This window comes from Proteus cibi, from assembly GCF_003144405.1.
Lineage (GTDB): Bacteria > Pseudomonadota > Gammaproteobacteria > Enterobacterales > Enterobacteriaceae > Proteus > Proteus cibi.
Genome location: NZ_PENW01000009.1, coordinates 52646 through 283331, shown reverse-complemented (window position 1 = coordinate 283331; position 230686 = coordinate 52646). Strand labels below are relative to the sequence as shown.

Sequence of the window (230686 nt, the reverse complement as noted above, 5' to 3'; positions counted from 1 at the left end):
GGCGTGGGTTCTTTAGCTCATCCTTAACCAAAGTGTTCACCATCTTGACCCTGCTTTCTATTCTTATTCACGCGTGGATCGGAATGTGGCAAGTGTTAACGGACTATATTAAACCGCTGGCATTACGCCTGACTTTACAACTGATTATCGTTGTTGCGCTGTTGGTTTATCTTATTTATGGAACAATTGTGGTGTGGGGTGTGTAATGAATCTGCCAGTAAGAGAGTTTGATGCTGTTGTTATTGGTGCTGGTGGTGCGGGTATGCGTGCCGCTTTACAGATTTCTCAAATGGGTCTGTCTTGTGCACTGATTTCTAAAGTTTTTCCTACTCGTTCTCATACTGTTTCCGCTCAAGGGGGGATTACTGTTGCACTAGGTAATACTCATGAGGATAACTGGGAATGGCACATGTACGATACGGTAAAAGGTTCCGATTATATTGGCGACCAAGACGCTATCGAATATATGTGTAAAACCGGCCCTGAAGCAATTTTAGAGCTGGAACATATGGGACTCCCATTTTCTCGCCTAGATGATGGTCGTATTTATCAGCGTCCATTCGGTGGTCAGTCAAAGAACTTTGGTGGTGAACAAGCTGCACGTACAGCTGCTGCCGCTGACCGTACTGGGCACGCATTATTGCATACCCTTTATCAGCAAAATTTAAAAAACCATACAACCATCTTTTCAGAATGGTACTCACTGGATTTAGTGAAAAACCAAGATGGCGATATCGTTGGTTGTACTGCCATTTGCATCGAAACGGGTGAAGTCGTTTATTTCAAAGCAAACGCCACGATTTTGGCTACTGGCGGTGCCGGTCGTATTTACCAATCAACCACTAATGCGCATATCAACACAGGTGATGGTGTGGGTATGGCGGTTCGCGCAGGCGTTCCTCTGCAAGATATGGAAATGTGGCAATTCCACCCAACAGGTATTGCAGGTGCGGGTGTATTAGTGACCGAAGGTTGCCGTGGTGAAGGCGGATATCTGTTGAATAAAGACGGTGAACGCTTTATGGAACGTTATGCACCAAACGCCAAAGACCTTGCAGGTCGTGACGTGGTTGCGCGTTCTATTATGATCGAAATTCGTGAAGGCCGTGGTTGTGATGGTCCTTGGGGGCCTCATGCGAAATTAAAACTGGATCATCTGGGTAAAGACGTTCTTGAATCTCGTTTACCGGGTATCCTTGATCTATCTCGAACTTTCGCACACGTTGACCCAGTTAAAGAACCAATTCCTGTTATTCCTACTTGTCACTATATGATGGGGGGGATCCCAACAAAAGTGACGGGTCAAGCTATCCGTGTAAACGAGAAGGGCGAAGATGTTGTTATTCCTGGATTGTTCGCAGTAGGTGAAATTGCTTGTGTATCTGTTCATGGTGCAAACCGCTTAGGTGGTAACTCACTGTTAGACCTCGTTGTATTTGGTCGTTCAGCAGGGGTTCACTTAAAAGAGTCACTAATGGAACAAGGCACAATGCGTGACGCGAGCGATTCTGATGTCGAAGCTGCATTAACTCGCTTAAATCGCTGGGAAAACAACCGTTCTGGTGAAGATCCCGTTGAAATTCGTAAAGCACTGCAATCTTGTATGCAACATAACTTCTCGGTATTCCGTGAAGGCGATGCGATGGCAAAAGGCTTAGAAGAACTGAAAGTGATTCGTGAGCGCTTACAAAATGCACGACTGGATGATAATTCAAGTGAGTTTAATACTCAGCGTATTGAATGCTTAGAATTAGATAACTTGATGGAAACGGCTTATGCCACTGCGGTATCTGCAAACTTCCGCACAGAAAGCCGTGGCGCTCATAGCCGTTTCGATTTCCCAGAACGTGATGATGCGAACTGGTTATGTCATACATTATATCAACCGCAAACCGAAACAATGACACGACGTGAAGTCAATATGCAGCCGAAACTGCGTGAAGCCTTCCCACCAAAAGTGCGTACATATTAATCAGCGGTGTTATTGAAGTTGCGGAGACTTAAATATGAAACTTGAATTTTCGATTTATCGTTACAATCCCGACGTTGATAATGCGCCGCATATGCAAGATTACACCCTCGAAGTTCCTGAAGGGCGTGACATGATGCTGTTGGATGCATTAATTCAATTAAAGGAAAAAGATCCTACCTTATCGTTCCGTCGCTCTTGTCGTGAAGGTGTTTGCGGCTCTGATGGCGTGAACATGAATGGTAAAAATGGTTTGGCTTGTATCACACCTATTTCATCTTTACAGAAAGGAAGTAAGAAAATTGTGATCAGACCGTTACCTGGTTTACCCGTCATTCGTGATTTAATAGTGGATATGACTCAGTTCTATACACAGTATGAGAAAATTCGTCCGTATTTAATTAATAATGGCAAAAATCCTCCTGCTCGTGAGAACTTACAGTCACCAGAACAACGTGAAAAGCTTGATGGGCTTTATGATTGTATCCTTTGTGCTTGTTGTTCAACCTCTTGCCCGTCATTCTGGTGGAATCCAGATAAGTTTATCGGGCCTGCTGGATTGTTAGCGGCATATCGTTTCTTGATTGATAGTCGTGATACAGAAACTGAGTCTCGTCTTGATGATCTTAACGATGCGTTCAGTGTGTTCCGTTGTCATGGCATCATGAACTGTGTCAGCGTATGTCCTAAAGGACTTAATCCAACAAAAGCGATTGGTCATATTAAGTCAATGTTGTTAAAACGTAGTGCATAAAATAATAACCGCCCTAAAATAGTTAGGGCGGTTAATGGAAAAACTAAATTAGACGTTTGCGGTAAAAATAGTAAGGCACCTTTAAACACTGTAAGACAGTGCTTAAAGGTTCCTTGAGAGCTTAAGCTCCATATTTAAAGAACCTGCGAGATAGCGGGTCATAAGAGAACCTTGCAATCGACACCGTTTAATCACGGTATTAGTTATCCACGGCGAACTAAAGCTGTATAGCTTAAGGGATCATAATGCAGAACGGCGCAATGAAGGACTGGCTAGAATCAACCTTTCTAGCAGGAGAGAATCAGTCTTACATAGAAGATATCTATGAAGATTACCTAACTGACCCAAACTCTGTTGACGAAAGTTGGAGAGAGATTTTTCAACAACTGCCCGCAAGTCAAGGCATAGAGCAGTCGCATTCTCAAACCCGCGACTACTTCAGACGCCTCGCAAAAGAATCCACTCGATATCATACCTCGGTAAGCGATCCGGCAATGGACTCAAAACAAGTTAAAGTTTTGCAGCTCATCAATGCCTTCCGTTTTCGTGGTCATCAAAACGCTAATCTCGACCCACTTGGTTTATGGAAACAAGAATCTGTTCCAGATTTAGATCCTGCTTTCCATAATCTAACTAAAGAAGACTTTGAAGAAACCTTTAACGTCGGTTCTTTTGCTATTGGCAAAGAAACGATGAAACTAGGTGATTTATATGAAGCACTGAAACGCATTTACTGTGGTTCAATCGGTGCTGAATATATGCATATCACTAATACTGAAGAAAAACGCTGGCTACAACAACGTTTAGAATCAGTGAATGTTGCAGACCAATTCACTAAAGAAGAAAAGTTACGCTTTCTTGCTGAGCTAACCGCGGCTGAAGGTTTAGAGCGCTATCTAGGTGCTAAATTCCCAGGTGCAAAACGCTTCTCTTTAGAAGGTGGTGATGCATTAATTCCGATGTTAAAAGATTTAATTCGTCATGCAGGTAAACAAGACACTCGAGAAGTGGTTCTTGGTATGGCGCACCGTGGACGTTTAAACGTTCTGGTTAATATCCTAGGTAAAAAACCGGCTGATTTATTTGATGAATTTGCGGGTATTCATAAAGAACATTTGGGAACGGGTGACGTTAAATATCACCAAGGCTTCTCATCTGATTTTGCGACGGAAGGTGCTCAAGTTCACCTCGCATTAGCTTTTAACCCATCTCACCTAGAGATTGTTAGCCCAGTTGTAATCGGTTCTGTTCGTGCTCGTCGTGATCGCTTAGATGAAGCGCGTAGCAATATGGTACTTCCTATTACGATTCATGGTGATGCTGCTGTGACAGGTCAAGGTGTTGTGCAAGAAACCCTGAACATGTCTCAAGCGCGTGGCTATGAAGTCGGCGGTACAGTTCGTATTGTTATCAATAACCAAGTTGGTTTTACGACTTCAAATCCAAAAGATGCCCGTTCAACACAATACTGTACTGATATTGTGAAAATGGTTCAGGCACCTATTTTCCACGTTAATGCGGATGATCCTGAAGCGGTAGCTTTTGTCACTCGCTTAGCATTGGATTTCCGTAATACCTTTAAACGCGATGTTATGATTGATCTCGTTTGTTACCGTCGTCATGGTCACAACGAAGCGGATGAGCCAAATGCGACTCAACCTCTGATGTATCAAAAAATCAAAAAACATCCAACACCACGTAAAATTTATGCAGATAAACTGGTTGCTCAATCATTGCTTGATGCCAATGATGTGACAGAACTGGTGAATCTCTATCGTGATGCGTTGGATCGTGGTGATTGTGTTGTTGAAGAATACCGTCCAATGGGTCTGCATTCTTACACATGGGAACCGTACTTAAATCACGAATGGAATGAAGAGTATCCACATAAAGTAGAGAAAACGCGTTTACAAGATTTAGCGCGTCGTGTGAGTACCGTTCCTTCAGAAATTGTGATGCAGTCTCGTGTTGAGAAAATTTATGCTGACCGTGCTGTTATGGCAGAAGGTGAGAAACTACTCGACTGGGGTGCCGCAGAAACATTAGCGTATGCGACTTTAGTTGACCAAGGTATCACCATTCGTCTTTCTGGTGAAGATGCGGGACGTGGTACATTCTTCCATCGTCATGCTGTTATTCATAACCAAACAAATGGCTCTGTTTATGTACCCTTAGCCAATGTTCATAATGCTCAAGGACAATTTAATGTCTGGGATTCTGTATTAACAGAAGAAGCAGTACTTGCATTTGAATATGGTTATGCCACAACAGAACCTCGCGGTTTAACGATTTGGGAAGCGCAATTTGGTGACTTCGCAAACGTTGCTCAAGTGGTTATCGACCAATTTATTAGCTCTGGTGAGCAAAAATGGGGTCGTATGTGTGGTTTAGTTATGTTGTTACCACACGGTTATGAAGGTCAAGGTCCAGAACACTCCTCTGCGCGTTTAGAGCGTTATCTGCAACTGTGTGCAGAGCAAAACATGCAGGTTTGTGTGCCATCAACTCCGGCTCAGGTTTACCATATGTTACGCCGTCAAGCGTTACGTGGTATGCGTCGCCCACTTATCGTAATGTCACCAAAATCACTGTTACGTCATCCATTAGCGGTTTCTGCGTTGGATGAATTAGCAAATGGTAAATTCTTGCCTGTTATTGGTGAAATAGATGATTTAAAACCTGCTGATGTGAAGCGTGTTGTGATGTGTTCCGGTAAGGTTTACTACGATTTATTAGAACAGCGTCGTGCTAATGAGCAAAACAACGTTGCCATTATTCGTATTGAACAACTGTATCCATTCCCACATGAAGATATGGCTCAGGTCTTAGCTCCTTATGCTCATGTGAAAGATTTCGTATGGTGTCAAGAAGAGCCACTGAATCAAGGTGCTTGGTACTGTAGTCAGCATAACTTCCGTGATGCCATTCCTACTGGCGCAACATTACGTTATGCAGGACGTCCTGCATCAGCCTCGCCAGCAGTTGGTTATACCTCTGTTCATCAGGAGCAACAAAAAGCTCTGGTTGAAGACGCACTGAAAGTTGAATAAATAAGGATAGAAAATGAGTAGTGTAGATATTCTAGTACCGGATCTCCCTGAATCAGTTGCAGATGCATCGGTCGCAACTTGGCATAAAAAACCTGGTGATAGCATTCAACGCGATGAAGTGCTGGTTGAAATCGAAACAGATAAAGTTGTTTTAGAAGTTCCTGCAAGTGAAGCGGGTGTTTTAGAAAGTATTCTTGAAGAAGAAGGCGCTACCGTTGGTTCACGCCAATTACTCGGTCGCATTCGTTTAGGTGATAGCACTGGCATTCCTGCTGATGTGAAACCTGCTCAAGATAGCACTCCAGCACAGCGTCAAAGTGCTGATATTGCTGAAAAAGGCAATAATGATGCATTAAGTCCAACAGCGCGTCGCTTAGTGGCTGAGCACGATATTAACCCTGCGGATGTAAAAGGTAGTGGTGTCGGTGGACGTTTAACTCGCCAAGATATCGAAGGCCATGTTGCGAATAAATCAACTGCACAACCGGTAGCAGAAGTGCCTCAAGCACTGTTATCTCACCGTAGCGAAAAACGTGTACCAATGACACGTTTACGTAAACGTGTAGCTGAGCGTTTGTTAGAAGCGAAAAACACCACTGCAATGTTGACAACGTTTAACGAAATCAACATGCAACCAATCAAAGATTTACGTGCTCAGTATGGTGAAGCATTCGAAAAACGCCACGGTGTACGTTTAGGCTTTATGTCTTTCTATATTAAAGCCGTTGTTGAAGCCCTGAAACGCTATCCAGAAGTTAATGCTTCTATCGATGGTACTGATGTGGTTTATCACAACTACTTCGATATCAGTATTGCGGTATCAACACCACGTGGTCTGGTAACACCAGTATTACGTGATGCGGATGCAATGAGCATGGCGGATATTGAGAAAAACATCAAAGCATTAGCTGTAAAAGGTCGTGACGGTAAGTTAACTGTTGAAGATTTAACTGGCGGTAACTTCACTATCACAAATGGTGGTGTTTTCGGTTCATTAATGTCAACTCCGATTATCAACCCACCACAAAGTGCCATTTTAGGGATGCATGCAATTAAAGATCGCCCAATGGCAGTAGATGGTCAGGTTGTTATTCTACCAATGATGTATCTGGCTCTGTCTTATGACCACCGTTTAATTGATGGTCGTGAGTCTGTCGGTTTCTTAGTAACCGTTAAAGAGATGCTAGAAGATCCAGCTCGTTTATTACTTGATGTATAGGTAATAGATATCGCTTTTAGGCAGGAGATGCTCCTCCTGCCTACTTAGCAACAGACACAAGCATCAAAGAAGTACAGTGTGTTCGTGAAGCCAGATTTCACTGGCTTATAGTCAAAAAAATAAGAAAGCCCGACTTTCAACAAGATTATGGATAGAACATCATGAATTTACACGAGTATCAGGCAAAACAGCTTTTCACACGGTATGGATTACCAGCACCTGCTGGTTTCGCCTGCTCCACACCGCGCGAGGCAGAAGAAGCTGCATCAAAAATCGGTCAAGGCCCTTGGGTCGTGAAATGTCAGGTTCACGCGGGTGGACGTGGTAAAGCGGGCGGCGTAAAAGTCGTTAAATCTAAAGAAGAGATCCGCGCATTTGCTGAACAATGGTTAGGTAAACGTCTAGTCACTTATCAAACAGACGCTAATGGTCAGCCTGTTACACAGATTTTAGTTGAAGCAGCAACGGATATCGCTAAAGAGCTTTATCTTGGTGCGGTTGTTGACCGTGGTACCCGTCGCGTTGTCTTTATGGCTTCAACAGAAGGCGGCGTTGAAATTGAAAAAGTGGCAGAAGAAACGCCAGAACTTATTCATCGCGCAATTATTGATCCACTGACAGGTCCTATGCCTTATCAGGGAAGAGAATTAGCATTTAAACTGGGTTTAAAAGGCAAGCAAGTTAGTCAATTTGCTAAAATCTTTATGGGATTAGCCACTATTTTCTTAGAGCGCGATCTTGCTTTAATCGAAATTAACCCACTGGTTATTACTAAAGAAGACGATCTGATTTGTCTTGATGGTAAATTAGGCGTAGATAGCAATGCGCTGTATCGTCAACCAGAAATGCGTGAAATGCACGATCCTTCACAAGAAGATCCTCGTGAGGCACAAGCTGCACAATGGGAACTGAACTACGTTGCATTAGATGGCAACATTGGTTGTATGGTTAATGGTGCAGGCTTAGCGATGGGAACAATGGATATCGTTAAACTTCACGGTGGCGAGCCTGCAAACTTCCTTGATGTAGGTGGCGGTGCAACAAAAGAGCGCGTAACGGAAGCATTTAAGATTATTTTGTCAGATGAAAATGTCAGTGCTGTATTAGTCAACATTTTCGGCGGTATTGTTCGTTGTGACTTAATCGCAGACGGTATTATTGGCGCAGTTGAAGAAGTTGGCGTTAATGTTCCTGTGGTTGTTCGTCTTGAAGGAAACAATGCAGAGTTAGGCACTAAAAAATTAGCGGATAGTGGATTAAACATTATTGCAGCTAAAAGCTTAACTGATGCCGCGAAACAAGTTGTTGCAGCAGCGGAGGCAAAATAATGTCTATTTTAATCGATAAGAATACCAAAGTAATTTGCCAAGGCTTCACAGGTAGCCAAGGAACATTTCACTCTGAGCAAGCTATTGCTTATGGTACGCAAATGGTTGGTGGTGTTACACCGGGTAAAGGTGGGACTACTCATTTAGGTTTACCTGTATTCAATACAGTACGTGAAGCCGTTGAAGCTACGGGTGCAACTGCAACAGTTATCTATGTGCCGGCACCATTTTGTAAAGATTCAATCTTAGAAGCAATTGATGCAGGTATTAAACTAATTATCACTATTACTGAAGGTATCCCTACGCTGGATATGCTGACAGTTAAAGTTAAATTAGATGAAGCTGGCGTACGTATGATTGGTCCTAACTGCCCAGGGGTTATCACGCCAGGTGAATGTAAGATTGGTATTATGCCAGGACACATCCACTTACCAGGCAAAGTCGGTATTGTATCTCGCTCAGGTACATTAACGTATGAAGCTGTTAAGCAAACAACAGACGTTGGTTTAGGTCAATCAACCTGTGTTGGTATTGGTGGTGACCCAATTCCAGGTTCTAACTTTATTGATATCCTGAAGCTATTCCAAGAAGATCCACAAACTGAAGCGATTGTGATGATCGGTGAAATTGGGGGCACAGCAGAAGAAGAAGCCGCTGCTTATATCAAGGATCACGTTACTAAGCCCGTTGTCGGCTATATCGCCGGTGTAACAGCGCCTAAAGGTAAACGTATGGGACATGCGGGTGCCATTATTGCTGGTGGTAAAGGTACTGCAGATGAGAAATTTGCTGCCCTTGAAGCCGCTGGTGTTAAAACAGTCCGTAGCTTAGCGGATATCGGCGAAGCAATTAAATCACTGATCAAGTAAGTAACAATTCTGTTAATAATTTCAGATTGATACTATTTTAAATGCCAGTTTCCAAAAAAGAAGCTGGCATTTTTTATTTCTAGTTTCATTTAATAGTCACATCAATAGCTAATATTGCCATTAACACATCAATATCCCACCTAAATTTACGCTAATAAATTGTTTTATATTGTCTTTTTTTTAAATTGATCTGTAATAAAAACATCCTTTCTCTATTTGTTTACGTCCTTTTAGAGCCTAAAAATAATGATATAAACCATGTATAAATTTTCTTAATTGTTAAAAACAATATTTTAAATGCATGTTTAAAGTAAAGAAGAGTATCACTTAGAAACAATGAAGACGTGTTTCATGTTGTTTTTAATATAGGTACTTCTATAAATATCGTAACAATTAGCTTTAAATTTATACTAGGATCATGCTGTAACGCTGATTTTTACTAAGAAGATAGACTTTTAAACATGTTAATGAATAGATGATAAAGAGGAGAGATAAGCGCGTTGATGGGAAAAATATCTTTTTGTTATGATAAAACATCAAAATGATGATTAAAGGCGAATTATAATCTTTTTATCGTTCTATAAACTGATAATAAGAAGTTACTGAGTATCTCGAAAAGTACTTTTCTTAAATAAAAAAACAGAATAAATGCGTTTTTATATTTTTTCTTATATTGTTCAAAAAATGACTTTCTTTTTGTTTTTATCCTGTTGATTTTTATTGTTATTTTATTTTTATTATTAATGGTGATGTTGCATTTTTTTAGTTAAATGCAGATGTGTTGCACTTTGTTTCTCTAGATTGAAAGAGAAACTAAAAAATAAATAACGTTAGGAATTGATAATCAAGATTAGATTTTTTATATATCTTTATTAGATAAAATAATTGAGAGTATTTTTTTATATTTACATTTCTGTAAATTTCAACTTATTAATTAATAGATTATTTTTATAAAATATTTATTATTTACCTGCAAAAAAATGAAATTGATATTAAAATTAATAAAACACAATTAAAAGTGTTTATTTTTAAGTCTGCTATGAAAATAAAAAGTTAATTTTATTATGGAAAATATAAGGAGGTAAATTACACTTAAAAATAAAAACAACATTGCATTAACACAACGGTAACTATTGGGTAATTTATTCGCAACTAGTTAACATTAAAGTGTTTTTTTGATGTGGGTCAAGTTATTAATTGTGGCAAAAATTTCTGAATATGCTTAAATTGGCACACGATCAAATATGCTGTTACAAACCTAAAAGTCGTATTGTTGACCTAAGCTCAGAATTCAAATCTGGGTCACGCAAAATATATTTATTATATGTAAATATAAGCGTACTATTTGTAAGGTATTGTGTTTTTGGTCTTTAATATTCGTTGTTGTTTTTAGAGGCATTTATTGCTGGTAGTTATGAGGCTTTATAATTTAATAAAGTCGGGTTGCCGCAAGTCGGTGTCTTCCTGCTAGGAGCAAGGAGTCAAGATGTTTGATATTGTCGAACTGTCACGGTTACAGTTTGCCTTAACAGCAATGTATCACTTCCTTTTTGTCCCACTAACGCTGGGTATGGCGTTTATGTTGGCAATCATGGAAACGATATATGTTCTGTCAGGTAAACAAGTTTACAAAGATATGACAAAGTTCTGGGGTAAGTTATTTGGTATTAACTTTGCTCTGGGTGTCGCAACTGGGTTGACCATGGAGTTCCAATTTGGTACTAACTGGTCATATTTCTCTCATTACGTCGGTGATATCTTCGGTGCGCCTTTAGCAATCGAAGGTTTGATGGCGTTCTTCTTAGAATCAACTTTCGTTGGATTGTTCTTCTTTGGCTGGGATCGCTTAGGCAAGAAGCAGCACTTGATAGTAACTTGGTTAGTTGCTTTTGGTTCTAACTTCTCTGCTCTGTGGATCCTTGTTGCGAATGGTTGGATGCAAAACCCTGTCGCTGCAGACTTCAACTTTGAAACCATGCGAATGGAAATGTTGAGTTTTGCTGATCTGGTTTTAAACCCTGTCGCACAAGTTAAATTTGTTCACACCGTTGCTGCTGGTTACTGTACGGGTGCATTCTTTGTTCTGGGTATCAGCTCTTACTACCTGCTCAAAGGTCGTGATATCGGTTTTGCAAAACGTTCTTTCGCAGTTGCTGCTACTTTTGGTATCGCCGCTGTATTATCTGTTATCGTACTGGGTGATGAATCTGGTTACGAAATGGGTGACGTACAGAAAACCAAACTGGCTGCAATTGAAGGTGAATGGCATACAGAAGCGGCTCCAGCTGCATTTAATCTGATTGCATTCCCTAATCAAGAAAAAATGGAAAACTCGTTTGCATTACAAATCCCTTATGTTATGGGTATTATTGCAACGCGTTCTTTCGATACGCCAGTATTAGGTCTTAACGATCTGATGAGTCAGCATGAAGTTCGTATTCGTAACGGTATGAAAGCTTACGAATTATTAAGCGAATTACGCGCGGGTAATACTGATCCTGCTATTCGTGCTGCATTTAATGATACTAAACAAGATTTAGGCTACGGTTTATTACTGAAGCGCTATACTGATAAAGTTGTTGATGCAACAGAAGAGCAAATCAAATCTGCTGCAAAAGACACTATTCCTAATGTCGCACCACTGTTCTGGTCATTCCGTATCATGGTTGCTGCAGGCTTCCTGATGTTACTGGTTGTTGCGATTTCCTTCTGGACTGTTCTGTCTAACCGTATTGGTAACTATAAATGGTTACTGCGTGCTGCTCTGTTTAGTATTCCATTACCATGGATTGCAGTTGAAGCAGGTTGGTTTGTTGCAGAATATGGACGTCAACCATGGGCGATTGGTGAAATCCTGCCTACGGCTGTAGCAACTTCTTCACTGACACAGGCTGATATCCTAGTCTCTATGGGTCTTATCTGTGGTCTGTACACATTGTTCCTAGTTGCTGAAATGTTCCTGATGTTCAAATTTGGTCGCCTTGGGCCGAGTAGCCTGAAGACGGGTCGCTATCACTTTGAACAGAAGACAGCTTCTTCTCAAAGTAAGTAACACAGGAGTCCACTATGTTTGATTATGAAGTATTGCGATTTGTTTGGTGGCTACTGATTGGTATCTTACTGATTGGCTTTGCGGTCACTGATGGTTTTGATATGGGTGTTGGTGTGTTACTACGCGTTATCGCTAAAGATGACACTGAACGCCGTATTTTGATTAACTCTGTTGCACCTCACTGGGATGGTAACCAAGTATGGTTAATCACAGCAGGTGGTGCATTATTCGCTGCATGGCCAATGGTTTATGCTGCGGCATTCTCCGGTTTCTATTTTGGTATGATCTTCGTACTGGCGGCATTATTCTTCCGTCCTGTCGGTTTTGATTACCGTTCTAAATTGGAATCTCCAAAATGGCGTGGTATGTGGGATTGGGGTATCTTTATTGGTAGCTTCGTTCCGCCATTAGTTATCGGTGTTGCTTTTGGTAACCTGTTACAAGGTGTTCCACTAGAAGTCGATAGCATGCAACGTGTATCTTATAACGGTACGACGAATGCACTGATTAACCTGTTAAGTCTATTAAACCCATACGGTTTATTAGCGGGTGTGGTCAGCTTAATGATGATTGTTGCACATGGTGCAAGTTATCTTCAAATGCGTACAACGGGTGAGTTACATGAGCGTACTCGTAAAACAACGTACATTACCTCATTAATTACGTTTATCGCATTCGCATTAGCTGGTGTATGGTTAATCTATGGTATCGATGGCTTTATTATTACAAGCACTATTGATACAGCTGGTCCATCATCTCCACTGCTGAAAACCGTTTCTCATGAAGCGGGTGCTTGGATGACTAACTACAACAACTATCCAGTATTATGGGCATTACCAGCCTTAGGTCTGTTATCTCCATTACTGGCGATTGTTGCAACTAAAGCAAATAAAGGTGGTTGGGCATTCCTGTTCACTTCACTGACAATTGCGGCTGTTATCCTGACTTGTGGTGTGACTATGTTCCCATTTGTGATGCCTTCAAGCACTTTCCCAGATGTGAGCTTAACAATGTGGGATGCAACTTCTAGCCTGTTTACTCTTCAGGTAATGACAGTTGTTGCGATTATCTTTGTACCTATCGTTCTCCTTTACACTATCTGGTGTTACTGGAAAATGCATGGTCGCCTCGATAAGAAATTTATCGAAGGCAATAATCATACTCTGTACTAAGGAGCATAGAGAATGTGGTATTTTGCATGGCTTCTCGGAACGCTCTTCGCTTGTAGTATTGCGGTGATCGCAGGACTGGCTTTCGAGCACTCTGAAGCGAAAAAAGCTTCAGAAAGTGAAGAATAATGTTGGATAAAAGCTACCAACTACTAGACAAGGGCCCGATTAGGGCTCTTGTTTTAATCATGGCGTTGGTAATGGCATTTTGTGTCATGTGGGACCCTAGCCGATTTGCAGCGAACACGAGTTCACTTGCAATTTGGCAAGGTATTCTTCTTATTTGGTCTGTGTGTGCTGGTGCAACGTTTGGCCTAGCATTTCGTCCTAAGCACGTTGTTGCAAAATGTTTATTACATCCAATCCCTGCAATTATTATTTTAATTGTTGGGCTAAGTTACTTTTTCTTTTAAGAAAATACCTTATTTCTGCTCAGTGTATGAAAAAGAAATAAGGTATTTTATCTCCTAAATATCGTCTCTAAATTCTCTCACTTTTCTAACGTTATAGTTGGATATTCTCTTTTAAATAATCAATAAATAAACGTGTTTTTCTTGGAATATACTCACTATAAGGGAAAATAATATTAACGGATTGCGTTAACAAAGGAATTTCAGGGAACATCACGACTAATTTTTCTTCTAGTAATTCTTGATGAATATACCAATGTGGCAAAATAGCCATTCCAGCATGTGAAAGTACCATTTTTTTTAATGCCGCAATGGTATTCGTTTCAAAATAAGCATCTTGAGCTAACTGAGAAAGCAGGGTATTAAATTCTGAAGATGGAGAAAGTTTGCTTTGACGTAAATTACTATTTGCTAAATAAGGGATAGCGTTTAAGTCGGCGAGAGTTTTTATTGAGAACGTCTGCAATAAATTAGGAGAGATGACTAACCTTATCTCATAATCAGCCAGTTTTGTAGATCGATAATTGCTATCTTTCAATGTACCAAGCCGAATCGCGAGATCAAGTTTATGGTTTATTAAATCTTCAATAGAAGAATTAAATGCATACTGTACTTTTAGCTTTGGGTGTAACTGCATAAATTGATTAAGTAATGGCAAAATATAGTGTTCACCAAATTCAGCCGTTGAACTTAATCGCAACGATCCCTGCAATTCTTGTTGTCCTAATCGCGCCTTGTCTAACGTTTGTTCTAACTGACTTAACACAAGGCGGAAATCTTGATAAAGCATTTCACCAGTTTCAGTTAGCGAAAACCGTCGCGTATTACGATTGAGTAATGACACATCCAATTCTGTTTCTAACGCTTTGATATGAATGCTTACCATTGATTTACTGAGGCGCAAATATTTTGCCGCTTGAGTAAATGATCCAGTATCAACAACAGCGATAAAAGAGCGAATTCGATCTATTTGATTTTGCATGATTGTTTACTCTGATTAAACAATAAGTTCTATTTTGTCAGATAGACGAAATTCGTCAATCTTCCGTACTCTATGCGCGGAGGATTTTTATGACTTACCGCTATCGAATTGCATCTATATTTCTGCTGGGCTTCTTTATAGATTGTATTAACATTTTTATGTCAGCTATTGCATTACCTGCAATTGCTGATGATATGCAAATCTCTATCGTTTCTGTGACATGGGTTTCAAATAGTTATATTCTGGGATTAACATTAATTATTCCATTAAGTCACTGGTTATCTCAACGCTTTGGAATTAAAGCATTGATGGTAACGTCAATGTTGATGTTTAGTTTATCGGTCGCATTAGTGGGATATTCTCATTCTTTCAGTGAACTTATTTTTTGGCGTTTTATTCAAGGTGTGAGTGGTGGTCTCTTAATCCCGATTGGGCAAGCATTAACTTTTCAATATTTTCAAGGGCATGAGAGAAGTAAAATTTCTACTTTGATTATGGCAATAGCCTTAATTGCACCTGCAATATCACCGACATTAGGTGGATTTATTGTTGATGTTATTTCCTGGCGTTGGGTTTTTTATAGCAATATTCCATTCTCATTGCTAACTGCGTTTCTAGCCTTTATCTGGGTAAAAGAGCCTTTACCTAAAGAAAACACTATACCTGATATTAAAGGTATCATTCTTATTAGCTTGATCATTGTATCTGGGTTGTTTGCGTTATCTGCTTATGGTGAATATCACTCAACATTACTTGCTATAGTGATTGCCGTATTTTCAATAATTTTTGCTGTACTTTATTATTACCATTATCGGCACCATTCATCACCGGTTATTAATTTAGCATTATTAAAAAATAGAAATTTATCACTCTCTATTTTTATTTATTACTGTATTCCGGGTATTTTTACCGGAGTGAATATTCTTGCTATTTTTTATTTACAACAATATTTAAAATTTACAGGTCAAGGCACGGGTATTTTTATGTTGTTGTATGCACTAGGTGCTTTCATTTCAATGACAATAAGTGGTGCACTTTATAATAAATTAGGTATGAAAAACTTATTTATCATTGCATTGCTATTGCACAGTACGGGTATTTTTTTATTAACATTTTTAAATGACAATACTGATATTCCATTACTTATTATTGCATATTTAATTATCGGAGTGGGCGGGGGAATGGGTGCTAACACCGCTCAAACCACGGCGTTGTATGACTTTAATACGCAAAAGTTAGTTCAAGCAAGTGTTATTTGGAATATTAACAGACAAGTTGTTTTTAGTGTTGGGGCAACTGTGGTTGCTATGTTATTTAATATTCTTTCTCTTTTTTGTTTACCACAAACAGCGTATAGCATGACTTTTTTAATATGCGCACTGATAGGTATTTTACCGCTTATTTTATTATTTACACTAAAGAAAAAAGTTATTACACAGGAAATACAAGATGAATTTTAATACTGACTTAATTATAGAAAGCATTAAATCTTTGCATAATGAGATTGAAACAGTTTTTACGCAATATCCACTATCGGTTGATGCTATTACAAAAATAGAAAATCTTTTATCTCAAGAGTTTTCAATGGTTGGGATCAGTGGAAAAGCAGTGAGTTATGATGATGTTATCGCGATGTTCAGACAAAATGCAGGAAAAAGAAGCGGTCTGAAAATAAAAACAGATGATTATAAAATAATTTACCAGTCAGATTGTTTGGCACTTGTCAGATATCAAGAAACACACAGTGAAAATAAGAATATTCTTATGCGTGAGTCTGTGGTGTTATTGAGACGTAATTCTCATGATGAGTGTTGGCAATGGCACTATCTTCATGAAACCCCAATCTCAAATAATTAGTTGATTTATATAAAAAACCAGTTTTTTAACTGGTTTTTTTCTGTCATTAAAAATAATACTACTAAATTAGACAATCTATGAATTTCTAATTAGCAAGCATTTTTATGCTGTCTTAATAAAAATATTTTTTCTATTCAGAGCACAAAGCATATTGCGTGTTGCAAAGAAGAGTTTATGATTGGCGCCTGAAGACTGCGTTTTCTATTCTTTACGTTACTACGATTCCCTTAGAGCGACCTCTTAAGTATAGTTAGGTGACCTATAGCTACATTATTTATGGACTTAACTCGGGAAAGGTAAAGGAGTGAATATGCAGTTTCTTTGGCCTGTTCGTGTTTATTATGAAGATACTGATGCCGGTGGTGTTGTTTATCATGCCAGTTATCTGAAATATTTTGAACGCGCTAGAACTGAATTACTTAGAGAAAAAGGTTTTCATCAGCATGATTTACGGGAGTATGATCATGTTGTATTTGTTGTACGTAAATTATCAATAGAATATATTACGCCAGCTCGGCTTGATAATCTTTTGCAAGTAGAAAGTGAAATTACCACATTGCGGGGTGCTTCAATGACATTTTCTCAAAAGATTATTAATGAAGATGGTTGTGTATTGTGTAGCGCAGAAGTGCTCGTTGTCTGCGTAGATTCATCAAAAATGAAGCCTGTAGCGCTTCCTAAGTCCATTATCGCGGAGTTTAAGTAGTGGCTGACATGAATGTTATCGATCTCTTCCTAAAAGCAGGGCTTTTAGTCAAGTTGATCATGTTGCTTTTAATCGGATTTTCTATTGCATCTTGGGCGATTATTATTCAGCGAACTAAAGTTCTGAATGCCGCCGATCGTGAAGCTGCAGATTTTGAAGATAAATTCTGGTCAGGTACTGATTTGGCTCGTTTATATAAAGATAGCCAAGCTCGTCGTGATGAATTATCTGGCTCAGAGCAAATTTTTCATTCGGGCTTTAAAGAGTTTGCCCGTTTGCATCAAGCAAGCGTTCATGCTCCTGATGCGGTTGTTAATGGTGCATCAAGAGCAATGCGTGTCTCTTTCAATCGTGAATTAGAATCTTTAGAAACTCATATCCCTTTCCTTGGTACTGTCGGTTCTATCAGCCCATATATTGGTCTGTTCGGTACAGTATGGGGGATTATGCACGCATTTATTGCATTAGGTAGTGTTAAACAAGCAACATTACAAATGGTCGCACCCGGCATTGCTGAAGCGTTGATTGCAACAGCTATCGGTTTATTTGCGGCGATCCCCGCAGTTATGGCTTATAACCGGTTTACGCAGCGTGTAAATAAACTGGAACAAAGTTACGATAACTTTATGGAAGAGTTCCTGACGATTTTACATCGCCAAGCTTTTGCCTCCGCAGAAAAGAAATAGTTAACGCAGAAGGAGAGAGCTGATGGCACGGGGTCGCAGTAGCCGCCGAGGCGTAAAATCAGAGATTAACATTGTTCCTTTGCTCGACGTATTATTAGTGCTGTTACTTATTTTTATGGCAACGGCACCTATTATCTCGCAAAGTGTTGAGGTTGATCTTCCTGAAGCAACAGAGACACAAACTGTTTCAAGTAGCGATAACCCTCCTGTGATTGTTGAAGTTGCAGGTGTTGGGCAGTACAACATTCGTGTTGACCAGGAAGTCTTAGAATTATTACCACAAGAACAGATTATGGCTGAAGCTAAACGACAACTGGAAAAAAATCCGAAAGTTGTCTTTCTTATTGGCGGTGCTAAAGATGTTCCTTATGATGAGATAATTAAAGCGCTCAACATGTTACGTCAAGCAGGTGTTAAATCTGTAGGTTTAATGACTCAGCCTATGTAATTAGGTTGAAATAAGTTTGGATGATAGCGTGGGAAAGAAGACGAAACCAACCCGAAGTAAATTGAGCGGTTCAGTTATCTTGTCTACCGCCATGCATTTACTCGTTGTCGCATTGCTTATCTGGGGATCATTAACTCAGAAATGGGATTTAGGTGGTGGCGGTGGAGAAGATGGGCAAGTTATTGATGCTATTATGGTTGATCCTAATGCGGTAGTGCAACAGTATAACCAGCAAAAAGCACAACAGGCTAACGTCCAAAAAGCTGAGCAAGAGCGCAAAGCGCGTGCTGAGCAACAAGAAGAAGAATTGCGTCAGCAACAAATGAAAGAACAAGAACGTTTGAAAACGTTAGAAGTTGAACGTTTGCAAGCAAAAGAGGCAGCAGAAGCTCAAAAACGTGAAGCTGCATTAGCTGCCACTAAAGCGAAAGAAGAACAAAAAATTGCTGAAGAAGCGGCTGCACAAGCGAAAGCTGAACGAGATCGCATCTTAAAAGAACAAGCAGATGCGAAAGCGCAAGCTGAAGCTGAAGCGAAAAAACAAGCAGAATTAGCGGCAAAACAAAAAGCAGAAGAAGCTAAAGCTAAAGCCGAAGCAGATGCTAAAGCCAAAGCAGAAGCGGATGCAAAAGCTAAGGCCGAAGCCGATGCGAAAGCAAAAGCTGCCGCAGAAGCAAAAGCCAAAGCCGCAGCAGAAGCGAAAGCAAAAGCAGCTGCTCAACAGCAAAGTAAGGCCGTTGATAGTTTGCTTGATGGTTTAGTTGCTGATGGTAGTAAACAAAGCGGAGCCTCTGCAGCAGGACAAGGTGGTGGAAATCGCACGGGTGCAAATGGTGAAGGTGTAGATCGCTATAAAGGCCAACTGAAAGTTGCAATAGAACAGAAGTTTATTGATCCGGAGTTATACAAAGGAAAAACTTGTGAGCTAAGGATCAGTATTGCACCTGATGGGATGTTAATTAATGCGAAGATTGCAGGTGGTGATCCAGCATTATGTCAAGTGGCATTACGTGCAGCGAATACCGCTAAATTACCTAAGCCACCGAAAGATGTTTATGAACAAGTAAAATCATCAACAATTGAGTTTAAGCCATAAAACTGTCTGATTGTAGGAAAACATGCACTAATTTATAGCTATTTTAGAATGTTATTGATGCGTTGTATGGTGTTGTTGAAAAGCGTTTGTTACTATTCTGTGCGTTATTGCGTAATAACCGCAATAATAAAAGGGAGACATGATGAAGCAGGCATTAAATGTTATCTTCGGGCTTTTAATTTTATGCGTAACCACTCTGGCTAACGCTGAAGTTCGAATTGAAATTACACAAGGGGTAAATACTGCACGCCCTATCGGTGTTGTTCCTTTTAAATGGGAAGGCACAGGTCAAATGCCAGAAGATATCGCTGGCGTGATTGCAGCGGATTTACGCAATAGCGGAAAATTTAATCCAATTGATGTATCTCGTATACCTCAACAACCTGTTACAGCCTCTGAAGTCCAACCTGCACTTTGGACTGCATTAGGCATTGACTCGGTTGTTGTGGGGCGAGTGCAACCATCAGCGGATGGTCAATATTTAGTGAGTTATCAGCTAGTTGATGTTGCTGGCTCACCCGGTGCGGTTTTATCTCAAAGTGAGTTTAAAGTTCCATCTAAATGGTTACGTTACTCTGCACATACTGCTAGTGATGAAGTTTTTGAAAAACTGACAGGTATTCGTGGTGCATTCCGTACACGTATTGCTTATGTTGTTGTGACAAATGGTGGCGCATATCCTTATGAATTGCGTGTTTCAGATTATGATGGATTTAACCAAGATCGTGTTTATCGTTCATCACAACCATTAATGTCACCAGCATGGTCGCCAGATGGTGCTAAACTTGCCTATGTCACCTTTGAAAGTGGTCAATCTGCTTTAGTGGTACAAACATTAGCAACAGGTGAAATTCGCCAAATTGCATCATTCCCAAGACATAATGGTGCGCCTTCGTTTTCACCTGATGGTTCTAAACTTGCATTTGCGCTTTCTAAGAGCGGTAGCTTAAATTTGTATGTGATGGATTTAGCGAGTGGGAATATGACACAGGTAACCAATGGCAGAAGTAATAATACCGAGCCAAATTGGATGCCAGATGGACAAACCTTGGTCTATACTTCAGATCAAGGTGGACGTCCACAAATTTACAAGGTTAATATTAACGGTGGAACACCAGAGCGTATTACTTGGGAAGGTAAACAAAACCAAAACCCGGCAGTAAGCCCAGATGGTAGTTTCTTAGTTATGGTGAGTTCTGAAAGCGGTAGGCAACATATCGCTAAGCAGGATCTGGAAACGAATTCCGTACAATATCTAACAGATACGTTTCTGGATGAAACGCCAAGCATCGCTCCTAACGGTACAATGGTTATTTATAGCTCTACACAAGGCTTAGGCACCATTTTGCAGCTAGTATCGACTGATGGACGTTTCAAAGCGCGTCTTCCGGCGACTGATGGTCAGGTTAAATCACCTGCCTGGTCACCGTTTATGTGATGCATAAAAATTATGTATGGCAAACAAATAAAGGAACAAATAGAGATGCAATTAAACAAAGTGTTTAAAGGGTTGATGTTAGCATTACCACTCGTTGCTGTTGCAGCATGTAGCTCAAACAAAAACGACGATCAAACTGATACAAACAATGTACCAGTTGTTGAACAAGGTCCTACTGCTGAAGAATTAGCACGTCAGCAATTAGAACAACTGAAACAACAAAACATCGTTTACTTCGGTTTTGACAAATATGACATTAGCTCAGATTACGCTAACCTGTTAGATGCACACGCTGCATTCCTGCGTGCAAATCCATCAGTACGTATCACTGTAGAAGGTCATGCTGACGAACGCGGTACTCCAGAATACAACATCGCTCTGGGCGAACGTCGTGCTAACGCTGTAAAAATGTACCTACAAGGTAAAGGCGTATCAGCTGATCAACTGTCAATCGTTTCTTACGGTAAAGAAAAACCAGCTGTACTGGGTCATGACGAAGCCGCTTACGCGAAAAACCGTCGTGCAGTACTGGATTACTAAGAGAACGGCATGAACAACAGTAACTTCAGACCTTTCTTGATGAGTCTGTTGTTACTGGTTGGCGTAGCGGCTCCAGTAGCCGCTATTGCCCAAGCGCCAATCAGTAATATCGGTTCAGGTTCGACCGATGAACGACTCGCCCAACTTGAGCGTTTTTCAAATGCTCACAGCCAGCTTTTGACCCAATTACAGCAACAACTCGCTGATTCTCAGCGTGATATTGATATGTTACGTGGTCAAATTCAGGAAAATCAATACCAGTTAAATCAAGTTGTTGAACGCCAACGCAACATCTATCAACAATTAGATAGCCTTGGTGGTGGAGCTTCAACATCAACAGAAGCCACTCAACCTGATAATACTGCTTCTTCAACATCTCCTGCTGCAACTAACGCAGGGCAAGGTGATGAGAAGGCCGATTACAATGCAGCAATTGATATCGTATTGAATTCTAAAGATTACGATAAGGCAATTGTTGAATTAAACAACTTTATCAATAACTATCCGAAGTCTAGCTATCAATCAAATGCACAATTTTGGTTGGGTCAGATGTATTACTTAAAAGGTAATAAGGATCAGGCGGCAAGCACATTTGCTATTGTTGTTAAAAACTATCCGAAATCTCAAAAAGCAAGTGAAGCCTTTTATAAAATTGGTTTGATCATGCAAGAGAAAGGGCAAAAGGATAATGCGAAAGCTGTTTACCAACAAGTGATTAAGCAATATCCAAATAGCGCTGGCGCTAAATTAGCGCAAAAGCAGCTAGGAACACTCTAATTATTGACCCCGTAATGTAAAATGTTGCATTTTCGGGGTTAAATGATTGTTTTTTCAACGGTTGAGTTTTTTTTTGAAAAAAAACGTTGCACAAAAACATTAAATCAGTATTATTACCCGCCGTTGCCACAGAGAATGTGGTGAGTTCGAAAAAGGGTCGTTAGCTCAGTCGGTAGAGCAGTTGACTTTTAATCAATTGGTCGGGCGTTCGAATCGCCCACGACCCACCATTTTCGAACACCAATCCGTTTTTATTGAAATGGGTCGTTAGCTCAGTCGGTAGAGCAGTTGACTTTTAATCAATTGGTCGGGCGTTCGAATCGCCCACGACCCACCATTTTCGAACACCAATCCGTTTTTATTGAAATGGGTCGTTAGCTCAGTCGGTAGAGCAGTTGACTTTTAATCAATTGGTCGGGCGTTCGAATCGCCCACGACCCACCATTTCAATCCCTTCCTATATATCTATCATTACCTAAACAGACAGAAAATAAACTCTTAGCTATTTTTTGATACTGTAATTCATTGTTTCATTAAACAATAAAGATAGTTTTCTCAAAATTGAAAAAACTACCTCGCTTTAATTAATAATCACATTGAAATGAGTAATGACAAACAATCGATGACGTAATCTGGGCGTATTCATTTTCAGTCAAAAATTCATTGTCGATCAGCCAATTACTAACAAGTTCTTGTGTTTTTATCGCGGTATCAATTGGATGATTTAGCTGTTTTGAAGCATCAAGAAAAAATGCCATCATCACAGAAAGGGCAGCAGCGGCTTCATAAGGTGTACTCATTGCAAGAGTGCTTTCCAATGAGTGCAATGAATAAAACTTAGGTAGCCATTCTTTCAGATTTTTTCCTTGATACCACACATCTTGTGTTGGCGCATTGTGTAATGCAACTTGTTCAAGTAACGCTATCAACCATTCACGCATATCATTCATGCGATAATTAGCAAACCAAAATTCATGGCGTAGAATAGCTACAGCGACTTGTGTCGCTTCAAACCAGAATTCTTGAGCATTATTACATGCCTGCTCTTTTGAAAGCACAGGAGGCGTTATAACGCTAATTTCAGGAAGCCCGTCACATAAACCTGTTTTATCAAGTAAGATTTGATATCCACGCTGGTAAACTGGACTAAGCCCTTCACTTTTCATGTTAAAAATACGCTCAGGCTCTGCCATCATAATATCCATTTTGCGACCTTGAGCTAAAACATGTAAATAAATAGGCCAAAGTTTACTTTTAGGATCTTCACACTCTAATGGTAAGTTAACAAGGCTATCACCAAATTGTGATAACCAATGTTGGTTTTTTGCGAGTTCAGTCGCACCATAACCGATAAGCTCTATATCAATGTCAGAATAACTGTCTATCTTTTTATTACGTCCTAATGATCCCGTTAGCACTACAGCTTCAATTCTAGGATCAAGAAGGGCAAAAGATAGCATGCGATCGATTAAACGTGTTGTTGGCTCCATATTTCTCTCTAATAAGTAAAATGTAATAAAGCTATTTGTCGTTTTTATTGTTTAAAAAGTAAAATCAGAATAATTTGTTTAGTATATAAAACATTTGTTTGTTATTTTTATAAAACGGAAACATAATGTTTAATATTAAAAACTAAGTATCATTATAAATATGAATTTATAATATATCTTTACTACTTTGCAAAGATGTCGCAATAACCCATATTTTCTTTGTTTTTTTCTATGATTAAGTCGGGGTTGTAAAATGGATGTCATGAGTTGGTTTAGTATCAATAATATTTTAGTCAATATTCCATTAGGAGAGGGGGGATACCCGCTTTCATGGATTGAAGCCGTTGGCACCATCGCAGGACTATTGTGTATTTGGCTTGCCAGTCAGGAAAAAATTATTAACTATTTATTTGGACTGATTAATGTCACTTTATTTGCCATTATATTTTTTCAAATTCAGCTGTATGCAAGCTTACTACTTCAAATTTTCTTCTTTGCCGCCAATATTTATGGATGGTATGCATGGAGCAGAGTGAATGATTTTGAGCAGGCTGAATTGAAAATACGTTGGTTAAAATCAAGCCATCGTCTCTTTTTAATTGTTGTTTCGATAGCGGCTATTGCTGCGCTTACTTTCAATATTGATACGGTATTTGGCTATTTAGCTGTTGTTGCTGTTGATATATTAAATGTCTTTGGTGCAAATTTAGCTACACCTGTTCTTGAACCTGATGCTTACCCATTCTGGGATTCTACAATGACGGTTCTCTCTATTGTCGCGATGATCTTAATGACACGTAAATTAGTCGAAAATTGGCTAGTTTGGTCTGTTATTAACGTGATTAGTATTGTTATATTCTACAAACAAGGTGTTTATGCCATGTCTGTTGAATATATCATCTTACTGGCTATCGCGATTAATGGTTCTCGTTTGTGGATCAAAACCGCAAAACGCTCTAGCAAAAATAATTATCTCTCCTAATAAAAAAGGCTGGTAGAGTTATCTTTCTCTCCAGCCTTAATATTCATTGTTTTTATTCTTATTATTAACGCAATTTTGAATCATTATTTTGCTTAAATGCGCTATTTCCCTTTATGTTGAAATTTTTAGAAAGGTGGCTAGAGGTGCTTTAGGTTGAAAGGGTGTTTACAGATAGAAAACGAATGGTTAGATTGGAAAAGCAATAATAACATTGACTAGATAACATAGAGTGGATACACGGGAATGAATTATCAAAATGATGACCTTAAAATAACACAAATTAATGAACTCTTACCGCCAGTGGCTTTATTGGAAAAGTTTCCTGCGACTGATAATGCGGCTTTTACAGTTCGTCATGCCCGTGAAGCTATTCATCAAATCCTCGCTGGAAAAGATGATCGTCTATTGGTGGTAATTGGACCTTGTTCTATTCATGATCCGAAAGCTGCACTGGAGTATGCACAACGTTTAAGTCTTATTAGAGAAGAGCTGAAAGACCAACTTGAAATTGTCATGCGTGTTTATTTTGAAAAACCGCGCACTACTGTAGGTTGGAAAGGCTTAATTAACGATCCTCATATGGATCATACTTTTGATATTAATGAAGGTTTACGTATTGCTCGTAATCTTTTATTAACGATTAATGACAGTGGCTTGCCAACGGCTGGCGAATTCTTAGATATGATAACGCCACAATACGTTGCTGATTTAATGAGTTGGGGTGCAATTGGCGCTCGAACTACAGAGTCACAAGTTCACCGTGAGCTTTCATCTGGTCTATCTTGTCCTGTTGGTTTTAAAAATGGTACAGATGGCACTATTAAAGTGGCAATTGATGCCATTAATGCAGCGGGATCGCCACACTGTTTTCTTTCTGTCACTAAATGGGGTCATTCTGCTATTGTGCGTACAGCAGGTAATGGTGATTGCCATATTATTTTACGTGGTGGTAAAGAGCCAAATTACAGTGCTGAACATGTTGCCAAGGTAAAAGAAGGGCTAAAAAAAGCGGGTTTACCACAGAATGTGATGGTTGATTTCAGTCATGCCAATAGTTGCAAGAAATTTGAGAAACAAATGGAAGTTGGTGCTGATATTTGCCAACAAATTAGCGCAGGTGAAAAAGCATTAATTGGGGTTATGGTTGAAAGCCATTTAGTGGAAGGTAGTCAATCATTAGAAAGCGGTGAACCATTGGTTTACGGTAAAAGTATCACGGATGCTTGTATTGGTTGGGATGATACCGAAACGCTGTTACGCCAATTAGCAGACGCGGTTGTGGCTCGTCGTAGTAAAGCGTAATAGTTAAATTTAGAGTATAAAAAATGCCACTTTAAAGTGGCATTTTTTTATGTAACTCAAGATAAAGGTAAAATTATTTTGCTTTACCTTGGTTAGCAACCGCGGCTGCTTTTGCTGCGATTTCGTCAGCATTACCTAAGTAGTAACGTTTGATAGGTTTCATGTTTTCATCAAATTCGTAAACTAAAGGTACAGCTGTTGGGATATTCAGCTCAAGAATTTCATCTTCGCTCATGTTGTCTAGGTATTTAACCAGAGCACGTAGTGAGTTGCCGTGAGCGGCAATAATTACTTTCTCGCCAGAAGCAACACGTGGTTTGATCACTTCTTCCCAGTATGGGGTTACACGATCGATAGTCAGTGCTAGGCTTTCAGTTAATGGCAATTCTGCCTCAGTTAAAGATGCATAACGAGGATCTTTACCTGGGAAACGTTCATCGTCTTTAGTTAATTCTGGTGGAGTGATAGCAAAACCACGACGCCATTGTTTAACTTGCTCGTCACCGTATTTTTCAGCCGTTTCAGCTTTGTTTAAGCCTTGCAGTGCGCCGTAATGACGTTCGTTTAATTTCCAGCATTTTTCAACTGGCAGCCATTGTTGATCAACTTGATCAAGAATGTTCCACAGGGTGTGAATTGCGCGTTTCAGAACAGAAGTATATGCATAGTCAAAAACAAAACCTTCAGCTTTCAGCAGTTTACCTGCTTCTTGCGCTTCATTACGGCCTTTTTCGGACAACTCAACGTCAGTCCAGCCTGTAAAACGGTTTTCTTTGTTCCATACACTTTCACCGTGTCGAACTAGCACAAGCTTAGTTACTGCCATAGTTTAGACTCCTATAATTACTTTCTTAATATAAGTTTAAAATTAGCACTTCAATCATTATATGGATCATCGACAAGAACGCCAAACATAAGTGACAAAACAAGGGGGATTAAGTCAAAAATGTCGTTTGTTCGATGAATTATTGCACAGTTGTCACACCTTTTGCTTAATCGTTCAAGCTATTAATCTAGCGGGATCGGCGTAAAAAAACAAAATATCCGTTTTGTATAAAAAATAGACGAAAATAACGCCCGTAAAAACGACACATTCTTTATTTATCATTGTTTAAATAATAAGCAAAAAATGTCGATTTAAATAAAAATTCAAACGCTAAGTTTAGCGTTAATTTCTAAAATCATTGCCCTGATTATGACAGTAAAAATTCCTATTTAACAAATTTCTTGCTGATAGCGATAAATTTCGCCGTCTTTAATAAAAGTCAATCGATGAGTAATACATAATGGCGCGTCTTCTTGATGGTGACTCACAAATAAAAGCTGTGTATTACTATGGCTTATCATAATGTCAATAAAACGCTGCACTAAGAGTCGATTTGTTGTGTCTAATCCTTGCAATGGTTCATCTAGAATAAGCAAAGTAGGGTGCTTAACCAACGCTCTAACAATTAACACTAAGCGTTGTTGTCCCCATGATAAAGCGTGAAATGGACTATTGGCATGGCTTGTTAAACCAATCAATGCTAACCATTCATCAGCGAGTTTAAGCTGTTTATCTGTCATAGCCTGATAAATACCAATTGAGTCATGAAAGCCTGAAATAATCACATTCTTTACTGTTGAAGAAACACGGTAACTTTGATGTAAGGCATTACTGACATAACCAATATGGCGTTTAATTTCCCATATTGTTTCACCACTCCCTCTTTTGCGACCAAATAGTGTTAAGTCATTGCTATAACCTTGAGGATGATCGCCAGTAATTAAGCTCAATAATGTTGATTTTCCTGCTCCATTAGGCCCTAAAATTTGCCAATGTTGTTGGGGTTTGACTTCCCAAGTTAAATGATGAAGCACAGGTTTATCGTTATAACTCACGACACCCTCTTTTAGTACGATAGGGGAAAGCGTTAGTGGTAATTGAGGAATGGCATTAGATGGATCTTGTTCAGGCAGTGTGAGATTTTCAAGGGTTTCACTGTGAGATAACTGCCCTATTATCGAATCAGATAAAATCTGTTCTTTTTTACCGTTGGCGACTAATTCGCAATTAATCAGTAGACCTGCATACTGAATAAAATCAGGAATATCATTAAAACGATTTAAAATCAGGATGATAGTCAGATTTTGTTGATGTAATAATGTGAGTAGTTCATTTAGTGCGCGACGAGAATCAATATCTAGACCATCAAAAGGCTCATCTAAGATTAATAGATCAGGTTTATTCATTAAAAGCTGAATAAGCAGTATTTTGCGAGATTCACCTGTGGATAGATATTTAAACCGTCTTGATAGCAAATATTCAACACCAAATTGTTTGGCTAATAAAAAACATCGGTCATCATCTTTTACCTGTATTTGAATAACTTGAGCTACGGTTAAACCTGTGTCTTCTTCACCTTCACTGAGTAAATCGGTGTTATTACGACGCCACTCTTCTTCAATCATTTTTTGTAATTTTTCAAAAGAGAGACTAATTGGATGAGAAAATGTATTGATAAACTCACCAGAGAGCAAAAGACCTTCTTGGCATAGTGCATTTGCTAATGCCGTTTTGCCACTGCCATTACTGCCCACAAATGCCCAACTGTCACCTTCATTAATCGTTAAGTCATTAATTTGCAAACAGAGTGTATCGCTTAATCGAAATTGTGTTTTTTTGAGTTGCAAGTATTTCATTATTATTATCCGTCGCTTTTTCGAGCAAATAGAGTACTTACCAATATCGGGTTAATTAAACATTGTCAATATCTGTTGAATTATTCTTAATTAAAAATAAGCGTCTATTAAAAAATGATAACCATTAAGTTAGATAGCTTATGTAATGATATACAAAATAATTCAAGGATGATTTTTATATGCCTAAATTTAAAAATAAAATGATTAACTGGTTATTATTTTTTTATTAATATCAGTAAATAAAATGAGTTTTTCTGATGTTAATAAAAATAATTGCTTTGTAATTAATAAAATAAAAATAGAAGACGCTAGTCTATTAAGTAGTAAAAAACAAAATCAATTAACATCAAAATATTTACATCAATGTTTAGCAGTAAATGATATACAGAGTATCGTTAACACTATAACAAATGAATATATTAAAAATGGTTATATCACTTCACGGGCGATTATTTCTCATCAAAATCGCTCTAATAATAAACTTACAATTAAAGTCATAGAAGGAAAAATAAAAGATATTTTTATTAATAATATATCTTCTCGATTAGTCAATATTATCTTTCCATCGTATAAAGAAAAAACACTTAATTTACGTGATTTAGAGCATGGGCTTGAACAACTTAATCGATTAACAACATCACAATATACATTAGATATAAAACCAAGCAATAGTGTGGGGTATTCTTCTATTTTTATTGTTCAAAACAATAAAAGATCGCCATTTAAAAATCAATTAACCGTTGATAACTCAGGTACCAAAACAACAGGTAAAATTCTATTAGCTAATACTACAACCATAGATTCATTATTTGGATTAGGCGAACAATGGGGGTTTTCACTAAGTTCAAATACAGATTTATCTCGTTCGCACTATTCTCGTTCTTATTCTGTAAGTGTAAATATTCCTTATGGGTACAAAAAAATGCGCAGGGTGATCCTAGTAGTTTAATTGAAAATCAATCAGCCACAATAAAAACAGAAAAGGGTGTTTATTATGTAACGGAAGGTAACCATAGGATGGTTGCTGCAGTGGAAATATATAATGAAATAGGAGAAATAAAATATATTAATCAATTGTTAGATAATGGAAGCTGGACTAGAATAGACAATCCTATAGTTGATTCAAAACCATTACCTGTAAGAAAAATAAAGTGAGAATATATGACTAAAAATGAAATATACATAGATATGATGTATTGGATTTTACCTCAATTAAGAAATATTCAGTCCAGAGGAATGATAGCAAAAGCAAAAGATAAATCTTGTTATTATGAATTACAGTTAATTCATAATTTACCAAAAAAAATACTTAATCAAAATTTTGATGAAAGTGATATTTCATTTTTAAACTTTCAAGCTAAAACATATACTGAAAAATGCAGTTCAAAAATAAGTATATTATATGATGGCAATATAAAGTATATAAAAATGTTATTTAATTTGGTCCCTAATGAATTACGTCATCAATTGCGATGGGATGGACCTATCAATTAAAATGAGGATGTATGGTTTTACCTCTAAATTCAGAATGGATATCAGGTTCATCTTATACATATGCGTGGGTTGCCATGGATAATCAAGGGTATCTAGCAAAAATGTATAATAACAATAGTGGATGGTTACCTAAAGTACTATTATCGATACCTGATATTAAATTATATTTGGATGACTTATCTGAATATATTGATGGTGAATCAGAAAAATACAACAATAAAATAAATAAGAATGCTAACTATATTGTTGATTTATATTCAAGTTATACTTATAGAAAATATGATAAACCAAAAATAATAAAAGAATTTGATTTTGAATTGAAAAAATGGGATGGAATCATTCTGATGCGGGAATAGGGGCTAAAATGGGGATGTTTCTTTTTGAAGCTCTTAATGAATTATATGAAGATTACCCAGTAGGCTATGAAGGTGAAACAAAAACGGGTGACTATTTTCGCTTTATTGTTCCTACTATTTATGCAACGATAAAAGATATTCCAGAAGAATTAAGAAAATATATTGTAGTCTCTGATAGTCTTGATTTTACCAAAGATAGATTGCTTGATAACAATAAAATTAGCGATTATTTTACTCGTATGTATTCAGAATAAATAAATTTAATTGTTTATTCTTTAATAAAAATATTCTTCTAAACTAAAAACCATCACTTAATATTATTTCTAAAATACTAAGTGATGGTTTTATTGTTTAATAAAAAGCAACCATGCTAATAATTAACACAGCGTGGCGACAATCACCTGATCGGCATTAAATAAAGCCGTTACATTGTCATTAATATGCAATTTTTGCTCTTTAACATGCTGATTAGAACAGGTGGCACACACTTCTTGTCCACCTTCTAATGTCACCACTAATTCGCTGTTTTCACTGCCCGTTTCAATTTGAGTTAACGTGCCTAAAAGGGCATTGTCATATTGTTGGGCTAAAGAAGTCCCTTTTTCAATATTAACCCATGGGGCTTTAATTAAGATCAGTACTTCTTTGCCTTTTTTCAGACCTAAGCGATCTGCACTTTTTTCTGTTAAAGCAGCGCGAATAGTCGTTTTTTTATCAGCAAGTTGCACATTAACATGCTGTTGAACTTGCAGATTATCACGCTCAATAATGGTACCGAAAAACTGGTTTCTGGCACTCGTTTGTAATGAAAAGCGAGAAATCGCCGCTAATAGGCTATCAAGAGGGAGTGAATCGTCTTTTAATACATCAAAGGCTTTTTGCTGAATTTGACCTAGCAGATCGTAAAGTTGAAGTAAGCGCTCACAGTAATGAGTAAGGGTTGCACCACCGCCACCTTTACCTCCTGTTGCTCTATCAACAAGAAGTTCGTCTGCGAGTTGATTCATTTCATTAATGGCATCCCAAGCACTTTTATAACTAATGCCTGCCATTTTTGCCCCTTGGCTAATAGAACCTGTCGCTTTGATCTGTTTTAATAATGCAACACGACGAGGATCGGCAAAGAGCTTATCTTGAAGTTTAAGAGTTAATAATATTTCTGCTTGCATAATGATAGGCTTCTTCTTTTTTTGTGTGTTTATCGCATTTTTTGTGCCGACACAAAGCGATAATTCTCTAGAATATATACAACTATAGCGTTATTATTCGTCATTCGTGAAGAAATGCCAACTCTGGCTTTCCGAATATACCATGATAAAGAGGTTATCATGCTTGAATTATTGAAAAGTTTAGGGTTCGCTCTCTTGATGGTACCTGTTGTAATGGTACTCATTATGGGCATCATTTATGGTTTAGGTGAAGTGTTTAACCTGATTTCACCAAGTCAGCCAAAAGCAGACAAAAAATCATAGAATCTCCCTCCCTGATTTAGAATAGCCCTTTATTTTAGAGGGCTATTTTTTTATTCGCTATACTCGTCATACTTCAAGCCGTAGCGTTGTTGACGGCGTTCATTCGCACTAGTCACATACTTATGTATGCTCCTAGCGACTCTTTCACTTGTCGCCTAGCTACACCTTGAATTATTTAGAGTATATAACCTTTTCTCTATTTGTTTTTTTATCCTTATTTTTATGGTTATATTTATTGATATATAACCAGTTTCTCACATCTAATCCTTTCATTTTACGTTGTATCTTGATATATACAGCGTGGTTATTCTTTAATTTAAGTGGAATTAGAACATGAAAAAATTATCAGGTAAGTTACTTGCTGGTGCAGTTATCTCTTTTGCTTTAGTGAGTCAAAGTTTTGCATCGGAAAAAGTAACGGTATTTGCTGCCGCTTCTCTTACCAATGCTCTTAATGAAATTTCGGCACAATATAAGCAAGAAAAGAAAACTGAAGTGGTTGCATCTTATGCATCTTCTTCAACATTGGCTCGTCAAATTGAGCAAGGTGCACCTGCAAATCTGTTTATTTCAGCAGATCAGCAGTGGATGGATTACGTAATCGATAAAAATTTAATGGTTGCAGATTCACGTCATACACTATTAGGTAATGATTTAGTACTCATCGCCCCTAAAGATAGCAAATTAAATGACGTTGTTATTAATAAGGAAACCAAATGGAAATCCTTACTGAATGGCGGAAAACTTGCTGTTGGTGATCCGGACCATGTGCCTGTTGGTATCTATGCAAAAGAATCATTAGAATATTTAGGAGCATGGGATACAGTAAGTCCAGAAATGGCTCGAACTAATAACGTACGTAGTGGTATGGCGTTGGTTGAACGTGATGAAGCACCATTAGGTATTGTATACGGTTCTGATGCGGTTGCGAGTGATAAAGTGAAAGTGGTTGGCGTATTCCCAGCTGATAGCCACAAACCTGTTGAGTATCCAATGGCAGTTGTAAAAGGTCAGGACAATAAAGCTGTTCGTGATTTTTATGACTATCTGAAAACACCTCAAGCCGCAGAAATCTTTAAGAAATACGGCTTTAGCCCACTGTAGGAATTATACTTTTGGAGATGTTAAGTGAATACGAATGGCAAGCCATAATATTAAGCCTTAAGGTATCGACTATTGCCGTTATTATCAGTCTACCTTTTGGCATTTTTATGGCTTGGCTTTTAGTTAGGGTACGTTTTCCCGGTAAATCATTGCTTGATAGCATTATTCATTTACCTTTAGTTCTGCCTCCAGTAGTGGTTGGTTATCTTTTACTGATCAGTATGGGGAGACGGGGATTTATTGGTGAATGGCTGTATGATTGGTTTGGTTTTAGCTTTACCTTTAGTTGGCGTGGTGCAGCACTTGCATCTGCGGTGGTTGCATTTCCACTGATGGTAAGGGCTATCAGATTAGCATTAGAAGCTGTCGATCAACGTATGGAACAAGCGGCGAGAACCTTAGGAGCTTCACCGTTGCGAGTCTTTTTTACCATAACGTTACCTTTGTCTATGCCAGGGATCATCGCAGGAATTGTGTTGGCATTTGCGCGCTCACTGGGAGAATTCGGCGCAACAATCACTTTCGTCTCCAATATTCCGGGGGAAACAAGAACCATTCCTCTGGCAATGTATACCTTGATTGAAACACCGGGCGCGGAAATGGATGCTGCCCGTTTATGTGTGATTGCAATTATTTTGGCGCTCGTCTCTTTAATGGCTTCAGAGTGGCTAACTCGTTGGGGTCGTAAAAGATTGGGGGGCGTATGCTAGAGATGAATTTTAAACAGATGCTAGGATCACTGCGTCTGGAAATTAATACTGAACTGCCAACAGAAAGTATTACTGCCGTCTTTGGTTTATCTGGGGCGGGTAAAACTTCACTGATTAATGTGATTGGTGGTTTAACCAAACCGGATTCAGGGCGAATTGTATTAAATAATCACACACTGGTTGATACTGAAAAGAAAATTTATCTGCCACCTGAAAAACGTAAAGTGGGCTATGTATTCCAAGATGCCCGACTGTTTCCTCATTACACGGTAAGAGGAAATCTGCTTTACGGTATGTCACCGACAATGAAAGTGCAGTTTGATCGCATTATTCATTTGTTAGGTATCGAACATTTACTCTCACGTTTTCCGATAACACTATCAGGTGGTGAAAAACAGCGCGTGGCAATAGGGCGAGCCTTGTTAACCGCACCTGATATTATGCTTATGGATGAGCCTTTAGCCTCGCTTGATTTACCGCGTAAACGCGAGTTACTGCCGTATTTAGAAAAGCTCTCACAAGATGTACAAATTCCTATTTTGTATGTGAGCCATAGCCTTGATGAAATTATTCGACTTGCAGATAACGTCATTGTGATGGATGCAGGAAAAATTAAGGCGACAGGTAAACTTGAAGATGTATGGGCAAGTAGCGCATTACGTCCTTGGTTACAAAAAGAGACATTAAGCAGTATCGCCAATGTGATGGTAGTAGAACACCATAGCCATTACGATATGACAGCAACGGCATTTGGTAATCAAGTGCTGTGGTTGCCTCAAATTGAGGCTAAAATTGGTCGTGATGTGCGTGTCCGTATTGATGCTTCTGATGTGTCATTAACAACGACGCGTCCATCCAATAGTAGTATTCGTAATATTTTGCATATGAAAGTGGTTGAAACCATTAAAAATGATGGTCAAGTTGATGTGAAACTGGTCAATGATGGCAATTATTTATGGGCGAGGATCACGCCGTGGGCAAAAGATGAATTGAATATCCAAGAAGGGCAATGGCTTTATGCGCAAATAAAGAGCATTTCGTTAAGTCGCCATCTTTGATTTTTTCGTTGTCTTTGTTGATAAAAAAACCTCATCTTTGATGAGGTTTTTGTCTTTTGTGTGATGTAAAAATAGGGCTAAGACAGAATATATTTATGAATAGTTTCTGCAATGCCTGGCTGTGAATTTACTTTTGTGACCATCTTAGCGCGGGCTTTCACTTCATCTGAGGCATTACCCATTGCAACACCTAAGCCCACATGTTCTAACATGCTCAGATCATTAAAATTATCACCAAAAGCAATCACATCACTCATCTTCATACCATTCGCTTCAACCCAACGTTGTAAACGACGACCTTTGCTGTTGCCTTTTTTCGCAATATCAACTTGATCAACCCAAGACCATTCACACTCTAAACCGACTTGTTGTTCAATTTTCTCAACTAAAGTGCGTAATTCATCGTGATCAGGCGTTGTAGTGGCAATTTTCCAAATCGCATTAACATCATGCATCGCTTGATAAAAATCATCGACTTTAACGAGATTGGGGCGTTGTGTAATGGGAAGAGTATCTGCCCAATTCAGTGTGCGTTGTACTGCTGCGGTAAGTTGGTCATACATCATTGCATCGTCAGCATAAACTAAATGGTGTACATCTGTTTGTTTAACGAGATCTAATACAGCTCTGGTTTCTTGCGTGGTCAATGGATCAGATTCTAGTACCTTTTTACCAATATAATCATAAAGGTAAGTGCCATTGCAGCAAATTGCAGGGGTATCAAGGTCGAGCGCTTGATAGAATGGATGAATAGCAACATGATGACGACCTGTTACAATTAAAACTTTAACGCCTGCTTTTCTTGCAAGATTGAGTGCTTCTAAAGATTCTGGCAGGATACGTTTTTGGTCATCAAGCAATGTGCCATCAAGATCCAAAGCAATAACGCGATAAGACATAAATAAGCCCCTTGATAGTATTAATATGCATTGTTGTTGATGTTACACGTTAACCAATAAAAGATAAACTAGCTTAATCGTTACAATTAAACGTTGGTTTTTCTATTATTATTTATAAATCAATGGGTAATGGGGTTTAAGGAGAAGGGATGAAACAGGTAGTCTACGTAGCAAGTCCAGAGAGTCAGCAAATTCATGTTTATGCGTTAAACACCGCAGGTGAAATGGATTTATTACAGGTTGTTGAGGTTGCAGGGCAAGTGCAACCCATGATTGCAAGTGCTGATGGAAAATACCTTTATGTGGGTATTCGTCCCCATTTTAGTGTGGTGACATTTGCGATAGCTTTTGATGGTCAGTTAGAACAAAAGGCTATCACCTCTATTCCAAGCACACCTGTTCATTTATGCTTAGATAAAACAGGGCGTTTCTTATTTGTACCTTCTTACCACCAAGGCAATCTAGCGGTTTTGCCTATTAATGTGGAGGGGATACCTCAATCACCTATTCAAATTATTGAAGGCTTAAATAAGCCTCATTCCTCTAATATCGATTGGAATAATAAACAACTGATAGTGCCTTGTTTAGGTGAAGATCATATTCGTTTATTTAACTTATCAGAAGACGGTCGTTTAACAGAATCAGCTACTGAGGAACTGACAACAGCACTAAATGCAGGCCCTCGTCATATGGCATTTCATCCTAATGGTGATGTGTTTTATTGCCTTAATGAATTAGATGCAACAATCAATGTATATCGCCGTATGGGGGATTTATATCGTTTAATGCAAACAGTCGATATTGTCCCTGAAACCTTTAACAGTACTCGTTGGGCGTCAGATATTCATATTACCCCTGATGGTCGTTTTCTTTATGCAAGCGAACGCTCTGAAAGCTTTATCTGTGCGATGGCAATCTCTGAAGCGGGCGACTATCTGCAACCTGTGGGTTATTATCCAACACAAACACAGCCTCGTGGCTTTAATCTTGATAATACAGGAAATTACCTGATTTCTTGTGGTCAAAAATCAGATTTTGCGTCTGTTTCTCGTATTGATAAACAGACGGGTGCCTTAACAGAATTAGCGTGTTACCCAGTAGGTAAAGGCGCTATGTGGGTTACTGTTGTGACAAAATAACAATGACGGTAAACCTCTAGCAAAAGATTACCTTGCTAGAGGTTTTATTTTTATGAAAGGTTTATGAGAGATTAACAACTTTCTCAATAGATTGAGTGAGTTTAGTCAGGCTTTCTGATGGCATAATAAAGGGTGGCATTATATAAATTAGCTTGCCAAAAGGTCTGATCCAAACGCCTTCATCCACAAAGATTTTTTGCAGTTTTGCCATATTGACGGGCTCGTTCATTTCGACCACACCAATCGCACCTAAAACCCGTACATCTTTGACACTTTTAGCCTGTTTTAACGGTAATAGCGCATGTTTTAGTTGTTTTTCAATGTTTGCAACTTGGTTTACCCAATTGCCTTTGGCTAATAGCGATAAACTGGCATCAGCAACAGCACAAGCTAAAGGATTCCCCATATAAGTAGGACCGTGCATAAAGCATCCAGCAGCACCTTGGCTGATGGTTTCGGCAATATGACGCGTCGTTAAAGTTGCTGATAAGGTCATATAACCACCCGTTAATGCTTTACCAACACACATTATATCTGGCGATATTCCAGCATGTTCACAGGCAAACAGCTTACCTGTTCGACCAAAACCCGTCGCTATTTCATCTGCAATGAGTAACACATCAAATTCAGTACACAAGGCTCTTGCCTGTTTTAAATATTCAGGATGATAAATTCGCATTCCTCCCGCGCCTTGAACAATGGGTTCAAGCATCACGGCAGCAATTTCTTGATGATGCTGTTCTAATGTTAAACGAAGCGAATTGATATCGTTAGGGTTCCATTGTTCATAAAATCCTGTTTTAGGCGCATCCACAAAGAGATGATTAGGCAGATAACCTTTGTAAAGACTGTGCATGGAGTTGTCCGGATCACACACGGACATGGCACCAAATGTATCACCATGATAGCCCTGTTTTAACGCCACAATACGTTGACGTTTTTCTCCTTTAGCCTGCCAGTATTGCAACGCCATTTTTAGCGCAACTTCAACAGCGACTGACCCGGAATCTGCGAGAAATATGCATTCAAGAGGGTCTGGTGTTATCGCTAATAATTTTCGACAAAGTGATACGGCTGGTGGATGCGTAATACCACCAAACATCACATGAGACATATTGCTTAGCTGTGTTGTAACGGCATTATTGAGTTCAGGGTGATTATAACCATGAATTGCAGCCCACCATGAAGACATTCCATCAATCAGTTTTCTACCATCAGCCAAGACTAATTCAACGCCATTTGCACTGACGATAGGGTAAGCAGGTAAAGGGTTACTCATCGAAGTATAAGGGTGCCAAATATGGCGTAAATCGAAAGCGATATCTTCAGGTGTCATTATATTTTTCACTTAATCATGTAAACCAATGGTGATCAATTTTAGTTGACATGATAACCCTATTATTTAAACTGGCAATCACTTTTAAACAGGAGATTGTATTGTGAGCGCACTAAAACGTTGGACACTAAAAGAAGCTAGAGCATTGTTTGATATGCCATTTTTAGATTTGGTTTTTCAGGCACAACAAGTTCATCGTCAACATTTTGACCCTTCACAAATCCAAGTGAGTACGTTGCTTTCTATTAAAACAGGGGCTTGTCCTGAAGATTGTAAATATTGTGCTCAAAGCGCACGGTATAAAACAGGGTTAGAAAAAGAGCGTTTAATGGAAGTGCAGCAAGTGATTGAATCTGCGAAAAAAGCAAAAGCAGCGGGTTCAACTCGTTTTTGTATGGGCGCAGCATGGAAAAATCCGCATGAGCGAGATATGCCTTACCTTGAGCAAATGGTAAAAGAAGTTAAAGCGCTGGGTATGGAAACCTGCATGACACTCGGCAAATTAGATGACTCACAAGCTAACCGATTAGCAGATGCAGGGCTGGATTTTTATAACCACAACCTTGATACCTCACCTGAATTCTATGGCAGTATCGTCACAACACGTACCTATCAAGATCGCTTAGATACGCTTGATAAAGTGCGCAATGCCGGTATTAAAGTGTGTTCTGGCGGAATATTAGGGTTAGGCGAGGAAGTTAAAGATCGCGCGGCAATGCTAGTGCAATTAGCGAATTTGCCACAACCTCCTGAAAGTGTGCCCATCAATATGTTAGCCAAAATCAAAGGTACACCATTGGCTGATAATGAGGATGTTGATCCTTTTGATTTTATTCGTACTATCGCCGTTGCCCGTATCATGATGCCACGCTCTTATGTGCGTCTTTCTGCTGGGCGTGAGCAAATGAGTGAACAAACACAAGCATTCTGCTTTATGGCTGGGGCGAACTCTATTTTCTATGGTTGCAAATTATTAACGACAACCAATCCGACCGAAGACAAAGATCACCAGTTATTCCGTAAGTTAGGTTTAAACCCTGAACGATTAGCAGTATCTATGGGTGATAATCAGCAAGAAGAAGCTTTGATGCAAGCTGTTGCTAATAAAGATACTGAACAATTTTATAACGCGGCACTGTAATGAGCTGGAAAACCTATTTAGATGAAAAACTTAATGTGCGTAGAAATACGCCATTATGGCGAAAACGCAAAGTGATCAAACAAGTGGATGGACGTTTTTTGATCACAATGTCGGGCGAAAAATACCTTAACTTTTCAGGCAATGATTATTTAGGTATTAGCCAACATGCAGACGTCATTAAAGCATGGCAACAAGGTGCTGATGAATACGGTGTAGGCAGTGGTGGATCAGGGCATATCACCGGATTTACACAAGCTCATGCACAATTAGAACAGCATCTTGCAGATTGGTTAGGTTACGATAATGCGCTGTTATTTTCATCCGGTTATAGTGCTAACCAAGGTGTGATTTCGGCATTACTAGAAAAAGACGATGCCATTATTGCAGATAAACTTTGTCATGCATCACTAATGGAAGCCGCAGTATTATCACCCGCCACATTATGGCGATTTTTACACAACTCTCCTGACTCTTTATCTCAACGATTTAATAAAACGTCAGCTAATAAAACCTTGGTAGTAACAGAAGGGGTATTTAGTATGGATGGGGATAAAGCGCCATTAAGAGAAATAGCAACAATAAGCCAGAAACATCATGCATGGTTAATGGTTGATGATGCGCATGGCATTGGTGTTTTAGGTAAAGAAGGTCGAGGTAGTTGTCATGAAGTAGGTATTAAACCTGACATATTGGTCGTCACGTTTGGTAAAGCTTTTGGTGTCAGTGGTGCTGCTGTACTTTGTAACAAGACAACGGCAGCATTTTTTGAACAATATGCTCGCCATCTTATTTACAGTACATCAATGCCACCAGCACAAGCGATTACTTTAAATGCCGCTCTGAATGTTATTAAGCAAGCGGATCATGAACGGGAATATCTTCAACAATTAATTAATACTTTTCGCCAAGGTGTAATGTCACTGCCTGTTAAATTGTTACCTTCAGAAACGGCTATTCAGCCATTAATTATTGGTGATGAACGATTATGCCAAACACTTTCAGATTATCTGCAATCTAAAGGACTTTGGGTAAAGGCAATTTTTCCACCTACTGTACCTCCTCAAAGTGCACGTTTACGAATAACGTTAACCACTCGCCATCATCTTTCAGATATTAAGCTGTTAATCGAGACGCTTCATGCTTTCTTCAGTCAAAACAGATAAACAACGTATCGCTCAAACATTTGGTAAAGCCGCTGTTCATTACGATAATCACGCCAATATTCAGCGCTATAGCGGTAATAAATTAATGGATTTAGCACGTCATGATAGTGGCAATATCGTGTTAGATGCTGGGTGTGGGACAGGATATTTCAGTCAAAAATGGAAGCAACAAGGCAAATTTGTGATTGCACTTGATCTGTCACACACCATGTTACAGGTAGCAAAACAGCAACAGCGGGCTGATGGTTACTTACAAAGTGATATCGAGCATTGCGCGATGGCACCACAAAGTGTGGACATTGTATTTAGTAATTTAGCGATGCAGTGGTGTGATGATTTATCTGGCGCGATTAAAACATTAATGAATACCGTCAATGTAAAAGGCGCACTTTATTTCTCAACACTGGCTACGTCGACATTACAAGAAGTCAGAGAAGCTTGGCAATCTCTTGATCAACATCCTCATGTGAATCCTTTTTTATCACTTCACGAGATTGAGAAAGCGTGTTGTGGTTTTCATTACCAATTGTCTCTTGAAACGGTCACCGAACGATATGATTCATTACAGTCGCTCTTTGCGTCTTTGAAGGGCGTTGGCGCCAATTTTGTACAAGGGGATCGACAGAAAGGGTTAATGACACGACAGAAATTTCGTGCATTAGACCATGTATGGAAAAAAGAGTTTGGCAAATATTTACTTACTTATCAAATTATTATAGGAAGAGTATCACATGACTAAAACATATTTTTTGACGGGTACAGATACAGAAGTGGGTAAAACCGTAGTCAGTAGTGCTCTATTACAATGTGCGGCGCATCAAGGGTATCAAACGGCGGGCTATAAGCCTGTAGCATCAGGAAGTGAGTGGCTAAATGAAGGGTTACGTAATTCAGATGCACTTACACTACAAAAATTCAGTACGGTAGAGTTAGATTATCATCGCGTGAACCCTTACTGTTTTGAAACGCCCACATCGCCACATATTGTCAGCCAAGAAATGAATCAGCCTATTGATTTTAATGTAATGTCAGAAGGCTTGTCTTACTTAAAGCAGCAAGCTGATTGGGTTTTAGTTGAAGGTGCTGGTGGTTGGTTTACACCATTGTCAGAAAATCAATTTTTCTCTGATTGGGCTATCAATGAAAAGTTACCTGTTATTTTGACCGTGGGTGTTAAACTGGGTTGCATTAATCATGCGTTATTAACGCAGCAAGCAATTATTCAGTCTGGTTTAACATTGGCGGGTTGGGTTGCAAATGAAGTTGAACCGGCAGGGCGATATCAGAAAGAATATCTGGCAACACTAAAACAGCATATTAAAGCGCCATTCTTAGGCAAAATACCCTACTTAAACGAAGTAAAAGAGCATAATTTTACTCCTTATCTTGACCTTTCCTGTTTAAAACAAAGTCGATAGGTCGTTATGAAGTAAATTATAAAAGTCTATTTTTTATACCAATAAAAAAATAAAAAAAATAAATTTTGCCAATTTTTAGGGATATTTTAAGGTGGAAAAAAAGACGTAACCTACCGAGAGATAACAACTTTGTCTAGTTATCCACTATTCCTGTGGATAACCTTGTGTATTACCATTATAAAAATACTCTGAATAGAGAGAACACAAGGCATTGCTAAAGATTGGCGTTATTCTCAACTTTTATTTTTAATCTTTATATATCAATTAATTAAATAAAATCAATAGAACCGGTGGTGTCAGTGTGTCTCTTTGAATAATTAACAAAAAAGGGGGTTGCCTTTTTGAAAAAAATCCAGTTCCAAAACTGGGGATAACTTAGGCTAATTATTCAGATAAATTTTATGAGATAGAGATTGAAGCTGGATTTTTATCCAGTATCATAAGGAGTGTCAGCAAGGAGAAGAAAACATGAGCAAAGATTTCAAACTGCATTCTGAATTTAAACCGGGTGGTGACCAACCTGCCGCTATTGCCTCACTCTGTGAAGGATTAGATGATGGTCTTGCTCATCAAACTCTTTTAGGGGTAACCGGCTCAGGTAAAACCTTTACGATTGCCAATGTGATTGCCAACCTAAATCGTCCAACTATGGTGTTGGCGCCCAATAAAACATTGGCAGCGCAGCTTTATAGTGAGATGAAAGAATTTTTCCCTGAAAATGCAGTGGAATACTTTGTTTCTTATTATGATTATTATCAGCCCGAAGCGTATGTTCCAAGCTCTGATACTTTTATTGAAAAAGATGCTTCTGTTAACGAACATATCGAACAAATGCGTCTATCTGCGACGAAAGCCTTATTAGAACGTAAAGACGTTATTGTTGTGTCATCGGTTTCGGCTATCTACGGTTTAGGTGATCCTGATAGCTATTTAAAAATGATGCTTCATCTGACTAACGGTATGATAATCGACCAACGTGCCATTTTACGTCGCCTTGCTGATTTACAATATACTCGCAACGATCAAGCCTTTCAGCGGGGGACATTTCGCGTACGTGGTGAAGTCATTGATATCTTTCCTGCTGAATCTGATGATTATGCATTACGTGTTGAGCTATTTGATGAAGAAGTCGAACGCCTTTCACTGTTTGATCCTTTAACGGGGCAAATTCACTACAATGTGCCTCGCTTTACCGTTTATCCTAAAACGCACTATGTCACCCCACGCGAACGTATTCTTGAAGCGATGGAAGAAATCAAAAAAGAACTCGCTGATAGGCGCAAAGTCCTTTTAGCTAACGATAAGCTCGTCGAAGAGCAACGTGTGACACAGCGTACTCAATTTGATCTCGAAATGATGAATGAGTTGGGCTATTGCTCTGGTATCGAAAACTATTCACGCTATTTATCAGGTAGAGGCCCTGGTGAACCACCACCAACCCTGTTTGATTACCTTCCTGCTAACGGTTTATTAGTGATTGATGAATCACACGTTACTATTCCTCAAATTGGCGGAATGTATAAAGGCGACCGCTCACGTAAAGAAACCTTAGTTGAATATGGCTTCCGTTTACCTTCTGCGCTTGATAACCGTCCATTACGTTTTGAAGAGTTTGAGGCGTTAGCCCCACAAACGATTTATGTTTCAGCAACACCGGGTAAATATGAACTTGAAAAATCGGGTGATGAAATTGTTGAGCAAGTTGTAAGACCAACAGGTTTACTTGATCCCATTGTTGAGGTGCGACCTGTTGCCACACAAGTTGATGATTTACTCTCTGAAATTCGTATTCGTGCCGCAAAAAATGAGCGTGTACTGGTGACAACACTGACAAAACGAATGGCTGAAGACTTAACCGAATATCTAGAAGAGCATGGTGAACGAGTTCGCTATTTACACTCTGACATTGATACTGTTGAACGTGTCGAAATTATTCGTGATTTGCGCTTAGGTGAATTTGATGTATTGGTGGGTATCAACTTACTTCGAGAAGGTTTAGATATGCCAGAAGTCTCTTTAGTGGCGATTTTAGATGCTGATAAAGAGGGCTTCTTACGTTCAGAACGCTCATTGATTCAGACCATTGGTCGTGCTGCACGTAACCTTGAAGGTAAAGCCATTTTATATGGCGATAAAATTACGGATTCAATGGCAAAAGCAATAAGTGAAACAGAACGTCGTCGAGAGAAACAGCAACAGTTTAATCTTGAGCATGGCATTGTGCCTAAAGGATTAAATAAAAAAGTGGGTGATATTCTTAAGATTGGTCAACCTACGCAAGGGCGAAATAAGAAAGGGCATAAAGCAACAGATATTCATGAAAATTATCCGTTGTTATCAACGGCTGAATTGGAAAAAGAGATCCAACGTTTAGAAGCCGAAATGTATCAATATGCAAAAGATCTTGAATTTGAGAAAGCGGCGAGTACGCGTGATAAGTTGCAAGCATTACGTGCTCAATTTATTGCGAACTCTTAGTTAGCGAAATTAAGGTCACAAAGCGATAAAGGGATATCCGTATTTTTAAGGGATTATCCCTTTTTACCTTCTATCTTCCATTTTTTGCTTTGTTTGATATTCCCTTAATGGCGTGCAACTGTTTAAATATCACCACAAACAAAGCGTCAATTATTTACAAAGATAAAAAGACATTAAGGACAGTGAATGAGTGGTTATGTTTATGCAGGGTTTCCTAGCTCTGCTGGGGTAATTCTTGGTGTTATTCTTCTTATTATACTTTTTAAATGGCTACGAAAATTTGCTGTACAAGATAGTGAGTTGCAAAAATCATCAACTACAGGGCAGGAGCCTATTTTATCTAAAGTAGAAAATCCGGCAGATCAGTTGTTACCCAACGAATGGGGTCTATATGTTGCAGCGCCTTATGCCGCAATGAATGAGTGGGCTTATAACGAATATGATCAAGGTAAAGATGATGGTGGATTATCAGCAGGTTGGGGAATTAACGACCGTTGGGATTTAGTCTATCAACTCTTTTGGTTGCTTACTCAAGGTCACACGAATGATTTTTATCAGCTACGTGACCAAATTTTGGATGGTAAAGAAGACGATGTTCAGTCATTAAAAAATGATATTTTACTTTCTGAGTTAACTGAACACGATAAAAATGAGCGTTTATGGCAAATCGATATGATGAGCACAAATCGCATGAATATCCAAAATGTGAAATACCTTATTTGGGATCTCTGTCGTTTTAACAAGCTCTGTTTAGAAGGTTGCCAGCAAGGTTATATTACTCAACAAGAAGCCCAAACCTGGTCATTAATGAGCGCATCAATGTTGCGTCGGATCTATGATGGTTGGGAAGATATGTGGAGAAACTTTATTGCTACTCGTTGGTTTTGGGCAAGTGGTGATCAAGATTGGGTCTCTTCACATCAAGCTTTTACGGATGTGATACAAAATATTCTAAATGCAGAAGATACGTTGGCAACAGAAGAGAATTGGATCATGGAGTTACCTCCATTAGATTTAATGTCGTTTTCTCGTACTGTGGCAGGTCTTGGTCTGATGAAAAATGATGTACCAATGACACTTGACGAAATTGAAGAAGTGATTAGCCAGCGTATTACATTAAAGCACCTTAATAGCTAATAATACGTTGAAAACCAATAGTGATATTGTGTTTTTACCAACAAAAAACCGCATTTGCTGTTTGCCGATGCGGTTTTTTTATGAAAGTAGGTAATTAAATACTATTTAATTAAATACTATTTAATAGCTTGAGGTGATGCATTACGTTGCCCTAATTGCTGCAATGTTAACTCAATAGCTTTGCTTAATAGATGGCGGTCGTGACGATAAGGAATATCTTTGGCTTCCAATTGAGCTTGCACAATTAATCGACCTTTCATTGATTCATATTGTGTTTCAGGGCTAATGATCACCGCATCTATTGTTTGTAAACCAATATAATTTTCCATCATAGCGATTTTATCAGACATCGTCATACTGGCAGCCGCAGGGCTTAGTTCTTTACCTAAATTGCCAATATAAATCGTTGTTGCACTGCTACGGCGCAAGGCTTGTGCAAGCTCTGGCAGTAATAATAAAGGCATTAAACTGGTAAAAAAGCTACCTGGACCAATTAAGATCAAATCTGCTTGTTCAATCGCTTCTATGGCTTCTCGTGTAGTGGGTACTTTAGGATAGAGATCAAGTTTTTTGGGGATCTTCGGTAAAATATCAACATTGACCTCACCATAAATCTCATTTCCTTGGTCGTCTATCGCCATAAGGTCAACGGCTTGTTCAGACATAGGAATAAGGTGAGCATTCACTCTTAATAATCCACGGATAAGATTAATGGCTTCTAAAGGTCGAACACTTAAGTTATCAAGTGCTTTAAGCATGAGATTACCTAAATTATGTCCTGCTAATTCGCCTGTACCCGAAAAACGGTATTCAAACATTGCAGAAGCAACAGAAGGCTCAGTAATTAACTGATTAATACAATTGCGCATATCTCCCCACGCAATGCCACCTTCTTCTTGGCGAATACGGCCAGTAGAACCGCCATTGTCTGTTGTTGTAACAATACCAGTAAGACGAGAGCCTAAGTAGGAGAGTGCTGAAAGCACACGTCCAAGGCCATGACCACCACCCAGGGCAACAACACGATCTAAATCACTTAGCGTGCGATTTCGCATATTTGTTCTACTCATCTTTAAAAATTTGCCGCTAATTTATCACAATTAAATTTTAAGCCTATGATCACGACGTGATTTCATCACATTCCTAATTTAATTTTACTTTTTATAGCCTAATATTTAATCAATGAAAGTGTTTTTACTTATGTAAGTAGCGTGATTAAAGTGTTGTAAGTCGTTGTATTGTAAATTATATAGCGAAAACATTGTTCGCTTTTTGAAAAATTAGCAGGTAGAATCCACAATAAATATATAGGTATTAGAAACCTGTGAAAAACAGGTAAAGATTAACTCCTAGCCTTAACGTCTAAGTCATGTGGTTACAAGATATGATGTTCTGGCCGTGACGAAACAAGTCACCAGGGTGCAAGGTAGAAATGCCCGCATCTCCCGATTTGGAAAGGTGTTACTATGCAACAACTCGTTGATGCGTTTTCCCGCAAATTTTTTTATTTACGTCTTTCAATTACAGACGTGTGTAATTTTCGTTGTACTTATTGCCTGCCTAATGGTTATAAGCCTAACGGTCATAAATCCTTTCTTTCGTTAGATGAAATCAGCAGATTGACACACTCTTTTTCCGCGTTAGGGACGGAAAAAATTCGCCTAACAGGTGGCGAGCCTACAATGCGCCGTGATTTTACTGATATTATCGCAACCATTAAAGATAATGCGGCAATTAAAAAAATCGCAGTAACAACCAATGGCTATCGTCTATCCAGAGATGTTGCCCAATGGCGTGATGCAGGTTTAAGTGCAATTAACGTGAGTGTTGATAGCCTCGATCCTCGTCAATTCCATGCCATTACTGGACAAGATAAATTTAGCCAAGTAATGGAAGGTATTGATGCCGCCTTTACTGCGGGTTTCGAAAAAGTCAAAGTAAACGTTGTGCTAATGCGCAATGTGAATGATAAAAACCTCCCTGATTTTCTGAATTGGATCAAAGACCGACCTATTCAGTTGCGCTTTATTGAATTAATGGAAACAGGTGACGGTAGTGATATTTTCAACCGCTTTCATTTGTCTGGTGAAGTGATTCGCCAGCGCTTACTGAATGAAGGTTGGTTACAAATCCCTCGCGCTCGTAGTGACGGGCCTGCTCAAGTATTTACCCATCCTGATTATCAAGGTGAAATTGGTCTGATCATGCCTTATGAAAAAGACTTTTGTTTAACTTGTAACCGTTTACGCGTTTCAGCTATTGGTAATCTTCATCTTTGCCTATTTGGTGAAAATGGTATTCCTTTACGTGACTTGCTTGCTGATGATAGCCAACAAGAAGCATTACAACAGCGTATTCAGGGGGGGCTTCTTCATAAACGAGAAACGCATTTTCTTCATCAAGGTGATAGCGGTATCACACCGAATTTATCTGTTATTGGTGGATAGTTTTTCGCTCTGTTATTTCGTTAATTTCAGGAGTTGTGCATGTCTCAACTAACTCATATTAATGCTGCCGGTGAAGCTCACATGGTGGATGTTAGCGCTAAAGCTGAAACAGTGCGAGAAGCGCGTGCTGAAGCTTTTGTTGAAATGTCAGCAGAAACATTAAGCATGATCACCGAAGGTAAACATCATAAAGGTGATGTCTTTGCGACCGCAAGAATTGCCGGTATTCAAGCAGCAAAAAGAACATGGGAGTTGATCCCATTATGTCATCCGCTGTTATTAACTAAAGTCGAAGTGCGTTTAGAAGCACTCACTGGATCTAACCGTGTTCGCATTGAATCTGTTTGCCGTTTAACGGGTAAAACAGGGGTTGAGATGGAAGCATTAACTGCGGCATCAGTCGCCGCGTTGACGATTTATGATATGTGTAAAGCCGTTCAAAAAGATATGGTGATAGGACCTGTACGCTTATTAGAAAAAACAGGTGGTAAATCAGGTCATTTTAAGGTGGAAGCATGATTAAAGTTCTCTTTTTTGCTCAAGTCCGTGAATTAGTGGGTGTGGATTCTCTCGAATTAGATTGTGAATACCACACAGTCGATGATTTACGTAAGGCATTAATCACCAAAGGTGAACGTTGGTCACTCGCGTTAGAAGATGGCAAGTTACTCTCTGCGGTAAATCAATCTTTTGTTCAAGGCTCTCACGTTATTAATGATGGTGATGAAATCGCCTTTTTCCCACCTGTTACAGGAGGATAAAATGAGCGCATCAACTCGTATTACAGTGCAAACCGAAAATTTTAGTGTTGGTGACGAATACCAATGGCTTTCCGAGTGCGACAGCGATGGTGCTGTTGTGACATTTACGGGAAAAGTTCGTAATCATAACCTCGGGGATGAAGTCAGTACGCTTACGCTTGAACATTATCCCGGTATGACTGAAAAAGCACTTAATGACATTGTCAGTGAGGCGAGAGGTCGTTGGCCTTTGCAACGCGTCAGTGTTATTCACCGCGTAGGCACTTTGCATATTGGTGAAGAGATCGTGTTTGTGGGTGTCACCAGTTCTCATCGTAATAGTGCCTTTGAATCCGCTGAATTTATTATGGATTTTTTAAAAACACGCGCGCCATTTTGGAAAAAAGAAGGGCTTTCTGAAAATAAAGACAGATGGGTTGATGCGCGTCAAAGTGATTATGACTCGGCTGAGCGGTGGGAATAAATCAGCGCACTCAATTAATCACTACATTACTTTACCTAAATTTATTTCATGGTGACATTTCATACAGCTTATTTCATGGAAATGTAAAATCAGTGTGATAAAATTAAATTCTAATGAGCCCATAATGGGCTCTTTGCTGAAATAAACGTTATTATTAAATCTAACGTTATCACTATGATTAAAGGGTAATCATCATGGATCGATTTTCACGTTCAAATGATTCAATCGTACAGCGTACAGGTTCTGGCCTACAAACCTTTATGGCTCAGGTTTATGGTTGGATGACGGTAGGTCTGTTACTTACTGCGTTTGTTGCACTTTATGTTGCATCAAGCGAAGCATTATTATCAATGATTTTCTCGAGCAAGATCGTCTTTTTTGGTCTGATCATTGCTCAATTGGGGCTAGTTTTCGTGTTATCAGGTATGGTGCATAAAATGAGTGGTGCAATGGCAACCTCCTTATTTATGCTCTATTCTGTGTTAACGGGCGTGACTATCTCAAGCGTATTACTGCTTTATACCGCATCTTCAATTGCGAGCACCTTCTTTATTTGTGCGGCAATGTTCGGTGCATTAAGTGTTTACGGTTATACCACTAAGCGTAGCTTAACAGGTATGGGTAGCTTCCTGTTTATGGGGCTTATCGGTATCATTATTGCTTCTATCGTGAATATCTTTATGCAAAGCTCAATGATGAGCATGGTTATCTCTTATGCAGGTGTGTTAATTTTTGCAGGCTTAACGGCTTATGACACACAAAAACTAAAAGATATGGGTAATGAATTAAACCAAGAAGATAAAGAAAATATGCGCCGTTATTCCATTATGGGGGCATTAACGCTTTATTTAGATTTCATCAACCTGTTCTTAATGTTACTGCGTATTTTAGGTGACCGTCGTTAATTTAACGATATCTACGGATAAACGTAGTTTAAAAACAGTATAAAAAATAAATCCCATAACTGAATAAGTTGTGGGATTTTTTTGTGTCAAATACGGATATTTGTTGATACTAAAGGTATTAGTCTTGAGCGTTTATTTTTCTGATGTGTTTATAAATGGTGGCAGAGCTTATGCCTAATTCCGTTGATACAATTTTGTGAGCGGCTGAAAATTCAAACATCCCACAATCATGTAACTCTTTAATTATTTCGAAGTTTTTATTTTTACTGGGAATGTTTTTATTGGAATAAATCGTATTCTTAATAGGTTCTAGGTGATCCAATATTAATTTATTCACATCTTGTGAGAAATTTTCGTTTTTTGAATTATTGTTTGCATTAATTAGTTCAACCATGGCGTTCAACGGCATATCTAACGCTAAATTCATACAAACCATACCAATAGGCTGATCGTTTAAATTGACAATTAATGTTGATGATGAACGAAAAGGACGAATATTTTTCATATTAAAATAAACTTCCCAAGATGAATGTTTCTTTTTAAAACCGGCTAATTTTTCTAGCGCAATGTTTGTCACTGGTGCGCCAATTGTCCTGCCTGTGATATGTCCATTTGCAATATGAATAACAGAGCTATGCAAATCTTCAAAACTGTGTAAGACAACTTCACAATAAGGCCCAAAAAACTCCCCTAAAGAATCAATCATTGGGATATAAGAACGAAGAAGTTTGCGATCATCTTCTGTAAACACATGATTTATATTCATATCCATCTTAAGTTACCCACTCAAAAATTTGTTCAATTCTATTAAAAATAGTGAATTTATTCAATACTAAGACTATAAAACAGGAACTGAGTAAACTTTTTTTTTACTTAATCAAAAAATTGACTCCAATCACGGTTACTTTATTTTGACTGTGTTTAAATGTGTTCACATTGACATATTAACAAAAGAAGGTTTTAACATGATTATCTCAACAGAAAATGCACCTAAAGCGATTGGCCCTTATTCACAAGCAAGAAAAGTGGGATCAACTATCTATATTTCTGGCTGTTGTCCTTTCCATCATCAAAATGGTTCTATTGTTGGTGAGGATATTGTTGAGCAAGCCCATCAAGTAATGAAAAACTTAAAAGCGATTGTTATTGCTGCGGGTTATTCGATGGACGATGTGGTAAAAACAACCTGTTTTATTAGTGATATGGCTAATTTTGTACCATTTAATGAAACATATCAGTCTTACTTTAATGAAGGAATTTATCCTGCACGTTCTTGTGTAGAAGTTTCTCGATTACCAAAAGATGTATTAATTGAAGTTGAAGCCGTTGTTTCAAAATAAAAAGGCAGACTTATGAACAAGTGGATAAAACTTAGTTTCCTAATTTTAGGTGGCGGAACAATTTTTAAATTGTCTAATATCAAAGACGTATTTTATGTTCCAATGCAACAAGATTGGGGGCTGACAAATGCTCAAATTGGTTTCGGTTTTACTGTTTACACAATAGTCCAAACTATTGGCCTTTTTTCATCACTTTATATTGCGGATAGATTTTCTAAAAAGATCCTATTACCCGTAGGTCTAATAGGCGTTGGATTATGTGGAGCATATTTATCCACTCTACCTTCTTTTACTGGTTATCTGATTAGCTTTGCAGTGATGGCTCTTTTTGCTGATGTTATATATTGGCCTGTATTGCTAAAAGCCGTTAGGTTATTGGGTAATAAAGAAGAGCAGGGACGCTTATTTGGCTTTTTAGAAGCGGGGCGTGGTATTGTGGATGTTATTATTGCCTCTGGTGCTCTCTATGTTTTCGTTTTATTTGGCGAAGGCAAAGAAGGGATGCAAGCAGGGCTTATATTCTACACTATCACAACTATCGTTATTGGTATTATCACCTATTTCATCGTGGATGATGATAAAGCAGTTTCAGAGAATACATCTGATGCTAATAAAAAGGTATTTGAAGGAATTAAAAATATCATCAAATGCCCTAATTTATGGCTAGCATCGATGACAATATTCTTTATTTATTCAGCATACTGTGGTTTAACTTATTTTATTCCATTCTTAAAAGATATTTATGCACTACCAATTGCATTAGTTGGTGCATACGGAATTATTAATCAGTACGCACTGAAAATGGTAGGTGGGCCAATTGGTGGCTTCTTATCTGATAAAGTATTTAAATCACCAACAAAATTCTTACAATTCACTTCATTATTAGCAGCTGTTGCAATGGGTATTTTCGTATTCTTACCACATGAAACGATGAATGTTTATTTAGGTATGGCTGCAACATTAGGATTTGGCGCAATTATTTTCTCACAAAGAGCAATCTTCTTTGCACCAATGGAAGAGATTGGTACTAAACGTGAATATGCTGGTTCTGCAATGGCATTTGCATGTATTTTAGGTTATATGCCTGCAATGTTTGCTTATGCAATTTATGGTTCATTCTTAGATACCTATCCTGGTATCACGGGCTATAATTTTGTTTTTAGTATGATGATTATATTTAGCTTATTAGCGTTTTTAACAGCAAAAATATTATCTAAACGAATTAAAGCAAGAAATGAAAGTCATTCATAATAAAAAATAACAAAGAAGCATATTAAAAAATTTTGAGGTAAATAAAATGACACCGATTGAAGCCAAGAAAATAATGGAAAGAGTAGACTCTATACCTTTATATTTACATGCATATGCATTTCATTTAAATATGAGAAAAGAACGTATTTTACCAAATGATTTATTAGAAATCGCAAAGAAAAATTTATTAACGGGTGTAAAGATTCATGTTGAAGATGGTGAAACCCGATCTTTGTGTAGGATGAATGATGAACAATTAAAAGCATTTGGCGAAAAGGCGAAAAACTATGGCTTAGATCTGAAAATAGAAACGAGTTCTTCTGCTTCAGAAGCTATAGATAAAGCGGTCGATATTGCTTTAAAAACACAAGCAAGTTCGGTTCGCTTTTATCCTCGATATGAAGGGCATTTACAGGACGTTCTTGAAAAAGTCAGGGTAGATATTCAATATATTAAACAACAATATGAAAAAACAGGCTTAAGATTTGTTATTGAGCAACATGAAGATTTAAAAAGCCATGAATTAAATAGTCTTGTTGAAGAAGCTAATTTCCCTAATTTTTCATTGTTATTTGATTTTGGCAATATGTTTAATGCAAATGAATTGCCATTAGATGCTTTTAATAATATGAAAAATAATATTACACAAGTACATCTAAAGGATGCCGTAAAAGTTTCAGAAGGAAAAGGTTTTGGTCATAGAGCAATACTTTCTGGTGAAGGTGATGTGCCTGTAAAAGAATTATTAAAACAACTTATTTGTTTAGGTAACGATAAGCCTCAAATTGAATCTTTTGGCTTAGAAGAGGAAGTTGATTATTATGCGCCGGCTTTCCGTTTTGATGATGAAGGTGATAATCCATGGATACCTTATCGTGGTGCAAGTGAAACGCCAATGCCAATTGAAGGTTTAGACGCTCGCTTAGAAAAAGAAATTAAAGATGCCATGAATCAAATTAGTTTTATTCGCAATATTGCACAAGAATTAAAAGAGGAAGCTAAACGAGAATTAAATATGTAATGTTTTATTTTTAATTTTAGAGATGAGTTAAATTTGCAATGCCATTTTCACGTTAATGAAATAATTTTATTATATAATGATGTTATTTAGCACTATCAATATACTGTATTCACTATATTGATAGTGCTTTTTTATTATTGAGATAAAAATAAAATTTATCTTAATCAATGCGTAATAGTTAAAATCACTAAAGCTCCTTCTGGGCTTAATAACGGTGTGATTAAGCTATCTTCCGTTGGAAAAGATAATAGGCAATGCTACCCGTTCCTACTGCAATTACCAATAAAGGCCATAAACTGTGCCATATAACAGTGATGTCGGCATTTTTAAGGTAAATCTGTTTTGTGATATCAGTGAAATGACGAATTGGGTTGATCCATGTGGCATGTTGCAGCCAAACAGGCATATTTTCGACAGGGGAAATATAGCCGGATAATAAAACCGCGGGCATCATAAACACGAAGACACCAATAAAAGCCTGTTGTTGTGTTGAACTTAATGCCGATATTAATAAACCAAACCCTACCAGCGATAAGCCATAAATCAGCATGGTAAAGTAAAACAGCAATAATGAGCCAGAAAAGGGAATTTGATAACCAAATATCCCAATAATTAACACAATAGTGCCTTGAATGGCAGCAACGACCATTGCTGGAACGGCTTTACCAACAAAGATTTGCCATGTTGATAGCGGTGAAACTAACAGTTGATCTAACGTGCCTTGTTCACGCTCTCTAGCAACAGAGAGGGAAGTTACAATCATGACACCAATGGTAATAATTAATGCAACTAAAGAGGGCACAATAAACCATTTATAATTTAAATTAGGGTTATACCAATTACGAACAACAAGCTCTGTTTTATTTAGTAAAGAAGGTGTATTGCCTGCTAATTCAGTTTGATAGTTTTGTACGATTTGTTGCACATAATTAGCGGCAATTTGCGCACTATTAGAATTTCGACCATCTAGGATTATTTGCAATTTAGCAGGAACATTGCTTTCTACATCAGCACTAAAATTCTGAGGAAAACGAACTAATAAAAGCGCTTTACGATTATCAATCGTCTCTTTTATTTCATGTTCATTTTTAAGCAAAAGAGTTTGAGAGAATGCACTTGCTTTGGTAATACGTTGGGTTAATTCAATAGATTGTTTACCATTATCCTCATCAAAAATGGCAATAGAGGCATTGGTAACATCTAATGTTGCAGCAAACGGGAATAAGATCATCTGAAAGATAACCGGCATTATTAAAATAATACGCGTTTGAGGCTCTTGTAATAATGATTGTAACTCTTTCATTATCAAGGTGAGAAGGCGATAAAACATAAAGCTCTCCCTTTAATCTAATCGACGACGTGTTGCTAACGCCGTTAATCCAATAAAAAATATCGCCGATACAATTAATAGCCACATATCTAGCATCAATATCAACGGAATATCGCCAGCTAAAAATAGCGTTTGCAAACTACTCACAAAATAACGCGCAGGAATAAAATAGGTCACCACTTGAATAAAGATAGGCATACTATCAATTTCAAAAACAAAGCCTGATAACATGATGGCTGGCAAAAATGCAGCATTTAATGAAATCATTGCCGCATTAAATTGATTACGCGTTAGCGTGGAAATAAGTAATCCCATGCCTAAAGCAGTTGCTAAAAAGAGCGACGTGATCCCGCCTAAAATCCATAATGATCCTCGATAAGGCACGCCAAGCACAAACACAGTGACAACCATACATAACACCATGACAAAACTACCTAACACTTGGTAAGGAATAAGCTTTGAAAGTAAGAGTTCTGTGCGTGTGATTTGTGTCGAAAGTAGGGCTTCCATCGTGCCTCTTTCCCATTCGCGAGCAATCACTAATGAGGTAAGGATCGCCCCAACTACCGTAATAATAATAGTGACAGCACCCGGAATAATGTAGTGCTGACTCATTGCCGCAGGATTAAACCAATAACGAGGTTCTATTTCAATTAATGGTGTAGTATCAATTCCCTTACTGATGGCTTGCTGTTGCAACCAAATTTGCCAAACGCCTTTGGTATAAGCTTGAACAAAGTTTGCAGTATTGGGTTCACTACCATCGGTGATCACTTGAATGGGGGCTTGAGTATCCTGACGAGCCAGTAATTCAGCAAAATTGACAGGAATAACCACAATACCTCGAATTTGCCCCGCCTGCATTTTATCGATTAATAATTGTCGATTATCGCTAATTGTTGCATTGATATACGGTGAATTCGTGAAGGTGTAAACAAGCTCTTGCGCAGGTTGGCTTTGTTGGTTAGTTAAAATACCAATATTTAATTTGCTGGAGTCTAAATTAATGCCATACCCAAAAATAAACAGCAAAGTAAGTGGGATAACAATCGCAATTAGGGCACTACTGGGATCACGCGTAATTTGCTTTGTTTCTTTTAAACACAGTGCGTATAAACGTCGCCAAGAAAAGCGAGCATGAGATGATTGAGCTGAATTATGCATGTGTTTCGCTCCCTTTATCATTTTCACTTTCAAGTTTTTTATCGTAATCCAGCACTAAACCAATAAAGGCATCTTCCATTGAAGGGGTTGGGTTATCGTCACTAGCAACCCTTTTTTTGAGCGAATCAGGTTCGCCAGCTGCAATGATTTTTCCTCGATAAACCAAACCAATACGATCACAATATTCTGCTTCATCCATAAAGTGAGTGGTAACCATCACGGTCACGCCTTTATCAACCATGCCATTAATATGTAGCCAAAATTCTCTTCGCGTTAATGGGTCAACACCTGATGTCGGTTCATCTAAAAAGAGAATATCAGGCTCGTGCATTAATGAGCACGCAAGGGCGAGGCGCTGTTTATAACCTAAAGGTAGGGTTTCAGTGATTTGATTTACCATCGGTTGTAAACCAAAGGCCGTTATCATATCGTTGATTTTATTGCGTTGTTGTTTGCCATGTAAGCCATACACACCTGAGAAGAATTTCAAGTTTTGTCCCACTTTAAGGTTGCCATAAAGTGAGAATTTTTGTGCCATATAACCTAAGTGTTGACGCGCTTTACCTGAGCTTTCTTTCAAGTCCATACCTAGCACAAGGGCTTTACCGCTGGTGGGGACTAATAAACCACACATCATCTTAAAGGTTGTCGATTTACCTGCACCGTTAGGGCCCAATAAACCGAAAATTTCACCACGCTTAACTTGGAAATCGACATGATCAGTTGCCGCAAATTGACCAAACATTTTGGTTAACTGCTGTGCTTCAATTACGGTTTCATTAGGTGAGGGAGGGATCTGAGGCATAATTTCAGCTAATTCAGATTTATGAGAAGGACCGCCTCCTAATAAATCAATAAAAGCATCTTCAAAGCGAGGCGTAGCAGGAATAAGTTTCTCATCAGATTTACCCAAAGCGCGCAGCAATTCAGTTTGATGACTCTGTTTTTTCAGGATCAAACGAACGGATTGCCCCTGAATAACGCCATCAGTTACCTGCGGTTGAATAATGGCTTGTTGCAATACTTTTCTACGCTGATGACCTTCAACATTAAGTAGAAAAGAGCGACCTGCCATTTTTGCAGTTAACTCTTGAGGAATACCGCTATAAAGTAGCTCTCCTTTGTTAAGTAAGAGAATGTTTTTACATTGCTCTGCCTCGTCAAGATAAGAGGTACTCCATAGGATCAACATGCCATCGCTTGCCAACGCATGCACCATTTGCCAAAGCTCACGGCGTGCAATGGGATCGACACCCACGCCGGGCTCGTCAAGAAGCAGAACTTTAGGACGACCTAACAAAGTACAAGCAAGTCCAAGCTTTTGTTTCATGCCTCCAGATAGATTGCCTGCAAGGCGAGATGTAAAGCGAGTGAGATCGGTAAAAGTGAGCAGTTGGTGATAAACTTTTTTGCGTTCATCACCAATGACATTTTTTAAGTCAGCATAAAGATTGAGGTTTTCTAATACCGTTAAATCTTCATACAGACCAAATTTTTGTGGCATATAGCCAAGAATAGCTCTGACATCGACACTCTGTTTTTGCGGGTCCATACCCAAGATTCGAATATCACCCGCATCAGGTTTTAATAAGCCTGCAAGCATACGAATTAAGGTTGTTTTTCCTGCCCCATCAGGCCCCACTAAACCCGTCACAGAGCCACCTGTAAGAGTGGCTGTTAATGACGAAACAGCAGGGCTTTCTAGCCCTGTAAAGCGTTTTTCAACACCTTGAAGCTCGATGGTGTAATCAGTGTGTTCCATTTCTACCCCACACTTAATGAGAGGCGGCAAATTTTAGGGTGACCGGCATACCTTGGCGTAATGCGTCATCAGCATCCGTTACAACCACTCTGAGGCGGTACACTAAATCGGTTCTTAATTCCGGTGTTTCAACACTTTTTGGGGTAAATTCGGCTGTTGGTGAAACAAATCCAATTGTACCGTGATAAGGCTTATCTTTACGTCCATCGGTGTAGAGGTAAACCTCTCGATGAGGAACCGCTTCGCTTAAGTGAGTTTCACTGATATAAGCTCTGACCCAAACAGGATTAGTTAATGACACCGTAAATACAGGGCTTCCAGCCGATAACATCGTACCAGGTTCCACCGCGCGAGTTAGCACAGTACCTTGTGATGGAGAGATTAATAGCGTGTCTTGGAGGTTTAATTCAGCTTGCGCAACGGCGGCTTTAGCTTGCATAACTTGTCCTTTCGCCGCATCAATGTCTTCTTTTCGATAACCATTTTGATACTGATTGAGCTTATCTTGCGCCGCTTTTAAGGCCGCGGCTGCTTGATTGCGATTATTTCTTGCGCTATCTAACTCATTGGCTGAAATCACTTTTCGGTTAGCAAGATCTTGTTGGCGTTTATAAAAGTTATCTGCGTATTGCCAAGCGGCTTGCTTTAATGATACATCAGATCGAGCCTGTGCAATTTCTTCAGTACGATATCCTGCTTCCATTAAAGCTAGCGAAGCAATTGCACTATCACGCTCACCATAAGCTTTATTAAGTGCATTGCGATAGGGGGCATCATCAAGCTTGCCTAATAATTGCCCTTTTTTGACGGGTGCACCTTCATCAACTTGTAATGTGTCTAATCTTCCAGCCACACGAAAACTAAGATTGACTGTACGTATATCGACATTGCCATAGAGTACTAATTCAGACTCTTTGTTTTCTTCATAATAATAGATACCTGCAATAATACCGATAATAATCATTAAGATAATAAACAAACTGACTTTTTTAGTTTTCATAATAACTCTATTTATGCGTGATGTGGGTTAGTGTAAATCTCTCTTAATCCATTGAGTAATAAAGTAATATGAGTTTTTAAGGTGTTCGAGATAATCTGATACTCATTTTTACCAATTCTATCCCATCCCGTTTGTCTTAGGATAGTTTCTCTAACTAAACGAAATGATAACACCTCTCCTAATATAGCGTGAGTGTGTAACATCGTTGTAGGAAGCGTAGCATCTAAACCAATATAAATAGCTAAGAGTTTGTTTACACGCGTTAAAAGAGGCGATAACGCTTGCTGGTGGATCAAAGAATAGGCTTCGGTTGGAACGAGCTGTTCCCTTGCCATAATGCGACTAAGATGAATGTTTTCTTTATCAAGCACAAGGCGAGCATATTGTAGAAAACTATCTGTGATAAGCGTTTGCAGTAATGGCAAATGTTCTGTTGGGTTAGGTCGTTCCAGAAATTCGTCAAGAATGACCACTGTCGGTTCAAAATCAAGGCGAATAAGATCGGCAATATGTTGTGCAACGGCGAGATATAACCCTTCTTTAGAACCAAAATAATAAGCGATAGCGGCAATGTTTTGTTGAGCAGCTTGTGCAATTTGGCGTGTAGTGGCGGCATCTGGCCCATTTTTACCAAAGATCTCACATGCCGCTTCCAATAATTGTCGTTTTGCTAGTTCACCACGTGTCGTCTTCTGATGGGTTTCTGACATAATAGAAGATACCTTACTTAAGTAAAATGTAACAAAACCAATGATATTAAAAACAGCGATAACAAGGTGTATTATATTAGATGATATTGAACAATAGGGAAAATTTGTAATAAATAATCGAACAAAGGTGATTTGTAATAAAAAAAGTAATCTAATATTGAAAATTATTTTTGTATTCTGAATATAGCAAAAACTGTTAGAATAGGGGTTATTAGGTTAACCTAACAAGGTTCATTTTCTTTTATCACTGTCTATACCGAGAATGATAGTACCTATAGAGTAATAATACCTATAGTTTGACAGTATGAAAGCCCATCATTTTTAATTTCAATCACCGTGTTATACGTTCTGGTTGTAGGAGACTACTGTTTTGACCGATTTTACATCGCTTGGTTTAAGTGAGGCGCTTCTCCGCGCTATTGATGAACAAGGGTATAAAACCCCAACCCCTATTCAACAACAGGCGATTGAGCCGATTTTGGCGGGTAAAGACGTACTAGCCAGTGCGCAAACAGGCACTGGTAAAACAGCAGCTTTTACATTACCAATATTGGAAAAGTTATCTCAATCAACAGCCAAAACAAAAGGTCGTCAACCTGTTAAAGCCCTGATTTTGACACCAACGCGCGAACTTGCGGCTCAAATTGCTGAAAATGTAAAAGCGTATAGTCGTTATATTCCTATTCGTTCTTTAGTCGTTTTTGGTGGTGTGAGCATTAATCCACAAATGATGAAGTTACGTGGTGGTGTTGATGTATTGATTGCAACACCAGGACGTTTACTTGATCTTGAACATCAAAATGCGGTTGATCTTTCTCGTGTTGAAGTTTTAGTGCTTGATGAAGCTGATCGCATGTTAGATATGGGCTTTATTCACGATATTCGCCGAGTAATCAGTAAATTACCGAAAAAACGTCAAAATTTACTGTTTTCAGCGACATTTTCTAAAGAGATCACTGGGCTTGCCAATTCATTATTAAATAACCCTGTGAGTATTTCAGTTGCTCCCAAAAACTCGGCTGCTGAATCTGTTGATCAATATGTTCATTTAGTGGATAAAAAACGTAAAACAGAGTTGTTATCACACTTAATTGGGTTAGAAAATTGGCCACAAGTGCTTATTTTTACGCGTACTAAACACGGTGCGAATAAGCTTGCCGAACATTTAAATGCAGATGGAATTAAGTCAGCGGCTATTCACGGTAATAAAAGCCAAGGTGCAAGAACGCGCGCTTTAGCTGACTTCAAAGATGGCAAATTAAAAGCGTTAGTTGCAACAGATATTGCGGCTCGTGGTCTTGATATTGACCAACTGCCTTATGTGGTCAATTTTGAATTACCGCAAGTGGCAGAAGATTATGTTCATCGTATTGGTAGAACCGGTCGTGCTGCGGCAACGGGTAAGGCTATTTCGCTGGTTTGTGTTGATGAACATGGTTTATTAGCAGATATTGAACGTTTATTAAAACGTGAAATTCCACGTTTAGCATTAGAGGGTTACGATCCTGATCCTTCAATTAAAGCCGCGCCTTTGCATAAAAAACCAAAGAATAATGCACCGCGTAGAAGTGGTGGTCGTGCAGATATTCGTGGTAAAGACAATCGCAACAGTAGTCGTAGAGACAGCGATAGCGAAGGTAAAGAGTCTGGACGTAATAAAAATAAAGAAAACTACCGTAACAAAGAGGGCTCTCGTACCGGAAAATTAGGGCCTCGTCGTTCACGTAAAAATGATGAAGGTAGTGATAATCAAAGCCCTTGGTCAAAAGCTAGAAAAGAGTTTTGAGGTTAAAAAGTGCGAGTTCTATTAGCGCCAATGGAGGGGGTTTTAGACCCCCTTGTGAGAGAATTACTCACGTCAATTAATGATTACGATCTCTGTATTACAGAGTTTGTACGAGTTGTAGACTCCTTATTGCCAACAAAAGCGTTTTATCGTTTATGCCCTGAATTGCAGACAGAAAGTCGCACTAAAAGTGGCACACTGGTGCGAGTGCAATTATTAGGACAACATCCACAATGGTTGGCTGAAAATGCGTTTAGAGCCGTATCGTTAGGCTCTTGGGGGGTTGATTTAAACTGTGGTTGCCCTTCAAAAACAGTCAATGGTAGTGGAGGTGGGGCTTCTCTTCTAAAACAGCCAGAAACGATTTATCAAGCAACAAAAGCAATGCGTGACGCAGTACCTTCAGAGTTACCTGTTTCTGTTAAAGTGAGACTTGGCTGGGATTCTTCAGCGTATAGCCATGAAATTGCCGATGCTGTGGTACAAGGTGGCGCTACAGAAATCACCATACATGGCAGAACAAAAGAAGATGGTTATAATGCCGAAAAAATTAATTGGCAGGCGATTGGTGATATTCGTCAAAGGCTTTCAATCCCTGTGATTGCTAATGGCGAAATTTGGAACCGTGAAGATGCATTAGCCTGTTTAGCCACCACAGGTTGCGATGCGATAATGATTGGTCGCGGTGCTATGAATACCCCTAACTTAAGCCGTGTTGTAAAAGGCATAGAAGCGAGAATGCCTTGGCAAGAGGTGATTGAATTATTAAAGCGTTATGTTCGTTTAGAAAAGCGCGGTGATACGACGATTTATCATGCATCACGTATTAAGCAGTGGTTTAGCTATTTACGCAAAGAGTATCCTGAGGCAGATGAGTTATTTAGGCAAATCAGAACATTAAAAACGTCGCCAGAAATTGCGCTCGCAATAGAAGCACTGTAGTTTAAAAATCATCGTATTCGCTAAAAATAGCGTTAATTAATTAACGCTATTTTTTTATTCGTAAAACAATAATCTCTCTATTTATCTTAGATAGAGTGTTACTTATCTCCAATAATTGGAAAAAATAACTATTTCGACTTACACTCAATAAGTGACATTTTTAGATATGTTGTTTATATCATGACTATTTTAGGGGGAACTATGGGAATTCTTGCTTGGATCATCTTTGGTTTGATTGCGGGTATATTGGCGAAATTCTTAATGCCAGGCTCTTATGATATTGGTCTGATATGGACTTGTGTTTTGGGTATTGTGGGTGCGGTTGTGGGGGGGGCAATTAGTAGCTTCTTTGGCAAAGGAAAAGTGGATGGCTTTAACTTTGGTAGTTTTTTCGTTGCTGTCATTGGTGCTATTGTTGTGCTCTATCTTGCTAAGATATTTGCAAGTTAATATATTTACACCTAATCGATATTGATCATAAACCCGCTTAATGCGGGTTTACTTTTTTCAGGCAAAACAGATCAAATTAGCACTCACAAGGAAGGGCACTTTCAGCCCCCCATTGCGCCCAAGATCCGTCATAAAGTGCAATAGATTGGCAACCCAATACGGTTAACGCTAAAAATAAGATTGCCGCAGTCATACCAGAGCCACAAGTGACAATAATGGGTTGTGATAAATCAACATCTGCTTGTTGAAAAATTTGCTTTAACTCAGCGTTGCTTTTCAATTGCCCATTAACAACGAGTTCATTCCACGGAACATTTTTACTGCTAGGGATATGCCCACTGCGTAAACCAGGGCGGGGTTCTGGTGATCTACCATAAAAACGATCAGCAGAACGTGCATCAACAATCTGTTTTTGTTTGGTCGCTAAATTATCAAGAAGTTGCTGTTTATTGGCATAACGTTGTGCATGACGTTCAACAATAAAAGGAGACAGCGCCGGCACTTTAATTGCCTCTCCTTGTTCTGTCGCAAATCCAGCTTCAACCCATGCGTGCAAGCCACCCGCAAGAATACGGACATTGCGACAACCAAGTGTTGTCAATGTCCACCAACCTCTTGGTGCCGAGAATAAATTGCCTTGATCGTAAAGAATGACAGTCGTGGTATTAGAGATCCCTAATTGGGTCAGCGTTTCTGAAAATAGTGTATCAGAAGGTAGCATATGGGGTAATGACGTCGTTTTATCGGCGACTTCATCAAGATCAAAAAAATGAGCATGTGGAATATGACGCTCAAGGTAAAGCGTTTGATAATCAATATCTTGAGTTGGCATTGGTGCGCTTACATCAAGGATCACAAGATCAGGGTTATTTTGATGTTCAAATAGCCATTGGGGAGTAACAAAATAATCGTATTCCACGGTGCGACCTCATTTATTTAGCAGAAGGTGAGCTGTCTGGGATAGCTGGAAATTGCTGGGTAGGTGATGTTTCAGGTTGCGTTTGCTCTGTTTCTATTGGTGTCGTGGAGCGTGTATAGATATTTAAGCCCGCAAGGAAAACACCACCGATAGAACCAAAGGCAAGTAGCGCGATAATAACAATAATTATTTTTTTCATAATGTTCATTTGCAGATGAATGTTACGCAAAAGTATATCGAGATATGAAGTTGAAACAAGTACTCAGTCGGTTTAATCGACAAAGGATAGTGGTGAAATCGTCTATTTTTAGACAAGAAAGAGGGAGATAGAGAAATAAACAGGCGATTTATTTTTTATAAATAGCCTGAGTAGCGTTAAGGTTGACGTTAATGATTTCAATCAAAGGTGACAGTCAATGATAAGAAAAAACCCCTTAAACTCAGGAGTAAATGAGTTTAAGGGCAAGGGTAACGCAACTTAATTAGGAATATAAAAACCAGAACGTCATGGCTAAGTTCACAATGGCTGCCACAGCCATAGGAATAGCGGTTCGTTTAACTATTTGGAACGGTGAGACATTCGCAATACCTGCAATGGCAACAATAGCGGCAGTAATAGGTGAAACAGTACGGCCAAAGCTTGTCATTATTTGCATTGGTAAAATTAAGGTGATCACATCTACTTTTAAGAAGGCTGCAATTTTTGGCGTTAAGGCTGCAAATGAGAAGAACGCCGCATTACCAGATCCCATTAAAAAGGCGGCTAATGCAAGAATGGCACTCATTACAATGATCATGGCGGCAATACCAAAACCGGCATCTTGAGCAGAGCTAATTAGCGTATCGACGGCACCACTTTTGAGTAAACCATTCGCAAAGAATTCACCCGATACAATTAACGATACCACTAAGACAAATTGCTTACCCATTCCTTCAAAGAACAGCATAAAGCTATTCATTACCGCTTTTGCGTCGCGTAAGCGAACATATTCAAAAAGAAGTGCAATTACAGTACTAATAATCATTGCTGTGGTGACTTCTAATTTAATATAAGGGTGCAGTAAAGGACTGAAGCCGATAATTAGAATTAAAGGGATCACGGGTAATAAGGCATAAGATAGCGGGATTTTATTACCCTCTTCTTTTACGATATCGATTGTTGTTGGGTCAAAAACAAATCCTTCACGTTTATCCCACCAGCGTTGAATAAAGAAGTGAGTGATAGCAACCGCAATAATAATAGGAATAGTAATCGGTAACTGGTGCTGAACAAAATAGACGGCAGGTTCAATATCTGCTGTTTTTGCCGCCATAATGACGTTACCAGAGCCAGGACCATGGTCGATAAACTGGCAGCATCCAATAACGGCTAAAGCAGAAAGTGGACTAATACCAGAACGAATTAATATCGGATACATGGTGACCATTAACAGCATACCTAAACCTGCATGGCTAGGGATAAAGATAACCAAGATTTGGGTAACTAGAAATGAAATCACTAATAATAAGTAAGGCGATTTTATCGCTTTTAATGGTCTTTCAAAAATAGCGAATAAAGCACGGCTTGCGCCAACGTGTTCCATATAACGAGAGAAACCCGCAATTGCCATTAATGTTAAACCAAGACCCGCTAAGCGAGAACTCATAATATCCGTAAATATTTGGAAAATATCAAAATATTTAAATTGCGTGGATTTATTTTCTGGCAATAAAGGATTAAGGTCGAGAGATGCCGTTAAGAGCAATAATAACAACCCGCCGAGTAATAATACTGGCTGAGGCTTATAACCTCGCGCCAGTAAATAAACCACTAACGCTGTTACCAGCGCAGCAATGATTAAACCTGTCATAGTGAATTCCCCGGTAATGATGCAATATTTTTTGTTATTGGTTTAATGCTGAAAAGGCTTGTGTAATATCCGCAATAAGATCATCCGTAGCTTCAAGACCAATATGTAAACGGACAAATGGACCATGACCTTCACGCCAATCTGAAGCGGTTCTTGCACCGACAACATTGGCAGGTAAAGCCAAGCTTTCAAATCCACCCCAAGAAGCACCGATACCAAAAAGCTCAAGTGCATCAATAAATTGCTCTGATTGTTTTGTGCTATATTCTTGTTTAAATTCAATGGTTAATAAGCCATTACTGCCTTTGCAGTCACGTTTCCATAAATCATGACGAGGGTGATTAGGTAATTCAGGAAACCACACTTTTTCCACTTCAGGGCGAGTCTCTAACCACTGTGCAATGGCGAGTGCCGATTTACCATGCGCAGCGATGCGTTGACCTAGTGTTCTCATACCACGAAGAACTAATGCGGCATCATCAGGGCTACTGGCTTGACCTAATGCTTCAGGTAATGCACCAATTTTTTTCCATGCTTTTTCATTTGCAACCATAATGCCCATCATCACATCAGAGTGACCGCATAAATATTTTGTTGCAGCGATAACAGAGACATCAGCACCTAATTCCAGCGGGTTATAAAGCCATGCCGAGCCCCAAGTATTATCAACGCCGACAGGAATATCTCGTTCATGAGCAATACGGCAAATTTCAGGTAAGTCGAGCATTTCATAAAGTAATGAGCCCGGTGATTCAACAAAAATAAGTTGTGTATTGTCTTGAATTTTTTGTTCAAAATCAGACCCATCAGTTTTAAAGAAACTATAGGCAATGTTATTAGGTTCAAGAAAAGCTGATGCAATTTTACGAACGGGTTCATAAACCGAATCAGCAAATAAAACATGTCCACCACTACGTGCATATCCCATAATAGTGACGGCGATAGCTGCTAATCCGGTAGGGAACAACTGAGCGCGATAGCCACCTTCTAATTCGGTGACTAAGGCTTCAAGGGCAAATGCCGTTTCGGTACCACGTGCGCCATAGCTTAAAACCCGCTCAGTTGCACGACGATCACGAACTTCGCGCCAGCTTTTAATTGAATCAAAAACGATAGTACTGGCTCTCATTACAGGTGGATTAATGGGACCTGAAGTTTTGATTGCTTGGCGTCCACTGTGTATCAGTTTTGTTTGTTTATTTTGTTTCATTATTAATATCTCCAAATATAGAAATAGGGTTCCCTGGTAATTAAATAAAAGGATTAATTACTGTTTGTGCTTATTTTGTTTCTATTATTTATAACAAACTTATTTATTTTTAAAATAGCTATTTTATAAAAATGATGATCTCCCTCTAACTTTTTAGCATTAATTATTCTAATTAAATCTTAAATAACATTTAAGATTCAAATGTTATAAGTAATAAATAAAGAGTTATTTATAACTATTTGAATTAATGTTATTTTTTTATTGATTAGAAATATTTGAAATTAGATTAAAATTATCAAAGTGTTTTTATTGAGATTATATTGCATAAATAAAATAACAATCTAACAAGTCGTTTGATTAAAAAAACGATTTTTTTATTATTCTTTTAACAGGGGAAATAATTATGGGAACCAGCGTTTTTGATTCGGTTTTATTAAAAAATCTATGGTCAACAGAAGAAATGAGAACTATTTTTTCTGATAAAACCAGAATGCAAAATTGGCTTGATTATGAAGCCGCATTAGCCATAGAACAAGCGGAATTAGGGTTGATCCCAAAAGAGGCGGCAAACGTTATTGCAGACACCGCGAAACTTGAAAAGCTTGATATGGATTATATTTTAGAACAAGTGCGTCTTACTCGTCACCCATTAGTGCCAACCATTCGCGGTTTAGAACATGCTTGCCCTGAACATTATGGGGAATATGTTCACTTTGGACCAACCACACAAGATGTGATTGATACAGGTCTTGTGCTGCAATTAAAAGATGCTCATCATACTTTCCTTCGTGATATCAAAATATTAGGTCGCTCATTACTATCATTAAGTGAAAAACACCGAAATACCCCTATGGTAGGGCGTACATTAGCATTACAAGCACTGCCAATCACGTTTGGTCATAAAACAGCAATTTGGTTAACAGAACTCGCCCGCCATTATCAACGTCTTAAAGAGATCGAACCTCGTTTATTTGTGGGGAGTGTTGTTGGTGCGGTGGGAACAAAAGCTTCTTTAAGTGATAAAGCTGATGAATTGGAAGCGCGTGTGTTAAAACGCTTAGGCTTGGGTGTACCTGAAATTTCATGGCAGCCGGCGCGAGATAGATTTAGCGAGTATGGCATGTTGATTGGCTTAATTAGCGGTACATTAGGCAAAATTGCTAATGAAATTTTGATATTAGCGCATAACGAAATTGATGAATTATCAGAGCCTTTTAGCAAAGGACAAGTCGGCTCTTCAACCATGCCACATAAACGTAATCCAGCAATTGTTGAAAATGCGGCCTGTGTGAGTAATACCCTAAAAGCAAACCTTTCTGTTTTAACCGATATGATGAAACATCAACATGAGCGTGATGGTGCAATCTGGAAAATGGAATGGAAAATCATGCCAGAGCTGTGTCTGATGCTGTCTGTTATTTTTGATAATATGAAAACGGTATTAGGCGGATTAAATGTTCATGTTGAAAAAATGCGCAAAAATATGGATATTTTGGGTGGCTTTATGCTGGCAGAGCGCGTGATGTTTGCATTATCTGATAAAGCAGGCAAACAAACGGCGCATGAAATTGTGTATGAAGCATCAATGTCTGGGCAAGAAGAGGGCATTACTTTTGTCGAAGCGATTAATCGTGATACCCGTATTCGTGATCATATTACGCAAGAAGAACTTGATGCATTGTTAGATCCAACGACTTATGTGGGAAATGCGCCAGCTCAGGTTGATCGCGTTGTCGCACAAACCAAAGCCTCTGGCTGGTTAAATGACTAAGTGACTTAATTACATCCAACCTTCTTATTATCTAAAAGCCGGTGATATTGCTGGCTTTTTCTTATCTATTTCGAGGTGTTTATGACATTGAGTCAGCAGTTAGCCCAATTTATTACCACAACAACGTTTCCTGATTTACCCGCTCAAGTTGTTAGCCGAGCCAAAATTCATTTATTAGATACATTAGGCGTTGCCCTTGCCGGAAGTGTGCAACAAAGTGCTATTCAAAGTCGCCAAGGCGTGACTTTTTTACCTGATAGCCAAGGCAATATCCCTATTTGGGGGAGTTCATTAACGGCAAGCACCACCGTAGCAGCCCTTGCTAATGGTATTGCAGCACATGCATTAGACTTTGATGATACACACACTGATTCGATTGCACATGGCAGTGCGGTATTAACGCCGATTGCTTTTGCATTAGGTGAATCTATCGGAGCATCATCACAAGATATTTTAACGGCGTGGGTGATTGGCTGGGAAGTTGCAGCAAGAGTGGGCTTAGCAAGCCATAGTGGGTTTCATCAGCGTGGTTTTCATGCCACAGCCATTGCAGGTATTTTTGGTGCAACAGCTTGTGCCGCTTCACTATTAAAATTGACACCTGAGCAAACCGTGAATGCATTAGGCTTAACAGGAAGCCAAGCCGGAGGTGTTGCAGAATATCTCACTAATAGCTCATCTTCTAAATGTTTTCATGCGGGCTGGGCTGCACAATCAGGTATTATCGCAGCATCATTAGCAAAAGGTGGAATGACAGGCCCTGAAACAATATTTGAAGGTCGTTATAGCCTTTATCAAACACATGGCATTCGAGAGCAAGCGGAACCAGAACAAGTGGCATTGGGATTAGGTGAAGTATGGGAATTTTTAAATGTTTCTATTAAGCCTTATCCGGTGTGCCATTTTGCTCATGCAACGGTTGATTGCGGGCGTCAGTTGCTGAAAAGAGGGATCACGGCTGATGATATCGAAAGGGTCGAGTGCGTTGTCGATCCCGTCGCCGCTGCCTTGATTTGTGAGCCACCCGAAACAAAATGGGCGCCTCAAACAGCTTATGGCGCCAAATTTAGTTTGCCGTGGTTATTTGCGGCGGGTTTTTTAGATAATGCGTTAACGCTATCTTCATTATTACCTGAAAACCTCCAACGGGAAGATATTCAATCATTAGCGAAGCGTGTAACTTATCGTTATCCTGAAAAAGGGGAAATTCCATTTCCTACCTATTTCCCCGGACTAATTTTCGTGACATTAAAAAATGGCGAAAAGATCACGGAGAGATTAGATATTCAGTATGGTAATCCGAAAAATCCAATGACAGATAAAGATGTGATCAGTAAATTTTACGATAATGCATCTTTGGTGATAGAAGCTGAACAATCGGCACAATTAGTTGAAAAAATACTGCATTTTGACAATGTCACTATTTCAGAAATAACACAATTATTACGTGTTAAAGAAATAGAAAGTTAAGCTGAAATAGTATAAACAAGATTATTATCTGAAGGATTGGTGTTATCGACCAATCCTTTATCTATTGCCTTGCACACATAAATTCAGATGTACAAACTATTTTTTCCCCAATTTTCACCGTACCTGAAAAACTCACAATAGTGCGTCGCTGTCGGCGAAATTGGATCTCAATAAGTAGCTGATCGCCTGCTTTTACCACATCATAAAACCGAGCATTCTTTATGCTGGCAAAATAACATTGCTGATCTTCCCCCATTGGTGAAAGGTAGTAATGTGCAAGAATGCCCGAAGCTTGAGCCATACTTTCAAGAAGTAATAAAGGTGGATAAAATTCGCCAAAAACAACGGTGTCATTGGTGGTGATATTTTTAATGGCGGCTAATTTGCCATTAGCAAGTTCAGTTGGCTTAGAAATAACACGATCAATTAATAAGAATGGATAACGATGAGGCAATATTTCCATTATTTCACTGACGGAAATGGGCATATATTTTCTCCTCGTTATGATGATAGAACAAATCGTTTTTACAATGAAAGTCGCTATTATTTCATTCTTATTCAAGATGGTACAGTATTGCGCTATGTTTTAGATAGGAAATTTGGGTTAAGTGAATAACAAAGGCTAGAATAGGAAAAATCTAGCCTTTGTTATTTCTAAATAAGAATAGTTTGTTAATCAAGGCGAGCAATAATTTGACGTAGATCGTTCATTGCTGCTTCATTTAGAGGCTCTTGCGGTAAAATAGGTGAGCCCACTTCAAAGCCTTGAATATTTAGGGATGCTTTAATGCATGATGCGAGTGAGTATTTTGTAAATGCTTCATTGATTTGCCACATCTCTTTTTGTTTTGCTAATGCAGTATCAAAGTCGCCTGTTGTTGCGAGCTCATACAGTTCAACACATTGCTTTGGTAATACACAAGCAGGACCAGCCATCCAACCTACACCGCCAAGTTTTAACACTAACAATGGAATATGTGCTGAAGCACTAAATATTTTAACGCGCTCACCAAAAGTATTGATCATGGTGAGTAAGCGACCTGTATTGCTTGATGCATCTTTAATATATTCAATATTCGGGATATAGCTCAGTTCATTGAATAAAGAAATAGGAAGAACATCGCCTAAAAGCCCCGGATTGGTATAAATTGTCATGGATTTTTCAGGAAACGCTTCGGCGATGGTTTGGAAATAACCCGCTTGTGCGGTTTCGCTTAACGGGTACATTTTTTGTGAAATCAAGACCATGCCATCGACGCCTAATTGAGCGTATTGTTCTGCTTGATGACAAGCATCTGCGGTTGAAAAACCGGCGACACCCGCAATAACAGGAATACGCCCTGCCGTTTGATCAACAGTAATACGTACGATTTCATTACGCTGTACTTGGGAAAGATAAGCGTATTCGCCCGTGCTACCTAATGGGCTTAAGCCATGAACACCGCTTGAGATGAGATGCTCAACTAAGCGACGTAACGAGGCTTCAAGAATAGTCCCTTTTGTTTGATCAACAGGTGAAACAAGATAAGGAAAAATACCATGAAATTGGGTCATAATCGGTGTCCTGTTTTAATTTTGGATGTGTTATCGCAATGATTTATTTATTTTGATTATTCTTGTTGAAGCGTTATATCAGCATGATTAATCACTTCATTTTGTTCATTTTTTAATGAATCAAACAGTATTTGGGCTGCTTTCCCTGGGCTATTGGCATTGAGATATAGGTTATAACGAATGGCGGGTAAAGTGGGCAAACCTTCTTTTTCGCCTAAAATACGCAAATCATCACCTGAAAGTTCAATTGAACGCGCCATAATACCTAAGCCTGCACGTACTGCGGCTCTAGCACCTGAAAGTGTTGTAGCAACATAAGCGATCCGCCAACGAATACCTTGTTGATCAAGGTGATTTATCATCATGTCGCGATATGTGCTGGGTTCATCTAATACAACTAATGGTAAGGGGTCATCCAGATCAAATCTGAAGTGTTTCCCGCAATACCATAAAGAGGGGGAAACGCGTAATACAATTTTTGGATAACCCACATGTTCTTCGGTTGAAATGGCTAAATCCAGTTCGTTATTTTCTAACATCGACATTAAAAACGGACTGCGTTTAACAATAATTTCCATAATCAAGCGAGGATAAGCACCTGAAAAACGCGCGAGAAGTTCAGGTAATATGGTGTTCGCTGTATCATCAGGAGAACCAATTTTTAAGATCCCATCAATTTCTTCATGCATCAATGAAAGACACGCTTCATCATTCAAACGCAAAATACGGCGAGCATAATTAAGCAGTTGTGTACCGGCTTCTGTCAGTGTTTTATTTCGGCCTTGGCGAGCAAATAGCTCTTTTCCAAGTAGAGACTCAAGTCGTTGCATCTGTTGGCTAACGGCGGATTGTGTTCGACAAACTGATTCAGCTGCTGCAGCAAAGGTATTTCCATCAACAACGGCGACAAAGGTGCGAAGTAAATCAAGTTCTAAGTTAAAAATAGGGCGTTTTGCGGAAGTCATTATAGATATCTCTTAACTGGTGTTGTTGTGTTTAATAAAACAAAAGAAAAATATTTTTATAAGACTATTTTGGATGTTGCGTAACCAATACTCATACTATGAAGAGTTGAATGAATAATCCATAACAAAGCGCAATAATTTCGAGATGTTATCCATTCTTTGATGAAAAAAACATGCAAGTAAAGGTAACTACTGATTTTTATACAGTGTTATGAGACAATGGCGCCTTTCTTCAAATCAGTTACAGAGTGGTTATGTCCCTTTCTCAATCAGTTAAAAATCAAATAAGTCAGTGGTATAAAGCCCTACCAGAGCATATTGAAGGGTTTATTCCGCGTGCGCCACAACGTGAAATGATCGCTGAGGTAGCGAAGACTTTTTCTGATGAAATGGGACGACATTTAGTGATAGAAGCCCCAACAGGGGTGGGTAAAACACTCTCTTATCTTATTCCGGGTATTGCCATAAGTCGGGATGAGAAAAAACCACTGATAATCAGTACGGCGAATGTGGCACTGCAAGATCAAATTTATAGTAAAGATCTACCATTACTAAAAAAAATCATACCTGATCTTACGTTTACTGGCGCTTTCGGTCGTGGGCGTTATTTATGCCCTCGCAATTTAGATGCGATTTGTGCAACAGAAGGCGAGCAAATTGACTTAATGTTTTTGCTTGAAGATAAAGTGGATGTTGCGACAAGTGCAGAAAGAGAAATTTGTCGAGAGCTCAAGAATGATTTTACGAGTTTTGGTTGGGATGGTTTACGTGATCACCATAAACGCGCACTAACAGACAGTTTATGGCGTAAAATCAGTACGGATAAAATGAACTGCTTAGGGCGCAATTGCCAATACTATCATCGTTGCCCTTTCTTTATAGCACGCCGTGAAATAGATGAAGTAGATGTGGTTATTACCAATCACGCTTTAGTGATGGCGGCAATGGAAAGTGAATCCGTGTTACCTGATGCTAAAAATCTGCTTTTGGTACTTGATGAAGGACATCATATTCCTGATGTTGCACGCGATGCTCTTGAAGTCGAAGGAGAAATAACCTTAGTTTCTCTTAATAATCAGCTTGATAACATCACTCGCCATGTTAGTCAGTATTTAGCGCAATTTGTTCCAGTAAGACCACCTAAGTTGGCTGATCCTATTCGTTTTGATGCTCATATTGCTAAGTTACGTGAAGCTTATCAAGAGGTTGATACATTCACGCGCGCCTTATTACCAGAACGCAGTGAACAAGATGAGTATCTCTTTCCGTTAGGGGAATTGCCTGAACAACTCCTGTTAAGTTGCCAGACATTATTTAAGTTAACAGATGGTTTAAAAATGCTGGGCGAAGCTATTTTAAACGATTTAACAGAACGAACAGCGAAAGAAGATGTTGTGCGTTTACATCGTGCCATTTTAACGACCAGTAGGATGGTGGGGTATTTAGAAAATATGGCAAAACTTTGGCGCTTAGCCACATTAGAGCAAACCTCCAAAGCGCCTGTATCCAAATGGCTAACTCGCCGTTACGATAAAAAACAGTCTCATCTCTATTTTCATTGTGCGGGCATTCGTGTCAGTGAACAACTGACGCAGTTATTATGGAAAAATATTCCGCATGTGGTTATCACATCGGCGACATTACGTTCATTAAATAGCTATTCTCGTATTCAAGAATTAACAGGATTAAGTGAACATTTTGATGATCGCTTTATTACGTTGTCTTCCCCTTTTGAGCATAAAGAGCAGGGCAAACTGGTTATTCCTAAAATGCGTTATGAACCGACGATGAGCCATGAACGTGAACATTTAAAAGAGATGGCACGATATTTTCGGCATAGTATGGAAGAGACTAACCACAGAGGCCAGTTGGTTTTATTTAGCAGCCAACGCGCAATGGACGGTTTTTTAGACGAAGTGAAAGATTTGCGTTTATGCTTATTAGTACAAGGTGATCAACCACGCTATCGATTAGTGGAAACACATTGTAAGCGTATTGATGCGGGTGATAATAGTGTGTTGATAGGCTTGCAATCTTTTGCCGAAGGGCTCGATTTAAAAGGCGATTATTTAACGCAGGTGCATATTCATAAAATTGCTTTTCCGCCCGTGACAGATCCGGTGATTGTGACAGAGGGCGAATGGCTTAAATCTTTAAAACGTTATCCTTTTGAAGTGCAGAGCTTGCCAAGCGCATCGTTTAATTTAATTCAGCAAGTTGGACGCCTTATCCGTAGTCATCATTGTCACGGTGAAATCGTTATTTATGACCGACGTCTGTTAACTAAAAACTATGGTTCACGCTTATTAACGGCACTGCCTGTTTTTCCTATCTATCAGCCGGATATGCCTAAAGAAAAAGATAAAAAAGATAAATAAAAAAGACTACCTAGAGAAAGAGAGGTAGCCTTTTAACGTCATCATTGTCATTTTTTATTGAGAATTAGTTCTCAATATTAGCCTCAATAAACCATAAGAATTTATCAAGATCACGCGATGCGGCAGTAAACATATCAGCGGTATCTTCGTCTTCAACTTCGTCAATGGCTTTACGAATATCATTAGCAACAACCGCATAACGATCAGCCAGTGCTTTTAAGTGATCTTGCACATCATGGATATCTAAAGGATAAGCTTTTAAAGGGGTTTTTTTACTTACCACTTGTGCAGTACCTAATACAGTACCACCTAATTGAACAACACGTTCTGCAAACTCATCGGTGTGTTGATTAATGGTATCGCGGAAGCCATCAACCATCTCATGAACAGAAATAAAGTTTCTGCCACGCATATTCCAGTGCGCTTGTTTTGTGATGAGAGATAGGTCGATAAACTGTGTCACCATCTGTTGCAATAATTCGATAGCGTGCAGTTTTACGCTGTCATCGAGGTTATTACGAGTATAAAGCAGAGTTGAAGGTGTGGATTTGACTAATTTAGCAGTACTCATAATCGTTCTCCCTAAATAATTAATAACTCAATATCTTAATTTCTGTTAATTATGATAGTGAACTATTAATGGTTAGTCTTATCGATTGATACTATTAAATTGATAGGTCATCTATTTAAAAAATCTAATCTATCGAAATAGTCTATTTAGGGTAAGGCAATGAACGTAAAATAGCAATGATAGGTCAGTAAAGTTATTATTTAATAAGTAAAAAGGATCATAAGATCCTTTTTAAATAAATCGTTATTTTTTATAAGAAAATACGGTTAAATAATTATTTAACCTCTTCAATTTTGGTTTTACTTTTCATTGTTGTTGTTGAACCAATAGAGGCTAACACAATAAAGACTAAGGCAACCCATTGAATTAGCGTCAAATGTTCATGTAAGAAAATAATACCAATAAAGGCACCCATACAAGGTTCTAAACTCATTAATGTGCCAAATGTTTTAGCAGGTAGGCGTGTAAGTGCAATCATTTCTAAGGTATAAGGAAATGCGGTCGATAAAATCGCAATAGCTAAAGCAATAGGTAAAATAGACCAGCTAAACATAATATCTGGGCTACTTTGTAACATACCAATGGGCACAAAAATAAATGCGGCAATTAATGAACCAACAGAGACTGTTGCGGCACCATAGCCTTTTCCTGCACGTTGTCCGAATACAATATATAATGCCCAACCGACACCTGCGCCTAACGCATAAAGCATACCAAGCGGGTCAAGACCATCATGGATATTATCACCAATAGGGAGCAATAAACCCAAACCTGCAATCACTAAAATTATCCATAAAAAGTCAATGGCTCTACGTGATGAAAACATTGCAACCGCTAAAGGCCCTGTAAATTCCAGTGCAACAGCAATACCTAACGGAATAGTTTCTAGTGCAAGGTAGAAAAGGTAATTCATCGCTCCTAAAGATAAGCCGTATAGAAACAAGGGCATAATCGATTCACGAGTAAATTTGAGTCGCCATGGCTTAAAGATAAAAAAGAGGATCAATGTACCCAGTAATAGACGTAACGCTGTTACCGCAGGAGCTCCGATAACAGGGAATAGGGTTTTAGCAAGGGATGCGCCACTTTGAATTGAAAGCATGGAAAGAAGTAAAAGAAGCACAGGGTAAAACACCTGTAATTTAGCTGAGTGTCTGGCTGACAACATCCTATAAAACCTCATCAATAATCAATCGTATGTGTTCTCTGTTAGCAGATAACAAAGGATCGCTTAATATAAAATAAAATCATCTGCTTTAATATAGCTATTCATTAATAAATATTTTTATTTTAATTTAGTTGAGTGAAGTTAGCTAAAATATAAATTAATATATATTTAATAATATAAAAATAAATTCTTCTAAATATAAGTGTTAATAATGATTAAATATAGATATGCGATAAAAAGTGTAAAAACACTTTTTTTAACCTTTTTTATTAAAAACACCTTCAGTATAATTCCAAGCTCGTTTTAACTAGCTAAAAGAGAATAAAAAATGAGTAAAATAAAATCTATCGCAGTGTATTGTGGTTCTAGTTTAGGGGCTTCACCTATTTATAAAGAACAAGCAATTATTTTTGCCAAAGAGCTGGTTAAACGTAATATTACCTTAGTTTATGGTGGTGCCAGTGTCGGTATTATGGGCACTCTCGCTGATACTGTATTAGCCGAAGGCGGAAAGGTGATTGGTGTTATTCCTACGCTATTAGAAGGGCGTGAAATATCGCATAAAAATCTGACGGAACTGCATGTTGTTGAAACTATGCATCAGCGTAAAAGTAAAATGATAGAACTGGCGGATGGTTTTGTCGCATTACCTGGTGGTTTCGGTACATTAGAGGAGTTTAGTGAAGTCTTTACCTGGAGCCAAATTGGTTTACATCAAAAACCATTGGGCATACTTAATATTAATCAATTTTACGATCCGCTTTTGATGATGATTGATAAAATGGCGGATGAACAGTTCCTACATGAAAAATACCGCCATATGGCGATTGTGGAACAATGTGCTATTCAATTATTAGATAAATTTGAAACATATATTGCACCGCCAGTAAAAACCTATAACAAATAAAGGTAAAAAAATGGTAATAATAAGAAAAGCAATTTTGTCTGATGTAGAAGAAATTAATACTCTTTATGTCCATTTATTTAATGAAATGGCAAATTTACAACCCGATCGATTAAAGCCGGGTAAGCAAGATGAAGCTTTTATTATTAATGGAATAAAAAATAATAAGTTTCATCTTTTAGTTGCAGATTTAGACGGTAAAGTGGTTGGATTCAGCATAGCGCAAATTCAAGAAACACCGATGTTTAACTGCTTGGTTCAACGTAAATACGCGTATATTTACGATATTGTTGTTGACCCTTCTGTTCGTAGCCAAGGCGTAGGCAGTTTATTATTAACTGCGATGAAAGAGTGGGCTCAATCAGAGAAAATGACACACCTTGAATTATCGGTATTAGCTGAAAATGGTGCGGCTAAACGTTTTTACGAACGTGAAGGATTAAAAGAAGTGAGCACCGTAATGGCTATTGCTTTATAGCAGACTAAATTTACGTTAATGCTCATAGGATTAAGTGCATAGATAAAAATAAACCCGCTTTAAAGGCGGGTTTATTAGTTATATTATTCAGCTAAATTGTGGGTTTCCCCGCAATGATCGTACACAATACCCTGACATTTTCAACATCTTCAGCCGATATTTCAAACAAATTCCTATCTAATATAATTAAATCGGCAAATTTTCCGACTTCTAATGATCCAATTTGTCTGTCCATATCTAATGCCTCAGCGGCATTAATGGTGGCTGCACGTAGGACTTCAATTAATGTAAGGTTACGATCATTATCAAGACGTGGACTTGTTGCCTCTTTTTGGCGAGTCATCGCGACTTTAAAATCGTACCATTCATTAAGTGGATCAATTGGCCAATCGCTACCAAAAGCCACCGTAACGCCCGCATCAATAAATTTGCCCGCGGTCTCTAAATAGTCACAGCGAGATTTACCCAGCATTTCAATCTCTTTTTCGAGGTTATTTTGATCAACCGCTGCCCATTGAAATGAAAGAAATGGATAGGCTTTTAGTTGTGCGAAACGTGCATAATTTTTTTCACACATCAATTCATTATGTGCAAGCCCCGGTCTGATGTCTTTTTCAGGTAAGGCTTTACGCATTACACTAATAGCATCAAGTGCGGTACTAATTGCACCTTCAGCAACAGTATGAATATGAGGGTGATAACCCGCACGGGCAATTTCTGTGACTAATGGCGTTAAAATGTCCGGTGAGAAATAGAGATCGCCAATATGTTCAGAGTCTTGCCAGTGTGGCGTCTCATCAGTGCCAACATTAATACGATAAGGTGAGTGTAAACGCGCGGTCATAATCGGTGCTTGTAATACACCATCAAGGAAAAGTTTGATATGGCGGATCGCAACACTAGGTTGCGCTCCATTACTGATTTGATGCCATTGTGAAAAACGAGTGGCAGCATGGTGTACCGCGTTTGGAATATCATCAATACATGCTACATCATCTGGCGTGATTTCAACGGCATTCTCTATACGAAGAGTTAGTTCGCCTGCTTTTCTTAATGTATTAAAGGCACGTAATTGAGGCTCACCCACACGAGCATCCATAATGGTGGTCACGCCTTGTTGATTTAATAATTTTTGAACATGGCGAGCTATCTGTAAATTTTGCGCTTCTGTTAGTGGCGGCAAGCTGTCAATGGCTTGCATTGCTGGCGCATCTTCAAGAATACCAATAGGCGTTCTATCGCCATCACGTTCAATGTTTCCATCAGGTGGATCAGGCGTTTCTGCCGTGATATTTAAGAGTGCTAAAGCGCGAGAATTAGCAAGAACACTATGACAATCGCTAGAAAAGAGCAAAATAGGGCGAGTCGTATTTAAGGTATCAAGGTGATAACGTGTCATCTGCACGCCTTCAGGTTGCATACCTTCACGATACCATGCGGAGACTTTTAACCATTCGGTATCGCTATCAATAAAGTTTTCATCAAGGTAGTTCTGAATACGCAACAAAATATCATCGATAGAGAGTGATTGATAATCAAGATGGCACCCGGCTAACGTTGCGCCTCCCCAGAATGGATGCATATGTGCATCAATAATGCCTGGCATGACCATTCTTCCCTGTAAATCAATTTGTTCAGTATTTTCATTACAGTAAGAAAATAACGCCTCTTTTTTACCTGAAGCAATAATTACACCTTGTCTGATCGCGATGGCATCAACGATATTGTTATTATGATCAGCGGTATAAATAAGTCCGTTGTAATAGAGCGTGTCTGCAATTTGAAATATCATTCTTCTACCTTGTATTGCTTTTTTAGCACGTAGAATGCGTGCTTAAATGATTATTTTGCTTATAGGACATCCTGTTGCGTTTTGACGCGGGCGGTCATAGTAGAATTAAATCAGAGTGAATACTACAAGCTTGTTACATCGACTTAACGAAAAATACGACTTAGAAGGCGATTAAAATGCTTGAAAAACAGATTAATACCTCTATTTTGAGAGAAAGTAAGGTAAGTTTAAAGAAATTAAACCTACCTTATCTAGGATAGTCAGCGGTTAATTGTCCGGTAAATTGGCAGAGCATACTTCACAATGTGGATTTTTAGGTAATTTGAATTCACGAAATTGCATACGCATTGCATCGAACATCAATACCTTACCCTGTAAGTTTTCACCGTAGCCAGTCAGTAATTTAATGGCTTCAATTGCTTGTAATGTGCCAATTGTACCGACTACAGGCGCCATTATACCAGCTTCAACACAACTTAACGCATTATCACCAAACAGATGACTTAAACAGCGATAGCAAGGCTCATCATCTTGATAGGTGAACACACTGATTTGACCTTCCATCCGGATAGCTGCACCCGAAACAAGGGGTTTTTTCTGATGAAAACAGAGGCGATTAAGTTGTTCACGTACTGTCACGTTATCAGTGCAATCCATAACAATATTATGGCGATGAATCAGCTCCGCTAAAGCTTCATCTTCAAGTAACGCATCAACGGTTTCTATCGTGACATGAGGATTAATAGCTTCTAATGTTGCCTTTGCAGAGAGTACTTTAGGTTGACCGATCGTGGTGTCGCGGTGAAGAATTTGGCGCTGAAGATTAGAAAGGGAAACCGTATCAAAATCTAATAAGGTGAGTTTTCCTACCCCTGCGGCTGTAAGATATTGAGAAGCACTACATCCTAAGCCACCAGCGCCAACAATCAATACAGAGGCACTTTTCAGCGCCTCTTGGCCATCAAAATCAAAGCCCCTTAATACAATCTGGCGATTGTAGCGTAGCGTTTCTTCATCCGTTAACTCAATACTCATACGGCTATTCACTTTTTAATAGAGAATTAAATAACTCGATAGTCACTGTTTCGCCAGCGGCAACTTTACCGCGTTCACGCTCTAAAACGATAAAGCAGTTAGCAACACTAAAGGAGCTATAAACGTGTGAGCCTTGATGCCCAGAAGTATCGACTTGCCATACACCTTCTGCATTAATACTTGCAATACCACGTTGAAAATCCAGACGACCTGCTGATTTTTTCAATGATGATTGGGCAATGGCTTGGAAACGTTGTGGTGCTTTCCAATGGCTAAATCCGGATAGACGTGCGATTAAAGGCTGAACCAATTGATAGAATGTTACGGTTGCTGATACAGGATTACCCGGTAAACCGCAGAACCATGCGTTATGTAATCGACCAAAGGCAAAAGGTTTTCCCGGTTTAATCGCTAATTTCCAAAAACCAATTTCACCAATTTCATCAAGTATTTGTTTGGTGTAATCGGCTTCACCCACAGAAACACCACCACTGCTGATCACTAAATCGGCTTCTTGATCCGCTTTTTTAAAGGTATCACGCAGTTTTTCTGGTGAATCAGGAATAACGCCTAAATCTAAAACTTCACATCCTAGTTTTTCAAGCATTAAACGAACCGCAAAGCGGTTGGTATCATAAATTTGACCCGCTTTTAATGGCTGACCGATGGTTTGTAGTTCATCACCCGTTGAGAAAACAGCGACTTTTAAACGACGATAAACTTGTACTGTTGCCACACCTAAAGAAGCAATTAAAGGTAATTGCGCAGTTGAGAGTTTAGTGCCAGCAGGTAGTACAATGTCGTTTTCTTTAATATCTTCACCAATACGACGAATGTTTTGACCTTTCTTTGCCGGCTGTAAAAAACGAACACCATGTTCGGTCACTTCAGCTTCTTCTTGCATAATAACGGTATCAACACCCGCAGGGATCATTGCCCCTGTCATAATGCGGACACATTGCCCAGCAGGGAGTTCTCCCTCAAAAGGAATACCAGCGAACGATTTACCTGCAATAGGAAGTGGAGTTTGAGCTTCTAAGTCAGCGTAACGCAGTCCGTAACCATCCATTGCCGAATTATCAAAAGGCGGAACATTTAGTGGAGATGTAATATCTTCACTTAGAATATAATCTGCGGCGTTATTTAATGGAATGTTAAGGGTATTGGTAATTGCCAGCGGTTTTTCAAGTAGTTTTTCTAGCGCTTCATCAAGAGATAATAAACCGCTAACGTGACATTGACTCATCATATACTCCAAGATCTATCGAAATGTTCTGTTTTATTTCATGATACTAATCTATCACGATGAACATCATCATGTCAGAGATCATCTTGTGAATAGAAAGAAATGAAACTTCTTATTGCAAAAATGTTAACTGATTGAGGTTAATATGTTGCTTGTTCTGTTATTAATAAGCAGCTTATTTAAAATGATAAAACAAAATAATGGATATCCATGAATACTTCAAATCACCAAAGTCATTCAGCACACGCTTTTCATATTGCTTTTAGTGGGTTTCTTGCTTTAGTGGTTGCAATGGGAATAGGGCGATTTACATTCACACCACAAGTGCCATTGATGATTGCAGAACACCAATTAACGCTGACTACTGCGGGTATTGTTGCTGCATTTAATTACCTTGGCTATCTTGCGGGCTCCTATGATGCGATGAAAGCCGTTAAAGGTGTGGGTTATCGCTTGTGGGCGGGACTTTGGGGTGCGGTGATAATTACGCTATTGTCTGCTTTTTTAAATGATGCATTTACCCATAGTATTGCACGCTTTTTTATTGGTTGGGCAAGTGGTTGGACGTTAGTATTGGTGGCTTCATGGGCTAATGAATTACTGGCTCGTCTTAATCGACCGGCACTAAGTGTGGCAGTTTATGCAGGAACGGGAGCCGGTATATTTATTAGCGGTATTCTTGCTGTGCTAATTATGAAATGGCAAATGAGTGCAACGGCGGGATGGTTAATTTATGGTTCTCTTGCTTTTATTTGTGCCATATATGTGGGTTATCATCTTCCAAAGCCTTGGACAATGAGTAGAGAAGCAGTAACCGTTGCTCCTTTAACGCTTACGCCAGCGATGAAAAAGCTGATTTGGGGTTATACTTTTGCCGGATTTGGCTATATTTTACCCGCAACATTTCTTTCTCAAATGGCAGCTGAACGCTTTCCAGGTAGTTTAATTGCACAATTTGTTTGGCCTATCTTTGGTGCTTCTGCGGCATTATGTATCGGGTTCGCTATTTTAACGCGCAATGTATTAAACACACAGTTACGCTTAGCTATTACGCTTTGGTTGCAAGCATTCGGTATTTTGATTGCAGAGTGGATACCGACAATAACAGGGCTTGCGATTGGCGCTTTCTTAATTGGTGGCGGTCTTATGTGCGCTGTACAACTTGCTTTTTTACGAGGTAGAGAATTAGCACCTGATCATGGGCGTTATATGGCGGGTTTACTCACCACTTTTTATGCTATCGGGCAATTAGTTGGTCCTGTTATTTCTTCACTTTCAACCGCATTGACTGGAAAATTAGAACCCGCACTTTATGTGGCTTTTATTGTATTGATAATGGGGGGATTTCTGGTGTGCTTAAAAGAAAAAGAGCATCAGTAAACTAAAAAATGTTCAAACAAAAATGCAATAATTTCATAACGAAAAATGCGGTATTGCTGGATAATGTGATTGAGGTCATCTAAAGTGTAAGCTGTTGTTGCTAAGCGCGATAACAGCTACTTAATTCATGTGTTTATCGGAGAGTCCAATGTCATCATTAAGTAAAGAGGCGCAATGGGTGCATGCTGCGTTAGTCGAACGCGGTTTGGAAACGCCTCTTCGTGAACCAAAACTCTCTCCAAGTGAGAGCAAACAGCAAATTGAACATCATATGACAGAAGTGATGAAGCTGTTAAATCTAGATTTAAGCGACGATAGTTTAGCGGAAACACCTCGTCGTATCGCCAAAATGTATGTTGATGAAATTTTCTCAGGGCTGGATTACCACAACTTCCCAAAAATCACGCTAATTGAAAACAAAATGCAAGTTGATGAAATGGTAACAGTGCGAGATATCACATTAACAAGTACTTGCGAACATCACTTTGTCACTATTGATGGTAAAGCGATTGTGGCTTATATCCCGAAAGATAAAGTGATTGGGTTATCTAAAATCAATCGAATTGTGCAATTCTTTGCGCAACGCCCTCAAGTTCAAGAACGCTTAACACAGCAAATTCTTATCGCATTACAAACGTTATTAGGCACAAAAAATGTGGCTGTTTCTATTGATGCGGTTCACTATTGTGTTAAAGCTCGTGGTATTCGTGATGCAACTAGCGCAACAACAACAACCTCATTAGGCGGGTTATTTAAATCTAGTCAAAATACGCGTCAGGAGTTTTTGCGTGCTGTTCGTCATCTTTGAGATTTAAAATAAACATGAATGAATCGTCTCATCAACGTATCGAAGCCCTCGATGCGTTGAGAGGAATGGCGATCCTTGGCATCTTATTGCTCAATATTTCAGGTTTTGCATTATTAAGAGTGGCTTCATTTAACCCATTACATTCGGGAGAAGCCTCTTTTGGTGATCGTATAACATGGATGGCATTAAATCTGTTTGCTCAAGGAAAATTCCTCTTTATCTTTGCGTTACTATTTGGTGGTACGCTTTATTTGCTGCTAGGCAAAGGAACACGCTTTAATTTATCGCGGCTCGTTGTGTTGGCATTGATTGGTGTTATTCACACATTATTTATTTGGGAAGGTGATATTTTATTTCCTTATAGTGTATGTGGTTTATTTGTTTTTGCATTTATCAAATCAATAGCGACAAAGCACCAATTTATATTGGGCGCGATACTCTATTTTAGTGGCGCCCTTATTTTAGGTGCGCTGTTTTACTATTATCGTGATTTTATTGATACCGTTTGGTATAGCACGCCATACTCTCAATTGGCTGAATCAGATTGGAAAACAGGGCCTTATGTAAATAGTGTTTATTATCGTTTGAATGAGCTCAGTCTTTTTGTTTTTAATCTTGTACGTCAATACAGTTGGTTTTTGTTCGGTGCAATGTTGATGGGTTCTGCACTAATGGCATCAGGTTGGTTGCAGCAGAAATTTAGTCGTGCTCATTATGGTCGTGTGGCACTTTATTTTCTTGCCATTAGCTTAAGCTTACAAACGGTTATTGTGCTGGTGGATTATTACCTTGATTGGGATTACCGCTGGGCGGCTATTTGGGCACAACCTTTAACCATGTTGATCCAAGTGATGCAAAGTTTGGGGTATATTGCGCTGTTTTATTGGAGTTGGAATATTATTCAACACTCTTACTTTGCCTATGCTTTACGTTGTGTTGGCAAAATGGCGTTAACGACCTATTTAATGCAAAGCCTTATCGGTATTTATTTATTTCAGCGTATGGGGCTATTTAATCAATTTACGTTACCTGAACTGATGCCTTTTGTTGCTGTCATTTGGGCAATCAATATTGCTTTTGCTGTGATTTGGTTACGTTATTTTCCACAAGGGCCAATAGAGTGGATTTGGCGTAAATCAGCCTCGAAATTAGCGCAATTCTTTTAGGTTTTTTCATGATTATTTTCATTCAGAGGAAGCGATTCGACTTCCTCCGGTGAAACCGCAGGATAACCTTTAATGCCTTCAGGAATAGATTGTATTGCGGGGATCGTTTCGGGAGGTCCTAAAAAGCGGGGTTCACGGTTTAGAATATAAACATCAATCATTGCGCCTGCTCTGGCAAATATTTCGCGTACACGTACTTTAAACATGCTTTTTGGGGAGGCAACCGCAAAGCATTGTGCATCAATACCTTTTTCTAATGCGATAAAAACAGCGCGTTCACAGTGAAAACGCTGAGTAATAATGGTAAAGCCATCCGTACCAAATACCTCTTTTGTGCGTACGACTGAATCAAGTGTTCTGAAGCCTGCAAAATCCATCACAATACGAGAGGCGGGAATACCTGCTTTAATGAGATCTTTACGCATTGTATTCGGCTCATTATAGCTATGTTTTGCATTATCGCCGCTGAGTAATAAATACTGAATTTTGCCACTATTATAAGCATTAACAGCACCTTGGATGCGGTATTGATAAAACTGATTTATATAACCGTTGGTATAATACTTCGAGGTGCCTAATACCATGCCTACTTTTTTCGTGGGTAATGTGTCGACATCTTCAAAGATATAAGGGTTGGTTTTCCACCCGATCCAGCGATCGCAGGCAATCAAGGTGACTGCAAGTAGCATAAAAAGTATGAGAAAGAGATAAATGAGGCGTTTTAGCATGTCCTTGCCTTAATGACGCAAATAACGAATGACTTTCATAATACTTAAGGCTACTTGAGCAGGGATAGGGAAGCAAGAAAAAAGCGCCTCATATTAAGTAATGACGCGCTTTTCAGAATGGTACCTAGTATTGCAAATGACTTAGAACGAGGTTCTTTTGTAAATACGGTACTCTGGTGACCAATAGTTACGTTCAATGGCTTCTTCTAATGCTGAATCAGAAGTTACAGTCGCAACGCCTTGTACTTGTGCTTCTTTTGCAACTTGTTTTGCGATATAACGCGAAACTTGTTGAATATCAGCCAGTAAAGGTAACAGAGAACCATCACCCTCTTTTGCCATTGGTGAACAATCTGCTAATGCACGGCTTGCCACCATTAACATGGCATCAGTAACACGTTTTGCACCACAGGCAATAACACCTAACCCAATACCTGGGAAGATATAAGAGTTGTTGCATTGTGCAATAGGATACTCTTTATCTTTGTATTTAACGGGGGCAAATGGACTACCTGTTGCCACTAAAGCTTGTCCATCAGTCCAGTTGATAATGTCTTCAGGACGCGCCTCTACACGAGACGTTGGGTTAGATAATGGCATTACGATAGGGCGTTCACAGTGTTTGTGCATTTCACGAATAATTTCTTCAGTGAATAAACCTGCTTGTCCTGAAACACCAATCAAAATAGTTGGTTTTGCATTCTTAACCACTTCTAACAGTGAAATCGCATCGCTTCCGGTTTCCCAATCAGCAATAGTTTCGCTTTTTTGGATAAGTTTGCTTTGGAAATCAAGTAAATTTGGCAGTTTGTCTGTTAATAAGCCGAAGCGGTCAACCATAAAGATACGTTCACGGGCTTGCTCATCACTTAAACCTTCAGATTTCATTTGGGCAATGATTTGCTCAGCAATACCACACCCTGCAGAACCTGCGCCTAAGAATGTGACCGTTTGGTCTTTTAATTGGCGACCAGCAGCACGACTTGCTGCAATTAGGCTACCTAAAGTGACCGACGCTGTACCTTGGATATCATCATTAAAGCAACATAGCTCATCACGATAACGGTTTAATAAAGGCATCGCATTTTTTTGTGCGAAATCTTCAAATTGTAATAAAACATTTGGCCAACGACGTTTAACCGCTTGGATAAACTCATCAACAAACTCGTTATATTCATCACCTGTAATGCGAGGATGACGCCATCCCATATACAGAGGATCGTTTAAACGTTGTGGGTTGTTAGTACCAACATCAAGTACAACAGGCAATGTGTACGCTGGGCTAATACCACCACACGCAGTATATAAAGAGAGTTTACCGATAGGAATACCCATACCACCGATACCTTGGTCGCCTAAACCAAGAATACGTTCGCCATCTGTTACAACAATGACTTTTACGTTTTGTTTAGTGGCGTTTTGCAGCATATCGTCGATATTGGCACGGTTAGGGTAAGAGATAAATAAACCGCGAGCACGACGATAAATATCAGAGAAATGTTCACAAGCTTCACCGACTGTTGGTGTGTAAATGATAGGCATCATTTCAGTGAGGTGAGATTCCAATAGACGGTAAAACAGGGTTTCATTGGTATCTTGGATATTTCGTAGGTAAATATGTTTATCGTTATCGTTTTTGAAATCAAGATATTGGCGATAAGCGCGTTCAACCTGCTCTTCGATGGTTTCAACTGCTTCAGGCAGTAAACCATGTAAGTTAAAGGTGCTGCGTTCTTCTTCGCTGAAAGCACTACCTTTATTTAACAGGGGAAATTCAAGCAGGATTGGGCCTGCATACGGGATGTAGAGAGGGCGTTTACTTTCGTGTTCCAGTTCCATGAAAAATACTCTTGTAAGGCAGTTAGTCACATGACAATTGTAGATCCTACAAAATAATAAAAATATGTACAGCTTATGTTATTTTTTTATGATTTTTATGCTTAGAAATGAGAGATAGATACAGTTGTTACAACTTTTTCTGGTAAGCATCAGCAAAATTTACATGCTGATGCTTTTTTAGGAGAGATTTTTAGAGGAATAAGTTAAAACTTTTTACAAAGTGATGCGTTGCATCTGGCGACAACCTAAAGCCGTTAATGTGGCTTGTGTTGCATCCCATTGCGTTAAAATTGTCTCTGCTTTTTCAATTAAGACAGCAGATTCAATATCCATCACATGTTCACCAGCCATATTTAATAAAATTAATGCCGCTTGTAATGGCGGTAAACTTGGATTAAATGCGGCATTTTCAGCGTAGCTACCTTGGAAAATTTTGCCACTTTTCATTTGAACAGCAATTCCACTGTGCGACTCGCTATAAGGAGCGTGGCTACGATTCGCAGCTTGTAGCGCCTGTTGTGCTAACTCACTAGGGTTATCAATTTTGTAACCGTGATCCACTTTGTCCATTAACAAAGAGGTGATATTAAGATCTTTCGGGCCAAAGCTATCAGGTAAATAATCACCCAATGTTGCCATTTTTCTACCTGGTAACTGAATTTGAATCTGGGTGCCACTGTTCAATTCGTTCATAAACTGGCGACAATGACCACAAGGTGTATAGTTAACGGTGACTGAAATTAAGCGAGATTCACCACGTAACCAAGCATGAGTGACAGCACTTTGTTCAGCGTGAACAGTTTGTTGTAGTGGAGCGCCAGCAAATTCCATATTGGCACCGAAGTAGAGATTACCACTCTCACCACGCGCAACCGCACCGACTTTAAAATTAGAGATGGGTGCAACAGCACAAGCAGCAGCAACCGGTAAAAGTGCGAGGGCTAAGGCATCATCATTACATTGTAACTGAGTTTTTATGGCATTGACCTGCTCTGCCGTAAACATTGCAGGGAATTCATCCTGCTCAAGATAAGGAGCAAGTGCTTGTTGCAACTGAGGGGATAAATCTGACCAAACTGCCTGAAAACGAGTATGCATACATGAGTCTCCCATTAATCTTTCTGTATTGTAAGATTCTAGGCATCTTTACTCACTCTTATATGTGATAAAAATCATGTTTTCAATGAAACAATTGCAACAAATTCATTAATTGAGAGATGTATCTCAAATTTATAGTAAAAATCCCCGAAATTAATTTAATTAAATCGGGGATTTAAGAATGGGGCAGTAAGAAAGAGACTAACTATAAAGATGCAGAATAATAGGGAAGATAAAGGGTGCAGTAAGGGAAGTAATGATCCCGCATGTCATTAATGCCAATGAACTGTAAGCCCCTTCAATATAATCGATTTCTGCAGCTCTGGCGGTTCCTACGGCGTGAGAGACAGTACCCATTGCTAAACCACGAGAAGCATGGGTAGGAATACGTAATATTTTAAATAACGAATGACCAAAAATAGCCCCTAAAATACCCACAGCAATAACACATGCCGCACTGATTGCAGGAATGCCCCCAATAGAATCAGCAACAGCCATTGCAATCGGCGTTGTCACTGATTTAGGTAAAATTGATGCGGCGATTTCAGGTGTTGCGCCTGCCCATAATGCAATGGCTGTCCCACTGACCATTGCAGCAATACTCCCAATAAAGCAAATACTGATTAATGATTTCCACTGTGCGCGAATTTGGTGTAATTGCTGATAAAGCGGTATAGCTAAAGCGACAACGGCAGGCTGCAGTAAGTCATTTAAAATACGACTACCTGCAAAATAATCTTCATATGGTATTTTGGTTATTAATAAAATAGGAATAATCACCACAATAGCAATTAATAGCGGATTTAAAATAGGTAATTTAAATCGGGCTGCAAGCTTACGGGCTAAGTAAAAAATAAAAATACTTAAAGGCAGTGACCACCAAATATTCATTAATACGGCTAACATTTTTTCTTCTCACTTAACGCTTTATCGTCGTCTTTCTCTTTTGTTTCAACAATATCTTCAACTTGGTCTGGTTTAGAACCCACGATGATGCGCTCACGATGAACGTAGTGTGAGCAATATGCAACGAGTGCCATAACACCAAAAGTACTCACGACGCAGGCTAAAACGATGGGGAAGAGTTGCTGACTTAACAAATCATAATAGTTCATTACACCAACACCGATAGGGATAAAGAGTAATGACATGTTTTTTAAGAGGATATTGGCACCGGGTTTAACCCAACGCAAAGGGATAAGCTGGAAAGCAAGTAAACCAAAAAGGATCAGTAAGCCAACAATACTGCCAGGAACCGCGAAGGGGAGTAGGGCTGAAATAAGATTACCAGCAAAGAGACAAAGATAAAGTACCAAAAAAGATCGTAAATAGTGCCAAAGTGTAATCTGCAATCGTGCCCGTTTAGATTTCATAAGTAAGTGTCCCAAATCAACTAACAGAATTATCATACACCGATTTTGAAAGTGTGCTATGGATCACAATAAAAAAAAGCGGGGTCCTAATAGAACCCCGCCACTTATTTACTTGGCAAATGAATCTTGGTTGTTATTTCACTTGCTGACCCGGTTTTGCACCAGAATCTGGGCTGAGTAAGAAGATATCTTTATCGCCAGGGCCTGCTGCCATTACCATGCCTTCTGAAATACCAAAACGCATTTTACGAGGTGCTAAGTTTGCCACCATTACTGTTAAGCGACCTTCTAACACTTTAGGATCAGGGTATGCAGTACGAATACCTGAGAATACTTGGCGAGTTTCACCACCTAAATCTAAAATTAATTTCAGCAGTTTATCTGAGCCTTCAACAAAATCAGCTTGCTTAATTTCAGCGATACGCATATCGATTTTCGCAAAATCATCAAATTTGATGGTTTCTTGAATGGGATCATCAGCTAATGGACCAGTTACTTCTTTCACTGGTGCAATGGTGCTTTTTGATGCTTCAACCATGGCATTGGCTTTATCCATTTCAATGCGGTTAAACAATGCTTTGAATTTAGTGATTTCTTGTCCTAACAGGGGCTGCTCAAGTGCATCCCATGTTAGTTGGTTTTGTAAAAAGGCTTCTGAACGCTCTGTCAGTGAAGGTAATACAGGTTTTAGATAAGTCATCAGCACGCGGAATAAGTTAATTCCCATCGTACAGATTGCTTGTAACTGAGCATCTTGACCTTCTTGTTTAGCCACAACCCAAGGCGCTTTTTCATCAATATAACGGTTAGCTTCATCAGTTAATGCCATAATTTCACGAATAGCTTTACCAAATTCACGATTTTCAAATGACTGTGCGATAGTGTCTTTCATATCAACAAAGTGCTGATAAAGCTTAGCATCATCTAAAGTATTTGCTAATTTGCCATCGAAACGTTTGCTGATAAAACCGGCTGTACGAGAGGCAAGGTTAACGACTTTATTGACAATGTCGCTATTAACACGTTGAACAAAGTCTTCTAAGTTTAGGTCAATATCGTCAATGCGTGATGAAAGTTTTGCTGCATAGTAATAACGTAGGCAATCAGCATCAAAATGGTCAAGATAAGCGCGCGCTGTAATAAAGGTGCCACGAGATTTTGACATCTTCGCGCCATTGACAGTGACATAGCCGTGAACAAACAGGTTGGTTGGTTTGCGATATTCGCTACCTTCTAACATTGCAGGCCAGAATAAGCTGTGGAAATAGACGATATCTTTACCAATAAAGTGATAAAGGTCTGCTTTGCTGTCTTTATTCCAGAACTCATCAAAACTTAAATCGCCGCGTTTTTCACACAAGTTTAAGAATGAACTCATGTAGCCGATGGGGGCATCTAACCATACATAGAAATATTTACCTGGTGCATCTGGGATTTCAAACCCAAAATAAGGTGCGTCACGAGTGATATCCCACTGTTGTAAACCGCTGTCGAACCACTCTTGCATTTTATTTGCCACTTGCTCTTGTAGCGCGCCAGAGCGTATCCACTCTTGTAACATGTTGCTAAAAGCAGGTAAGTCGAAGAAGTAGTGTTCCGTTTCACGCATAACAGGTGTTGAACCTGATACAACAGAGCGTGGATTAATTAATTCGGTTGGGCTGTAAGTTGAGCCACAAACTTCACAGTTATCACCATATTGGTCTTGCGCTTTACATTTAGGACAAGTGCCTTTTACAAAGCGGTCAGGCAAAAACATGCCTTTTTCTTCATCATAAAGCTGAGAAATCGTTTTGCTTTTGATATGACCATTTTTTTTCAGTGCAAGATAAATTTTAGTCGATAGTTGGCGACTCTCTTCACTGTGTGTAGAGTGATAATTGTCGTAACTGATATTAAAGCCAGCAAAATCCTGCTGATGCTCTTTGCTCATTTCTTCAATCATAGCTTCTGGTGTAATACCCAGTTGTTGCGCTTTTAGCATAATGGGGGTGCCGTGAGCATCGTCAGCGCAGATGAAATGAACTTCTTTGCCGCGCATTCGTTGATAACGGACCCAGATATCTGCCTGAATGTGCTCAAGGATATGACCGAGATGAATTGAACCGTTAGCATAAGGTAACGCGCAGGTTACCAATAATTTATTCGCGACGTGAGACATAGTAAGGATCTTACTTCCATAAAATTAAAAAAGGGACTTTGATGTTAACCGATCCGTCATGATGTCGCTAGGGCAATAATCGAGTTTTTGCAAGAGAAATTTCAGTTGGCAAATTGAGGTAAGGCATTATCGTAGTCATCTACTATCTGATATGATAGATGCACTCATATATTTAATAAATAATGAAAACGAGAGGAGCCGGGATGAGTGATAAATCCCCCGAGCAGACCACCCCTGAGATTCTGAATGAAAAAGTTTCAGGTGTCTTGTCTACTTTTGAACACCCGACATTGAAACGTAATCTGCTTTCTCTAAAAGCATTACATCAATGCGCGATGATTGATGATGTTCTTCATATCGAATTAGTGATGCCGTTTGTTTGGAAAAAACCTTTCCAAGTCCTAATCGAAGAAAAAACAGCGGAACTTCGTAATATCACTGGTGCAAAAGCTATCGAATGGAAACTCAAGCACAATATTTCAACCTTACGTCGTGCAAATGATCTGCCGGGCGTTAATGGTGTGCGTAATATTCTTGCTGTGAGCTCTGGTAAAGGTGGCGTGGGTAAATCAAGTACAGCTGTTAACCTTGCATTAGCCCTTGCTCAAGAAGGCGCTAAAGTTGGTATTCTTGATGCTGATATTTACGGACCGTCTATTCCAAATATGTTGGGTACCACAATGGAGCGTCCAACGTCTCCTGATGGACAACATATGGCGCCGATTATGGCTTATGGTTTAGCGTCTAATTCTATCGGTTATTTAGTCACTGATGATAATGCCATGGTATGGCGTGGTCCGATGGCAAGCAAAGCATTAATGCAAATGCTTCAAGATACGCTGTGGCCTGATTTGGATTATCTGGTTATCGATATGCCACCGGGAACAGGTGATATCCAATTAACCTTATCTCAAAATATCCCTGTAACCGCTGCGGTTGTGGTAACAACACCACAAGATATCGCGCTGGTGGATGCAATGAAAGGGATCGTCATGTTTAAGAAAGTCAATGTGCCTGTATTAGGTATTATTGAAAACATGAGCGCACATATTTGTAGTAACTGTGGTCACCTTGAACCTATTTTTGGTACTGGTGGTGCAGCGAAATTAGCAGAGAAGTATCATTGCCAATTATTAGGTCAAGTTCCTCTTCATATCTCTTTACGTGAAGACTTAGACCGTGGGCAACCAACAGTGATGCGTGATCCTGAAGGTGAATTTGCTGATATTTATCGCGAGATCGCGTCAACCGTATCTGCTCAAATGTATTGGGATGGTGATGCCATTCCAACGGAAATTTCTTTCCGCGCAGTGTAATTACAGCAGAATAATAGGTTGAGTTATTTGCTGATTTAAATGGAGAGCCCCTTGGCTTTCCATTTTTTACATGCGATTTCCGACTGTTTTTGATAAAAAACAAATAGATTTCTGGTTTTACGCTGGAACCAGAGTGATTTCAAAACTATAATCTGCGCTAGCGTAATATTTACATATTATTACGTTATCCCTCTTTTTATTTCAAACCAGGTTTTTGATTATGGCTGACACAGCACATCAGTGCACAATTGTAGGTATCGCTGGAGCCTCTGCTTCGGGTAAAAGTCTGATTGCAAGTACACTTTACCGCGAATTAAGAGCGCAAGTAGGTGATCATAATATCGGGGTGATACCAGAAGATTGTTATTATCGTGACCAAAGTGATTTAACGATGGAAGAACGATATAAGGTCAATTATGACCACCCAAATTCGATGGATCACGCACTCTTATATCAGCATTTGTGTGAACTAAAAGCAGGAAAAACCATCGAACTCCCTCAATACGACTACGTTGCTCACACTCGTAAAGCAGAATCCATTCCTTTTCAACCTAAAAAAGTTATTATCATTGAAGGCATCTTGTTATTAACAGATAAACGCCTGCGTGAAGAGATGGATTTCTCGATCTTTGTTGATACGCCATTAGATATTTGCTTAATGCGCAGAATTAAACGTGATGTGAATGAACGTGGACGTAGCTTAGACTCAGTCATTGAACAATATAATAAAACCGTTCGTCCTATGTTCTTCCAGTTTATTGAACCTTCTAAACAATATGCCGATATTATTGTCCCTAGAGGGGGTAAAAACCGCGTTGCGATTGATATTCTGAAAGCAAAAATTGGGCAGTTCTGCGAATAATAGGTTCATTTGTGGGCAGCTTTCATGCATGATGAAACTGCCTGTTTAACTTGAAGAAGGAAATAAAATGCGATTATGCGACCGTGATATTATTCAGTGGCTGGATGAAGGCAAATTAGTCATTGAACCCCGCCCGCCCGTCGAGCGAATTAACGGCGCAACAGCAGATGTTTGCTTAGGAAATCAATTTCGTGTTTTCCAAGGTCATACTGCTGCTTATATTGATTTGAGTGGCCCGAAAGCTGAAGTTAATGCTGCGCTAGAGCGTGTAATGAGTGATGAAATTGTTTTACCTGAAGGTGAAGCCTTTTTCTTGCACCCGGGTGAATTGGCATTAGCCGTGACACTTGAGTCAGTCACTTTGCCTGATAATGTTGTTGGATGGTTAGATGGACGTTCATCATTAGCCCGTTTAGGTCTAATGGTACATGTTACTGCTCATCGTATTGATCCCGGCTGGCATGGACAAATCGTATTAGAATTTTTTAATTCAGGTAAACTTCCTCTTGCATTAAGACCGGGTATGGTTATTGGTGCATTAAGCTTTGAACCTATGTCGGGTTCTGCTGATAGACCTTATAACCGTCGTCAAGATGCAAAATATAAAAATCAACAAGGTGCAGTCGGTAGTCGGATTAGTGAAGATTAACTATCTTTATAATCATCATTATCATGTTCACTAAGCGGGTAATTATATGAAAAGGTTTTTGACAACACTGGCTATTTTGCTTGTGGTTATTTTTGCAGGCTTAACAGCGTTAGTTTTACTCATTAACCCAAATGATTTCCGTGGTTACCTTGTTGAAAGGGTCGAAAAACAAAGCGGTTATAAACTCACATTACAAGATGATATGCGTTGGCATGTGTGGCCAAAGTTAAGCATTATCAGTGGTAAAATGTCATTGACAGCACCGGGTGCTGAAATGCCTTTAATTACAGCCGATAATATGCGTCTTGATGTTGAATTATTACCGCTACTTTCTCATCAACTTGAAGTAAAAGAAGTTATGCTTAAAGGTGCCGTCGTTCGCCAAACACCTGAAAGCAAAGCCATTCCTAAAATATCACCACCTGCGACTCCTCGAGATATCTCTCACCCAGTTATTGAACCTAGAGCCAATAATTGGCAGCTGAATATCGCCAAAGTAAAAATTTCAGATAGCTTAATTATTTGGCAAATGAAAGACGGCGAACAGCTTAATTTACGTGATATTAATTTATCGTTAAAAACAGACGAGAAAAAACAAGTTAGTCTTGAGATGAGCACGAAAGTGAATCGTGATCGTCGTGAGATAACGCTAAATATTGCCGCTGATGCGGACATGAACCGCTATCCTTACCAAGTTACAGGGAATATTACGCAATTAGATTACGCTTTATCAGGTGTCGGGATACCTGATAATGGAATCGCAGGAAGTTTAACTTCAGATTTTACGATCCAAAATGAGAGTGTGAGAAAAATTTCACTTGATAACTTAAATCTCACTGCTAATGCTAGCCAATTACAGGGTAATATTAGTGCAGAATTTGCAGCTACGACTCGTTATCAAGTTGATTTAAAAGGTGAACAATTAAATTTAAATACGTTGTTACCAGAGTTAGCTGCGACTAAAACGGCTGAAACTGCATTATTGACACCCAAAGATAATAACACGTCACCCTCATTCTCATTATTTAATACAGCGCATGCCGCGCCGGCACCCAATGCCACCATTATGGCAAAACCGGTTATTACTTCAGTCACTGTTGAAAGTAAAGAATATGATTTAACACATTGGAGTAATATTGAATTTACATTGAAATTAGCACTGAATAAGCTTCTTTATAAAGATTTGGAGATTAACAATTTTAAAATTGATGCTCTGAATAACCCTAATTCACTGAATATTCAAACCTTAACGGGGCAAATCCAACAAGGTGATTTTTCACTGCCAACGGTTATCTCGACAAGCATTGTGCCAGCGCATATCAGCATGGATATCACAATGAACAATATTCCATTACAGCCACTATTGCGTGTCTTTAATCAGCCTGAAAATTTCAGTGGACTCATTTCAGCAAAAGGGAATTTAGAAGGTACGGGGTATAATCGAAAAGCTTTTTATCATTATTGGCAAGGTACGCTTAATACCTCTGTTACTCAATTTAAAATGCAGGGCTTAAATGTACCACAAGTTATTCAGCAATCTGTCGCTCAAGCGACGGATAAAGTCATTTACCCTGAAGATGTCGAAAGTTATACCCAAGCCGATAATGTGATTGCCCAATTTAAGTTAGCGCCAAAAGGGAAAGTAACCGTTAATTCGCTCGATGCACAAGCAGAGGCTTATCAAATTAAAGGGCAGGGCAAAGTGGATCTTCAGCGCCATGATCTTGATGTGATGTTACTGGTTAATATCAAAAAAGGCTGGGGTAAAGAAAACGAATTTATCCGTCAATTGGCTAAAGTTGAAATTCCATTAAGGCTCTATGGTGATTGGAATGCTATTCAATATGAACTTAATATTGAAAAATTATTACGCGATCAATTACAGCAAAAAGCTAAGCAAGCTATCGATAATTGGCTAAATAAACAAGATGCTGAAAGCCCGGAAGTAAAAGCACTTAATCAGCTATTAAAGAAAATTTAATTCCACAATTTTTAACTTCATCACATTGTTAATAAAAGCACACTATTTTGATAATTGTGTGCTTTTTGCTTTATATCTATCATTTAATTTATATTTTGAATGAAAAGTAAGCATTCGTGCTATGTATATATAAAAAAATAGTCGTTTTTTTTGATATATGTCATACACTGCAACGTTGCCTTTGGGCAGAGTGTGTCAATCGCACTAAACGCAAAAATGATGATAAAAATAAAAAACTTCATTTTATAAATGACTACTTTAGACAGGATAAATACATGATCGAAATTCTTATCGGCGCCTTCGTTGCTGTAGGTGTTGGACGTTATATTGTAAAAGGCTATTCACCAACGGGTGTCTTAATGACGGGGGGTCTGTTATTACTGATCATCAGCGTTATTATGGGAAGAGCTGTTTTACCTGCAAGCGCAACCGCAACAGGTTATGGCTTAATCGATATTGTTGAGTATGTGAAAAATCTACTAATGAGCCGTGGTGGCGATTTAGGTATGATGATCATGATACTTTGTGGCTTTGCTTCTTATATGACACACATCGGTGCTAATGATGTTGTTGTGAAATTGGCATCACGTCCTCTGAAAATGATTAACTCGCCTTATCTGCTAATGGTGGCTGCCTACATTGTTGCATGTTTGATGTCACTGGCTGTTTCATCAGCAACAGGTTTAGGTGTGTTATTAATGGCAACGTTATTCCCTGTTATGGTGAATATGGGAATTAGCCGCGGAGCAGCCGCTGCAATCTGTGCATCACCCGCTTCGATTATTTTAGCACCAACATCAGGTGATGTTATTTTAGCCGCTGAAGCGTCTCAAATGCCGCTGATTGATTTCGCATTTAAAACCACATTGCCTATCTCTATTGCTGCAATTATTGGTATGTGTATCGCTCACTTTTTCTGGCAGCGCTATCTTGACCGTAAAGAGCATATCGAAACAGAAATGTTAGACGTGAATGAGATCAAAACTCACGCACCAAGTTTCTATGCAATTTTGCCTTTCACACCAATTATCGGTGTTCTCGTTTTTGATGGTAAATGGTTACCAGAACTTCATATTGTTGCCATTATTATTATCTGCATGATTTTAGCGGCTGTTATCGAATTTATTCGTAGCTTTAGTGCAAAACAAGTGTTTGAAGGTTTAGAAGTTGCTTATCGCGGTATGGCAGATGCATTTGCTCAAGTTGTTATGTTATTAGTCGCAGCAGGGGTATTTGCTCAAGGTTTAACAACCGTTGGCTTTATCAATGCGTTAATTGAAGGTGCTCAGTCATTAGGTTCAGGTGCGATTGTGATGATGATTGCGCTGGTCTTAATTACCATGTTAGCGGCAATGACCACCGGCTCTGGTAACGCGCCATTCTATGCATTCGTTGAATTAATTCCTCGTTTAGCAAGCAATATGGGTGTTAACCCCGCTTATTTAACTATTCCTATGTTACAAGCTTCAAACTTAGGTCGTACATTATCGCCGGTTTCTGGTGTTGTGGTTGCGGTATCGGGTATGGCAAAAATTTCACCTTTCGAAGTGATGAAACGTGTTTCTGTTCCTGTATTGGTGGGATTAGTGATTGTTATTGTTGCTACTGAGATTTTAGTACCAAGTACTTTAGGTTAATTTTTATTGTATTGAATTAATCTAACATTATTGTTTTAAATTTTATTGGCGGGCTTTGTAATTAGACAAAGCCCGTTTTTTATTTGCTTAAGAAAAGTCGTATAGAAAGTGATTATTTAAATTGAATAAGAACATCTGCCACTTTTTTATGCCCTTCATAAATTTCAAATTTTTCTAATTCGTCTAATAAGTGATGAGGGGCATGCTCAACTAAAAACCGCATATAGCCTTCACTTATCCAATGTTCAGACGCTTGTTTTGTATCAGTAATTTCAATTGCAAGACTCCAACTATTGGGTTCATTAGGCAATTGGGTCGTTGGATAATAAAAGCCAGCTAAAGGAGGGGGTGATTGTCTTCCTCCTTCAATAGCGGTTAACCAGACAATTTTAACATTGACATTGGTATGCATATTATTTTCCAGTAGACATCATATTCAGATAAAAAATATCCGCCTTATAGGCGGATATTTTACTATTTGTCAGGGATCACGCTTCGTCAACGTTTTCTTCGCCTTCTGGTGCAGGCTCAACAATTCGAACTTTATTAATTCGATGGTTGTTCACTTCTAATGGCTCAAATTCCATGCCATCAATAAGGATCTTCTCACCAACAGTTGGAACACGTTGTAAATGCTCCATTAATAAGCCTGCTAAGGTTTCATACTCACGTTTTTCATCCAGTTTGATTGGAATATAAAGCACTAAGTCTTCAAGTGGTGTAAAACCGTTTACAGTCCATGAACCGTCTTCGTTTTGAACCAAGTCATGACGTGAATCGTTTTCTTCAGAACTAACCGGTAAGTTACCTGCAATGGTTTCCATAACGTCAGTCAACGTCACGATCCCTTCTACTGAGCCAAATTCATCAACGACAAAAGCGAAGTGTGTGTGTGCACTACGGAACTGTTCTAACGCTTGCAGTAAGGATAAACCTTCAGGGAAAATCAACGGTTGAGTGACCAATAAACGTAAGTTTAGAGGTTCATTACGCAATTGTTGATTCAGTAGTTGAATAACATTAACAACACCGACAGGTTCATCACTGGATTGTTCATCCGTGATCACTAGACGAGAATGGGGCTCCTTTTCCAACAATTGGCGGATATCATCTTGTGTTGCATTTAAGTCTACGTATTCAACATCATGGCGAGACGTCATAATACTGTTAACGTTACGTTGGCTTAAACCAAGCACACGCACAATCATTTGGCGCTCTTGAGGATCAAAGACTTCTTCTGAACTGGAGACTAAATCAGAGGTGTGAGGATCTAATTCAGACGATTCAGGCTTACCATTAATAATACGTAGAACCGCTTCTGCTGTACGTTCACGCAAAGAGCGAGAAGCGGATAAGAAACGGCGACGGTTAAATTGTGCAAGCTGATTAAAGACTTCTATCATGATAGAGAAGCCAATTGCTGCATATAGGTAACCTTTTGGAATGGCGTAGCCAAAGCCTTCGGCAACTAATGCAAAACCAATCATCAGCAAGAAGCTTAAGCACAAGATAACAATGGTTGGGTGATTATTGACGAAATTTGTCAGAGGCTTACTTGCAAGGATCATCAAGAACATTGCAATAGTAACAGCCGCAATCATAACACCTAAATGATCAACCATACCCACAGCGGTTATCACTGAGTCAAGCGAGAATACCGCATCCAGCACAATAATTTGTGCCACGACAGACCAAAAGCGGGTAGTTTTGCGTTGTTTTCCTTCGTCGTGATCTTTACCTTCTAGCCGTTCATTAAGCTCCATTGTGGCTTTGAACAGTAAGAATATCCCTCCGAGCAACATAATTAAGTCTCTTGCACTGAAAGGGTGATCAAACAGTGTAATAAGAGGTTTTGTCAGAGTGATAAGCCAAGAGAGACTAAATAACAATACAATTCGCATAACAAGGGCACACAATAGACCTGTTATACGAGCTCTATCTCTTAGTTTTGCTGGAAGTTTATCTGCCAGAATAGCAATGAAAACAAGGTTATCAATACCAAGTACGATTTCGAGAACAATTAGGGTGGAGAGTCCTACCCAGATTGTCGGATCTAAGATCCATTCCATACAGTTTGTTTTACCTTCTATAAAGACGGCATATGCCGACTTGGGAATAATGAGCAATTTAAAGGAATTTTTCAATAAATTATTATTAGCAGTAGGGAAATAATTTCATTTTGTCTAAAAGATTGTGATACCAATTACATCAATAACTACCACCAAGTGAGAGAGTGAGTTACTATGTGATCAGGTTAACAAATTGTCAGGACATTGATACTGGCAGGTTTATTTTCAGACGGGAGTTATTTTCATGTCAAAACAGCAAATCGGCGTGGTTGGTATGGCAGTTATGGGACGTAACCTTGCGCTAAATATTGAAAGCCGTGGTTATTCTGTCTCTATCTACAACCGCTCAAGCGATAAAACGAATGAAGTTATTGCTGAAAATCCAGGTAAAAAACTGGTTCCGAATTATTCTATTGAAGAGTTTGTTGATTCGTTAGAAAAACCACGCCGTATTTTATTAATGGTAAAAGCGGGTGAAGCAACGGATAAAACAATTGCTGCCTTGACACCGCATTTAGATAAAGGTGATATCCTTATCGATGGCGGAAATACTTTCTTTAAAGATACTATTCGTCGTAACCGTGAATTATCAGCGCAAGGCTTCAATTTCATTGGTACCGGTGTTTCTGGTGGTGAAGAAGGTGCATTAAAAGGTCCTTCAATCATGCCTGGTGGACAAAAAGAAGCTTACGAATTAGTTGCTCCAATCCTTGAAAAAATTGCAGCTGTGGCTGAAGGTGAACCTTGTGTGACTTATATCGGTGCTGATGGCGCAGGTCACTATGTGAAAATGGTTCATAACGGTATCGAATATGGCGATATGCAGCTGATTGCAGAAGCGTATTCAGTATTAAAACACTCATTAGGTCTTACTAATGAAGAATTAGCAGAAACTTTCACTGAGTGGAATAAAGGTGAGTTAAGTAGTTATCTAATTGAAATTACAGCTGATATTTTCCGTAAAAAAGATGACGAAGGTAAATACCTTGTTGATGTTATTCTTGATGAAGCGGCAAATAAAGGTACAGGTAAATGGACTAGCCAAAGCTCTTTAGACTTAGGTGTACCTGTTACACTTATCACTGAGTCTGTGTTTGCTCGCTATATCTCTTCATTAAAAGATCAACGTGTTGCTGCATCTAAAGTATTATCAGGTCCAACACCTAAAGCATTCTCAGGTGATAAAAAAGCCTTTATCGAGAATGTTCGTCGTGCACTGTATTTAGGTAAAATTGTCTCTTATGCTCAAGGTTTCCAACAACTGAAAGCAGCATCAGACGAATATAACTGGGATTTAAACTACGGTGAAATTGCGAAGATTTTCCGTGCGGGTTGTATTATTCGCGCTCAATTCCTGCAAAAAATTACAGATGCCTATAACGAAGATGCAAGCATTGCAAATCTGCTATTAGCGCCATACTTCAAACAAATCGCTGACGATTACCAACAAGCTCTGCGTGATGTGGTTTGTTATGGCGTTCAAGCTGGTATTCCTACTCCAACATTCTCTGCCGCTATTTCTTACTATGATAGCTATCGTGCAGAAGTGTTACCAGCAAACTTAATCCAAGCTCAACGTGATTACTTTGGTGCGCATACTTATAAACGTACTGATAAAGATGGCGTATTCCACACTGAGTGGATGGAATAAGAAAAATTCAATCTTCGGTTATATTGTTTGAAATATAACAAACAAAAGGTGCTCAAATAGAGCACCTTTTTTTGTTGAGTTAAGAAAAAATCCAAGTTATTGCTCAGAGACCTTCACATAATGAAGTTCTTCATTTGCCTTATCAGAGACTAAATTATCTTCAAATAAGTCTTCTTTTAATATTTTCCCACTAAAAACAGCGTTCATTCTCTCTTTATCTAAGGCATTTTCCCAGCGAGCCACAACAATACAGGCGCAAGCGTTACCCACAATATTAGTCAATGCTCGGCATTCAGACATAAAGCGATCTATGCCTAGGATTAGCGCCATACCTGCAACGGGCACACTAGGAACAACCGATAAGGTTGCCGCTAAAGTAATAAAACCCGCACCAGTAACGCCCGCAGCACCCTTTGAGCTGATCATGGCAACAAAGAGTAATGTAATTTGTTCTGTTAATGACAAATCAACACCTGTTGCTTGTGCAATAAATAGCGCCGCCATGGTCATATAGATGTTCGTGCCATCTAAGTTGAAAGAGTAACCCGTTGGAATAACTAAACCGACGACTGATTTTTTACAGCCAAGTTGTTCCATTTTCGTCATTAATGTGGGGAGCGCGGCTTCAGATGAAGAGGTGCCTAATACCAACCAAAGTTCATCTTTTATATATTTAATTAAAGAGAGGATAGAAAAACCGTTATATTTTGCAACAGCACCTAAAACGACCAACACAAAAAGTAATGCTGTTAGATAAAAGGTAATGACTAACAACATTAAATTGCCAATAGAAGAAATACCGTATTTACCTATGGTAAATGCCATTGCACCAAAGGCACCAATAGGTGCTAACTTCATTAGCATACTCACCATCTTGAAGACAGGATCGCAAAGATGCTGTAAAAATTTTAATACAGGTTCGCCCCGTGAGCCGATGGATGCTAATGCTAGACCAAAAATCACAGAAACAAACAATACTTGTAAGATATTGCCATTAACTAATGGGCTAACAATAGTATCAGGAATAATGTTCATTAAAAAATCAACAAGAGAAGAGCTGTGTGCCTGAGTGACATACATTTCTACTCGGCTACTGTCTAATGATTCAGGAGAGATATTTAAACCATCACCAGGGCGAATAATATTGGCAGTGATTAATCCAATAACAAGTGCAATTGTAGAAAAGGTGAGAAAGTAAATCATCGATTTACCCGCTACTTTTCCAACGGCTTTCATGTTGTTCATACCAGCAATGCCAGTCACGACAGTTAGAAAGATAACTGGGGCGATGATCATTTTTACTATTTTGATAAATCCATCGCCTAACGGTTTGAAAGATTCGCCAATATCAGGGTAAAAATGCCCCAATAGAATACCGAAAATGATAGCAATAATGACTTGGATATATAACACACGATAAAAGGGGAGCCTGCGGGATGAAGTCTGCATAAAATTTCCCTGTAACTGAAAGATATTGACTAAATAAAAAAGAAATTATGATGTAAATTATTATTTACATTTATTTTGTTGTGATAAGTAACTTAAAGGTATGAGTAAATCAGGTCAATAAAATAAAGTTGATTTTATCAAATATTGTGCTCTTCATCTAAAAAATTAGATTTAGTTTCAATTTATCGTTATTTATGGAATTTATTTTTCTTAAATCAATAAGTTAATAAAATTATTTTTTGTTTTAATTTATTGTATTTCGTTAATGACATGTAGGTTTGCTTCGTTTTTATGGTGAATGAAATGGAATAAATGTAAATAAATATGGACAAGGGGGGATAGGTGAAAAGATGAATGGCAATTATTTGTTTTTATTAAATTTATTTTTTATAAAATGAATCGTTGATATACCTTTCAATGTAAATGAACTTTAAGTAATCAACACGTAAATAAGTATTTATTCTTAGCGATAAGAGAGATAAAAAGTAAAAGAGCGCATAAGCGCTCTTTTATGGATCATAGAAAGTGATCTTTATTTTACTGGGATTTTAATTGAGTTATCAGACTCAATTTCAATAGGTGCTAATGGGATATCTTCAACAAATTCACTTGAAGCACGACCACTAAAGACATCATTCATTCTCTCTTTATCTAGAGCATTTTCCCAACGAGCCACAACGATACAGGCACACGCATTACCCACAAGGTTGGTTAATGCGCGGCACTCTGACATAAAGCGGTCAATCCCTAGAATTAGCGCCATACCTGCAACGGGCACACTTGGTACGACCGATAAGGTTGCTGCTAAGGTAATAAAGCCCGCTCCGGTTACGCCAGCCGCACCTTTTGAACTTATCATTGCGACTAAGAGTAGCGTGATTTGTTCTGTTAATGACAAATCAATACCCGTAGCTTGTGCAATAAATAGCGCCGCCATGGTCATATAGATGTTCGTGCCATCTAAGTTGAAGGAGTAACCCGTTGGAATAACTAAACCGACGACTGATTTTTTACAGCCGACATTTTCCATTTTACGCATTAGGCTAGGTAAAGCGGCTTCTGAAGAAGAAGTACCTAATACTAACCAAAGTTCATCTTTAATATATTTAATTAAAGAGAGGATTGAGAAGCCGTTATATTTGGCAACAGCACCTAATACAACAAGCACAAAGAGCAGTGAGGTAATGTAGAAAGTCAGAACAAGTAATACTAAGTTACTGATTGATGAAATACCATACTTTCCGATGGTAAATGCCATTGCACCAAAAGCGCCAATAGGTGCTAATTTCATTAGCATACTAACCATTTTGAATACTGGCTCTGAGAAGTTCTGTAAGAATTTAAGAACGGGCTCACCGCGAGTTCCTATAGATGCTAATGCGATACCAAAGACGACAGAAACAAACAGTACTTGTAGAATATTACCGTTAACTAATGGACTGACTACGGTTTCAGGAATGATATTCATTAAGAAACCCACAATAGAAGAGTCATGCGCTTTAGCGACATAACTTTCTACTTTACTGGCATCTAATGAGGCAGGGGAAATATTTAGCCCATCACCTGGGCGAATAATATTGGCAACGATTAAACCAATAATTAATGCAATGGTAGAGAAAGTCAGGAAGTACACCATGGATTTACCCGCGACTGTACCCACCGCTTTCATATTATTCATACCTGCAATACCCGTTACTACAGTTAAGAAGATAACAGGTGCGATGATCATTTTTACAATTTTGATAAATCCATCACCAAGAGGTTTAAAGGATTCACCGACGTCAGGGTAAAAATGCCCAAGCAAGATACCGAGTAAGATGGCAACGATAACTTGCACATATAGCACTTTATAAAGCGGTTGTTTTTTAGTTGAAGTTTGCATGAAGATTTCCCTGCACCTATTGGTACATTGTTTATATATTTATTTGTATGTTAGAAAATAACTGAATTGTAAATATAAGTTTACATTATTGTGTTTTTATTGATGCTAACTTAAATGTACGAGTAAATCAGGTCAATAACATAAAATCTATTTAGTTAATTATTGAGTGCTGAATCGAGAAAAAAGTTAAAATTTTCCATTTTGTACATTTTATAGCGCTATAGATAAGATGATATGAAATTAATAGGGTTTATTCTGGTTTTTTGGTTATTATTGGTGTTAAATGCTGGAAGTTTTTTGGATTAGATTATCTAATATTACTTTGGAATGTGTAAATTAATACATACAGTAAGAATAGTTATTATGATAACAATTACCCTTAATTGAATTTAGGACTAGGGTAATTGTTAAAGATAAGTTGACCGTTTTTATTATTCGTTTTCTTCTTCACGAATAAAAGAAAGTAATTCTGGCTGTGCAATACGTTTGTAATCTTGCGTATTAAGAATAATAGAACGCTCTAATGTACCTGCATTAAACGCTAATTCATCAAAACGTTCAAAAAGCAGAGGGTCAGCTACAAGTTTTAATGAAGGATGAAAACTAAAGGGGGGGATTGCGCCAAAGACACATTGTGTTAGATCATCAACTTCTTTAGGGCTGGCTAAAGAGGCTCTTGTTCCCCCGATTTGATGAGCTAATTTTGAAAGGTCGGCTTGTTTATCTGCGGGTAATATCGCCAGCACATGTTGCTTAATTCCATTCCCTTTTATATGGCAGACTAATCCCTTTGCACCTTGTCCTAACTGTGTTCCTCTAATTTTTGCAACTTCTTCAGAACGACCTGCGGTAGCGTGTTCCATAATGCGGTAAGTCGCGTGGTTTTTATCCAATAAAGCAGTAAGTTGCTCAAAAATAGTCAAAGACATCAATGACTCCTGAATTTAATAAGTTATTTCTTTGGGGTCATTATACGACTTTAAAAAAAATATTCTGCTGTGATGTTCACGGCTGGTTTTGATTATTTTGATAAGCTTTTCAAATTATTTTGTTACAAATGATAATATGTTAATAGTATTATCCTATTGAATTAATAGGGTAATTATACTTCTTTATTTAATCATCCGTAATAAAATGATAAACAAATTGATATTTATTCATTATTTTGATGATGATCAATTTAAGAACAAAAAGAATAGAACATATTAAAACATAGATTTAATTACTAAAAAGGAAGTCAATAATGGCTGTTTCTACATTCTATATCCCTTCTGTAAATAAAATTGGTGCTGGTTGTCTTGCGGAAGCTGTAAGTTCAATGAAAGATTTTGGCTTTCATAAAGCATTAATCGTTACTGATAGTATTTTAAATCAACTGGGTGTTGTTGATAAGGTCAGCAAATTACTGACAGAGGCTGGTATTTCTAGCGTGACTTATGACGGTACGGCACCAAACCCTACTGTTGAAAACGTAGAAGCAGGTTTAGCGCTGCTGAAAGAACATCAATGTGATTGTGTTATTTCTTTAGGTGGTGGTTCTCCACATGATTGCGCTAAAGGTATCGCATTAGTCGCTTCTAATGGCGGAAAAATTGCAGATTATGAAGGTGTTGATCGCTCTGCAAAACCTCAATTACCCCTGATTTCAATTAATACCACAGCAGGTACAGCATCAGAAATGACACGTTTTTGTATCATCACAGATACTGCGCGTCATATTAAAATGGCTATCGTTGATAAAAACGTTACACCACTCTTATCTGTAAATGATTCAGAATTAATGATTGGTATGCCAAAAGGTTTAACCGCTGCAACAGGTATGGATGCATTAACTCATGCTGTAGAAGCGTATGTTTCAATTGCTGCAAATCCAATTACTGATGCGTGTGCATTAAAAGCAGTCACTATGATCAGCGAGTCTTTACGTAAAGTTGTTGATAATGGTGGTGACGCGGCAGCGCGTGAAAATATGGCTTACGCTCAGTTCTTAGCGGGTATGGCATTTAATAACGCTTCTTTAGGTTATGTACATGCTATGGCTCACCAATTAGGGGGTTTCTATAACTTACCTCATGGTGTGTGTAATGCGGTTCTATTACCTCATGTTCAAGCTTATAACATTCAAGCAGCAGCTGGTCGTTTAAAAGATATCGCACAAGCTATGGGTGTTGATGTTTCTGCAATGAGCGATGAGCAAGGTGCAAAAGCGTGTATTGAAGAAATTCGTAAAATGGCGAAAGATGTAGGTATTCCAGCTGGCCTGAAAGAATTAGGCGTGAAAGAAGAAGATTTCAAAACATTAGCTGAAAATGCACTGAAAGATGCTTGTGCAATCACTAACCCAGTTCAGGGTTCTGAAAGTGATGTTATCGAGTTATTCCGTCAAGCAATGTAATATTTAGGAAATTAAAAGGTAATTTATTACTTTTGTTTTCTTTAAACGAAAGCCGATACTTTATTGAGTATCGGCTTTTTGATATTCATGTTATATCGATTACTCTGCTTTTTTATGGCGCGCTTGCAGACAACCTATTACATCAGAGAGTGATAATGATTGATCTTGCAATAACACCATTAAGTGATAAAGCAGGTCTGAAGCTTCATTTTTTAGCTCTTCTCTGTCATTAACAGTAGCAGCCAATGCCGTTTCTACGCCTTCTTCTCCTACTTTTTGCGCTATACGTTTTGTCCCACTAGCATAAAGGCGGGCAGTGTAAGAGCTATCTGGTGAGGCATTTTTACGTTCACGTAATAAATTCTCAAGTTCATAGAGAAATCCCCATTGGCTTTGTGCTGGGGCAAAACAACTTTCGGTTCCGTTATGGCAAGTTGGACCAAGAGGATTGGCTAAGATAAGTAAAGTATCGTTATCACAGTCAGGGTAAATATTGACTAACTTGAGAAAGTTGCCTGAGGTCTCACCTTTTGTCCATAGACGCTGTTTAGTGCGTGAATAGAAGGTAACATTTCCACTTTCTAGAGTGACATTTAATGCGTCTTTGCTCATATAACCGAGCATTAATACATCACCTGAAATAGCATTTTGGATAACCACAGGCATCAGATTATCGACTTTTTCCCAATCTAGTTGCGCTAATATTTCACTATTCATTATATTCTTACCTTAACGTCATTCTTTGCAAGATACTGTTTTAATTCGTTGATATTAATTATTTGTTTATGGAAAACAGAGGCTGCAAGAGCACCATCGACATTGGCTAATTTAAATGCATCAAGAAAGTGTGACATTTCGCCAGCTCCTCCAGATGCGATAATAGGAACATCTGCAACTTGGCGTACTAGAGCAAGTTGTTTTAGGTCATAACCTTGCCTTACGCCGTCTTGGTTCATCATATTTAAAACAATTTCACCTGCACCAAGTTGTTGAACTTCACGTACCCAATCAAGGGTTTTCCAGTGCGTTTGTTGGGTGCGTTTTTCATCGCCTGTGAATTGATAAACTAAATATTCACCTGTTTTTTCATCAAACCAAGTGTCAATTCCCACAACAACACACTGTACACCATAGCGATCCGCCAAACGAGATATCAGTGAAGGATCGGAAAGTGCAGGGGAGTTTATCGAAATTTTATCTGCACCAAATGAGAGAATTTTTCCTGCATCTTCAACAGAACGAATACCGCCTGCAACACAAAAAGGAATATCAATCACTTCAGCGACACGCGATACCCAGCTTTTATCAACAACACGACCATCAGAAGATGCCGTAATATCATAAAATACCAGTTCATCTGCGCCTTCTTTGGCATAGCGTTCAGCAAGAGGCACGATATCACCAATAATTTCATGATTGCGAAATTGAACACCTTTAACAACTTGTCCATCTCGGACATCAAGACAAGGAATTATGCGTTTTGCCAACATGATATCGCCTCTTTTAATGTAAATTTGCCTTCTAATAATGCTCTGCCAACAATAATACCGGCAACACCAGATGCGGGAAGATCTGCGATATCTTGTAAATCACCAATACCGCCTGACGCTTGGAATAAAATGTTAGGGAAACGCTGGCTAATTTCTTTATACAATTCGACGTTAGAACCGGCTAATGTGCCATCACGAGAAATATCGGTACATAGCACATGCTTTAAACCCACACTTTGATAAAGCTCGATGATATCTTCAAGTGTATAGGGGGAGTTTTCTTGCCAACCACTGACAGCTACCCACTTTTTGCCTTGTTTATCAATGCGAACATCGAGGGCTAATACAATGGCTTCCGCACCATAGCGCTCAAACCAGGTTTTCACCATTTCAGGTTGGCTAACTGCGGTAGAGCCAATAACAACTCGGCTAGCCCCAGCATCGAGTAGTGATTTAACATCATCTTCAGTGCGAATGCCGCCACCCACTTGTACGGGAACATTGACACAAGCAACAAGTTCTTTTAACAGTGGAATTTGGCGAGCAGAAGGATCTTTTGCCCCCGTTAAATCCACTAAGTGAAGTAATTTTGCGCCATCTTTTTCATATTGTTGATAGCGTGTCAGCGGATTATCATCATAATCACGCTGTTTTGCATAATCACCTTGATGAAGACGAACTACTTTCCCATCAATTAAATCTAATGCTGGAATAATCATAACGGGTTACATCTCCAAAAAGTTCTTGATAAGTTGCGCTCCTGCTTTCCCTGAACGCTCTGGGTGAAACTGCACGCCATAAAAATTATCTTTTTGAATTGCGCTACTAAAACGCGAGCCGTATTCCGTTTCAGCAATTGTCGATTCATTGAGTGCTAAAGCGTAGCTATGCACAAAATAGAACCAAGCATCATCACCAAGACCACGAAAAAGAGGATGTCCAGGCTTTGCTAATACTTGGTTCCAACCCATATGCGGTAATGGTAATCCTGCGGTATCGAGCTTATTGATGGTGCCATCAACTAAACCTAATAAAGGGATATCTTTACCTTCTTCGCTTAGTGAAGCCAATATTTGCATACCTAAACAAATTCCTAAAACTGGTTGTGTTAAGGCTTTAATTAGAGGAATTAGCTCACGTGCTTTGAGTTGTTCCATTGCCGCTCTAGCCGTACCCACTCCGGGTAAAAAGAGTTTATCCGCAGATAATACAATGTTTTTTTCATAGGACACGATGGGGTCATAACCAAGGCGCTTAACGGCGTAAGCGACAGACGCTAAATTGGCACAGCCCGTATCAAGAATAACCACTTTCATCACAGAACACCTTTTGAACTGGGTAAAGTATTGCCTTCAACACGAATGGCTTGGCGTAATGTACGACCAAAGACTTTAAATAAACTTTCAGCTTTATGGTGATCGTTTTTGCCTTTTGATTTCAGGTGTAATGTGCAACCCATGGTGTAAGAGAGTGAACGGAAAAAGTGTTCAATCATCTCTGTACTTAAATCACCAACACGTTGATATTTAAATTCGGCTTTGTACTCAAGGTGTGGACGACCAGAAATATCTAATGCACAGCTTGCAAGGCACTCATCCATTGGCAATGTAAAGCCAAAGCGAGCAATACCTCGTTTATCACCTAATGCTTCACGTAATGCCTCACCCAAAGCAAGACCGGTATCTTCCACTGTGTGGTGATCATCAATCACTAAATCACCTTTTACATTGATATTCATGCGAAAACCGCCATGTGTGGCAATTTGATCCAGCATGTGATCAAAGAAACCGACACCCGTGCTGATCTGGCTGTTGCCTTCACGATCAAGCCAAATATCGATCGCGATTTGTGTTTCTTTTGTTTTCCGCTCAACGTGAGCATAGCGATCTTTTTTAGTCAATTGCTCTGTAATAACAGCCCAATTGAGCTCATCGGGCTTATAAAGCAGGCCTTTGATACCCATATTTTGGGCTAGCTGAATATCCGTTTGTCTATCGCCAATGACATAACTATTATCTTTATCTAGTGCACCCTCAACTAAATACTGAGTGACGAGACCTGTTTCTGGTTTGCGACAAGGACAGTTGTCTTCAGGTTTATGGGGACAAATTAACACATCATCAAATGAGATCCCTTGAGATGAGAAAACTTGCATCATTAAATTATGAGGAGGATCGAAATCCGCTTGAGGAAAACTTTCTGTGCCTAATCCATCCTGATTTGTGATCATAATGAGTTTATAACCCGCTTTTTGCAGAGCAGTCAGTGCGGGGATCACGCCATTTTCAAAGGCAAGCTTATCAAGTCTATCAACTTGGTAATCAGTGGGTGGCTCAGTGATTAAAGTACCATCACGGTCGATAAAAAGAATTTTTTGGCTCATGGTTGAGATCCCTCAGTTGCGATTTTTTATTGTTATCGTTTTAAATGTTTTATACGTTTGCAGTTTGAATATTTTTTATGGCATTAATCACGCTATCACATTCTTCTGCTGTACCGATAGAAATACGCAAACAGCCATTAAGCCCATATTGACGCTGTTGATCGCGTAAAATAATCCCTTGTTCCCATAAAGTACGGAAAACCAGAGTAGCATCAGTGAATTTCACTAAAATATAGTTGGTTTCACTGTTATAAACCTGTTCAACATTAGGTAGTTTTTTTAACGAATCAGATAAAATGGCTCTGTTGCGTGAAATATCTGTCACTCGTTTTTTCATTATTTCAATACTTTCTTCTGTTAATGCTTGCGCAGCAATATCTGCAACAGGTGTTGAAAGTGGGTAGGGTGCGATCACCTTTAGTAATAATTCAATCACAGGTGGGTTGGCAAGCGTAAAGCCACAACGAAGCCCCGCTAAAGCAAAAGCTTTCGATAAGGTTCGCAAAATAACTAAATTCGGATAATCTTCAAGCCATGAAATAATTGACGCGTGTGGGCAAAACTCAATATAAGCTTCATCTACCGCAACAATGGCTTTGTTTTTAGCCAACGCTAATACATCACGGATAAGAGATGGATCAACAATATTTCCTGTTGGGTTATTTGGGCTGCACAGGTAGATAAGTTTTACATTATCAAGTTGTGATGCGATGGCTTTGACATCAAGGCTCCAATCAGCAAGTGCAGGAACAACACGTTGTTCTACACCGAAAGTTTCTGCACTAACGCTATACATGCCATATGTTGGTGGACAATAAAGTACGGCATCTTTACCTGGCTCACAAAACGCACGAATAAGGAGCTCAATCGCTTCATCGGCGCCACGGCTAACTAAGACTTGATTAGTCTCTACACCGGCATATTTTGCATAACGATTAATCACATTTACGGGCTGACATTCAGGGTAACGATTTAAGTTTTTTTCATTAAAAGTAAAGTCAGGCGCAATGGGGTATTCATTTGCATTTAACCAAACAGAACCCTTTCCCCCTAAGCGTCGAGCAGATTGATAAGGTGTTAATTCACGTACATTTTTTCTTGCAAGTGTATTGATATCAAATTCAGTTTTCATCACTCTTTATCCCCTGAGCTAAAGCGTTAACGCGAAGTGTGACAGCATTTTTGTGTGCGGTGAGTTGCTCTGCTTGCGCTAATATTTCAATGGTCTGTGCTAAATCAGATAAACCTTGTGCGGTGAGTTTCTGTACTGTCATACGTTTCATAAAATCAGCTAAACCTAAGCTTGAGTAGGTTGCTGTATAGCCATAAGTTGGTAGAACGTGATTAGTACCAGAAGCATAATCTCCGGCAGATTCAGGTGACCAAGCACCAAGAAAAACAGATCCAGCGCTAGTAATGCTATCAACACGACGATCAGCATCATTGGTTTGAATAATTAAGTGTTCTGGACCATAGCTATTACTGATTTCAATACACTGATCAAGATCCCGAGTAATAATGACGCGGCTTTCTGCAAGCGCTTGTTTAGCGATTTCAGCACGGCTTAATAGTGTCAGTTGTGTTTCAGTTTCAGCAATAACGGCTTTAGCGAGTGTTTCATCAGGCGTTAATAAGACAACTTGTGAATCAGGGCCGTGTTCAGCTTGTGAAAGTAAGTCCGCAGCAATAAATGCAGGATTTGCATCTGCATCAGCAATCACTAAAACTTCAGAAGGACCTGCTGGCATATCGATTGCAGCACCTTGAAGTGATTGACTTACTTGGCGTTTTGCTTCTGTTACATAAGCATTACCAGGGCCAAAAATTTTATCAACTTTAGGAATAGATCCCGTACCGAATGCCATGGCTGCAATCGCCTGTGCACCACCTACTTGGAAGATTTCATCAATACCGATTTGTTGGGCAATATATAAAATTTCGTCAGCAATCGGCGGTGGTGAGCAAAGAATTACTTTGCGACAACCTGCAATACGGGCTGGAATACCTAACATCATGACGGTTGAAAGCAATGGTGCTGAACCTCCGGGAATATAAAGCCCTACGGCATCAATTGCTCTACTTACTTGCTGACAGAATACACCAGGCTGAGTTTCTACGTTGATAGTGTTAGGAATTTGAGCCTCATGAAAGCGACGAATATTATTCATCGCTTGTGCTATTGCCTGTTTTATTTTGCTATCAAGTCGTGATGAGGCTTCATTGATTTGCGATTTTGACACCAAAACACTTTCTGGCGCTGTTTTATCGAATTTTTGGCTAAGCGCTTTAAGTGCTTTATCTCCCTCATTGCGTACCTGTGAAATGATGCTAGCAACTTGTTCTGTAATTGAACCCGATGCAGAAATGGCAGGGCGAGTTAATAGCACTTGTTGCTGTTCTTTCGTGCATTTATTCCAGTAAGTTAATGTATTAAAACCCGTTTTCATCATTTCACCTTATTCCATCATTTTTTCAATTGGTAAAACAAGAATTGAACTTGCACCTAATACTTTAAGTTTTTCCATTGTTTCCCAGAATAGGGTTTCGCTACTTACCATGTGCATTGCAACGCGATTTTGGTCACCCGCCAGAGGTAAAATAGTCGGTCTTTCAGCTCCTGGAAGTAATGCAATGACATCTTCAAGACAGTCACTTGGTGCGTGTAACATAATATATTTTGATTCTCGAGCTTGAATAACACCTTGAATACGCGTTAGTAAACGATCGATAAGCGCTTGTTTTTCGGCTTCCATTTCACCGTCACGTTGGATTAAGCATGCTTTTGAGCGATAAATCACTTCGACTTCTTTTAAGCCGTTGGCTTCTAATGTTGCGCCAGTAGACACTAAGTCGCAAATAGAGTCAGCAAGACCTGCGCGAGGAGCGACTTCAACAGAGCCATTGAGTAGACATGATTTAAATTTGATGCCTTTTTGGTCTAAATAGCGTTTGAGCAGATTTGGATAGGAGGTTGCGATACGAGTATTATTTAAGCATTCCACACCTTGATAATCAAAATCGACAGGCGTTGCGAGAGATAAACGACAGCCACCGAAATCAAGACGACGTAGTGTCAGATAACTCGGGTTTTCACCTTGAGAACGACGTTTTAATAACTCTTCTTCTAAAACGTTTTCGCCAATGATCCCTAAATCAACAACGCCATCCATTACCAATCCCGGAATATCGTCATCTCTCACACGTAAAATATCGATTGGCATATTTTCAGCGTAAGCAATCAGGCGCTGTTGATTTAAGTTAATTTTGATACCACAACGCGCTAAAAGAGCACGAGAATCATCGCTTAAACGTCCTGATTTTTGCATTGCGATTCTTAATCTTGCTTTATCTAACATAATATCACCCTATCATTGTCCCTATTTTTGTTATGAAAATTAGCTATAAAAAAACCCCGGAAGTTGCCTTCCGGGGTTTTAGTTGTTATCTGCATTCAGACCACCGGAAGCGTTTCTTAAACGTCTTCCAGCACTCATCGCCTGAAAGACTAGTCAGGGTGATGGTGATGATGGTGGTTTAGTTGAATGCTATACATAATTATTTCCTAGCTAATAACACGATTTGTTATTTAATAATGCCCGTTACTGTTAATCTGTATTTAGTAACCTGCATTTAGAATTTGTCTGCCTTTCAAGCTACATGATTTACAAAGCAGAAAGCAACCTATTTTTTAATAATAATTTAATTATTTTGTAACCTTTTGTTTTTAATGCGATTTTAATATTTCTCTTATTTACTTAATGGCACAAGTAGGCGAGTATATAGAGAGAGGCTAAATATTCACGAAATATAAGAAGTATTTATATGTAATGGAAAAACTAAAATTTTATAGCATACTTTGACTAAGCCATTTAAGTAGGGGAGCAAAATGAAACGAATAACCATCGTAGGATTAGGTTGGTTAGGTTTACCACTTGCCGCTGCGTTGCGTGATGCAGGCTATCAAGTTAAAGGGACTAAAACCACCGAAGATGGCGTAGAAGCAGCAAGAATGAGTGGCGTTGACTGCTGTTTAGTGAATTTAACACCCGCAATTGAATGTGATAGAGATGATTTTGATTACTTAATGGAAACTGACGTACTCATTATAACATTACCACCAAGTGCTGCTGGTGGAGGTTATGATTATGTTGAAGCCATTCAGACGCTGGTGGATAGCGCAATGTCTCGCCATGTTACAAGAGTGATTTACATTAGCTCTACTTCTGTATATGGCAATCAAACTGGTAATATCACGGAAGAAATGGATATTCGACCAGAAACACAATCAGCAAAAATGTTAGCCGAAGTTGAGAACTGGCTACATCGTTTACCGTTGACTACAGTGGATATTCTTCGATTAGCAGGGTTAGTCGGTCCAGGTCGTCATGCAGGACGTTTTTTATCAGGTAAAAAACAGGTAAAAGGCGCTCATCAATGCGTTAACTTGGTCCACTTAGACGATGTGATTTTTGCTGTTGAACAATTGCTTGCACAGAATGAAGGCGGTCATTTATATAATTTATGTGCTCCAATTCATCCTAAAAAGAAAGATTTTTATTTGAGAGCGTCTAATCAACTCGATCTTATTCCGCCAGAATTTGCTGAGGAAGATAGGCCTTTAATACGAGAGATTGATGGTCAGGAGATCTGTCGAGATCTTGGATTTCATTACCATTATCCAGATCCCGACAAAATGCCAATGAATTAGTTTAATTGACAGGCAGTAACACAATATCACGGAAAATAGATTTTTCGCTTAATTGTGCAAACCAACGCTCAATATGAGGGTAATGTGGTCTATCTTTGCAAACTTCTAGCCATGGATAGACCAAGGGAGCGATTGCCATATCGGCAAGAGAGAATGTATCTCCTGCAAAATACGTTGTTTTTGCAAGTTGGTCGTCAGCAATTTTAATGAGTTTATTCAGCTTCTCTTTCAACGCATTCACAACTTCAGGATTTTGTTGCTCTTTAGGCGTGCGGACAATCATGATCATCATTTGTTGAATGGGAGCAAAGAGGCTGCCATTTGACCAATCCATCCATTTTTCTACATTAGCTCGTTGTTTTGGTTCAATGGGATAGAGTGTGTTATTTTCATATTTTGTACATAAATAACGAATAATGGTATTAGATTCCCATAACGCAAAGTCATCATCTTGTAAGGTTGGAATAGAAGCGTTGGGATTCATTGCTAAATAATTTGCTTCATTGAGCCCACCAAAAGGGCCACCAACGTCGATTTGCTCATAAGGAACGTTTAATTCCGTTAAGCACCAAAGCACTTTTTTAACGTTAGATGAGTTTTTTCTACCCCAGACTTTTAACATAAAGGTCTCCTAAACCGCGATAAGTAATAAAATTTCCCTCTATAGGGCGCTAAATATGAATATAAGATAAATCTCTATATATCAATGTTGGCGTCTTATTCCAGAAAGCCATATAGTAGGAAAGCTTTAACAAATTGATATAAAAGGGTGATCGGTAATGAAAAAAAATATTCCATCTGTTCTGGGTAAGGTTACCGCGGGAATGGGTTTACTGCTAATTATTTCTAGTCCTTCATTTGCGGTAAATAATCCGGTACCTCCTCAAATAGAGGCAAAATCTTATGTATTAATGGATTACAACAGCGGAAAAATTCTGGCATCAGAAAAACTTGATGAGCGTTTAGATCCCGCCAGCCTTACAAAAATCATGAGTAGCTATGTCGTTGGACAGGCGATCAAAGAAGGTCGTATGTCACCTGACGATACGGTTATTGTTGGGCGTAATGCATGGGCAACGGGAAATCCGGTATTGAAAGGATCATCATTGATGTTCTTGAAACCGGGTGATCAGGTCAAAGTGATTGATTTAAATCGCGGTATGGTTATTCAATCTGGTAATGATGCCAGTATTGCATTAGCAGAGCATGTTGCGGGTAGTCAGGAAACCTTTGTTGATCTAATGAATTCCTATGCTAAAAATCTCGGTTTAAAAAATACACACTTTAAAACCGTTCATGGGTTAGACTCTGATGGACAATATACAACCGCACAAGATATGGCATTACTCACAGCGGCCATGATCCGCGATGTTCCTTCAGAGTATGAAATCCATAAAGAAAAAGAATTTACATTCAACAATATTCGTCAGCCAAACCGCAACCGCTTATTGTGGAATAAAAATATGAATGTCGATGGTGTGAAAACGGGTCACACTAATGGAGCAGGGTATAATCTTGTTTCTTCGGCAACTGAAGGCAATATGCGTTTGATTGCTGTTGTTTTAGGAACACCATCAGATAAAGTGCGTTTTGCTGAAAGTGAAAAATTATTAGGTTGGGGTTTCCGCTTTTTTGAAACAGTAACACCTGTAAAAGCAGATACACCACTGACAACTCAAAAAGTATGGTATGGCGATAAAGGCGAAGTTGCATTAGGGGTTGCCAATGATGCCTCAATTACCATTCCTAAAGGTGAGTTGAAAAATCTGAAAGCCTCTTTTACTTTAACCAATCCTGTATTAGAAGCGCCGTTAACTCAAAATCAGGTTGTAGGTACAGTTAACTTTTTATTAAATGATGAAGTGATTGAACAACGCCCATTAGTTGTAAAAGAAGCGGTTGAGGAAGGCGGTTTCTTTAGTCGTATTTGGGATTTTGTTGTTAAAACAGTATCTGGTTGGTTTAATGCTATTTTTGGTTAATTTACCAATAATGGATCTATCAAAGCGTTACTGAGTTTTTCACCCAAAAAGAAAGACTAGCTGTTATTTTTTATATAAATAATCCGTAATTGTTTAACGATTACGGATTTTTTTATATTCCATAAAATAGAAAAATATCGCTATGTTAGAACTTAAATAAGCCCATCAATTTTACCTTGATTATCAACATTAACAGCGATAGCCGCAGGTATTTTGGGTAATCCAGGCATCGTTGTGATAGAGCCTGTTAAGGCAACAACAAAGCCAGCACCCGCAGAAACATACACTTCACGAACGTTGATCGTAAAGTCAGTCGGGCGGCCTAATAACGAGGGATCATCTGAGAGTGAATATTGCGTTTTTGCCATGCAAACAGGGAAATGAGCAAAACCCATACTTTCTATTTTTTCTAACATTTTATGAGCGTGTTGGCTATAAGTCACACCCTTGGCACCATAAATCTCTTTAGCAACAAGATCGATTTTTTGACTCAGTGAGGCGTCATCAGGATAAATTAATTGAAATTGGCTCGGTTCATTTTCAAGTGTATCAATCACTTGCTTAGCCAATTCAATACCCCCTTTGCCTCCTTTTTCCCACACTTCGGTCATTGCGAAGCGACACCCTCTATCTTGGCAAAATTTTTCGATAAACTGATGCTCTGCAATACTATCAGTGATATAAGCATTAAGAGAAACAATCACGGGTAAACCATATTTTTTAAGGTTTTCAATGTGTTTTTCAAGGTTGACAATACCCTTTTCAAGGGCAACTAAATCTTCATTATTCCACTCGCCTTTACCTAAGCCTCCGTTGTATTTTAGCGCTTTTGTGGTGACAACAATAACGGCACAATCAGGGCGTAATCCACTGATCCGGCATTTTATATCAAAGAATTTTTCTGCACCTAAATCAGCACCAAAACCGGCTTCTGTCACAGTAATATCAGCAAGTTGAAGAGCCAGTTTTGTCGCTCTTACGCTATTGCACCCATGAGCAATATTAGCGAAGGGACCACCATGAACAATGGCAGGCGTATTTTCGAGTGTTTGTACTAAATTGGGATTAATGGCATCTTTTAATAAACTCGCCATTGCACCGACGGCTTGTATATCGCTTGCTGTAATAGGATCACCTTGATAAGAATAGGCAACAATGATGCGAGAAAGACGTTGCTTTAAATCATCAATATCCACGGCTAAACAAAGAATAGACATAATTTCAGAAGCAACAGTAATAACAACGTTATCTTCTCTTGTAACACCGTCTTTTTCGCCACCTAATCCCACAACAATATTACGTAAAGCACGATCGTTCATATCCATACAACGTTTAAATACGATTTTTTTAGGATCGATATTTAATGGATTCCCCTGATAAATTGAATTATCAAGCATGGCAGCAAGTAAATTATTGGCAGAGGTAATAGCATGGAAATCGCCAGTAAAATGAAGATTGAGATCTTCCATTGGAACGACTTGTGAATAACCTCCCCCTGTTGCTCCTCCTTTAATCCCGAAGCAAGGACCTAAAGAGGGTTCACGCAATGCAATAATGGCATTTTTTCCAATATGATTAAGTGCTTGCCCTAATCCAACAGTGACAGTTGTTTTTCCTTCACCAGCCGGTGTTGGGTTAATTGCTGTCACTAAAACTAATTTTCCGGGCTTTTTAGTTGCAATTTTTGACCAAATACTGTGGCTAAATTTGGCTTTGTACTTGCCATAAAACTCGATATCATCTTGATCAATATTTAAATTTTTAGCAATGTCCTGAATAGGTAAGAGGTGTGCTTCTTGGGAGATTTGAATATCTGATTTCATTTTAGTTCTCTTTTTATCCCGCTGATGATGTCTTTAGTGATCTTTACTCATCAACTTTAGGCAATAATCTAAATATCACCAATAGATTGATTAAGTTGTCGTTATTTACTTTAGATAACGCGTTCATCGTCACGCCCTTTAAATAATTTTTGTGATTAGCTCCTATTTTTCTTTAAATTTTCCCTATTGAGCGATGTTTCGCATGTTTGAAAAACATATTTTAACTAAGGATGACAATTTAATCTCATACAAAAAGAAGAGATGAAAAAAAGAAGAGTATCGAGATAGATATTTCTAAACAAAAAAGGCGCTGATATCAGCGCCTTATCTATCATAAATATCTATATTGAAGACTCTCAGGTTTAGTCACAAGAAATCTTAATGGCTAATCCGCCTTGAGAGGTTTCACGATATTTAGCATTAATGTCTTTACCTGTTTCGTACATTGTTTCAATGACTTTATCTAAACAGATACGAGGATCACTGACGCGACGTAAAGCCATACGAGATGAGTTTACGGCTTGTACGGCAGCGATGGCATTTCGTTCAATACAAGGAACTTGTACTTGTCCTGCCACTGGGTCGCAGGTAAGTCCTAAGTTATGCTCCATTGCAATTTCCGCTGCAATACAAACTTGTTCTGGGCTACCGCCTAAAAGCTCAGTTAATGCACCTGCTGCCATAGAACAAGCAACGCCGACTTCACCTTGGCAACCGACTTCAGCACCCGAGATAGATGCATTCATTTTGTAAAGTGAGCCAATAACACCAGCAACTAAGAAAAAGCGAGTGTAAGAGTTTTCATTTACAGGGCGAATAAATTTATCATAGTAAGACAATACTGCTGGAATAATACCACAGGCACCATTTGTTGGTGCTGTGACAACACGTCCACCAGCCGCATTTTCTTCATTTACGGCAAGGGCAAACATATTAATCCAGTCAACAACGGTCATTGGATCGGTTGTTGTTTTATCTTCTGTGACTAACATACGGCGTAATGCAGAAGCACGGCGAGGTACGCGTAATGGCCCCGGTAATAAGCCTTCGGTATTTACACCACGCTCAATACCTGACTTCATCACGTCCCAAACAGCCGCGAAATGAGCCGAAATTTCTTCTTTGCTACGTAATGCTAATTCGTTTTGCATGACTAATGCGGATAAAGAAAGGCCTGTTTCTTTACAATGGCGACGTAAATCAGCCGCATATTGATAAGGGTAAGGAACTTGGATCGCATTTTCTTCAGGTTGACCAAAATGCTCTTCATCAACAATAAATCCCCCACCAATAGAGTAGTAGGTTTTTTTCAATAAAACCTGTTCACCGTTATAAGCGGTAATGGTCATGCCATTTTCATGGAGAGGGAGATTAGTTTTATGAAAATTCATACCGCCTTCAACCGGAAAATCGACTTCTTTTATGCCATTTGCCAGCATTAAGCGACCAGTGGTTTCTACTTTTTTAATGAAGGGGGTAATAGAATCGATATCGACGGTGTCAGGTAAGTTGCCTGCGAGTCCCATAATAATAGCAATATCTGTTGCGTGACCTTTACCTGTTAAAGATAAAGAGCCATAAACATCAACGATAACGCGGGAAACAGAAGAAAGAAGATTTTTTTCAGCAAGTAAATCAACAAATTCTTTACCTGCTTTCATTGGACCTACAGTGTGTGAGCTTGAAGGACCAATACCAATTTTAAAAATATCAAAGACGCTAACCATAATATTCGCCTCCCTAATTCATTTAAAGGCGCAACTGTGTGATTATTAGAATGTTAAGTGTCGGTTTTGAAATCTAAAGCAATGGCTACTCTCTTTAAGAAAGTAGCCATTCGATGCTTTATTAGCCCATGAAAGAGTTAATTAAGCTATAGAAAACTGCTGAGATTGCGATAAGACCCATGACGACAACGAATACGTTGCTGATATGACCGGCATATTTCTTCATCGCAGGTACTTTGCGGATTGCATACATTGGCATCAGGAACAGTAACATTGCGATGATTGGACCACCTAATGTTTCAATCATTCCTAAAATGCTTGGGTTTAATGTTGCAACAATCCAAGTTGTAACCAGCATAAACAGTGCAGTGATTTTGTTTAAACGATCTTTTTCGATTGTTTTACCTTTTTCACGCAGTGATTTAATGATTAAACCGTTGAAACCTTCACGAGCACCTAAGTAGTGACCTAAGAAAGATTTAGTGATCGCAACGAAAGCAATAAATGGAGCAATATAAGCGATAACAGGTGCTTCAAAATGGTTAGCAAGGTAAGACAGGATACTGATATTCTGTGCTTTTGCTTCTGCTAAGTTTTCTGGTGTTAAGCTAAATACACAGCTAAACACGAAGAACATTACAGTGATAACCATCATGATGTGTGCATAAGCTAAAATGCGTGAACATTTTTTCTCAGCGTTTTCGCCGTATTCTTCACGTTTTGCAACCGCAAACGCAGAGATGATCGGAGAGTGGTTAAAAGAGAACACCATTACCGGAATCGCTAACCATAAGGTTACTAATAGGCCTTGACCCATACTTGATGTTGTTGCGTGATCAAAAGAGAGAGTATCAAGGATCGCACCATTCCACTCTGGGATCAGATACAGTGCTAAAACCATCAGGACAGCAACAAATGGGAAGACTAAAACGCTCATTGCTTTAACGATAGCTTGTTCACCAAAGCGAATAATCGACATGATACCGACAATCAGTATGAGCGATAAAATTGCGCGAGGTGGTGCAGCCATGTGCATTTGGTTCACAATAAAGCTTTCTACTGTATTGGTGATAGCAACGCTATAAACCAATAGAATAGGATAAATTGCGAAGAAATAGAGCAGGGTGATTAATTTACCTGCTGTTTTACCAAAGTGTTCTTCAACAACTTCAGTGATATCTTCACCTGGGTTTTTACCTGATAACACAAAGCGGCACATACCACGGTGTGCAAAGAAGGTCATTGGGAATGCAAGCACTAACATGATCAACAGAGGGATTAAACCACCAATTCCTGCGTTGATAGGTAAAAATAGAACGCCAGCACCGATAGCCGTACCGTATAAACCTAACATCCATACTGTATCTGACTTACGCCATGTTTTGTAATCACCTTGGGTGTTACCTGACGCGATAGAACCAGCTTTGGTTGTATCCATAATACTCTCCGAAATAACGCGGTAAAAAAAATAATGAATAAAAATAAGGGCGTGATTGTATTTCTTTTTAGAAATAATCACGGCATAAATTTAATTATGAATAAATGAGTGCATTGAGTACCTGGTGTTATCTCAATATCTTCAATTACCACATACAAAATCTTTAAATTTCAAAAGAATTAGAACCTTCCAAAATTTGAAAAAATATTCAATAAGTTTATATCCAGACTTAAGAGGTGCAGAATATAGTGTTTTTCAGGATAAACTACCGTGATCACCATCTCAAATGCTAAATATAACTAAAAAACCTGAAAATGTAACATTTTTTATATTTTATGTTTTTCGAGGCGGTTTTTAAAATATTTTGAAATAACTTTCCAATTTTAAAGTCAGCATAAAATAAAGCTAAATACTTAAATGTTCACATGTTAATGATTTTTTTAGGGTATTTTTATTATCTAGAAAATAAATGATTAAAATCAATTAGGTTATTTTTCTTTACAATTAAAACATTATATTAACCTACTAATATATTGATATATATGGATTAATTATTTTCTTTAATTTGTATTTAAAAGTAGACGTAAGAATATAAAAGTAGGGAGATATGATTATTTATTAATGAGTTTCTTTTATTTTATGAAATGAATATAGCTATGTTTCATTTATAAGTGGAATATTGTTTATAAATACAACAATGAATTTGTTAATAAATGAGTTGGGTAGGTTGTTATATAACGAATATAAAAGTTTTATTTTGATTAAAATAACAACATATTTACTATTTGGACAAATAATATAATAGTAGAGAATATTTTTATTTATATATTTATATATTAATATATTGATGGACGGTATTACTTAAGCTAAATATAAAAAAAGACCACAATAAATGTGGTCTTGTTCGGGATTAGAAAGGTTAGGCTTTTGTCCAACCTTTGCGAATAGGATAAGCAAAACAGAGCTGATAGAGGTGTTGTACCCATTTTTGGAGTATATCACCACCTTTACACCAGAAGATCTGGCAAAGGCCACAAGAAAGTAGAGCAACGATAAAAGCACCAATCATATCAATTGGCCAATGTACACCAAGATAGATACGCGCCCAAGCAATCGCAAGTCCTAAACCGAGCATAATATAGCCAATACGTTTGCTGTTATGCCAAAAGAGATAAGCTAAAGCAATGGTGAAAACAAACGTACCATGGTTACTTGGGAATGAAGGGGTGGCATCGTGATCAAGAAAGTTGTAGCCAATGTTGGCGGCAAAAGGGCGTTCATGAGGAGCAATAGCGCCAATCACCCAAGAGATAGAAAGTGCAATACCTAAAGAGACAGCCGCTTTACATACTAATGTTCTTTGCTGGCTAAGATGTTTTTCATTACCCCATAACCAATAGAACACTAAAGATAACGGAAAAAGATAGACAAGGTACTTAGCAATAATTATCGCCGTACCGATTTCTAAAGGAGATGCCGCAGGTGTTGCATTCATCATTGAAAATACGGCTAAATTGAATTGTTCCAGCAAAGTAGGCTCCATACATGTCGTACTCATAAGCGATGTTTATGATACATAATACGCAAGTTTTTAAGGGTAAATGAGGGAGTAATAGGGGTAAAGTGTTTTTTTCTTATTTAATTGTGCTTTTTTTAAAAGATTTGTCAGTTTTATATCAAACTGAGCTAAAGCACGCTTAAAAAGAGTATTTCGCTTATGTTATTGCTCTCACATCGTTCTTTTTCTTATTTTCAACGAGGTATAACTTTATGTGGTTCCAGAAAAATATAGTCCTTAATGCAAGACCAAGAGGATTTCACTTAATTACACCAACATTGATTCAAGAATTACCGCAACTAAGACAATATAAAATCGGAATTGCTCATTTTTTTATTCAACATACATCGGCTTCTTTAACGATTAATGAAAATGCTGATCCAACAGTACGCAGTGACTTTGAAAACTTCTTTAATCAAAACGTAAAAGAGGACGAAGATTACTATCTTCACACCTACGAAGGCAGTGATGATATGCCAGCACATATTAAAAGTAGCTTACTTGGACAAAGTGTCACTATTCCTATTAGTCAAGGAGAATTGAATTTAGGGACTTGGCAAGGGATTTATCTTGGTGAACATCGTGATCATGGCGGTGATCGCCGTATTATTGTGACATTGCAAGGTGAGTGTTACTAAATTTTAAGCAATAAAAAACCCGACAGTTATTTCACCAAGAGGGTTGAAACTATCGGGCTCCTCAATATTTGGGGACATCAAAGAAAAGCAGTGGCACTAATTCAGACTACGGGGGAGAAAGAAAGTTCGCTGTTTAATGAAAAAAAAATAGAATTTTTTTTTGGAAAGCGTGGGATGATAAAAAAAAACGGGATGATGCAAAAAGAGAAAGCGCTAAAACATATTGATAAATAAACTGTTTTAGCGCTTTTGAATTAGTTGTAGATGCCTAAATTTTCTTTAGCATAAGCTTCAAAATCTGTGCAACCACCAATGTGTTTCTCATCAATAAAAATTTGTGGCACAGTTTCAACAGGTTTACCGACAGTTTTAGATAAATCAGCTTTTGTAATTCCTTCAGCTTGAATATCTACATAGCGGAAATCGAAATCGTCACGTTTTTCAGACAAAGTTTCAGCCAGTTGTTTTGCACGAACACAATATGGGCAACCTGGGCGACCAAAAATGACAACAAACATACGACACTCCTTATTGAGGAAATAAAATTCAGGCATAATAGTTTCTATTGGTTGTTACTATGCCCTTTTATTAGGCTAAACAAAAACAGTTATTGCCTTTTAGTGTAATAAATTATACCAATTTGCCGAATAATGAGATAGGACTGCAACACTGCATTTAGCGGAGAAATGATGGAAAAGCCTTCAAATCGAGAGATGAAATCACTGTCAGATATGCCAAAACCCATTATTATCATTGAGATTATTGGGATTATTCTATTAGTGGTTGCTTATCTTTATATCAACCAATATATGACCTCTCCGCAGTGGCTAGGGACATATACAGGACAATTAACGTTAGTTGTTTTAGGGGTTATCTGCATGATCCCGCCAGCTATTCATATAGTATGGCGTGCTATTTATCGATTAACGTTTTTAGGGATTGATCATAAAGTCGCAAAGAGTAAAAAGACAAAAGAGAATAACGAAGAATAGCTATTTGTTTTTCCTCAAAAATAGATTAGAAACTAAGAAAATCTAATGTATAAATTGGCTTAATTTTCTTAGTTTTTCTATTTATTAGTGCCTTCAAGATAGAAATAGTGGCAAAATAGCGACAATGCCAAAAGGCACTCTTTTTTTTGCGCGTAAAGGTTATTTGAATGAACGCTGTTGTGACTACCGATCTGGATCAGCTAAAGTCTTGGCTTGATGAACTACAGATTGCTTATTATGAATGTGACTCTTGTCAGGCGTTACATTTACCACATCTTCAATATATCAGTGGCATTTTTGATGCCAAAATTGATATTCTTGAGGATGTACTTGTATTTACCGCTATCGCTGAGTTAAAACCGTCAGCAATAGTGCCATTAATGGCAAATCTAAGCCAAATTAATGCAAGCTCTTTATTTATTAAAACATTTCTAGAAATTAGTGATGAGAACTTACCAAAATTAGTTTTCTGCCAATCATTCCCAGTTGCAGCAGGTATCTCGCTCAATCAATTTGACCTGTTCTTACAAAAAGCAGAAGAACAATCTGCCGAAGTCGTCAGTGAAATTTTTAATAACGGTTTCTTGTATGGCGAAAAGCAAGAAAGTGAAAACGAAGAAGATGAAGAAGAAGATGTTGAGATAAATAGCACATCAACTGACTCCTCCTATACTGTACATTAATATTAATCTCCATAACGGTCTTAAAATCTTATGCAATGCGCACGATTTAGTGCGGGTGAATGTCATTCTTGTGAATGGCTTTCTCTTGCTTATCCTGAACAAATCAAGAAAAAACAACACAGCCTATTCGCATTACTTCCTGATGATTATGCTTTTGATAAATTAGCACCTGTCGAAAGCCCTCAGGCGCAGTTTCGTAATAAAGCCAAAATGGTCGTTAGCGGAAGTGTTGAAAGACCCGTCTTAGGCTTAAAAACTAAAGAGGGAGTTGCTGTCGATTTATGCGAATGCCCACTGTACCCAGCTTCTTTTGCACCCGTGTTTTCTGTTTTAAAAACATTTATTGCAAAAGCCGGGTTAGTACCTTACGACATCGAGCGTCGCCGTGGCGAACTCAAATTTATTTTATTAACTGAGAGTCGAAGTAATGGCACTATGATGTTGCGCTTTGTTTTGCGGTCAGAAAAAAAACGAGAACAACTTCGCAAAGCACTTCCTTGGTTACAAGAGCAATTGCCTCAATTGACCGTTATCTCTATGAATATTCAACCTGTACATATGGCTATTTTGGAAGGCGAGCAAGAAATTATCCTGACAGAAAAAACGTTTTTGGATGAATCATTTAACCAAATTCCATTGCATATTCGCCCACGGGGTTTTTTTCAAACTAATCCAGTCGTGGCGTCATCACTTTATGCCACGGCAGGTCACTGGGTAAGAGAATTAAATATCACGCATCTGTGGGATATGTTTTGTGGAACAGGGGGGTTTGGGTTGCATTGTGCAGATAAATCAACCCAATTAACAGGCATTGAAATTAGCCCAGAAGCGATTGAATGTGCACGTTTATCCGCTCAGGAATTAGGATTAGCACATGTTGAATTCCAAGCATTTGATTCAACAGGTTATGCATTAACTAAAGGCGCCGTTCCTGAATTAGTGCTTGTTAATCCACCAAGAAGAGGTATTGGTGAGGTATTGTGCGGTTATCTAAATAAAATGAAACCTCGCTTTATTCTTTACTCAAGTTGTAATGCTCAAACCATGGCAAAAGATATTCAGCAACTTTCACATTATCAGATAGATAGAGTGCAATTGTTTGATATGTTTCCTCATACTTCTCACTATGAAGTTCTTACGTTATTGGTATTACAGGATAGCTAAGATATTTATTACAAAATAGTGATTGAGTGTTAGTATAAATAAGTATTTAACGCTCGGTGGATAACATCGGGCGTTTTCTTTTTTATTAGATAGGCATTCTATTTTATGCAGAATTTAAAAGCGTTGTTATTAGTGATGGTGTTATTGGGACCTTTGGGGATCGATCTCTATTTACCGACAATACCTGCGATTGCTCAAGATTTAGGAAGTAGTGTATCTCTTATTCAATCAACTATCGCTTTGTTTATTTTGATCTTAGGTGTAGGGCAACTGATATCAGGGCCTTTAGTGGATAAATTTGGTCGTAAACCTATCGCTATTGCTGGGATACTTATCTATATTGTAGGTTCTGTTATTGCAACGATCTCTACAGATCCAACGCTTTTTATTATTTCGCGATTATTACAAGCATCAGCCGTGTGCTGTACTTCCGTTGTGGCTTTTACCTGTGTTCGTGACTGTTTTAATGGTAATGAAGCTGCCCGTGTTTTTGGTTTTTTAAATGGTACGTTAAATATTATTCCTGCGCTGGCACCGTTACTCGGTGGATTATTGGCAGAATATTGGGGATGGCGTGCACCTTTCGGGTTCTTAATTTTCTATTCAGTGTTTGTATTGATTTTGATCACCCGCTTTTTACCAGAAACAAAGCCGGAAAATACCGCTCAATCAAAACAAAAATTAGGTAAAACATACCTTGAGATTTTATGCAGTAAACGTTTTTTGACTTTTGCTTTAGTGAATGCAGGCACAATGGGAATGGCATTAACCTATGTGTCATTTGCCCCAATTGTATTGATGAATGATGCAAAATTATCCGCACTGCTTTTTTCTATTGTTTTTGGTGTAAATGGCTTTTGGATCATGTTTGTCAGTTTTTATGCGAATCGTATTATTCATCGTGTCGGCAGACCTATTTGTTTGATCTTAGGGAGCGGATTAATGGGATTAGGCTGTGTGGGCTTGTTAGGAAGCTTGTTACTTATTCCTACCGAGATGCAGGATCATTGGTTGATTTACATGCTTCCTGTAGCAAGTGCTTGTGCTGGTCTGGCTTTTATTATGGGACCCGCGACAAGTTATGCACTTGAGCCTTATTCACAAACGGCAGGTATCGCTTCTGCATTAGTCGGCTTTATCCAAATGGCAGGCGGCGCAGCTTTTGGTCTAACAGCATTGGCTTCACCAGTACAACCTAAATTAGCGTTAGCGATTGTGATGTTACTTGGCAGTTTATTAGCGTTGAATGCTTATCGAGTCAGCCACAAAGAAGCGTTAATAGAAAAACAGACGACTCAAGAATAGAACACGTATTTGTTGTTTATTCAGACATAAAAAAACACCCTAGAATGAAAACTCTGGGGTGTTTTTATTTTGACAGTTCGGCTTACGCGTTTTTAATTACGATGTTCAAACTCTAAGGCTTTTTTCTCAATCAATCTCATTAAGAGTGTCAATATTCCATTGATACACAGATAAATAATACCTGCTGCAACAAAAACCATGACATCATAACTTTGACCAAAGACTTGTCGGCTATAACCTGTTAACTCAAGTAAGGTGATAGTACTAGCAAGTGAGGTACTTTTGAATATTAAGACCACTTCGTTTGAATAGGATGAAAGCGCACGCTTAAATGCGTAAGGCAATATGACTCTTGCAGTCTGTACGGGGGACATGCCTAACGCTTGGCAAGATTGCCATTGCCCTGACGGAATAGCTCTTACCGCACCATAGAAAAGTAAGGTTGAATAAGCCGCACTATTTAATGCTAATGTCACCATTGCACAAAACCATGGTGTTGATAGTAACTCCCATATTGCAGGATAGTTTTGCAACGCAGGAAATTGCCCTGGGCCATAATAGATTAAGAAGAACTGTACTAATAAAGGTGTGCCAGTAAATAAGGTAATATAGGCTTTTACTATTTGGCTAATAACCGGTGTTTTTAGTGCCAAGATAAAGGTCATTAATACCGATAAAGTAAATGCTACCAATAAAGCCACAAAAGTTAATGAAAGGCTTGTTGGTAATCCCGGTAAAATATCAACAATATAATCCCACATTATGAGGCACTCCGTTCAAATCGGGTCGTTCTCATTTCTAACCATTTCAGGATATATTGACTGACCAATGTAATAGCCAAATAAATCAATGCCACAATGCTATACCAAGTAAAAGGTTCTTGAGTTCGGTTAGCGATACTTTGTGTTTGTAACATTAAATCATTAACGCTGATTAATGAGACTAAAGCCGTATCTTTTAATAGCACTAACCACTGATTACCTAAACCCGGTAACGCGTGACGCCACATTTGAGGCATGATAAAGCGGAAGAAAATAGTAATACGGCCCATACCTAATGCTTGGCCGGCTTCCCATTGTCCTGTAGGCACTGCTTTTAACGCACCACGTAAAGTTTGTGAAGCATAAGAAGCATAAAGAAGTGAAAGAGCGATAACACCGCAATAGAAAGGCAATGATTCAGTATCACCAAAATCAATTTGTAAGGTGAACGCACCAAGATCAATCCCATCCATTAACATCATGACGCCTTGTAAGGTGCCATAATAGACAAAAAGAACGACCAGCATTTCTGGTAGTCCTCTAATTAGTGTTACCCAGCATGTTCCTAAGAAAGCAAAGGCTTTCCATCTCGCGGATTCCCAAGCTGTAAACAGCATGGCTAGAACTAATCCGATGATAAGAGCAGAAATAGCAAGTGAGACCGTTGTGACGGCCGCACCTGCTAGAGTTGTTATTTCATTCATTTATTAAGCTATTATTGTTATTCAAACCATTTTTTATAAATGACATCATAGGTGCCATCAGCTTTTACTTCAGCTAATGCTTTGTTTAATTTATCTTGTAAATCAGCATTACCTTTTCTTACTGCGATCGCAAGACCTGTACCAAAGTAGTTAGGATCTGCAACTTTATCGCCTACAATACCTAATTCAGGATTCTTTTTCAGCCATTCATTAACAACCGCTGTGTCACCAAAGATAGCTTCGATACGACCATTTTTAAGATCTAAAACTGCATTTTGATAACTGTCATAAGGAACTGTTTTCATCTCTTTGTGCTGTTCATTGATGAATTTTTGATGGGTTGTTCCATTCTGCACACCAATTTGCTTGCCTTTTAAGCTTGCTACATCAGAGATTTTACCTGTTACTGTAATAAATACAGCAGAGTTATCATAGTAAGAATCAGTGAAATCAACTTGCTTTTGACGCTCTGGCGTAATATCGATACCCGCCATTAATGCTTCAAAACGACGGAATTTCAGACTAGGAATTAAACTATCAAATGACTGATTGGTAAAAGTGCAATCAGCATTAATTTTTGCACACATTGCATTGGCTAAATCAACATCAAATCCCACAATTTGATTATTCGCATCAATCATTTCAAATGGAGGATACGTTGCTTCAGTTGCAAAACGAATTGTCTCTTTCTCAGCCGCAGTTGCAGAAAGTGTAATACTGGTCAGAAGTGCTGCAAATAATATTTTTTTCATTGTCTGATCCTGATTTAGTGTGACAAGTAATTAGCAAAAGCTTCCGTTTGTGGAGCAGTGAAACGATAGTTATCACCTTGCTCTATAATACGGCCGTTTTCCATATATACAACTTTGCTCGCGGCTTTGCGTGCAATTTCAACTTCGTGGGTCACAATAACTTGTGTAATACCCGTTTCAGAAAGCTCTTTAATGATATCAACAACTTGAGCTGTAATTTCAGGATCTAATGCTGCCGTAGGTTCATCAAATAAGAGAACTTGAGGCTCCATCATTAATGCTCTTGCAATAGCAACACGTTGTTGCTGTCCTCCAGATAAATGTAGAGGAAAACGTCCTGCATAATCACTTAAACGTAAACGCTCAAGTAGTTTCATTGCTTTTTCTTTGGCTTGAGGTTTTGATAAACCTAATACACGACAAGGTGCTTCAATTAAGTTATCAAGAACCGTTAAATGTGGCCATAAATTGTATTGTTGAAATACCATGCCCACATTTTGGCGTAATAAACGAATTGCTTTTGCGTTAGGCTGTTGGCTAAAGTCAAAGTGTAGACCTGCAATTTCTAATTCGCCTGAACGTGGCATTTCTAATAAATTAAGAACTCTCATTAGTGAGCTCTTACCTGCACCACTAGGTCCTAGTAGAACCATTGTTTCACCAGCAGAGCATTCCAGATTAATATCATAGAGTGCTTGGTGCGAACCGTAGAAACAATTTATGTTTTTTAATTGAATACTCATGCGTTTTTTCTGAATAGTCATTAACTGGTTCAAATAATAAAACGGTAAGAATAATTATGCAACTAAAACTGCATAATAAAGTGGTTTTTTTACGTAAAAATGGGTAATTCGGCTATTTTATTTCATTGTTAGGTGAATTTTTATCCAGTTTGTAAGCGTTAGTACTTATTGTTTTAGCCATACCTTTGAAAATAAATAAGTGTGCGGGCATCATAGCAAACCAATAAAGTAATCCGCTAAATCCTGCTGGGTGCCACCAAGCACGAACATCTATTGAACGAAGATTACCACTGTCGTGGATCGTGAAAGAGAGTCTACCTAAACCGGGCGCTTTCATTCCAAATAACAGTGTAAGCTGTTTTTCAGGCTCAAGTTTGATCACTCGCCAACCATCAATCATATCGCCAAGTGCTAAGGTTTCTCTAGAAGGGCGTCCGTAAGTGACTTTATTTCCAGCAATATCATCCATAATGGCGCGTGTTTTCCATAGCGCATTACCATAAAAATAGCCTTGTTCTCCGCCGATTTGTTGCACCGTATGCCAAAGAGATGCTGCGCTTGCGGGGGTGGATACTGTGCAACCTGCATTTTTAGGGTAATAACCATAACCAGGTTTCCAGCGACTACGAACAGCAGGGGAGTAACCCCAATCTTGGTTGTCTAAAGCCGCCTCTTCATCAGCAAGTGTTTCTTTTACTGCATCATCAAATTTAATGAGGGATTGGGGGATCAGTTTGCGTAATGGCTCATCGTTGGCAGGGAGGTCGTATTTAAGTCCTTGGATCAGCTCTTTGGCAATAGAGGTTGGCACGGACGTTATCATACTGATAAAACCAGCAGAAATCAGACTGCCAGGCATAGGGAGCGGGATCAACACGCGTTTTTTACCTGAGATTTTAATAAAGCGCTCAAAAAGGGTTTGATAGCTAATATATTCAGGACCTCCTGCATCAAAAATACGATGTTGATGGGTAGGATGATGAATAATTTCCGTTAAATAATGAATTAAATTTTTGAGCGCAATTGGAGAGGATTTAGAACGAACCCAACGTGGTGGTGTAAGAATAGGAAGGTTATAAACCATATCACGCATAATCTCAAAGGCGGCAGAACCGGGTCCTACAATCATTGAGGTACGGATTTCAGTCACGGGGATCGTGCTGGTTCTTAACACTTCACCTGTAAGTTTACGGGCAATAAGATGAGGTGAATATTGTTGATCTTCATGTTGTAAAGCACTTAAAAAGATAATTTGTTTAACATCGGTGCCTTCTAATGCTTCTACAACGTTAATTGCCGCTTTGCGCTCTTGCTCAACTAAATTATGTGCATCACCCATACTATGAACAAGGTAATAAACGATATCTGTATCGTGCATGACTTTGTTTAAGGTTTCTGGATCATGTAAATCGACAAAGATACAACGTGTATTTTTCCAACCTTGAGACATCATCCAGTCAACTCTACGGGCACCGGCAGTGACCTGATGACCTTGTTTTATCAAAGCTGGAATAAGATTTTGACCAATATGTCCACTTGCACCAAGTACTAATACACGCTGTTGATTCATTGTTAATCCATTGTAAAAAGAGAACGTTATCGTTCTATTGTTACTGATTTTTCTATGAAGTAAAGAATGCCATCAAGATTGGTGTGATTAAACTTAAAACAAAGCCATGCACAATAGCCGCAGGCACGATGGCAACGCCGCCACTTCTTTGCAAAACAGGTAAGGTAAAGTCCATGGATGTTGAACCACAAATACCTAATGCTGTATTTCTATAACGATTAACAATGATAGGAATAAGCATGATTGCCGCTAATTCACGCATTAAGTCATTGAAAAATGCAGTACTACCAATAACGGGACCAAATGCATCGGTGAGCACAATACCCGATAATGAATACCAACCATAACCGGATGCAATCGCTAATCCCATTTTCATCGGTAATCCCAGTAAGTAAGCTGCTAACGCGCCACCAGCAAGTGCGCTAACGCCCATAACGACGGCAACGGTTGTGCCACGACGGTTGATGAGAATTTGCTTTGGGCTCATTCCGCTATTACGTAATTGTAATCCGACTAACCAAAGTAAGAAGATAAGCGCACCTTGGCTGGCATGAGAAGCATAATGGAAAATTGACCAACCAGTTAAACCAACAAAGAAGCCCACCACAACGACACCACATAATTGCAGTGATTCAAGGACCATTTTTATGCGTGAAGGGGGCTTAGATTGTTTATGGGCAGGGACGTGCCAAGGATCTTTTTTATCCAGTAGCCATAAAAACAGTAAATTAGCGCCAAATGTACATAAAAAGAAAACACTGGCATAAGAAAGAATTGAGACTAAGTTTTCACCAATATTATCTAGCATGGCTAAACTAACGCCCATTAGAAATAGGATAACGTAAACCATCGCGCTAAGTAGGCGGTTTGCCAGATGAAGTAATGGGCGATTGTTTAACTTAATCAAATATCCTACAAAAAGCGGAAGTAGGATAATCAATAACCCTGATAGCATTTCTATTCCTTACTGAGTGTGCTCAAATTATAAAATAAACTAATAACGTGAATTGGATTATAACATTTACTTATGATGATGTAGAGACAGAAATTAAGATAAGTCTAAAATATTTATTAAGGGTAATGAGCCTACCATGTTTAACGGTAAGAGGCTTTAATTGATTGAAAAGCGAACAAAATGGGTATGTATCGAATAGTTGAGTAAATTTTATTACGGCTATCTTGAACTGTGATTTAATGAAAATATACATTAAGTGAAATTATTAGCTGATTAAGCATAAAGTGAAGATAGAAAGAATAAAATAAAACCATGGCTTAGTCGCAACTAACGAGGGAATTTATGTATTTAGAAAGAGTGGAAATAGTTGGATTCCGTGGACTTAATCGTCTTTCATTACCTCTTGATATGAATACAGTCTTAGTGGGTGAAAATGCGTGGGGTAAAAGCTCATTACTTGATGCGTTAACACTCAGTTTGGGTATTGAAACCTATCAATATGCATTTACACCTGATGATTTCCATCGTTTTCCAAATGAGCCTGACGAAAATGGCAAAAAAAGCCTGCAAATTATTTTAACGTTTACTGAATCTCGCCCCGGACGTCATCGCTCTTATCGTTTCCATAAAATAGCGCCTGTATGGGTTGAAAACGGTGATGAGCTTAAACATATCTATTACCGTATTAGTGCGGAATTAGATGAACAAAAGAATGTGAAAACATTCCGCTATTTTCTTGATAAAGAAGGAAAGCAAATTCGCTTACCGAATGGACAAACTCAAGAAATCATTGCAGAGATAGTGAGACTTTACCCTGTTCTTCGCTTACAAGATGCGCGTTTTGTCCGTGATCTTGCTTCTGATGTTATCGATTCTCATAATAATCCTCATCGCGAAGCGTTTAATAATAAAATGAGCGAGTTAACCAAAGCGTTAGTCAAAAATCCTGACGAGTTATCCGATGAGGATTTACGTGAAGGGCTTGATGCGATGCAACAACTGTTAGGGCACTATTTTGCCGATCATGGTTCATTGCTGTTTAAATCTCGCTCTCGCCATCGTAAAGTCAATGAGCCCCATGTACGTGGCTGGCATGCCTTAGAAAATATCAATAAAGTGTTGGCAAAACCCAATCAGAGAAGTATTCGATTAATCATCTTGGGAATGTTCTCTTCTATCTTACAGTCTCGAGGCAGTGTCGCGCTTGATCCTTATGCAAGACCTATCGTGATTGTTGAAAACCCAGAAACGCGTTTACATCCTATTATGCTTTCAGTGGCTTGGGGATTACTCAATCTTTTCTCATTGCAACGGATCACAACGACAAACTCAGGTGAGTTATTATCACTTGCTCCCTTAGAGAGCGTTTGCCGTTTAGTACGTGATACCGACAAAGTTGCGGCTTACCGTGTTGGAGATCAGCAACTACATTCTGATGAGGAGCGCCGTATCTCATTTCATATTCGTTATAATCGACCCTCTGCGTTATTTGCGCGTTGTTGGTTATTGGTTGAAGGTGAAACAGAGATTTGGTTAATGAACGAATTGGCAAGGCAATGTAATTATTTCTTTGAAGCGGAAGGAATAAAAGTCATTGAGTTTGCTCAGTGTGGACTTAAGCCATTATTAAAGTACGCAACTTATATGGGTATAGAATGGCATACCTTAGTGGATGGTGATGAAGCGGGTAAGAAATATGCCGCTACCGTTAAGGATTTTGCGTTGAAAAGCAATGACGCAGAGCGTGATAGATTAACGAAGCTTCCTGCGTTAGATATGGAACACTTCTTATATAAAGAAGGCTTTCGCAATGTATATCATGATGTTGCAGGTGTACCAGATAATGAAAAATGGCCAACTCGACGCGTGATCATTAAAGCGATTCAACGTTCATCCAAGCCAGATCTCGCACTAACGGTGGCTAACAATGCAGCTCAACGTGGCGTAGACGCCATCCCCTCCATATTGAAAAGTATGTTCTCTCGAGTTGCATGGCTTGCAAGAGGTAAGGCGAATTAATTACGTTCGCCAATAAGTGAATTATTGCGTATCTACTGATCTTAATATTGAGTTGTGACATTAAGTTGCAACTCAATCTCACGGCTTTTATTTAGTCTTACTGTATTAGAAGGATATTTTATGGCTTTTTTATCTTTAAAAAAGCAAGGGAAAGCGATCACCCTTATTTTGATTATAGTGGCAATTGCGGCGTATTTTTTCTGGCCGAAAGAAAATACACCTACTTATCAAACTCAAACGATCACACGCGGTGATCTGTCAAAAGAAGTTACCGCAACAGGCAAGCTTGATGCGGTGCGTAAAGTTGATGTAGGTGCGCAGGTTAGTGGTCAGCTACAAACTTTATATGTAAAAGAGGGGGATATTGTTAAAAAAGGCGATTTATTGGCGATTATTGATCCTAAAAAAGCGCAAAATGATGTCACTGAATCTCAAGAAACAAACAATGAATTAAAAGCCAACCTTCAACAAGCACAGGCTGAATTGCGTTTGGCACAATTGACATATCAGCGACAATTAAAGCTGATTGCAGCCCATGTCATTTCACAAGAAGAGCTTGATCGTACTAAAACCGATGTTGAAGTAAAAAAAGCACGTATCATTACTTATGAAGCGCAAATTAAAAAGAACCAAGCGACTTTAGATAGTGCAAAAACAAATCTGCAATATACGCGTATTACTGCACCTATGGATGGTGTTGTAACGTTTATTAAGACTCTTGAAGGTCAAACTGTGATTGCGGCGCAAGAAGCACCAACTATCTTAACTTTAGCCGATTTAGATACGATGCTGGTAAAAGCAGAAGTATCAGAGGCGGATGTTATTTATTTAAAGCCGGCACTTAGTGCTTCTTTTACGGTTTTGGGTGCACCGGATAAAGCCTTCAGCGGGGAGTTGAAAGATATTCTGCCTACACCTGAAGAAATTAATGGGGCTGTTTTTTATTATGCGCGTTTTGAAGTACCTAATGAACAGCATTTATTACGTTTACAAATGACGGCACAAGTTAAAATTCTTGTTGAAAATAAGAAAAATGTGCTTCTCGTCCCCCTTTCTGTATTAGGTGATGATGCGGGCATCAATGAATATTATGTTGATGTATTCGTTAATGGCAAACCCGAAAGACGCACCGTCAAAATAGGTATGCGTACTGATGTTTATGCAGAAGTTCTCAGCGGATTGAACGAAAACGATGAGGTTATTCTGGGTGAAACTTCAGGAGAAGCATGATGCCCGCATTATTAGAGCTCAATGAGGTTAGTCGTTTATACACCAATGGTGAAGAAGAAACCGTTGTTCTCAATAAAGTCTCATTAACGATTAATGCTGGAGAAATGGTGGCGATTATTGGCGCTTCTGGCTCTGGTAAATCGACTTTAATGAATATTTTAGGCTGTTTAGATAAACCAAGTAGCGGTGAGTATAAAGTCGCAGGTCAAAGTGTTGCGAAAATGGAAGGTGATCAACTTGCGGCATTACGCCGAGAGCATTTTGGTTTTATCTTCCAACGTTACCATTTAATGTCACATTTAAGTGCAGAACAGAATGTCGAAATTCCTGCGATTTATGCAGATAAAAATGCCACCCAAAGAAAAGAAAGAGCTCGCGAATTATTAATACGTTTAGGATTAGGTGATCGTATTGATTATCGACCTAATCAACTCTCAGGCGGTCAGCAACAGCGCGTAAGTATCGCTAGGGCATTAATGAATGGTGGTGAAGTCATTCTTGCAGATGAGCCGACAGGGGCATTGGATAGCCAGTCTGGTAAAGAGGTAATGTCTATTCTTAAGCAATTAAATGAACAAGGGCATACGGTTATTATCGTAACCCATGATCCTTTAATTGCGGCACAAGCTGAGCGAATTATAGAAATAAAAGATGGCAAGATTATTAATGATAATTACCATCAAATAACAGCAAATAAAGTTAAAAAAGAGCCCCTCCCTGTTTTAGCTTCTTCTTATTTAGAGCAAATATTTGGGCGTTTTACACAAGCATTAGATATGGCTTGGCGCGCCATGGTTGTGAATAAAGTACGCACTTTACTAACGATGCTTGGCATTATTATTGGTATAGCTTCTGTCGTTACTATTATTGTGATTGGTGATGCAGCTAAAAGCATGGTGCTGGCAGATATAAAAGCGATTGGCTCTAATACGATTGATATCTATCCGGGGAAAGATTTTGGGAGCGATTCACCCGAAGATAGACAAGCGTTAACATTACAAGATGTCTTCGCTTTAAAACAACAATCTTATGTACAAGCGGTGACACCACAAGTGCAATTTAGTACGCGATTACGCCGTGGAAACCAAGATTCGCCCGCATCTGTGACGGGTGTTAGTGATGATTATTTTACTGTGTATGCCTTGAAGTTTTCACAAGGCAGTTCATTTACAGCTGATATGATCCAGCGGCAAGCTCAAGTTGTCGTTATTGATGAAAATACGCGACAGCGTTTTTTTCCTACCAAAAAAGAGGTTATTGGTGAGCAAATCATTATACGTAATATCCCCTCGACGATTGTTGGGGTGATTGCTGAGAAAAAATCGGCTTTCGGCAATGGTAAATCGCTCAAAGTATGGATACCTTACAGTACATTAAATAGCCGTATTTTAAATCAAAGTTATCTTGATAGTATTACTGTAAGAGCAACGGAAGGTTATGATGCCAGTGTTGCGGAACAACAAATTATCCGTTTATTAACGATCAGACACGGTAAAAAAGATATTTTTACTTACAACCTTGATAGTTTTATTAAGGCTGCTGAAAGCACCACGCAAACAATGCAACTGTTTCTCACTTTAGTCGCGGTTATTTCATTAGTCGTGGGGGGAATTGGTGTCATGAATATTATGCTAGTTTCAGTGACAGAAAGAACGCGAGAAATTGGTATTAGAATGGCGGTTGGTGCCAGAGCTAGTGATGTGATGCAACAATTTCTTATAGAGTCTGTATTGGTGTGTTTAGTCGGTGGGTTACTGGGAATAGGTCTTTCATTTGGTATTGCTATGGTGGCAAGTGTGATGTTGCCTGATTGGCATTTTGTATTCCAGCCCATCGCATTAGTGAGTGCTTTTATTTGTTCGACTGCTATTGGTGTTATTTTTGGATTCTTACCAGCAAGAAGTGCAGCAAAAATGAATCCAATAGATGCCCTCGCGAGAGAATAACTCAAACCATAAGATAAAAGCCCTTAAAGATATAAAGGCTTTTATTTGAATGAATTAGGCATTCTGTTTAATTAACACTACCCAACTATTGTGAGTAAAAGGTATTTTTATTGGGTTTATCTATACTGTAAATTATCTTCTATTCGATAATAGGAATGATAAGGTCAGCATGATCACCTTTAGGTCCTTTTATCGTGCTATAATTAACTTTCTGCCCCGCTTTAAGTGTGCGGTAACCTTCCATTCTGATTGTTGAATAGTGGGCAAAAATATCATCGCCACCTTTTGCTGGGGTAATAAAACCAAAACCCTTAGCATTATTGAACCACTTTACTGTACCTGTCTCCATACTTAGCTTCTCTCATATACTTGTATTTATTTGTTTAACATCACTTTCAGTATATTTACTGAGCTGTTCATAAAACATACTCTATTTTATTGTTTCAATCGTCAAGAGGTGAAAGGGATAGAAAGTGTTTCGAGTAGATGAAATTTTGATGTAGCTAACGCTTTGTAATTTTTTGAATGTAAAAAGAAGGAATAAAAAAGCGTTGATAGGCAGACTTTCCTGTGAGATGGTAAACTAAATGTCATAATTGAAAGTGACGTTTAACAAAACTATGAGTAATGCAAAACAATGGGTCAGTTTGATTTTTTAACAGAAACAACGTTAAGGGAAGATGTTCATCAGAAAAATGAGCCACCAGCAATGTATAAGGTGATCTTGAATAATGATGATTACACCCCCATGGATTTTGTTGTAGAAGTGCTTACGATGTATTTTTTCCTTAGCGAGGAAAAAGCAACGCAAATTATGTTGGACGTTCATCATAAAGGAAAAGGAGTTTGTGGGGTTTATAGTGCGGATATTGCCGAAACAAAAGTGGCTCAAGTTAATCAGTATGCGAGAGAAAACGAATACCCACTTTTGTGCACTCTTGAACAGGCATGATCCGGTTAGTCTTTTAAGGAGGAGGTGCTTATGCTTAATCACGAATTAGAGCTGAGTCTTAATGTTGCATTCGCGAAAGCCCGTGATAACAGACACGAATTTATGACTGTAGAGCACCTGTTGTTGGCGCTATTAAGTAATAAATCGGCACGCGAAGCATTGGAAGCTTGTAAAGTCGATCTGGCAGTCTTACGCGAAGAGCTTGAAGTCTTTATTCGTAAAACAACCCCAATTCTGCCTGAAAATGTGGACAGAGAAACACAGCCAACGCTGAGTTTTCAGCGTGTATTACAGCGCGCTGTTTTTCATGTTCAATCATCAGGTAAAAATGAAGTCTCTGGTGCTAATGTGCTGGTGGCTATTTTTAGTGAACAAGAGTCTCACGCAGCTTACTTATTACGTAAACACGACGTTAGTCGCCTTGATGTCGTTAACTTTATTTCTCATGGCATTTCAAAAGAAGATCAACAAAACGAAGATCTTTCTGACATGAATGATATGAACGCACAATCTCAGCAAGAGATGCCTCAAGGTGACGATCATATGGATAATTTTACCACTAACCTTAATCAGTTAGCGCGCCAAGGTAAAATTGATCCCCTAATTGGGCGTCAAGCTGAATTAGAACGAACAATCCAAGTATTATGCCGTCGTCGCAAAAATAACCCATTATTAGTGGGGGAATCGGGTGTCGGTAAAACAGCTATCGCAGAAGGGCTTGCATGGCGTATTGAGCAAGAAGATGTCCCTGATGTGATGAAAGGTTACACCATTTACTCACTCGATATTGGTTCGTTATTAGCTGGAACAAAATATCGTGGTGATTTCGAAAAACGGTTTAAGGCGTTATTGAAAACCCTCGAAAAAGATGAAAAAAGCATCTTATTTATTGATGAGATCCACACCATCATTGGTGCAGGAGCGGCATCAGGGGGACAAGTTGATGCGGCAAACCTAATTAAGCCATTGTTATCTGGTGGTCGAATTCGCGTTATAGGCTCTACAACTTATCAAGAGTTTAGCAATATCTTTGAAAAAGACAGAGCGCTCGCGCGTCGTTTCCAAAAAATTGATGTGACTGAGCCCTCACCAGAAGAGACGGTTTTGATCATCAAAGGATTGCGCCAGAAATACGAAACGCACCATGACGTCCGTTATACGAATAAAGCTATTCAGGCTGCAGTGGACTTATCAGTTAAATACATTACTGATAGACATCTACCTGATAAAGCGATTGATGTTATCGACGAAGCAGGCGCAAAAACACGTTTAGTTGCACCAAGCAAACGTAAAAAAACCATTAATGTCTCAGATATTGAGTCTGTTGTGGCTAAAATTGCACGTATCCCTGAAAAAACAGTTTCTAGCAGCGATAAATCAATACTGAAAAATCTTGATAACCAATTAAAAATGTTGGTATTCGGTCAGGATCAAGCAATTCAAGCCTTGTCTGAAGCGATTAAAATGAGTCGTGCCGGATTAAGTCAAGATAATAAACCCGTCGGATCATTCTTATTTGCAGGTCCTACTGGGGTAGGTAAAACAGAAGTCACTGTACAGTTAGCCAAAGCGTTGAATGTGAAACTACTACGCTTTGATATGTCAGAGTATATGGAAAGACATACAGTGAGTCGTTTAATTGGTGCTCCTCCTGGTTATGTTGGTTTTGACCAAGGTGGGTTATTAACAGACGCTGTTATTAAAAATCCATATTCTGTTGTGTTACTTGATGAAATTGAGAAAGCACATCCTGATGTATTCAATATCCTGCTACAGGTAATGGATAACGGTACATTAACAGATAACAACGGTCGTAAAGCTGATTTTCGTAATGTTATATTAGTCATGACAACTAATGCGGGGGTGCGTGAAACGCAACGTAAATCGATTGGGTTTACAGAGCAAGATAACAGCACTGATGCAATGGCCGAAATCAAAAAAGCCTTCTCACCAGAGTTCCGTAACCGTTTAGATAGTATTATTTGGTTTAATGCATTATCACCAGAAATTATCTCGATGGTTGTGGATAAATTTATTGTCGAATTACAAGTGCAGTTAGATGATAAAGGGGTATCGCTAGAAGTTAGCCAAGAAGCACGCCAATGGCTGTGTGATAAAGGTTATGACAAAGCGATGGGCGCAAGACCAATGGCTCGTGTTATTCAAGAAAACTTGAAAAAACCATTAGCTAACGAGATTTTATTTGGTTCGCTTGTTAATGGTGGTTCAGTTTCTGTCACACTTGATAAGTTGGCAGGCAAATTGAATTATGAGTTTGTTAGCCAAGAGAAATTAGCCAAGAAGGAAGATACCGTTATCTAAGGATAGCGGTTAATCTTACTAAGCTATAAAAGCATACACCACAGGTGAGCATCAATAAATGCCTTGCCTGTGGTGTTTTTTTTCACCCGTTATATGACAATAGCGGGAGAGAACAGATTGGGATCAACGGCTACGGAAGATGATACGGCCTTTGCTCAGGTCATATGGGGTCAGCTCAACGGTAACCTTGTCGCCTGTCAGGATACGAATATAGTTTTTACGCATTTTTCCTGAGATATGAGCGGTAACGACGTGTCCGTTTTCTAATTCTACGCGGAACATCGTGTTTGGCAGAGTATCCAGTACAGTGCCTTGCATTTCAATGTTGTCTTCTTTGGCCATCTAATCCTCTAAGTTTTAATAACCATATTTTTTAAACGGCAAGATAATGCCGAAAATATTGTCCTATGTAAAGGAATGTTATTGAGTAGCAATGGTGTTCGCCTTGCTATTGCACTTAACATCCTTACCGCAACTTGCGTTTTACTTTGCTAAAGTAAAAGTAATAACAGAAGTCGTAATTCTTTATTTTGTGGTATTTGTAGCAATAAAATAACAGCACCCTAACCACATAATGGGTGTGTAAGATAAAATTTTTGTATAAACCTTTTTGCATAAATAACAGAATGGCATTCTCGATTCTGTCTTAAATAAGAAGGGCTTTACAAAAACAAGCAGTGATTATAATTCCAACGATTGCTGATACCAACACTTTTTATCAATAATCACTTTTTTCCAACGTGATAACGCAACTAAATAATGTTCACGTGAAATCTCAGTAGCACCTAACGAGGCAGTATGAGAGTTTAGCACCTGACAATCAAATAGTTGACCCCCATAACGAAGAAAATGGTTATAAAAAGCAATAAAGGCACATTTAGAGGCGTTATCTCTACGGCTAAACATAGATTCGCCACAAAAAATGGCGCCTATGTTTACACCATATAAGCCACCAACGAGCTCATCACCTTCCCAAACCTCAACAGAATGAGCTTCACCTTGTTGATGGAGCGCTTCATAACCCGCTTTTATATCAGAGCCTATCCACGTTCCTTCTTCACGTACAGAACATGCCTCAATAACGGAAGCAAAGGCATGATTTAACGTAATTTTATAAGGTTGGTGCCGAATAAATTTACGTAAACTGCGCCCAATATGCAAATCACCTGCCAATAAAACAGCTCTTGGGTCGGGTGACCACCATAATGGTTCTTCATTAGGGAAATACCAAGGAAAAATACCCGATTGATATGCAACACGTAATCGTGAAAGGGAGATTTCTCCCCCTATCGCTAACAAACCATTAGGCTCTTTTAACGCTAAATGAGGTTCTGGAAAATCCAAATCACTATCATCTAATTGAAACAACGGCATATTATGCCTCGTGAGTTGGTGTTAATAGAGCCTGTCTTTGATGAAATTTAGCATAATGCCCCTGTTGTTGTAACAACGAAGCATGAGTGCCTGTTTCAACGATTTTTCCGCCATCCATAACGCAAATTTTATCCATTTTATCTAAACCGTGAAGTCGATGAGTGATCATTAATACGGCTTTACCTTGGCAATGTTGATGTAAGAGCGCAAGGATCTGCTGTTCTGTATCAGCATCAAGGCCTTCTGTTGGCTCATCAAGCAATACAAGAGGTGCATTGTGGAGTAGGGCTCTTGCAAGTCCTAAACGTCGCTGCTCGCCACCAGAGAGCTGTCTGCCACCATCACCCATCCATGCATTTAAGCCTTCATCATTTTCAAGGAGTTGTCCAAGTCCCACTTGCTGAAGAACATGTTTAAGTTCTTCATCTGTTGCTTGCTCTTTCGCCATCAATAGATTTTCTCTTAATGTGTGGCTAAAAACATGAACCCGTTGAGGGACAACTGACATCATTGAACGTAATGTTGCTTCATCATAATCAGCAATAGGTAAATGATTTAAGCTGATAGTGCCGTGAGTCGGATCAAATGCGCGATTGATCAACTGTAATAGTGTCGATTTACCACAACCTGTTTTTCCTAATAAGGCAATGTGTTGTCCAGCCTCAATTGTTAAATCAACATGATTGATGACTTGCATGGGTTGGCTTGGATAAGTAAAGCAAATATTATGCATTGTCAGTGTGGCACGATTATTTGTTTCGCCTCCTTTTTCAGGAAAAGTGACATCAGGCTTTTGCTCAATTAAATGAGAAATACGTGTTGCTGATGTCATCACTTGCCCTAAATGTTGGAATGCGACAGTAACAGGCGCTAATGACTCAAATGCTGCCAATGCACAGAACGTAAATAAGGCAATTAACGCTTCAGGCATAAAACTATTATCGATACCGCCAGCCGCCAGCCATAGAATTAATGTTGCTGTTAGGCCTGATGCGAGGATCATTAAAGATTGCGATAAACCAGTTAAGTTTGCTTGTTGTGCTTGTCTACGTAACCATTTAGTTTCAAGTTGCGCCAAATTTTGTCTAAAGCGAGGTAATGCGCCGAAAACAGTGAGTTCGGCTTGTCCTTGCAACATGCTGGTTAATACTGTGCGATATTGACCTCGTAAATCGGTGAGATCACGACCAATAGGTTTACCTGCGTAGTAAAATACGAAAGGCAAAACAATCAGCAGGGTAAGCATAATGCCACCTAGCGTATTAGCTAAACGAGCATCGATTAAACCAAGGCCAAACATAATTGCCATAATGACAACAAAAGCGGCAATGATTGGTGAAATAACGCGAATATAAAGGTGATCGAGTGTTTCAACATCAGCAACTAAGCGGTTCAGTAACTCACCTTGACGAAAACGTGCAATTCCACCTGGTGAAAGAGGGAGGATCTTTTTAAAGGTGAATACACGCAGGTGCGACAATACGCGAAATGTTGCGTCATGGCTAACAAGCCTTTCAAAATAACGACCCGCAGTACGAAAAATTGCCGCACCTCGAACACCCGCTGCGGGTAGCATATAGTTAAAACTATAAATACCCGCAAAACCGGCAAGAGATGTCCCTGCTAAAAACCAGCCTGATAGTGTTAAAAGGCCAATACTCGCCAGTAAAGTTAGAATAGCAAGTATAATTCCCAGCAATAACATAAACCAGTGACGGCGATAGAGTGCAAGAAAAGGAAGCAATACTCTCATGATTAAAGTTCCTCTTTACGATGAGCAAGAAGGCGAGCAAAAGTACCATTCTGCTGGCTTAACGATGCATAAGTGCCCGTTTCAATAATTTGACCTTTTTCCATCACCCAAATTTGGTCGTAACCTAATGTCTCTTCGAGAAGATGAGTAATAAGCAAGGTCGTTTGATTTAATGAGGCGTTATTAAGTGCATGCATAACACGTTGTTCACTATGAGAATCTAGGCTTGCAGCAGGCTCATCTAATAACAAAAATTGACAAGGTGACAATAAAGCACGAGCAACAGCAATACGCTGAGCTTGACCAACAGAAAGACGTGCAGCGCTATCGCCAATAATCGTATTTAAGCCATCAGGTAACTCATTAATAAAATCGCTGACATAGGCTTTTTCAATGGCAAGATTGATTTGTTCATCGCTAGCATTAGGTTTGCTTAAGCGAATATTATCTAGCAAGGTTTGTTCTGGTAAATTCGGATTTTGACCAACCCAGCTTAAACATTGACGCCATGCTTCAGGCGAGAGTTGCGTCAATTCAACACCATTTACTTTTAATGAGCCACGATAAGGTAAAAAGCCAAGTAGCGCATTTAATAACGAGCTTTTGCCTGCACCACTTAGACCCACAATCGCAATTCGTTGCTTAGGATTAATGGTAAAGTTTAATGGACCTGCGAGTTTTACACCTTGATGAGATAGAATTTCTAGCTCATGAGCTGTTATCTCAATACCTTCTGTTGTATTGATGCGCTCATTACCTGTGAATTGTGGTTTTTCACCTTCAGCTTTTAAGAATTCAACCAGAGATTCAGCAGCGCCAATGGCTTGTGCTTTGGCATGATAGTAAGTTCCTAAATCACGCAAAGGTTGGAAAAATTCAGGCGCTAAGATCAGCGCTAAGAAGCCTGAGAAAAGTGTGACCCCTAAACCATAACTACCGAAATTAAGTTCACCTAAGTAAGAAAAACCAAAGTAAACAGCCACAACAGCGATAGAAACAGCAGTAAAGAATTCCAATACGCCTGATGAAAGGAATGCCATTCTGAGCACTTCCATTGTACGTTTGCGGAAGTCCTCAGTTGCTTCAGTAATCTGTTTAACTTCTGCATGACCACGGTTAAATAACCGTAATGTATCTAATCCTCTTAACCTATCAAGAAAGTTACCACTTAAACGACCTAATGCGAGGAAGTTTCTACGGTTAGCATCTGCTGCACCTAATCCAACTAACGCCATAAAGAGTGGGATTAGTGGGGCAGTGAAAAATAGGATCAAGCCAGCAGCCCAGTTAACAGGGAAGAGGGTGACAAGGATAAGAATCGGCACAATAGTAGAAAGATACATCTGCGGAATATAACGCGCATAGTAATCTTGCATATCTTCTATTTGCTCTAGAATAATTGTTGCCCAACTCCCAGCGGGTTTACCTTTAACCCAAACAGGACCTAGTTCTTCAAGTCTATCAAGAACAATTTTACGTATTTGTTGCCTGACCGCCATACCACAGCGATAGCCCACACGCTCTCGTATCGCCATCACCACAGCGCGCAAGATAAAAATACCAATAAGGGTGAGAAAGGTAGGTATATGCGTATCACGATTCATACTGTCCATGATAAACGCTTGAAGTAAAACAGCTAATAACCATGCTTGTGCAATAATTAATAAACCGCTTACAACACCTAGGATCATTGATAGCCGTAGCCATCGACGGGCTGGAGCACTTTGCTGTTTCAGCCATCGAACCAATTCACTTTGTTTAGTTTTATCCATAAGAAAAGATTCAAATCTGCAGGTGAGATACAAAGTATCAGAAAGGCCAAGGTAAGTAGTTATACGCTTTGGCAACCAGGCTAGTATGTTACATGGTAAAAGGCGCTACTGAAATAGCGCCTTGAAAGGAAGTGAGGATTTTAGTTGGATTTTAGTGCGTCTAAGTAACGTTCTGCATCTAAAGCCGCCATACAACCTGTACCTGCGGAGGTAATTGCTTGACGATAAATGTGATCCATGACGTCACCTGCGGCAAAAACACCCTCGATAGAGGTTTGTGTTGCATTACCTTGCGTCCCTGATTGTACTTTGATGTAACCATTGTCTAATTCTAATTGACCATCAAAAATAGCGGTATTAGGGCTATGACCAATCGCAATAAAGACGCCCATAACATCTAACTCTTCGGTTTTATCGCTCTTAGTATCTTTTAAACGAACTTTTGTGACACCCATATCATCGCCCAGAACTTCATCTAAGGTACGATCAGTATGCAAAATAATATTGCCACTGTTGACTTTGTCCATTAGGCGGTTAATTAAGATCTTTTCAGAACGGAAAGAATCACGGCGGTGGATCAGATGAACTTCTGATGCGATATTTGCTAAATAAAGCGCTTCTTCCACAGCGGTATTTCCGCCACCGACAACAGCCACTTTTTGGTTACGATAGAAAAATCCGTCACATGTTGCACAAGCCGAAACGCCTCGGCCTTTAAAAGATTCTTCTGAAGGTAAACCGATATAACGTGCAGAAGCACCTGTTGCGATAATTAATGCATCACAAGTATATTCTTGCTCATCACCAAATAGGCGAAATGGACGGTTTTTCAGATCGACTTTATTAATATGGTCAGAGATAATCTCTGTATTAAATTTTTCAGCGTGCTGAAACATGCGGTCCATTAATCCAGGACCTGTTAGCCCCTCAGGGTCACCGGGCCAGTTTTCGACTTCTGTTGTCGTAGTCAGCTGACCGCCTTTTTCAACACCCGTAATCAGTACTGGTTCTAAGTTTGCTCTTGCAGCATAAACGGCGGCGGTATAACCCGCAGGACCAGAACCTAAAATAATAAGTTTGCTATGTTTGATGGTGCTCATGTATACCTCATCTCTGATTAGGCGTGATGCGAATTGAGGGATTGTAGGAGAAATAAGACGTTAAAAAAAGCCAATGACGAGAAATAGACAGAATATTTTAGCTATTTTAGCAATAGTTAATACTAATATAGTTTAATAATTATAGAGTTATATTGGGCTAACATCATCGAATTAACCTGAAACATTTTGCTTTACAATTGATGTTTATCTTGCGTATATAGAGAATAACATAGCGCCTTGTTCTGATTTTTACTCATTTGCTTTGACAATCCGCTGTACATTTGCGAAAACATGATTGTTAAAGATAATTATCCTCGGATGTTATACGTATTATTTTTTAGACAGGCAGGGTATAGGATAGTTATTTTGCGGTATTTGCTAATGAGTATTTGGATAAAATAGAACTTTTATCTGGTATTAAAAGAAAATAGATTGGTAGTTTGCTCTGACCGTTTGATACCGAAGTTTCGACAGTGATGCTGAAGGTGTACAGGTATGGGTATAGGAAAATAAAGTAAGAGAAAAAGAGAAAGAGAGTATAGAGATGATTGATAATAAAAAACGTCCGGGTAAAGATCTTGATAGAATAGACCGGAATATTCTAAATGAGCTTCAAAAAGATGGTCGTATTTCGAACGTTGAGCTATCTAAACGTGTAGGTTTATCACCAACACCTTGTTTAGAGCGTGTACGTCGTTTAGAACGCCAAGGATTTATTTCTGGTTATACTGCACTGTTAAACCCACATTACTTAGATGCATCATTATTAGTATTCGTGGAAATCACATTAAATCGTGGTGCACCAGATGTTTTTGAACAATTCAATATGGCTGTTCAAAAACTTGAAGAAATCCAAGAATGTCATTTAGTTTCTGGTGATTTTGACTATCTGTTGAAAACTCGTGTACCTGATATGTCCGCTTACCGTAAATTACTTGGTGAAACACTGTTACGTCTTCCTGGTGTTAATGACACACGTACATACGTGGTTATGGAAGAAGTTAAACAGAGTAACCGCCTAGTAATTAAAACTCGCTAAGCCAACTTAATAGGTTGGTGCAAAGCAGGAAAAAGTTAGGTACACTCCTGTTTATGCATACAGTTTCAACGCTGGGATATCTCAGCGTTGTTCCGTTTTAATTCACCCTAAGTTAAACCTGGAGAGCCCTCTTTGAGCCAGGAATATACAGAAGATAAAAATATTCGTTTAACAAAGATAAGCAATCGCCGCCGTATCTGGGAAGCTATTCTCATCCTCATCGGCATTGGCGCTGTCTTTTTAATGGTTGCATTACTTAGCTTTCATCCCTCTGATCCTAGCTGGTCACAAACCACTTGGAATGAGCCTATTCAAAATTTAGGCGGTAGTATCGGAGCATGGTTAGCTGATATTCTGTTTTCTGCATTTGGTTTACTGGCCTATGCAATTCCTGTCGTCGTGGTTTTTGGGTGCTGGAATTCTCTGCGCTATCAACAAAACCGTGAATATACCGACTTCTTTTCTCTTGCACTTCGCACGATTGGCGCTTTGGCTCTGATCTTTACCTCTTGTGCACTGGCTGATCTTAATTTTGATGATATCTATAATTTCAGCTCTGGTGGTGTTATTGGTAGTTTGTTTAGCAAAGCCCTATTACCATGGTTTAATGTTTTAGGTGCTACTCTTGCTCTTTTATCTGTTTGGGCAATTGGTTTCACACTATTTACCGGCTGGTCTTGGTTAACAATCACAGAAAAAATAGGTGCGGTTATTTTAGGAAGTGTTGGTTTTATTACCAATAGAGGCAAAAATGAAGCTGATTACGAGGATGAAGAAGAAGAGGATGATACTCAAGATGTTGTTACAGAACTAACTGAAAATTCAAATCAAAAAGACAATCAGCAATCTGAATTAGCAACAGAAGAGAGTGATGATATTTTATTTTCTGCGCCTTCAGCACTTGAACTCGCTCGTCAGCAAGAGATAGACACAGTAGTATCCGAAGCAGAACAAGAAGATGATTTGCCCTCTTTCTCTGCAACAAATGACATAGCAAATGCACATGCGCAAACATTGACGCAAACTGATCCTCTTGTGTCAGCAACGGTTTCACAACCTACTCATACAGAGGAAGAACCAGAACATTACCGTTTTGATATTCCAGACGCATTCTTGAAAAAAGAAGCACAATCAGAAGCCAAGGCGCCTCAACATTCCGCTTACTCAATACCCGAAGAGAATACACCTTCTGTAATGCCGTTCGAGAACGCACCTATTGCACAACCGTCGTCTGTATCAACAGAGAGTTTGCCTGCGAGAACTGAACCTACATTCTCGCTAGCACCTGATGCCGAGCCTTTAACACAAGCGGCTACGGTGACTTCAGGTGTGGCGACGAGTGCTCTTGTTAGTCATGGTGCTCAAGTTAAACAAGGATTAGGCCCTGAATTACCACGCCCAAATCCAGTGCGATTGCCAACACGTCGTGAGCTTTATGGCATTCATATACCTTCACAACGTGAAGCGGAATTGCGCCGTCGTGAGGAAGCCGCTCAATCTGAGCCTGAAGATGAGTTAGCGGATATTCAAGAACAAGCCAATTTCGAACAAGAGTTGCGTCAGCAGTTCCTTGAACAGCAACGTGAACGTTATGGTGAGAGTGATGATCCTGACGATATTATTGGATCTCATCAGCCAAGCATTACAACACCAATATCTTCATTTAATCACCAACAAGATGATTATCATGATGAACCAACGGTGACCGCGAATACGTTTTCTTCCATAGAAGAGAATAGCAATGATATTGATGAAGATGAGCAATATCAGCAACAATTAGCCGCACAATTTAAGCAACAATTGCAGGATCGCTATGGTGATGATGTTTCGTTAGATGATGACGAAGATGACGTTTTACCTCAAATATCAACACCAGCACCTTCATTGCAAGCAACAACGGGTTATCAACCTCATATTCAACATTCATTTGCTTCACAATCAGCGCAACCAACGCAAACCATTGAGAAAAAAGTTGAATACCCAGCAAGCAATGCATTTTTACAAATTTCGCCTCGTGATGAAGAAGAGGAAGAGTACAGCCCTAAAATTGAGTTAGAAAGAGAGCTCACCGCATTAGAGGCATTTTCGCCAATTGATGATCTATTGGATGAAGATCCGATAGAGCCAGTATTTACACCGATTGTTTCAGAACCTGTTACGCCACAAGTTGCACCTCAAGCTGCATCGCAATTACGTATTGAGCCACAGCCGAATATGGCTCAGCATTTTGCACAGCAACAGCAACAGCAACAGCAACAGCAACAGCAACAGCAACAGCAACAGCAACAGCAACAGCAATCTTTAATTCATCCGTTATTAATGCGCAATGATAGACCGTTGCAAAAGCCAACAACACCAATGCCTTCTCTGGATCTACTTACAACGCCACCAGTAGAAGATGAGCCTGTTGATATGTTTGAGCTTGAGCGTATTGGTAAACTTATTGAAGCACGTCTTAATGATTATCGTGTCAAAGCCAAAGTGGTTGGTATTTCACCGGGGCCTGTTATCACTCGTTTTGAACTTGAACTTGCGCCAGGTGTAAAAGCTGCACGCATATCAAATTTATCACGTGACTTAGCGCGTTCATTGTCTGCTATTGCGGTACGTATTGTTGAAGTTATTCCAGGGAAACCTTATGTAGGACTGGAATTACCTAACAAAAAACGTCAAACCGTATATATGCGTGAATTGTTAGATAGCGATGCATTCCGTGATAGCCGTTCTCCATTGACGGTGGTTTTAGGTAAAGATATTGGTGGTCAGCCAGTTGTTGCCAATCTGGCTAAAATGCCTCACTTACTTGTTGCCGGTACCACAGGTTCAGGTAAATCTGTCGGTGTGAATGCGATGATCATCAGCATTCTCTATAAAGCGAAACCAGAAGATGTTCGCTTTATTATGATTGACCCTAAAATGCTTGAGCTTTCGGTTTATGAAGGTATTCCGCATCTTCTTACAGAAGTCGTTACCGACATGAAAGATGCCGCAAGTGCTTTACGTTGGAGTGTGGCTGAAATGGAACGCCGTTATAAACTCATGTCAGCATTAGGTGTGCGTAATCTCGCAGGTTATAACGAAAAAATTAAAGAAGCTGAAGCAATGGCGCGTCCTATTCCTGATCCATTCTGGAAACCAAGTGACAGCATGGCAACAGAAATACCAACGTTAGAAAAAGAGCCTTATATTGTTGTTGTCGTTGATGAATTTGCTGATTTAATGATGACAGCAGGCAAGAAAGTTGAAGAACTGATCGCTCGCTTAGCACAAAAAGCGCGAGCTGCGGGTATTCACCTTGTACTTGCTACACAAAGACCTTCCGTTGATATTATTACCGGTTTAATTAAAGCCAATATTCCGAGCCGTATCGCCTTTACTGTATCGAGTAAAATCGACTCCCGAACTATCTTAGACCAAGGTGGTGCAGAGTCATTATTAGGTATGGGGGATATGCTTTATGCACCGAATGGCTTTGTTCCTGAGCGTGTTCACGGCGCTTTTGTTAGTGATGATGAAGTACATGCTGTGGCAACTGACTGGAAAGCACGAGGTCGTCCTCAATATATTGAAGCTATCACAAAATGTGGCGAAGAAGGTGAAGGCAATAGTGGTGGTGGATATGATGATGGTGAAGAGCTTGATCCGTTATTTGACCAAGCTGTAGAATTTGTGGTTGAAAAACAACGCGTTTCTATTTCTGGGGTACAACGTCAATTTAGAATTGGTTATAACCGTGCTGCAAGAATTGTGGAACAGATGGAAATGCAAGGGATCGTGAGTGCGCCAAACCACAACAATACACGTGATGTACTTTCACCACCGCCTTCAGATATGTAATATCTTGAAAACACAGTTATCAGCTAATGAGATAGCATGGTAATCTGCACCACATCATCAATAATTTATACGCCGACATTATGTCGGCGTTATCTCATGCCGAGGCTTGTAGAATGAAAAAAGTATTATTTGCAGTGTGTGCGATGACATTAATAAGTAGCCAAGCCGCTTGGGCTGATGCACGTCAGGATTTGCAACAACGATTAAATAAAGTAAATAGTTTTCAAGCAAACTTTAGTCAAACCGTGACCAGCAATGAAGGCTCGCTTATCCAAAAAGGCGAAGGCAGTTTAAAAGTACAACGTCCGGATTTGTTTAATTGGCAAATGACAGCACCAGATGAGAGCACATTGATCTCTGATGGTAAAACATTGTGGTTTTACAATCCTTTTGTCGAGCAAGTTACGGCAACTTGGCTTGAAAGTGCCACAACCAATACGCCTTTTATGCTGATTGCTCGAAATGACAGTAAAGAGTGGCAAAACTATGACGTAAAACAGTCAGGAGATCGTTTTGAGTTAACCCCTAAAGTCGAAAATAACTTAAAACATTTTACGATAACTGTATTACCTAACGGGCAAATTCAGCAATTTGCAGCTACGGAACAAGACGGTCAAGTAAGCAATTATCAATTGACTGCACAGACTGTTGCACCTATCGATGCATCTGCGTTTCGCTTTACACCTCCAGCGGGTGTGACTGTGGATGACCAACGTCAGTGAGGATACTTTGAGTAATTTATCACTCGATTTTTCACGCAATGAGTTCCAACCTTTAGCCGCAAGAATGCGACCTGAAACGTTGGAACAATATATCGGACAAACTCATTTACTTGCTGAAGGTAAACCATTACCCCGAGCGATTAAAGCGGGTCAATTGCATTCCATGATCTTATGGGGACCGCCTGGTACGGGTAAAACTACCCTTGCTGAGATCATTGGTCGCTATGCGCAAGCTGATATAGAACGATTATCTGCGGTGACATCGGGTATTAAAGAAATTAGAGAATCTATTGAAATTGCGCGCCAAAACCGCAATGCAGGACGTAGAACGATCCTGTTTGTTGATGAAGTTCATCGTTTTAATAAGAGTCAACAAGATGCCTTTTTGCCTCATATCGAAGACGGTACGATCACTTTTATTGGTGCAACAACAGAAAATCCCTCTTTTGAATTAAATTCTGCGTTGCTATCTAGAGCAAGAGTTTATCTATTACGTTCATTAACCGAAGCTGATATTGAGCAAGTGCTACAACAAGCGTTGGACGATCCCGAGCGGGGATTAGGTGGGCGTAATATTATTCTGCCAAATGATACCCGCAAAATGATTGCACAATTGGTTAATGGTGATGCGCGTCGTTCATTAAATTTGCTTGAAATGATGGCGGATATCGCTGAAGTTGATAATCAAGGAAAACGTGTATTAACACCGGCATTACTGACAGAAATCAGTGGTGAACGAAGTGCTCGTTTTGATAATAAAGGTGATCGTTTTTACGATCTTATTTCTGCATTACATAAATCAGTTAGGGGGTCCGCACCTGATGCTGCACTTTATTGGTATGCAAGGATCATAACAGCAGGTGGCGATCCGCTCTATGTTGCTCGTCGCTTATTGGCGATCGCATCAGAAGATGTGGGAAATGCTGACCCTCGCGCGATGCAAGTGGCAATTGCTGCATGGGATTGTTTTACGCGTGTAGGTCCCGCAGAAGGTGAACGTGCTATTGCACAAGCCATTGTGTATCTGGCTTGTGCGCCAAAAAGTAATGCTGTTTATACCGCATTCAAAGCCGCCATTGCTGATGCTAAAAGTAAACCTGATTATGATGTGCCTGAACATTTGCGTAATGCACCAACAAAATTAATGAAGGAAATGGGGCTTGGCGCTGAATATCGTTATGCTCATGATGAGCCTAATGCTTATGCAGCCGGAGAGGTCTATTTTCCTAAAGAAATGGCAAATACGCAGTACTATTACCCAGTAAAAAGAGGGTTAGAGATCAAGGTTGCAGAGAAATTAGACTGGCTTTCTCAACAAGATCAAAATAGTGTTACAAAACGCTATCGCAAAATGTAAAGATGCGGTAAGGTTATTAAATTATCATTAATTTCTTAACTATGCCTTGTCTCAGATATCTTTTTTATAAGATAGGAGAGAAGGTTTTTATTAATCTATCAATAAGCACAGGATAAGCATGCTCGATCCAAATCTACTGCGTAATGAGCTAGACGCGGTCGCCGAAAAACTGGCTCGCAGGGGGTTCACCCTCGATGTGGAAAAAATCCGTCAACAAGAAGAACGCCGTAAGGTGTTACAAGTTGAAACTGAATCCCTGCAAGCAGAACGTAATTCTCGATCGAAGTCCATTGGTGCGGCAAAAGCGCGTGGTGAAGATATTGAGCCACTTCGTCAAGAAGTTAACCTGTTAGGTGAAAAACTTGAAGCTGCAAAAGCCGAACTTGAGGTGCTTCAAGCGGAAATTCGTGATTACGTTTTAACGATCCCAAACATGCCAGATGATGCTGTTCCAAATGGTAAAGATGACAGCGAGAACGTTGAAGTTTCTCGTTGGGGGACACCAAAGACTTATGATTTTGAATTAAAAGATCATGTGACTTTAGGTGAACTAACGGATGGTTTAGATTTTGCTTCTGCGGTGAAAATCACCGGTTCACGTTTTGTTGTGATGAAAGGTCAAGTTGCGCGTTTACATCGTGCTATCACTCAATTTATGCTGAATCTGCACACAGAAGAGCACGGCTACCAAGAAATGTATGTTCCTTACTTGGTTAACCACGCAACGCTGTACGGTACAGGTCAGTTACCTAAATTTAGTGAAGATTTATTCCACACTAAACCATTAGAAGAAGAAGCAGAAAGCCAATACGCGCTTATTCCAACAGCGGAAGTGCCTGTGACTAATATGGTAAGAGACGTTATTCTTGAAGAAGACGACTTACCGTTGAAAATGACAGCTCACACGCCATGTTTCCGTTCAGAAGCGGGCTCTTATGGTCGTGATACTCGTGGTCTTATTCGTATGCACCAATTTGATAAAGTTGAGCTAGTTCAGATTGCTCATCCTGAAAAATCAATGGAAGCATTAGAAGAGCTAACTGGTCACGCTGAAAAAGTGCTGCAATTACTGAATCTACCTTACCGTAAAGTTGTGCTTTGTACTGGCGATATGGGCTTTGGTTCACGTAAGACTTACGACTTAGAAGTTTGGGTTCCAGCTCAAAATACTTACCGTGAGATTTCTTCATGTTCGAATATGTGGGATTTCCAAGCACGTCGTATGCAAGCACGTTTCCGCGCTAAAGGTGATAAGAAAACACAACTTGTTCATACTTTAAATGGTTCTGGCTTAGCAGTTGGTCGTACTTTAGTGGCAATTATGGAAAACTATCAAATGGCTGATGGTCGTATTGAAATTCCAGAAGTGTTACGCCCATATATGAACGGTTTAGAATATATCGGTTAATTATTATCTATTTAACTGAGTATTACTAATTTAACCCTCTGCTTAGGCAGGGGGTTTTTTGTTTAAATGACCTAAAAATGATAAGAGACAAGATGGCTTAATTATTAATGTTCTATATATTTTGAGTGTTCTTTGAATGAGGTTCTGATAAAAACGGTAATAGGTCAAAAAAGGTCTCTATTTTTCTTTCATCAGTCATATTGACAAAATCATCCATTGCAATTTCTATATAATCGATAGTGTTATTATAAATAGTAAACTTATACATTAAATGCCCACTCCAACTACGGTGAACATAGACACAGTTTTCTATACTATAAGAAAGCCATTTATCTTCCATACATTCAGGCTGCCAACCATTTAATATATTTCTTTCAGCATCTTCAGTTAGAGAATAATTAATATAATGAATTAATGGTGTTTTTTCAAAATACTTTAAATTCTTCAATATTTCTTTATTTATCATTTTGTTTATTCCATAAATAATAATTATTATGATAGATTACTGAAATAAATCTAAATGTTCAAAAGGAATGTATAAAAACTTAGCTCCATTAATATAAGGAGATAAATCATAATATTTTGCAAAAATAACAGATTGTTGCTTATGTTTTACGATTAATAAAAAATATTCTTAATATTCTCTCAATATCGTTATAACGCATAGAATTAATAGATTGATTATAAAAAAAATCTTATTAAATAATAGGTGATTGAATAAAAATATAACGCAATCCGCCATTGGTTAAACTGATCACGGCAGATCCTATTTATGCTGTTAAATTAGACCTATCGCTCGAATTTACCTCTGTTAATTTATACATTTCTATGTAATTAGAACCCTACAAAAGAGCATATTCTATGATAGTTTCTAAACAGCAGTTACATCTATTAATCAAAAATAAATTACATCATGCAGGATTGAGTGAGTCTCATGCGGATACGGTGGCTGATGTCTTAGTCCATGCTGATGCCAAAGGCATTCATTCTCATGGTGCGGTTCGTGTGGAATATTATGCAGAGCGGATCAGTAAAGGTGGTACAAATACCGCCCCTGATTTTACTTATACGGAAACAGGGCCATGTAGCGCTGTATTTGATGGTGATAATGGTGCAGGACATGTTGCAGCGAAAGATGCAATGGAACGCGCAATTAAAATGGCACAAGAGAAGGGCGTTGCAGTTGTTGGTGTAAGACGAATTGGTCATAGCGGCGCACTGTCTTACTTTGTTGAACAAGCATCACAGGCAGGTATGGTTGGTATTTCGTTGTGCCAATCTGATCCTATGGTTGTTCCTTTTGGTGGCTCAGAAGTCTATTACGGCACTAATCCTATCGCTTTTTCAGCGCCTGGAGTGGACGATAAACATATTACATTTGATATGGCGACAACGGTGCAGGCATGGGGCAAGGTACTCGATGCGCGTTCACGGCATGCCGATATTCCCGATACTTGGGCTGTCGATAAAAGTGGTAAACCTACGACAGATCCCTTTGCAGTAAAAGGTTTATTACCTATTGCGGGGCCTAAAGGATATGGTTTAATGATGATGGTTGATGTGTTGTCCGGGATCTTGCTAGGGCTTCCTTTTGGTAAACATGTCAGTTCGATGTATCACGATTTAACACAGGGGCGAGAGCTAGGTCAATTACATATTGTAATTAATCCCGCTTTCTTTACTGATGCAATATTATTTAGAGAACATATCTCACAGGTTATGGGTGAATTAAATGCCATTAAGCCTGCACCGAATGTAGATAAAGTTCTCTATCCTGGTGAGAATAGTCAAATAGAAGAACAAAGAAGTGCAAAGGAAGGTATTGAGATTGTTGATGAAATTTATGACTATTTAATATCTGATGCGCTTTACAATAAATCTTATGATAATAAAAATCCGTTTGCAGATTAATAATATTTATTATTAGATAATAAAAAGCAGTAGATGAGATTACTCCAGTTCTACTGCTTTTTTATTTAGGCTAGTTAACGCTAAGATTAGCTTACTAATTTTCCAATATTGGATTCAGCGGTTTTATTTAGAGAAATGGTACCATTTCCACCGATACCACCGTTATTTCCTTGGTTTCCTATATTATGGTGATAAAAAATATCACGATAAGAACCATACATCGCTGTATAGGAAAGAGGGATGGTAATAAGTAACCCTAAACCAAATGGAATAACACTAATAGCAAGAATAAAGAACAGTAAAATAAAGAAGAAGAAACCACCAGATAAGTTTATTTTTACTGCTGCAAGGCTCGCTTTAACTGCAGGAAGTGCTTTATAACCATTGACTAATACTAGCGCAGGAACAAACCAATAGGCAGCAGTACTTAACGCACCAAAAATAGCGATAATAATAAAAAATAATGTAAACCCAGATGAGTTATCTACCATCATTTCAGCAATAATTTCTTCAGGATAATCACTATTAATCGCATAAATAATATCCATCATAGCGGCGCTACTGACGAGAATAGCAAGAATAATACCAGCAAGTAAAATTAGGAAACTAATACCATAAGCGCCCATCAAGCTAAGGTAACGCTTGTTATAAAAACCAAAGAATAAAGTATCAACATCAATACGTTGAGTCTCATATTGTTGATGAGCAATTGCCACGACACCAGCGGCTAATACAGTCGTAACAAAAGGTGATATGATGGGACCAATTAGCGGAATAAATCCAAGAATGGTCGATATAATAAGACTAACGATAAAGTAGATAATAATAACGCCTATCCACATCCAAAAACGTTCTTTTATTAAATCCCATCCCAGTCCTAACCAGCGAACACCGCCTGAGGCACCTCGTGCTTGAGGAATAGGCGTAAATACCTCTTGTGGTTCTGTTTGCGATGAATTGTTGTCTTGTTCCATTTCCTGTACCTTAATCCCAATATCTTTGTTTATAAATATAAGCTTTCTATAATATCTTTTTGTTTTGTTACTAATCAACTGCATTAAAGCTAATATAGGTTAAGGATAATCTTATTATGCGTATTTTTACTGTGGGAACCGTCCTTCTTTAATTAATATGAAATAAGTTAACTTCCTCTAATTAAAAAATAGCGTTATTTATTTTGAATATTTTTAATTATATAAAAACAAAAAGCAGCGTTTAACACCGCTGCTTCTTAAATTAAGATTAAGTAGATTAACTTAATAGATAACTTTATGGCCGTAAGACTCAAGAATGGATTTTACATTTTCCATCGTCTCTTTTGACGGTGGATGAATACCATCTAGTTTGTATTCTTCTCCTAAAGCTACCCATTTATGTTTGCCGAGTTCGTGGTAAGGAAGAAGCTCTACTTTTTCGATATTTTTCATATCTTTAATAAATTCGCCTAACCGATGAGCAGAATCATCATCATCAGACCAACCTGGTACAACTACATAACGAACCCATGTTTTTTGGCCTCGTTTTGCTAAATAACGTGCGAATTCAAGCGTACGCTGGTTTGATACACCAACCAGTTTTTGGTGGATCTCATCATTGACTTGTTTTAGATCGAGCATCACTAAGTCAGTGGCATCCATTAATTCATCAATAACCGGATCGTAACGACGAACAAAGCCGTTAGTATCTAGGCACGTATGGATGTTTTCTTTTTGACATGCACGAAACCAATCACGCACAAACTCTGCTTGCAAAATTGCTTCGCCACCCGAAGCAGTAACACCGCCGCCAGAAGCATTCATAAAATGACGATAGGTAACCGCCTCTTTCATTAGTTCATCAACTGTGACGATTTGCCCACCATGAGTATCCCATGTGTCACGGTTGTGACAATAGAGGCATCTCATTAGGCATCCTTGAAAGAAAACAATGAAACGTATTCCGGGACCGTCAACAGTACCGCAGGATTCGAATGAGTGGATACGACCAAGTACGGACATAACAGGGTTACTCCAAAACTGTCTAATAAAAAGGCCCCAAAGTAGGGGCCTTTATTCTAAGCGATTTTATCTACTTTCTCAGTAAATAAATGCATATAGTTATCTTTATTACATTGTTTGTGTAAATGTACGAGTGATAACGTCTTGCTGTTGCTCTTTAGTCAGTGAGTTAAAGCGAACGGCATAACCAGAAACACGGATAGTTAACTGAGGATATTTCTCAGGATCTTCCATTGCTTCTAACAGCATTTCACGATTCATCACGTTAACGTTCAGGTGTTGACCACCTTCGATGCCTGCTTCGTGGTGGAAGTAACCATCCATCAGACCAGCAAGGTTTGCCTTACGAACATCATCATCTTTACCTAATGCATTAGGTACGATTGAGAAGGTGTAAGAAATACCATCTTTCGCATAAGCAAATGGCAGTTTCGCAACAGAAGTCAGAGAAGCTACCGCACCTTTTTGGTCACGACCGTGCATTGGGTTAGCACCTGGTCCGAATGGTGCACCTGCACGGCGACCGTCTGGCGTGTTACCTGTTTTCTTACCGTAAACAACGTTTGAAGTGATAGTCAGGATTGACTGTGTAGGTACCGCATTACGGTATGTACGCAGTTTCTGAATTTTCTTCATGAAACGTTCAACTAAGTCACAAGCGATGTCATCTACACGAGAATCGTTGTTACCGAATTGTGGGTATTCGCCATCAATTTTGAAGTCAATCGCTAAGCCGTTTTCATCACGGATTGGAGAAACTTTGGCATATTTGATTGCAGACAGTGAGTCAGCAGCAACAGACAGACCTGCGATACCACATGCCATTGTACGATATACATCACGATCATGAAGCGCCATCAGAGCTGCTTCATAGCTGTATTTATCGTGCATATAGTGGATAACGTTCAGCGCAGTTACGTACTGAGTTGCTAACCAATCCATAAAGTGATCCATTTGGTTCATCACAGTATCGAAGTCTAATACTTCGTCCATGATTGGCGCATGTTTTGGACCTACTTGGATTTTCAGTTTTTCGTCAACACCACCATTGATGGTATACAGTAAGGTTTTCGCTAAGTTTGCACGAGCACCGAAGAACTGCATTTGTTTACCAACAACCATTGGGCTAACACAACATGCGATTGCATAGTCATCGCTGTCGAAGTCAGGACGCATTAAGTCATCATTTTCGTACTGGATTGAAGACGTATCGATTGAGACTTTCGCTGCGTATTTTTTGAAGTTGATAGGCAGTTGTTCTGACCACAGGATGGTCATGTTTGGTTCTGGTGATGGACCCATTGTGTACAGGGTATTTAAGAAACGGAAAGTATTCTTAGTTACCAGAGTACGGCCATCTAAACCCATACCAGCTAAAGATTCTGTTGCCCAGATTGGGTCACCAGAGAACAGCTCATCATATTCAGGAGTACGTAAGAAACGAACCATACGTAATTTCATGACTAAGTGGTCAATTAATTCCTGAGCTTGTTCTTCTGTCAGTAAACCTGCATCAATATCACGTTGGATGTAGATATCTAAGAAAGTAGATACACGACCAAATGACATTGCAGCACCATTTTGAGATTTAACAGCGGCTAAGTAACCGAAGTAAGTCCATTGTACTGCTTCTTTCGCGTTTTGAGCTGGGCGAGAAATATCGTAACCGTATTTCGCAGCCATTTCTTGGATTTGACCTAAAGCAGCGTGCTGCTCTGCGATTTCTTCACGCAGTTGGATAGTCATTTCCAGATCTTCGCCTTTTTCCATTCTTTCTTGTAAAGAGGTGAATTGGGCAAATTTATCTTTACGCAGGAACTCAATACCGTACAGTGCAACACGACGGTAGTCACCAATGATACGACCACGGCCATATGCATCTGGTAAACCTGTTAAGATACCAGATTTACGGCATTTCATGATGTCTGGAGTATAAACATCGAAAACGCCTTGGTTGTGAGTTTTACGGTAATCAGTAAAGATTTTTTTCAGTTCTGGGTCCAGCTCACGGTTGTAAGCGTGGCAAGAACTTTCAACCATACGGATACCACCGAATGGGATGATCGCACGTTTCAGAGGTGCATCAGTCTGTAAACCTACGATTTGTTCTAAATCTTTAGTGATGTAACCTGCATCGTGAGATGTGATAGTTGAAGCAACAGAAGTATCAAAATCAACCGGCGCATGCGTACGGTTTTCGATTTTGATGCCTTCCATAACTTGTTCCCAAAGTGTATCAGTTGCTTTAGTGGAACCTGCTAGGAAAGATTCGTCGCCTTCATATGGAGTATAGTTTTTTTGAATAAAGTCACGAACGTTAACACCGTTCTGCCATTCACCTTCAGAAAAACCTTTCCATGCTTCAGCAAATTTTTCATTTAAATCAGACATGATACTTCTACCTTTTTACAATGGAACTTAAGAAATCAGTCATATCTGCACGGATTAATGTTTGTCACCGCGCAGATGCATTAACCAGTATACCAGACCGACTAGGACTGCTCCGCCAATAATGTTACCGATAGTGACAGGTAATAAATTATCAGAGAGAAAATTTGATACAGTTAAATTTGAAAATTGTTCGGGTGATGCACCTACTTTAGTCCAGAATTCTGCTGGTGCAAAATTCTTAATAACAATACCTAAAGGAATAAGAAACATGTTAGCGATACTGTGCTCAAAACCACTAGCAACGAACATACCGATAGGTAAAATCAGTGCAAAAAGCTTATCAATCAGTGTACGACCTGCATAGCTCATCCATACTGCAAGACAAACCATTAAGTTAGCTAGAATACCTAAACAAACAGCTTCAATAAATGTGTGCTCAAGTTTATGTTGCGCAGTTTGTAAAACATTCAGCCCCCAAAGCCCATTTGCTGCCATATGCTGACCAGCAAACCACATTAAGGCGACAAAAAAGAGTGCGCCAACAAAGTTACCAAGATAGACATTTATCCAGTTAGCAAACATTTTGCCCCAAGATATCCGTCCGGTTGCTTTAGGAATAATAGTAAGAACAGTAGAGGTGAATAAATCCGCGCCACAAACGACAACGAGCATTAACCCCAGAGAGAAGCAGATCCCACCGACTAGTTTAGCCAGCCCAAAAGGAACAGATGCGGTACCTGTAGTAGCAGTAATATAAAAAACAAAAGCAATTGATATAAACATACCCGCGGTAAATGCAGATAAGTAAGTCGTTGGAATATGTTTATTTGCTTTATAACAACATGCATCATCGGCAACTTTTGCCATATCTGCAGGTGATAATAAATTAAAAGGGCTGTCAGCTTTCATACTAACACTCTCTTATATGTTGGAATAATTATAGCACGCAATAATAGTAGCAAAGGGGCTTACTTCTAAAATTGATATGGATCATGGTCGCTCATTAGAATCCCGTTTTTAGTGCGTAAAAACCCGCTATTTTTGCTATAACTATTTGATTAATAAAATAAAAAAATTTTTTAAAAATTATCAAAAAATTTTAGACTAGCTGGATAAATAAAGTAGAAAGTAAATATAAAGTATTATTTAAACCCCGTATGTTAAGAATTAAAAATCAAATTTAACGCCTTATTTACTTTTGTCATAAATATAAACATTACTTTATTTGTGGTTAATCTTTAATGATTACTCCAGACATATACCCATTATAAAAATAAGGTTTTTTAATTTTTGAGATCTGGTTAAACAAATAGCAATTTAAACTAGATTTAAGTAATATTGTTGGTGTAAAAGTTCAACATGTATTAATAGTGTCATATTAAATGCCTTAAATCGTCATTTTTGCCATATTTTGACAATTTTGTCAGATGGCAAAATTGTCATGTTGACAAATCTGTCAATATTTTATTTTGCTAAAAATAAAACACTCTACTTTTCAATAGAGTGTTTCAATTTAAATACGCGCTTATTATTCAGTTAAAATTAATGATTATTTAATAAATAACCTTAAACAAAATAGGTTTATTTAATCGATTGACGTTTTGCTTTCTGTAATTTCTCATAGGCGACAAGTAACGACTGATGAACGGGCAAATTAGCTAAATCAGGATCAATCGTTTGTAATCCGTAAAAAGCTTGCTTGCCTTGCATTGCGTTTAAGGCTGCTTGTAATGTTTTTTCGCCATACATACGAGAAAATGCATGCATATATTGTTTTGGCTCACGCTCAGTCTCTTGTTGTAATAATAAAAGATTGTGCAAACAGCGATAATAGTTTTGACGCTCTGGCGTAAATAAAGAAGCATTAAAATCTTGAGTCCATTCAACCCATACAAGTGCTTGATCAAGATCGCCACCCGCAAGTGCTAACATTGACTTTAATTCGCCTACACGTAGATGACTCCAGCCGTTATCTTTGCCCGGAGCAATGCCAATCATCTCTCTGATACGTGTAAAGTCGTCCAAACCATCTTCATCAAATTGACCAATCAGCGAAAGATACTCATCTTGAGTGCCTTGGCTTGTTGGTAGAGAAAGGATTGTGTCACGCCAATGTACACCCATAATGTTATTGGCTAATTGTAAATCTTCAGCCGGATAAATATCGGATAAACCCGGCACTAAGATACGACAAGCGTAAACACCTAAGTGTGAGTAGTCCATGATATAGACTTCGGCATCACATTGCTGGCAAAGTGACATTAAGGTGTGGAACTCTTCTTCTGTTGTACCACTGAAGTTCCAATCAACAAATGTGTAATCAGCCTCTTTCTTAAAGAGATCCCAACTAATTAAACCACTTGAATCAATAAAGTGAGTTTCAAGGTTAGTATGATCACCGACTTCTTCATCATCAAAACTTGGTGGATTAAAGACATCGAGATCTTTAAGGCTACGACCTTGCAATAATTCAGTGACAGTACGCTCTAAAGCAACCCCAAAATCAGGGTGAGCACCAAAAGAGGCAAAGCAGGTGCCATTTTGTGGGTTAAATAATACGACACAAATAACAGGGAACTGACCTCCTAAAGAGGCATCAAAGCTAAAGATTGGGAAACCTTCTTGCTCTAACGTTTCAATCGCTTCAATAACAGCAGGGTAGCGAGCTAAAACTTCTTTAGGAATTTCCGGTAAGCTAATTCTTTCAGTGATAATGCGATTTTTCACATAACGTTCGAAAACTTCAGAAAGTCCCTGAACTCGTGCTTCATTCTTTGTATTTCCTGCAGACATACCATTAGATGCATATAAGTTAGCAATAATATTTACAGGAATATAAACAGGCTTTTCATCAGATTGACGTATGAATGGCAGAGCACAAATGCCGCGATCATGATTACTTGATTGTAAATCAACTAATTCACTACCACATAACTCACCTTCAGGATCATAAAATTCGCGTAAACGTGCATCTAATAAGCCAGTAGGAACAGAATCATCTTCTGTTAGTGGGAACCATTTTTCACTGGGATAGTGAACAAATTCACCTTCTGCAATATCAGAACCTAGCCAGAAATCAGAGAAGAAATAATTAGTTGAAAGGCGTTCAAAGTATTCACCTAGTGCAGAGGCTAATGCCGCTTTTTTGCTGGCGCCTTTACCGTTAGTAAAACATAAAGGGCAATCTTTATCGCGAATATGAACAGACCAAACATTAGGAACAGGGTTTAACCATGAAGCTTCTTCAATGTTAAATCCTAAGTCGGTTAATTTTTGCTGAAAGCTAGCGATAGAATCTTCCAGTGCGGCATCTTTGCCAGGAATAAATGTTTGTGACATGGCAGGTTTCATCAATATTTTGCTGGTGATAGTTAGGGGCACATGATACTGAAATCCCCTGTAATGCACTAATAATTTCTCTCATTTACCCAAGGCTAACTATATTCATCACTCATAATTTACTTGATATATGAGTTTTTTTAATAAATTCGTTTGATTTATCACGGAATTAATAATTTTAAATCATCATAATTGGATTTATTTATAAACTCATAAAGGATCAGTTCGATGATGAAAAAAACATTGCTCGCCAGCCTGTTAGCGGTAATCAGTGGTTCTGCTTTTGCTTTACCTAATGTCACCATTTTAGCAACAGGTGGCACAATTGCTGGTGGTGGTGATTCAGCAACAACATCAAGTTATACAGCAGGTAAGTTAGGTATTGATACATTGATTAATGCCGTACCTGAGGCTAAACAAGTCGCTAATTTAAAAGGCGAGCAAGTCGTGAATATCGGCTCTCAAGATATGAATGACCAAGTATGGCTTAAGCTGGCTAATAAAATTAATGCAGATTGCGATAAAACAGACGGCTTTGTGATCACTCATGGTACTGACACCATGGAAGAAACAGCCTATTTCCTTGATTTAACCACAGCATGTAAAAAACCCGTTGTGATGGTCGGCGCAATGCGTCCAGCGACGGCATTAGGTGCTGAAGGTCCATTAAATCTTTTTAATGCGGTTGTGATTGCGAGTGATAAAGCCTCTGAAAATCGTGGTGTATTAGTGACCATGAATAATGCAGTTATCAGTGGTAAAGATGTTGTGAAAATGAACACGACTGAAGTGCAAGCATTCCAGCCTGTTAATGCAGGGGCTCAAGGTTACGTACATAACGGTAAGGTTCATTATTATACTGCGGCATTACCTCGTGCGGATAAACCTGTATTTGATGTCAGTAAACTGACTGAATTACCAAAAGTAGGTATTGTTTATAACTACTCAAATGCTTCTAATTTACCAGCAAAAGCCTTTATTGATAACGGCTACAAAGGTATTGTCAGTGCTGGTGTGGGTAACGGTAACTTATATACTGATATCTTTGATACCTTAGCCGACGGTGCTAAAAAAGGTGTTGTTGTTGTGCGTGCAAGCCGTGTACCTGTTGGTTTTACTACACAAAATGGTGAAGTGGATGATGCAAAATATGGTTTTGTTGCATCAGAGCGCTTAAACCCACAAAAAGCAAGAGTGTTACTCCAGTTATCACTGACTGAAACACAAGATCCAGCGAAGATCCAAGAAAATTTCGAAAAGTATTAATTTAAAAACGTTTGAATAATAACAAGGCCTCATTAATGAGGCTTTGTTATTTTTAAAGAGTAGCTGGCTAATTTGTTTTGGCTCTAGAGACAACAACTCTTGCTGTAAAGAAAGCAATGAATGGTGTTATCGCAAAAACAATAAAGAGCCAATGTGCAGCATTTTGAGCGCCTATTATACCCCCCGGATCTGTTAACCCTGCCATATTAACCACAGTCCCAGAAATAGATGCACCAACAGCCGTTGAAAATAATTGGATAGTGGTAATGGATGTAGCTGCTTTTTGAGCTTCTTGTCCCTGAGAAACGTGTAAAACACGGGTTAAATAATGAGGCCATGCCATACCAATTCCGGCACCAGTAAAGAAGAGGGCTATACAAATAATGATAATTTGCCCATAAGGTATGATTAGAACATTAGAGATAAATAAACCCAGGATCACAATGGCTACAAAGTTAATCATTGGACCAAAACGCATTAATCTCTGAGCAGTAGACGGTTTACTTGATGAAGACATAATGGCAGAGAAAGACCAACCGGCACCCACTAATGCCGCTAAATAACCGGAAAGCAATGGGGTAATATTATGGATGATTTGCAAGAAATAGGGCACAAAGACTTCTGTTTGTACACTGATCCCTAATAAAGCCATGGTGAGATATATTGGTGCTAATGGTGCAGAAAAAGAAAATGTTCCTTTAGGAAATAAGCCATCATTTGATTTTTTATCAATATTGACTAACAGTAAAATAAAGATAAAAGCAAATACAAAGGATAACGTGTTATATAAAATAACGTTATAAAGACTACCAATAGAAATAGATAATACAGCAAGCATTAATAAAATAAGCTGTTGATAAGGTAATGGGGTCTTCGCAACAATATTATCACTATTATTTTCGGTGGGAAGAATAGTAAATAATAAAATAGTGTAAGGAATACCTACAAATAAAATAGACCAAAATGCACCACGCCAAACATCATATTCAGCAAAGATCCCGCCTAGTGCGGGGCCTAATAATGTTGATATCCCCCACATGCTAGACATTAATGCCATCGCTCTAGACCAAAGCGGTTGAGGAAACATGACTCGGACAAGAGAGTAAGCAAGTGCTAGCAACATTCCTCCGCCGGCCCCTTGAATAAATCGCCCTAAAAGTAATATCGGCATTGAAGGAGCCGTTGCACAAATAACAGAACCTGCTAAAAAGCAAATTGTGGCAAAAAGATAGCTATTGCGAGGTGCCAATATACTCAGTAATCGTGAAGTTAATGCAGAAGAGAGAATTGAAGCCAGAATAAAAACAGTGGTGTTCCATGCATATAAATTAAGCCCTCCAATATCACGTACAATGGAAGGTAGCGTTGTGATCGTAATATAGACATTAATTGCGTGTAATGCGACACCTCCTGCTAAAGCGAGCGATTTTAGACTATTTTTTCCATGAAGAAGCATTCCCCAGCTTGCTTCTTCTTTTTTATTTACACTCCCCGACATAAAACACTCCTAACCATTATTTTTATGCTCTGCATATTATGCGTTAGTTCACAATAATCATTGCGCCAATTTAACGGGAATGATACAACCGATAAAGGTCATTTTGTAAAAACATATTCAGATAGGGTGAATTTGAATGAGTCAGGTATATAACTTTAGTGCAGGTCCGGCTATGTTACCGGCAGAAGTCCTTCGTCGTGCAGAATTAGAATTATGCAACTGGCATGAACTTGGGCGTTCGGTTATGGAAATTAGCCACCGCAGTAAAGAGTTTCTTGAAGTTGCTCATCAGGCAGAACAAGATCTTCGCGATCTTCTCAATGTGCCAGAAAACTACAAAATTCTTTTTTGCCACGGTGGTGCTCGAGGCCATTTTGCTGCTCTACCTCTCAATTTATTAGGCGATAAAGTAAGTGCTGATTATATTGATGGTGGTTATTGGGCTAAAAGTGCAGCCGAAGAAGCTGAAAAATATTGCTCGCCAAATATTATTAAAATTAAAACAGAAGTTGATGGCAAAATTGGTGTTAAACCAATGAAAGAGTGGCAATTAAGCGCGGATGCCGCTTATGTGCATTATTGCCCAAATGAAACCATTGATGGTATTGCCATTCATGAAGAGCCAGATTTTGATGACAGTAAAATTGTTATTGCTGACTATTCATCTTCTATTTTATCTCAACCGATTGATGTTAGCCGTTTTGGTGTTATCTATGCGGGGGCACAAAAGAATATTGGTCCTGCGGGTTTAACAATTGTCATTATTCGTGAAGATCTATTAGGTAAAGCACGCAAAGAAACACCTTCCGTGTTTGATTACACTGTGCTTGCTGAAAATGACTCCATGTTTAATACGCCACCTACCTTTGCTTGGTATTTATCAGGTATGGTCTTTAAATGGCTGAAAGAGCAAGGTGGTTTACAAGAGATGGCAAAACGTAACTATGAAAAAGCGGCGTTGCTTTATAGTGCAATTGATAACAGTGATTTCTATATCAATCGTATTGCCACAGAAAATCGTTCACTAATGAATGTACCTTTCCAAATGTCTTCTCCTGAGCTAGATTCTGTATTCTTAAAAGAGGCAGAAGCACAAGGCTTAGTTGCATTAAAAGGTCACCGTGTATCAGGTGGTATGCGTGCTTCAATTTATAACGCAATGCCATTGGAAGGTGTTCAAGCATTAGTTGACTTTATGGCTGATTTTGAACGTCGCCATGCGTAATAAATAAAATCTAGAATGAGAAAGCCTGCTTAAAATACAGGTTTTCTTATTTTATTCAATATTTAAGATGTTAATAATTAAAATTGAATTACTGAGTACAGAATTAATAAATAAAAATATAAGTACTTAAATAAATTGATATTTAATCAAATAGCATCCCCCCGCTTAAATAACTTGTTTATTGGAGTTTCTACCTGTTTATGGAATCGTTAACATTACAACCTATTGCTCATATTGAAGGTGTTATTAATTTACCAGGATCAAAAAGTGTCTCTAACCGTGCATTGTTATTAGCCGCTTTAGCTAAAGGTAAAACGCGTCTAACCAACTTACTCGATAGTGATGATATTCGTCATATGTTGAATGCATTAAAAGCATTAGGTGTGAAATATCACTTATCAAATAATAATACGGTATGTGATATTGAGGGGCTAGGCGGGGAATTTAAAACTCATTCACCATTAGAGCTCTTTTTAGGTAATGCAGGTACAGCAATGCGCCCATTGGCGGCGGCATTAAACCTCGGTCAGCATGATATTATTCTTACTGGTGAACCTCGTATGAAAGAGCGCCCAATTGGGCATTTAGTTGATGCTTTACGTCAGGGGGGCGCAAAAATTGACTACCTTGAACAAACGGATTATCCACCAATTCGTTTACGTGGTGGTTTTTTAGGCGGTCATGTTGAGGTTGATGGTAGTGTTTCTAGCCAATTTTTGACAGCATTGTTAATGACGGCGCCTTTAGCTGAGCAAGATACGATGATTACCATTAAAGGTGAATTAGTATCAAAACCTTACATTGATATTACCTTAGCATTAATTAATACCTTTGGTGGAAAAATTGAAAATCAAGACTACCAACGCTTTGTTATAAAAGGTGGGCAGCAATATCAATCACCAGAAAAGTACCTTGTAGAAGGTGATGCTTCATCGGCTTCTTACTTTTTAGCTGCGGCTGCTATTAAAGGCGGTACTGTGCGAGTTACAGGTATAGGTAAAAATAGCTTACAAGGGGATATTCATTTTGCTTCTGTGCTTGAAAAAATGGGCGCCAAAGTACGATGGGGTGACGACTATATTGAGTGTGAACGTGGAACGTTAAAAGGCATTGATATGGATATGAATACTATCCCTGATGCAGCAATGACCATTGCTACTACGGCACTTTTTGCTGAAGGCGAAACGGTTATCCGCAATATTTATAACTGGCGCGTAAAAGAAACTGACCGATTAGCCGCAATGGCTACAGAGCTACAAAAAGTAGGGGCGATTGTTGAAGAAGGACATGACTATTTAAAAGTAACGCCACCAAAACAGTTAACCACTGCGGATATCGAAACGTACAATGATCACCGCATTGCAATGTGCTTTTCGTTGGTAGCGCTTTCAGATACGCCAATTACTATCCTTGATCCAGGGTGTACTGCGAAAACCTTCCCCGATTATTTTGAGAAATTAGAAACACTTTCTCAACGTAATAATTAATGTAAAAATCATTAATTAAAATGAGTCAAAATTAAATCAGTTAAATCGGTAGTATTGGACTTTTTGAAGAACAATACTGCTGATTTTTTATTATCACCAGATTAAATTTTCTAAAAAATACACTATTTAGAAAATTTAATCTTAAATAAGACGCTTTAGTGCTTATCTGCTTGTTTCTTCCTATACATTGTATGCGTATAATGTCGCGCATATATTAATACTGTTTTTCTCTGTTTGAACATGATGCCTATTATATCAATGTAATAAGGGCAACAAATACAGAAATGCAGTGCCCACGAAAAGGAGAAACTCATGGCGGTTATCGTCCCTGTTATAACTGTTGATGGGCCTAGCGGAGCAGGTAAAGGAACATTATGCCAAGCATTAGCGAAAGCATTTGGCTGGCATTTACTCGACTCTGGCGCTATTTATCGTGTATTGGCATTAGCGGCTTTACATCACCATGTCGATATCACCTCAGAAGATGCTTTAGTCCCTTTGGCGGCAAATTTAGATGTACGCTTTATTCCTAATGAGAGTGGCTTAAGTGTCATTCTTGAAGGTGAAGATGTTTCAACTGAAATTCGAACAGAAACAGTTGGGAACACGGCATCACAAGCTGCAACTTTTCCTCGTGTAAGAGAAGCATTGCTGCGTCGTCAGCGCGCATTTCGTACAGCGCCTGGCTTAATTGCAGATGGCAGAGATATGGGCACAATCGTTTTTCCTGATGCCCAAGTAAAAATATTTCTAGAGGCGAGCGCAGAAGAGCGCGCACGTCGTCGCATGTTACAGTTGCAGGAAAAGGGCTTTAATGTTAACTTTGAGCGCCTTTTATCCGAGATAAAAGAACGCGATTACCGTGACCGGAATCGCGCGGTTGCGCCACTGGTTGCGGCGAAAGATGCATTAATTCTCGATTCTACAAGCTTGTCTATCGACGAAGTCATTGAAAAATCGTTGACTTATGCTAAAAAAAATCTGCAATTATCAGCGTAATTAATTTTTATTTCGTTTATACTAGGTAATTATCAAAATCGGGTTGACGTGTTAATGAAAACACAACAATGCCCGATGACCTTGTCACAAAGGATGTAACGAGGTATGTGAAACAACCCCATTCGGCCGGATGCTAAATGGACGTTAATTAAATTTACTTGAAGATCATTAACATGACAGAATCTTTTGCTCAACTCTTTGAAGAATCCCTAAAAACAATCGAAACTCGTCCTGGCGCTATCGTTCGCGGCGTTGTAGTTGCTATCGATAAAGACGTTGTTCTGGTTGATGCAGGTCTGAAATCAGAATCTGCTATTCCTGTAGAACAATTCAAAAACGCTCAAGGCGAATTAGAAATCCAAGTGGGCGACGAAATTGATGTTGCTCTGGACGCGGTTGAAGATGGCTTCGGTGAAACCGTTCTGTCTCGTGAGAAAGCTAAACGTCACGAAGCGTGGCTGATGCTGGAAAAAGCTTACGAAGAAAACGAAACTGTTGTTGGTATCATCAACGGTAAAGTTAAAGGTGGTTTCACTGTTGAACTGAACGGCATTCGTGCGTTCTTACCAGGTTCACTGGTAGACGTTCGCCCAGTTCGCGATACAACTCATCTGGAAAACAAAGAGCTTGAGTTCAAAGTCATCAAATTAGACCAAAAACGTAACAACGTTGTTGTGTCTCGTCGTGCGGTTATCGAATCTGAAAACAGCGCAGAACGCGATCAGTTATTAGAAAATCTGCAAGAAGGCATGGAAGTTAAAGGTATCGTTAAGAACCTTACTGACTACGGTGCATTCGTTGATCTGGGCGGTGTTGACGGCTTACTGCACATCACTGACATGGCTTGGAAACGTGTTAAACACCCAAGCGAAATTGTCAATGTTGGCGACGAAATCACTGTTAAAGTCCTGAAATTCGACCGTGAACGTACTCGCGTATCATTAGGTCTGAAACAACTGGGCGAAGATCCATGGGTAGCTATCGCTAAACGTTATCCAGAAGGTACTAAACTGACTGGTCGTGTAACTAACCTGACTGATTACGGCTGCTTCGTAGAAATCGAAGAAGGCGTTGAAGGTCTGGTACACGTTTCTGAAATGGATTGGACTAACAAAAACATTCACCCATCTAAAGTTGTTAACGTTGGTGATGTTGTTGAAGTTATGGTTCTTGACATCGATGAAGAACGTCGTCGTATTTCACTGGGTCTGAAACAGTGTAAATCTAACCCATGGCAGCAGTTTGCAGAAACTCACAACAAAAATGACCGTGTTGAAGGTAAAATCAAGTCTATCACTGACTTCGGTATCTTCATCGGTTTAGACGGCGGTATCGACGGTCTGGTTCATTTATCTGACATTTCTTGGAATGTTGCAGGTGAAGAAGCCGTTCGTGAATACAAAAAAGGTGACGAAATCGCTGCTGTAGTTCTGCAAGTTGATGCTGAACGTGAACGTATCTCACTGGGCGTTAAACAATTATCAGAAGATCCATTCAATAATTACCTGTCTGCTCACAAAAAAGGTGCTATTGTTTCTGGTAAAGTAACTGCTGTTGACGCTAAAGGCGCAACTGTAGAATTAGCTGACGGTGTTGAAGGTTACCTGCGTGCTTCAGAAGCTTCACGTGACCGCGTTGAAGATGCAACTCTGGTTCTGAATGTTGGCGAAGCTGTAGAAGCTAAATACACTGGCGTTGACCGTAAAAACCGCGTTATCAACTTATCTGTTCGTGCTAAAGACGAAGCAGACGAGAAAGACGCTATCGCTTCTGTAAACAACAAAGAAGAAGTTGGTTTTTCAAACAACGCTATGGCTGAAGCTTTCAAAGCAGCTAAAGGCGAATAATTTAAGTTATTAACGGAAGGCAACGTTAATCGTTGCCTATTTATCGGTAGTTTAGGGAGGTAATATGACCAAGTCTGAGTTAATCGAGAGACTTGCAGGCCTACAATCTCATCTTTCGGCTAAGACGGTTGAAGAAGCTGTAAAAGAAATGCTTGATCATATGGCTGATACTTTAGCTGATGGTGAGCGTATCGAAGTCCGCGGATTCGGCAGTTTTTCTCTACACTACCGTGCGCCGCGTACGGGTCGTAACCCGAAGACTGGTGATAAAGTAGATCTGGAAGGTAAATACGTTCCACACTTTAAGCCAGGTAAAGAGTTACGTGACCGTGTAAATATTTATACGGAATAATAACTCCTGTCGAAATGGCACGATGTTAGTTAACTTTCTCAAAAACGGTGCTTAGGCGCCGTTTTTTTATTATCATTTATTATGACTTTTAGCGTATTTCACTGCTCCTGAACTTTTTTCACTCTCTCATCTTGAATTGATCGATTGGCTCTATTTATTTTGTCCTACTAGTACCTGCCTTTCTTGCTTCTTCTTTACTACTGTATTCTACTTTAGTTGCAATTTCTCTACTTAATTATCTATATCACTTAGTTGTTTTGCTTTTTACGAGTTTCTTCTCAAAGTTTATTGTATGTAGCAAGAGAACTTTTTCTTTTTATAAAGTATCGCTAAAAAATGACCTAAAAGCCTTTCTTTAACTAAAGGATAACATCATGATATTTAAAGAATGATTGAAGGTAAGGATACTGAAAATGATTTTATTGAGAAGGGTGATAAATTTTTTTGAGTTAGAGATAGTATCAATAAAACGAAAGTGTTTTTATTCAGCTTATTTTCAAAAACTCTATTTCATAAAATTAACTTTAGATGATATTGCTTTAGCAATGATATTAGGTAGCTTACCGTTATTAATTCAACATACACTTTTTAGCCAAACTATTTATTCTATTATTATTCTTGTTGCACTATTTCTATTATTTGTTCCTTTTTGCTCATTCCGATTTTTAGCGATATCTCTGTTTTTCTGGGTTTATTCAAATATGGCAGCGTCATCGTTAGTGACGAGAACGGAACAGCTTGCTGATAATATAGCAATACTTGAAACTCAAATTAGGGCGTATCGCCAATTAACAGATGGTAATGTTATTATCAAAATACCTATTACGAAAAAAACGCTCTTTTCATCATCTGTGTATGCTAACGTATATTGGCGAAATCCACCTAAAAATATCACAGTAGGGCAACATTGGAAGTTTAAAATTCAATTCAGAGCGGTACATAGCTATTTAAATGAAGGTGGATTTGATAGCCAAAAATATGCTGTTGCTATGAAAGAAACATTAACGGGTAAAGTGGTGACGGCTAAGTTTATCCGAGATGATCTATCACTGCGCACTCAACTCATTCAAACAATCTCAGCTTATTGGCAAACAGCAAAAAATAAAGGTGAAATTATTGCGTTAGTTTTAGGTGATAAGCGATATATAGAACCTGAGAAAAAAAATCTTTATATGAAAACAGGCGTTGCACATTTAATTGTGATCTCAGGTTTACATATAGGTTTAGCTGCTTTTTCTGGTTGGGTTATTGCAAGAGGTATTCAATTTCTTTTCCCTATCAGATGGATTAATCCACAGTTTCCATTAATCATAGCTTGGCTATGTGGTGTTTTTTACGCCGCGTTATCAGGTTGGGGAATACCAGCAACAAGAGCGGTTATTGGATTAAGCGTTTGGGTAATTTTGCATTGGGGGAGCCGATTATTTTTACCTTGGCAATGGGCACTCTGGAGTGCTGCATTCATTCTTATTGTTGAACCTCTTTCTATACTTTCAGCGAGTTTCTGGCTTTCATTTTCTGCGGTATTCGCCATTATTTTTTGGTATTGGATGTATCCATTAAAAGCTAAATATAACTATCAAAAACGGTGGTTTATTTTAAGATTGGTACATTTACAATTTGGTTTATTAATTATTTTATTACCATTTCAATTATATTTATTTAATGGTGCTAATTTTTTGAGTTTTATCGTTAATTTATGGGCGGTTCCTATTATTTCTTTTATTACCGTACCGTTAATAATGCTTGGATTATTGACATTTTTTCTCTCATTTTTACAACCAATAATTTGGCATTGGGTTGATCTTTCTATTAATCTTGCTTTCTGGTGTACTCCATTATTTTTACCATTTTGGCAAGATAGTGGGGCTATTCCTTTATTATTAGGATTTTTGGGAATTAGTCTTATTTTAATCATCAAAATGTCATGGTGGCGTCACCATTTTATTTGTATTGTGGTTATTGGCGTTATTTTATATTGTGAATTGGTAGCTTCTTCTCGCTATCAATGGCGAATGTCTATGCTGGATGTTGGACATGGTTTAGCTATTATTCTTGAAAAAGAGGGGGAGGCGATTATTTATGATACCGGAATGCGTTGGAAAAGTGGTGGTTCAATTGCAAAGAGTGTCATTATTCCTTATTTAAAAAGTCATCGACTAAAACCTGTTGCATTGATAATTAGTCATGATCATCTTGATCATACAGGTGGTATTAAGGATTTAATAAAAGCTTACCCTAATTTAAACATTCGTAGTAGTTTTGAAGATCCTTCGCATTTACCTTGCTTAAGCAATAAATCATGGCAGTGGAAAGGGCTTCAATTCGATGCATTATGGCCACCGAATAAATTACTCTCTCCGAAGAATAATCAATCCTGTGTGATTCATGTTAGCGATGGAAAACACAATATTCTGTTAACCGGAGATATAGAAAAAGAAGCTGAAACTCAATTGGTAAGAGTAAAAAAAGATCAGCTGAAAGCAGATGTTTTACAAGTTCCTCATCATGGTAGTCAAACATCATCCACATTGATGTTTATTCAAGCAGTATCACCTAAATTTGCGCTCGTTTCTGCTGCTCGTTATAGCCCTTGGCGTTTACCTTCTGATAAAGTACATCACCGTTATAAAAAAGAAGCTATTAATTGGCTAACAACCTCTATTAGTGGGCAAGTTTCTATCGAGTTTAATCAAAATAATATTGATGTATTTACCTATAGGCGAGATATTTTACCTCGTTGGTATCATCAGTGGTTTGGTGTTTTGACGTTTCCCGAGTAGAATGACCGGCTAATTATTAAAAGTTTGGTAATATATATGAATGATATAGATCTATCAACGTGGCAAACATTCCGACGCTTATGGCCGATGATTCGGATTTTCAAAGCAGGTTTGATCGCTGCAGCAATTGCATTAATCATCAATGCGGGTGTGGATGCATTTATGATTTCTTTATTAAAACCGCTTCTTGATGAGGGTTTTGGTAAAGCTAGTAATGACGTATTAAAATGGATGCCTATTGCTGTTATTGGACTGATAGTTCTGCGTGGTATATCCAACTTTATTTCAAGTTACTGTCTTTCTTGGGTATCAGGAAAAGTGGTAATGAATATGCGTCGCCGCCTATTTTCCCATATTATGGGAATGCCAGTGAGCTTTTTTGATCAGCAATCAACAGGGACTTTGCTGTCTCGTATCACATATGATTCAGAACAAGTTGCCTCCTCCTCATCAGGCGCTTTGATAACAGTTGTGCGTGAAGGGGCTTATATCATTGGGCTATTTGGCTTGATGTTTTATTATAGCTGGCAATTATCCCTGATCCTTATCGTTATCGCACCGATTGTGGCTTTTGTTATCCGTTTGGTATCGACTCGTTTTAGAAAGATCAGTAAACGAATACAAAATAGCATGGGGCAAGTGACAACTAGCGCAGAACAAATGCTAAAAGGGCATAAAGAAGTTCTGATTTTCAATGGTCAAGAAGTTGAAAATAAACGCTTTAACCACGTGAGTAACCATATTCGTCGTCAAGGTATGCGAATGGTTGTTGCGTCGTCAATTTCAGATCCTATCATTCAATTGATTGCTTCTTTCGCGTTAGCCTTTGTCCTGTATGCAGCAAGTTTCCCTGAAATTATGGAAACATTAACAGCCGGTACAATAACGGTTGTTTTCTCCTCAATGGTTGCATTAATGCGTCCACTAAAATCATTGACTAATGTGAATGCCCAATTTCAGCGTGGTATGGCTGCTTGTCAGACGTTATTTGCTATCCTCGATATGGAGCAAGAAAAAGACACGGGTAAGCTTGAACTGAAAAAACCAACCGGTGATATTGAGTTTCGTAACGTGACTTTCCAATATGTCACGAAAGATACGCCGGCACTGAAGAACATATCATTCACTATCCCTGCGGGGAAAACTATTGCATTAGTTGGACGTTCTGGTTCAGGTAAGTCTACGATTGCCAATCTGATCACGCGTTTTTATGACATTAATGCAGGTGAGATACTGATTAATGGTCATGATATTCGGGAATACACATTGAAATCTTTGCGTAACCAAGTTGCATTGGTTTCTCAAAATGTGCATCTTTTTAATGAAACTGTGGCAAACAATATCGTTTATGCATGTGAAGATCAGTATACCCGTGAAGATATTGAAAAAGCGGCGAAAATGGCTCATGCGATGGATTTTATCCAAAAAATGGATAAAGGCTTAGATACTGAAATTGGTGAAAATGGTGTGCTACTTTCAGGTGGACAGCGTCAGCGTATTGCAATTGCAAGAGCGTTATTACGAGATTCACCAATTCTTATTCTTGATGAAGCAACATCAGCACTAGATACAGAATCAGAACGAGCGATCCAGTCAGCTCTTGATGAACTACAGAGAAACAGAACCTCTTTAGTCATTGCTCACCGTTTATCAACTATTGAAAAAGCGGATGAAATATTAGTTATTGAAGACGGTGAAATTGTTGAACGTGGCGCACACCTTGATTTGATTGAGAAACAAGGTATTTATGCCCAACTTCACAGGATGCAATTTGGCAAATGATTGAACGGATTTGGTCTGGTAAATCTTGGTTTTATATCCTACTGCTTCCCTTCTCATGGTTGTATGGCGCGATCACATTATTAAGACGTTTTGCATACCAGAAAGGATGGTTAACATCATGGAAAGCGCCTGTACCTGTTGTGATTGTTGGCAATCTAACTGCAGGTGGGAATGGCAAAACACCTATTGTTATCTGGCTTGTTGAGCAATTAACACAGCAGGGATTTAAACCCGGTGTTGTGTCTCGTGGTTACGGCGGGAAATCAGACCATTATCCATTACTTTTGTCATCCGATACGACACCTGCCATGGCAGGTGATGAACCTGTATTAATTTATCATCGAACAGGTGCTCCCGTTGCGGTTGCACCTAATCGACGAGATGCGGTAAAAGCGTTATTAGCTCAGTATGAACTTGATGTGATCATTACTGACGATGGTTTACAGCATTATGCATTACAACGTGATTATGAAATTGTTGTTATTGATGGTCAGCGTCGGTTTGGTAATGGTTGGTGGTTACCCGCAGGTCCTATGCGGGAGCGTGCAGAGCGCTTAAATTCAGTAGATGCAATTATCGTTAATGGTGGCGTGAACCAAGGTAACGAGATAGGCATGGTGTTAGAAGGTGATATTGCTGTCAATCTTAAAACGGGAGAGAAACAACCCATTCAGCAAATTAAAAAGGCTGTTGCTATTGCTGGAATTGGTCATCCACCCCGATTTTTTAACTCTTTACATGAAAAAGGGATAACGTTAATCGCAACAAAAGCATTTAGTGATCATAGTGATTATAGTGCTCAAGAATTACAGGATTTAACACCTAATTTAGAACCCCTTATTATGACAGAAAAGGATGCTGTTAAATGTCAGCATTTTGCGCAAGATAATTGGTGGTATTTACCCGTTAGCGCTGAATTAAATAGTCAATCTGTGCTAAAACAAGTCAGCAATTTAATTTACGGCTCGAAAAAAACTTGTATCTGATCTGAAACAATGATATTTATAGTGGAAATCAGGATAGCGTTACATAAAAGATTACCTACCTACAGTTGCATATCGCTTTTGTCGTAGTTCAATTTAACTCGCCATTTCCCTATCTACTCAAAAGCCTTGTGTGGAGAGTTTGTGGATCTTGAATGTAGGGTTAATATTTTTTGTTGTGAAGAGCGTCGAGTTTTGTGCACAGAGAATGATAAAAACCATTTTTGATGGTGAGTAATGATCTCTATATTCGGTTATCTTTTTTATTAGTGCGCAATAAATATCAATATGTCATTTTTTTGTCATATTGATACTGTAAATATCTATTGAGCTTTATGATATTTATTAAGCTTAGCTATCACGATTTTGAACATTTATATTGAATAATAAAATGCACTACTTAAATTAATGTGTTCAGAATTTAATTGGGGTTTTATATAAGAAGACTTAATAAAAAGTAGGATGCATTTGTATAGGAAAGTAAAACTATACAAAGAACAAAAGGAGTTTATCTATCATGACATTACAATTAAGAATGGGTCGCGTAAAATGGTTTGACAATAACAAAGGTTATGGTCTTATTGTTGCAAGAGATATTGAACAAGAAGTTTATGTCAATAAAAAAGCGATTGCCAATACAAAAAATAAAGCATTAACAGAAGGTCAAGACGTTGAGTTTTCTGTTATCAGAACAGCAGCAGGTTTAGAAGCCGCTGATGTTATCGGGTTTTAAATAAGGCTAGGCCTTGTTAAAGTTGTAGATAAAACGATAGTTTAGCATTGAGATTAAATTATCGTTTATGCCTATTTTTAGGTAGGTAAGCGGAAATAGCTTACTACCAAGCTGAATAAGTAATATAAAAGAGTCGTTTCGTTAATTAGAATGCAATAAAGATAATAAAAAGGTTAAATTATTATCAATAAAAGCTGAATGTAATTCTTTATTAATGATGTTGCAGACTCAACGATAAAAAGCCACATTGTTGTGGCTTTTTTGTTGCTTATAGTAAAAGAGAAAATAATAAATTTATTAATAACTAAAATAATTTTCGAATTATCACTAAACGAGAGGTTTTGAGTATTAACGCTGATCCTTCCTTATGATATCCTTTTGCCATATAAAATGATTAACCCTTGAGAGGGACAAAATGGATCACCGCTTACTTGAAATTATTGCTTGTCCAGTTTGCCACGGCAAACTTATCTTTGATAAAGAAAATTCAGAGCTTATCTGCAAAATTGATCATTTAGCTTATCCTGTTCGTGACAATATCCCCGTTCTTCTGGAGAATGAAGCAAGAGAATTATCACTAGAAGAGGAAAAATAACTTCATGTTCACGGTCATTATCCCGGGTCGATATGCATCGACCCGTTTACCGGGTAAACCCCTCGCGGATATTCATGGTAAACCTATGATTGTTCGTGTAATGGAACAGGCTATGCGCTCTGGTGCAAACCGTGTCATCGTTGCAACTGATAACTTAGATGTTGTTGCTGCAGTTGAAAAAGCGGGCGGGGAAGCGTGTATGACTCGCGAAGATCACCATTCAGGCACAGAACGCTTAGCAGAAGTCATTGAAAAATATCAATTTGCAGACGATGAAATAATTGTTAACGTACAAGGTGATGAGCCTCTTATTCCACCTGCTATAATTACTCAAGTCGCTGAAAATTTGGCGAGTTGTGGTGCTGGAATGGCAACATTAGCGGTGCCTATTGTTGACTCCAAAGAAGCTTTTAACCCAAATGCGGTGAAAGTCGTGATGGATGCAAAAGGTTTCGCACTTTATTTTTCTCGTGCAACCATTCCTTGGGAAAGAGACCGTTTTAATTTATCACATGATGAAATTGGTGAGCATTATCTACGCCATATTGGTATTTATGCTTATCGTGCAGGCTTTATACGTCGATATATTACTTGGGAACCAAGCCCATTAGAATCAATTGAAATGTTAGAGCAACTGCGTGTGCTGTGGTATGGCGAAAAGATCCATGTTGCAAAAGCATTAGAAGTTCCTGGTGTGGGTGTAGATACACAAGATGATCTTGTTGCCGCCAGAGCTGCATTTAGAGCATTAAATCAAGAATTTTAATTCTTTAGTAAAGATAAACTGAAATTTCAAAGGCATGTAAGTTAATTACATGCCTTTTTTGATGTGTATGTGTTGATGGTTAATTAGCTAACTATATGATAATAATGAATAAAGTTTGTCTTAAATTGCAGGGTAAAAGGCGTTTTCGTAATTTTTTATGCTAAAATTTGAGCTGGTTAATTGGCTTACTGTTTAAGATGACAATACAATACTCTGGTGAATTTAAAGAATTTCCTAATCATAATTTTATTGCACATACTTACGATTTTTTTGTAGATGAATTCAAGTTTATTCTATTTTTTAGCCAAATAAATATTACTGATGAAGAATATATTTGTTATAGAAGTGAAGAGGTTGGATTTAAAATTATAGATCAGTGTTATGATTTAAAATTTGATAGGCAAGAAAATTTTTTTAATGAAACTTACTACAGACCACCTCTTAAAGGAGAATGTTCTCGTAAATTTTGTTTTCAAAATGAATTAGCCGAGGCACTAAAAACAATAATTGAATTACATTGTAAGACCTATAGATCTAAAGCATACTTATTTTTTGCGGAAAATCATAAATTGAAGCGTTATTATGACCGAATTTTACAGAAACTACATATTGACGTAATATCTATTATTATGAGTGATTTAGGAGATATGGGGAGTGGCTATGTTATCAAAACACGATATTTCTAAGTTAAAAAAAATGGGTGTAATGGAACGTAAAATAGAAGCCATGCGTCAGCTTAAGTCCTCTTACGATCAAGCAAATAAAAATAATACGTTATTATTACGCGTAGCTAAAATCCGTTAAAATTTCAAAGGCATGTAAGTTAATTACATGCCTTTTTTGATGTGTGCTTTGAAATCTTTTCAACAAAGATTGTTAGTTTTTTGTACTGGCAATAGTCTCTTCGCTCTGCTTATTCTCAGGTAATAATTCTGGATGACTCTCTGGTTTTATTGATTGCCACATCGATCCTAAAAACTCATACCATGCACGTTCACTGTGTTGAAAGTAAGTGGCAGAGGGAAAATATTTTTCCCAAGGATGTAATGGCGAAGTAATAGCTAATTGGTTAGCTGGCGCAACAATAGGGTTCATGCCTCGTGCTAAAAAGAAACGTTCAGCGCGTGCTAAATGATTGGCAGACGTTACAAGTAAAAATGGTTTCTTACCAATTAATTTATCAACTTCATAGGCTTCTTCTTCTGTATCTTTCGGTGTTGATAATGCGATAGTTTTATCTGCCGGGACACCTAAAGATTGTGCCACTTGCGCGGCGACTTCTGCACTACTTATCTGATTAACACCTGCTCCCCCCGTAAAAATCAGTGTTGAATTAGGATTGCGATAATAAAGCCTTACTCCTTCAGTAACACGAAACAAACTATTGTTAAGAAGATTAGAACTGGGTGCCCATTCGGGGTTATAAGTAAATCCACCCCCTAAAACAACAATGTAGTTCACATCTTGTTGCGAATTTTCTCGTAATTCATAACGAGCTTGATACTCTTTTTCACTTGGCATTAATAGTGTATCGGCAACGGGTTGTATGCCTAAAATAGTTAACAGAACAAGCACAACAGTGAGTAGGCTTTTTCCGGTTTTTTGCCAACGAGTAAACCAAAGTAGTGCTAATGCAAAAAAGGCGATTGATAAGAGCAAAGGCAAGGGCATCAGAAAGCCTGCAACATACTTTTTGAGCAAAAACAGCATAAATCATCCTAGATTGAGTGAAATACATGCAATTGATAGCGAAAGCTTAGTGAAAACTAGGGGAATTCCAAGACATTGTGTCAAAATAGCTAACACAACAACGTTTCACTAAATTTTCATCAATAGAAATAAAGAACCGTTTAATTATTTATAAAACGATAAACGTTTGAACGTTAATTTTTTCATTAATAAGCGTTATATTTATACTGCGCTTTGCGAATAGTCTGATTCATGACTTATTTCTTTAGAGAAAACAGTCAGTATCATAGAACACTGGTAAAATTGTCCTCTTTATTTGTGTACAGTGTCTCATATTTTTGAATTTATCAGAACGCAAAGAGCGCAAGTAGTCAGTTGTTATCATGAGGCGTTTTAATGTCAGATCGTAATTTTGACGATATTGCAGATAAATTCTCCCGCAATATCTATGGCACAACAAAGGGTAAAATACGTCAAGCGGTGATTTGGGAAGATTTACAGCAATTATTGACCCTCTTACCTAACCGGAATTTGCGTATTTTAGATGCAGGTGGAGGTGAAGGTTATTTCTCTCGTCAGCTTGCTAAATTAGGACACCAAATTATCTTATGTGATTTATCACAAGAGATGCTTAATCGCGCACAAGACGCTGCGATTGAAGAGGGTGTTATCGAGAACATGACGTTTATTTGTTGTGCCGCTCAAGAGATTAAAGAGCATATAGATGAAAGGGTTGACTTAATTTTATTTCATGCAGTATTGGAATGGATCACGGATCAGAAAGACGCCGTAAATGTTCTTACCGATATGTTGCTACCTAATGGTATCTTATCGCTGATGTTTTACAATGCGAATGGCATTGTCATGAGAAATGCGATTTTAGGAAATTTTCATCTGGCAAATCCTGAGATCCCACGTAGAAGAAAAAAATCGCTATCACCTCAAAATCCATTGCAACCAGAAGATGTTTACCAATGGTTAGATGAGTTTTCGATGACAATATTAGGCAAAACGGGTGTCCGCGTTTTCCATGATTATTTGCAAAGTCGTCAGTTACAAAATAAAGATTTTCCATCGTTGCTTGCATTAGAGCAACGATATTGTCGGCAAGAGCCCTATATCAGTCTGGGGCGTTACATTCATGTCATGGCACAAAAGCGTGTAAATTAAGGATGTACTATGAGTGATTTTACCCAGACCGTTCCTGAGTTAGTGTCTTGGGCGAGAAAAAATGATTTCTCAATCTCACTGCCACCAGAAAGATTAGCTTTTTTGATGGCTGTTGCTGTATTAAACAGCGAGCGTCTTGATGGCGAAATCAGTGAAGGGGAGTTAATTGATGCCTTTAGGGAAGTGTGTAAAGGCTTCGAGCAACCCGCAGAATCAATACAAGTTCGCGCGAATAATGCCATTAATGACATGGTAAAGCAGCGACTTTTTAACCGTTTTACCAGTGAATTGGTAGAAGGTAATGCAATATACCGTTTAACCCCGTTGGGTATCGGAATTAGTGATTACTATATTCGCCAACGCGAATTTTCATCATTGCGCTTATCTATGCAACTTTCTATTGTGGCGGGGGAGCTTGATTCAGCGGCTAGCGCTGCAGAAGACGGCGGTGATGAATATCATTGGCATCGAAATGTTTTCGCACCTCTAAAATATTCAGTAGCGGAAATTTTCGATAGCATTGATTTGTCTCAGCGAATTATGGATGAGCAGCAAAATACAGTAAAAGACGATATTGCTGCGTTATTAAACCAAGATTGGCAAGCGGCTATTTCAAGCTGTGAACAGTTACTATCTGAAACATCGGGTACGTTAAGAGAACTACAAGATACACTTGAAGCAGCGGGAGACAAACTTCAAGCTAATCTCTTACGTATTCAGGAAGCAAACATGAATACGGGTCATGTTGAGCAAATAGATACATTAGTGTTTGAACTTCAAAGTAAGTTAGACCGCATTATTAGTTGGGGTCAGCAATCTATTGATTTATGGATTGGATACGATAGGCATGTCCATAAATTTATTCGTACAGCGATTGATATGGATAAAAACCGTATTTTTTCTCGCCGCTTACGTCAATCCGTACAAAACTATTTCGACAGCCCATGGGCATTGACTTACGCGAATGCTGATCGGTTGTTTGATATGCGTGATGAAGAACTGGTTCTACGTGATGAAGAAGTCACGGGTGAATTACCCGAAGAGCTTGAATATCAAATGTTCAGTGAAGTGAACGAACAGATAGCGCAATGGGTAGAGCAAGAGCTTGCTTCTTACAAATTAGAACAACGAGCATTAGATCTCAGTTCGGTGTTAGTTGAATACCTTAATCGTTATCCGCAACAGAAACATTTTGATGTTGCACGTATTGTGATTGATCAAGCAGTACGATTAGGTGTAGCGAAAGCTGAGCTCGCAGGATTACCTGCAAAATGGTCAGAAATTAACGAATATGGAGCTAAGGTACAAGCGCATGTCATCGATACATACTGAACAATTTATGCCAGCAAAACTGGCGCAGGCATTAGCGAACTCACTTTTTCCTGAACTGGATAGCCAGTTACGATCAGGCCGACATATCGGTATAGATTCTCTGGATAATCATGCTTTTTTGATGGATTTTCAAGATGAGTTATCAGACTTTTATGCGCGTTATAACGTTGAATTAATTAGAGCGCCAGAAGGCTTTTTCTATTTGCGACCTCGTTCAACCACACTTATTCCACGTTCTGTGCTCTCTGAAATGGATATGCTGGTGGGGAAAATTCTTTGTTATCTCTATCTTAGCCCTGAACGTTTAGCGAATCAGGGAATATTCACCGTTCAAGAGCTGTTTGATGAATTAAGAACATTAGCAGATGAAACCAAACTTTTACGTTTAGTGAATCAACGCTCAACCGGTTCTGATCTTGATTTGCAAAAATTACAAGAAAAAATGAGAACCTCTTTAAATCGTTTACGTCGCTTAGGCATGATTTCATTCTTATTAAATGATATGCAGCGTTTTTCGATCACTGAATCTGTTTTTCGCTTTGGTGCAGATGTACGTAGTGGTGATTCTCCACTTGAGGCTCAAATGCGAATGATCCGAGATGGTGAAGCAATGGCGCTTGAAGATAGCTCAGAAACACTTAACGATGATGAAGAAAATGAAGATGAGCAATTACAATCCAGTGAAGATGATGCGGAGGGAGAAAATAAATGATTGAACGGGGAAAATTTCGCTCATTAACACTTATCAACTGGAATGGGTTCTTTGCTCGTACTTTTGATCTAGATGAGTTGGTGACTACGTTATCAGGTGGTAATGGTGCGGGTAAATCAACCACTATGGCTGCATTTATTACAGCTATGATCCCTGATCTTACTTTACTTCATTTCCGTAATACCACAGAAGCCGGATCGACAAGTGGATCGCGTGATAAAGGGTTGTACGGGAAACTGCGCCCTGGGGTGTGTTATGCCGTATTAGATGTAATCAACTCGCGTCATTTACGTGCTGTGGTTGGTGTTCGTTTACAGCAAATTGCAGGACGTGATAAGAAAGTTGATATCAAACCCTTTATGATCCAAGGGTTGCCAATGGCGGAAAACCCAACAGAAATTTTGACGCAAGCTGTTGCCGATCGCCAAGCTCGTGTTTTACCGCTTAATGAATTAAAAGAAAAAGTTGAAGCTATTGATGGGGTTGTTTTTAGACAATTTAACTCTATTACTGATTTCCATGCGGTGATGTTTGATTTAGGGGTTATTCCTAAACGTTTACGCTCAGCAAGTGATCGTGCCAAATTCTATCGTTTAATTGAAGCTTCATTGTACGGCGGTATTTCAAGTGCGATTACACGCTCTTTACGTGATTATTTACTACCTGAAAATAGTGGTGTAAGAAAAGCCTTCCAAGATATGGAAGGCGCATTACGTGAAAACCGCATGACGCTTGAAGCGATTCGTGTCACTCAATCTGATCGTGATTTATTTAAGCATTTAATAACAGAAGCGACATCTTATGTTGCGGCTGACTATATGCGTCATGCCAATGAACGACGCGTTCATCTTGATGAAGCTTTAACCGTACGCCGTGAGTTATGGAGTCAACGTAAATCCATTAATAACGAAGCGTATCGATTTGTTGAAATGGGCAAAGAGTTAGAAGAGCAACAAGCGTTATCTTCTGATCTTGAAGCGGATTATCAAGCGGCAAGCGACCGGCTAAATTTAGTGCAAAATGCGGTTCGTCAACAAGAAAAAATTGACCGCTATGTTGCTGATGTAGAAGAAATAACTTTCCGTTTAGAAGAACAAAGTGAAGTGGTTGAAGAAGCCGCCTCTAAGAAAGAAGAACTTGAAGCACGCGTAGAGTCAGCAGAAGAAGAAGTCGATGAACTAAAAAATCAGTTAGCAGACTATCAGCAAGCATTGGACGTACAACAAACCCGCGCAATTCAATATCGCCAAGCTGTACAGGCTTTAGAGCGTGCTAAAGCACAATGCGATATTGCGGATTTAGACGAAACCAATGCAGAGCAGTGGGCTGAGCGGGTCCAAGCAAAAATTCAAACCATTACACATTCATTGCTTGCGATGGAGCAGAAACTCAATGTTTCTGAAGCCGCTAAAACACAATTTGATCAAGCCTATAAACTGGTGAGCTCGATTGTTGGTGAGGTTGAACGTCAAAATGCATGGGATGCCGCAAAAACGGCATTACGTGAATGGTCTTCTCATCGACATCAAGCGGATAGGGTTCATCCTATTCGTATGCAGTTAGCTGAATTAGAACAGCGTTTGCATCAACGAAATAATGCAGAACGTCAACTTGAAGAATTTAATAAACATCATGGCAAGTCGATGGAACCTGATGATTTGTTAATTCTGCAAGATGAATTAGAAGCAAAAATTGAAGAGCTTAGCGATTACGTTAATGAATCTGGCGAACACCGCATGCAAATGCGCCAAGAGTTAGATCAACTTAAACAACAAATTGAAAAGCTGAAAAAACAAGCACCGGCATGGCTGGCGGCACAAGATGCGTTAACACAATTGTGTGAACAGACTCGTCAATCTTTTGAAACGGGTCATCAAGTAACAGAATATATGCAACAGTTACTTGAAAAAGAGCGTGACGCAACGGTATTACGTGATGAAACTGCAACACGCAAACAACAGATTGAAGCGCAAATTGAACGTTTAAGTCAGCCAAGTGGTGCTGAAGATGGGCGATTAATTACGTTAGCGGAACGTTTTAATGGCGTTTTATTATCAGAAATTTATGATGATATTACGTTAGACGATGCACCTTATTTCTCAGCATTATATGGCCCAGCACGTCATGCGATTGTGGTACAAGATCTGTCCCAAGTACAAGCACAATTAGAAACATTAGAAGATTGCCCTGAAGATCTCTATTTTATTGAAGGTGACCCACAGTCTTTCGATGACAGTGTATTTAATGCACAAGAGATGGATAAAGCGGTTCTCATTAAGAGCTCAGATAGACAATGGCGTTATTCTCGCTATCCTGAAATTCCACTGTTTGGTCGAGCCGCGCGTGAAAATCAATTAGAAATTTTATCGCGTCAGCGTGATGAGCTTTCTGAACTTTACGCAACACAAGCTTTTGATGTACAGAAGATCCAACGTGCTCACCATGCCTTTAGTCAGTTTATTGGACAACATATTTCAGTGGCATTTGAGGCTGATCCTGAAGAGAATATTCGTCAGTTGAATCAGCGACGTAACGAGCTAGAAAGATCGTTAGCGCAATACGAAGAGAGCACTCAGCAACAGCGCCAACATTATTCACGAGCTAAAGAATCGCTAAATCTTCTTAATAAACTTATTCCTCAAATTAATATCTTGATGGATGAAACACTGATTGATCGTGTGGAAGAGTTACGTGAAGAGCTGTACGCCGCAGAAGAGTCAATGCGTCATTTACAACGTCACGAAAAAGCATTGGCAACATTAGAGCCTATCGCTTCAATTTTACAAAGTGATCCACAAGTACATGAACAACTAGCGCAAGATTACGAGCAAGCGAAAGCAGAGCAGCAACGTTATCAGCAACAAGCTTTCTTGTTGGTGGAGGTGGTACAGCGTCGCCCACACTTTAGTTATAGTGATGCTGTTGAGATTGTTAGTGAAAATAGTGATCTTAACGAGAAGCTACGTCACCGTTTAGAGATGGCAGAAACAGAACGTGCTACGGCAAGAGAACTTTATCGTCAGCAACAAGCTCAATGTGCGCAATTTAATCAAGTACTCGCATCATTAAAAAGCTCCTTTGACACTAAATCTGAATTGCTCAGAGAACTTGAGCAAGAGATGCGTGATACAGGGGTCCATATTGATATTGGTGCAGAGGCAAGAGCTAAAGAGCTTCGTGATCAGCGTTATTCTGCGGTCAGTGCAAACCGTACACGTATTAGTCAACTTGAGCGAGACATCGCACTGAGTGAAGCGGAGCGAGATAATTTAACCAAGAAAATTCGTAAACTTGAACGTGACTACATTCAAATTCGTGAGCATGTTGTGAGTGCAAAAGCGGGTTGGTGCGCGGTTATGCGCTTAGTGAAAGAAAATGGTATGGAGCGTCGTTTACATCGACGAGACTTTGCTTATCTTTCTGCTGATGAATTACGCTCAATGTCGGATAAAGCGTTAGGGGCTTTACGTCAAGCAGTTGCTGATAATGAATATTTACGTGATGCATTACGTCGCTCAGAAGATGCGAAATATCCTGATCGTAAAGTGCAATTCTTTATTGCGGTATATCAGCATTTAAGAGAACGCATTCGCCAAGACATCATTAAAACCGATGATCCCGTTGATGCCATTGAACAGATGGAAATCGAACTCGCTCGCTTAACTGAAGAGTTAACTAGTCGTGAGCAAAAATTAGCGATTAGCTCACGAAGTGTCGCGAATATTATTCGTAAAACTATTCAGCGCGAACAAAATCGTATCCGTATGTTAAACCAAGGTTTGCAAGCGGTTTCATTTGGTCAGGTGCGCGGTGTCCGACTCAACGTCAATATTCGTGAAAGCCATCAAGTATTATTGGATGTGTTATCTGAAGAAGATAACCAGTATCAAGATTTATTTAAAAACCAAAACCTGACCTTCTCTGAAGCAATGGCGAAACTTTATCAGCGTTTAAACCCTCAAGTGGACATCGGTCAACGTATGCCACAAACCGTGGGTGAAGAGCTGTTAGATTACCGTAATTACCTTGAAATGGATGTCGAAGTTAATCGTGGACCTGAAGGTTGGTTAAAAGCAGAAAGTGGCGCTTTATCAACAGGTGAAGCCATTGGTACGGGGATGTCAATTCTGGTAATGGTGGTACAAAGCTGGGAAGAAGAATCACGACGCCTAAGAGGAAAAGATATCTCTCCTTGTCGTTTACTCTTCCTTGATGAAGCGGCGCGTTTAGATGCAAAATCTATTGCAACGTTATTTGAGCTTTGTGAGCGTCTTGATATGCAGTTAATTATTGCGGCACCAGAAAATATCAGTCCTGAAAAAGGAACAACCTATAAATTAGTCCGTAAAGTGTTCAATGGCACCGAACATGTACATGTTGTTGGGTTAAAAGGTTTTGGTCAACAGGCTGAAAAAGATAAAATTGCATCATCAAATGTTGCTGAAATAACAGAATAAATTTATTCCATTATTAGCCTCAATAGGGCAAGAATAAGGCGCTACAGGCTTATGCTTATAGCGCCTTCTTTTTTTAAAGTGTTACATAGATCAAAAAATGAAAGTAAATTAACAAGAAAATGAAATCTTAAATGGTATAACGTGCGCCATGTCTCATTTAAATGTAATCATGATGTTTATGATCGCTTCCGTATGTGATTACTATAAAAATTTAAAGGAAAGAGAATGCGTAAAGTCACGTTAGCTTTTAGTGCAATTGCTTTAGCGTTAAGTTTAAATGGCGCGGCAATGGCAAAAGTTCATATGCCAGAAGTTGTTAGCCCAGGCGTTACTGTTGCACAGCTTGCACAACAACAACCAATTCATTGGGTTTCTGTTGCAGATATTGAAAAAAGCCTTGCAGGTCAAGCACCGATGGCAGTTGGTTTTGATATTGATGACACCGTTCTGTTCTCAAGCCCAGGTTTCTACCGTGGTAAACTAGAATACTCTCCAAACGATTTCAGCTACCTGAAAAACCCAGAATTTTGGGAAAAAATGAATAACGAGTGGGATAAGTTCAGTATGCCTAAACAAGTCGGTATTGATCTTGTTCAGATGCACTTAAAACGTGGGGACACTGTTTATTTCATTACTGGTCGTACTCAAACTAAAACTGAGACTGTGACCAAATATGTACAAGAAGGCTTAAATATTCCTGCTGATAAAATGCAGCCTGTTATCTTTGCGGGTGACCAACCTGGCGCAAATAACAAAGTAAGCTGGATGCGTGATCATAAACTAAAAATTTACTACGGTGATGCTGATGCCGATATCGCGGCAGCAGATGAACTGAACATCCGTGGTATTCGTATTTTACGTGCCGCTAACTCTTCTTACCAACCACTGCCAAAAGCAGGTCAGTTTGGTGAAGAAGTTGTTATCAATTCAGAGTATTAATCTTTACCCTTTGTTTACCTTTATTTGTAAGGCGTAGGAAACTGCGCCTTTTTTATTTAAAAGACCTGCCATTAAAATAATCTTATTTATTTATCCATTCACAATTCTTTATTATTTCCTGAAAGTTTATTTTCAATATGTCTATTTTTTGCTCTTTTATTACGTCTCTAATTTAAATTCTATATTTGAATATAAAAACAGCTAAGTAGTCCTTTTTTGATTAAATAAAATCAAATTTCCATCTGGGGTTTACAAAACTTTAAAAATATTAGTTTATTCCTATAAAACTCTTTGCCTAGCTCATCTAATATTCTAGGATACCAAAATAATAATAAGGGATGAGGGTAGAGGATTTATGGCGCATCAACCAATTAAAAGAGCAATCGCATATTCAGTTGTTATAGGTACACTCTTTTCTGGGCATTATGCAATAGCCACAGAAACAGAGTCGGTGACGTTATCTGCGCCCGAAACCAAAAGTGCGACGTTAGTTCCTGTGAAGAATGACGTTATGCCAGAACCTGCAATTGTGGTTATGAATGCTCCACAATTGACTGAGTTAGCAGTCAGAACAAAACTACAATCATGGAGCTCAACGGGATATAAACCGTTATATTTAACTCAGTTAGTAAAAGTTTACCAAGCAAGTGACTTAGCATTAATCTGGCAAGATGAAAAAACAGTACAGCAATTACAGCAACAAATTGCTGAATTGGCGATGTCTGGGGTCCAATCCCAATTTGGGCAATGGCTAATACAATTAGAGTCACCGGAATTAACCAAAGAAGCACGAGACCTTATTTTATCAGATGCTTTTTTAGGCTATATCAGTTTTGTCGAGCAAGTAAATAAATCAGGTATCTCTTTGCTGTATCGTGATGTGACGCAAACATTACCATCTCCAACTGATAAATCAGTCGTGGAATTACAGCAAAATATCAAAAATAACACCTTAGGTAGCTTTGTTATTTCTTATGCGCCGTCTCACCCTTATTACGCCTTAATGAAAGAAGAAGTGCGAAAGCAATTACATAGTTCAGTTGTTTGGCCAGAAATGAAAGGAACGACATCATTAAAGCCAAATCAATCATCACAAGAAGTTATACCGCTGAGACAGATCTTACGAAATTTAAAATTAATTCCTGAGTTAGCAGCGAATGAGCAGGAAGTGGTGACAACCGTTTATGATGCACCTTTGGTTGCGGCTGTTAAATTATTTCAAACCGCTCATGGGTTAGAGCCCGATGGTGTTATTGGACGACAAACTCGAGTGTGGCTAAATATAACACCAGCACAACGTGCTAGTATTATGGCATTAAATATTCAACGTCTTCGCCTGACACCTGCTATTGGTGATACTGGAATTTGGGTTAATATCCCTGATTTTTCACTCTATTTTTATGCCAATAACGAGCTTATTCTTGACTCAAAAGTCATTGTCGGTCGTCCTGATAGAAAAACGCCGATTATGAGCAGTGCACTTAATAATGTCGTGGTTAATCCACCTTGGAATGTGCCAACAAGTATGACTCGTAAAGATATTGTACCTAAAGGTAAAGCCGATCCTAGTTACTTTAGTCGTAAGGGATATACTATTTATTCCGGGTGGGGAAATGATGCCTATCCCATTAATCCTTATGATATTGATTGGCAAAATATGAGTGCTAATAACTTTCCTTATCGAATTTGGCAGGCTCCTGGGCCAACAAACTCATTAGGGCGTTATAAATTTAATATGCCAAATTCAGATGCAATATATTTGCATGACACACCAAATCATTCATTGTTCTCAAAAAATATGAGAGCAATCAGTTCAGGTTGTATCCGTGTTAATAAAGCCTCTGAGCTTGCTTCCATTTTATTGGGCGATGCTGGATGGAAACAAGATAGAATTGATGCAGCATTAAAACGTGGTTCAACACAATATGCGCCAATTCCTGAACGTATTCCGGTTTATTTATATTATCAAACAGCATGGGTAGCTCAGGAAAATGCACCTCAATATCGTGCAGATATTTATGGTTATGACAAAATGACCACCAATGCACAACCCTATTTAGAGAATATTAAGAAATACTTTTAATATAAGCAAATATCCATTGAATAAAGGACAGCTAATTTAGCTGTCCTTTATTTTTATACAAATCAATAAGATAGTGTTGTGTTTGTATGGTTATTAATAAGGTAATATAAAAATATAATAAATTATAAAATATTTTTTAAATTTTTATTAAAAATAGAATGATAAAAATAGAATCTAATATAAATAACTAAGCTTATAAAAGTACTAATGGCATTAAATTGAAATGATGTGTTATTTACAATACTATACAAACCATAAGAAACAATTCGAGAAAAATATTGTCATAATAAAGGTTCTTCCTCCTGAAATAATTTGTTGAGTGCGTATACTATGGATATTATTGATTCACATCGCCGTAAGTGGTTGGGGCTTGGTATGGCGGCAGTGGGGTTAGGGTTATTGCCTTCTCATGCATTTGCTTCATTAGCAACACCTCGTCCAAAAATCCTTCGCTTTAATAATTTAAATACCGGTGAAACTATTAAAGCCGAGTTTTTTGATGGAAAACGTTATAATAAACATGAGCTTGCTAAATTAAATCACCTTTTTAGAGATTATCGTCAAAACAAAATCAAATCGATAGATCCCGCGCTGTTTGACCAAATCTACTTATTGCAAGTGATGCTTAATAATAATAAGCCCGTTGAACTTATTTCAGGTTATCGCTCTTTAGCGACCAATAATAATCTACGTCATAGTAGTAGTGGAGTGGCAAAGAAGAGCTATCACACGCGTGGGCAAGCAATGGATTTTCGTTTAGTCGGCACTGATCTTTCTAAAGTGCGCCAAGTTGCATTAAGAATGAAAGCGGGTGGTGTGGGTTATTATCCAAGAAGTAATTTTGTGCATATTGATACAGGACCTGTCCGCTCATGGTAATCTATTGAGAATTGGATAATAGAGAGTGGAGTGATTCATGATGTATCACATTGTACCTGTGACAAACTATATGCAAAATTGCACCCTTATTTGGTGTGATGAAACGAAGGAAGCGGCGATTGTTGATCCTGGTGGCGATGTCGAAACGCTTATTGCGGAAATCGAAGAACGCCAATTAACATTGACCAAAGTATTATTAACACACGGACACTTTGACCATATTGCAGGCACCTCACAAATTGTTGAACACTTCAATGTTCCTGTTTATGGTCCTCATAAAGATGATCATTTCTTATTAGAAGAATTAGAACAACAGTGCCGTATGTTTAATTTTCCTTGTGGGAAGTCATTTACACCAGATAGCTGGTTAAATGAAGGTGATATCGTCACGATAGGTAAAACCATTTCGTTATCTGTATTACATTGCCCAGGGCATACACCGGGACATATTATCTTTGTAAATCACCAGAATAAAATTATCTCTATGGGGGATGTGTTATTTAAAGAAAGCATTGGTCGTACCGATTTTCCGCGTGGAAACCATGCCGATCTTATTGCCTCAATCAAAAATAAAGTCTTACCTTTAGGCGATGATTATCTGTTTATTCCGGGACACGGTCCTATGTCTAATTTAGGGCATGAACGCCAATATAATCCATTTTTACAAGATGAAATGCCAATCTGGTAATTATCATCGCGCACTGATATAAGTGAATAAATGAAAGCTCTTTATTATAAAGAGCTTTTTTTATGGACAAAAAAGTGTGGTTTATATTTTTTAAACCAATAAAAATGCCACATTGCTAATAACGTGGCATTTATCTTAATTATCTTTTAAAAGGGAATTAGAGTACTGCAACAATGGCTTCACATAGTGGAACCATATTCTCCAGAGTTAAACCTGCAACATTAATACGGCCTGAACCCACGATATAAATACCGTATTCAGCACGTAAACGCTCAACTTGCTCTTTATTTAAACCACTAAATGAGAACATCCCATTTTGGTCGATAATAAAGCTAAAGTCTTGCTTAGCGCCTTTTTCTTGTAGTGTGGTTACTAACAGTTGACGCATACGTTGAATACGTTCACGCATGGTTGTTAGTTCTTCAATCCACTCTTCTTTTAACTCTGGATTAGAAAGAATAGTCGTTACTACTGAAGCGCCATGTGCTGGTGGGTTAGAGTAGTTAGCACGGATAATGGCTTTTGCTTGGCTAAAGGCTTTCTCAGCAGTGTCGCTGTCTTTGGTAACAATGGTACATGCACCTACACGTTCATTGTAGAGACCGAAGTTTTTAGAATATGAACTAGCAACAATAAGCTCAGGATTCTTTTCTGCAAAGAGGCGTAAGCCTTGTGCATCTTCTTCAAGACCACGAGCAAAACCTTGATAAGCGAAGTCAAAAACAGGTAACCAGCCTTTTTCTGCTGATAGTGCTGCTAATTGGCGCCATTGTTCTTCCGTTGGATCAATACCGCTTGGGTTATGGCAGCAACCGTGGAACAAAACAACATCACCCGCTTGCGCTTTAGCAAGGCTTGCCAACATACCATCAAAGTCTAACCCATGATTTTTAGCATCATAATAATCGTAATTACAGATCTCAAGACCTGCCGTTTGGAAAATATTATTATGGTTAGGCCAAGTTGGATTGCTTATCCAGACGCGTTTTGCTGTGGTTTGTTGAGCAATAAAATCAGCCGCAATACGTAAAGCACCTGTACCACCTGGGGCTTGTGCTGTGCGTGCGCGTTTTTCAGAGATAATAGGGTGTTGTTCACCAAACAGAAGTGCTTGGGTTACATTGCCAAATTCAGGGATACCGCTAATAGGAAGATAATTTTTAGTGGTTTCGTTTTCTAACAGGTATTTTTCTGCTTTCTTAACAGTGGTTAAAACAGGTGTTTTGCCTGTTTCATCCTTGTAAACACCAATCCCTAAGTTAATTTTGTTTTCACGAGGATCAGAACGGAAACTATCAGCTAAACCCAGAATAGGATCGGCTGGTGCAGCAATGATTTTCTCAAACATAGTGTAATTGTTCCCTAAGCTCAAAACGAAGCCGAAATATGAGTATCAAGAGTAACGCTATGAGGCCTTTTTGCCAACTGTTTGTAGAGAAATTAACAAGAAGTTGTGAACTAAGTGAGAATAAATAGCAAATCAAGATGTAAATAAGTGAATATCCTGTGATTACATTAACATGTAAAAATAATCACTAAAAAGACATAATTGTTTAGTGTGATAAACTTTTTGATAATTTGAAAAATAAAGAAAAGGGGGGAAATATTTTTAAGTGAACAAATAAATGGCGTGTTGTAATGGTGGTGATAGTCAGATTTAAAAATAAAAAAGCAACACCGAAGTGTTGCTTTTCAAATCAATTAACTTGACTGTTTAATTACCTATAAGGGTAATTAGAACTGATAAGTCAGACCTAAACCAACTACGTTGTCAGTTGCAACGCCGTAAGATTTAGTGAAGTCATTTTTATCTAACAGGTTGATTTTGTAATCAACAACTGCAGTCATGTTTTTGTTAAATTTGTAGAATGAACCTACAGAGATATATTTAACTAAATCTTGATCGTTGCCTTGTGCAGCACCTAAGTCTTTACCTTTAGATTGAACATAACCTAAAGATGGTTTCAGACCTAAGTCAACAAAGTCATACTGTGCAGTTAACTCGATGTTTTGAGTTTTGTTAGCGATCAGAGAATCTGAACCGTAGTAGTTCATGTTACGGCTTTCACCGTACATAGCAGCTAAGTAAACGTTGTTAGCTGCGAATTTACCACCAAAGTTCCATGCTTCTGCATTTTTACCCGTTGCGCTGCTGTGGTGTTCCTGCCAGTTAGTACGAGCAGAGTTAGAGTAACCACCACCCAGTGTTACACCCCAACCTAAGTTGTAAGATGTAGAGAAACCGAAACCGTCACCATTAGCTTTAGCTGTGTCAATACGTTTGCTGCTATTGTTGGTGTTTTCGTTGTTTTTGCCTTGGTATTGCAGAGCAAAGTTCAGGCCATCAACGTAACCGAACATATCAGTGTTACGGTAAGTCAGAACGCCAGTAGTACGACCAGTCATGTAAACATCAGACTGAGACATAGAGTCGCCGCCCCATAAAGGCAGAACGTCTGTCCATGCGTTGGTGTCGTAAATTACACCGTAGTTACGACCATAATCTACTGAACCGTAGTCAGCGAATTTAAAACCAGCGTAAGCAAAACGAGTTTTAGATGAGTTTTCGCTTTCAGTAGTATTAGTTTTGATTTCATATTCGAAACGACCGAAACCAACTAAATCTTTATTGATTTGAGTTTCGCCTTTGAAACCGATACGAGCACGTGATGCGTCACCGCTTTCGTGATCACTATTTGTATCAGAATCTGCGAAGTAATGACGAACGTCAACTTTACCGTAGATGTCTACTTTGTTGCCGTCTTTGTTGTACATTTCAGCTGCGTTTGCTGCACCAGCAAACATTAAAGCTGGGATTACCACTGCAAGAAGATTGCGCTTCATCATTATTATTACCCTCATTGGTGTTATTCAGACACCTTTGCCACTGCCAGAAATAGTTTCTTAATTTTTATGGAACTATTTATGAGAGTTAAGTGTCGTCTGTGTCGGGTGACAGTGTTCCATTGGTAAAAAATTTTATCTACCCCCAATTTGCTACAAAAACGAAAAAAGTGTAACAAATTGTAACTATGTATTTCAAAGTGTGTATTTCGGGGAACTTTTGAATCAAATAACAGCCATGCATAAAAAAAGCCAACCTTGAGGTTGGCTTCTTGATTTAAGTAAAACGAGTACAATAAAACAGCAATGCAAATTCTTAGTTGAATACTAATTAATCACTAAATTAGAAATCTGCATTTCGTGGTGTACGAGGGAATGGAATAACTTCACGAACGTTTGCGACACCCGTCACATATGCAACTAAACGTTCAAAGCCTAAACCAAATCCTGAATGAGGTACGGTGCCATAACGACGGAGGTCGCGATACCACCAGTAATCTTCTTTGCTCATTCCCATTTCATCTAAACGTTTATCAAACATCTCTAAACGCTCTTCACGTTGAGAACCACCGATGATTTCACCAATGCCTGGGGCTAACACGTCCATTGCCGCAACAGTTTTACCATCTTCATTCATACGCATATAGAATGCTTTGATGTCTTTCGGATAGTTTTTCACAACAACAGGTGCTTTAAAGTGTTTCTCTGCAAGATAACGCTCATGTTCAGATGAGAGGTCAACACCCCAATAAACTGGGTTTTCAAATTTCTCACCACAGTTTTCAAGCACAGTGACCGCATCGGTATAATCAATTTGAGCAAAGTCAGAGGTGATAAAGTTCTCTAAGCGTGTGATAGCGTCTTTATCGACACGTTGTGCAAAGAATTCCAGATCATCTTTACGCTCTGCTAATACAGCCGCAAAGGTGTATTTCAGCATTTTTTCAGCAAGCGCTGCAATATCGTTAAGATCAGCAAATGCCACTTCAGGCTCTACCATCCAGAATTCAGCGAGGTGACGGCTGGTATTTGAGTTTTCAGCTCGGAATGTAGGACCGAAAGTATACACTTTGCTTAATGCAGAAGCGTAAGTTTCCCCATTTAGCTGACCAGAAACAGTCAAAAACGCTTCACGACCAAAAAAGTCTTCACTAAAATCGACTTCGCCTTTATCTGTGCGTGGAAGATTGTTCATATCTAAGGTAGAGACACGGAACATCTCACCCGCACCTTCTGTATCAGCCGCTGTGATCAGTGGCGTAGAAACCCAGAAGAAGCCTTGTTCATCGAAGAAACGATGTAGTGCTTGTGCTAATGTATGGCGAACACGAGCAACGGCACCAATTAAGTTAGTACGAGGACGAAGGTGAGCAACTTCACGTAGGTACTCAATACTATGACGTTTGGCGGCCATCGGATAAGTTTCCGGATCATCGACCATTCCTACCACAACAACATGAGTGGCTTGAATTTCAAAGTTCTGTCCCTGGCCCGGAGATTCAACAATTTTACCGGTGACTTCCACAGAACAACCTGTGGTTAAGTGCAGCACTTCATCTTGATAATTCGGTAAATTATTATTAATGATGGCCTGTACTGGATTAAAGCAGGAACCGTCATAGACGGTAAGGAATGAGATACCAGCTTTTGAATCTCTTCTTGTACGTACCCAACCGCGAACGGTGACGTCTTCGCCAACCGCGATACGGCCTTGCAGTACGTCGACTACAGGCGCAACGATCATAAATAAATCTCTCTTCGTTTAATTAAAATAATTGTTTGGTTAATTCACTCTGCCCCTGTCGGACAGTTTTTCTATGTTACTTGCAATAGCGCAGGAAACAAGTAGGAAATTTTAGTTTAAAGAGTCAATAAAGAAGAGAAAAGCTTTTGTATAAAATAAATTGATAAAAATAGGTGAAATATTGATAAAAGCAGGTGTTATTACAGAGATACGACAAAAGAAAGGGCAATGATTACCCTTTCTTTTATTAATGAAGATTTTTAGCTAATTAACAAGCCTGTTTAACGAGGGGAACGTCAAAGGCTTTGCGTAGCTTGTCAACAAAGTCATTATCTTCACAAATGGTTTTACCTGGACTATCTGATAATTTAGCAACAGGCTTACCATTACACTCCACCAGCTTAATCACAATATTAAGGGGCGTTATTTCAGGAATGTTACAAGTGAGTCGAGTACCAATACCAAAGATTAGGCGAATGCGTTTATGGAAATGCTTATAAAGTACAAGTGCTTTTTGAAAATCGAGGCTATCAGAAAAGACTAATACTTTACTCATTGGATCAATACCCAATTTTTCATAATGCGCGATCGCTTTTTCACCCCATTCAATGGGATCACCAGAGTCATGACGTAAACCTTGGTAGCTCTCTGCAAAGGTTTTATCAAAATCACGCAAAAACGCATCCATTGTAATGCAATCTGTTAATGCAATACCTAATTGATCGGGATATTCATCTAACCAAGATTGCAAGGCTGCGCGTTGGCTGTTTGCCAGTTCAGGGCTAATCTGCTGATGAGCCTGAAACCACTCGTGAGCCTGTGTTCCCACTGGTGCTAATTGCATACGTTCAGCTAAATGATAGTTACTTGTACCAATAAGATAAGGAAAATGGTTTTTCAGCTCATCCACAATGGCACACTGCACATCATAAGAAAAACGGCGGCGAGTACCAAAATCCATCAATTTAAAATCAGCTAAGTCAATCTGTTGCTCTGCTGCATCACGGTAGAAGATATCAATCAATTTACGTAGTTGATTAACGGCATCATCAGGCGTGATTTGAGGAGAGCGGGCACGATGTACAATTTCACTCACTAAAGCCAACAAAGGAACTTCCCATAGAATAACTTCGCGCCAAGGACCCGTTATTCTGATCGTCAGTTGGTTTTCAGGTGTTGTTGAAATTTGGACTTGTTCTGGTTTAAAGCGAAAATGCTTAAACCATTGCAGATAGTCATTTTTGAAAAAGGGGAGACTCTGAAGATAGTCAAATTCTTCATTCGTTAATGACAAGTCTGCCATCATATTAACTTGATGGCGTAAGGTTGTTGCATATTCACCTAGACGTTCATCACTCCGACAGCGGAACTCAGCAACGACAGGAATATCACTATAATGATGGTAAACCGCTTGTTGCATGTGAAGCTTATATGCATCGGTATCCAACAGTGATGTAATAATCGGTGTAGCGTCTAAAATCATAGCGCGTCAAGCATCCTCACGGAGCGTTTTTATGTCTGCTAAATCGTTAAGGTTGGAGAGTATACCCGAATATGACGATAAAGCGTCACTATTCAACAATATTTCTCTGCGACATAAAAACAAGCTGTAAAACTTAGCTGAGTTTACCACGTTAAACATAATTTGGGAGTATATTAGCATCATTTACCAAATAAATTGATTACATGTATTAATAAATAATTAACATCGTGTTGACTTTTGATGTTTTCAATTGAATATTCGACTGGCTAAACAGATTTTTGACGAGTAAGCTTTGGCAATATAACCGTTAAATAGTCGTGTTAACTAAAAGGTTTTTTCTATGACACAACAAAGAATCGCGAAATTTCGCAAAGATTATCGTGCCCCTGACTACACAATCACCGATTTACATCTTGATTTTATCTTAGATAAAGAAAATACCCAGGTTACGGCGATAAGCCAATGTAAACGCCTAAACTCAGATGCGACAGCATTAGTATTAGATGGTGAAGATTTAACATTAAAATCAATTGCAGTGAATGATGTTGCTTGGACACACTATAAAGAAGAAAACGGCAAACTCATCATTGAACAACTGCCAGAACAATTTACATTAAAAATTGTTAATGATATTAATCCATTGTCTAACACAGCGTTAGAAGGGTTATATGTTTCTGGTGATGCATTATGTACACAATGTGAAGCTGAAGGTTTTCGCCATATTACCTACTATTTAGATAGACCTGATGTATTAGCTCGTTACACCACAACAATCACGGCAGACAAAAAACAGTATCCTTATTTGTTGTCTAATGGTAACCGTATTGCGCAAGGTGAATTGAATGATGGTCGTCATTGGGTAACATGGGAAGATCCACATCCAAAACCAAGTTATTTATTTGCTCTGGTAGCGGGTGATTTTGATGTATTACGAGATACTTTTATCACCAAATGTGGTCGTGAGGTTGCTTTAGAGCTCTTTGTTGATAAAGGTAATTTAGATCGTGCAGATTGGGCAATGACATCATTGAAAAATGCGATGACATGGGATCAATCTCGTTTTAATTTAGAATACGATCTCGATATCTATATGATAGTTGCTGTTGATTTCTTTAATATGGGGGCGATGGAGAATAAAGGCCTGAATGTCTTTAACTCTAAATATGTGCTCGCGAAAAGTGAAACAGCAACCGACAAAGATTACTTAGGTATTGAGTCTGTTATTGGTCATGAATATTTCCATAACTGGACAGGTAACCGTATTACTTGTCGTGATTGGTTCCAGTTAAGCCTAAAAGAGGGTTTAACCGTTTTCCGTGATCAAGAATTTAGTTCTGACTTAGGCTCTCGCTCTGTTAATCGTATCAATAATGTACGAGTGATGCGTACTGCTCAATTCGCAGAAGATGCAAGCCCAATGGCACACCCAATTCGTCCTGACAGTGTGATCGAAATGAACAACTTCTATACTTTAACAGTATATGAAAAAGGTTCAGAAGTGATCCGGATGATCCACACCTTATTAGGTGAAGAACAATTCCAAGCTGGCATGCAAATGTATATTCATCGTCACGATGGCAGTGCTGCAACTTGCGACGATTTTATTCAAGCGATGGAAGATGCTTCTAATGTTGATCTTACTTTATTCCGTCGTTGGTATAGTCAATCAGGTACACCTCAGCTGACTGTTCGTGATAGTTATGATGCTAATAAAAAGCAATACACTTTAACTGTTAGTCAAATGACACCACCGACAGCTGATCAAACTGAAAAACAGCCATTACATATTCCATTAGATATTGAATTGTACGATACCAAAGGCAATGTGATCCCACTACGTTCACAAGGTCAAACTATTTCTAATGTATTGAATGTGGTACGTGAAGAACAGCAGTTTGTCTTTGACGATGTGCCAGAACAACCGATCCCATCTTTATTACGTGAATTCTCTGCGCCTGTAAAACTTGACTATCCATTTACGGATGAGCAACTCTCTTTCTTAATGAAATATGCACGTAATGCATTTTCACGTTGGGATGCGGCTCAAGCATTATTAGGTCGCTATATAAAAGAAAATGTTGTTCGGGTTCAAAAGGGGGAAACCTGTATTCTACCTGAAATGGTGGTTGATGCTTTCCGCGCAGTATTACTTGATAAAGATATCGATCCTGCATTAGCTGCACTTATTCTGACATTACCAACAGATGTCGAAGCGGGTGAATCATTTAGTATTATTGATCCTGTTGCTATCCATAAAGCGCTTGGTTTTATTCGTAAAACACTCGCGACTGAAATGGCTGATGAATTCTCTGCTGTTTATCATTCAATGCATATTGGTGCTTATCGTGTTAATCATGATGATATTGCAAAACGTGATTTACGTAATGTTTGTTTAGCTTATTTAGCGGTTGAAAATGAACAAACGGGTAATCACCTTGTTGATGTGCAATATCACAACAGCGATAACATGACTGACGCGCTTGCCGCATTGAATGCCGCTGTAATGGCTCAGTTACCTTGCAAAGATACGCTATTACAAGAGTTCGATGATAAATGGCATCAAGATGGTTTAGTGATGGACAAATGGTTTAGTTTACAAGCCATGAGCCCAGCAACAGAAGTATTACAAAAAGTACGTAGTCTGTTATCTCATCGCTCATTTACACTTGCAAACCCTAATCGTACTCGTGCGTTAATTGGTGCATTTGTAAATAATAATCCAGTCGCTTTCCACGCTGAAGATGGTTCTGGTTACTTATTGTTGACAGAAATTCTGACGGATTTAAATAGCCGTAACCCACAAGTTGCATCACGCCTTATTGAACCGTTTATTCGTTTAAAACGTTATGATGCAACGCGCCAAGAAAAAATGCGTGCAGAGTTATTAAAATTAAAAGAGCTTGAGAATTTATCAGGTGATTTATATGAGAAAATCACTAAAGCATTGGCTGATTAATATTACGTTTTATATCACTTTATGAGTGAGTAAATAATATAAAATCAGCAAGATAACTAGATCCCCAGCATAGTCTGGGGATTTTTATGGCAATTTATGAAATTGAAACGTTTACTTTTCGTGCTTTTATCTATATGATGCACGACGCTTAAATTGTCGTAGACATATCATTCCTAATACCCGATATTCTCAATGGAGATCGTATGTATTATTCCTTAGTAAGGAAGGCATTGTTTCGGCTAGATCCTGAACGTGCCCATGATTTTACCTTCCGTCAGTTAAAACGTTTATCTCATTCCCCATTTCAATTTCTTATTCAGCAGTCACTTCCTTCTAAACCCGTTTCCTGTATGGGACTCTCATTTAAAAATCCACTTGGTCTTGCTGCCGGTCTCGATAAAAACGGTGATTGTATAGATGCATTGGGTGCAATGGGATTTGGTTTTATTGAAGTTGGTACAGTGACACCACGTCCTCAAGTAGGAAATGATAAACCTCGTTTATTCCGTTTGGTGGAAGCCGAAGGCTTAATTAACCGCATGGGTTTTAATAACCTTGGCGTTGATAACTTAATTGAAAATGTAAAACAATCTCGTTATGGTGGCGTACTGGGTATTAATATCGGTAAAAATAAAGATACCCCAGTAGAGCAAGGCAAAGATGATTATCTGATTTGTATGGAAAAAGTCTATGCTCATGCGGGTTATATCGCAATCAATATTTCATCACCTAATACCCCAGGTTTGCGTACACTACAATATGGTGAAGCATTAGACGATCTACTATCAGCAATTAAAAATAAACAATTAGAGTTGCAGGGTAAATATCAAAAATATGTTCCTGTTGCTGTTAAAATTGCACCTGATTTAACTCATGAAGAATTAATTCAAGTTGCGGATAGCTTAGTCCGTCATCATATTGATGGTGTTATTGCGACAAATACCACATTAGATAAATCATTAGTCAGTGGATTAGATCATTGTAATGAAGCTGGGGGATTAAGTGGTCGCCCAGTGCAATCAAAAAGTACACAAATAATTCGCCAATTAAATGAAGAATTAAAAGGTGCATTACCTATTATTGGTGTTGGTGGAATTGATTCATTAACGGCAGCCAGAGAAAAAATGGATGCAGGTGCTTCTCTTATTCAAGTCTATTCAGGATTCATTTATCAAGGTCCTGCACTTATCAAATCTATAATTAATCATATCTAAATACATTTAATAATGAGTTAGGGGCTTTTCTTCTGCCTCTAACTCGTTTATATTGCCCCTAGTTGGTTATTTTTTATTAAATTGCACTGATTGTGCTTAATTAATAGTAAAATGAATCCTGTTTTTGTTAGGTGATATTAAATATTTTATTTAGGTCATTTAATTTTGATTGTTTATCAGAGTATAAAACAGGGAATGAATCGAAGGGGGATTAATTAGTGATAATAAAACCCGATGATCGCTGGCGCTGGTATTTTGATGTTGAGCAACAAAAATTAATGCTTGATTTAGCAAATGGTATGGTTTTTCGTTCACGCTTTCCAAGCAAAATGTTGAGTGAAAGTGCTCGACAATCAGCATCTTTTACCGTCGATGATGCAGCTCTTTATTATGGATACGATGAGCAAATTCGACAAATAGATATGCCATCAGAATCAAGAGCTGAATTAGCTTTAAATGCATTAATAGCCCATCGCTTTTTAAAGCCACTGATGCCTAAGAGTTGGTATTTTGAAGTTAACAATAATCAAATCAACCCTTATTTATCTCAAGTGGTAGAAGCATCATTAAAAGATGAAGACGAAACCGCTCTTTTTTTAGTGACTGAAGTGGGTGCTCAAGCTTGTTTATGTTTATTAGCTCAACCGCAGTTAACATTATTTGATAGAACACTTAATTTTTGTGATCCAATAAAAATTATGAATGATAGGTTAAGCAATTACCATAAAGAGCCAGAGTCAGGATCATTTTTGTACGAGAAAGTTATTTAACAAAAAGAGTAAAAAGGACTTACTCTTTTTATCGTCACACATCATTTATAACATTCTAAAAACAAATTCTCCCCAAACAATACTTCCTAAAACCAAATCTTCATTACTCTCTTTCTATCTGTATTCTTTTTCTAAAAAATAAAATGAGTTTATTGATAATTTGTCATTGAGTTCTTAATAAGATAATTCTTATTAAATAACCTGTTTTATTTAAAATAAAAAAAGAAGATAAGGGCAAATTACCTTCTTTTAATTTGTGATAGAGATAAGCGTTATTTTTTATTAAGTGAAAGTTTCACATTACCGTTAGGCACACAGCTACAAGCTAAAATTTTACCTGAGCGTTTAATTGCTCCGGCTTTTAATGCATTAACATCGCCTTCATCTAATTGGATAACACAAGAGCCACAAAGGCCAGCTCGGCAACTATAAGGAATGGTATAACCATTATTCTCAAGCTGTTCTAATAGCACTTCTTGATTATTGCCTTCAAAAACTTCACCGTTAAATTCAATGCTGACAGTCTGCTCTTGTGTGTGTTCAACCATTGGTGTTGATTGTGTTTCAACCGATGTTGTTACCAGATATTGTTTCGCTTCTTTATAAGCTAAGACCTCAACAGTATCTCCCACACGAATAATACCCGTTTGGCGAATGATGATATTTTGACCAAAATCGATATCACCTTTTTCATCGCGACGGAATGTTTGCAGTGTTGCGAGTGGTTCTGTGTTAGGATGTTTAACGCCTTTATCAATACTTATTGTGGTCATGATGCAACGGCTACAAGGTTTCATCAGATCCATCACTACAGAGCCAACTCGAATAGTCTGCCAAGTATCTTCTTCAAAAGGCTTTGCACCTGTTATGAGGATATTACCTCGAAATTGCTCAATATTAATTGAAGCAGGGCAACGCTGTTGCAAGTATTGAAATGAGGCTTCATTAATTAATAAATAAGGGTAACCATCAGCGAAAGAAACAGCGGTTTCTGGATTTTTTTTCACTCGGCGTGTCGATTTTTCGCCAGTCCAACGAAGTTGAACATCCATTTTTAAATAACGACTGAACCACTGATTTATTTCATCTGGTGCCACATACGCGGTAAAATGGTTGCCCCAAACTTCTGTCGGTTGCAATGTGGTCTCAAAATCTTGATAAGTGATAGCAATACCTTCACCATCAGGCGCTTGAATATAAATTCCATTTGCCATGACAGTGGGAATAAAACACAGCAAAACGGGAAATTTTCGTGCCGTGATAAAAGTCCCTTCAGGGGTAGTTATCATAAAATCGCGATCAAACGTGAATCCGCTCTCACGAGCAAATGCATGAGAAAGTCGAATTCCCTTCATCGATTTAACTGGGTGTATATAAAGGCGTGAAACGTTGATCATCAGTGCTCCCAAAAAAACATTATTATTTTTTATAGCCAGTAACTTTATGACAACGTAATACAATTAGCTATAATGCCCAACAATTTTATTTTAGGTGGTAACAATATTATGCGCTCTCTGTTTGCCAGCACAGGCCGAGGTCTGGAAGAACTATTAAAATCTGAACTTGAACACCTTGGTGCTCAGGCTTGCCAGATAACTCAAGGCGGTGTTTATTTTCGTGCTGATGATAAAACCATGTATCAGTCTTTACTTTGGAGTCGTTTAGCGTCGCGCATTATGTTGCCGTTAAATGAATTCAATGTTTATAGTGATCTAGACTTATACCTTGGTGTGCAGGCAATTGATTGGAGTGAGATTTTTACAGTTGATCAGACTTTTGCTATCCATTTTAACGGCACGAATGACATTATTCGTAATAGCCAATATGGTGCATTAAAAGCGAAAGATGCCATCGTTGACTCATTTCAACGTAAAATAGGGCAACGTCCAGATGTTGCTAAACAATCTCCTGATATCCGTTTAACTATCCACCTTCATAAAGAAAAAGCTTCATTGTCTTTAGATCTAAGTGGTGATGGTTTACATCAACGTGGTTACCGTGATTTAACAGGACAAGCGCCTTTAAAAGAAAACTTAGCCGCCGCAATTATTATGCGTTCAGGCTGGAAACTTGACACACCATTAATCGATCCTATGTGTGGCTCGGGTACATTATTAATTGAAGCAGCCATGATGGCGACGGACTGTGCTCCTGCATTAAATCGTGTGCATTGGGGATTCCGTTACTGGTTAGGTCACGATGAAGCGCTATGGAAAGAAGTGACTCATGAAGCTTTTGCCCGTTTCCGTGAAGGTAAAAAGAATACCACTGCGCGTTTCTATGGCTTTGATGTTGATAAACGTGTATTGGATATGGCAAGAGCCAATGCCCGCAGAGCGGATGTTGCTGAACTAATTACATTTGCTCATGGTGATGCTGCTAAACTGACAAACCCTGTCTCAACAGAAATAAAAGGCACAATTATTAGTAACCCACCTTATGGTGAGCGTTTAGAAAGTGAGCCAGCATTAATTGCACTACATAGCCAATTAGGAAGAGCGATAAAAGCACACTTCCCAGGATGGAGATTGTCACTATTTAGTGCATCACCTGAATTGTTAAGTTGCATCCAATTACGTGCTGAAAGAGAGTTCAAAGCAAAAAATGGCCCTCTTGATTGTGTACAAAAGAATTATTTACTTTCTGATACACCATCAACGATTAACACTGGACTTGCGGAAGATTTTGCAAACCGTTTACGTAAAAATGAGAAAAAACTCGCGAAATGGGCAAAACAACAGCAAATTGAATGTTATCGCTTATACGATGCTGATTTACCTGAATATAATGTTGCGGTGGATCGCTATGGCGATAAAGTGGTTATTCAAGAATATGCGCCACCTAAAACGGTTAATGAACACAAAGCCCGTCAGCGTTTATTCGATGTAATTAGCGCAACAATGGAAGTACTGGCATTACGTTCAGATCAACTGATTTTAAAAACACGCCAACGCCAAAAAGGTAAACAGCAGTATGAAAAAATGGCCGAAAAGGGTGATTTTTTCTTAGTTAACGAGTTTGGTGCAAAATTCTGGGTAAATCTAACTGATTATCTCGATACAGGGTTGTTTTTAGATCACCGTATTGCACGAAAAATGCTGGGTGAAATGAGCAATGGAAAAGACTTCTTAAATCTTTTTGCTTATACCGGTACGGCTTCTGTTCATGCAGGGATTGGCGGTGCAAAAAGCACAACAACAGTTGATATGTCGCGTACTTATCTTGAATGGGCTGAGAAAAACTTTCAAGCAAATGGCCTATCAGGTAGACAGCACCGTTTAATGCAAGCAGATTGCATTCAGTGGTTAATGCAGAGCAACGAACAATTTGATGTGATTTTTATCGATCCTCCTACGTTTTCTAACTCAAAACGAATGGAAAACACCTTTGATGTACAGCGTGATCACATTGAACTAATGAAACATCTGAAACGTTTGTTAAGAAAAGGCGGAACAATCATGTTCTCAAATAATAAACGTGGATTCAAAATGGAACATGACGAGTTAGCAAAAATTGGGTTATGTGCAAAAGAGATAACACAGAAAACCTTATCACAAGATTTTGCGCGTAACCGTCAAATTCACAATTGCTGGCTGTTAACTCATGCTGGTGAGGAATAATTTACAATGCCGTTAATTAGTTTAACTGGGGCTTATCTATCTTTCAGTGATGCTCCATTATTAGATAGCACCGATTTATTTATTGAAGAAAATGAACGCGTTTGTTTAGTTGGGCGCAATGGTGCGGGTAAATCAACCCTATTAAGAGTGTTATCTAAAGAACAACCTTTAGATGATGGTCAAGTTGTTTATGAACAAGATCTGGTGACTGCTCGCTTACAGCAAGATCCTCCAAGAGATATTGAAGGTACTATCTTTGACTTTGTCGCAGAAGGTGTTGAAGAAGATGCTAAATATCTAACAGATTATCACCATATCTCTAAATTGATTGAGACAGATCCTTCTGATAAAAATCTCAATAAAATGGCAGAACTGCAAGAAGTACTTGATAGTCGTAATTTGTGGTTACTTGATAGCCGAATTGCAGAAGTACTAGAAAAACTCGGTTTAGATGGTGAAGCGGAGCTTTCTTCTTTATCTGGTGGTTGGTTAAGAAAAGCGGCATTAGGACGTGCATTAGTCAGTGCGCCAAGAGTGCTGTTTTTAGATGAACCAACAAACCACCTTGATATTGAAACGATCCTTTGGCTTGAGAAATTCTTAAAAGATTTCCAAGGAAGTATTGTATTTATTTCCCATGACCGTTCATTTATTCGTAATATGGCAACGCGGATTATCGATCTTGATCGTGGAAAACTTTCTTCATGGCCAGGAAATTACGATAAATACCTTGAAAGCAAAGAAGAAGCATTACGTGTTGAAGAGCAACAAAATGCAGAGTTTGATCGTAAATTAGCGCAAGAAGAGGCATGGATACGCCAAGGTATTAAAGCTCGTCGTACGCGTAACGAAGGTCGTGTGAGAGCATTAAAAGCATTACGTGTTGAGCGCAGTGAACGCCGTGAGGTGTTAGGCAGTGCACGTATGCAGGTCGAAGAAGCGACGCGCTCTGGTAAAATTGTTTTTGAGCTTGAAGATGTTAATTACAGCATTGGAATGCGTAAGTTAGTTCATGACTTTTCTGCCAAAGTACAGCGTGGTGATAAAATTGCGCTGGTGGGGCCGAATGGTTGTGGTAAAACCACTTTATTGAAACTCATGCTAGGCGATTTAAAAGCAGACAGCGGGCGAGTTCATTGTGGTACTAAGCTTGAAGTTGCTTACTTTGATCAGCACCGTGCGACACTTGATCCTGATAAAACAGTGATGGATAACCTTGCTGAAGGTAAGCAAGAGGTGATGGTAAATGGTCGTCCTCGCCATGTACTTGGTTATCTGCAAGACTTCTTATTTCCACCTAAACGTGCGATGACGCCTGTTCGTGCCCTATCAGGGGGAGAGAGAAACCGTCTATTACTGGCACGTTTATTCTTAAAACCAAGTAACTTACTTATTCTCGATGAGCCAACCAATGATCTTGATGTTGAAACTTTGGAATTACTAGAAGAGCTCGTTGATGCTTACCAAGGCACTGTTTTACTGGTTAGCCATGACCGTGAATTTGTTGATAATAGTGTTACTGAGTGTTGGATCTTTGAAGGTGATGGTGTTATTAACAGCTACGTTGGTGGATATTATGATGCTCAACAACAACGAGCACAGTCGGTTTCACTAAAGAATGCGACAAACAAACCACGCAACGCACCAGAAAAAGCTGAAAAAGAAGCAAAAGTGAAAGATAGCTCTAAAAAGAACACGCGTTCTAACAAGTTAAGTTATCATTTGACGCGAGAACTTGAGCAACTTCCTGCTAAATTAGAAAGCTTAGAAACGCAGTTAAGTGCATTGCAAGAAGAAGTGAGTGGGGCGGATTTCTTTACTCGTCCTCATGAAGAGACTGAAAAAGTCTTAAAGGCGCTTGCAGATAAAGAACAAGAGCTTGAAACTGCTTTTGACAGATGGCAAGAGCTAGAATTGATGCAAAATGGCGAATAGCCAACCGAAAACGGGGCATCACGCCCCGTTTTACTTTCTAGATTAACTATTCTTTTATTGATTACTCTAAATAAGAGGTGTCGCTGTGTGCTCTGGTCAACAACATCGTCATGAACATGAACATAAAAATAAGCAAATATTATGTCCTCAGTGCGATCTGGTGGTCAGTGTTCCTCAATTAGCACAAGGAACAAAAGCAACATGCCCTCGTTGTCATACTGTATTAATTGCACGTTGGCGCCAGCCTTTTTATCAACCTGTTGCATTAGCAATCAGCGCATTATTTATGTTGCTAATGGCAAGCCAGTTCACCTTCGTGAGTATGGAAGTGGCTGGTATCGCCAATAATGTCACATTGATGCAAATCCCAACGGTTATGTTTAGTGAAAATTACGTCGAATTAGGCGCATTTTTCTTGCTCTTTGTCCAAATTGTACCTGCTTTTTGTATGGTGGCAATCTTGCTTCTTTGTACACCAATTCAATTGCCTCGAAAGCTACAAATTTGGTTATCACGCATTTTATTCCAATTAAAATCGTGGTGTATGGCAGAGATTTTTCTTGCGGGAATTTTAGTTAGCTTTGTAAAATTAATGGCTTATGGTGATATTGGACTTGGACTCAGTTTCCTGCCTTATGTTCTTTATTGCTTATTTCAAATTCGAGCATTCCAGTGTCTTGATAGACATACTTTATGGGAAAAATTAGAACCTCGCCCAAGTTATCCTGATATTGAATCAGGTAAATCGGGGTTAAAACAAGGGGTTAGATTATGTCGTTCATGTACGGCAATTTTACCCGCAGATCAATATGAATGTAGTCGTTGTGAAGTTAAAGGGCATGCAAGAAGGCCAAAAAGTTTACAATGGACAGTTTCACTATTGATTACGTCATTTATTCTTTATATCCCTGCTAATTTATTACCTATCATGGTGACTGAATCGTTAGGTAATAATATCTATTCCACAATTATGGCTGGGGTGATTTTGCTTTGGGAAGACGGTTCTTACCCTGTTGCAATGGTGATATTTATTGCCAGTATTATGGTGCCAAGTTTAAAAATGGTAGCAATAGCTTGGCTATGTTGGGATGCACACAAATCGAATGGAAAAAGAGATCCTGCTAGAATGCATTTTCTCTACGAAGTTGTTGAATATGTAGGGCGTTGGTCGATGATTGATGTCTTTGTAATTGCTGTTTTAGCTTCATTAGTCAGAATGGGACGTCTGATGAGCATCTACCCAGATTTTGGTGTGGTGCTATTTGCAGTAGTCGTTGTACTCACTATGTTCTCTGCAATGATGTTTGATCCTCGGTTGACGTGGGATAAATGTACAGCCGAAGATGATAAACCGATGATTAAGGAGCCTAAGGGTGACTGAAAAGAATGAAACTGCTTTAACAGAAGCAAAAATTAACAAACTAAAAAGCTGGTCTCCAGTTTGGATCATACCGCTTGTCACCTTATTGATTGGTGCATGGATACTTTATTATCATTTCAGCCATCAAGGTCCAGAAGTTACTTTAATTACTTATAATGCTGAGGGCATTGAAGCCGGTAAAACCAAAATAAAAAGTCGTAGTGTAGATATTGGTTTAGTTGAAAGTGTCACGCTCGACAGTAATTTTAGTCGCGTAATTATCAATGCGCGACTTGATACTGGCATGAATGAACTATTACGCGCAGATACTGCATTTTGGGTTGTAAGACCACAAATAGGGAAAGAAGGTGTGACAGGATTAGGCACCTTACTTTCAGGTGCCTATATTGAATTACAACCTGGTTTAACTGGAAAAGAGAAAGATGAATTTAATCTTCTCGACTCGCCACCGTTAGCTTCACCTGATGCAAAAGGTATTCGCATTAATTTGGTGAGTGAAAGAGCGGGTCAATTAAATGCCGGTGATCCCGTCTTATTTAGAGGCTATCAAGTTGGCTCTGTTGAAACCAGTGAGTTCAACATTGAGAGTCGAGACATGCATTATCAACTCTTTATTAAAGCACCTTATGACAAAATGGTGACATCCAATGTTCGGTTCTGGAAAGATTCGGGGATTGCTTTTGATATGTCTTCATCTGGGGTGCGTGTTGAAATGGCGTCTCTTTCTACACTCTTTAGTGGCGGTGTGAGCTTTGATGTTCCTGCTGGTTGGCTGCCGGGTGAACAAATTGCACCTAAAACAGAATTTAAACTCTACGATAATGAGAAGAGTATTCAAAACTCGTTATATACTGATTATCGCAGTTACATCATGTTTTTCTCTGACTCAGTAAGAGGATTACAAGCGGGAGCTCCTGTTGAGTTCCGAGGGATTCGGATGGGAACGGTTGTTCAAGTACCTTATTACACTAAAGGTATGCAACAAACGTTGGATAAAGATTTTCGTATTCCAGTGCTTATCCATGTTGAACCAGAGCGTTTTGCTAATGATGTTGGTGAAAGTTTTGATTTCGTGAAAGAGATCACTTCAGCCTCTAACAATGGGCTAAGAGCTTCATTGAAATCAGGTAACCTTTTAACAGGGGCTCTATATATTGACCTCGATTTCTATCCAGATGAAAAAACATGGGAAGGGCCTCAAGAAGTGGCTGGTTTCCAACAAATTCCAACGGTTAGCTCTGGTTTAGCGCAAATTCAACAAAAAGTGATGACATCACTGGATAAGATCAACAATCTTCCGGTTGAACCAATGCTTAAAGAGATGACGGCAACATTATCTGAAAGCCAAAAAGCGGTCAGTGAAGCAAAAGAAACACTGAAAGCATTGAATGCCATGATTGGTAGTGATGAATTTAGAAATCTTCCTAATGATATTCAACAGTCATTGAAAGAGATCAATCGCAGTATGCAAGGCTTCCAACCGGGTTCTCCTGCTTATGGAAAAATGATCAATAATATGCAACAGCTTGATCAAGTGTTGAGAGAGATGCAGCCTTTATTGAAAACATTGAACAATAAAAGCAACGCATTGATTTTTGAAGCGAAGGAAGGTAAAGATCCAGAACCAAAGAGGGCTGAAAAATAATGAAATACATCATTGGGGTATTTGTTTTGATGTTAACAGCATGTTCAAGTCAGATTGATAAAACGTATTATCAGTTACCTGATGTTTATCAAGGGGGCGCGTCGGAACAAGTCTCGGCAACACAGTCAGCCAAGAAGCCTCAAATTTGGGTTCAGCCGATCCATTTGTCTAATATGCTAGTAAATGCAGGGATCGTTTATCAAACGACGGATATTAACTATACCGTGGCTAATCAGCATCTATGGATTAATCCACTTGATCAGCAATTACAGCAGAACCTTGTTTCAGGTTTAACAAAAGCATTGCCAGGTACTGTTGTTGCAAATCAACCTGTTGAAGATAACTTAGCGAAATTAACGGTCACAGTGAATTATTTTCAAGGTCGTTATGATGGACAGGTAATTATTTCAGGTGATTGGATTTATACTGAAAATAATAAAGTGATTAATCAGCCATTCTCATTAGTTTTAACACAAACAGAAGATGGTTATCCTGCTTTAGTACGTACCTTAGGGCAAGGGTGGGAGCAAGTTGTTGCTGATATAGCGAAAACAATTCAAGCTCAATACTAACTGACTTAGCATTACATTTATTCAAACCCAATATTCAACTTAAATACAATTAAAGTGAATATTGGGTTTTGTTTATTTAAAAAAAGAACAACAAAGGAAACAAGGTGTTAGAAATCCTGAAAAAGAAATACCCCACTGCAATCAGTTGGTCATTTGGTGATAATCCTGAGTTAGCGGATGAACTTGCTATGCTGGTGGTAGAAGGAAAAAAAACGGCAACGTGTAGTTCATTACGTGGTTTTTTTAGCGACAGTGTTATTCCCGTTATCGGTGGTTTTAACATTATTCTCAACAGTAAAAACGAGCCTGTTTGTGTTATTCGTACACGCTCTTTGCAGTTAATTCGATTTAATGAAGTCACAGAAGAGCTAGCTAAGAGAGAAGGTGAAGGAGATTTAAGTTTGGCATATTGGCAAGAAGGGCATAAAGCGTTCTTTAATCGAGAAGGCTATTTTTCAGAAGATATGGAGTTGGTATTTGAAGAGTTTGAATTAATAGAAGTATGTAAGAGGTATTAATCGCTTATTTTACCTTCAATGATAGCTAATGCCTTAATAAAAAAGAGGTAATTAAAAAGAGCTTTACACGAAAAAAGATAAATAGAGCAAAAACTTATATTTATTAACCAAGTCTTATATTGACATAAATTTAAAAATAAACATCAATTTATCTTATTTAATTTATTGATTACATAAGATAAAAATAGCTTAAATAGTTTTTAAATAATTATATGTATTAAATATCAATAAGTTAAGTTTTATTCCTTATGGTGTGAAAAATAATCAGATAATTTCTTAAAATAAATATTAAATAATAATGTTGGTTATTAAACTTGCAACTAGCGCAATATCACAAATATGACATTTGTATTAACTTCTTTACTTGCTTAAATGCTCAATAAAGCGTATCAATTTAGAGTGGTTGTTGAAAAAACAATCATTATCTTTCCGCTTAAACTTAGAACGTGAGGGTTGTCTAGATATGAAAAGACAGAAACGAGATCGTTTAGCAAGAGCATTATCGAAAGGTTATCAAGCTGGTATGCAAGGCCGTTCAAAAGAGCTTTGTCCTTATTTCGCCATTGATGCGCGTTCCCATTGGCTTGGAGGCTGGCGACAGGCGATGGAAGATCGCCCTAGTCTGGTAAAATAAATAACCCGTCGTAGTGAAATAGATAATAGTTTATTTTTAACTATATTGAATATTATCACTAAGATTTTACCGACAATCAAAACGAGGGTTATTTATATATATTCCTATGTACATATTGAACATAGGACAATTTGAGTATAAATAACAAACAATCAATTTGGATATAAAAAAGGCTTACATTTTTGTAAGCCTTTTTACGTTATATTGTCATTATTTTTTTAATTCTGAACTATGGAAATTTTTACGTAAATGAAACCCATAAATGGTAAGAAAAAGAGCAAGTATTGTATTGACAGAATTATATAGCCAATCAATTTTTTCTGAAGTAAACCAAGTTATAGAAGATGTAATTATAAGAAATATGCCACAATAAAACATAAAGTCTGCATGTTTTTTAGATACTTTGTTTTTTTTAATCACTTATTTTCCCTAAATCACTTTTTATGATTTTTAATTTATCTTAAAGATCTTTCTTTGGTTTTTTAAATAATTGATATAAGTTTGGGCTATATAAACATAATGAGGTTATAGAGAAACCTAAGAGCCATTTTATATCGAATTGATTAGCATACATAAAAATAAACAAAATCAATAAAATTGTGATCTTATAGCCAATTGCTTTACAAAGAAGAAAGAAAAGCTCAATCAGAAAGCCAAAAAGTTCTGCTATTGCGCTTATAATCATCTCCATACGATTATTCCTTGACATAATCTACTTATACTAAGTGGATATAAATTTTAAGTTTAGTATTTAGTTAGAATAAAAAAAGCTCACTTAACTTAAATTTATCTTTATATATAAAATTTATTTATTAATGTGATGACACTATACATCGATTAATTTATGATAGCGACTTTTATTTACAAGGAAGATTTCAATGAAAAAACCAATATCATTATGGATAATATTAATTGCTTTTATTTTATTTACTTTAGGGCAATTAATATCTTCATTTACTAGTGTTTCTACTTTAGTGGGCATATCTATAAAAGATAGCGAAAATTTAAATTTAATAGCCTATCTTTCTATATTGTGGAGTTTGATACAAACTTTTGCTCTCCCAACTTTATATGTTATTACTCTTTTTGTTATCTTTATGAATAAAGAAATAGCATCAATGATGCTGAAAATATTATGGAGTATATCAATGGTTCCTATCGCTATTGCGATAGTCGTAGGTATGCAAAATACATTGGATAATACAAGTGGTAGTAATCAAGCAGAAAATTCAGGTGAAGTATTAGGGATCTTATTTTTAGTAGGATTACTTGTTTATCTTACATACAGCTTATTTTTCTCTCTTAAAATAAAACATTATTTTAAGAGTCTAAAAGATAAACAATCGACAGCATGTATTGATAAAAACTGAGTTGAACATGGTCTGTTTTTCTATAAAGAAATAATACGTTGTTAGCATAGATAAAAAAATACCGTGTACTTTATGTTACACGGTATTTCTATAATAGATTCGGTTGGTTATCTATCTTAGAATGCAGTTGTATCTTTAAATAAGCCAACTTTTAAGTCTTTTGCTTCATAAATCAGCTTACCATCAACATACACTTCACCATCGGCAATACCCATAATCAGTTTGCGATTGATAACACGTTTGAAATCAATTTTATAGGTAACTTTTTTTGCTGTTGGTAATATTTGTCCAGTGAATTTTACTTCACCAACACCAAGTGCACGGCCTTTACCTTCACCACCAAGCCAGCCAAGATAGAAGCCAACAAGTTGCCACATGGCATCTAGACCTAAGCAACCCGGCATAACAGGATCATTGACGAAGTGGCAATCAAAGAACCATAAATCTGGCTTGATATCGAATTCTGCTTCGATAAAGCCTTTATTATGGGTGCCGCCATCTTCTGTCATTTTAATGATGCGATCCATCATTAGCATATTACCCGACGGCAGTGGTGGGCCATCTTGGCCAAATAATTCACCACGGCCTGAAGCAATGAGGTCTTCTTTAGAATAAGATTCGCGTTTATCAACCATTGTCTATATAGCCTTTATCATGTGTAAGACAACAGAATAGCTTACACTTGTACGCTGAACAACTCCGATCACTTGAAACAGAATTATCTGAATAGACGTAAGAACCAAGGTAATTTAGGTCTATCCTGATTATTTGCCAATGTTATACGATCATGAATAACAGCTAACAAGTGTGAGTCTGATTGTTCTGGTTCACATTGTTCTTCATAATATGGCTGACGAGTCAGTAACGTTATCGCCTCTGCTACATGAGTGACAGGCCAAATATGAAATTTTTCTTCTTTTACCGCTTGTTGCACATTTTCGTTGAGTACAAGATGACGAATATTGGCGAGAGGAATAATGACGCCTTGTGCACCCGTTAATCCTCTTTGTTGGCAGATATCAAAGAAGCCTTCAATTTTATGATTTACACCCCCAATCGGTTGGACTTGACCAAATTGATCGACGGCACCTGTCACCGCAATTTGCTGATCAATAGGTTGTTGTGCCAGTGTGCTAATAAAAGCACATAATTCAGCCAAGGAGGCACTATCACCATCAACCTCACCATATGATTGCTCAAAAACAATCGAGGTGCTAAATGGCTGTGGTTGGTCTAAACGTAATTCTGAGTTTAAGTAAGCTTGCATAATCATCATTCCTTTTGCATGAAGATTGCCACCAAGCTCAGCTTTTCGCTCAACATCCGTAAACTCACCATCACCTATATGTGCAACGCAGGTAATACGGGTCGGTTCTCCGATTAAATCAGGATATCCAGGGTAATCTAAAACAGAAAGTCCATTGATTTGACCAATAGCTTCACCTTCTGTTTGTATCATGACTTGATCTTGTAATATCTCGTCACGGCTACGTTCCAACAAATAACTGTGCCGCCATAGGCGATTTTCTTCTGCTTTTTTCAATGCATCAGCATTTAGAGAAGATGCATCTTGATTAAAACGTATTGCATAACGAAGCTGGCGTAAGATCCATTCTAAATCTAGGCTCAGTATTAGCTGATCTTCATGTTGTCTTGCCGCTTGTGTTAGCAAGACTTCCCAAGCATCCGCAGATAGAGATGGGAGACGATATTTTTGGCACAGTGAATTTACAAAGCCACACCATTGAGAAAGAGCGGTTTCGTCTTCTAAATACATGTCGTATTCATATTCACCATATAAAGCAGTGCTACTTAGCTCTGGCTCCATAAATTCCAGCTCTTCGAGACTCAGTCTATCACCAACTAAAATAACCCGAAGATTAAGTGGCATACTCTCAATAGGCAAAGGCAGGGATTGATTGTCATTCCAAACTAGCCACTCAAAACGTTGTTCTTCAACCATTTTTTTAAGGCGGAACCACATCAGTGGCTGTGCAAGTAACGATTTTATAGAGAGGACTAAGATGCCTCCATTTACTTTATGCAATAAGCCTGGGCTGAGAGTCACTTCGTCTTTATGGCAATAGAATGAACCAAAGAGTTGTTCTGGCTCTATCCATTGGCAACAAGTAATAGATTCTGATGATGAAAATGCACCTTGTACATTTTCTTGCCAATCGATTTTATTGTTTTCTGCTTGATAACTGCCAACAACAGGATCAGTTTTGATCCCTGATTGCGTTAATGTGTCTGTCAGCATATCAAAGTAAGCAGTAGAATCATCCGCTTTTAACAGCATAAACTGCCCTGAATCTGCATTGTTTAACCATTGCAGACTTTCATACAGGCGAGGTTGAACCTCACGAAGTAGAGATGCAGGTAATTGAGATGCTGTTTGAAAGAAAGTTTGGTAGGAGGCGTAATCAGGACGTAACGCCTGCCATTCTAATTCGTTGTTTTTCAAGGTTACCGTTTTTATTATTGATTAGTGAAAAGAGATAATTAGATATCGTATAAGTTGATATCTATCCTGCAATAAGACGGTTCTTTAACTGTCATCAACTGCGTAGGCAGGGAATATGTACCGCTACGACCTTATAATGACGAGTTAATAATTGGTCATTAAGGTTTTATGATAGCGACGCTCGATTCTATCATAACGTGCTCAGAAAACTATCCCTTATCAAGGCTTGTTATTAATTGATAAGAAAGATTATCTAAAATAACGTTGCCTATAAAATAGTCAAAAAATTTCGGTTCAGTGGCAGTATTTTTGTAAAATTGTTGATATGCTACTATATAGTTACGTTGTCACGGGATTTTGTATGAAATATCAACAATTAGAGAACCTAGAATGTGGCTGGAAATGGGCCTATCTAGTAAAAAAACACCGTGAAGGTGAATTAATTACTCGTTATATAGAAAAAAGTGCCGCTGATGAAGTTGTCGAGCAATTGTTGCGTCTCGAATCGCAGCCATTAAAAGTTTTAGAGTGGATAGATTTGCATATGAATCCTGATTTATCTAATAGGATGAAGCAAACTATTAGAGCTCGTCGAAAACGTTATTTTAATGCTGAGCATCAACACACGCGCAAAAAATCAATCGATTTAACATTTAAAGTTTGGCAACGCTTATCTGCATTGTCACAACGAAGAGGGATCACATTATCAGAAACGATAGTGCAATTAATTGAAGATGCTGAGCGAAAAGAACAATATGCACTAAAAGTACATAGTTTAAAAGATGGACTTATTGAGTTATTAGAACGCGATAAAGAAAAATAAGTGACATGAGTTTTTGCTTACTGGCTTAAGTCGCTTATTTTCGTCTTTTTGTTTTCTGTTTTTATTGTGATATTTCATACCTGCCCGAACACGTTCTTGCCTTTATATTTTTACCTTATCTTATCTACATAAAGAAAAACCCTGCCAATGGCAGGGTTTTGAATTCATCAACAGTAGAATATTCTACTATTTGAATTATTTAGCAGGAACAACAACTTCAGTTGTACCTTGGATTTCGATCTCAACACGACGGTCTGGCGCTAAGCAATCGATCAGAGCTGAACGAGCTTTAACGTTGTCACATGTGTTGCCAGTAACTGGATTTTCTTTACCACGACCTTCTGCAGAGATGCTGTTTGCAGGGATACCTTTAGAAACCAGGTAATCAACTACAGATTGAGCACGTTTTTCTGACAGAGGCAGGTTGTAGTTTTGTGAACCGATACGGTCAGTGTAACCGATAACTACGACACGACCTTGAGTTGGGTCGATGTTAGCCAGTTCAGTGTACAGACCATTCAGAGCTTCTTGACCTTCAGCTTTCAGAGTAGATTTGTTGAAGTTGAACAGAACGTCTGAACGCAGAGTAAAGGTTTTGTTCTCAACAACTGGCGCTGGAGCAACAACTGGAGCTGGTGCTACAACTGGAGCTGGAGTTTCTTGGTTGAAGCGGTAAGCAACACCCACACTCAGCATGCCGTTGTCTGGACGTGCATTCAGAGTACCTTTATCACCGATGTTGTTGATCCACTGATATTCAACACGGGTAGCGATGTTTGGAGTGATCGCGTATTCAGTACCTAATGCGAATACTGGAGAAACGCCAGTATCGTTATTAGAGAAGTTTTTCTGAGTTGGTGCTGGAGAAGTAGCAGCAACTGTTGCAGAAGAATCTGCACGCCATACCATACCACCTAAACGTGTATAAACGTCTAAGTCTTCCATTACTGGATAGCTTAATTTAGTGGTTAATTGGATACCTTGAGCACGGAATGCACCGTTGTCATATGAACCTTTATAAGTCATACGACCTAACCAATCGTAACCCAGTTCAAAACCTAAGTATTGGTTGTACTGATAACCAGCAAATGCACCTGCACCTAATTGATCACGGTGAGTGTTACCATTACCGATAGAAGTTTCACCAAAATGGTTGCTAGTACCTTGGTATTGAGACCAACCTAATTTACCACCGGTATACCAGGTATTGTCTTTTGGAGCTGCTTGCGCTGCAGTTGCGAAAGCTGCCACTGCCACTGCTAATGCGATAGCTGTCTTTTTCATTTTTACGCCTCGTTATCATCCAAGTTAGGCATTTGGCTTTAAGCCTTATTATTTGCCCTTGGTTAAATTATTGTTAGGAATCCAATACTTTCATCAAATGATGATCCCAAAAAATGGGATTTAAAGCATAACCTTAACGACATAAAGTCTACAATGAACTTAAAAAGTTACAAGTAATCCTTTAAAATTCGACTTAAAATTTTAAAAAAATCCGTCTTATTCCACAATGGGAAAGATTCTGTATTTTTGTTAAATTTATTGTAACTATATGATTTAGGTTACAAATACATTTGACTTATCTTAAATGATATCAGAGTGTTTTGAGTATTAGGAAAACTCTTAAATTTCACTAATGGTAGTGAATTGAATGAATTTTTACGGAATTCAAATGTCGTTTAGATGTATTACTACTTTCTAAATGGATATTCGTATTAATTTGTTGTCGCATAATAAACCCGAGGGTTTTTCCTTTACTTGCAGCAGATTCTAATCGTTTCATCTCTTCTGACGATATTTCTGGTAACCAACCCAGCACTACACTGTAATTACCACTCACCAGTGCTTTTTCCATTAAATCAACGGTTGTTATCATATTTATATGATTTAACTGGATTATTTTATTGAGTGGTAATCCTGCATTTTTTAACCAAGTGCGGTTTAGTTTTTGTTGTGGGTTTAACCACAATAACCAACGTGATTCATGGCTATACTGCTTTAGTAATGGTAAAAGAATGTGATTAATGACGAGCGGATTTTGGTAGAGAAGTTCACTCACCATGCCTTGTTTATTATCGCTATCGTAAGTCGCCACTGTTGAAGGGATAGATAGAGGTAATACCTCATTTGAGATCTCTTGGAGAATGGCGTTCTGTCTTGTCGGAGATGATGTTGAGAGTTTCATATTTACCTCGTTCCATATGCACTGTATGAATATACAGTATATCTATATTTCGCTTAAATCAAGTCCATTTTTTTGAAAGTTCCTCTCAAATTTTATGTAAATCTCTATTTTTAAGTCGTTAACTATTGGCAATAAAAAGGAAATTCTTTATTGTCTTTCTCGTGATGACTTATGCATGTTTTTGAATTCAAAGATAAAATTTAATCTTAAAGTTTGTGTCGGAGTTTCAATGTTATTTTTACCTGAGCAAAGGAAGGCTCATTTATTATCGCGTATTGCGCAATATGGAGAGTTAACAACAAAGTCTCAATTTGGTGGTGTTAGCTTAATGATTGATGATGTTATGTTTGCTATCACGTCTGATAATCAGTTTTATTTAAAAGGTAGTGGCTTTTTAGAAACGCTCTATAAAGCAACAAAAATGAGTTCCTATACTTATTTGAAAAAAGGAATTCCTATCATATTGCGTTATTACCATATAACGGATTCATTATGGAAAAATCAGCAAAAATTAGATCAATATATTGATATGTCATATCACTACAGCATTCAAGAATATTTAGGACAGCGGAAGAAGCCTTGCAGAATAAAAGATTTACCTAATCTAGGTGTAATATTGGAAAAAAGATTAAACCAAATTGGCATCAATCAAGTTGAAGAATTGCGTTTAATTGGTGCTAAGGCGTGTTATTTAAAATTAATGCATAGACACAATTTGAGAAATAGTGAACTTTTACTTTCATTAGCAGGCGCTATTGTTGGGTGCCATCGTTCTGTATTACCTAGCCAACTTAAAATGGAATTATTAGATTGGTACAACGAATTATCTTTTCAATAATATAAAAGTAATGACCGTTATTTTCTCTAATGTGCTTATGGAAATTAGAGAAAATAACGTCAATAAGAGGCTAAGCTTGAGGTTGAGGTAGGCTGCTTGATTCGCTTTGCTCAATAATTTGGATGCAACTAATAATCTGTGGCAGTAAATCCAACAGTAATCGGATTTGAGTGAGTACTAATTGAATGCGAGGATTATCAGCATTAGGTAATGCATTGATCCTTTCAATTAATTCTACATGAGATAGCTTAAATCCTTCATTTTGTGGCATTCTGCGGCGTAAAGCAGAATCAATATAACAAACGGTATCATTAAGCAACGTGAGCACATTTTCATCTTCTATTTTTGAGCGATGAACGCCAAGTGCAGAAATATAACTGAGTAAAGTATGATTTAAACAAAGCAGCTGGAAAGCGACTTCTTGGGATGCTTGATAACTTTTTGGCTCTGAGGACATATTTGAGATCAGTGATGCTAATTCACCATCACTGCTATGAGCATTTCGACGAGCAATGCGATAACCCAAACTATTATCTTTTCCTTGATAATACTGAATAAGGATGGCATCAAGATAATAGCAGTTATTTGTCATTGTTTTTTGAATAACAACAGGCAATTGACGGAATTTCCAATCAGGCCAAATAAAGCTGACAGCAAACCACGCTATGGCACAGCCAATTAAGGTGTCGATAATGCGAGGAAGGGCAACATCATAACCTTCACCAAGTAAATTGAAGCTTAATAAAACCAATAAAGTAATAAATAGAGTGGCATGTGCATACTGTATGGTTCTAAATGCGAAAAAGAGCGTACCAGTGATCACAATTAAAACGAGTTGCCCTTCAATTGAAGGAACAAAATATAAAATAGGGAAGCCAATTAAAATACCAATAATAGTACCACTAACACGTAAGGTAAGACGTCGGCGAGTAGCATTATAGTTGGGTTGGCAAACAAATAGGCTAGTCAATAATATCCAATAGCCTCTATCCAATTGGAAAAATTGAATAATGGCATAACCAATACATAACACCAGTGACATCCTAACGGCATGTCTAAAAAGTGCCGACTTAGGCGTGAGGTGTTGTTTTATTCTTAGTGCAATGTCGCGCCATCCGGTTAAACCATCATCAGAAAGTTGCGTTTCTTCTTTTTGGTCATGGGAAATTTGGTATTGCTCTGTGCTAATACTTCGTAAAAGCGCATCAATGCCTTGAAGATTTTGCAGTAAATTATTTAAAGGTGTAATTAATTGTGGTTCTGAAGTCGTATTTTTTAAATGATTTAATGCATTCTCTAAATAATTTATAGCACGCTCTAATGAAGGGTTATGCTGATATTTTTTATGCCAAAGAATCGATTGTGCAACTTGCTCACAAGCACGTGCTTGCATAGAAAGTAAACGTTGAAAACGAAATAATACATCGCTATGCCGCAATTCATTACTTAATAGCTGGTATTGAGCATGTGACGAACTTGCTCGCTCATGAATATCTTGAGCAACAAAATAGTAATGAAGTGTGAAACGACTACTGCGTTGGCCTCTATCACCTTTTAATCGACTTAATAATGTAACTTTAGTTTGGTTCATCGTATCAATTAATTGGCTATTTGCCATTGCTAAATTATAAAGCGAATGTTGATAGTCATCTTCGATATCTGGATCAAATAATGTCGCTTTAGCTTCGAGGTAAGTTGCGAGTTGTTGGTAGCAGCGAGTTAAATTGTCCTGAACTGGGCGAATTGGGAATAATAAGTGTCCAACTAATGTTAAAGAGTTATACCAAATAGCACCTAACAGTAATAAAACGGGTTGTTCATACCATTCAGGAAAAATGGGCATACCGAGCATAGTATAAATTGCGATTAATAAAGCACCAAAAGCAATAGTTGCGTACCGTTGCCCTAAAGCACCCAATAAAATAAATCCCCAAGTAGAAATAGCTAATCCACAAAAAAATAAAATAGGATAGGGATAAAGTAATCCTATAGATGCTGAAGCAAGAAGAAAACAGCATAAAGTGATAACGAGGTTTTTTAAACGCCCAACAAGCCTATCATCTAAATCAGTTAATGCTGCCGCAACCACACCTAAAGTGAGAGGAATTGTGTATTTAGGCTCTTGCCCTAAAATCCAAGGAAACAAAGTCGTTCCTGTAAGCGCGATTATTATGCGAATATAATATAAAAAGTGGCTATTATAGATAAATCGGCGGGCGCCATTTAGCAAAGTGAACACAAAAAGCCCTTAAATAAACAAGATGAAGATAATTACCTCTTAGAATATAGGGTTTATCACCGATTAAAAAGAGCTTAACAACAGACTATTTGTTATTTATTGCAGGAATTACGTATGGAACTGAAATCCACCCCGATGGGACAACGTTTAGCACAACATCCTTATAATAGAGTCAAATTGTTAAATGCAGGCATTGAAGTCAGTGGTGAAAAACATCAGTATTTAATTCCTTTTAACGAGTTGATTAATATTTTCTGTAAAAAAGGGATTGTGTGGGGGGAGTTAGAATTTTTATTGTCTGAAGATAAAGTTGTTCGATTACATGGAACCGACTGGGAAGAAACTCAGCAGTTTTATCGTTATCTTTATCAATCATGGCAAAATTGGAGCAAAGAAATGAGCGAAATAAGTGCTCAGGTGCTTGAGAAGCAACTCCATAATATTAGTGAAATCACTCAATCAAATAGATGGATAAAACAATCTAAACTTAGTGAAATTCAACAAGCCATAAAAGAAAGCTTTTCTGCTATTCCTCTCCCTCTT

General features: G+C 38.6%; 199 protein-coding genes, 3 tRNA genes, 1 riboswitch and 1 other annotated feature (2 of these 204 cut by a window edge). Of the genes, 121 read left to right on the top strand and 81 right to left on the bottom strand.

The window, feature by feature from the left end; all coding sequences use genetic code 11:
• The 11 genes from sdhD to ybgE form a co-directional block, all read left to right on the top strand.
• Window positions 1–206: the 3' portion of a succinate dehydrogenase membrane anchor subunit gene (sdhD, locus tag DK865_RS05230; RefSeq protein ID WP_006537664.1), read on the top strand. It extends 139 nt beyond the left edge of the window; the window shows 206 of its 345 coding nt (coding positions 140–345); its start codon lies beyond the left edge, outside the window; its stop codon occupies window positions 204–206.
• Window positions 206–1972 carry a succinate dehydrogenase flavoprotein subunit gene (gene sdhA, locus DK865_RS05225; protein WP_099075916.1) on the top strand — a complete coding sequence of 589 codons (1767 nt, stop codon included), beginning with the start codon at window positions 206–208 and terminating at the stop codon, window positions 1970–1972. Before sdhD ends, sdhA begins: the two co-directional genes overlap by 1 nt.
• A gap of 34 nt (window positions 1973–2006) precedes the next feature.
• Window positions 2007–2723: a succinate dehydrogenase iron-sulfur subunit gene (locus DK865_RS05220; protein ID WP_006537662.1), complete on the top strand. Its 717-nt coding sequence runs from the start codon at window positions 2007–2009 to the stop codon at window positions 2721–2723.
• 245 nt (window positions 2724–2968) lie between these two features.
• A complete protein-coding gene (sucA, locus tag DK865_RS05215) occupies window positions 2969–5773 on the top strand; it encodes a 2-oxoglutarate dehydrogenase E1 component (protein WP_023581184.1) in 2805 nt (934 codons plus the stop codon).
• Window positions 5774–5786: 13 nt separating this feature from the next.
• A complete protein-coding gene (gene odhB, locus DK865_RS05210; protein WP_023581185.1) occupies window positions 5787–6992 on the top strand; it encodes a 2-oxoglutarate dehydrogenase complex dihydrolipoyllysine-residue succinyltransferase in 1206 nt (401 codons plus the stop codon).
• 161 nt (window positions 6993–7153) lie between these two features.
• Entirely contained in the window at window positions 7154–8320 is a 1167-nt protein-coding gene (gene sucC, locus DK865_RS05205) for an ADP-forming succinate--CoA ligase subunit beta (protein ID WP_023581186.1), read from the top strand.
• Window positions 8320–9189: a succinate--CoA ligase subunit alpha gene (gene sucD / locus DK865_RS05200; RefSeq protein WP_006537657.1), complete on the top strand. Its 870-nt coding sequence runs from the start codon at window positions 8320–8322 to the stop codon at window positions 9187–9189. The genes sucC and sucD overlap by 1 nt, the downstream gene beginning before the upstream one ends.
• A gap of 1486 nt (window positions 9190–10675) precedes the next feature.
• The gene (cydA, locus tag DK865_RS05195; RefSeq protein WP_023581187.1) at window positions 10676–12241 is read left to right on the top strand and encodes a cytochrome ubiquinol oxidase subunit I; all 1566 of its coding nucleotides are present in this window, start codon (window positions 10676–10678) and stop codon (window positions 12239–12241) included.
• 14 nt (window positions 12242–12255) lie between these two features.
• Complete coding sequence (cydB, locus tag DK865_RS05190; RefSeq protein ID WP_023581188.1) at window positions 12256–13413, top strand: cytochrome d ubiquinol oxidase subunit II; 1158 nt, start codon at window positions 12256–12258, stop codon at window positions 13411–13413.
• A gap of 12 nt (window positions 13414–13425) precedes the next feature.
• Complete coding sequence (gene cydX / locus DK865_RS05185; protein ID WP_023581189.1) at window positions 13426–13539, top strand: cytochrome bd-I oxidase subunit CydX; 114 nt, start codon at window positions 13426–13428, stop codon at window positions 13537–13539.
• Window positions 13539–13823, top strand: a complete 285-nt coding sequence (gene ybgE / locus DK865_RS05180; RefSeq protein ID WP_023581190.1) for a cyd operon protein YbgE — start codon at window positions 13539–13541, stop codon at window positions 13821–13823. The genes cydX and ybgE overlap by 1 nt, the downstream gene beginning before the upstream one ends.
• Window positions 13824–13914: 91 nt before the next feature.
• On the opposite strand, the gene DK865_RS05175 is transcribed toward ybgE, so the two are convergent.
• The gene (locus DK865_RS05175) at window positions 13915–14802 is read right to left on the bottom strand and encodes a LysR family transcriptional regulator (protein ID WP_109391387.1); all 888 of its coding nucleotides are present in this window, start codon (window positions 14800–14802) and stop codon (window positions 13915–13917) included.
• Window positions 14803–14891: 89 nt separating this feature from the next.
• Here DK865_RS05175 and DK865_RS05170 point away from each other — a divergent pair, with 89 nt between their 5' ends.
• The 12 genes from DK865_RS05170 to DK865_RS05115 all read left to right on the top strand — a co-directional run bounded on the left by DK865_RS05170 (window position 14892) and on the right by DK865_RS05115 (window position 22794).
• Entirely contained in the window at window positions 14892–16262 is a 1371-nt protein-coding gene (locus tag DK865_RS05170; RefSeq protein WP_109391386.1) for an MFS transporter, read from the top strand.
• A complete protein-coding gene (locus tag DK865_RS05165) occupies window positions 16252–16659 on the top strand; it encodes a DUF4440 domain-containing protein (protein ID WP_023581193.1) in 408 nt (135 codons plus the stop codon). Before DK865_RS05170 ends, DK865_RS05165 begins: the two co-directional genes overlap by 11 nt.
• A gap of 310 nt (window positions 16660–16969) precedes the next feature.
• Window positions 16970–17365 (top strand): tol-pal system-associated acyl-CoA thioesterase, encoded by a 396-nt coding sequence (gene ybgC, locus DK865_RS05160; RefSeq protein ID WP_023581194.1) that lies wholly within the window; start codon window positions 16970–16972, stop codon window positions 17363–17365.
• Window positions 17365–18051 carry a Tol-Pal system protein TolQ gene (gene tolQ, locus DK865_RS05155; protein WP_036912094.1) on the top strand — a complete coding sequence of 229 codons (687 nt, stop codon included), beginning with the start codon at window positions 17365–17367 and terminating at the stop codon, window positions 18049–18051. Before ybgC ends, tolQ begins: the two co-directional genes overlap by 1 nt.
• A gap of 22 nt (window positions 18052–18073) precedes the next feature.
• Window positions 18074–18499, top strand: coding sequence for a colicin uptake protein TolR (gene tolR, locus DK865_RS05150; RefSeq protein ID WP_023581195.1), 426 nt, complete (start codon window positions 18074–18076; stop codon window positions 18497–18499).
• A 28-nt stretch (window positions 18500–18527) separates the two neighbouring features.
• A complete protein-coding gene (gene tolA / locus DK865_RS05145) occupies window positions 18528–19595 on the top strand; it encodes a cell envelope integrity protein TolA (RefSeq protein WP_036912097.1) in 1068 nt (355 codons plus the stop codon).
• A gap of 142 nt (window positions 19596–19737) precedes the next feature.
• Window positions 19738–21033, top strand: a complete 1296-nt coding sequence (tolB, locus tag DK865_RS05140; RefSeq protein ID WP_023581196.1) for a Tol-Pal system beta propeller repeat protein TolB — start codon at window positions 19738–19740, stop codon at window positions 21031–21033.
• 45 nt (window positions 21034–21078) lie between these two features.
• Window positions 21079–21573: a peptidoglycan-associated lipoprotein Pal gene (gene pal / locus DK865_RS05135; RefSeq protein ID WP_036912100.1), complete on the top strand. Its 495-nt coding sequence runs from the start codon at window positions 21079–21081 to the stop codon at window positions 21571–21573.
• Between the two features lie 9 nt (window positions 21574–21582).
• Window positions 21583–22350: a cell division protein CpoB gene (cpoB, locus tag DK865_RS05130; protein WP_109391385.1), complete on the top strand. Its 768-nt coding sequence runs from the start codon at window positions 21583–21585 to the stop codon at window positions 22348–22350.
• A 154-nt stretch (window positions 22351–22504) separates the two neighbouring features.
• Window positions 22505–22580: transfer RNA gene (locus DK865_RS05125), tRNA-Lys, on the top strand.
• Between the two features lie 31 nt (window positions 22581–22611).
• Window positions 22612–22687, top strand: a tRNA-Lys gene (locus DK865_RS05120).
• A gap of 31 nt (window positions 22688–22718) precedes the next feature.
• Window positions 22719–22794, top strand: a tRNA-Lys gene (locus DK865_RS05115).
• 140 nt (window positions 22795–22934) lie between these two features.
• On the opposite strand, the gene DK865_RS05110 is transcribed toward DK865_RS05115, so the two are convergent.
• Window positions 22935–23840: an aminoglycoside 6-adenylyltransferase gene (locus DK865_RS05110; RefSeq protein WP_109391384.1), complete on the bottom strand. Its 906-nt coding sequence runs from the start codon at window positions 23838–23840 to the stop codon at window positions 22935–22937.
• A gap of 253 nt (window positions 23841–24093) precedes the next feature.
• Between DK865_RS05110 and pnuC the strand changes: the two genes are divergently transcribed.
• Window positions 24094–24822, top strand: a complete 729-nt coding sequence (gene pnuC, locus DK865_RS05105) for a nicotinamide riboside transporter PnuC (protein WP_023581200.1) — start codon at window positions 24094–24096, stop codon at window positions 24820–24822.
• A gap of 243 nt (window positions 24823–25065) precedes the next feature.
• Complete coding sequence (gene aroG / locus DK865_RS05100) at window positions 25066–26124, top strand: 3-deoxy-7-phosphoheptulonate synthase AroG (protein WP_023581201.1); 1059 nt, start codon at window positions 25066–25068, stop codon at window positions 26122–26124.
• 73 nt (window positions 26125–26197) lie between these two features.
• On the opposite strand, the gene gpmA is transcribed toward aroG, so the two are convergent.
• Both gpmA and modF read right to left on the bottom strand, forming a co-directional pair.
• A complete protein-coding gene (gene gpmA / locus DK865_RS05095) occupies window positions 26198–26950 on the bottom strand; it encodes a 2,3-diphosphoglycerate-dependent phosphoglycerate mutase (RefSeq protein WP_023581202.1) in 753 nt (250 codons plus the stop codon).
• 389 nt (window positions 26951–27339) lie between these two features.
• Entirely contained in the window at window positions 27340–28806 is a 1467-nt protein-coding gene (gene modF, locus DK865_RS05090; protein ID WP_109391383.1) for a molybdate ABC transporter ATP-binding protein ModF, read from the bottom strand.
• Window positions 28807–29050: 244 nt separating this feature from the next.
• Here modF and DK865_RS05085 point away from each other — a divergent pair, with 244 nt between their 5' ends.
• The 4 genes from DK865_RS05085 to DK865_RS05070 all read left to right on the top strand — a co-directional run bounded on the left by DK865_RS05085 (window position 29051) and on the right by DK865_RS05070 (window position 30910).
• Complete coding sequence (locus DK865_RS05085; RefSeq protein ID WP_228407728.1) at window positions 29051–29755, top strand: POTRA domain-containing protein; 705 nt, start codon at window positions 29051–29053, stop codon at window positions 29753–29755.
• Between the two features lie 212 nt (window positions 29756–29967).
• A complete protein-coding gene (locus tag DK865_RS05080; protein WP_109391382.1) occupies window positions 29968–30300 on the top strand; it encodes a zinc ABC transporter substrate-binding protein in 333 nt (110 codons plus the stop codon).
• Window positions 30301–30311: 11 nt separating this feature from the next.
• Window positions 30312–30656 (top strand): hypothetical protein, encoded by a 345-nt coding sequence (locus DK865_RS05075; protein WP_109391381.1) that lies wholly within the window; start codon window positions 30312–30314, stop codon window positions 30654–30656.
• Window positions 30626–30910, top strand: a complete 285-nt coding sequence (locus tag DK865_RS05070) for a hypothetical protein (protein WP_162556609.1) — start codon at window positions 30626–30628, stop codon at window positions 30908–30910. Before DK865_RS05075 ends, DK865_RS05070 begins: the two co-directional genes overlap by 31 nt.
• A 123-nt stretch (window positions 30911–31033) precedes the next feature.
• Here the strand turns inward: DK865_RS05070 and modE are convergent, their stop codons facing one another.
• Window positions 31034–31825: a molybdenum-dependent transcriptional regulator gene (gene modE / locus DK865_RS05065; RefSeq protein ID WP_109391379.1), complete on the bottom strand. Its 792-nt coding sequence runs from the start codon at window positions 31823–31825 to the stop codon at window positions 31034–31036.
• A 159-nt stretch (window positions 31826–31984) separates the two neighbouring features.
• Between modE and DK865_RS05060 the strand changes: the two genes are divergently transcribed.
• From DK865_RS05060 to modC, 4 genes are all read left to right on the top strand, one after another.
• Complete coding sequence (locus DK865_RS05060; RefSeq protein WP_071788544.1) at window positions 31985–32128, top strand: AcrZ family multidrug efflux pump-associated protein; 144 nt, start codon at window positions 31985–31987, stop codon at window positions 32126–32128.
• Window positions 32129–32461: 333 nt separating this feature from the next.
• On the top strand, window positions 32462–33232 hold the full coding sequence (gene modA / locus DK865_RS05055; protein WP_023581208.1) for a molybdate ABC transporter substrate-binding protein: 771 nt from the start codon (window positions 32462–32464) through the stop codon (window positions 33230–33232).
• Between the two features lie 17 nt (window positions 33233–33249).
• Window positions 33250–33942 carry a molybdate ABC transporter permease subunit gene (gene modB / locus DK865_RS05050; RefSeq protein ID WP_023581209.1) on the top strand — a complete coding sequence of 231 codons (693 nt, stop codon included), beginning with the start codon at window positions 33250–33252 and terminating at the stop codon, window positions 33940–33942.
• Window positions 33936–35000 carry a molybdenum ABC transporter ATP-binding protein ModC gene (gene modC / locus DK865_RS05045; protein WP_023581210.1) on the top strand — a complete coding sequence of 355 codons (1065 nt, stop codon included), beginning with the start codon at window positions 33936–33938 and terminating at the stop codon, window positions 34998–35000. Before modB ends, modC begins: the two co-directional genes overlap by 7 nt.
• Before the next feature lie 77 nt (window positions 35001–35077).
• On the opposite strand, the gene DK865_RS05040 is transcribed toward modC, so the two are convergent.
• A complete protein-coding gene (locus DK865_RS05040; RefSeq protein ID WP_109391378.1) occupies window positions 35078–35899 on the bottom strand; it encodes a pyridoxal phosphatase in 822 nt (273 codons plus the stop codon).
• 149 nt (window positions 35900–36048) lie between these two features.
• Here DK865_RS05040 and pgl point away from each other — a divergent pair, with 149 nt between their 5' ends.
• Window positions 36049–37038: a 6-phosphogluconolactonase gene (gene pgl / locus DK865_RS05035; protein ID WP_109391377.1), complete on the top strand. Its 990-nt coding sequence runs from the start codon at window positions 36049–36051 to the stop codon at window positions 37036–37038.
• Between the two features lie 61 nt (window positions 37039–37099).
• Here the strand turns inward: pgl and bioA are convergent, their stop codons facing one another.
• Window positions 37100–38374, bottom strand: a complete 1275-nt coding sequence (gene bioA / locus DK865_RS05030; protein WP_109391376.1) for an adenosylmethionine--8-amino-7-oxononanoate transaminase — start codon at window positions 38372–38374, stop codon at window positions 37100–37102.
• A 103-nt stretch (window positions 38375–38477) separates the two neighbouring features.
• Between bioA and bioB the strand changes: the two genes are divergently transcribed.
• From bioB to DK865_RS05000, 6 genes are all read left to right on the top strand, one after another.
• On the top strand, window positions 38478–39515 hold the full coding sequence (bioB, locus tag DK865_RS05025; RefSeq protein ID WP_036912109.1) for a biotin synthase BioB: 1038 nt from the start codon (window positions 38478–38480) through the stop codon (window positions 39513–39515).
• Complete coding sequence (gene bioF / locus DK865_RS05020) at window positions 39515–40678, top strand: 8-amino-7-oxononanoate synthase (protein WP_109391375.1); 1164 nt, start codon at window positions 39515–39517, stop codon at window positions 40676–40678. The genes bioB and bioF overlap by 1 nt, the downstream gene beginning before the upstream one ends.
• Complete coding sequence (gene bioC, locus DK865_RS05015; RefSeq protein ID WP_023581215.1) at window positions 40653–41417, top strand: malonyl-ACP O-methyltransferase BioC; 765 nt, start codon at window positions 40653–40655, stop codon at window positions 41415–41417. Before bioF ends, bioC begins: the two co-directional genes overlap by 26 nt.
• Window positions 41410–42096: a dethiobiotin synthase gene (gene bioD, locus DK865_RS05010; RefSeq protein ID WP_023581216.1), complete on the top strand. Its 687-nt coding sequence runs from the start codon at window positions 41410–41412 to the stop codon at window positions 42094–42096. The genes bioC and bioD overlap by 8 nt, the downstream gene beginning before the upstream one ends.
• A gap of 468 nt (window positions 42097–42564) precedes the next feature.
• A complete protein-coding gene (uvrB, locus tag DK865_RS05005) occupies window positions 42565–44574 on the top strand; it encodes an excinuclease ABC subunit UvrB (RefSeq protein ID WP_023581217.1) in 2010 nt (669 codons plus the stop codon).
• A 186-nt stretch (window positions 44575–44760) separates the two neighbouring features.
• Window positions 44761–45711, top strand: a complete 951-nt coding sequence (locus DK865_RS05000; RefSeq protein ID WP_109391374.1) for a DUF1266 domain-containing protein — start codon at window positions 44761–44763, stop codon at window positions 45709–45711.
• A 116-nt stretch (window positions 45712–45827) separates the two neighbouring features.
• On the opposite strand, the gene yvcK is transcribed toward DK865_RS05000, so the two are convergent.
• Complete coding sequence (gene yvcK, locus DK865_RS04995) at window positions 45828–46766, bottom strand: uridine diphosphate-N-acetylglucosamine-binding protein YvcK (RefSeq protein WP_036912112.1); 939 nt, start codon at window positions 46764–46766, stop codon at window positions 45828–45830.
• Window positions 46767–47045: 279 nt separating this feature from the next.
• A riboswitch (molybdenum cofactor riboswitch) is annotated at window positions 47046–47188 on the top strand.
• Here yvcK and moaA point away from each other — a divergent pair.
• From moaA to DK865_RS04970, 5 genes are all read left to right on the top strand, one after another.
• Window positions 47178–48158 (top strand): GTP 3',8-cyclase MoaA, encoded by a 981-nt coding sequence (gene moaA / locus DK865_RS04990; protein ID WP_109391373.1) that lies wholly within the window; start codon window positions 47178–47180, stop codon window positions 48156–48158. (Overlaps the previous riboswitch by 11 nt.)
• A gap of 39 nt (window positions 48159–48197) precedes the next feature.
• Window positions 48198–48677 carry a cyclic pyranopterin monophosphate synthase MoaC gene (moaC, locus tag DK865_RS04985; RefSeq protein ID WP_023581221.1) on the top strand — a complete coding sequence of 160 codons (480 nt, stop codon included), beginning with the start codon at window positions 48198–48200 and terminating at the stop codon, window positions 48675–48677.
• A complete protein-coding gene (gene moaD / locus DK865_RS04980; protein WP_023581222.1) occupies window positions 48674–48919 on the top strand; it encodes a molybdopterin synthase sulfur carrier subunit in 246 nt (81 codons plus the stop codon). The genes moaC and moaD overlap by 4 nt, the downstream gene beginning before the upstream one ends.
• Window position 48920: 1 nt before the next feature.
• Complete coding sequence (gene moaE / locus DK865_RS04975; protein ID WP_109391372.1) at window positions 48921–49382, top strand: molybdopterin synthase catalytic subunit MoaE; 462 nt, start codon at window positions 48921–48923, stop codon at window positions 49380–49382.
• 194 nt (window positions 49383–49576) lie between these two features.
• Window positions 49577–50287, top strand: coding sequence for a Bax inhibitor-1/YccA family protein (locus DK865_RS04970; RefSeq protein WP_109391371.1), 711 nt, complete (start codon window positions 49577–49579; stop codon window positions 50285–50287).
• Between the two features lie 118 nt (window positions 50288–50405).
• On the opposite strand, the gene DK865_RS04965 is transcribed toward DK865_RS04970, so the two are convergent.
• Window positions 50406–51059, bottom strand: coding sequence for a helix-turn-helix transcriptional regulator (locus DK865_RS04965; protein ID WP_023581225.1), 654 nt, complete (start codon window positions 51057–51059; stop codon window positions 50406–50408).
• A 193-nt stretch (window positions 51060–51252) separates the two neighbouring features.
• On the opposite strand from DK865_RS04965, the gene DK865_RS04960 reads away from it, so the two are divergent.
• From DK865_RS04960 to DK865_RS04950, 3 genes are read left to right on the top strand one after another with little or no spacing between them, the layout of a single operon-like run.
• The gene (locus tag DK865_RS04960) at window positions 51253–51627 is read left to right on the top strand and encodes a RidA family protein (protein ID WP_036912117.1); all 375 of its coding nucleotides are present in this window, start codon (window positions 51253–51255) and stop codon (window positions 51625–51627) included.
• A 12-nt stretch (window positions 51628–51639) separates the two neighbouring features.
• A complete protein-coding gene (locus tag DK865_RS04955) occupies window positions 51640–52878 on the top strand; it encodes an MFS transporter (RefSeq protein WP_023581226.1) in 1239 nt (412 codons plus the stop codon).
• A 46-nt stretch (window positions 52879–52924) separates the two neighbouring features.
• The gene (locus tag DK865_RS04950; protein WP_109391370.1) at window positions 52925–53899 is read left to right on the top strand and encodes a sugar phosphate isomerase/epimerase family protein; all 975 of its coding nucleotides are present in this window, start codon (window positions 52925–52927) and stop codon (window positions 53897–53899) included.
• A 220-nt stretch (window positions 53900–54119) separates the two neighbouring features.
• Here DK865_RS04950 and DK865_RS04945 read toward each other — a convergent pair whose 3' ends face one another.
• From DK865_RS04945 to cecR, 5 genes are read right to left on the bottom strand one after another with little or no spacing between them, the layout of a single operon-like run.
• Window positions 54120–55229, bottom strand: a complete 1110-nt coding sequence (locus DK865_RS04945; RefSeq protein ID WP_036912121.1) for an ABC transporter permease — start codon at window positions 55227–55229, stop codon at window positions 54120–54122.
• 12 nt (window positions 55230–55241) lie between these two features.
• Entirely contained in the window at window positions 55242–56393 is a 1152-nt protein-coding gene (locus tag DK865_RS04940; protein WP_036912124.1) for an ABC transporter permease, read from the bottom strand.
• Window positions 56386–58155, bottom strand: a complete 1770-nt coding sequence (locus DK865_RS04935) for an ATP-binding cassette domain-containing protein (protein ID WP_109391369.1) — start codon at window positions 58153–58155, stop codon at window positions 56386–56388. The genes DK865_RS04940 and DK865_RS04935 overlap by 8 nt, the downstream gene beginning before the upstream one ends.
• A 13-nt stretch (window positions 58156–58168) precedes the next feature.
• Entirely contained in the window at window positions 58169–59155 is a 987-nt protein-coding gene (gene hlyD / locus DK865_RS04930) for a secretion protein HlyD (RefSeq protein ID WP_109391368.1), read from the bottom strand.
• Window positions 59156–59166: 11 nt separating this feature from the next.
• On the bottom strand, window positions 59167–59865 hold the full coding sequence (cecR, locus tag DK865_RS04925; RefSeq protein ID WP_023581232.1) for a transcriptional regulator CecR: 699 nt from the start codon (window positions 59863–59865) through the stop codon (window positions 59167–59169).
• 370 nt (window positions 59866–60235) lie between these two features.
• Between cecR and rhlE the strand changes: the two genes are divergently transcribed.
• The 3 genes from rhlE (at window position 60236) to DK865_RS04910 (ending at window position 63043) form a co-directional block, all read left to right on the top strand.
• Window positions 60236–61651, top strand: a complete 1416-nt coding sequence (gene rhlE / locus DK865_RS04920) for an ATP-dependent RNA helicase RhlE (RefSeq protein WP_036912128.1) — start codon at window positions 60236–60238, stop codon at window positions 61649–61651.
• A gap of 9 nt (window positions 61652–61660) precedes the next feature.
• Entirely contained in the window at window positions 61661–62593 is a 933-nt protein-coding gene (dusC, locus tag DK865_RS04915; protein WP_109391367.1) for a tRNA dihydrouridine(16) synthase DusC, read from the top strand.
• A gap of 201 nt (window positions 62594–62794) precedes the next feature.
• A complete protein-coding gene (locus tag DK865_RS04910) occupies window positions 62795–63043 on the top strand; it encodes a GlsB/YeaQ/YmgE family stress response membrane protein (RefSeq protein WP_036912134.1) in 249 nt (82 codons plus the stop codon).
• A 76-nt stretch (window positions 63044–63119) separates the two neighbouring features.
• On the opposite strand, the gene sseA is transcribed toward DK865_RS04910, so the two are convergent.
• From sseA to metC, 4 genes are all read right to left on the bottom strand, one after another.
• On the bottom strand, window positions 63120–63962 hold the full coding sequence (gene sseA, locus DK865_RS04905) for a 3-mercaptopyruvate sulfurtransferase (protein WP_109391366.1): 843 nt from the start codon (window positions 63960–63962) through the stop codon (window positions 63120–63122).
• 13 nt (window positions 63963–63975) lie between these two features.
• Window positions 63976–64161, bottom strand: coding sequence for a hypothetical protein (locus DK865_RS04900; RefSeq protein ID WP_036912140.1), 186 nt, complete (start codon window positions 64159–64161; stop codon window positions 63976–63978).
• Between the two features lie 283 nt (window positions 64162–64444).
• Window positions 64445–65812, bottom strand: coding sequence for a C4-dicarboxylate transporter DcuC (gene dcuC, locus DK865_RS04895; protein WP_023581235.1), 1368 nt, complete (start codon window positions 65810–65812; stop codon window positions 64445–64447).
• A 34-nt stretch (window positions 65813–65846) separates the two neighbouring features.
• Entirely contained in the window at window positions 65847–67022 is a 1176-nt protein-coding gene (gene metC, locus DK865_RS04890; protein ID WP_023581236.1) for a cystathionine beta-lyase, read from the bottom strand.
• A gap of 403 nt (window positions 67023–67425) precedes the next feature.
• On the opposite strand from metC, the gene purB reads away from it, so the two are divergent.
• Both purB and DK865_RS04880 read left to right on the top strand, forming a co-directional pair.
• A complete protein-coding gene (gene purB / locus DK865_RS04885; RefSeq protein WP_023581237.1) occupies window positions 67426–68793 on the top strand; it encodes an adenylosuccinate lyase in 1368 nt (455 codons plus the stop codon).
• 81 nt (window positions 68794–68874) lie between these two features.
• Complete coding sequence (locus tag DK865_RS04880) at window positions 68875–70263, top strand: MmgE/PrpD family protein (RefSeq protein WP_109391365.1); 1389 nt, start codon at window positions 68875–68877, stop codon at window positions 70261–70263.
• 61 nt (window positions 70264–70324) lie between these two features.
• Here the strand turns inward: DK865_RS04880 and fabZ are convergent, their stop codons facing one another.
• The 3 genes from fabZ to DK865_RS04865 form a co-directional block, all read right to left on the bottom strand.
• On the bottom strand, window positions 70325–70750 hold the full coding sequence (fabZ, locus tag DK865_RS04875) for a 3-hydroxyacyl-ACP dehydratase FabZ (protein WP_109391364.1): 426 nt from the start codon (window positions 70748–70750) through the stop codon (window positions 70325–70327).
• Window positions 70751–70935: 185 nt separating this feature from the next.
• Window positions 70936–71817, bottom strand: a complete 882-nt coding sequence (locus DK865_RS04870; RefSeq protein WP_109391363.1) for a dihydrodipicolinate synthase family protein — start codon at window positions 71815–71817, stop codon at window positions 70936–70938.
• Between the two features lie 56 nt (window positions 71818–71873).
• Window positions 71874–72782, bottom strand: coding sequence for a LysR family transcriptional regulator (locus DK865_RS04865; RefSeq protein WP_023581241.1), 909 nt, complete (start codon window positions 72780–72782; stop codon window positions 71874–71876).
• A 254-nt stretch (window positions 72783–73036) separates the two neighbouring features.
• Here DK865_RS04865 and dinG point away from each other — a divergent pair, with 254 nt between their 5' ends.
• Window positions 73037–75160, top strand: coding sequence for an ATP-dependent DNA helicase DinG (dinG, locus tag DK865_RS04860; protein ID WP_109391362.1), 2124 nt, complete (start codon window positions 73037–73039; stop codon window positions 75158–75160).
• A 64-nt stretch (window positions 75161–75224) separates the two neighbouring features.
• Here the strand turns inward: dinG and dps are convergent, their stop codons facing one another.
• Together dps and rhtA are read right to left on the bottom strand one after the other, a co-directional pair.
• Entirely contained in the window at window positions 75225–75731 is a 507-nt protein-coding gene (dps, locus tag DK865_RS04855) for a DNA starvation/stationary phase protection protein Dps (protein WP_023581243.1), read from the bottom strand.
• A 274-nt stretch (window positions 75732–76005) separates the two neighbouring features.
• Entirely contained in the window at window positions 76006–76899 is an 894-nt protein-coding gene (gene rhtA, locus DK865_RS04850; RefSeq protein ID WP_023581244.1) for a threonine/homoserine exporter RhtA, read from the bottom strand.
• Window positions 76900–77227: 328 nt separating this feature from the next.
• On the opposite strand from rhtA, the gene DK865_RS04845 reads away from it, so the two are divergent.
• Both DK865_RS04845 and DK865_RS04840 read left to right on the top strand, forming a co-directional pair.
• On the top strand, window positions 77228–77806 hold the full coding sequence (locus DK865_RS04845) for an LOG family protein (RefSeq protein ID WP_023581245.1): 579 nt from the start codon (window positions 77228–77230) through the stop codon (window positions 77804–77806).
• A gap of 10 nt (window positions 77807–77816) precedes the next feature.
• Window positions 77817–78281 carry a GNAT family N-acetyltransferase gene (locus tag DK865_RS04840; protein ID WP_109391361.1) on the top strand — a complete coding sequence of 155 codons (465 nt, stop codon included), beginning with the start codon at window positions 77817–77819 and terminating at the stop codon, window positions 78279–78281.
• A gap of 91 nt (window positions 78282–78372) precedes the next feature.
• Here DK865_RS04840 and DK865_RS04835 read toward each other — a convergent pair whose 3' ends face one another.
• The 3 genes from DK865_RS04835 to moeA all read right to left on the bottom strand — a co-directional run bounded on the left by DK865_RS04835 (window position 78373) and on the right by moeA (window position 82354).
• The gene (locus tag DK865_RS04835) at window positions 78373–80073 is read right to left on the bottom strand and encodes an amidohydrolase (protein WP_109391360.1); all 1701 of its coding nucleotides are present in this window, start codon (window positions 80071–80073) and stop codon (window positions 78373–78375) included.
• Between the two features lie 267 nt (window positions 80074–80340).
• On the bottom strand, window positions 80341–81108 hold the full coding sequence (gene moeB, locus DK865_RS04830; protein ID WP_023581248.1) for a molybdopterin-synthase adenylyltransferase MoeB: 768 nt from the start codon (window positions 81106–81108) through the stop codon (window positions 80341–80343).
• A gap of 4 nt (window positions 81109–81112) precedes the next feature.
• Window positions 81113–82354 carry a molybdopterin molybdotransferase MoeA gene (gene moeA, locus DK865_RS04825; RefSeq protein WP_109391359.1) on the bottom strand — a complete coding sequence of 414 codons (1242 nt, stop codon included), beginning with the start codon at window positions 82352–82354 and terminating at the stop codon, window positions 81113–81115.
• Between the two features lie 210 nt (window positions 82355–82564).
• On the opposite strand from moeA, the gene DK865_RS04820 reads away from it, so the two are divergent.
• The 3 genes from DK865_RS04820 to yeiB all read left to right on the top strand — a co-directional run bounded on the left by DK865_RS04820 (window position 82565) and on the right by yeiB (window position 85708).
• A complete protein-coding gene (locus DK865_RS04820) occupies window positions 82565–83734 on the top strand; it encodes a YbfB/YjiJ family MFS transporter (RefSeq protein ID WP_109391358.1) in 1170 nt (389 codons plus the stop codon).
• Window positions 83735–83882: 148 nt separating this feature from the next.
• On the top strand, window positions 83883–84542 hold the full coding sequence (folE, locus tag DK865_RS04815) for a GTP cyclohydrolase I FolE (RefSeq protein WP_023581251.1): 660 nt from the start codon (window positions 83883–83885) through the stop codon (window positions 84540–84542).
• 14 nt (window positions 84543–84556) lie between these two features.
• Window positions 84557–85708, top strand: a complete 1152-nt coding sequence (gene yeiB / locus DK865_RS04810; RefSeq protein ID WP_023581252.1) for a DUF418 domain-containing protein YeiB — start codon at window positions 84557–84559, stop codon at window positions 85706–85708.
• On the opposite strand, the gene sanA is transcribed toward yeiB, so the two are convergent.
• The 6 genes from sanA to metG form a co-directional block, all read right to left on the bottom strand.
• Window positions 85705–86436, bottom strand: a complete 732-nt coding sequence (sanA, locus tag DK865_RS04805) for an outer membrane permeability protein SanA (RefSeq protein ID WP_023581253.1) — start codon at window positions 86434–86436, stop codon at window positions 85705–85707. The genes yeiB and sanA overlap by 4 nt on opposite strands.
• Window positions 86437–86577: 141 nt before the next feature.
• Window positions 86578–88275: an NAD-dependent malic enzyme gene (locus DK865_RS04800; RefSeq protein ID WP_023581254.1), complete on the bottom strand. Its 1698-nt coding sequence runs from the start codon at window positions 88273–88275 to the stop codon at window positions 86578–86580.
• A gap of 213 nt (window positions 88276–88488) precedes the next feature.
• Window positions 88489–89373 (bottom strand): cytidine deaminase, encoded by an 885-nt coding sequence (gene cdd, locus DK865_RS04795; protein ID WP_023581255.1) that lies wholly within the window; start codon window positions 89371–89373, stop codon window positions 88489–88491.
• A gap of 201 nt (window positions 89374–89574) precedes the next feature.
• Window positions 89575–90279: a CidB/LrgB family autolysis modulator gene (locus tag DK865_RS04790; RefSeq protein WP_109391357.1), complete on the bottom strand. Its 705-nt coding sequence runs from the start codon at window positions 90277–90279 to the stop codon at window positions 89575–89577.
• The gene (locus tag DK865_RS04785) at window positions 90273–90746 is read right to left on the bottom strand and encodes a CidA/LrgA family protein (protein WP_036912149.1); all 474 of its coding nucleotides are present in this window, start codon (window positions 90744–90746) and stop codon (window positions 90273–90275) included. The genes DK865_RS04790 and DK865_RS04785 overlap by 7 nt, the downstream gene beginning before the upstream one ends.
• A 133-nt stretch (window positions 90747–90879) precedes the next feature.
• The gene (metG, locus tag DK865_RS04780; protein WP_109391356.1) at window positions 90880–92907 is read right to left on the bottom strand and encodes a methionine--tRNA ligase; all 2028 of its coding nucleotides are present in this window, start codon (window positions 92905–92907) and stop codon (window positions 90880–90882) included.
• A gap of 203 nt (window positions 92908–93110) precedes the next feature.
• Between metG and apbC the strand changes: the two genes are divergently transcribed.
• The 5 genes from apbC to dcuC (DK865_RS04755) all read left to right on the top strand — a co-directional run bounded on the left by apbC (window position 93111) and on the right by dcuC (DK865_RS04755) (window position 99352).
• Window positions 93111–94223 carry an iron-sulfur cluster carrier protein ApbC gene (apbC, locus tag DK865_RS04775; RefSeq protein ID WP_036912151.1) on the top strand — a complete coding sequence of 371 codons (1113 nt, stop codon included), beginning with the start codon at window positions 93111–93113 and terminating at the stop codon, window positions 94221–94223.
• Window positions 94224–94443: 220 nt separating this feature from the next.
• Entirely contained in the window at window positions 94444–95085 is a 642-nt protein-coding gene (udk, locus tag DK865_RS04770) for a uridine kinase (RefSeq protein ID WP_023581260.1), read from the top strand.
• 67 nt (window positions 95086–95152) lie between these two features.
• On the top strand, window positions 95153–95734 hold the full coding sequence (dcd, locus tag DK865_RS04765; RefSeq protein ID WP_006537532.1) for a dCTP deaminase: 582 nt from the start codon (window positions 95153–95155) through the stop codon (window positions 95732–95734).
• 46 nt (window positions 95735–95780) lie between these two features.
• The gene (gene asmA / locus DK865_RS04760; RefSeq protein ID WP_109391355.1) at window positions 95781–97715 is read left to right on the top strand and encodes an outer membrane assembly protein AsmA; all 1935 of its coding nucleotides are present in this window, start codon (window positions 95781–95783) and stop codon (window positions 97713–97715) included.
• Between the two features lie 275 nt (window positions 97716–97990).
• Window positions 97991–99352, top strand: coding sequence for an anaerobic C4-dicarboxylate transporter DcuC (gene dcuC, locus DK865_RS04755; protein WP_036912153.1), 1362 nt, complete (start codon window positions 97991–97993; stop codon window positions 99350–99352).
• 112 nt (window positions 99353–99464) lie between these two features.
• Here dcuC (DK865_RS04755) and DK865_RS04750 read toward each other — a convergent pair whose 3' ends face one another.
• Window positions 99465–99764, bottom strand: a complete 300-nt coding sequence (locus tag DK865_RS04750; protein WP_109391354.1) for a hypothetical protein — start codon at window positions 99762–99764, stop codon at window positions 99465–99467.
• A gap of 76 nt (window positions 99765–99840) precedes the next feature.
• The gene (locus DK865_RS04745; protein WP_023581263.1) at window positions 99841–101421 is read right to left on the bottom strand and encodes a TerC family protein; all 1581 of its coding nucleotides are present in this window, start codon (window positions 101419–101421) and stop codon (window positions 99841–99843) included.
• Window positions 101422–101665: 244 nt separating this feature from the next.
• Between DK865_RS04745 and gndA the strand changes: the two genes are divergently transcribed.
• Window positions 101666–103072, top strand: coding sequence for an NADP-dependent phosphogluconate dehydrogenase (gene gndA / locus DK865_RS04740; protein WP_023581264.1), 1407 nt, complete (start codon window positions 101666–101668; stop codon window positions 103070–103072).
• A gap of 96 nt (window positions 103073–103168) precedes the next feature.
• On the opposite strand, the gene DK865_RS04735 is transcribed toward gndA, so the two are convergent.
• The 3 genes from DK865_RS04735 to DK865_RS04725 form a co-directional block, all read right to left on the bottom strand.
• Window positions 103169–104521, bottom strand: a complete 1353-nt coding sequence (locus DK865_RS04735; protein ID WP_109391353.1) for a dicarboxylate/amino acid:cation symporter — start codon at window positions 104519–104521, stop codon at window positions 103169–103171.
• A gap of 532 nt (window positions 104522–105053) precedes the next feature.
• Window positions 105054–106403: a dicarboxylate/amino acid:cation symporter gene (locus tag DK865_RS04730; RefSeq protein WP_194295180.1), complete on the bottom strand. Its 1350-nt coding sequence runs from the start codon at window positions 106401–106403 to the stop codon at window positions 105054–105056.
• A gap of 431 nt (window positions 106404–106834) precedes the next feature.
• The gene (locus DK865_RS04725; protein ID WP_109391352.1) at window positions 106835–107332 is read right to left on the bottom strand and encodes a YbaK/prolyl-tRNA synthetase associated domain-containing protein; all 498 of its coding nucleotides are present in this window, start codon (window positions 107330–107332) and stop codon (window positions 106835–106837) included.
• Between the two features lie 314 nt (window positions 107333–107646).
• On the opposite strand from DK865_RS04725, the gene yiaY reads away from it, so the two are divergent.
• Window positions 107647–108798, top strand: coding sequence for an L-threonine dehydrogenase (gene yiaY / locus DK865_RS04720; RefSeq protein ID WP_023581267.1), 1152 nt, complete (start codon window positions 107647–107649; stop codon window positions 108796–108798).
• Window positions 108799–108897: 99 nt separating this feature from the next.
• On the opposite strand, the gene hisIE is transcribed toward yiaY, so the two are convergent.
• The 8 genes from hisIE to hisG are packed head-to-tail and all read right to left on the bottom strand — an operon-like array spanning window position 108898 to window position 116027.
• Window positions 108898–109515, bottom strand: coding sequence for a bifunctional phosphoribosyl-AMP cyclohydrolase/phosphoribosyl-ATP diphosphatase HisIE (hisIE, locus tag DK865_RS04715; protein ID WP_162556608.1), 618 nt, complete (start codon window positions 109513–109515; stop codon window positions 108898–108900).
• Complete coding sequence (gene hisF / locus DK865_RS04710) at window positions 109515–110288, bottom strand: imidazole glycerol phosphate synthase subunit HisF (protein ID WP_023581269.1); 774 nt, start codon at window positions 110286–110288, stop codon at window positions 109515–109517. Before hisF ends, hisIE begins: the two co-directional genes overlap by 1 nt.
• On the bottom strand, window positions 110270–111007 hold the full coding sequence (hisA, locus tag DK865_RS04705) for a 1-(5-phosphoribosyl)-5-[(5-phosphoribosylamino)methylideneamino]imidazole-4-carboxamide isomerase (RefSeq protein WP_109391350.1): 738 nt from the start codon (window positions 111005–111007) through the stop codon (window positions 110270–110272). The genes hisF and hisA overlap by 19 nt, the downstream gene beginning before the upstream one ends.
• Before the next feature lie 6 nt (window positions 111008–111013).
• Window positions 111014–111604, bottom strand: coding sequence for an imidazole glycerol phosphate synthase subunit HisH (gene hisH / locus DK865_RS04700; RefSeq protein ID WP_109391349.1), 591 nt, complete (start codon window positions 111602–111604; stop codon window positions 111014–111016).
• The gene (hisB, locus tag DK865_RS04695) at window positions 111604–112671 is read right to left on the bottom strand and encodes a bifunctional histidinol-phosphatase/imidazoleglycerol-phosphate dehydratase HisB (RefSeq protein WP_023581272.1); all 1068 of its coding nucleotides are present in this window, start codon (window positions 112669–112671) and stop codon (window positions 111604–111606) included. Before hisB ends, hisH begins: the two co-directional genes overlap by 1 nt.
• 49 nt (window positions 112672–112720) lie before the next feature.
• Window positions 112721–113803, bottom strand: coding sequence for a histidinol-phosphate transaminase (hisC, locus tag DK865_RS04690; protein WP_109391348.1), 1083 nt, complete (start codon window positions 113801–113803; stop codon window positions 112721–112723).
• On the bottom strand, window positions 113793–115121 hold the full coding sequence (hisD, locus tag DK865_RS04685; protein WP_109391347.1) for a histidinol dehydrogenase: 1329 nt from the start codon (window positions 115119–115121) through the stop codon (window positions 113793–113795). The genes hisC and hisD overlap by 11 nt, the downstream gene beginning before the upstream one ends.
• Before the next feature lie 6 nt (window positions 115122–115127).
• The gene (hisG, locus tag DK865_RS04680; protein ID WP_023581275.1) at window positions 115128–116027 is read right to left on the bottom strand and encodes an ATP phosphoribosyltransferase; all 900 of its coding nucleotides are present in this window, start codon (window positions 116025–116027) and stop codon (window positions 115128–115130) included.
• Between the two features lie 44 nt (window positions 116028–116071).
• Window positions 116072–116201 (bottom strand) — a sequence feature (His leader region).
• 356 nt (window positions 116202–116557) lie between these two features.
• On the opposite strand from hisG, the gene DK865_RS04675 reads away from it, so the two are divergent.
• Window positions 116558–117379: an SDR family oxidoreductase gene (locus tag DK865_RS04675; protein WP_023581276.1), complete on the top strand. Its 822-nt coding sequence runs from the start codon at window positions 116558–116560 to the stop codon at window positions 117377–117379.
• A gap of 1 nt (window position 117380) precedes the next feature.
• On the opposite strand, the gene DK865_RS04670 is transcribed toward DK865_RS04675, so the two are convergent.
• Complete coding sequence (locus DK865_RS04670; RefSeq protein ID WP_023581277.1) at window positions 117381–118001, bottom strand: glutathione S-transferase family protein; 621 nt, start codon at window positions 117999–118001, stop codon at window positions 117381–117383.
• 157 nt (window positions 118002–118158) lie between these two features.
• On the opposite strand from DK865_RS04670, the gene DK865_RS04665 reads away from it, so the two are divergent.
• A complete protein-coding gene (locus DK865_RS04665) occupies window positions 118159–119361 on the top strand; it encodes a serine hydrolase (RefSeq protein WP_109391346.1) in 1203 nt (400 codons plus the stop codon).
• A 152-nt stretch (window positions 119362–119513) separates the two neighbouring features.
• Here DK865_RS04665 and DK865_RS04660 read toward each other — a convergent pair whose 3' ends face one another.
• From DK865_RS04660 to ybjG, 4 genes are all read right to left on the bottom strand, one after another.
• A complete protein-coding gene (locus DK865_RS04660; RefSeq protein ID WP_109391345.1) occupies window positions 119514–121184 on the bottom strand; it encodes a formate--tetrahydrofolate ligase in 1671 nt (556 codons plus the stop codon).
• A 362-nt stretch (window positions 121185–121546) separates the two neighbouring features.
• A complete protein-coding gene (locus tag DK865_RS04655) occupies window positions 121547–122911 on the bottom strand; it encodes an L-serine ammonia-lyase (protein WP_023581280.1) in 1365 nt (454 codons plus the stop codon).
• Between the two features lie 121 nt (window positions 122912–123032).
• Complete coding sequence (locus DK865_RS04650) at window positions 123033–124349, bottom strand: HAAAP family serine/threonine permease (protein ID WP_109391344.1); 1317 nt, start codon at window positions 124347–124349, stop codon at window positions 123033–123035.
• 919 nt (window positions 124350–125268) lie between these two features.
• The gene (gene ybjG / locus DK865_RS04645) at window positions 125269–125880 is read right to left on the bottom strand and encodes an undecaprenyl-diphosphate phosphatase (protein WP_036912290.1); all 612 of its coding nucleotides are present in this window, start codon (window positions 125878–125880) and stop codon (window positions 125269–125271) included.
• Window positions 125881–126119: 239 nt separating this feature from the next.
• Here ybjG and DK865_RS04640 point away from each other — a divergent pair, with 239 nt between their 5' ends.
• The gene (locus DK865_RS04640) at window positions 126120–126545 is read left to right on the top strand and encodes a secondary thiamine-phosphate synthase enzyme YjbQ (protein ID WP_023581283.1); all 426 of its coding nucleotides are present in this window, start codon (window positions 126120–126122) and stop codon (window positions 126543–126545) included.
• A 90-nt stretch (window positions 126546–126635) separates the two neighbouring features.
• Window positions 126636–126779 (top strand): hypothetical protein, encoded by a 144-nt coding sequence (locus tag DK865_RS18610; protein WP_162556607.1) that lies wholly within the window; start codon window positions 126636–126638, stop codon window positions 126777–126779.
• Between the two features lie 20 nt (window positions 126780–126799).
• Here the strand turns inward: DK865_RS18610 and DK865_RS04635 are convergent, their stop codons facing one another.
• A complete protein-coding gene (locus DK865_RS04635) occupies window positions 126800–127063 on the bottom strand; it encodes a GrxA family glutaredoxin (RefSeq protein ID WP_036912158.1) in 264 nt (87 codons plus the stop codon).
• Window positions 127064–127234: 171 nt separating this feature from the next.
• Between DK865_RS04635 and DK865_RS04630 the strand changes: the two genes are divergently transcribed.
• From DK865_RS04630 to DK865_RS04615, 4 genes are all read left to right on the top strand, one after another.
• Complete coding sequence (locus DK865_RS04630) at window positions 127235–127537, top strand: YbjC family protein (protein WP_023581285.1); 303 nt, start codon at window positions 127235–127237, stop codon at window positions 127535–127537.
• A gap of 167 nt (window positions 127538–127704) precedes the next feature.
• On the top strand, window positions 127705–128220 hold the full coding sequence (locus tag DK865_RS04625) for a type III secretion system chaperone family protein (RefSeq protein WP_023581286.1): 516 nt from the start codon (window positions 127705–127707) through the stop codon (window positions 128218–128220).
• A gap of 30 nt (window positions 128221–128250) precedes the next feature.
• Window positions 128251–129384, top strand: coding sequence for a 23S rRNA (uracil(747)-C(5))-methyltransferase RlmC (gene rlmC, locus DK865_RS04620; protein ID WP_023581287.1), 1134 nt, complete (start codon window positions 128251–128253; stop codon window positions 129382–129384).
• 105 nt (window positions 129385–129489) lie between these two features.
• Window positions 129490–130689, top strand: a complete 1200-nt coding sequence (locus DK865_RS04615) for a multidrug effflux MFS transporter (RefSeq protein WP_109391343.1) — start codon at window positions 129490–129492, stop codon at window positions 130687–130689.
• Between the two features lie 92 nt (window positions 130690–130781).
• Here DK865_RS04615 and artM read toward each other — a convergent pair whose 3' ends face one another.
• The 6 genes from artM to DK865_RS04585 form a co-directional block, all read right to left on the bottom strand.
• Window positions 130782–131450 (bottom strand): arginine ABC transporter permease ArtM, encoded by a 669-nt coding sequence (artM, locus tag DK865_RS04610; RefSeq protein ID WP_109391342.1) that lies wholly within the window; start codon window positions 131448–131450, stop codon window positions 130782–130784.
• Window positions 131450–132154 (bottom strand): arginine ABC transporter permease ArtQ, encoded by a 705-nt coding sequence (artQ, locus tag DK865_RS04605; protein ID WP_023581290.1) that lies wholly within the window; start codon window positions 132152–132154, stop codon window positions 131450–131452. Before artQ ends, artM begins: the two co-directional genes overlap by 1 nt.
• A gap of 17 nt (window positions 132155–132171) precedes the next feature.
• On the bottom strand, window positions 132172–132906 hold the full coding sequence (gene artJ / locus DK865_RS04600) for an arginine ABC transporter substrate-binding protein (RefSeq protein ID WP_023581291.1): 735 nt from the start codon (window positions 132904–132906) through the stop codon (window positions 132172–132174).
• A gap of 14 nt (window positions 132907–132920) precedes the next feature.
• Complete coding sequence (gene artP / locus DK865_RS04595; RefSeq protein WP_006537475.1) at window positions 132921–133649, bottom strand: arginine ABC transporter ATP-binding protein ArtP; 729 nt, start codon at window positions 133647–133649, stop codon at window positions 132921–132923.
• A 112-nt stretch (window positions 133650–133761) separates the two neighbouring features.
• The gene (locus DK865_RS04590; protein WP_109391341.1) at window positions 133762–135219 is read right to left on the bottom strand and encodes a DUF2867 domain-containing protein; all 1458 of its coding nucleotides are present in this window, start codon (window positions 135217–135219) and stop codon (window positions 133762–133764) included.
• Between the two features lie 52 nt (window positions 135220–135271).
• Window positions 135272–136174, bottom strand: a complete 903-nt coding sequence (locus tag DK865_RS04585) for a lysine exporter LysO family protein (RefSeq protein WP_023581294.1) — start codon at window positions 136172–136174, stop codon at window positions 135272–135274.
• Between the two features lie 342 nt (window positions 136175–136516).
• Here DK865_RS04585 and DK865_RS04580 point away from each other — a divergent pair, with 342 nt between their 5' ends.
• The 3 genes from DK865_RS04580 to macB all read left to right on the top strand — a co-directional run bounded on the left by DK865_RS04580 (window position 136517) and on the right by macB (window position 141369).
• Window positions 136517–138193, top strand: a complete 1677-nt coding sequence (locus DK865_RS04580) for an ATP-dependent nuclease (RefSeq protein WP_023581295.1) — start codon at window positions 136517–136519, stop codon at window positions 138191–138193.
• A gap of 120 nt (window positions 138194–138313) precedes the next feature.
• Window positions 138314–139423, top strand: coding sequence for a macrolide transporter subunit MacA (gene macA, locus DK865_RS04575; RefSeq protein WP_109391340.1), 1110 nt, complete (start codon window positions 138314–138316; stop codon window positions 139421–139423).
• Window positions 139423–141369, top strand: coding sequence for a macrolide ABC transporter ATP-binding protein/permease MacB (gene macB / locus DK865_RS04570; protein WP_109391339.1), 1947 nt, complete (start codon window positions 139423–139425; stop codon window positions 141367–141369). Before macA ends, macB begins: the two co-directional genes overlap by 1 nt.
• A 139-nt stretch (window positions 141370–141508) precedes the next feature.
• On the opposite strand, the gene cspD is transcribed toward macB, so the two are convergent.
• Window positions 141509–141718: a cold shock domain-containing protein CspD gene (cspD, locus tag DK865_RS04565; protein WP_023581298.1), complete on the bottom strand. Its 210-nt coding sequence runs from the start codon at window positions 141716–141718 to the stop codon at window positions 141509–141511.
• 288 nt (window positions 141719–142006) lie between these two features.
• Between cspD and clpS the strand changes: the two genes are divergently transcribed.
• Together clpS and clpA are read left to right on the top strand one after the other, a co-directional pair.
• A complete protein-coding gene (gene clpS / locus DK865_RS04560) occupies window positions 142007–142321 on the top strand; it encodes an ATP-dependent Clp protease adapter ClpS (protein ID WP_023581299.1) in 315 nt (104 codons plus the stop codon).
• Window positions 142322–142351: 30 nt separating this feature from the next.
• Window positions 142352–144643, top strand: coding sequence for an ATP-dependent Clp protease ATP-binding subunit ClpA (clpA, locus tag DK865_RS04555; protein ID WP_109391338.1), 2292 nt, complete (start codon window positions 142352–142354; stop codon window positions 144641–144643).
• Window positions 144644–144766: 123 nt separating this feature from the next.
• Here the strand turns inward: clpA and infA are convergent, their stop codons facing one another.
• The 5 genes from infA to trxB all read right to left on the bottom strand — a co-directional run bounded on the left by infA (window position 144767) and on the right by trxB (window position 150642).
• A complete protein-coding gene (gene infA, locus DK865_RS04550; protein ID WP_004244560.1) occupies window positions 144767–144985 on the bottom strand; it encodes a translation initiation factor IF-1 in 219 nt (72 codons plus the stop codon).
• 339 nt (window positions 144986–145324) lie between these two features.
• Window positions 145325–146017 carry a leucyl/phenylalanyl-tRNA--protein transferase gene (gene aat, locus DK865_RS04545; protein ID WP_109391337.1) on the bottom strand — a complete coding sequence of 231 codons (693 nt, stop codon included), beginning with the start codon at window positions 146015–146017 and terminating at the stop codon, window positions 145325–145327.
• A 1-nt stretch (window position 146018) separates the two neighbouring features.
• Window positions 146019–147770 carry a heme ABC transporter ATP-binding protein/permease CydC gene (gene cydC, locus DK865_RS04540; protein ID WP_109391336.1) on the bottom strand — a complete coding sequence of 584 codons (1752 nt, stop codon included), beginning with the start codon at window positions 147768–147770 and terminating at the stop codon, window positions 146019–146021.
• A 2-nt stretch (window positions 147771–147772) separates the two neighbouring features.
• Window positions 147773–149542, bottom strand: a complete 1770-nt coding sequence (cydD, locus tag DK865_RS04535; RefSeq protein WP_109391335.1) for a heme ABC transporter permease/ATP-binding protein CydD — start codon at window positions 149540–149542, stop codon at window positions 147773–147775.
• A gap of 140 nt (window positions 149543–149682) precedes the next feature.
• Entirely contained in the window at window positions 149683–150642 is a 960-nt protein-coding gene (gene trxB / locus DK865_RS04530; RefSeq protein WP_023581304.1) for a thioredoxin-disulfide reductase, read from the bottom strand.
• Between the two features lie 544 nt (window positions 150643–151186).
• On the opposite strand from trxB, the gene lrp reads away from it, so the two are divergent.
• The 5 genes from lrp to serS all read left to right on the top strand — a co-directional run bounded on the left by lrp (window position 151187) and on the right by serS (window position 159005).
• A complete protein-coding gene (lrp, locus tag DK865_RS04525) occupies window positions 151187–151681 on the top strand; it encodes a leucine-responsive transcriptional regulator Lrp (RefSeq protein ID WP_004244566.1) in 495 nt (164 codons plus the stop codon).
• A 132-nt stretch (window positions 151682–151813) separates the two neighbouring features.
• Complete coding sequence (locus DK865_RS04520) at window positions 151814–155518, top strand: DNA translocase FtsK 4TM domain-containing protein (protein WP_109391334.1); 3705 nt, start codon at window positions 151814–151816, stop codon at window positions 155516–155518.
• Between the two features lie 113 nt (window positions 155519–155631).
• The gene (gene lolA / locus DK865_RS04515) at window positions 155632–156240 is read left to right on the top strand and encodes an outer membrane lipoprotein chaperone LolA (RefSeq protein ID WP_036912176.1); all 609 of its coding nucleotides are present in this window, start codon (window positions 155632–155634) and stop codon (window positions 156238–156240) included.
• A gap of 7 nt (window positions 156241–156247) precedes the next feature.
• Window positions 156248–157597, top strand: a complete 1350-nt coding sequence (locus DK865_RS04510; protein WP_036912295.1) for a replication-associated recombination protein A — start codon at window positions 156248–156250, stop codon at window positions 157595–157597.
• A gap of 118 nt (window positions 157598–157715) precedes the next feature.
• On the top strand, window positions 157716–159005 hold the full coding sequence (serS, locus tag DK865_RS04505) for a serine--tRNA ligase (RefSeq protein WP_109391333.1): 1290 nt from the start codon (window positions 157716–157718) through the stop codon (window positions 159003–159005).
• Between the two features lie 112 nt (window positions 159006–159117).
• Here the strand turns inward: serS and DK865_RS04500 are convergent, their stop codons facing one another.
• On the bottom strand, window positions 159118–159471 hold the full coding sequence (locus DK865_RS04500) for a hypothetical protein (RefSeq protein ID WP_109391332.1): 354 nt from the start codon (window positions 159469–159471) through the stop codon (window positions 159118–159120).
• Between the two features lie 395 nt (window positions 159472–159866).
• On the opposite strand from DK865_RS04500, the gene allD reads away from it, so the two are divergent.
• Window positions 159867–160916: an ureidoglycolate dehydrogenase gene (gene allD, locus DK865_RS04495; RefSeq protein ID WP_023581310.1), complete on the top strand. Its 1050-nt coding sequence runs from the start codon at window positions 159867–159869 to the stop codon at window positions 160914–160916.
• An 86-nt stretch (window positions 160917–161002) separates the two neighbouring features.
• Here the strand turns inward: allD and DK865_RS04490 are convergent, their stop codons facing one another.
• The 5 genes from DK865_RS04490 to ycaO all read right to left on the bottom strand — a co-directional run bounded on the left by DK865_RS04490 (window position 161003) and on the right by ycaO (window position 168643).
• Window positions 161003–161890: a BPSS1780 family membrane protein gene (locus tag DK865_RS04490; RefSeq protein WP_036912179.1), complete on the bottom strand. Its 888-nt coding sequence runs from the start codon at window positions 161888–161890 to the stop codon at window positions 161003–161005.
• Window positions 161891–162172: 282 nt separating this feature from the next.
• Entirely contained in the window at window positions 162173–162913 is a 741-nt protein-coding gene (pflA, locus tag DK865_RS04485) for a pyruvate formate lyase 1-activating protein (protein WP_023581312.1), read from the bottom strand.
• Window positions 162914–163021: 108 nt separating this feature from the next.
• Entirely contained in the window at window positions 163022–165304 is a 2283-nt protein-coding gene (pflB, locus tag DK865_RS04480; protein ID WP_023581313.1) for a formate C-acetyltransferase, read from the bottom strand.
• A 54-nt stretch (window positions 165305–165358) separates the two neighbouring features.
• Entirely contained in the window at window positions 165359–166213 is an 855-nt protein-coding gene (focA, locus tag DK865_RS04475; protein ID WP_023581314.1) for a formate transporter FocA, read from the bottom strand.
• A gap of 672 nt (window positions 166214–166885) precedes the next feature.
• Window positions 166886–168643, bottom strand: coding sequence for a 30S ribosomal protein S12 methylthiotransferase accessory factor YcaO (gene ycaO / locus DK865_RS04470; RefSeq protein WP_109391331.1), 1758 nt, complete (start codon window positions 168641–168643; stop codon window positions 166886–166888).
• 228 nt (window positions 168644–168871) lie between these two features.
• On the opposite strand from ycaO, the gene ansB reads away from it, so the two are divergent.
• Window positions 168872–169909, top strand: a complete 1038-nt coding sequence (gene ansB, locus DK865_RS04465; protein ID WP_023581316.1) for an L-asparaginase 2 — start codon at window positions 168872–168874, stop codon at window positions 169907–169909.
• A 67-nt stretch (window positions 169910–169976) separates the two neighbouring features.
• Here the strand turns inward: ansB and DK865_RS04460 are convergent, their stop codons facing one another.
• Complete coding sequence (locus tag DK865_RS04460; RefSeq protein ID WP_109391330.1) at window positions 169977–171407, bottom strand: MFS transporter; 1431 nt, start codon at window positions 171405–171407, stop codon at window positions 169977–169979.
• Between the two features lie 136 nt (window positions 171408–171543).
• Between DK865_RS04460 and serC the strand changes: the two genes are divergently transcribed.
• The 13 genes from serC (at window position 171544) to DK865_RS18725 (ending at window position 185763) form a co-directional block, all read left to right on the top strand.
• On the top strand, window positions 171544–172632 hold the full coding sequence (gene serC / locus DK865_RS04455) for a 3-phosphoserine/phosphohydroxythreonine transaminase (protein ID WP_023581318.1): 1089 nt from the start codon (window positions 171544–171546) through the stop codon (window positions 172630–172632).
• Between the two features lie 200 nt (window positions 172633–172832).
• Window positions 172833–174119, top strand: a complete 1287-nt coding sequence (aroA, locus tag DK865_RS04450; protein ID WP_023581319.1) for a 3-phosphoshikimate 1-carboxyvinyltransferase — start codon at window positions 172833–172835, stop codon at window positions 174117–174119.
• A 312-nt stretch (window positions 174120–174431) separates the two neighbouring features.
• On the top strand, window positions 174432–175118 hold the full coding sequence (cmk, locus tag DK865_RS04445) for a (d)CMP kinase (RefSeq protein WP_109391329.1): 687 nt from the start codon (window positions 174432–174434) through the stop codon (window positions 175116–175118).
• A 173-nt stretch (window positions 175119–175291) separates the two neighbouring features.
• Entirely contained in the window at window positions 175292–176965 is a 1674-nt protein-coding gene (gene rpsA / locus DK865_RS04440; RefSeq protein ID WP_006537421.1) for a 30S ribosomal protein S1, read from the top strand.
• 64 nt (window positions 176966–177029) lie between these two features.
• A complete protein-coding gene (gene ihfB / locus DK865_RS04435; protein WP_006537420.1) occupies window positions 177030–177317 on the top strand; it encodes an integration host factor subunit beta in 288 nt (95 codons plus the stop codon).
• A 545-nt stretch (window positions 177318–177862) separates the two neighbouring features.
• Window positions 177863–180100, top strand: a complete 2238-nt coding sequence (locus DK865_RS04430) for a DNA internalization-related competence protein ComEC/Rec2 (RefSeq protein WP_228407727.1) — start codon at window positions 177863–177865, stop codon at window positions 180098–180100.
• Between the two features lie 36 nt (window positions 180101–180136).
• Window positions 180137–181882, top strand: coding sequence for a lipid A ABC transporter ATP-binding protein/permease MsbA (gene msbA, locus DK865_RS04425; protein WP_023581322.1), 1746 nt, complete (start codon window positions 180137–180139; stop codon window positions 181880–181882).
• Window positions 181879–182868 carry a tetraacyldisaccharide 4'-kinase gene (gene lpxK / locus DK865_RS04420; protein ID WP_109391327.1) on the top strand — a complete coding sequence of 330 codons (990 nt, stop codon included), beginning with the start codon at window positions 181879–181881 and terminating at the stop codon, window positions 182866–182868. The genes msbA and lpxK overlap by 4 nt, the downstream gene beginning before the upstream one ends.
• Before the next feature lie 514 nt (window positions 182869–183382).
• Window positions 183383–183598 (top strand): cold-shock protein, encoded by a 216-nt coding sequence (locus DK865_RS04415; RefSeq protein ID WP_023581324.1) that lies wholly within the window; start codon window positions 183383–183385, stop codon window positions 183596–183598.
• 415 nt (window positions 183599–184013) lie between these two features.
• Window positions 184014–184193, top strand: a complete 180-nt coding sequence (locus tag DK865_RS04410; RefSeq protein ID WP_004244593.1) for a Trm112 family protein — start codon at window positions 184014–184016, stop codon at window positions 184191–184193.
• Window positions 184194–184197: 4 nt separating this feature from the next.
• On the top strand, window positions 184198–184959 hold the full coding sequence (gene kdsB, locus DK865_RS04405) for a 3-deoxy-manno-octulosonate cytidylyltransferase (protein WP_109391326.1): 762 nt from the start codon (window positions 184198–184200) through the stop codon (window positions 184957–184959).
• Between the two features lie 197 nt (window positions 184960–185156).
• Window positions 185157–185645, top strand: coding sequence for a hypothetical protein (locus DK865_RS04400; RefSeq protein WP_109391325.1), 489 nt, complete (start codon window positions 185157–185159; stop codon window positions 185643–185645).
• Complete coding sequence (locus DK865_RS18725; RefSeq protein ID WP_194295179.1) at window positions 185620–185763, top strand: hypothetical protein; 144 nt, start codon at window positions 185620–185622, stop codon at window positions 185761–185763. Before DK865_RS04400 ends, DK865_RS18725 begins: the two co-directional genes overlap by 26 nt.
• 72 nt (window positions 185764–185835) lie before the next feature.
• Here DK865_RS18725 and elyC read toward each other — a convergent pair whose 3' ends face one another.
• The gene (elyC, locus tag DK865_RS04395; RefSeq protein ID WP_109391324.1) at window positions 185836–186669 is read right to left on the bottom strand and encodes an envelope biogenesis factor ElyC; all 834 of its coding nucleotides are present in this window, start codon (window positions 186667–186669) and stop codon (window positions 185836–185838) included.
• Between the two features lie 375 nt (window positions 186670–187044).
• Between elyC and cmoM the strand changes: the two genes are divergently transcribed.
• The 8 genes from cmoM to DK865_RS04355 all read left to right on the top strand — a co-directional run bounded on the left by cmoM (window position 187045) and on the right by DK865_RS04355 (window position 198908).
• Window positions 187045–187818, top strand: a complete 774-nt coding sequence (gene cmoM / locus DK865_RS04390) for a tRNA uridine 5-oxyacetic acid(34) methyltransferase CmoM (protein WP_023581328.1) — start codon at window positions 187045–187047, stop codon at window positions 187816–187818.
• Between the two features lie 9 nt (window positions 187819–187827).
• A complete protein-coding gene (gene mukF, locus DK865_RS04385; protein ID WP_109391323.1) occupies window positions 187828–189150 on the top strand; it encodes a chromosome partition protein MukF in 1323 nt (440 codons plus the stop codon).
• A complete protein-coding gene (mukE, locus tag DK865_RS04380) occupies window positions 189131–189862 on the top strand; it encodes a chromosome partition protein MukE (protein ID WP_109391322.1) in 732 nt (243 codons plus the stop codon). Before mukF ends, mukE begins: the two co-directional genes overlap by 20 nt.
• Complete coding sequence (gene mukB / locus DK865_RS04375; RefSeq protein ID WP_109391321.1) at window positions 189859–194319, top strand: chromosome partition protein MukB; 4461 nt, start codon at window positions 189859–189861, stop codon at window positions 194317–194319. Before mukE ends, mukB begins: the two co-directional genes overlap by 4 nt.
• 225 nt (window positions 194320–194544) lie before the next feature.
• The gene (aphA, locus tag DK865_RS04370; RefSeq protein WP_023581332.1) at window positions 194545–195258 is read left to right on the top strand and encodes an acid phosphatase AphA; all 714 of its coding nucleotides are present in this window, start codon (window positions 194545–194547) and stop codon (window positions 195256–195258) included.
• 355 nt (window positions 195259–195613) lie between these two features.
• Window positions 195614–197341 (top strand): L,D-transpeptidase, encoded by a 1728-nt coding sequence (gene ldtD / locus DK865_RS19110; protein ID WP_109391320.1) that lies wholly within the window; start codon window positions 195614–195616, stop codon window positions 197339–197341.
• A gap of 330 nt (window positions 197342–197671) precedes the next feature.
• Window positions 197672–198220, top strand: coding sequence for a YcbK family protein (locus DK865_RS04360; RefSeq protein ID WP_109391319.1), 549 nt, complete (start codon window positions 197672–197674; stop codon window positions 198218–198220).
• Between the two features lie 37 nt (window positions 198221–198257).
• A complete protein-coding gene (locus DK865_RS04355; protein WP_023581335.1) occupies window positions 198258–198908 on the top strand; it encodes an MBL fold metallo-hydrolase in 651 nt (216 codons plus the stop codon).
• A gap of 157 nt (window positions 198909–199065) precedes the next feature.
• Here the strand turns inward: DK865_RS04355 and DK865_RS04350 are convergent, their stop codons facing one another.
• The 4 genes from DK865_RS04350 to pncB form a co-directional block, all read right to left on the bottom strand.
• Window positions 199066–200256, bottom strand: a complete 1191-nt coding sequence (locus DK865_RS04350) for an amino acid aminotransferase (RefSeq protein WP_023581336.1) — start codon at window positions 200254–200256, stop codon at window positions 199066–199068.
• Between the two features lie 386 nt (window positions 200257–200642).
• The gene (locus DK865_RS04345; RefSeq protein ID WP_109391318.1) at window positions 200643–201755 is read right to left on the bottom strand and encodes a porin; all 1113 of its coding nucleotides are present in this window, start codon (window positions 201753–201755) and stop codon (window positions 200643–200645) included.
• A gap of 340 nt (window positions 201756–202095) precedes the next feature.
• Window positions 202096–203496, bottom strand: a complete 1401-nt coding sequence (asnS, locus tag DK865_RS04340; RefSeq protein ID WP_109391317.1) for an asparagine--tRNA ligase — start codon at window positions 203494–203496, stop codon at window positions 202096–202098.
• Between the two features lie 268 nt (window positions 203497–203764).
• A complete protein-coding gene (gene pncB, locus DK865_RS04335; protein ID WP_109391316.1) occupies window positions 203765–204979 on the bottom strand; it encodes a nicotinate phosphoribosyltransferase in 1215 nt (404 codons plus the stop codon).
• Window positions 204980–205319: 340 nt separating this feature from the next.
• On the opposite strand from pncB, the gene pepN reads away from it, so the two are divergent.
• The 3 genes from pepN to DK865_RS04320 all read left to right on the top strand — a co-directional run bounded on the left by pepN (window position 205320) and on the right by DK865_RS04320 (window position 209919).
• Window positions 205320–207935, top strand: coding sequence for an aminopeptidase N (pepN, locus tag DK865_RS04330; protein ID WP_109391315.1), 2616 nt, complete (start codon window positions 205320–205322; stop codon window positions 207933–207935).
• A gap of 203 nt (window positions 207936–208138) precedes the next feature.
• Entirely contained in the window at window positions 208139–209149 is a 1011-nt protein-coding gene (pyrD, locus tag DK865_RS04325; RefSeq protein WP_036912193.1) for a quinone-dependent dihydroorotate dehydrogenase, read from the top strand.
• Window positions 209150–209367: 218 nt separating this feature from the next.
• Window positions 209368–209919, top strand: coding sequence for a cell division protein ZapC (locus DK865_RS04320; protein WP_036912196.1), 552 nt, complete (start codon window positions 209368–209370; stop codon window positions 209917–209919).
• A gap of 272 nt (window positions 209920–210191) precedes the next feature.
• Here the strand turns inward: DK865_RS04320 and DK865_RS04315 are convergent, their stop codons facing one another.
• Complete coding sequence (locus DK865_RS04315; protein ID WP_109391314.1) at window positions 210192–211316, bottom strand: YcbX family protein; 1125 nt, start codon at window positions 211314–211316, stop codon at window positions 210192–210194.
• 108 nt (window positions 211317–211424) lie between these two features.
• Here DK865_RS04315 and rlmKL point away from each other — a divergent pair, with 108 nt between their 5' ends.
• The 8 genes from rlmKL to DK865_RS04265 all read left to right on the top strand — a co-directional run bounded on the left by rlmKL (window position 211425) and on the right by DK865_RS04265 (window position 221594).
• Window positions 211425–213539: a bifunctional 23S rRNA (guanine(2069)-N(7))-methyltransferase RlmK/23S rRNA (guanine(2445)-N(2))-methyltransferase RlmL gene (gene rlmKL / locus DK865_RS04310; RefSeq protein WP_109391313.1), complete on the top strand. Its 2115-nt coding sequence runs from the start codon at window positions 211425–211427 to the stop codon at window positions 213537–213539.
• A gap of 6 nt (window positions 213540–213545) precedes the next feature.
• Window positions 213546–215474 carry an ABC transporter ATP-binding protein gene (locus DK865_RS04305; RefSeq protein ID WP_023581344.1) on the top strand — a complete coding sequence of 643 codons (1929 nt, stop codon included), beginning with the start codon at window positions 213546–213548 and terminating at the stop codon, window positions 215472–215474.
• A gap of 85 nt (window positions 215475–215559) precedes the next feature.
• Complete coding sequence (gene pqiA / locus DK865_RS04300; protein ID WP_036912203.1) at window positions 215560–216855, top strand: membrane integrity-associated transporter subunit PqiA; 1296 nt, start codon at window positions 215560–215562, stop codon at window positions 216853–216855.
• Window positions 216848–218500, top strand: coding sequence for an intermembrane transport protein PqiB (gene pqiB, locus DK865_RS04295; protein WP_036912206.1), 1653 nt, complete (start codon window positions 216848–216850; stop codon window positions 218498–218500). The genes pqiA and pqiB overlap by 8 nt, the downstream gene beginning before the upstream one ends.
• Entirely contained in the window at window positions 218500–219072 is a 573-nt protein-coding gene (gene pqiC, locus DK865_RS04290; protein ID WP_023581347.1) for a membrane integrity-associated transporter subunit PqiC, read from the top strand. Before pqiB ends, pqiC begins: the two co-directional genes overlap by 1 nt.
• Window positions 219073–219176: 104 nt before the next feature.
• Window positions 219177–219590, top strand: a complete 414-nt coding sequence (locus DK865_RS04285; protein ID WP_036912209.1) for an ASCH domain-containing protein — start codon at window positions 219177–219179, stop codon at window positions 219588–219590.
• Window positions 219591–220053: 463 nt separating this feature from the next.
• Window positions 220054–220224: a ribosome modulation factor gene (gene rmf / locus DK865_RS04280; RefSeq protein ID WP_023581348.1), complete on the top strand. Its 171-nt coding sequence runs from the start codon at window positions 220054–220056 to the stop codon at window positions 220222–220224.
• Between the two features lie 878 nt (window positions 220225–221102).
• Window positions 221103–221594, top strand: a complete 492-nt coding sequence (locus DK865_RS04265; RefSeq protein WP_023581350.1) for a hypothetical protein — start codon at window positions 221103–221105, stop codon at window positions 221592–221594.
• A gap of 116 nt (window positions 221595–221710) precedes the next feature.
• Here the strand turns inward: DK865_RS04265 and fabA are convergent, their stop codons facing one another.
• Window positions 221711–222229, bottom strand: coding sequence for a bifunctional 3-hydroxydecanoyl-ACP dehydratase/trans-2-decenoyl-ACP isomerase (gene fabA, locus DK865_RS04260; protein WP_023581351.1), 519 nt, complete (start codon window positions 222227–222229; stop codon window positions 221711–221713).
• An 83-nt stretch (window positions 222230–222312) separates the two neighbouring features.
• Window positions 222313–224058 carry an AAA family ATPase gene (locus DK865_RS04255; protein ID WP_109391310.1) on the bottom strand — a complete coding sequence of 582 codons (1746 nt, stop codon included), beginning with the start codon at window positions 224056–224058 and terminating at the stop codon, window positions 222313–222315.
• Between the two features lie 361 nt (window positions 224059–224419).
• Here DK865_RS04255 and matP point away from each other — a divergent pair, with 361 nt between their 5' ends.
• Window positions 224420–224881 (top strand): macrodomain Ter protein MatP, encoded by a 462-nt coding sequence (gene matP / locus DK865_RS04250; RefSeq protein ID WP_109391309.1) that lies wholly within the window; start codon window positions 224420–224422, stop codon window positions 224879–224881.
• Window positions 224882–225076: 195 nt separating this feature from the next.
• Here matP and ompA read toward each other — a convergent pair whose 3' ends face one another.
• Both ompA and sulA read right to left on the bottom strand, forming a co-directional pair.
• Window positions 225077–226165, bottom strand: coding sequence for a porin OmpA (ompA, locus tag DK865_RS04245; RefSeq protein ID WP_023581353.1), 1089 nt, complete (start codon window positions 226163–226165; stop codon window positions 225077–225079).
• Between the two features lie 349 nt (window positions 226166–226514).
• On the bottom strand, window positions 226515–227066 hold the full coding sequence (gene sulA, locus DK865_RS04240; protein ID WP_109391308.1) for an SOS-induced cell division inhibitor SulA: 552 nt from the start codon (window positions 227064–227066) through the stop codon (window positions 226515–226517).
• A 229-nt stretch (window positions 227067–227295) separates the two neighbouring features.
• Here sulA and DK865_RS04235 point away from each other — a divergent pair, with 229 nt between their 5' ends.
• Entirely contained in the window at window positions 227296–227904 is a 609-nt protein-coding gene (locus DK865_RS04235; RefSeq protein ID WP_036912221.1) for a TfoX/Sxy family DNA transformation protein, read from the top strand.
• A 70-nt stretch (window positions 227905–227974) separates the two neighbouring features.
• Here the strand turns inward: DK865_RS04235 and yccS are convergent, their stop codons facing one another.
• Complete coding sequence (yccS, locus tag DK865_RS04230; RefSeq protein WP_109391307.1) at window positions 227975–230143, bottom strand: YccS family putative transporter; 2169 nt, start codon at window positions 230141–230143, stop codon at window positions 227975–227977.
• A gap of 114 nt (window positions 230144–230257) precedes the next feature.
• On the opposite strand from yccS, the gene helD reads away from it, so the two are divergent.
• Window positions 230258–230686 carry the 5' end (the start) of a DNA helicase IV gene (gene helD, locus DK865_RS04225; protein WP_109391306.1) on the top strand. 1623 nt of this gene lie beyond the right edge of the window, so the window shows 429 of its 2052 coding nt (coding positions 1–429); it begins with the start codon at window positions 230258–230260; its stop codon lies beyond the right edge, outside the window.

Bases quoted from the DNA above. Each gene is read 5' to 3' on its own strand.
- DK865_RS04820 (WP_109391358.1), top strand. From the start codon at position 82,565: ATGAATACTTCAAATCACCAAAGTCATTCAGCACACGCTTTTCATATT.
- macA (WP_109391340.1), top strand. From the start codon at position 138,314: ATGGCTTTTTTATCTTTAAAAAAGCAAGGGAAAGCGATCACCCTTATT.
- modF (WP_109391383.1), bottom strand. From the start codon at position 28,806: ATGAAATACTTGCAACTCAAAAAAACACAATTTCGATTAAGCGATACA.
- DK865_RS04835 (WP_109391360.1), bottom strand. From the start codon at position 80,073: ATGATATTTCAAATTGCAGACACGCTCTATTACAACGGACTTATTTAT.
- moaA (WP_109391373.1), top strand. From the start codon at position 47,178: ATGCAACAACTCGTTGATGCGTTTTCCCGCAAATTTTTTTATTTACGT.
- ansB (WP_023581316.1), top strand. From the start codon at position 168,872: ATGATGAAAAAAACATTGCTCGCCAGCCTGTTAGCGGTAATCAGTGGT.
- DK865_RS05170 (WP_109391386.1), top strand. From the start codon at position 14,892: ATGACTTACCGCTATCGAATTGCATCTATATTTCTGCTGGGCTTCTTT.
- DK865_RS05060 (WP_071788544.1), top strand. From the start codon at position 31,985: ATGCTTGAATTATTGAAAAGTTTAGGGTTCGCTCTCTTGATGGTACCT.
- gpmA (WP_023581202.1), bottom strand. From the start codon at position 26,950: ATGGCAGTAACTAAGCTTGTGCTAGTTCGACACGGTGAAAGTGTATGG.
- DK865_RS04355 (WP_023581335.1), top strand. From the start codon at position 198,258: ATGATGTATCACATTGTACCTGTGACAAACTATATGCAAAATTGCACC.
- DK865_RS04900 (WP_036912140.1), bottom strand. From the start codon at position 64,161: ATGAAAAAAATAATTATTGTTATTATCGCGCTACTTGCCTTTGGTTCT.
- bioD (WP_023581216.1), top strand. From the start codon at position 41,410: ATGACTAAAACATATTTTTTGACGGGTACAGATACAGAAGTGGGTAAA.
- pncB (WP_109391316.1), bottom strand. From the start codon at position 204,979: ATGATTTTAGACGCTACACCGATTATTACATCACTGTTGGATACCGAT.
- bioA (WP_109391376.1), bottom strand. From the start codon at position 38,374: ATGACACCTGAAGATATCGCTTTCGATTTACGCCATATTTGGCACCCT.
- DK865_RS04400 (WP_109391325.1), top strand. From the start codon at position 185,157: ATGACAATACAATACTCTGGTGAATTTAAAGAATTTCCTAATCATAAT.
- DK865_RS04935 (WP_109391369.1), bottom strand. From the start codon at position 58,155: ATGGAACACACTGATTACACCATCGAGCTTCAAGGTGTTGAAAAACGC.
- DK865_RS04615 (WP_109391343.1), top strand. From the start codon at position 129,490: ATGCAGAATTTAAAAGCGTTGTTATTAGTGATGGTGTTATTGGGACCT.
- pepN (WP_109391315.1), top strand. From the start codon at position 205,320: ATGACACAACAAAGAATCGCGAAATTTCGCAAAGATTATCGTGCCCCT.
- hisF (WP_023581269.1), bottom strand. From the start codon at position 110,288: ATGTTGGCAAAACGCATAATTCCTTGTCTTGATGTCCGAGATGGACAA.
- DK865_RS04870 (WP_109391363.1), bottom strand. From the start codon at position 71,817: ATGACCCAATTTCATGGTATTTTTCCTTATCTTGTTTCACCTGTTGAT.
- hisH (WP_109391349.1), bottom strand. From the start codon at position 111,604: ATGAAAGTGGTTATTCTTGATACGGGCTGTGCCAATTTAGCGTCTGTC.
- DK865_RS04745 (WP_023581263.1), bottom strand. From the start codon at position 101,421: ATGGAATGGATCTTAGATCCGACAATCTGGGTAGGACTCTCCACCCTA.
- artP (WP_006537475.1), bottom strand. From the start codon at position 133,649: ATGAGTATTCAATTAAAAAACATAAATTGTTTCTACGGTTCGCACCAA.
- aroA (WP_023581319.1), top strand. From the start codon at position 172,833: ATGGAATCGTTAACATTACAACCTATTGCTCATATTGAAGGTGTTATT.
- ybgC (WP_023581194.1), top strand. From the start codon at position 16,970: ATGCAGTTTCTTTGGCCTGTTCGTGTTTATTATGAAGATACTGATGCC.
- hisD (WP_109391347.1), bottom strand. From the start codon at position 115,121: ATGATGAAAACGGGTTTTAATACATTAACTTACTGGAATAAATGCACG.
- sucA (WP_023581184.1), top strand. From the start codon at position 2,969: ATGCAGAACGGCGCAATGAAGGACTGGCTAGAATCAACCTTTCTAGCA.
- artJ (WP_023581291.1), bottom strand. From the start codon at position 132,906: ATGAAAAAAATATTATTTGCAGCACTTCTGACCAGTATTACACTTTCT.
- DK865_RS04730 (WP_194295180.1), bottom strand. From the start codon at position 106,403: ATGCAAACTTCAACTAAAAAACAACCGCTTTATAAAGTGCTATATGTG.
- cmoM (WP_023581328.1), top strand. From the start codon at position 187,045: ATGTCAGATCGTAATTTTGACGATATTGCAGATAAATTCTCCCGCAAT.
- metG (WP_109391356.1), bottom strand. From the start codon at position 92,907: ATGTCTCACGTCGCGAATAAATTATTGGTAACCTGCGCGTTACCTTAT.
- moaC (WP_023581221.1), top strand. From the start codon at position 48,198: ATGTCTCAACTAACTCATATTAATGCTGCCGGTGAAGCTCACATGGTG.
- DK865_RS04345 (WP_109391318.1), bottom strand. From the start codon at position 201,755: ATGATGAAGCGCAATCTTCTTGCAGTGGTAATCCCAGCTTTAATGTTT.
- apbC (WP_036912151.1), top strand. From the start codon at position 93,111: ATGAGTGATAAATCCCCCGAGCAGACCACCCCTGAGATTCTGAATGAA.
- artQ (WP_023581290.1), bottom strand. From the start codon at position 132,154: ATGAATGAAATAACAACTCTAGCAGGTGCGGCCGTCACAACGGTCTCA.
- DK865_RS04630 (WP_023581285.1), top strand. From the start codon at position 127,235: ATGGAAAAGCCTTCAAATCGAGAGATGAAATCACTGTCAGATATGCCA.
- cydC (WP_109391336.1), bottom strand. From the start codon at position 147,770: ATGAGAGTATTGCTTCCTTTTCTTGCACTCTATCGCCGTCACTGGTTT.
- kdsB (WP_109391326.1), top strand. From the start codon at position 184,198: ATGTTCACGGTCATTATCCCGGGTCGATATGCATCGACCCGTTTACCG.
- DK865_RS05175 (WP_109391387.1), bottom strand. From the start codon at position 14,802: ATGCAAAATCAAATAGATCGAATTCGCTCTTTTATCGCTGTTGTTGAT.
- focA (WP_023581314.1), bottom strand. From the start codon at position 166,213: ATGAAAGCTGACAGCCCTTTTAATTTATTATCACCTGCAGATATGGCA.
- DK865_RS05080 (WP_109391382.1), top strand. From the start codon at position 29,968: ATGACTAAAAATGAAATATACATAGATATGATGTATTGGATTTTACCT.
- DK865_RS04305 (WP_023581344.1), top strand. From the start codon at position 213,546: ATGCCGTTAATTAGTTTAACTGGGGCTTATCTATCTTTCAGTGATGCT.
- yvcK (WP_036912112.1), bottom strand. From the start codon at position 46,766: ATGCGAAATCGCACGCTAAGTGATTTAGATCGTGTTGTTGCCCTGGGT.
- moaE (WP_109391372.1), top strand. From the start codon at position 48,921: ATGAGCGCATCAACTCGTATTACAGTGCAAACCGAAAATTTTAGTGTT.
- DK865_RS04660 (WP_109391345.1), bottom strand. From the start codon at position 121,184: ATGAAATCAGATATTCAAATCTCCCAAGAAGCACACCTCTTACCTATT.
- pal (WP_036912100.1), top strand. From the start codon at position 21,079: ATGCAATTAAACAAAGTGTTTAAAGGGTTGATGTTAGCATTACCACTC.
- sucC (WP_023581186.1), top strand. From the start codon at position 7,154: ATGAATTTACACGAGTATCAGGCAAAACAGCTTTTCACACGGTATGGA.
- DK865_RS04500 (WP_109391332.1), bottom strand. From the start codon at position 159,471: ATGATAAATAAAGAAATATTGAAGAATTTAAAGTATTTTGAAAAAACA.
- hisA (WP_109391350.1), bottom strand. From the start codon at position 111,007: ATGATTATTCCAGCATTAGATTTAATTGATGGGAAAGTAGTTCGTCTT.
- ycaO (WP_109391331.1), bottom strand. From the start codon at position 168,643: ATGTCACAAACATTTATTCCTGGCAAAGATGCCGCACTGGAAGATTCT.
- allD (WP_023581310.1), top strand. From the start codon at position 159,867: ATGATAGTTTCTAAACAGCAGTTACATCTATTAATCAAAAATAAATTA.
- DK865_RS04490 (WP_036912179.1), bottom strand. From the start codon at position 161,890: ATGGAACAAGACAACAATTCATCGCAAACAGAACCACAAGAGGTATTT.
- moaD (WP_023581222.1), top strand. From the start codon at position 48,674: ATGATTAAAGTTCTCTTTTTTGCTCAAGTCCGTGAATTAGTGGGTGTG.
- DK865_RS04585 (WP_023581294.1), bottom strand. From the start codon at position 136,174: ATGCTATCAGGGTTATTGATTATCCTACTTCCGCTTTTTGTAGGATAT.
- cydA (WP_023581187.1), top strand. From the start codon at position 10,676: ATGTTTGATATTGTCGAACTGTCACGGTTACAGTTTGCCTTAACAGCA.
- metC (WP_023581236.1), bottom strand. From the start codon at position 67,022: ATGAAACAAAATAAACAAACAAAACTGATACACAGTGGACGCCAAGCA.
- asnS (WP_109391317.1), bottom strand. From the start codon at position 203,496: ATGATCGTTGCGCCTGTAGTCGACGTACTGCAAGGCCGTATCGCGGTT.
- pgl (WP_109391377.1), top strand. From the start codon at position 36,049: ATGAAACAGGTAGTCTACGTAGCAAGTCCAGAGAGTCAGCAAATTCAT.
- DK865_RS04785 (WP_036912149.1), bottom strand. From the start codon at position 90,746: ATGAAATCTAAACGGGCACGATTGCAGATTACACTTTGGCACTATTTA.
- purB (WP_023581237.1), top strand. From the start codon at position 67,426: ATGGGAACCAGCGTTTTTGATTCGGTTTTATTAAAAAATCTATGGTCA.
- asmA (WP_109391355.1), top strand. From the start codon at position 95,781: ATGAAAAGGTTTTTGACAACACTGGCTATTTTGCTTGTGGTTATTTTT.
- folE (WP_023581251.1), top strand. From the start codon at position 83,883: ATGTCATCATTAAGTAAAGAGGCGCAATGGGTGCATGCTGCGTTAGTC.
- DK865_RS04460 (WP_109391330.1), bottom strand. From the start codon at position 171,407: ATGTCGGGGAGTGTAAATAAAAAAGAAGAAGCAAGCTGGGGAATGCTT.
- ybgE (WP_023581190.1), top strand. From the start codon at position 13,539: ATGTTGGATAAAAGCTACCAACTACTAGACAAGGGCCCGATTAGGGCT.
- DK865_RS04360 (WP_109391319.1), top strand. From the start codon at position 197,672: ATGGATATTATTGATTCACATCGCCGTAAGTGGTTGGGGCTTGGTATG.
- DK865_RS04590 (WP_109391341.1), bottom strand. From the start codon at position 135,219: ATGAATCAACAGCGTGTATTAGTACTTGGTGCAAGTGGACATATTGGT.
- hisIE (WP_162556608.1), bottom strand. From the start codon at position 109,515: ATGAATAGTGAAATATTAGCGCAACTAGATTGGGAAAAAGTCGATAAT.
- DK865_RS04415 (WP_023581324.1), top strand. From the start codon at position 183,383: ATGACATTACAATTAAGAATGGGTCGCGTAAAATGGTTTGACAATAAC.
- mukF (WP_109391323.1), top strand. From the start codon at position 187,828: ATGAGTGATTTTACCCAGACCGTTCCTGAGTTAGTGTCTTGGGCGAGA.
- DK865_RS04965 (WP_023581225.1), bottom strand. From the start codon at position 51,059: ATGGATATGAATATAAATCATGTGTTTACAGAAGATGATCGCAAACTT.
- cdd (WP_023581255.1), bottom strand. From the start codon at position 89,373: ATGCATACTCGTTTTCAGGCAGTTTGGTCAGATTTATCCCCTCAGTTG.
- aphA (WP_023581332.1), top strand. From the start codon at position 194,545: ATGCGTAAAGTCACGTTAGCTTTTAGTGCAATTGCTTTAGCGTTAAGT.
- DK865_RS05085 (WP_228407728.1), top strand. From the start codon at position 29,051: ATGAGTTTTTCTGATGTTAATAAAAATAATTGCTTTGTAATTAATAAA.
- elyC (WP_109391324.1), bottom strand. From the start codon at position 186,669: ATGCTGTTTTTGCTCAAAAAGTATGTTGCAGGCTTTCTGATGCCCTTG.
- sdhA (WP_099075916.1), top strand. From the start codon at position 206: ATGAATCTGCCAGTAAGAGAGTTTGATGCTGTTGTTATTGGTGCTGGT.
- cydX (WP_023581189.1), top strand. From the start codon at position 13,426: ATGTGGTATTTTGCATGGCTTCTCGGAACGCTCTTCGCTTGTAGTATT.
- rpsA (WP_006537421.1), top strand. From the start codon at position 175,292: ATGACAGAATCTTTTGCTCAACTCTTTGAAGAATCCCTAAAAACAATC.
- dcuC (WP_036912153.1), top strand. From the start codon at position 97,991: ATGATCGAAATTCTTATCGGCGCCTTCGTTGCTGTAGGTGTTGGACGT.
- dps (WP_023581243.1), bottom strand. From the start codon at position 75,731: ATGAGTACTGCTAAATTAGTCAAATCCACACCTTCAACTCTGCTTTAT.
- rhtA (WP_023581244.1), bottom strand. From the start codon at position 76,899: ATGTTGTCAGCCAGACACTCAGCTAAATTACAGGTGTTTTACCCTGTG.
- DK865_RS04670 (WP_023581277.1), bottom strand. From the start codon at position 118,001: ATGTTAAAAGTCTGGGGTAGAAAAAACTCATCTAACGTTAAAAAAGTG.
- pflB (WP_023581313.1), bottom strand. From the start codon at position 165,304: ATGTCTGATTTAAATGAAAAATTTGCTGAAGCATGGAAAGGTTTTTCT.
- ihfB (WP_006537420.1), top strand. From the start codon at position 177,030: ATGACCAAGTCTGAGTTAATCGAGAGACTTGCAGGCCTACAATCTCAT.
- DK865_RS04865 (WP_023581241.1), bottom strand. From the start codon at position 72,782: ATGACTTCCGCAAAACGCCCTATTTTTAACTTAGAACTTGATTTACTT.
- cydD (WP_109391335.1), bottom strand. From the start codon at position 149,542: ATGGATAAAACTAAACAAAGTGAATTGGTTCGATGGCTGAAACAGCAA.
- DK865_RS04940 (WP_036912124.1), bottom strand. From the start codon at position 56,393: ATGCATAATTCAGCTCAATCATCTCATGCTCGCTTTTCTTGGCGACGT.
- modE (WP_109391379.1), bottom strand. From the start codon at position 31,825: ATGCAAGCAGAAATATTATTAACTCTTAAACTTCAAGATAAGCTCTTT.
- DK865_RS04235 (WP_036912221.1), top strand. From the start codon at position 227,296: ATGTTATTTTTACCTGAGCAAAGGAAGGCTCATTTATTATCGCGTATT.
- hisB (WP_023581272.1), bottom strand. From the start codon at position 112,671: ATGAGCCAAAAAATTCTTTTTATCGACCGTGATGGTACTTTAATCACT.
- DK865_RS04410 (WP_004244593.1), top strand. From the start codon at position 184,014: ATGGATCACCGCTTACTTGAAATTATTGCTTGTCCAGTTTGCCACGGC.
- infA (WP_004244560.1), bottom strand. From the start codon at position 144,985: ATGGCCAAAGAAGACAACATTGAAATGCAAGGCACTGTACTGGATACT.
- odhB (WP_023581185.1), top strand. From the start codon at position 5,787: ATGAGTAGTGTAGATATTCTAGTACCGGATCTCCCTGAATCAGTTGCA.
- rmf (WP_023581348.1), top strand. From the start codon at position 220,054: ATGAAAAGACAGAAACGAGATCGTTTAGCAAGAGCATTATCGAAAGGT.
- cecR (WP_023581232.1), bottom strand. From the start codon at position 59,865: ATGTCAGAAACCCATCAGAAGACGACACGTGGTGAACTAGCAAAACGA.
- tolB (WP_023581196.1), top strand. From the start codon at position 19,738: ATGAAGCAGGCATTAAATGTTATCTTCGGGCTTTTAATTTTATGCGTA.
- DK865_RS04430 (WP_228407727.1), top strand. From the start codon at position 177,863: ATGATATTAGGTAGCTTACCGTTATTAATTCAACATACACTTTTTAGC.
- DK865_RS05220 (WP_006537662.1), top strand. From the start codon at position 2,007: ATGAAACTTGAATTTTCGATTTATCGTTACAATCCCGACGTTGATAAT.
- cspD (WP_023581298.1), bottom strand. From the start codon at position 141,718: ATGGAGACAGGTACAGTAAAGTGGTTCAATAATGCTAAGGGTTTTGGT.
- dinG (WP_109391362.1), top strand. From the start codon at position 73,037: ATGTCCCTTTCTCAATCAGTTAAAAATCAAATAAGTCAGTGGTATAAA.
- DK865_RS04655 (WP_023581280.1), bottom strand. From the start codon at position 122,911: ATGGTTAGCGTCTTTGATATTTTTAAAATTGGTATTGGTCCTTCAAGC.
- pyrD (WP_036912193.1), top strand. From the start codon at position 208,139: ATGTATTATTCCTTAGTAAGGAAGGCATTGTTTCGGCTAGATCCTGAA.
- udk (WP_023581260.1), top strand. From the start codon at position 94,444: ATGGCTGACACAGCACATCAGTGCACAATTGTAGGTATCGCTGGAGCC.
- DK865_RS04315 (WP_109391314.1), bottom strand. From the start codon at position 211,316: ATGATCAACGTTTCACGCCTTTATATACACCCAGTTAAATCGATGAAG.
- DK865_RS04955 (WP_023581226.1), top strand. From the start codon at position 51,640: ATGAACAAGTGGATAAAACTTAGTTTCCTAATTTTAGGTGGCGGAACA.
- fabZ (WP_109391364.1), bottom strand. From the start codon at position 70,750: ATGCCCATTTCCGTCAGTGAAATAATGGAAATATTGCCTCATCGTTAT.
- artM (WP_109391342.1), bottom strand. From the start codon at position 131,450: ATGTGGGATTATATTGTTGATATTTTACCGGGATTACCAACAAGCCTT.
- DK865_RS05075 (WP_109391381.1), top strand. From the start codon at position 30,312: ATGGTTTTACCTCTAAATTCAGAATGGATATCAGGTTCATCTTATACA.
- sucD (WP_006537657.1), top strand. From the start codon at position 8,320: ATGTCTATTTTAATCGATAAGAATACCAAAGTAATTTGCCAAGGCTTC.
- dcuC (WP_023581235.1), bottom strand. From the start codon at position 65,812: ATGACAGGTTTAATCATTGCTGCGCTGGTAACAGCGTTAGTGGTTTAT.
- clpS (WP_023581299.1), top strand. From the start codon at position 142,007: ATGGGTCAGTTTGATTTTTTAACAGAAACAACGTTAAGGGAAGATGTT.
- serS (WP_109391333.1), top strand. From the start codon at position 157,716: ATGCTCGATCCAAATCTACTGCGTAATGAGCTAGACGCGGTCGCCGAA.
- DK865_RS04675 (WP_023581276.1), top strand. From the start codon at position 116,558: ATGAAACGAATAACCATCGTAGGATTAGGTTGGTTAGGTTTACCACTT.
- DK865_RS04750 (WP_109391354.1), bottom strand. From the start codon at position 99,764: ATGCATACCAATGTCAATGTTAAAATTGTCTGGTTAACCGCTATTGAA.
- cydB (WP_023581188.1), top strand. From the start codon at position 12,256: ATGTTTGATTATGAAGTATTGCGATTTGTTTGGTGGCTACTGATTGGT.
- hisC (WP_109391348.1), bottom strand. From the start codon at position 113,803: ATGAAAACTGAATTTGATATCAATACACTTGCAAGAAAAAATGTACGT.
- DK865_RS04650 (WP_109391344.1), bottom strand. From the start codon at position 124,349: ATGGATACAACCAAAGCTGGTTCTATCGCGTCAGGTAACACCCAAGGT.
- modA (WP_023581208.1), top strand. From the start codon at position 32,462: ATGAAAAAATTATCAGGTAAGTTACTTGCTGGTGCAGTTATCTCTTTT.
- DK865_RS18725 (WP_194295179.1), top strand. From the start codon at position 185,620: ATGTTATCAAAACACGATATTTCTAAGTTAAAAAAAATGGGTGTAATG.
- modB (WP_023581209.1), top strand. From the start codon at position 33,250: ATGTTAAGTGAATACGAATGGCAAGCCATAATATTAAGCCTTAAGGTA.
- clpA (WP_109391338.1), top strand. From the start codon at position 142,352: ATGCTTAATCACGAATTAGAGCTGAGTCTTAATGTTGCATTCGCGAAA.
- mukB (WP_109391321.1), top strand. From the start codon at position 189,859: ATGATTGAACGGGGAAAATTTCGCTCATTAACACTTATCAACTGGAAT.
- trxB (WP_023581304.1), bottom strand. From the start codon at position 150,642: ATGAGCACCATCAAACATAGCAAACTTATTATTTTAGGTTCTGGTCCT.
- sanA (WP_023581253.1), bottom strand. From the start codon at position 86,436: ATGCTAAAACGCCTCATTTATCTCTTTCTCATACTTTTTATGCTACTT.
- DK865_RS04840 (WP_109391361.1), top strand. From the start codon at position 77,817: ATGGTAATAATAAGAAAAGCAATTTTGTCTGATGTAGAAGAAATTAAT.
- pqiC (WP_023581347.1), top strand. From the start codon at position 218,500: ATGAAATACATCATTGGGGTATTTGTTTTGATGTTAACAGCATGTTCA.
- mukE (WP_109391322.1), top strand. From the start codon at position 189,131: ATGTCATCGATACATACTGAACAATTTATGCCAGCAAAACTGGCGCAG.
- DK865_RS04845 (WP_023581245.1), top strand. From the start codon at position 77,228: ATGAGTAAAATAAAATCTATCGCAGTGTATTGTGGTTCTAGTTTAGGG.
- DK865_RS04725 (WP_109391352.1), bottom strand. From the start codon at position 107,332: ATGTCTTTGACTATTTTTGAGCAACTTACTGCTTTATTGGATAAAAAC.
- DK865_RS04950 (WP_109391370.1), top strand. From the start codon at position 52,925: ATGACACCGATTGAAGCCAAGAAAATAATGGAAAGAGTAGACTCTATA.
- cpoB (WP_109391385.1), top strand. From the start codon at position 21,583: ATGAACAACAGTAACTTCAGACCTTTCTTGATGAGTCTGTTGTTACTG.
- ldtD (WP_109391320.1), top strand. From the start codon at position 195,614: ATGGCGCATCAACCAATTAAAAGAGCAATCGCATATTCAGTTGTTATA.
- moeA (WP_109391359.1), bottom strand. From the start codon at position 82,354: ATGAGTCAATGTCACGTTAGCGGTTTATTATCTCTTGATGAAGCGCTA.
- yeiB (WP_023581252.1), top strand. From the start codon at position 84,557: ATGAATGAATCGTCTCATCAACGTATCGAAGCCCTCGATGCGTTGAGA.
- DK865_RS05110 (WP_109391384.1), bottom strand. From the start codon at position 23,840: ATGGAGCCAACAACACGTTTAATCGATCGCATGCTATCTTTTGCCCTT.
- DK865_RS05165 (WP_023581193.1), top strand. From the start codon at position 16,252: ATGAATTTTAATACTGACTTAATTATAGAAAGCATTAAATCTTTGCAT.
- bioC (WP_023581215.1), top strand. From the start codon at position 40,653: ATGCTTTCTTCAGTCAAAACAGATAAACAACGTATCGCTCAAACATTT.
- rlmC (WP_023581287.1), top strand. From the start codon at position 128,251: ATGCAATGCGCACGATTTAGTGCGGGTGAATGTCATTCTTGTGAATGG.
- cmk (WP_109391329.1), top strand. From the start codon at position 174,432: ATGGCGGTTATCGTCCCTGTTATAACTGTTGATGGGCCTAGCGGAGCA.
- serC (WP_023581318.1), top strand. From the start codon at position 171,544: ATGAGTCAGGTATATAACTTTAGTGCAGGTCCGGCTATGTTACCGGCA.
- msbA (WP_023581322.1), top strand. From the start codon at position 180,137: ATGAATGATATAGATCTATCAACGTGGCAAACATTCCGACGCTTATGG.
- DK865_RS04800 (WP_023581254.1), bottom strand. From the start codon at position 88,275: ATGGAACTGGAACACGAAAGTAAACGCCCTCTCTACATCCCGTATGCA.
- DK865_RS04580 (WP_023581295.1), top strand. From the start codon at position 136,517: ATGTATTTAGAAAGAGTGGAAATAGTTGGATTCCGTGGACTTAATCGT.
- DK865_RS04945 (WP_036912121.1), bottom strand. From the start codon at position 55,229: ATGTTTTATCGCCTTCTCACCTTGATAATGAAAGAGTTACAATCATTA.
- ompA (WP_023581353.1), bottom strand. From the start codon at position 226,165: ATGAAAAAGACAGCTATCGCATTAGCAGTGGCAGTGGCAGCTTTCGCA.
- bioF (WP_109391375.1), top strand. From the start codon at position 39,515: ATGAGCTGGAAAACCTATTTAGATGAAAAACTTAATGTGCGTAGAAAT.
- DK865_RS05070 (WP_162556609.1), top strand. From the start codon at position 30,626: ATGGGATGGAATCATTCTGATGCGGGAATAGGGGCTAAAATGGGGATG.
- DK865_RS04880 (WP_109391365.1), top strand. From the start codon at position 68,875: ATGACATTGAGTCAGCAGTTAGCCCAATTTATTACCACAACAACGTTT.
- DK865_RS04625 (WP_023581286.1), top strand. From the start codon at position 127,705: ATGAACGCTGTTGTGACTACCGATCTGGATCAGCTAAAGTCTTGGCTT.
- lpxK (WP_109391327.1), top strand. From the start codon at position 181,879: ATGATTGAACGGATTTGGTCTGGTAAATCTTGGTTTTATATCCTACTG.
- dcd (WP_006537532.1), top strand. From the start codon at position 95,153: ATGCGATTATGCGACCGTGATATTATTCAGTGGCTGGATGAAGGCAAA.
- hisG (WP_023581275.1), bottom strand. From the start codon at position 116,027: ATGTTAGATAAAGCAAGATTAAGAATCGCAATGCAAAAATCAGGACGT.
- tolR (WP_023581195.1), top strand. From the start codon at position 18,074: ATGGCACGGGGTCGCAGTAGCCGCCGAGGCGTAAAATCAGAGATTAAC.
- sulA (WP_109391308.1), bottom strand. From the start codon at position 227,066: ATGAAACTCTCAACATCATCTCCGACAAGACAGAACGCCATTCTCCAA.
- pflA (WP_023581312.1), bottom strand. From the start codon at position 162,913: ATGTCCGTACTTGGTCGTATCCACTCATTCGAATCCTGCGGTACTGTT.
- DK865_RS04640 (WP_023581283.1), top strand. From the start codon at position 126,120: ATGTGGTTCCAGAAAAATATAGTCCTTAATGCAAGACCAAGAGGATTT.
- modC (WP_023581210.1), top strand. From the start codon at position 33,936: ATGCTAGAGATGAATTTTAAACAGATGCTAGGATCACTGCGTCTGGAA.
- pnuC (WP_023581200.1), top strand. From the start codon at position 24,094: ATGGATGTCATGAGTTGGTTTAGTATCAATAATATTTTAGTCAATATT.
- DK865_RS04350 (WP_023581336.1), bottom strand. From the start codon at position 200,256: ATGTTTGAGAAAATCATTGCTGCACCAGCCGATCCTATTCTGGGTTTA.
- DK865_RS04265 (WP_023581350.1), top strand. From the start codon at position 221,103: ATGAAAAAACCAATATCATTATGGATAATATTAATTGCTTTTATTTTA.
- DK865_RS04970 (WP_109391371.1), top strand. From the start codon at position 49,577: ATGGATCGATTTTCACGTTCAAATGATTCAATCGTACAGCGTACAGGT.
- DK865_RS04665 (WP_109391346.1), top strand. From the start codon at position 118,159: ATGAAAAAAAATATTCCATCTGTTCTGGGTAAGGTTACCGCGGGAATG.
- yiaY (WP_023581267.1), top strand. From the start codon at position 107,647: ATGGCTGTTTCTACATTCTATATCCCTTCTGTAAATAAAATTGGTGCT.
- aroG (WP_023581201.1), top strand. From the start codon at position 25,066: ATGAATTATCAAAATGATGACCTTAAAATAACACAAATTAATGAACTC.
- hlyD (WP_109391368.1), bottom strand. From the start codon at position 59,155: ATGAAAACTAAAAAAGTCAGTTTGTTTATTATCTTAATGATTATTATC.
- fabA (WP_023581351.1), bottom strand. From the start codon at position 222,229: ATGGTTGATAAACGCGAATCTTATTCTAAAGAAGACCTCATTGCTTCA.
- matP (WP_109391309.1), top strand. From the start codon at position 224,420: ATGAAATATCAACAATTAGAGAACCTAGAATGTGGCTGGAAATGGGCC.
- uvrB (WP_023581217.1), top strand. From the start codon at position 42,565: ATGAGCAAAGATTTCAAACTGCATTCTGAATTTAAACCGGGTGGTGAC.
- macB (WP_109391339.1), top strand. From the start codon at position 139,423: ATGCCCGCATTATTAGAGCTCAATGAGGTTAGTCGTTTATACACCAAT.
- DK865_RS04910 (WP_036912134.1), top strand. From the start codon at position 62,795: ATGGGAATTCTTGCTTGGATCATCTTTGGTTTGATTGCGGGTATATTG.
- lolA (WP_036912176.1), top strand. From the start codon at position 155,632: ATGAAAAAAGTATTATTTGCAGTGTGTGCGATGACATTAATAAGTAGC.
- aat (WP_109391337.1), bottom strand. From the start codon at position 146,017: ATGCCGTTGTTTCAATTAGATGATAGTGATTTGGATTTTCCAGAACCT.
- DK865_RS05000 (WP_109391374.1), top strand. From the start codon at position 44,761: ATGAGTGGTTATGTTTATGCAGGGTTTCCTAGCTCTGCTGGGGTAATT.
- DK865_RS05040 (WP_109391378.1), bottom strand. From the start codon at position 35,899: ATGTCTTATCGCGTTATTGCTTTGGATCTTGATGGCACATTGCTTGAT.
- lrp (WP_004244566.1), top strand. From the start codon at position 151,187: ATGATTGATAATAAAAAACGTCCGGGTAAAGATCTTGATAGAATAGAC.
- DK865_RS04960 (WP_036912117.1), top strand. From the start codon at position 51,253: ATGATTATCTCAACAGAAAATGCACCTAAAGCGATTGGCCCTTATTCA.
- DK865_RS04790 (WP_109391357.1), bottom strand. From the start codon at position 90,279: ATGTTAGCCGTATTAATGAATATTTGGTGGTCACTGCCTTTAAGTATT.
- DK865_RS04735 (WP_109391353.1), bottom strand. From the start codon at position 104,521: ATGCAGACTTCATCCCGCAGGCTCCCCTTTTATCGTGTGTTATATATC.
- moeB (WP_023581248.1), bottom strand. From the start codon at position 81,108: ATGAGTATTGAGTTAACGGATGAAGAAACGCTACGCTACAATCGCCAG.
- rlmKL (WP_109391313.1), top strand. From the start codon at position 211,425: ATGCGCTCTCTGTTTGCCAGCACAGGCCGAGGTCTGGAAGAACTATTA.
- gndA (WP_023581264.1), top strand. From the start codon at position 101,666: ATGTCAAAACAGCAAATCGGCGTGGTTGGTATGGCAGTTATGGGACGT.
- DK865_RS04635 (WP_036912158.1), bottom strand. From the start codon at position 127,063: ATGTTTGTTGTCATTTTTGGTCGCCCAGGTTGCCCATATTGTGTTCGT.